This window comes from Streptomyces sp. NPDC016469, from assembly GCF_040632905.1.
In the GTDB taxonomy this organism is placed as follows: Bacteria; Actinomycetota; Actinomycetes; order Streptomycetales; family Streptomycetaceae; genus Streptomyces.
Map to the genome: position 1 here is coordinate 1 of NZ_JBEYCQ010000015.1, position 182,947 is coordinate 182,947.

Here is a 182,947-nt window from a genome sequence, read left to right on the forward strand (position 1 = left end):
GCCCGATCTGCGCCTCGTTCGAGCAGACCGTCGGCTCGACCATCGCCCCGGCATGTGCCGGTCGGGCCCTCCTGACTGTTTTCCTGGGACCGTCAGACGGCCACCGGGCTGCCGAGCATCGCGGAGGCGTGCTGGAGCGGGCTGACGGCCGGGGCGGCTGCGGCGGCCCGGGGAGTGCTGCGGCAGGTGAAGCCGAGCTTGGTCATCGCCCGCAGGACTTCGTCGGCGCTGAAGTCGCGGCGGTCCTGGCGGGTGATGACCTCACCCACCTGCTTGACGGGGTAGGCGCGGCGGCCGATGGTCACGGAGTCGCCGACGACCTCCTCGGGCTTGACGCCCTTCATGGAGTCCAGGACACCGCTCTTGGTGAGCTCGAACGGGAAGCGGGCGATGACACAGCGCACGTTGCCTCACAGGGAGAGGAAGGGGGATGGATCCACGGGGGGAGAGACGGTTCAGAGGGCCGGTACGAGGGCGGAGGGCCGCCGGTACGTGGCCTGCTCGGCCACCGGTGCATGCGGCCCCCGGTCGCCGAGGATGTCGCGCAGCTGGACCCGGTCGGAGTAGCCGGGTCCGTCGCGGACGATGCCGAGCTGGGCCCGGGTGACCAGGCCGGTGGGCAGGCCGTCGTTGTCGCAGACCCTCAGCCGTCCGGTCCTGGCACTGGCCATGACGGACAGGGCCACCTCCACGGTCATGTCGTCGCAGACCTGGGGCCCGGCCGCGTCCATGGCGGCGAGTGCCGCCGGGAGGACGGGGCCGGCGTTCGCCGGGTCGGGCTGGTTCTGGTCCGGTGTCACCACGTGCCTCCTGCGGAGATGGGCCTTCGGATGACGCGCTGCTCAGGCCGCCGCGTTCGTGACGGACTGCCGCCCGCGCCCGCGCCGGGCTGCCGCGCCCGGGTTGCGCCGACCGGCGGAGGACGCGCCGCGCCTGGGCCGCTCGGGCGCCGGCGTCGTGATCGTCACGGGGATGCCGGAGGGGGTCCGGGCGCCGGTGATCCGGCTGAGCGCCGCCTCGCCGGAGCGGACCTGGGTGGTCCGGGGCACGATGCCGGCGGCCGCCATGAGACGGGTCATCTCGCGGCGCTGGTCGGTGGTGACCAGGGTGACGACGCTGCCGGACTCGCCGGCCCGGGCGGTGCGGCCGCCCCGGTGCAGGTAGTCCTTGTGGTCGGCCGGCGGATCGACGTTGACGACCAGGTCCAGGTTGTCGACGTGGATGCCGCGCGCAGCGACGTTCGTCGCCACCAGGACCGTGACGTCCCCGGTCTTGAACTGGGCGAGGGTGCGGGTGCGCTGCGGCTGCGACTTGCCGCCGTGCAGAGCGGCGGCGCGGACCCCGCTGGCGAGGAAGTGCCGGGTGAGGCGGTCCACCGCGTGCTTGGTGTCCAGGAACATGATCACCCGGCCTTCGCGCGCCGCGATCTCCGTCGCCAGCCGGTGCTTGTCGGCGCCGTGCACGTGCAGGACGTGGTGCTCCATGGTGGTGACCGCGCCCTGGGAGGGGTCCACCGAGTGGACGACGGGGTCGGTGAGGTACCGCCGGACCAGAAGGTCCACGTTACGGTCCAGAGTCGCGGAGAAGAGCATCCGCTGGCCCCCGGGGCGGACCTGGTCCAGGAGCGCGGTGACCTGCGGCATGAACCCCATGTCGGTCATCTGGTCGGCCTCGTCCAGGACGGTGATCGCGACCCGGTCCAGTCGGCAGTCACCGCGCTCGATCAGGTCCTTGAGGCGGCCGGGGGTGGCCACGACGACCTCGCTGCCGCTCCGCAGAGCATTCGCCTGCCGGCCGATGGACATCCCGCCGACGACGGTGGCCAGCCGCAGCTTCGCGGCGCGGGCGTACGGGGTGAGGGCGTCGGTGACCTGCTGGGCGAGCTCCCGGGTGGGTACCAGGACCAGGGCCAGCGGCTGACGCGGCTCGGCGCGCTGACCGGCGGTGCGGGCCAGCAGGGCCAGGCCGAATGCGAGCGTCTTGCCGGAGCCGGTACGGCCGCGGCCAAGGACGTCACGGCCCGCCAGGGAGTTCGGCAGCGTGGCCCCCTGGATCGGGAACGGTGTGGTCACGCCCTGCGCGGTGAGCGCGGACAGCAGGCTCCTCGGCAGGTCGAGGCTGCTGAACACCTCGACCGCGGGCAGCGCCGGGGTGACCGTCTCGGGCAGGGCGAACTCTCCCCGCACCGGGGCGGGCCGCCGGCCACCCGAACGGTTCGGGGCGGACGAGCCGGAGCGACGGCTCCGGACCGGGCCGGCGACGGGGTGGGCCCCGCGGCCGTCACCGCGGAGGGCGGTGCGGGAGGACCGGCTGTTCGTGCGTGAGGGGTTCATGGTGAACCTTCCTTGATACGGCACGCATCAAGGAATTCCGCAGCGAAAAAGCGGCGCGGGGAATCACAGGCACGGACCGAGTGATATGCGAACGCGGCCTGCGGAAAACCGTGCCGGCGTAGGCGAAAATGAGGGGTGGTGCGCGAGAGAAAAACTGGGAAAAGCAAGTAGCTGGGGCCCGCACCCCGAGGGATGCGGGCCCCAGCTGCACATGCGCGTCAGCGTCAGGCGGTAACGATGTTCTCCGCCGTCGGGCCCTTCTGGCCCTGCGCGATGTCGAAGGACACCTTCTGGCCCTCCTGCAGCTCGCGGAAGCCCTGGGCGGCGATGTTCGAGAAGTGGGCGAACACGTCAGCGCCGCCACCGTCCTGCTCGATGAAGCCGAAACCCTTTTCCGCGTTGAACCACTTCACGGTGCCAGTAGCCATGTCAATCTCCTTTGGGCAGTACACCGGAATCCGCACTTTACGGACCCCGTGTCGCCGCGATGATGCCCTGCCCGGAAATGACCGGAAATACGAAGCGCCCCTCTACGGCTTGCGGCCGACCTGAGGCGCCTGAAGTTTTTTGGGTACCACAACTGCAACTGACTCCGACAGTAGCACGCCAAGAAGGATTATGTGCGTCCAGTAATTTCCCGTACACGCCGCCACAAAAACCTTCCCGGCGCGGGTCGCTAAATTCTGAGACGGCCGACAGAGATATTCAGTGACCCCGGCAGAGCGTTCTCGAGAACAAGAAGGCGCCTGACCGCAGAGGCGGAACACGCCCGCCCCGGCCTCCCACTGCCGCCGGGGCGGCGAAGGGCATGGCGTGCGGGGCCGACAGGACCGGGTAACGTCTTCGGCGTGTTCTTCCAGGCGCCGGTTCACGGGTGAGAGCGTGACGGGCCCCGCCGACGCCCTGCGTCACTGCCCCCCGTCCCCCTCCGTGCATCCGTAGATCACTTCACCACATCACCGGGAGAACCCGTGACCGACAGCAAGAACATCAACAACCCCGTGGGCCAGGGCGGCGGCCAGCGCAAGAAGCAGTCCCGCGCCGAACGCCAGAACAACGGTCCGCACCGCAACCTCGACCGCCAGGGCGCCGCTGACCGCAAGGCGGAGCTGGTGCGCAAGATGCGCGAGAAGACGCACGCGGCCGAGAGCACGGCGCAGACGGACGACGACGCCCGGAGCTGACGCACCCCGCACCTCGGGGCGCGGTCCTACGACCGGAGCCGAGCCGTTCAGGCGGATTCGAGGACCGGGCGGATCTCGACGGTCTCCGGCGTGGGGAGGCTCCTGGCCAGTTCGACGGCTTCCTCGCGGTCGGCCACCTCGACGATGAACCAGCCACCGAGGGTCTCCTCACCGGAGTGAGCGGGCCCGTCGGTGACTGCCGTCGTCCCGTCGGCCGTCCTGCGCACTGTCGCGGGAAGCACGTGCTCGGTCTCCAGGGCGTCGCCGCCGACGAGTTTCCCGGCCGCTGCCAGGGTGCCGATCCAGCCTTCGTACTCATTGCGGTAGGCGATCCGGTCGGCCTGGATCCGGCGGCGCGACTCGTCCGTCTCGAAGATCACGAGTGCGTACTTCATGGAGGTACCTTTCCGGCCCGCGGGCATGCGGCCAGTGCTGATGCCGGTTGAGGGGAGCGCGGTCGGCCGGCGCCACAGGCACCGGCCGAGGACCGCGCTCCGCACGGGAGCACGGTCCTCGACGCGGGCGGTTACGAGGTCCAGCCGCCGTACGGCACGGTGATGAGCTCCATGGCGTGACCCGCCGGGTCCATGAAGTACACGCCCCGGCCACCGTCGTTGTGATTGACCGTGCCCGGCCGCTTCCGCTGGGGGTCGGCGTAGTGCTCGATGCCGCGCTCCCTGATCTGCGCGTACGCCGCGTCGAACTCCTCCTCGGAGACCAGGAAGGCGTAGTGCTGCGGGGTGATGCTGTCCTCCGGCACGGTGGCGAAGTCCAGCGTGACGCCATTACCCAGACCGACCGCGATGAACGGGCCCCACTCGGCGGTGATCTCAAGGTTGAGCAGGTTCGCGAAGAACTCTGCGGAATCCCGGTTGTTCCGGGCGTGGACGATCGTGTGATTCAACTCGACTGACAAGGAATGCCTCCGAAGGCATGTCCCGACACCTCCATGCCTCACCCAGCCGGTGACCGACACGCGATGTTGCCGTAGACCGTATCGCTGTCTACCCAATGGATCAAGGGAGTTGAGGTGCGCAGCACCTGACGGGCCGTTGGTTCCTGGGCTGCCGGAGGGGGCATGAACTGGGGTTTTGCAGCGGGCGTGTGGATGGGTGCCTGTCTCTGAGAGCCGTATCTGACCGCTGTTGTCTGCTCTGCTGGGCACGGATGGGGCACGAAAGCCGGCAGTGCGACGCGCGCTCCGGGCGGGCGGACTGGTCAGAGGGGGATGATGCGGACTAGCTTGCCGCAGAGCTTGGTCATGTCATCGCTGTCGGACGTCAGCAGGGCGACGGGTTTCGGCTGGCGGAGCGCGACCTCGGCGACCGTGGCGTCAATGGCGTACTTGTGCCCGTGCAGCCCGGCACCTTTGAGCAGCTCCGCTGCCGCTTTCGCCGCCTGCTCGGTGACCGGCTCCACCTTGATGCGGGACAAGGCCCAGTTCAGACGGGGCATGTCGGTACGGGAGTGGGCTACTTCCGCGATGGTGTTCGCCCCGATCACCAGGTCGGCCCCCATGTCGTGGAAGACCTGAAACATCGCGAGGAGCTTGCGGTCCCGCGCGATCCAGGCTGAGAGCCCTTCCGAGTCCAGGACGACGGTTTCGATGCGCTCGCTCACGCGGCGTCCGCGTTCTCGGAGGAGCCGGCGGCGCCGAAGATCTTCGCGTGGGCCTCGGCGAGCTCCTCATCGCTGAAGCCTCCATGCTCTTCCTCGTGGCGGCGGAGGTCGTCGCCCAGAAGCTGGTGGCGGATCTGGCGGGCCACGGCTTCCGCTACATAGCCGGAGACGTTGTCCGTGAGCTTGCGGAGTTCCGCCACCTGGTCGCTGGGAAGCGTGACGGTGATACGAGTCGTCGAGGACATACGTCAAGCATACTGGAGTATGCGTGCAGGCTCGGCGTTGCGGGACCGGTCCTTCTGGTCAAGGCTTCGCGACCGGAGGGTGCGGTTTCCGGCGCTGGGAGTACGAGCCCGCCAACCCCGTGCGAATCGGTCAGAAGGGCGGTTCGAGACAGCTGCGGTCATCACCGTGCGGCCCCCAGTCCCAGGTCCCCTCCAGGAAAGGCTCGGAGGCGGGGGCGTCGTGGCCCCACGCTTCGAGCGCCCTCCGGGCAACACGCCGGTTGAGGTCGTCGCCGCTGGTGTCCAGGATGGCGCGCGCGTGCACGGCGAGGTGATCGCGGTGTTCGGCGAGCGCGGGGTGCTCGGAGAGGATGAGTGCGGCGATAACGGCGGCTTCGCGCACGTCCTCCTGGCTGTCTCGAAGGAAGAGCGAGACCGCCTGGTAGAGCATCGGGCGCAGGTCCCGGAAGGACGCCACGATGGTGCCGGGGGCCAGGAAGCCAGGGGCGTACTGCTCCGTGCGGCCCACAATCTCGTCGGAGGCGTCGTAGGCCGTGGAAGCCAACCAGTTCAACAGCGCCGCGCGAATGGGGACGTTGCGATAGGGCCGGTGGGTCGTAGCTGCCGGGTGGGTGAGGATGCCCGCGACATACAGGGCGGCGGGGGCAGTGGCTTCGTAGATGGTGTTCTGGTGGCCGACCATCTCACGTAGTTCTGACAGGGCGTTGACCTGGCCCCTGGGGTCGGACGTCAGTAGCCGTGCGAGGACCTCGGGGAGGTCCTCACCGTCCCCAAAAGGCGTCTCGAGCGAACCCCAAGCAGTCTCCGACAGGACTACCTGGTACGGCGGCAATTCGGGCTCGCGCGGTGCGCCGCCGTTGGAACAGCTGTGTTTCACAGGCAAAACCTAGACCAGACGTCGGATGCGATTCTCACGGTCCACTGCGGTGCGGACGGACCTCTTGGCTCCCAGGAAGAGGCTGAACTGTGTCGAAGGGGCATCGATCTGAACAATCTCGCGGTCTGTGCCAGGCAGGCCGCGGACCTGACCGCGGTCAGGTGTGCTGAAGGGACCACCACGTCGGAAGCGGCATGCGGTTCGTCGTTCCGCTGGCCGTTCTCGCCTGGAGCGCCAGCGCGAGGCTGCGGCCGGCCTCGGCCAGCTCGTGCGGGCTCGCCGCGAAGAGGCGGATGACCAGGCATCTGACACGGATATGGCACGAGATGCCTGAACCGGTCCAGACAACAAAGAAGCCCCCGGCCGCCGGCCTGGGGCTTTTTCATGGAGCGGGTGACGAGAATCGAACTCGCGCTCTGAGCTTGGGAATCACACGGCCCTCAGGGAACAATGTGCTGCCTGAGCTGCAGAAACATGCTGATTCTTGAACTTTCTGAGAGTCCCATCGGCGCCGGTCCTGACCGCTCTCTACCGCGGCTACTGGCACGTTGTGGCACGACCGGCGCCGATGCGGCAGCAGGGTCCCAGCCCGAGGGCGGTGTAGAAGTCGATCGCGCCCCGCGCTTGCATGGTCGTTCTGCGAGGCGAAGTTCACTCCCATCGGTATTGACAACGCCCCGGGTGCGTCTACCTGCGTGGCTTCTGGGTGCGGCGCGTTTTCGCACTGGTTTCGCTGCATCTGCTTCGTCTCGAGCCATCGGTGTATTTTATGGTTCGAGGTTCTGGTCAACCGGCTGCATGGACGGTTATTGATGGCTAGTAGTTGTAGTTAGGTTGTTGTGTCTTTTCGAGGTGTGACTTCGATGTATTTCCGAGCATTAGCGAGGTTCTTGCGGCTGATCAGCGTGTTGGGGTGGGTGTCGCCGAAGACCTGTTCGCATTGTGCGAGCGTGGTCTCGTACAGAGGGATGGCACGCCCCAGATCACCTCTCGTTAGATAGGCGCCAGCTAGGTTGTTGCGGCTGATCAGCGTGTTGGGGTGGGTGTCGCCGAAGACCTGTTCGCATTGGGCGATGGTGGTCTCGTACAGGGGGATGGCGCGCCCTAGATCACCCTCCGCCGAGTATGCGTCCGCGAGGTTGGTGCGGCTGGAGAGCGTGTTGGGATGGGTATCGCCGAGCGTTTGTTCGCATTGTGTGAGGGCAGTCTCGTAGAGAGGAATAGCCCGGCCCAGGTCCCCCGCCGATTCATATGCGCCAGCGAGGCAAATTCGGCTGATGAGCGTGTCAGGGTGGGTGTCACCGAGCACCTGCTCGCGCTGGGCGAGGGTGGTCTCGTAGAGAGGAATAGCCCGGCCGAGGTCCCCTGCCGATTCATATGCGCCGGCGAGGCAATTTCGGCTGATCAGTGTGTGGGGGTCGGTGTCGCCGAGAGCCTGTTCGCACTGTGCGAGGGTGGTCTCGTACAGGGGGATGGCGCGCCCTAGATCACCCTCCGCCAAGTATGCGTCGGCGAGATTGGTGCGGCTGGAGAGCGTGTGGGGGTGGGTGTCGCCGAGGATCTGCTCACGCTGCGCAAGGGTGGCCTGATGCAGAGGGATGGCTCGTTCCAAGTCCCCCGCGGTTTGGTAAGCGTGGGCGAGGTTGTTGCGGGTGGCCAGCGTGTCGGGGTGGGTGTCGCCGAGGGTCTGCTCGCGCTGAGCGAGGGTGGTCTCGTACAGAGGAATAGCCCGCCCCAGGTCCCCCGCCGTTTGGTATGTGTAGGCGAGGTCGTTGCGGGTGGTCAGCGTGTGGGGGTGGGTGTCGCCGAGGGTCTGCTCGCGCTGGGCGAGGGTGGTCTCGTACAGAGGAATAGCCCGTTCCAGGTCCCCTGCCGATTCATATGCGCCGGCGAGACAATTTCGGCTGATGAGCGTGTGGGGGTGGGTGTCGCCGAGGGTCTGCTCGCGCTGGGCGAGGGTGGTCTCGTACAGAGGAATAGCCCGCCCCAGGTCCCCTGCCGATTCAAAAGCCGCAGCAAGGTTGTTGCGGATGGACAGGGTTTCGGGGTGGGCATAGCCGAGGACCTGCTCACGCTCGGCTAGTACGGCCTCAGAGAGGGAGATAGTGCGGGCGGTGTGGCCTTGCTGGTGAAGTCGGCTCGCAGTGGCGACGTACGCCTCGGTGAGGGGAGTGTTGTGGTGCCCGGGAGGAGTAGTTGCAGCGAGGTTTACCAGGTGAGGCGTAAGGGAGTCCCACTGGTTGTTGGTGGTGTTCTTCTGGCCCGAAGGCGGGGTGAGATGGCGCAAGGCATTTTCTTCGGCGCGACTTCGCCCTTGGAGATGCCGTTCGGAGTAGGTTCCGACGGCATCTTGGGGAGTGCGCAGGACAGTTTGGACCATGCGGTGGATGCTGAGGCTGCTGCCCGTGTCGGTAACCATGCTGTACGCGGCCAAAGTACCGATGGCCTCCGCAATGTCGTCCGGCTCTATACCAGATGGTGTAAGCAGGGTATGCGGGATGTCGTCCGGGGCGAGCCAAGCGGCGATGTGCAGTACCTCCACAGCAAGTGAACTGCTCTCCTCCAGAGCGTGGAAAGTAACGTTCCAGATCTGCGCGATGGTGCGCTCAGCGTTGATTCCATGGGCGGCCTTGGCAAGTTTGGCGCCCAGACGACGACGATAGGAATCGAGACTGACACCGAGGTTCTGTGTTAGATAGGCGCCAGCCTGCCTAATTGCCAGAGGGAAGTGCCCGAGGTCGGCGGACAGAGCCCGAGCGTCCGCCTGCTGCCGCGGTGTAGGAGTATCGGTCTTGAAAATGAGTCGGCACAGCAGGACGGTGGCGTCGTCAGGGCTCAGGTTGCCCAGGATCAGAGTGGGGATACTGTCGGGCCAGCCCGTGGTGCGGCGGCTGGTGGCCAGGTGGTGCCCCTGGTGGAGTGCCCCGGTGTACGGGGCAAGGTTGCCGGGGTCCTCGACGTTGTCGTAGACCAGCAGCCAGCCGGGATTCCAGGCAAGCCACTGCATCGCCCACGCCACCTGTGCAGCGCGTCCTGCCGTAGTCGACCAGTCGGGGACCAGCATGTGCGTGAGGTTGGTGAGGGAGGTCTCGATCTCGTCAGAGGACGCCGCGTTGATCCACCAAATTAGCGTGTAGTCGCCGCGGTAGCGGTGGGCGTAGTACAGGGCAAGAGCGCTCTTGCCGATCCCGCCGAGGCCGTGCACAGCCCCACTCTGAGTAATGGCCCCTTCGCACTGCTTGGTCAGAATACGGCGCAGTCCGGCCAGTTCCTCATCACGTCCCAGGCAGAGTGCAACCGGGGCCAGGTTCGAGGTGCCCGGTGCTGCTGTGACTTTCGCTGGCGCGTACAACGCCTCGGATGGCAGCACGTCCCCGGTATAGGCGATACCGATCCGCTCGGCCGCTACTGACCGGTGTCCTCCGGCCTCGATGGCCTGCCGGGACATGGCGGCGTCCGTGCTCATGGGCGGGGCGGGGTGTGGCCGTCGCCGGTGATCGCGGTACCGATGTGTTGGGCGGCAATCGACCGTTCACCGGACGCGGTGACGGTGAGTGTGCCTGCGGCCAGAACGGGCAACAACGCGGCCAATTCTTCCCGCAGCTCGTGGTCAGCCAGCAACGTGCGCTTGAGTAGCCTTCCCAGCACGGCTGTGGTGAACACGTCGTCCTGTTCGTCGACGGCCTCGTCCACCACACGCTCCAACTCGGCCCGGCCCGTTTCGTCCCCACGCCGCCATACCACCTGGAGGATGCGCTGCCCCAACCCGACTGTGGCGTCGGCGGCTGCGTCCTGCGCCCGGGTTAGCACCGCCGTCCCGTAGGCGCTCACGGCGGCCGTCACAGCAGGACCAGCCTGCTGCACCCACTGCGCGATCTCCGCACTAACCACACCCAACCCCCTTCACGCGCGCACCCGTTACCGGGGCATCTCCGGATGTTCGCGCCAAGGGTAGGCCCTCGCAGTGCGATGTGCCGGGTGTGCAGGGATATCTAGTGGAGGCACGGTCACAGCAGGTCATGCCTGGAGGTTGCCAGCACGCCGTCGGGCGCGGCCCGGTGGAGCAGAGTAGGAAGCCAGCCGCGCCGACGCCGGGCCTTGATGAATTCGGTGAGGTTCTACAGGGCTCGGACCGGGTACCTGGCGCGCTCGGTCAGCGGTGCGTTCGGAGGTGGTCCGGACTGCGGCGGCCTCGCGCCCCCTGTGTGTCCGTCGGTGGGGGATCTCATCGAAGGTGGCCTGGACGCCCGTGGGGTCGATGTAGGGCATAACTAGGAGGGCTGCCGATCTGAAGGCCCTTGAGCTCCTCGTCGGGCATATGAGCGCCTGCCCCCGGCATCCGCCGTTGACCGATGTCTCTCGCCTCACCTGCTACGCGGCCGGTACGTTTTCGGCCCCTGGAAGCTATCGGTCCGCGCGCCCTGGCCTGTCGGTCTGTGAGTCCGAATTTTCACGCAAAGCGATGGGGAGATCTGGTAGGCCAAGCACTTCCACCTCGCTTGCTCGTCCCTCAACTTCTAGGAACAAGTATTCCGTGATGGTCCGACCGCCGCCGCGGGTTAGTCTCTTTCGCTCCTCAACGATGAGGTGCACTTCCTTGCCCAGCTCTAGTGGGACTTCCATTATCTGGCCGGGCTCGAATTTTACCGTAACGGCCGGACTGGCTGTCGGTTTAATGACTGCGGTTCCCGGTAGCTTCATTTCTGTGACGTGTCCAAAAATCCCGCGCCGGATTCGCGTGAAGGCGTCACCGTGAGTTTTGCGAAGTTCTCTAATGTATTGCTTGCCAGATTCTGAAATCTGGGCGCTGGTTACTGATCCATCATCGGCAAGCCAGCGCAACTGCACTGCCAGATCGAACCGGTCGAGGGCGCTGACCAGGCGGGACAGGCTTGACAGCATCGGCGTCCATTCCGTGATGTCTTCCCTGGCCTCTACTGTGCCCATGGCGTCAAATAGTACGGCCATGGCTTGCCCGGCGGATTGACTTAGCTCGTCCTGTTCATCGGAGTCTTGTTCGTCGTCAGATTCGCTGTGCATGACGGGGCGCACGTGCAGGACTGTGCTGCCTGACGAAACACCGATCAGCTCTAGTTCGATGTCCTCATCGGTGGAGGCGGTTACCCCTTCTTGTAGGGGCTTCAGGAGTGTGTTGCCGATCGAGAATTTCAAGCCGCCCTTGCCGGCGGCGCTTCCCGTTAGGCGAATGACGAGCTCTTCGGTGAAATGTGCGTCAGGATTCCATCTGCGGACGGAATCGAGCCAATTTGCTCGTCTCTCCGACTCGAATTCATCCTCGCTTATCTCCAATTCGTCTTCGTTTTCCAGCCAAGAATCCAGGTCGGCGCGATGATCCTGCAGGACGCGCTGGCGCCAGCTTTCGGTCACAGGGTCACCTCCAAGTAGCCCCGCCGTGGAGCAGCGCTCTCTAGAGTAGGCGCATCCTTGTCGCCCGGCGGCCTGCATCGCTGCCACCAGTCATCCCAGGAACCCCTCTGGCGTAGGTACTCAAGTTCTGGATGTTCCAGCTCGTCAAGCTGGAACACCGAGCGGATCGGCCGGTAGCGGACCTCAATGGCGGAGAGTGAGAACAGTCGTTCGGTGTGTTGGCGCTTGAACGCCTGCGTCATCCATCCGGCCCCGCGCTTGCCTTTGATCGCCTGAGCACTGGACTCGTTCACAAAGACGGTGAGGTCGGCATTCGACGGATTTAGACGTGAGCTGACAAAGCTTCCACCGAGCCAAACGCAGTGGAGGAGAGTGTCTCCCTGGAGTAGGGCGGAGTACTGATCTTCGAGCAAGAAGAAGCGCCCTAGATAGCTCTCGAAGCCGTGCCAAATATCACGTCGAGTAGCCGATTTAGCGAAGCGTTGACTGTCAACGAGCAGCGCCCTTGCCTCCTCGGCGCTGACGCGATAGCGGCCGGGGCCGAGGAAGAAGTCCTCCCCGTTCGCCTGCACTGAAAAGTCGAGCACCATGCCCACCCCCTGTCGCCTGCTGGCCTGTCGAAGCTACAGGAAGGCAGTGACAGGCGTCACTGCCTTGTGGCGTGTGTGGTCTGGAGCTGAGCGGAAGGGTTGGGGGAGGAGCCGCTCGGCCAGGTCGATGTTCGCAGCGTAGAGGGCATGCTGAGTATCCCTGCGAAAATTATGGTGATGGCTCGCGGGCGTTCGCTAGCCCGTGACGCGGGCTGCCCGATCGCGGAGTTCCTGAGCCTCCGGGACGCCGTCGTACCGGCGCAGGCGGACGCGCATGTCCTGGAGTGCTGCCTGGACCTTCACCGAGCGGATGCCGTCGGCGCAGTCCAGGAACTCGCTCCAGGTGGCCATGGCTCCGTCGACGTCGCCTTGGCGCAGGCGGACGCCGCCGAGATCGGCGAGGACGATGGCGCGGGTACGGCGGCGGTCGAGGCCGTGGATGTCCAGGGCGAGGTGGAGGTGGTCCTCGGCGGCGTCGAGGTCGCCGAGGCGGGAGAGGATCATGCCGGATTCGTGGGCCCAGCGGCCGGGGGAGTAGTGGGCGGCCCAGGAGTCGCCGATTGCGGCGGGCGGCTTGCCGATGGCGGTCTCGGACAGGGCGAGGTGCCGGGTTGCCATGCGGCGGTCGTCGTCCTGGGCGGCGGCGTTGGCGAGGGTCGCCTCGTAATAGGCGACTGCACGCGGGTTGTCGAGGTGGCGGCCGTACTCCACGCAGGCTTCGCCGAGCTGGATGGCTTCGGCGCGATAGCCGAGGTCTACGCACTGGACGGCGAGACCCCGGAGAGCCGTTGCCGACAGTTCCGGATCGCCGGCCTCGGCGGCCAAGCGGAAGGAATGCGCGTAGTAGCGCTGGGCGAGTCCGCGCAGTTCGGGGGTGTCGCCTTCGTCCTGTGCCATCCAGCCGGCGAGGTGGACGAGCTGGGAGGTCGCGGCGAACAGGTCGCGGCCGGTGGCTTCGGTGAAGTGGCCCTCCAGCCAAAGGGCGACGTCTTGGGTGAGGTAGCGGACGGCCAGGTGGCGGGCGTGCCCGCCACCGAGTTCGGAGGCGGAGTCGCCGAGGGCCTTGACCATGTGGCGTACGGCGGCCACCTCGCCCTGGCCGACGCGGACGGCTCCGGGAAGGGCGGTCTTGGTTCGGCGGGTGATGCTGTCCATGTCGGGCAGGCCGAGTGCGGACAGCGCGTATCCGCTGGAGGCGAGGATGAACTCCCGGCGTTCCACGTCGCTCCTTCCCAGGTGCAGGACTGATGCAACGGTATCTGTGTGGGGTGCCACAGGCGTGGGCTCCGAGAGGTTGATCGCCTCGGGATCCAGTGCCAGCACCTGGGCGATGTAGGGCCACCAGTGGCCGGGGGTTCGTTCGCCTTCTATCCACCGCCGGGCGTGCTGACGCTGCAGGCGGCGCGGGTCACCGCATTCGGCGAGGCCGAGAGCACGAGCCAACTCCGATGGCCCCCAGCCTCGTTCATGGCAAGCCCGCTTGATCAGTTCCGCGACGGCCGGGTTCTTCGGCACCCCGTCACCCTCCCCACCTGGATTACGCGGGATTACGCAGGACTACATCCTGGGCCCTGTCCCGTGAGTGCGGACCGTCGTTCACTGAACATCACCCCGCAGATCTCCGATTGGCTCGAATAGGCCCTGTTCAGGGCCTATTGGTGCCTGCCCGGACACGTTGAGAGGAACCGACGGTGGCGATGCGCAGTGACAACGCACGGACCCGCACGATCTCGCTCTCGCGCCACCCCAGCGCGGCACACGGCTCCGCGGTCCGAGAGGCGGTCCGATGAGCCGTTCCTACGTAGCCGATCCGCTGGAGACCGCCCTGAGCTGGGTGTGGGCCCTCGGCACGGCTGCCGGGCTCGCAATGGTCGGACTTCTGGCCCACACCGAGCACTCCTCCGCGCAGGTGCCGTGGGCGCAGCTGACGCTCAGCTCCGAGGACGTTCCGTTGTCCGACGGCCCCGTATAGACACCCTGGCCCGTCCTTGCCTCTCGCCTCGGTTCGAGGCTCGGGGCCCCATGGAGTCCCTGCCGCAGGGCGCTCACGGCGCCCCCGCAGGCGTACCCGCTCCGCATCATCAGTGAAGGGAAGCCGATGTCCAGTCCGTACAACAGCGACACGTATCCCCTCCCCGTGTCGGTCGCGTTCAGCGGCCCCGACAACACCGGGAAGACCAAACAGATCGGAATCCTCGCCCGGCGCATGGGCCCGGCCGCGACCTCAGCAGGCCCACTCGACCACTACGACCCCCGCTGGACCGCCATCAAGGCCGACGGCATGGCCCGTTGGTGGTTCGAGACCGGCCCGGTCGAGGAGGTCGCCGACGTACTCGCCACCTCTTACCTGGAGCGCTCCCGCCACCCCTTTTCCTCGTCGGTGCGCCTGCTGGACCGGGGCATCCCGATGCTGGAGGCGTCCGTCGCCGCGACGGTCGCTGTACGAGACGACCTGGACGCCGCGCAGGCCGCAGACCGAGCCCGACTCCTGCTTGCGCCGCACGAGACCGACCTGCGAGCCGCCGAGGAGAGCGAGCACGCCCTCGTCCTCCTGCACTGCGACGACCCGGAGGAAGGTACCCGCCGGAGCCTGGCTCACGAGGTGACCGTCACCGACATCTACGCGGCGTACCAACATCACCTCCATGTGCAGATCAACCGCCTCGTCGTCGAGGGACGCTTTCCGATGGCGATCCGCATCGGAGATCGGCCGACCGTCGCCGTCCAGGACGAGGTGCGCCGGCTCCTGGCGCCCCTACACCCGGACGTGCCCGGCAGGGCTCTGGCCGGAGTGCACGTCATCGCACTGGGCGGCATGTCGGAGAGCGGCAAGAGCACGGCCGGCGAGTACCTGCGCACCCAGCACGGCCACGCCCGCCTCAAGATCGGCTACCTCATCGAGGACGCGGCCGAGCGGGCGGGGATCCATGACCCATATCGGTTGGGGTCAGTGGTGCAGGCTGAGTTGCTTGTGGACGCGCTGGACCGCTTTTGCCAGGCCCACCACTTCCTCGACTCCGTCAGCATCGAGTCGCTGCACGACTTCGACTCGACTGCCGAACTCGCGCGGATGCTCGGCCCTCAACTCACCATCGCCTACCTGGACGCATGCGAGGGCACGCGCACCCGGCGGGGCACCGCCGGGGCCCAGGACGTCGTGGACCGTGACCTCATCAAAAGCGCACGAGGCGCGGACAAGATCGTCTCCATCGCGCACGAGGTCATCGGCAACGACGGGCCGCGCCTGGAGCTGGACCGGCGGCTGGACCGCATCGCGCTCAACCGCCGCTGGCCGGAGCACCAACCCTCCACCATGCCGGTCAACGCACTCGGACTCCCCGTGCACCTGGAGTCCTATCTGGCGGAATTCCTTGACCGGACCACCGGCCTGCGCCCGCTGATCGACCTGCTCGCCGTCACCGGAAGCGGAGCCCGGGGCAAGTACCAGCACGGCTGGAGCGACCTCGACGTCCTTGTCGTGGCCGACACCTCCTCCCTCGACGAGATGCGCCAGATCCTCGCGGATCTGGAGACCGAGCTCGGCGGGGTCAAGCTGGGCATGACCGTACTGACCCGCGCCGAGTGCAGGGCCGGCGCCATCACCTCTCGACTGCTTCACGTCCTCGCTCTCATCGGCAGCGGGTCGCTGCTCCCCTTGTGGTCGACCCCTGGCCTGGCTCTGCCCGCTCCGGACGCGGCCACCGACGTGGCTGTAAGCCTGCGCGACGGCATCCAGGCCGCCATCGAGATCCGCCGCCAGTTCCTTAGGGGAAGCCCCGACCTCCGTGCCCTCTACAAGGTGACCGCGCTGCTCGCGAAGATTCAGCTCCGTTTCAGTGGGATCGAGTGCCCCTCCGACAGCGACGCCCTCACCGTCCTCCTCGACGCCACGCGGCAGGACACGAGCCTGGTCACCACCGCCCGCACCGAGCCGCTCGCTGCCGAAGCGCTCGCACTCCTCGTTCTCCGGGCTTGGCTGGACACCCTCCCTGAGGAGCCGCGGTGAGCGCGAACGTCCGACGGCCCATGGCAGCAACGGGTCTCTTCCATAAGCCAGTGGCGACCCGGGAACGGGCCGAAGTCGAGGCGAAGGGATGGGCACAGCTCTCCTCGCGCATCGCGGTTCCGGCCCTTCACGGGCAGATCGCGTTACCGGACAGACAACTCCTCGCCTACGAGGACGTTTTCGCCAACGGCCGTTGCGAGCTGTTGATGGGCGATGTGATCGCCCTCGCCGACCGCGATCCGGCCGTCCAGCCCCGTCTGGCCCGCCTCGTGGACGGGGTCTGTGCCGACCTGCGTGCAGCGGCTGAGGAGACCGGGAGGAGCGTGCCGCTGGCCGAGTGCGTCCCGGACCTCTACCTCGAACGCATTCGTCCCGGTAGCCGACTGGACCGTTGGTATCTGCGCCGAGACCTGTCACTTGCCCTGCCCCACACCGATACGACCCTCAGCCTCCGGGAACTGGCTGGCTTCACCCTCACTGCCAACGGCAGACCGCTGACGTTGAACGTCGCCGACACCATCGACAACGTCCGCCTTGCCCTGGCTCCCGATCGCCGCAGGCTCGCCGTTCTCACGCAGGGCGATCCCACGGAGCCCAACATCGCCGACCCGCTGTGCTGGCTCGACTTCGAGTTAGCCGGGCGCAACACCGCCGCGGGCGAGGCCGCCAACCTGCTCTGGTATCTGATGGCCCTGGGCGGCTGGCTCGTTCCCCGCTACCAGCCCGATGTGTACGCCCGCACCCTCCGCCTTGCCCTGCCGCCCCTGACCCGCCCGCGCATCGAGCACCTGGAACTGCACCGGACCAGTCGGCACATCGATGTCCGATACTCCTGGAACACCAGCCCCGGCCGCGCTGCGGCCGTCACCTGTGCCCTGGACGGCCTTCGCAGGGAGAACGGCAGCGGCCTGGAGGAGATCCGTGCCTTTCTTGCCGTGCGCGTCCTCGGCGTCATCCCGCCCTCCCGGCTCACCGGACACGACCTCCTGCTCGTCCTGATCAAACTCGCCGAGAGCCAGGACCCGCACACGACGCTCGACACCTTCTTCACCACCGCACCGGTCCCTCACCTCCACCCCGGCGAACGGAGCAGCAATGTCCCTGCCCCTGCTTGAGACTCCTCTCCAGACCCGGCCGCTCCAGGGCCGCACCGCCCTCGTCACCGGCGGGGCCTCCGGCATCGGCGCTGAGATCGGACGGGCGCTCGCGGCCGCCGGAGCAACCGTGGCGGTCAACCACCTCGGCCAGGACCCCGACGCCCACGCCCTCCTCGCTGCCTTCGAACGCGCGGGCAGTCCAGGGATCGCGGTGAACGCCGACCTGACCGATCCAGGCAGCGTCCGGACCATGGCCGACCTCGTGCGCGCCGAGATCGGACCCGTCGACATCCTGGTGAACAACGTCGGCTCCTACCCCCGCGTTGCCTGGCAGGACATCGACGAGGCCGCCTGGAACTACTCCCTCGACGTGAACCTCACCGCTCACTACCGCACCTGCCACGTGCTCACCCCCGGCATGATCGAACGCCGCTGGGGCCGGATCGTGAACATCGGCAGTGTTAATGCCCGCGCCGGCCGGACGAACCTCGTCGCGTACAGCACCGCGAAGGCAGGGCTGCTGGGACTGACCCGCTCCCTCGCCCGCGAACTGGGCCCGTACGGGATCTGCGTCAACACCGTCATGCCCGGGGCCATCCAGGTCGAGGCCGAGAAGACCCTCCCCGCCCAGCACCGCGCGCGGCCGGAGGACCAGATCCAGCGCCAGTGTGTCCCGCGCCGTGGCCGGCCCGAGGATGTCGCCGCCCTGGTGACGTTTCTCGTGGGCCCCTCCGCCTCGTTCATCACGGGGCAGTCCGTCCACGTCGACGGCGGCTGGCTGCTGCACTGAGACCACCAACAAGCAAGGAGACAAACCGAGATGATCGAACGAGTCCGCGCTGTCCTGATCACCGCCGACGAAACGATGCTGGTCATCCGCCGCACCAGGCCCGGCATCCCCGAATACTGGGTCCTGCCCGGCGGCGGCGTCGAACCCAGCGACGAATCCCGGGAGGCGGCCCTCCACCGGGAGATCCACGAGGAGATCGCAGGTAAGGCCGACATCATCGGCCTCCTCCACACGATGGAGGCCGACGACGAGCGTCAGCTCTTCTACCTCGCCCGCATCGCGACCTGGTCCTTCGACGACCGCACCGGTCCCGAGTTCAGCGCCGAAGGCCGCGGCGAGTACGCGCTGGAGGAGATCCCGCTGACCCTGGAGGGGCTCGACGGCATCGACCTCAAGCCCGAGGAGATCGCCCACGTCCTACGGGGAGCCATCAATGCGGGAAGTCTCGGAGTCCAGACATCGCTCTGAGCCTTCGAGTACGTCAGCACGCCATCAGGGCCGACTCTGAGTCGAGTTGGCCCTGATGGCGGCCGACACGCTATGGACTTAGTAACGGAGAACGATCCATGCCCACGTCTCGGGCGTGGGGGAGTTGCTGGGCCACTGGGCATGGGTGCTGGTCTGTGCTCCCTGTCCCGGGAGCTGCCTGTTCCCTTAAGGAACAAGGCAGGCGTTCCCTGAGTGAACGCCTGCGCTGTTCCCTCAGGGAACGCGACGTGTGACGGGACTGTCCTCTGCCGGCTGATGACTACGCCCCTCGGGCCCAGACCTCACACAGGCGGCGAGCCGGTTGCGCCCGTCGAGGAGGACGCCGTCCGTATCCAACACGATGTCTTGGTGCAGACCCTCGATCTTGATCGATTCGGCGAGGGTGAGTACCTCGTCGGGGTCGAGCCTCGGGAAGATGCTGGCGATGGGGTAGATCTCCAGATTGGGCTCCTTGAGGTGAGGTTCAGCGCGCGCGGCGCTGCTGGCGGGTGTTGGTCGGGCGGTAGGCGGCCGGCGGAGATGCCGGGGCGTTGCTGGTGGTGCCGGCGGTCAGGTCGGCGAGGCGGTGGAGGCGCCAGGTGAGGACTTCGCTGAGGCTGGTGGCGGTGTCGGTTTGTCGTCGGGCAGTGGCTTCGGTGAGGAGAGCGGTGGGCTTATGGCCGACGGCTTCGGCCCGCGCGAGCGTGGCGGCGAGTGCCGGCCAGCCGGGCTCCGCGAGAATCTGTTCGGCCAGCTCGGGAAGGGCCCGACGCAGTGTGTTTTCGTGTCGGCGACGCCGAGTCTCAGTCAGCCGTTCCCCGCGCTGCCGAAGCGTGGTCAGGGGCTCGGTGGCGGTGGCCCGGTAGGCGGCGCGGAGGTGCGTGACGGTCTGGCGGGCGGCTTCAGCCTGCTGGTGGTGTTGCCGGGCGCGATGCCAGTGCTGGGCGGCGATGACCGCGAGCAGGAGGGCGTCGAGGACGATCGTGAGGAGGGCCCCGTCCTGCGGGGCGGGCTCGCGCAGGACCGCCTTCACCGCGCAGCGGGTGGCCTGGGCCTGCTGGTGCTGGGCGGGGATGCGAGATCGGGCGGCGCGCTCGAAGACGGTGGCGGCTTGGACGAGCTGTGGCCGGAGGCCGACAGGGGCTACCAGAGGGAGTGCGTCGAGGGCCTCGGCTAGGACGGTGATGTGGGCCTGTCCTGCCTCGTCCTCGTCGTGGGCGAGGTGGTCAGGCGTCTGGTCGACGGCGATGGCGAACCGCCGCCAGGGTGAGGTGCCAGTCTGCTCCGTCAGTTTTGTCGCGGTGGCTGTCAGGCGTTCGGCGATCTTGGGATAGGAAAGGTCGGGGGCGAGGGTGGATCCGGAGAACCACACCGGCTCGCCCTGGGCGTTGGTGTCATCGCTGAGGGCGACCTTGTAGCCGCGGACGTCGCCGGAAGGGAAGTACTGAACGTCGACGAGGGCACCGGTCCCCTCGATGATCTGGAAGAGCTCCGCTGCGGTCGTGGCCGCCGAGACTGCCGTGCGGACGATGGTGCGCAGGTGTTCGCGGGAGGTGCGGGCATTGCCCGTGCGGCGGGACTTCTCCTGCTCAGCGCGGGTGGGGCGTTTGGCGGCGGTGCGGTCTCCGCGCGGAACCTGGCGGAGCCCGTATTCCTTCTCGACGGCGATGAGTTCCTTGTCGGCGCGCAGGAAGTCGTTCCAGTTCCGTGCTGGGCGGAGATCGCCTCGGACCTTGGTGGCGACGATGTGGATGTGGTCTTCCGCGTGGCGTACGGCGACCCACCGGCAGGCGTCGGGGTCGCCGTCCGGAGCGATGTCGGTGGCATTGAGCACGCGGCGGGCGACGGTGGCCCACTGCTCGTCCGACAGGGCCCGGTCCTCGGGTGCGGCCCGGACCGAGCAGTGCCACACATGTTCCTTCGGCGCCTTGTCCCTGGCCTGCTTTACGCGTAGGTCGAGGGCAGTGGTGAGTTGGGCGAGGGTGGCCTCCGAGTCACGGCCGGGGTCGGGGGCGAAGCCGTCCCACGAGGCGATGAGGTGAGGGTCGGTGTGCTCGTTGGCACGGCCGGGTCCGTAGAGGTAGTTCAGGACGCCGCGGGTCTTGTGGCCGGGTTTGACGATGTTCGCGATCAATCAGATGGCCCGGTGCTGTGTGGCGGCCACGTCGGCGGCGATGTCGATCGTTGTGGCTGCCTGGCGGGCCAGGACCAGAACCCGCGCGGCCTCCGTCAGCACCGTCTTGTCCCCAGGGTGTGGATCGCCTCCCGCGTTGAGGCGGTGGGCGATCTGGTTGACGTTCGTACCGATCCGCGCGACCTGCGTACGCAGCGCGGCCAGCTCGTCGATCAAGTCGTCCGTCGCAGTGCGCCGGTCGGGCAACGCGTAGTCGCCGTGGAGGTGGGCCATGACCAGGGCCCCGACGAAGTGAGCGCCGGCCAGCCCGAGCCGATGCGCCTCGGCCTTGATCTCGCTCTTCTCCTCCGCGCTGTAGCGGACATCGACTCGCTCGGTGCGCTGGACGTCCTGGCGCGCACGACGGATGGCGACCCGGTGGAGCGCGGCCTCTTCAGTGGCCCGCACCACGCCGTCGTTCGACCTGGGAGCGCCCTCGCTCCCAGGTATCCCCGCCACCCCTGGGGCGGGCACGGCGTTGGACCGGCCTTTGGACGGTCCAACGCCATACCAGGCTCCGCCTGGTGCCTGGGGGCGAGTTATCTGCTGTTGCGGTCTGCTGGGGGGTTCGTGCTGCGCGCCGTGCATGGGTCTCTTTCCAAAGTGGGGATTGGGCGTCGTACGGTGACCGGTCTTCGGCCCTGGACGGTTGCGCTGAGCGGGGCTAGGTCAGGGCCTTCGTGGGTGAGGGGCGACCGGGGCGGATTGCTGCATGGACGACGTCATTGCTCTCGATTTGGCGGCTGCCGAGTTCACCGCGCGTCTCGGACGCCATCGGCATGAAGAGCGATGCCGGTACGAGGGACCTGGGCCACGGTCGTTGCATACGCGGCGGGGACCGACTGAGGCGGCTGCCGGTCCCCGCTGGCTTGGTTCCGCAGCTCGCAGCTCTGAGGCGTGAGCTCGGGGGGGCCGACCGTATGGCGTAGACGGTCCCCACTGACCTGCGGTTTCCCGTCCTCTTCGGGGACCGGTCCCCGAAGTAGGACGGGGACATGAAGGAGCTTGGTGGGGACCGGTCCCCGACTGCCCGTCAGGGGGACCGTCCCCAGGGGACCGAGTTGCGCGGGGACCGGTCCCCGCTGTCCCCGCACTTTGCGGACAGGCCGAACAGGCGAGGGCGCTACACCGTCGGGACCGGTTCAGCGAGGGCCGCCAGCAGAGCTGCCAGGTGCGCCTCCGGCCGGGTCATCCTGGCGCTCGCTGAACCGCCACTGGGGCTGGTAGCCGAGCGCGGCGCTACTGGAGCGGGGCTCCGCTCGCGAGTGATCCACGCTCGCCAGTCGGCACCCCACGCGGCACCCGAGCGCGGAGACCCGCCGGCCCGGAAGGCCCGCCACTTGTCATCCGCCACTCGTACGCCCTCCTCGCCAAGGCGGGTGAGGTGCCCCTCGCTCCGCAGCCAGGATTCGCTGCCCGCGTCGATCTGCCATTGAGAGGCATGGATGGGGGCACTGCTGCTGTACCTACTGGTTCCTATTGGTTCACTTCTGTTCTGGGGGTCGGATTCAGGTCCCCTGAGGTGCCGGAATCCGGCACCCCCCGGGGTCGGATTCTGTACCCCGGGGTCAGAATCCGGCCCGTCCGCATTGCTGCTGGAGGTATCGGATTCCGGTACCTGGAGGGTTGGAATCTGGCCCTCCTGGTGGGTCGGATTTCGAACGTCCTCGGTCATGAAACGGGCGGCTTCGGGGAGGCAGTAATACGTTTCCCCGCGAGGCCCTTTGCGTCCGTCGAGGCGGGTTATCTCGCCGCTGGCGACCAGTTTGTCCAGCGCGTCCCGAACGGCGCTGCGCGACGCGTTCGCGCGGCGCATCAGGGCTGGGACGGAGGCGTAGGCCGTGCAGGTGTGGTCGATGCAGCGATCGGCGATCAAGGTGAGGACCATGCGGGCAGTGCCTTTGCTGAGGCTGTGGTCCCATACCCAGACGCGGGCATCGTGGCTCATGGTTCGGCGCCTCCTCGAAGCAGGGGGTGGTGGCGGTGGCTGCGAATCGCGCGACGGCGGTGCTGCCGTCGGACGGAGCTGGCGCACCGAAGACCGATCCGGACGGCCTTCATTTCAGCGACTGGACCAAGAAGGAAGCCACATCGCCTCGCGCAAGTCCAGGGTTACTTCGCACAAAGCGAGCAGCCGACGGCGAACGCCGGTGGAACGCGGTCCAAAGACGATAGACCCGAATCGGCCGTTCACCAAGAAGTTCGTGCCGGGGGTGCCCGTGACCGATCCGCCTTCGGCTTCAGGTCAGCAAAATGTGAGCCGGATCCCCAACTTCGGTACTCCCGAAATCTGCTGGGAGGCGAGGCAACATAGACGCACATCGCCGGTTAACCAAACCGGCGATGCAGAGGTATCACTACGGGACGCCGAAATAGTCCCAGCGGGAGCATCGCGATAGCTCGACTCGGTCGCGATGCCTGTACGTCTGCCTCCGTAGGCATGCCCCGCTTGGGCGCATCGGTTGTTGACCCGCCGCCTCGTAGAAGGAACACCCTTGCCCCGACCCGCAGTGATCACCACCCCATGGCCCGCCGACACGTGGGAGGAGGCGGTCTCGAATGGCTGACCGCCTTCTCGGCGTGGCCGAGGCAGCCGAACGTCTCGGTGTCGGCGAGCGATTCATCCGCCGGCTCGTATCCGAGCGCCGTATCCGATACGTCAAGGTCGGCAAGCACGTCCGCATCTCCGACACCGCGCTGGACGCTTACGTAGAGGCGAGTACGGTCGAGCCGGTCCGTACTCGCCGCTCCGGGTTCAGGGCTGCGGCCTGATGGCCCGTCCGCGCCAGAAGGCTCCGCGCCGCACGTTCGGCGCGATACGACAACTGCCCTCGGGGCGCTATCAGGCCCGCTACCCCAACACGGCCGATGACATCCTTCGGCCCGCGCCGGAAACCTTCGAGACCAGACGCGATGCAGAGGCGTTCCTCGTCCAGGTCCAAGCGGACCAGATGCGGGGCGACTGGCTCGACCCGACCGCCGGCGAGGTCTTGTTCGCCGACTACACCACGCGCTGGATCGCTGAACGCGGCCTCGCCCCGACCACTGCTGAGTTGTACCGCCGGCTGTTCCGGCTCCACCTGGAGCCGACGTTCGGCGAGATGAACGTCAACATGATCAGCCCCGCTCGGGTCAGAGCCTGGCGGGCGGAGCGGTTGTCCGCAACCGGTGCCACCACGGTGGCCAAGTCGTACCGGCTCCTCAAAGCCGTGATGGAGACCGCCGTCGAGGACGACATGCTGCGCAAGAACCCCTGCCGTATCCGCGGGGCAGGCCGCGAGGACGCCGACGAGCGTCCCGTGGCGACGGTCGAGCAGGTCTTCGCCGCGGCAGAGGCGATCGGTTTGCGCTGGCGCCTCATGGTTCTGCTCGGTGCCTTCGCCTCGATGCGACCCGAGGAACTCGCCGAGCTTCGGCGGCGGGACGTGGACCTCGACGCCGGCACGCTCTGGGTTCGCCGTGCCGCACCGGAGCTCAACACAGGTCACCGCGTGGTCGGTGCTCCCAAGTCCCGCGCGGGCCGACGAGAGATCGTGCTGCCGTCCTTCCTCCACGAGGACGTCCGTCGGCACCTGGAGTGGTTCGCCCAGCCGGGGCCGGACGGGCTCGTTTTCATCGGCGAGAGGGGGGCGGTACTGCGCGGCACCACGTTCGGCCGCAAGTGGCGCAGGGCCCGGGACAAGGTGGGGCTGCCCGAAGGCTTCCGCTTCTACGACCTGCGGCACACGGGCAACACGCTGGCGGCCGACACCGGTGCCAAGCTCAAGGACCTCATGGTCCGAGCCGGCCAGTCATCCGAGCGCGCGCAACTGATCTATCAGCACTCCACCAAGGAGCATCAGCGCAGGCTTGCCGCCAACATCGATCTCGACGTACGCCGCCAGCAGGCGGCTACAGGTTCAGGGAGTGGTGGCGCGACCGTTCACCCGCTGGTGCCGCGTTCTCCGGGACCATCCGCCCCACGCGCTGCGCGGCGTTGATCGCAAAGGAGCAGACAGTCCGCACCCGTGCTCGTGACGCAGGGCACTTGGAATCGATCTCGCGATGCGGGACCCGGTGGTGGAGAGCTCGCCCTCAGGCGTGGCGGATCCACTATCGACGCTGATGAGAAGGGTCGTTATGGCACGCGAATGGCACGAGCCCTAAAAATGGTCTAGACAACAAACAAGGCCCTGGTCTCCGACCAGGGCCTTCATCATGGAGCGGGTGACGAGAATCGAACTCGCGCTCTGAGCTTGGGAAGCTCATGTTCTACCATTAAACTACACCCGCGAAAATGGCGGACGCTGTTTCCAGCGGCGCATCCTCGCATACTGTACCCCATCGCGATCCGCTCGCGGAGACGTCCCGGATCGGCTGTGCGTGTGGCGGGAGTTGGGGGCGTAGCGTGGGTGGTCGGAGTGCCGCGTGGAGGCGGGTTCTGTTCATCCCCTAATGTGGCGGTCTCGTCCACGGCTTGATGGGGAAGGGACTTGATGGACTCCATGGAGCGCACCGTCGTCCGCTGTGCCGAAGGGCACGTTTTCGCTACCACCTCGTTTCCGATGCAGCAGCTCGGGGCAGGGCGGATCGGGCCCGGGCGGCTCATCCGGTGTCCCCGGTGCGCTCGGTTGCGGCATGCCGTGCCCGTGGTGTTCGAGCAGCGGTAGCGGCGGCGGGTGACGGACGACAGGCGCGCGGGCGGCCCGATGAGGGCGGGCTCGCGCGTTCTGCGTATCCTCGGTGGGTGCTTCTCTCAGACAAGGACATCCGCGCCGAGATCGACGCCGGACGCGTACGTATTGATCCATTCGACGCGTCGATGGTGCAGCCGTCGAGCATCGACGTGCGGCTCGACCGCTATTTCCGGGTGTTCGAGAACCACCGCTACCCGCACATCGACCCCGCCGTCGAGCAGGTGGACCTGACCCGCACCGTCGAACCGGAGGGGGACGACGCGTTCATCCTGCACCCCGGGGAGTTCGTGCTGGCGTCGACGTACGAGGTCATCTCGCTGCCCGACGATCTCGCGTCGCGGCTGGAGGGGAAGAGTTCGCTCGGCCGGCTCGGGCTGGTCACGCATTCCACGGCGGGCTTCATCGACCCGGGCTTCTCCGGGCACGTGACCCTGGAGCTGTCGAATCTCGCCACGCTGCCGATAAAGCTCTGGCCCGGTATGAAGATCGGCCAGCTGTGCATGTTCCGGCTGAGTTCTCCGTCCGAGTTCCCTTACGGCTCCGAGCGGTACGGGTCGCGCTATCAGGGGCAGCGCGGTCCCACCGCGTCGCGCTCCTTCATGAATTTCCACCGGACGCAGGTGTGAGGTCCCGATGACTGACGATGTACGGGAGAACCTGACGTACGACGGCTTCGGGCACGCCGTGCGGGAGCTGGCGCAGGCCGTGGCCGACGACGGGTACGAGCCGGACGTGGTGCTGAGCATCGCGCGCGGCGGGGTGTTCGTCGCGGGCGGTCTGGCGTACGCGCTGGACTGCAAGAACATCCACCTGGTGAACGTGGAGTTCTACACCGGCGTGGGCACCACCCTGGAGATGCCGGTCATGCTGGCACCCGTGCCCAACGTCATCGACTTCTCGGACAAGAAGGTCCTGATCGCGGACGACGTCGCCGACACCGGCAAGACGCTGAAGCTGGTGCGCGACTTCTGCATCGACCACGTCGCCGAGGTGCGGTCCGCGGTCATCTACGAGAAGTCGCATTCGCTCGTGAAGTGCGAGTACGTGTGGAAGAAGACCGATCGCTGGATCAACTTCCCGTGGAGTGTGGAGAAGCCCGTCGTACGGCGCGGCGGGCAGGTTCTCGACGCGTGATCGCGTCAGCAGGCGAAAGGGCCCCGGTCATCCCGGGGCCCTTTTCCGTACGCGCGGCGCCGCCGTCAGATCGTGCCCAGCTTCAGGATCGAGACCAGTGCCAGCAGCTGGATCGCCGACGCGCCCAGCGCCTTCGGCCACGGCAGGTCGTGCGACTTGCTCACCATCGAGGTGAGGAGCGCCGCCGCGGCCAGCCAGGTCACCCAGCCGAGGATGACGACCAGCGCGTTCTCGCCGCCCAGGAACATCGCGAAGACCAGGCGTGGGACGTCCGTGATCGACATGATCAGCATGGACAGGCCCACCGTCGGCTGCCACGCGCCGTCACCGCCGAGCTGGCGGGCCAGCGTGTGGGTGACCGCGCCCAGCACCAGGCCGCCGAGCACGAAGCAGACGCCCGTGAGGATCACGTAGGGGACGGCGGTGGAGACCGGGGAGTGGATCGCGTCGTCGCGGGCCTGGTCGAAGCCGAAGAGCGCCAGCAGGCCGTAGAGGAACGTCACGATCAGGGCGGGGCCCCAGACCGCGTAGTCGCGCATCTGCCAGAACGTCGGGCCGGGGCGCGTCACGATGCCGCTGAGCAGCTGCTTCCAGTGCAGGCGCGGGCCCATCGGTGCCGCGGGCGCGTGGCCGGCGCGGTAGGCGTTGCCGTCGCTGTACGGCTCCTCGTCGATGCGGAACGCCTGCGTGTGGCCCGGGTTGTTCGCGTACGGGTCGCCGGGGTTGGGGCCCTGGGGATACGGGTACGGCGTCGGGTCGGTGAAGTACTCCGGCTCGTCGGGGCCCGCGCCGGTGTAGCCGCCGCCCGGGTAGCCGCCGTTCCCCCGGTGTCCGCCGTGGTGACCCGGTGCGGCGTGGTGCGGGGCGCCCTGTCCTCCCGAGGGCGGCCATTGCTGCTGCCCGTACGGCGGCGGTGCCTGATTGCCGTACGGCTGCTGCCGCGGTTGCTGTTGCCCTTGCTGCGGGGTGCGGTTGTCCCGGCCGCGTCCGATCCTGAATCCAGCCACGTCATCGAACGTACCCGGTCCGCCGGTTACGGGGGCCCGGGGCCGGGGAAGTACCGGCCTTTGACGCCCAGCTGTGACATCCCCTAAGGGAACCCCGGGGGGCTTTCCCCACCCTGCCGGAGCGGAAACGCGGAAGCGGCCGGTCCTGCCCCCGAGGCAGGTCCGACCGCTTCACCGCACCGTGACGCCGGTCCGGCTACTTCGCCGGTTCCGGCTCCGGTTCGTCCGCCGGCTCCGGGTCGCCCGCCGGGTCGGCCGGGGTCTTCACGGAGTCGAGCAGCAGCTGCGACACGTCCACCACCTGGACGGACTCCTTCGCCTTGCCGTCGTTCTTCTTGCCGTTGACCGAGTCGGTCAGCATGACCAGGCAGAACGGGCAGGCCGTCGAGACGATGTCCGGGTTGAGCGAGAGGGCCTCGTCCACGCGCTCGTTGTTGATGCGCTTGCCGATCCGCTCCTCCATCCACATCCGGGCACCACCGGCGCCGCAGCAGAAGCCGCGCTCCTTGTGGCGGTGCATCTCCTCGTTCCGGAGGCCCGGCACCTTCGCGATGATCTCGCGCGGGGGCGTGTAGATCTTGTTGTGACGGCCCAGGTAGCAGGGGTCGTGGTACGTGATCAGGCCCTCGACCGGGGTCACCGGGATCAGCTTGCCCTCGTCGACGAGGTGCTGGAGCAGCTGGGTGTGGTGGATGACCTCGTACTCGCCGCCGAGCTGCGGGTACTCGTTCGCGATCGTGTTGAAGCAGTGCGGGCAGGTCGCGACGATCTTCTTCGCGGCCTTGGCCTTCTTGGTCGAGTCGTCCTCGTCGTCCTCGCCGAAGGCCATGTTCAGCATCGCCACGTTCTCCGCGCCGAGCTGCTGGAACAGCGGCTCGTTGCCCAGACGGCGGGCCGAGTCACCGGTGCACTTCTCGTCGCCGCCCATGATCGCGAACTTGACGCCCGCGATGTGCAGCAGCTCCGCGAAGGCCTTGGTGGTCTTCTTGGCGCGGTCCTCCAGGGCGCCGGCGCAGCCGACCCAGTAGAGGTAGTCGACCTCGGTGAGGTCCTCGACGTCCTTGCCGACGATCGGGACCTCGAAGTCGACCTCCTTGGTCCACTCGACGCGCTGCTTCTTGGCCAGCCCCCAGGGGTTGCCCTTCTTCTCCAGGTTCTTGAGCATGGTCCCCGCCTCGGACGGGAACGCGGACTCGATCATCACCTGGTAGCGGCGCATGTCGACGATGTGGTCGACGTGCTCGATGTCGACCGGGCACTGCTCCACGCACGCACCGCAGGTGGTGCAGGACCAGAGGACGTCCGGGTCGATGACGCCGTTCTCCTCGACCGTCCCGATCAGCGGGCGCTCGGCCTCCGCGAGGGCGGCCGCGGGGACGTCCTTCAGCTGCTCCTCGGTCGCCTTCTCCTCGCCCTCCATGTCCTTGCCGCCGCCGGCCAGCAGGTAGGGGGCCTTGGCGTGCGCGTGGTCGCGCAGGGACATGATCAGGAGCTTCGGGGAGAGCGGCTTGCCGGTGTTCCAGGCGGGGCACTGCGACTGGCAGCGGCCGCACTCGGTGCAGGTGGAGAAGTCGAGGATGCCCTTCCAGGAGAACTGCTCGACCTGGGAGACACCGAACACGGCGTCGTCGGCCGGGTCCTCCCAGTCGATCTCCTTGCCGCCCGTGGTCATCGGCTGCAGCGCGCCCAGCGCCACCGCGCCGTCGGCGTTCCGCTTGAACCAGATGTTCGGGAAGGCCAGGAAGCGGTGCCAGGCGACACCCATGTTGGTGTTGAGCCCGACGGTGATCGCCCAGGTCATGGTGACCCCGAGCTTGATCATGGCGGTGAGGTAGACGAGGTTCTGGAGCGTGCCGAGGCTGAGCCCCTTGAACGCCGCGACCAGCGGATACGAGGCGAAGTACGCGGCCTCGTAGCCGTCGACGTGGTGCAGCGCGCCCTCAAGGCCGCGGAGCGTCATGATCGCGAGACCGATGACGAGGATGACGGCTTCGACGAAGTACGCCTGGCCCATCTTCGAACCCGCGAAACGCGACTTGCGGCCGGCCCGGGAGGGCAGGTTCAGCTGGCGGATGGCGATGAGGACGAGGATGCCCACGGTGGTCGCGAGCGCGATGAACTCCGTGTACACCTCGTACGGCAGCCAGCCGCCGAGGACGGGCAGGACCCAGTCGGCCTTGAACAGCTGACCGTACGCCGTGACGATGGTCAGGCCCAGGGTCAGGAAGCCGACGGCGACGAACCAGTGGGCGACGCCGATGACGCCCCACCGGTTCATCCTGGTGTGGCCGACGAACTCCTTGGCCAGCGTGATCGTGCGCTGTTTCACGGAGTCGGTGCGGCTGCCGGCCGGGACCGGCTGTCCGAGCGTGACGAACCGGTAGATCTGCGCGACGGCTCGGGCGATGAGCGCAACGCCGACCACGGTCAGCACCAGCGACACGATGATCGCGGCGAGTTGCATTGGGGGCTCCTCGGGCCTGCGAGGTGGGATCGATCCAGCGTCTACTAGCGAGTACTGCGTCTTCCAGTGACCACCGGGACTACGAGTATCGCTACTACTAAGCAGTAACTTAATCAGTCTGTGCCGACACTACCCACTTATTCCGCTGTCCTGTAGCCGGGCAGGCGGTGATCTGTGTCGCTCAGGCGTGCCTTGCCGGGCCACGGCAGGGTGTGGGCCGCCTCGCGCAGGGGTACGCGTACGGCCTCGGCGAGGACCGCGAGGTCCAGCCGCAGCCCCTGGTGCGCGGCGTAGTGCTGGTCCAGGAGGTCCGCCTCGTCCCACGGCATCCCCGAACGGTGCCGCACCTGGGCCAGGCCGGTCAGCCCGGGCTTCAGTTCCTGGCGCCAGCGCCGTGCGCCCCCGGTGCCGTTCCGTGCGTCGTCCGGGGCGAGCGGTGCCGGGCCGACGAGGGAGAGATCGCCGCGTACCACGTGGTGCAGGCGCGCGACCACGTCCAGCTTCAGCCACCGGGTGTCCAGGGAGCGCAGGACGAAGGGGCGGCCGTGCAGGCCGGTGCGCGTGGAGCACCTCGTCACGCGGCGGCCGCGTACGGCCAGCCCCAGGGCGGCGGCCGCCAGTAAAGGGGAGGCGAGGAGCAGCAGGGCCGAACCCAGGACCAGATCGAGGGTGCGTTTGGCGGTCGGGCGGGGAAGGGGTGCGGGCAGCAGGGCTCGCAGGGAGGCGCGCGCGGCCGCCGGGCGGGAGATGCGAGGCGGGCGCCAGGGGCGCGGCCGGGGTCCTCTTCCCCACTGTCTCTGCGTACGCATCGTTCGCACCTGCCTGCAATCGGCGAATCGAATGCCGCATCGTGTGCTGCTTGCGGCATTTTGTGACAGAACGATCCCATGTGGCCATGATGGGGGAGGGCTGTGCGGCGCGTGAGGCGTCAGGTGTCGCCGATGGCGCGCACTGGGTGCACCTAAGTTGAGTCGGCCCGACTCAGGTCTGTTGACTCCGGGAGGGGAGTCGTGCATCCTTGAGTCAGATCCACTCAAGTAGTCAGTTGGAGGAATCGAAATGGCACGTGCGGTCGGCATCGACCTGGGCACGACTAACTCCGTCGTCAGCGTTCTCGAAGGCGGCGAGCCCACCGTCATCACCAACGCAGAGGGCGCCAGGACCACGCCGTCCGTCGTCGCCTTCGCGAAGAACGGCGAGGTGCTGGTCGGCGAGGTCGCCAAGCGCCAGGCTGTGACCAACGTCGACAGGACCATCCGCTCCGTCAAGCGCCACATGGGCACTGACTGGAAGATCGACCTGGACGGCAAGAGCTTCAACCCGCAGCAGATGAGCGCCTTCATCCTGCAGAAGCTGAAGCGTGACGCGGAGTCCTACCTGGGCGAGAAGGTCACCGACGCGGTGATCACCGTCCCGGCGTACTTCAACGACTCCGAGCGCCAGGCGACCAAGGAGGCCGGCGAGATCGCGGGCCTGAACGTCCTGCGCATCGTCAACGAGCCGACCGCCGCCGCGCTGGCGTACGGGCTCGACAAGGACGACCAGACGATCCTCGTCTTCGACCTCGGTGGCGGCACCTTCGACGTGTCCCTCCTGGAGATCGGCGACGGCGTCGTCGAGGTGAAGGCCACCAACGGTGACAACCACCTCGGTGGTGACGACTGGGACCAGCGCGTCGTCGACTACCTGGTGAAGCAGTTCGCCAACGGGCACGGCGTGGACCTGTCCAAGGACAAGATGGCTCTCCAGCGTCTCCGCGAGGCCGCGGAGAAGGCGAAGATCGAGCTGTCCTCCTCGACGGAGACCACGATCAACCTGCCGTACATCACGGCGTCGGCCGAGGGCCCGCTGCACCTGGACGAGAAGCTCACGCGCTCGCAGTTCCAGCAGCTCACCGCGGACCTCCTGGACCGCTGCAAGACCCCGTTCCACAACGTCATCAAGGACGCGGGCATCCAGCTCTCCGAGATCGACCACGTCGTTCTCGTCGGTGGCTCCACCCGCATGCCGGCCGTCGCCGAGCTCGTCAAGGAGCTGACCGGCGGCCAGGAGGCCAACAAGGGTGTGAACCCGGACGAGGTCGTCGCCATCGGCGCCTCGCTCCAGGCCGGTGTCCTCAAGGGCGAGGTCAAGGACGTCCTGCTCCTCGACGTCACCCCGCTGTCCCTCGGTATCGAGACCAAGGGCGGCATCATGACCAAGCTCATCGAGCGCAACACCACGATCCCGACCAAGCGGTCCGAGATCTTCACGACGGCCGAGGACAACCAGCCGTCCGTGCAGATCCAGGTCTACCAGGGCGAGCGCGAGATCGCGGCGTACAACAAGAAGCTCGGGATGTTCGAGCTGACCGGTCTGCCGCCGGCCCCGCGCGGTGTCCCGCAGATCGAGGTCTCCTTCGACATCGACGCCAACGGCATCATGCACGTGACGGCCAAGGACCTCGGCACCGGCAAGGAGCAGAAGATGACCGTCACCGGCGGCTCCTCGCTGCCGAAGGACGAGGTCAACCGGATGCGTGAGGAGGCCGAGAAGTACGCGGAGGAGGACCACGCCCGCCGCGAGGCCGCCGAGTCGCGCAACCAGGGCGAGCAGCTCGTCTACCAGACGGAGAAGTTCCTCAAGGACAACGAGGACAAGGTCCCGGCCGACGTGAAGACGGAGGTGGAGACCGCGGTCAGCGAGCTGAAGGAGAAGCTCAAGGGCGAGGACTCCGCCGAGATCCGCACGGCCACCGAGAAGGTCGCGGCCGTCTCCCAGAAGCTGGGCCAGGCGATGTACGCCAACGCCCAGGCCGAGGGCGGCCCGCAGGGTGACGCGCAGCCGGGTGCCGAGCAGGCCCAGGGCGACGCCCAGGACGACGTGGTCGACGCCGAGATCGTGGACGACGAGAAGGACTCCAAGGGCGGTGCGGCGTGACCGAGGAGACTCCGGGCTTCGAGGAGAAGCCCGACGTCCCCTCCGGCGCCACCTCTGACGACGCCGAGCCGAAGGCCGCCACCCCCTCCGAGGAGGAGGCGGCGGCCCCGGCCGGGGACGCGAACGAGAACACGGCCCTGACCGCGCAGCTGGATCAGGCACGCAGCGCGCTCAACGAGCGCACCACCGACCTCCAGCGGCTCCAGGCCGAATACCAGAACTACCGCCGCCGCGTGGAGCGGGACCGGGTCACGGTCAAGGAGATCGCCGTCGCGAACCTCCTGTCCGAGCTGCTGCCCGTCCTGGACGACGTCGGCCGGGCCCGGGAGCACGGCGAGCTCGTGGGCGGGTTCAAGTCGGTGGCCGAATCGCTGGAGACGGTCGTCGCGAAGCTGGGCCTCCAGCAGTTCGGCAAGGAGGGCGAGCCCTTCGACCCGACGGTCCACGAGGCCCTGATGCACAGCTACGCGCCGGACGTCACGGAGACGACCTGCGTGGCGATCCTGCAGCCCGGCTACCGGATCGGCGAGCGCACCATCCGCCCCGCGCGGGTCGCGGTCGCCGAACCCCAGCCGGGGGCGGCTCCCGCGGCCGCGAAGGAAGAGAAGGCAGACGACGAGGAGAGCGGTGGCGGCGAGGAGGTCTGACATTCCGTCCGATCACCTGGCAGCACACCGCCCGGCCACCCGGGCCTCCCGTCCGGTCGGTACCAGGGCCTGCGGGCCCGGCACCGCCCGGGCGGGAGGCTCCCGGCCGGTCGTCCGGAAGGAGGGACGTCGATGAGTACGAAGGACTTCGTCGAGAAGGACTACTACAAGGTTCTCGGCGTCCCCAAGGACGCCACCGACGCCGAGATCAAGAAGGCGTACCGGAAGCTCGCCCGCGAGTTCCACCCGGACGCCAACAAGGGCGACGACAAGGCGGAGGAACGCTTCAAGGAGATCTCCGAGGCGAATGACGTCCTCGGTGACACCAAGAGGCGCAAGGAGTACGACGAGGCGCGCGCCCTCTTCGGCAACGGCGGCTTCCGCGCCGGGCCGGGCGGCGCCCAGGGCAACTTCAACTTCGACCTGGGGGACCTCTTCGGAGGCGCCCCGGGCGGGGGCCAGGGCGGCGCCGGCGGTTTCGGCGGCGGTGGCCTCGGCGACGTGTTCGGCGGCCTCTTCAACCGGGGCGGCGGCGCCGGTACGAGGGTGCAGCCGCGGCGCGGCCAGGACATCGAGTCCGAGGTGACGCTGAGCTTCACCGAGGCGGTCGACGGGGCCACGGTCCCGCTCCGGATGTCCAGCCAGGCCCCTTGCAAGGCGTGCTCCGGCACCGGTGACAAGAACGGCACGCCCAGGGTCTGCCCGACCTGTGTCGGCACCGGTCAGGTCTCGCGCGGCAGCGGCGGCGGCTTCTCGCTCACCGACCCGTGCGTGGACTGCAAGGGCCGCGGCCTGATCGCCCAGGACCCCTGCGAGGTCTGCAAGGGCAGCGGCCGGGCCCGCTCCTCGAAGACCATGCAGGTGCGCATCCCGGCGGGCGTCTCCGACGGGCAGCGCATCCGGCTGCGCGGCAAGGGCGCTCCGGGCGAGCGCGGCGGACCGGCCGGCGATCTGTACGTCGTGGTCCACGTCGACGCCCACCCGGTCTTCGGCCGCAAGGGCGACAACCTCACCGTCACGGTGCCGGTCACGTTCACCGAGGCGGCGCTCGGCGGCGAGGTCAAGGTGCCGACGCTCGGCGGCCCGTCCGTGACGCTCAAGCTACCGGCCGGTACGCCGAATGGGCGTACGATGCGGGCCCGCGGCAAGGGAGCGGTCCGCAAGGACGGCACCCGGGGCGACCTCCTGGTCACCGTCGAGGTGACCGTGCCCACCGACCTCGGTACCGAGGCCAGGGACGCACTGGAGGCATACCGCAAGGCGACCGCGGGGCATGACCCGAGGGCGGAGCTGTTCCAGGCGGCGAAGGGAGCTTGAGGTGGACGGCCGACGGCGTAATCCTTACGAACTGACCGACGAGTCCCCGGTGTACGTGATCTCGATCGCGGCCCAGCTCTCGGGCCTGCATCCGCAGACACTGCGCCAGTACGACCGCCTCGGCCTGGTCTCCCCGGACCGCACGGCCGGACGCGGCCGGCGCTACTCGGCCCGCGACATCGAGCTGTTGCGTACGGTGCAGCAGCTGTCGCAGGACGAGGGCATCAACCTCGCCGGCATCAAGCGCATCATCGAGCTGGAGAACCAGGTCGCGGCGCTCCAGCAGCGCGTCGCCGAACTCTCGGCGGCCGTGGACGGAGCCGCGGCCGCCATGCAGCAGCGCGAGGCCCAGGTCCACGCCTCGTACCGGCGCGACCTGGTCCCGTATCAGGACGTGCAGCAGACCAGCGCCCTGGTGGTCTGGCGCCCCAAGCGCCCGAAGGACTGACCCCGCGCCACGCGGCCCGTCACCCCGGTTGTCCCGGCGTGGCGGGCCGGTTCGCGTTGTCCGCCGGTACGGGGGCGGCGGGCCCCTCCACGATGCCGGAGCGGATGAGCAGGGCGCCGAGGTGGGTGCGGCTGGTGGCGTCGAGGGTGTGCATGAGTTTGGCGATGTGGGCGCGGCAGGTGCGGATGCTGATGCCGAGCTTCTCGGCGGCGGCCTGGTCGGTGCAGCCGTCGACGAGGAGGCGGGCGATGCTCTGCTGGACGGCGGTGACGGGGGCGCCGGGCAGGGCGGCGGGGAGGTGCTGGGTGAAGGGCGTGGCTCCGGCCCAGAGGGTTTCGTAGATGGCGGCGAGGGAGCGCACCAGGGCGGGGTGGCGGATCTCCAGGGCGGCGCTGCCGTCGGGGTCGGCGGGGAGGTACGCGACGGTCCGGTCGAAGACGATGAGACGGTCGATGGCCCGTTCCACGGTGCGGACCTCCAGGAGTCCGCTGGGCAGCTGGGCCACGTACTCCCTGAGGCCGGTGCTGTAGCGCGCGGAGTGCTGGTAGATGTGCCGGACGCGGACGCCCCGTGCGACCGTGGGCAGTGTCCCCGACAGCGCGATCTGGAGCTGTTCCGGTGTACGGGTGCTGCCGGGCTGGATGGTCAGGATCTCGTCCCGGGCATCGTGCGCGGAGCCGTTGATGGACGCCTGGATGGCCGACCGTCCGTGGAGCGTGACGAGGAGGACGGGTCCCCGGTTCGCCGAGGTGAGGGGGACGAGGGACTTCGCCAGCAGGTCGATCGCACGTACCTGGTCGAGGACTTGGCGGGCGAGCGGATGCAGCAGGTGCGCCAGGCCGGCGGTGGGCGGTACGGGGCGCAGCCGGAGACTGTCGTGGGGGTCGGGGACGAGCAGGGCGCCGTCGGCGAGGCAGGGTACGTGCGCGGCGGCGGACCGGGCGATGCTGCCCTGGGTGAGCGCCTGTGTGTACAGGCCGATGGCCTCGTCGCACGGTTCGCTTCCGCCGTGGCCGTGTTCGGTGGGCAGGGTCATCGGGTGGGCTCCACGATGCCGGAGCGGATGAGCAGGGCGCCGAGGTGGGTGCGGCTGGTGGCGTCGAGGGTGTGCATGAGTTTGGCGATGTGGGCGCGGCAGGTGCGGATGCTGATGCCGAGCTTCTCGGCGGCGGCCTGGTCGGTGCAGCCGTCGACGAGGAGGCGGGCGATGCTCTGCTGGACGGCGGTGACGGGGGCGCCGGGGGCGGTGGTGGGCAGGGGGTCGCCGAAGGGTGTGGCACGGGCCCAGAGCGTTTCGTAAACGCCGGCCAGGTAGCGCACGAGGGCGGGGTGGCGGATCTCCAGGGCGGCGCTGCCGTCGGGGTCGGCGGGGAGATAGGCGACCGCCCGGTCGAAGACGAGCATGCGGCCCACGCTCTGCTCCATCGTGCGGATCTGGAGGCGGCCGGACGGGATCTCCGCCAGGTACTCCTTGAGCCGAGGGCTGTAGCGCGCCGAGTGCTGGTAGAGATGCCTGAGCCGTCCGCCCGCCGCGAGCACGAACTCCGCGTTCGTCCGGCCCTGGCGCATGTTGTGGGCCAGACGGTTGCCGCCGGGCTGGGCGGTCAGGACCTCCTCCCTGGCCGCCTGCGAGGCGTTGTGGAGCGTGGCGCGTATCCGGGCGGGGCCTTCGATCACGGTGATCGAACGGTTGGGGTCCTCGTCGGCGCCCGCGAGCAGCGGCAGCAGGGAGCGGGTCAGCTCGGTCGTCAGCCGGAGCCGTGCGTCGATCTCCCGGCTGAGGGGGCTGAGCAGTTGCCCCAGGACCGCGGACGGCGGCACGGGGCGCAGCCACGCCTCGTTCCGGGGGTCGGGGATGAGCAGGCCGAGGCCGGTGAGACAGGGGGCGGGCTCCGTGGCACTGCGGGCGATGCGGCCGGCGGCGAGGGCGTCCCCGTAGAGGGCGAGGGCGGCTTCGCAGAGTTCCCGGTCGCTGTGGGGGTGCGTCGCCGGGACGGTCATTCCCCGGCGCCTTCCACGATGCCGGACTGGACGAGCAGGGCGCCGAGGTGGGTCCGGCTGGTGGCGTCGAGGGTGTGCATGAGTTTGGCGATGTGGGCGCGGCAGGTGCGGACGCTGATGGCCAGCTTGCGGGCCACGACCTGGTCGGTGTTGCCCTCGACGAGGAGCCGGGCGATGCTCAGTTGGGTGGCGGTGATCGGGACGTCGTGCGTGGGCGCCTGGAGGGGGGCCGTCAGCGGCTTGGCCTGGGCCCACAGCACCTCGTACACCTGGATCAGGTAGCGCACGAGTGCGGGGTGGCGGATCTCCAGGGCGATGTCGCGCCGCGGACTGGCCGGGATGAAGGCGACGGTGCGGTCGAAGACGAAGAGGCGCTCGACGGTCTGCTCGATAGTGCGTACCTGGATGAAGCCCGGCGGTATGTCGTCCAGGTACGCCTTGATGGCCGGGCTGTACCGGGCCGGGTGCTGGTAGATGTGACGCAGTGTCACGCCCCGGCCGGCCATGGACAGTGCCCGGTCCAGCGCCTTCTTGAGCTGGTCCACGGGGCGGTTGCCACTGGGCTGGAGGGTCAGGACCTCCTCCCGTGCGCCGTCCGTGGCGTTCTGGATGGCTGCCTCGATCAGCGGGAGGCCCTCGAGAACGGTGATGGCGAGGTTGGGGTCGGTGCTGGCGACGGAGGCCAGGGGGGCCAGGGAGTCGGCCAGGGCGGCGGAGAGCCGTATGCGCTGGTGGATCTCCCGGGTGACGGGCTGGAGCAGATGGGCGAGCGCCGCGGACGGAGGGACCGGCCGGATCCAGCCATCGTCCTGGGGATCGGGGTGGACGAGGGCCAACTCGGCGAGGCACGGGACGGGTTCGAGAGCGGAGCGGGGCAGCCGGCCGACTCTGAGCGCTTCGGTGTAGATCCTGACGCCGGCATCGCACAGTTCGAGATCACCGTGCGGCTGATGCGATATGCCCTCGTCCTTGCCCATTCGTGACCCCCCACTTTTGGCAGTGCAGCAAGATGACGGTGGTGCCAGCCTAGTTCCCGGGCCAGTGTGGAGGTGTCGGGGGAGCCGGGAACTCTCCCGGCTGATCAAGGGCGTGGCCACGCTCTCCCCCATTGCGTGGCGTGCCCGACCGGCCCGGGGGGTGGGGATCTTTGGGGCCGGCCGGTCAGGAATCCTGGTCCAGGATTCCTGACCGGGCGATCAGATAGCCGAGTTGGGCGCGGCTGGTGCTGCCGAGCGCGGCAGCGAGCTTGGCGACATGGGCCCGGCAAGTACGGACGTTCATACCGAGCCGACGGGCGATCGAGTCGTCGACGTGTCCCTCGACGAGCAGCTGGGCGATGGAGTGCTGAACCCCGCTGATCCCCAGTCGAGTCGGTTCGTATTTGATCTCCTCCCGCAAGGGAGCCGCCCGCGTCCAGAGCTGCTCGAACACGTTGGCCAGGTACTCGACGAGTCCGGGATGGCGCAGTTCCAGAGCGACTTGACGGTCGTCCTGGGCAGGGATGAAGGCCACCGTCCGGTCGAACACGATCAGGCGCTCGATGAGCTCCTCAAGTGTCCGGATCTCCACGTCGCTGTCCGCCATGCGCTCCGCGTACGCGAGTGTGCTGGGGCTGTGCCGCACGGTGTGCTGATAGAGGGTACGCATCCGGACACCGCGCTGGACGACCGAGAGGCCGCGGTCCAGCGATTTGCTGAGACGGTCCTCGATGCGTCCCCCGCCGGGCTGGACCGTGAGGACTTCCGTGTGGCACTCCGCCGTGGCCTGGTCGAGCGCGGCGTTGATCCGGTTGACGCCCTCCAGCACGGTGATCGCGTGGGTGACGGGAGGGCCCTGGGTGCTGATGTCCATAAATGGCTCGAATGACTCGGTCAGCTGGACCGTATGCCTGCGGCGCTCAAGGATCTCCCGTTCCAGGGGCTGCAGGTGCTGGGCCAGCGCGACCGAAGGCGGGACTGGCCGGAGCCACGCCGGGTCATCCGGGTCGGGGTGAAGCAGAGCGAAATCTACGAGGCAGGGAGCCGGTTCGATGTCCGCCCGCGCTATGCGTCCCACGCGCAACGCGCTGGCGTAAAGGTGCTCCCCGGCCTGGCAAAGTTCGGTGATCCCATGAGGATGTGCCGGTTTCGTGCTTATTGTGGCCATATCTTCACCCCCCAGGTTCATGAACATACAGGAACATGATGCATCTCCTCAGTGGTGCTTGCGTGCCCCCGTGAGACATCGTTTTTGATGCGGGGGAGAGGAATCCACAAGTGAGGACGAAGCCGACTATGTATAAGCGAATGCTTCGCTCGGCGCTTGCCGCGTCGTTCGTTGCGGCCCTGGGCATAGGACTGTTGGGCGGCAGCGGCTTTGAGCAGGTCAGCATCGGCGCCGCCTCTGCCGGGGACATCGGCTGGACCGTCTCGCCCGCCAAGTCGGACATCGGCTGGACCGTCGCGCCCGCCGGTTCGGACATTGCCTCGGCTGCGTCGACCGGTGCGGGCGCCTGACATGACCACTCCCCCGGACGATCGCACCTTCAGGCGCGAGATGGCGACCGCCTACCGGTCAGGGTGGCATTTCATCGATCTCGTCACGGCACTGCCCCACCGTGGTGATTCGTTGATGGTCACCCTGTTCGGTGACCCGGTCGTCGTCGCCCGCGAGGACGACGGTGAGGTCCGTGCCTACCGTTGTCTGCGCAAGCCGCGGGGCGCGCCGCAGCCGGTGCGCTGTGCCATCCGGTACGACATGATCTTTGTGAATCTCGCACAGCGTGACCACCAGCTGTTCGAGCCCGAAACCATTGCCGCCACCCCCCACAGTGCCTGAGCGATCCCCCGTCGTTCCACGTCGCTCAGTCACTTCCCCCACACAACGGCGCCACCGTGACCTGAACACGGTGGCGCCGTTGTGCTTTGTCCGCGGGCGGCACGCTCAGCCGCGGCCCAGCGCCCGGTCCAGGGTGATCTCGATGACGACCCGGTCCGGGTTGGGGGACGGAACCCGGTCGTAGCGCTCCGTGTGGCGGCGTACGGCCTCCGCGACGCGCTCCGGGTCCGTGCTGATCCTGGCCACGCCCTCCAGGGTCGCCCAGCGGCGGCGATGCACCTGGCACGCCGCGACCCGGGCGCCGTCCGGGCCCGCGGCCAGGATGTTGGCCACCTTGCGGCTGTGCTTGTTGGTGATGACCCGGGCGAGACCCGCCTCGGGGTCGTACGTCACACACACCGGGACCACGTGCGGCGTGCCGTCCGGGCGGGGCGTGGTGAGCGTGCACACGTGGTTCTCGCGCCAGAACGCGAGGTACTCGGGGCTCGGCTGGTGTACGTCGACTGCCATGGCCCCAGCGTATGCGGGCCCATGCGCGCTGCGGTGGCGGGTACGAGGGGTGGCCGCTTCACTCGGAGAGGGGACAGGGCCGCGTTTTCGCCTTGAGTGGAATGCGCTCAACTCTTGGCGGGGGCTACCTTGAGTGGAATAGACTCAACTTTGTACACGTTGACCGTGTCAGCAGTGGGAACGGACTCGTCATCGCAAGGAGGAGACAGCGCACGTGGACGCCGAGCTGACCAACAGGAGCAGGGACGCCATCAACGCGGCCACCAGCAGGGCCGTGAAGGAGGGGCACCCCGATCTGACCCCGGGGCATCTGCTGCTGGCGCTGCTCTCGGGCGAGGACAACGAGAATCTGGTCGATCTGCTGGCCGCCGTCGAGGCCGACCAGATCGCCGTACGCGCCGAGACGGAACGGCTCCTGGCCGCGCAGCCCAGCGTGACCGGGTCGACCGTCGCACCGCCCCAGCCCAACCGCGAGCTGCTGGCCGTCGTCGCGGACGCCGCGCAGCGCGCCAAGGAGCTGGGCGACGACTACGTGTCCACCGAGCACCTGCTGATCGGGATCGCCGCGAAGGGCGGCCGTGCCGGTGAGATCCTCGACGGACAGGGGGCCAGTGCGAAGAAGCTGCTGGACGCGTTCGAGAAGAGCAGGGGAGGGCGCCGGGTGACCACTCCCGACCCGGAGGGCCAGTACAAGGCCCTGGAGAAATTCGGCACGGACTTCACCGCCGCCGCGCGCGAGGGCAAGCTCGACCCGGTCATCGGCCGGGACCAGGAGATCCGCCGCGTCGTCCAGGTGCTCTCGCGGCGCACCAAGAACAACCCGGTGCTCATCGGTGAGCCGGGCGTCGGCAAGACCGCCGTGGTCGAAGGGCTCGCCCAGCGCATCGTGAAGGGCGACGTTCCCGAATCCCTCAAGGACAAACGGCTCGTCTCGCTCGACCTGGGCGCCATGGTCGCGGGCGCGAAGTACCGCGGCGAGTTCGAGGAGCGCCTGAAGACCGTCCTCTCCGAGATCAAGGAGAGCGACGGCCAGATCATCACGTTCATCGACGAGCTGCACACCGTCGTGGGCGCGGGCGCCGGCGGCGACTCCGCGATGGACGCGGGCAACATGCTCAAGCCGATGCTGGCCCGCGGCGAGCTGCGGATGGTCGGCGCGACCACGCTGGACGAGTACCGCGAGCGGATCGAGAAGGACCCCGCCCTGGAGCGGCGCTTCCAGCAGGTGCTGGTCGCCGAGCCCTCCGTGGAGGACACCATCGCGATCCTCCGCGGTCTCAAGGGGCGTTACGAGGCCCACCACAAGGTCCAGATCGCGGACGCGTCCCTGGTCGCCGCCGCGACCCTGTCCGACCGCTACATCACCTCCCGCTTCCTCCCCGACAAGGCCATCGACCTCGTGGACGAGGCGGCCTCCCGGCTGCGCATGGAGATCGACTCCTCGCCCGTCGAGATCGACGAGCTCCAGCGCTCCGTCGACCGGCTGCACATGGAGGAGCTGGCCCTCAGGAACGAGACCGACGCCGCCTCCAAGCAGCGCCTGGAGAAGCTGCGCCGCGACCTCGCCGACAAGGAGGAGGAGCTGCGCGGCCTCAACGCCCGCTGGGAGAAGGAGAAGCAGGGCCTCAACCGGGTCGGTGAGCTGAAGGAGCGCCTGGACGACCTGCGCGGCCAGGCCGAACGCGCCCAGCGCGACGGCGACTTCGACACCGCGTCGAAGCTGCTGTACGGGGAGATCCCCGGCCTGGAACGCGAGCTGGCCGAGGCCGACGAGGCCGAGCAGGAGGCCGCCCGCGAGCCCAAGGAGACCCTGGTCAAGGAAGAGGTCGGGCCGGACGACATCGCCGATGTCGTGGGCGCCTGGACCGGCATCCCGGCCGGCCGCCTTCTGGAGGGCGAGACGCAGAAGCTGCTGCGCATGGAGTCGGAGCTGGGCAAGCGCCTGATCGGGCAGACCGAGGCCGTGGAGGCCGTGTCGGACGCGGTGCGCCGCACCCGCGCCGGCATCGCCGACCCCGACCGCCCGACCGGCTCGTTCCTGTTCCTCGGCCCGACCGGTGTCGGCAAGACCGAACTGGCGAAGGCCCTCGCGGACTTCCTCTTCGACGACGAGCGGGCCATGGTCCGCATCGACATGAGCGAGTACAGCGAGAAGCACAGCGTCGCCCGCCTGGTCGGTGCTCCGCCCGGGTACGTCGGTTACGAGGAGGGCGGCCAGCTCACGGAGGCGGTCCGCCGCCGCCCGTACACCGTCGTCCTGCTGGACGAGGTCGAGAAGGCCCACCCCGAGGTCTTCGACATCCTGCTCCAGGTCCTGGACGACGGCCGGCTCACCGACGGACAGGGCCGGACGGTGGACTTCCGGAACACCATCCTGATCCTGACGTCCAACCTCGGCAGCCAGTACCTGACGGATCCCCTGGTCAAACCGGAGGAGAAGAAGCGCCAGGTTCTGGAGGTCGTCCGGGCCTCCTTCAAGCCGGAGTTCCTGAACCGGCTGGACGACCTGGTGGTCTTCTCCGCCCTGTCCGGCGACGAGCTGGCGCACATCGCGGGCCTCCAGATCGACCGGCTCGCCAAGCGCCTGGCCGACCGGCGGCTCACCCTGGAGGTCACCCCGGAGGCCCTGGCCTGGCTGGCCGAGGAGGGCAACGACCCGGCGTACGGCGCCCGGCCGCTGCGCCGCCTCATCCAGACGGCGATCGGCGACCGGCTCGCGAAGGAGATCCTGGCGGGCGAGATCACGGACGGCGACACGGTCCGCGTGGACCGCTTCGAGGACGGCCTGATCGTGGGCGCGGCGAGCTGAGAGAGCAGCCGGCAGGTGTGGTCGGCCGGGAATGTGACACCCGAGAAGTCGGGTGTCACATTCCCGCTCCGTGTGATCCACTTTTCAACATCGGTATTGAGCCAAAGGCCGAGCTCGTCCTGGGTGCGTCAACTCCTTCCGGGCAACGGTCAAAGGCTCCCTCGCATCCCTTCTGGCAAGGGAGTTCGGGGCACGGAGCCACGCCGTGCGGCCTGGCGTGCACGCACGAACAGGACACCGCGCTTCACCTGCGGCAGCCTTCCCACCGCAGGGGTTAGAGGTCGAATCGGGTGGCCGGTAGCGTGCGCGCATGAACGAGCGGATAGGCGATGAGATAAACAACGGGCCCAAGAAGTCCAGATCTGACAATCTCTTTCACCTTGGCGAATTCCGTACCATTTGGTCTGCTTATGCTCAGTCGATCCTGGGCGACCAGCTGGCTCGCGTGGCGTTGTCGTTGCTAGTTTTCGAGCGTACGAAATCACCGGGATGGACCGCGGCGACCTATGCCCTGACCACCCTGCCGGCCCTGCTGTCCGGAGTACTGCTCTCCGGCCTCGCGGACCGGTTTCCCCGGCGCACGGTCATGGTCACCTGCGATCTCACCCGGATGGTGCTGGTCGGGCTGATGGCGTTGCCGGGCATGCCGCTGCCGCTGCTAGCCGGACTGCTGGTGCTGGCACAGCTGGCCGAGGCGCCGTTCAGCGCGGCCCAGGGCGCGATGCTGCCCACCCTGCTCGGCGTCGAGCGCTACGAGCGCGGCCAGCGGATCATGCAGATCACCCATCAGGCCGGCCAGCTGGTCGGATTCGCCGGGGGTGGCCTGCTCGTCGCGTGGCTGGGCAGCAGCCGCTCGCTGGCGGTGAACGCAGCGTCCTTCCTGCTCTCGGCCGCCCTCATCAGATTCGGGGTGAAGGCCCGCCCGGTCGCGAGCGCCGAGGCCCGGACGGCGAAGCTCGGCGCGCAGGTCGGCGCCGCCGCCGCACTGATCTGGTCGGACCGCAGGCTCCGCTCGCTGCTCGTCATGGGCTGGCTCGCCGGCTTCGTCGTCCTGCCGGAGGGGCTGGCCGCCCCATTCGCGGACGAGGCAGGCGGCGGGGCCTACGCGGTGGGGTTGCTGCTGGCCTCGCATCCGGCGGGCATGGTGCTGGGTGCGGCCGTGCTCGTACGGCCGGGGATCGGGGACGAGACCCGGCGTCGGCTGCTGGGCCCGCTGGCCGTCGCCGCGAATCTGCCGCTGGTCGGTTACCTGCTCGATCCCAGTACGGAAGTAGCCATGCTCCTGCTGTTCGTCGCCGGGGTGTGCTCGGCGTATCAGGTCACCGCCGGGGCCACCTTCGTCCTGCTGACCCCGGCCGACCGACGGGGCCAGGCGCTGGGGCTCGCCCGGTCGGGGATGATCGCCATGCAGGGCGTCGGTGTGGCGTCCGGGGGCGCCGTGACCGAGCTGACCGGCTCCCCGGCGACCACCATCGGGGCCGCCGGGCTCCTGGGGGTTGTTTGTGCCGTCCTGACCGCTGCGGCCTGGACCCGGGTGCGGGGCGCCGGGGCAGGGATGATTCCGGAGAAGGCGTAGCCCGGGCGGTCTACGCCGCGACGGCCAAACGCGGTTAGGGTCGTCGGCAGGAAACCACGAGATCCACAGGAGTACCAGCGATGTCTATCGACCCGTCCTCGATTCCTAACTTCGGGGCTCAGCCCGAACCGCAGGCGGCAGGACCGGAGGGCCCCGTCGTCCCTGACCAGGACCTCGTCAAGCAGCTGCTGGACCAGATGGAGCTGAAGTACGTCGTCGACGACGAGGGCGACCTCGCCGCGCCGTGGGAGGAATTCCGCACGTACTTCATGTTCCGCGGCGAGGGCGAGCAGCAGGTCTTCTCGGTCCGTACGTTCTACGACCGCCCGCACGCCACGGACCAGCGCCCGGTCCTCCTCGACGCGATCGACGACTGGAACCGCCGCACCCTGTGGCCCAAGGTCTACACGCACACCCACGAGCCCGAGGAGGGTTCGGAGGAGGACGGTCCCTCGGTCCGCCTGATCGGTGAGGCGCAGATGCTCATCGGCACCGGCGTCTCCCTGGAGCACTTCGTCTCCTCGACGGTCAGCTGGGTGCGCGCCTCCATCGAGTTCGACAAGTGGCTGCTGGAGCGCCTGGGCCTGGCCCCGGCCGAGGAGAAGGCCGAGGACGGCACGGAGCAGTCCGCTCCGGACGCCTGAGCCCTCACACGCATGAGGTCTCCCAGGTAGGCGGTCAGGTCGGGGAACCCCGTGCCGGGCCTCCTCATGCGTCAGAGCCGCTTCAGCCGGGAAACGGCCTCCTGGAGCACGTCCGTACGTTTGCAGAACGTGAAGCGGACGAAGGGTGCGCCCTGGTCGCGGTGGTCGTAGAAGACGGCGTTGGGGACGGCCACCACGCCGCAGCGTTCCGGTAGCGCCCGGCAGAACGCGATGCCGTCGCCGGTGGCGTCGAGCGGGCGGATGTCGGTGGTGACGAAGTACGTGCCGGCCGGCCGGTAGACCGCGAATCCGGCCTCGGCGAGGCCCGCGCACAGCAGGTCCCGCTTGGCGCGCAGGTCCGCGCGCAGCTCCTCGTAGAAGCTGTCGGGCAGCCGCAGCGCCTCGGCGACGGCGTACTGGAGGGGCCCGCCGGAGACGTACGTCAGATACTGCTTCGCCGAGCGCACAGCCGTCACCAGCTCGGCGCTCCCGGTGACCCAGCCGATTTTCCAGCCGGTGTACGAGAACGTCTTTCCGGCGGACGAGATGGTGACCGTGCGGTCGCGCATGCCGGGGAAGCCGGCCAGCGGCAGGTGCTCGCCCTCGAAGACCAGGTGCTCGTAGACCTCGTCGGTGACGACGAGCAGGTCGTGCTCGCAGGCCAGTTCCGCGATCGCGTGCAGTTCCTCGCGGCTGAGGACGGTGCCGGTGGGGTTGTGCGGGGTGTTGATCAGCAGCAGCCGGGTACGCCGGGTGACCGCCGCCCGCAGTTCGTCGAGATCCAGCCGGTAGGTGCCCGCGGAGGTGTCGGGGCGCAGCGTGACGGGAACGCGCGTCGCGCCCGCCATCGCGATGCAGGCGGCGTACGAGTCGTAGTACGGCTCCAGCGCGATGACCTCGTCGCCGGGCTCCAGGAGCGCCAGGAGCGAGGCGGCGATGGCCTCGGTGGCGCCCGCGGTGACCAGTACCTCCGTGTCGGGGTCGTACGCCAGGCCGTAGCGCCGCTGCTGGTGGCCGGTGATCGCGGTGCGCAGCTCGGGAACGCCGGGGCCGGGCGGGTACTGGTTTCCGTGCCCGGCGCGCAGGGCACGCACCGCGGCTTCGCGGATCTCCTCGGGGCCGTCGGTGTCCGGGAACCCCTGGCCGAGGTTGATGGCTCCGGTGCGGACGGCCAGCGCGGACATCTCCGCGAAGATCGTCGTGCCGAACTCGGCGAGGCGGCGGTTGAGCAGCGGTCGTCCGTGTGTCATGGCCGCCATCCTGCGCGCAAGCTCTGGACTTGCTCAAGTCTGCTTTGGCCGTACGGCGGCGGGGGCATCTCCCCTGCACGCCGGAAGGGCGCGGAGCGGGGGGCCTCGCTTCGGGGGACGGAAGGACGTGAGGTCATGGGCGGTGTGCTGGTCGGGGTGATTCTGGTCGTGCTGGTGATCGTCCTCGTCGCGATGCTGGCGGGGGCCGGCGGGCGGGGGCGTACGCCGGCGCGCAGCAGGCGGCGGGGTACGGCGGGCGGCGCGGCCGCCGGGGGCAGCTGGTGGGCCGGGGACAGCGGCGGCGGCTCGTCCTGCGGCAGCGGGGGGCACTCGGGCGGCCACTCCTGCGGCGGGGGGTCCTCGTGCGGCGGGGGGTCCTCGTGCGGCGGAGGTTCCTCCTGCGGCGGCGGAGGCGGATGCGGCGGAGGCAGCTGACACGGGGCAGTTGGTCCGCGAGGGCGTGAGCTCGAACGCGCCCTGAGGCCCGGCGGGACGCGCGGCTCACGCGCCAAGTCCCGCCGGGCTCCTTTTTGTTGAGGTCTCTCACGGGTCTGCGGTGAACAGGTGAACGGGAGGCCCCCCGAGGGGGATGGAAACCCCGGCAAGTTGGGCAAAAACGCTGTGAGTGCGGCGTAGTTCGTGATTCCCTCGTGGGAGAGAACATCCAGCCCTCGGACCCCAGTTGGACCTGATCGGGCGCTTCCCACCTCCCACGCGCACGACGCGGGGGCGTCCCCTGTCCATGTGTCCATGTGTTTGCGGAGCCGACCCATGCTCACGACCCTTCATACGGCCTATTCCGACACCCGTGCCGCCGATCTGGCCTGGGCCCTGGGGCGCGAACCGCTCCCGGCGCTGGCCGTCCTCGACCTCGAACTCGCCGGCGCCACCCTGCAGCTGCGGCTGCTCGGCGCCTCCCACCAGGTGCTCCTCGAGGAGGAGCAGGGCAGCTGTTCCGAGACCGTCGCCTGCATGCCCGGCAGCAGCACCCCGCTGCCGCTGGGCGTCGCCAAGCGGATCGGTGACTGGGAGTACGAGTTCGCGGCCCGCGTCGAGACGCTGAACGCGGGCTCCTTCGCCGGGCGCGCGCAGGAGCTGCTGGCGCTCGTCGCCGACCATCCGCACGGCCTGGCCGGAACGTTTCCGGGCAGCCCGCACGCCTTCACCGCCATGCTCGCGCAGCGGACCGAGGGCCAGGTGCGGTGGCGCACCTGGCACGCGTACCCGCAGGAGGGCCGGCTCGTCGTGACGCGGACCCGGGTGGGCGTGCGGACACCCGCGGTGGCGCTGTAACGCACGCCTGCCACGCCGCAGGTGCGCCACTTACACCCTTGTGGGTGACAAGCGGCGAGCGATCGGTGACGTAGCGTTCGCGGCATGATCGACCAGCAGGTGTCGCTGCGAGGGGGCGCGGCGCGGCTTCCCGTCCGGCCGAGGACCGGTCGGTACCTCGTGCTGGCCGCCGTCTTCGTCTGTGCCGCCTGCGGACTGGTGTACGAGCTGGAACTGGTGGCGCTCGCCTCCTACTTGATCGGTGACTCGGTCACCCAGGCGTCCGTCGTGCTCTCCGTGATGGTGTTCGCGATGGGGATCGGCTCGCTGCTCGCGAAACGTTTACGCGACCGGGCGGCGGTGGGCTTCGGGCTGATCGAGGCGGCACTCGCCCTGGTGGGCGGCTTTTCGGCGCTGGTGCTCTACGCGTCGTTCGCCTGGTTCGGCGAGTCGCGGTACGCGCTGGTCGCGTTCTCGCTGACGATCGGCGTCCTGATCGGCGCGGAGATCCCTCTGCTCATGACGCTGATCCAGCGGGTGGACCGGCAGGACGCGGGCGGGGCCGTCGCCGATCTGTTCGCGGCGGACTACGTGGGCGCGCTCGTCGGCGGTCTCGCCTTCCCGTTCCTGCTGCTGCCGATGCTCGGCCAGCTCTCCGGCGCGCTGCTGACCGGTGCGGTGAACGCGGCGGCGGGCGGGGCGCTGGTGCTGTGGGTGTTCCGGCGGGACGTGACCCCCAGGGCGCGGTGGCTGCTGATCGCCGCCAATGTCACGGTGATCGCCGTGCTGGCCACCGCCGCGCTGCTGGCCGACGACTTCGAGCGGGCGGCGCGGCGCGCGGTGTACGGGGACCAGGTGCGGGTCGCCGTGCAGACCGATGTGCAGGAGGTCGTGCTGACCGGGGCCGGCCGCAGCTCCCTGGACCTCTATCTCGACGGGCGGCTGCGGGTCAGCTCGCGCGACGAGTACCGCTACCACGAGGCGCTGGTGCACCCGGCGATGAACGGGACCCACGCCCGGGTGCTGATCCTGGGCGGCGGGGACGGGCTGGCGGCGCGGGAGGTGCTGCGCTACCCGGACGTGCGCAGCGTGACCCTGGTCGAGCTGGACCCGGCCGTCACCCGACTGGCCCGTACGGACCACGCGCTCTCCGCGCTGAACGCGCACGCGCTGGACGACCCCCGCGTGACGACGGTGACCGATGACGCGTTCACCTGGCTGCGGACTGCCCGCGACCGCTACGACGTGGTGATCTCCGACCTCCCCGCCCCCGGGATCTCCGCCAGTACGAAGCTCTACTCGGCGGAGTTCTACGGCCTGGTCGCCGAGGCCCTCGCGCCGGACGGACGGCTCGCGGTGCACGCGGGACCGCCCGTCGGCCGGCCGCGCACCTACTGGACGGTCGACGCCTCCATGCGGGCCGCCGGGCTGCGTCCGCGCCCCTATCGGATCAGTGGGCGCCGGTCGGGCTTCGCGGCCGGCCCCGACCGGGCCGGGGGCGATGCGGACGGGGACCGCGGCTGGGGGTTCCTGCTGGCCGGGACGGCTGCGACGCCCCCGCTCGGTCTGGCCCCGGACGCGCCCCCACTGCGCTCCCTGAGCGTGCCGGGGCTGCTGGACGCGGGGCGCAGGGCGGAGGCCGGGCGGCTGTCCGGCCTCGCCCCGTCGACGCTGGTGCACCCGCGCTACTGGGAGGGTCGGTGAGGGCGCGGTCCCGGTGGCCGCGGTGACGGGGTGCGGGGGCGGTCGCGGGTGCGGAAGCGCTGACGGGACGGCCGGGGCTGAGTAGGCTCTTTCACCATGGAGCATGAGGTGTTCGTTCCGGTTCCGGTCCCGGCCCTGCGGCGGACGCTGGGCGACCCCGTCCGGGTCGCCCGCTGCGTACCGGGGTTCCAGCAGGACGCCGACGCGTCGGCGGGCCCCCTGGCGGGCCGGCTCAGAATCCGGGCAGGCGGCCACACCATCACGTACCGGGGCGCGCTGCGCCTCACGCCGTTGCCGGGTGACCCCGACGTGGACTCCGTGCACGCCGTCCTGGTGGAGGGCGAGGGCGCGGAGGCCCGGGGCGGTGGCTCGGTGAAGCTGTCGCTGACCCTCCGGCTGACGGAGGGCGACGAGGGCACATCGATCGCCTTCGAGGGCGGGGCGAGCGGCGACGGCCGCCTGCGGGACCTGGAGCCGGCGGCGGCGCTGTCGACGGCCCACCGCCTGCTGGACCGGTTCGCCCAGCAGCTCGTGACGGAGTCACTGGCCGCCCAGGGCGAGGGCGCGGCCGACGAGGCGTGGGGCGGCGGGGCGGGAGGCGCCGGTGGCGCGGCGGCTTCGGGCGAGGGGGCTTCCGGCGGCGGGGCGGGGGCTCCGGAGGAGGGGGCGTCCGGCGGCGGTGCTTCCGCCGGCACGCCGGAGACGCCGGGTGCCGCCGAGGTCGCCGCCGATGAGCTGGCCGTCGGGGAAGCCGTGGAGAAGGCGCTCGAGGAGGCCGCCGAGGCGGCGGACCAGACGGGCCCCGAGCCCTCGGCCGGTTCCCCGCTCAGCGGTTCCGGGCCCCTGAGCGGCGCCGACGAGTCGCTGCCGACGCATGAGGCCGCCCCGGACGAGGCGCCGGGCGTGGAGCAGCCGGGGGAGCGGGGCGCGGAGCCGGACGGGGAGCCCTCGCAGACCGGGGAGCCGTCGCAGGACGGGGAGTCCCTGTTCGACGCGCCCGTCCCGCCGTCGTCGCTCGACCCGGTTGCCGGAATCGAGTTCACCGTGCCGGACGGGCCTCCGGCCGAGGCCGCGCACGCCCGGCGCACCATGATCGGACGCAGCGCGGAGGAGGTCGACCACGCCCCGCCGCGCGGTCGTTACGCCCCCGTGCCCTCTCCGGATTCGGGCGGTGCGGGTGCGACGCTGCGCTGGGTCGCCCCGGCGGCGGCCCTGGCCCTCGCCTCGGCGGTGGTCGTCAGCCGGGCGCTGCGGCGCCGGAGGTAGCGGCGCCAGTAGGGTCGTCCCGTGAGCAGTAGCGAGAAGGACGTCCGGCTCTCCGTCGGCGACACAGAGTTGACCGTGAACCCCGCCAACGGCTGCCGTATCAGCAGCCTGCGGATCGGCGGTACCGAACTACTGCGGCAGGGGGAGCGGTACGGCTGCTTCCCGATGGTGCCGTGGTGCGGGAGGACCGAGAACGGGCAGTTCCGCGACGGCGGTGTCCTCCACCAGCTGCCGCTGACCGCTCCTCCGCACGCCATCCACGGCACCGGCCGCGACACGGCGTGGCACACCGCCCTGGAGAGTGGGACGCAGGCGTCGTTCTACTACGATCTGGCCGACCCCTGGCCGTTCCCGGGCCGGGTGACCCAGACCTTCGAACTGGCCGAGGACTCCCTCACGTTGACCTTCGGCATCGAGACGTACGGGGATTCCTTCCCGGCCCAGGCGGGCTGGCACCCGTGGTTCCGCCGCCGCCTCGACACCGGCGAGGAGGTCCGTGTCGACTTCGACGCCGCCTGGCAGGAGGAGCGCGGCGAGAACCACCTGCCGACCGGCCGCCGGATTCCGCCCCTGCCCGGCCCGTGGGACGACTGCTTCGGGATGCCGGACGGCGTCGACGTCACCCTCACCTGGCCGGAACGGCTGGAGCTGACGGTGAAGAGCCGCTCCGAGTGGGTCGTGATCTACGACGAGCAGGACGAGGCGGTCTGTGTGGAGCCGCAGTCGGGCCCGCCGAACGGGCTGAACACCGACCCTCGCTATGTCACCCCGATCGAGCCGCTGGAGATCGCCACCACCTGGAGCTGGCGCCGGCTCTGAGCGCGGGGTGCCGGCCGGGTGGGCGGCCTCCGGCCTCGGCCGGCTCATGCCTCGGGCGGGCCGCCGCGGAAAGCGCGCGCCTTATCCTCGTAGCCATGACTGACGTACGTGCTGAGCTGCTGCAGCAGATCAAGGACAAGGCCGTGGTTCACGGCAAGGTGACGCTCTCCTCCGGCCTGGAGGCCGACTGGTACATCGATCTGCGCCGCATCACGCTGGACGGCAAGGCCGCCCCGATGGTCGGCCAGGTCATGCTCGACGCGACGGCCGAGCTGGACTACGACTGCGTGGGCGGGCTGACGCTCGGCGCCGACCCGGTCGCCACGTCGATGCTGCACGCCTCCGCGGCCCGCGGCCAGGAGCTGGACGCCTTCGTCGTCCGCAAGGCGCAGAAGGCCCACGGGATGCAGCGCCGGATCGAGGGCGCGGACGTGAAGGGCCGTCGCTGCCTCGTCGTCGAGGACACCTCGACCACCGGCGGCTCGCCGCTGACCGCCGTCGAGGCCGTGCGTGAGGCCGGAGGCGAGGTCGTCGCCGTGGCCGTGATCGTGGAGCGCGGTGCCGCTCCGGCCATCGCCGAGGCGGGCCTCCCGTACGTCCACGTCTACACCGTTCCGGACCTCGATCTGGCGTGACCTGCGGGTTTCTCCGGAGGCGGCCGGTTTCACGTGAAACCGGCCGCCTTTGTCGTATCCCTGCGAACGGGAACCGCCGATCCTGGGGGCACCGCCGGGTGGAGCCGGAACCAGAGTCTGGGAGGATGGGGGCGACGATGACGTCGCCCCCAGGTCAGGGACCCAGCAACGCACACCCGCACATCCCAAGGAGCGGACAGATGCCCATCGCAACCCCCGAGTCATACGCCGAGATGCTCGACCGGGCGAAGGCAGGCAAGTTCGCCTACCCGGCCATCAACGTGACGTCGACCCAGACCCTGCACGCCGCCCTGCGCGGCTTCGCGGAGGCCGAGAGCGACGGCATCGTGCAGATCTCGACCGGCGGCGCGGAGTTCCTGGGCGGCCAGTACAACAAGGACATGGTCACGGGCGCCGTCGCGCTGGCCGAGTTCGCGCACATCGTCGCCGCCAAGTACGACATCACCGTCGCGCTGCACACCGACCACTGCCCCAAGGACAAGCTGGACGGCTATGTCCGCCCGCTGCTCGACGTCTCCGCCGAGCGCGTCGCCAAGGGTCTGAACCCGCTGTTCCAGTCGCACATGTGGGACGGCTCGGCCGAGACGCTGGCCGACAACCTGGCCATCGGCCAGGAGCTGCTGGCCAAGGCCGCCGCCGCCAAGATCATTCTTGAGGTCGAGATCACCCCGACCGGTGGCGAGGAGGACGGCGTCACCCACGAGATCAACGACGAGCTCTACACCACGGTGGACGACGCGCTGCGCACCGCCGAGGCGCTCGGCCTGGGCGAGAAGGGCCGCTACCTGCTGGCCGCCTCGTTCGGCAATGTGCACGGCGTCTACAAGCCGGGCAACGTCGTCCTGCGCCCGGAGCTCCTCAAGGACCTCCAGGAGGGCGTCGGCGCCAAGTACGGCAAGACCTCCCCGTTCGACTTCGTCTTCCACGGCGGCTCCGGCTCCACCGCCGAGGAGATCTCCACCGCGCTGGAGAACGGCGTCGTGAAGATGAACCTCGACACCGACACCCAGTACGCCTTCACCCGCCCGATCGTGGACCACGTGTTCCGCAACTACGACGGTGTGCTGAAGGTCGACGGCGAGGTCGGCAACAAGAAGGTCTACGACCCGCGCAGCTGGGGCAAGTCCGCCGAGGGCGGCATGGCCAAGCGCGTCACGGAGGCGTGCGCCAACCTGCGCTCCACCGGCACCAAGCTGAAGTAATCCGGTACGGATGTGTGGCGTGGGCCCGTCACCCCTCGGGGTGCCGGGCCCACGGCATGTCCGGGCCCGTCACGCACGACCCGAGGGAACAGCTGTGAGTACGTCCTACGACTTCGACACCGTGATCGACCGCCGCGGAACCTGGTGCGTCCAGTGGGACGGGGTCGCGGACCGCTTCGGGGTGGACGGCCTGCTGCCGTTCACCATCTCCGACATGGACTTCGAGACCGCCCCCGAGGTGCTGGCCGCCCTGCGGACCCGGCTCGAACACGGCGTACTCGGCTACACGGACTGGCGGCTGGGCGACTTCCGGTCGGCCATCGCCCACTGGTACGCGACGCGGTACGGCACCGCGATCGACACCGGGAGCCTGGTGTACGGACCGTCCGTCCTCAGCCAGGTCTCGCAGCTGCTCCAGATGTGGACGGCCGAGGGCGACGGCGTGGTCCTGCACACGCCCACGTACGACGGCTTCCGCAAGGCGATCCACGGACTCGGGCGGGAGCTGCGGGGCGTGCCGCTGGGGGACACGGACGCACTGGAGCGGGAGCTCGCGCGGCCGGACAGCAAGGTCCTCGTGGTCTGCTCTCCGCACAACCCGTCCGGGCGGGTGTGGACGGAGGCGGAGCTCGCCGGGATGGCCGAGCTCGCCGCGCGCCACGGGGTGGCCGTGATCAGCGACGAGATCCACGCGGACTTCGTGCACGACGGACGCCCGCACGTGCCGTGGACCCGCGTGGGCGGCGACGCGCGCTGGGCGGTCGTCAGTTCCGCCTCGAAGTCGTTCAACTTTCCCGCGCTGACGGGTTCGTACGGCCTCATCGGGCGGCCGGAGGACCGGACCGAGTACCTGCGCCGGATGGAGACGGCGGAGGGCCTCGCCTCACCGGCGGTGCTCTCGCTGGCCGCGCACATCGCCGCGTACCGGGAGGGCGGACCCTGGCTGGACGCGGTACGCGCGTACGTCGCGGAGAACCTGGCCCTGGTCGCCGAGCGGCTGAACGCCGCCTTCCCCGCCCTGGAGTGGGAGCCGCCGCAGGCCGGGTACCTGGCCTGGATCGATCTGCGGCGCGCGGGCGTCCAGGACGACGAGGCGTTGCAGCGCGTCCTGATCGAGCGGGAGCGCGTCGCGGTGATGCCGGGCAGCACGTACGGGGCCGAGGGCTTCGTGCGGCTGAACGTGGGGTGCGCGCGGAGCAAGGCCGAGGCCGGGCTCGACGCGCTGATCCGGGGAGTCCAGGCGGTACGGGCCGGCGCCTGACCGCTCCCGGTGGCCCTTCGGCCGCGTGCCGACGATGCTGAGGCCATGGAGAAGAGCGAGGCGGACGGGCCCGCGATCCGGGTGGCCTCCCCCGGCGGGCGCTGGATCGTCCTGACGACGGTGCTCGGGTCGGGCATGGCCATGCTCGACTCCACCGTCATCAACGTCGCCCTGCCCCGCATCGGCGATGACCTGGGGACCGACCTGGCCGCGCTCCAGTGGACCGTCAACGCCTACATGCTGACCCTGGCGGGGCTGATCCTGCTCGGCGGAGCGCTCGGCGACCGCTACGGGCGGAGGCGGGTCTTCGTGGTCGGCGTCATCTGGTTCGCCGCCGCCTCGCTGGTCTGCGGCCTCGCGCCGAACGCCCCCGTACTCATCGCCGCCCGCGCCCTCCAAGGGGTCGGCGGCGCGCTGCTGACACCCGGCTCACTGGCCCTGATCCAGGCGAGCTTCCATCCCGACGACCGGGCCCGCGCGGTCGGGCTGTGGTCCGGGTTCGGCGGGGTCGGCGCCGCCGTGGGGCCGTTCCTGGGCGGCTGGCTCGTCGACGGGCCGGGCTGGCGCTGGGTGTTTCTGCTCAATCTGCCGCTCGCCGCCGTCTGCGTGCCCGTCGCGCTGCGCCACGTACCGGAGTCCCGGGACCCGCACGCCCAGGGGCGTTTCGACGTCGCCGGAGCGGCCCTGGGCGCCCTCGCGCTCGCCCTGGTGACGTACGCGCTGATCGATGCCCCGGGGCAGGGCGCCTCGCCGGCCGTGATCGGGTCGGCGGCGGGCGGGGTGCTCCTCGGTGCCGCCTTCGTGCAGCTCGAACGACGGCGGGCACACCCGATGCTGCCGCCGTCGGTGTTCGCGTCCCGGCAGTTCACCGCCGTCAACGTCGTCACCCTGTGCGTGTACGCGGCGCTCGGCGGCTACTTCTTCCTCTCCGCGATCCAGCTCCAGGTCGTCGCCGGGTACTCGGCGCTGGGCGCCGGCACCGCACTGCTGCCGACCACCCTCCTGATGCTGCTGTTCTCGGCCGCCTCGGGCGAGCTGGGCCAGCGCATCGGTCCGCGTGTCCCGCTCACCGTCGGGCCGCTGATCGCCGCCGCCGGCATGCTGCTGATGCTGCGCGTGGGGACGGGCTCGAACTCCGTCACGGGATACCTGACCGACGTACTGCCCGCCGTGGCCGTCCTGGGCGTCGGCCTTGTCACCGTCGTGGCGCCCCTCACCGCGACCGTCCTGGCCTCCGTGGAGACAGGCCGGGCCGGGCTCGCCAGCGGCATCAACAACGCCGCCGCACGCGCCGCCGGCCTCATCGCGGTGGCCGCGTTGCCGCTGCTGGCCGGCATGGGGCCGGAGGCGTACCGGGACGCCGGGGAGTTCGCCGCGACGTTCCGGCGGGCGATGCCGATGTGCGCCGGACTGCTGGTGCTCGGCGCGCTGATCGCCTGGGCGACCGTACGCACGCCCGCCCCGGTGGACGACACCGCGCGGCCCGAGTGCGCGGTGCACTGCGGCGTCACGAGCCCGCCGCTGGAGCCCGCACCGGAGACCGAACCGCCGCACACCACCGGCTGAAGAGCGCGGCGCGTCCCGAAGCCGCACGGACCGGGGCGGGATTCGTGCCCACCGGGTCCTGGGCGGGCCCGGTGCCAGGCACACTGGGAGCATGTCGATCCACGAAAACCTGCTCGGGGGCCCGCCCCCGACCCACCTGCCCGACGACCCGGAGCCGCGCGAGCTGCTCGCCGCGGGCACCGCGCCCGCCGACGTCGCCGCGAAGTACCCGACCTCCTCGCTGGCCTGGGCGCAGCTCGCCGACGAGGCGTTCGAGGGCGGCCGGGTCATCGAGTCGTACGCCTACGCCCGCACCGGATACCACCGCGGCCTCGACGCGCTGCGCCGGGCCGGCTGGAAGGGCCACGGTCCCGTGCCGTTCGAGCACGAGCCGAACCGGGGCTTCCTCCGCGCCCTGCACGCCCTCGCGCGGGCCGCGCAGTCCATCGGCGAGCAGGAGGAGTACGAGCGCTGCTCGACGTTCCTGCGCGACTCCTCGCCGACCGCCGCCGAGACCCTCGGCTAGCCGACGCCGTACCGCAGGCCCCGCAGCTCCGCATCCGCGACTGCGGGGCCTGCGCGTGTCCGGAGGCGGCGTTTAGTATGCGAACAGGGGACCGGGGCTCCACTTCCGCAGGGAAGGGGCGGACCGCTACCCGGAAGCTCGTGTCGAGGAGACAGCGATGTCGACGATTCACCCCGACCCCGAAGCCACCGGTGCGGCGACCCCGCACCTCGACTTCGCGGGCACGACTCCGTACGAGGACTATGTCCAGGCGGATGTCCTGACCCACCTCCAGCACCTCCGCTCGGACGATCCCGGCGAGATGGTCTTCCTGGTCACCACCCAGGTCATGGAGTTGTGGTTCACCGTCATCGTCCATGAGTGGGAGACCGCCGCGCACGCGATGCGCGAGGACCGCCTGGACGTCGCGCAGGACGCGCTGAAGCGGTCACTGCGCGAGCTGGAGGCCCTGAACGCCTCCTGGACACCACTCGCCCAGCTCACACCCGCCCAGTTCAACTCCTACCGGTCCTCGCTCGGCGAGGGTTCCGGTTTCCAGTCGGCGATGTACCGGCGGATGGAGTTCCTGCTCGGCGACAAGTCCGCGTCCATGCTGGTGCCGCACCGGGGCGCGCCCCGCGTCCACGCGGAGCTGGAGAAGGCCCTCGCGGAGCCCGGCCTGTACGACGAGGCCCTCGCCCTGCTCGCCCGGCGCGGGCACGCGATCCCGGAGGCCGTGCTCGGCCGGGACCTGACCCGGAAGTACGAGCCGTCGCCCGAGGTCGAGGCCGTCTGGGCGGAGATCTACGCCAACCCGGACCAGAACGACGAGCTGGTCCGCCTCGGCGAGGTGCTCACCGATGTGGGCGAGCTGGTGTGGCGATGGCGCAACGACCATCTCCTCGCGACCCGGCGGGCCATGGGCTCCAAGACCGGCACCGGCGGCTCGGCCGGCGTGGCCTGGCTGGAGAAGCGCGCCACGAAGAACGTGTTCCCCGAGCTCTGGACGGCCCGCAGCCATGTCTGACCTGCAGGAGCGCGCACAGGCGCTCGACACCGATGACGCTCTCGCGCCGCTGCGCGAGCTGTTCACCCTGGACGACACCGTCTACCTGGACGGCAACTCGCTCGGCGCACTGCCGCGGCACGTGCCCGCCCGGGTGCAGGAGGTCCTCACGCGCGAGTGGGGCGAACTGCGCATCCGCTCCTGGGGCGAGAGCGGCTGGTGGTCGGCGCCGGAACGGATCGGTGACCGCATCGCCCCGATCGTCGGTGCGGCGGCCGGCCAGATCGTCGTCGGCGACTCGACGAGCGTGAACGTCTTCAAGGCCCTCGTCGCCGCGACCCGGCTGGCGCCGGAGGGCCGCGACGAGATCCTGGTCGACGCGCAGACGTTCCCCACCGACGGTTACATCGCCGCTTCGGCGGCCCGGATGACCGGCCACCGGATCGTCCCGGTCGCCCCCGCCGACGTGCCGGACGCGCTGGGTCCGCGGACCGCCGCCGTCCTGCTCAACCACGTCGACTACCGCTCGGGCCGGCTGCACGACCTGCCGGGGCTGACCGCCGCGGTGCGGGCCGCGGGCGCGATCGCCGTCTGGGACCTGTGCCACAGCGCGGGCGCGCTCCCCGTCGGCCTGGACGAGCACGGCGTGGACCTGGCGGTCGGCTGCACGTACAAGTACCTCAACGGCGGCCCCGGTTCGCCCGCCTACCTGTACGTCGCCGAGCGCCACCAGGCGTCCTTCGACTCGCCCCTCCCGGGGTGGACGTCGCATGCCGACCCGTTCGCGATGACGCCCGGCTACGCCCCGGCGGACGGTGCGGTGCGGGGCCGGGTCGGCACGCCCGACATCCTGTCCATGCTGGCCCTGGAAGCGTCCCTCGACGTCTGGGACGGGGTCGGGATCGAGGCGGTCCGGGCCAAGTCCCTGGCCCTGACGGACTTCTTCCTCGAGTGCGTCGAGGCGTACGCCCCCGAGGGCCGGGTCACCTCGGTCACCCCGGCCTCCCACGCGGAACGGGGCAGCCAGGTCGCGCTGCGGTGCGACGACGCCGAGCCCGTGATGGCCGAGCTGATCGCGCGCGGCGTCGTCGGGGACCTGCGCCGGCCCGATGTGCTGCGGTTCGGTTTCACACCGCTGTACGTGGGGTTCGCGGACGCGGAACGCGCGGCGCGGGTGCTCGCGGAGGTTCTGGGCGCTCCGGCGGCGTAGGCTGCCGCATCCGTCCGGTGACCGGCTCGCCCCGGTCACCGGACGGCGTCGTGGCGCGGGTCGGCCGTGACGCCGGTGCCGTGCGCGGGCTTGAGCACGGTGTGGGGGTGCCGATTCCCGGTGGGCGGGGCAGCCCGCCGTACTGGTACCGTCCCCGCAGGTCAGGCCAGTTGGGCCGGACGACAGGGAGGGTGGGAGCAGGATGTCGGATTCCGCCGCACGCGAGCGGGACGCCGCCGAGACCGAATCGGCCTTCTCGCATCCGGCCGTCGCCCCCGACGCGTCCGCCGCCTACGGCAGCCACCCCGACCAGGTCATCGACTTCTACGCCCCGCGCGGGGGCCGCACCGGTGCACCGGTCGTGGTCGTCCTGCACGGCGGTGCGTGGCGGGCTCCGTACGACCGGGCGCACATGTCGCCGTTCGCGGACTTCCTTGCGCGGCACGGGTTCGCCGTGGCCAGCGTGGAGTACCGGCGCGGCAGCGAGCTTCCGCAGCAACGCGGCACCGGACCGGTCGCGGGGCGCTGGCCGGAGACCTTCGACGACGTCGCCGCCGCGATGGACGCGCTGCCGGAGCTGCTGGCGCGGGAGCTGCCCGCGGCGGACGTCCGCCGCATCGTCGTCACCGGGCACTCGGCGGGCGGGCAGCTGGCCCTGTGGGCCGCCGCCCGGCACGTACTGCCGGAGGGGTCGCCGTGGCGGCTCCCGCGGCCGCCCGCACTGCGGGGCGTGGTGGCGCTGGCGCCGATCGCGGACTTCGGCTCGGCGGTCGCGCTCGACGTGTGCTCGGGGGCGATCGGGCAGCTTCTGGGGGCCGCGGAGGACTTCGCCGGGCGGAGCGCGCACGCCGACCCGTCGCGGCTGCTGCCCACGGGCATCGCGACCGTGGTGGTCCAGGGCACGACGGACCTCACGGTCCCGGTGGCCGTCTCCGAGGCGTTCGTGGACGCGGCGGCGAAGGAGGGCGAGACGGTGGGGCTGACCCTGCTGCCGGACGTCGGCCACTTCCCGCTGATCGACCCGGCCGCCGACGCGTGCGCGGTGGTCGCGGAGGAGATCGCCCAGCTCGCCTGGTAGGACGTCGCGGCGGCGCGCGTAGTACTTGCGACGGACGGCCGGGAATCCGCATCACTGCTGACGACCCGGCCCGCCGCCCCGCCTACCGTGGAGGCGTGACCGAGACCAAGACCAGAAGCCCGGAGCTCCTGCTCGCCGCGCGTGCGATGGACGACCTCTGGGAAGACCTCTTCGAGGATGCCTTCGCCTACCGGCCGATGTCACCGATGCGCACGGACGGCCCCCTGACCAGGCGGTTGCCGCGGCGCCTTGCGGCACGGGCCGCGTGGACCCCGCACGCGGCGGTGCTGGGCGTCGCGCTGATCACCTTCATGGCGGGGTTCACCGTGACCGGCAACGCCGGCGTCCTGCTGTCCGGTCTGCTGCCCGCCGTCTGTGTGGCGATGACGCTGATCAGGCCGGTCGGGGCGTTCTGGATGTCGATGGTCCTGATGCCGGTGAGCGTGGTGGTGGGCGGTTACGAACCGTGGGCGCCGAGCGTCTTCGTCTCCCACCTGGTGGTGCTGTTCGTCGTCGCGGCCAGGACCCGGCCGCGCAGCGCCGCCTGGATGTGGACGCTCACGCTGTTGCTGGGCCTCGTCGTGGAGGGCGTCGTCACCGGCGGGGCCGGCGGGCCGAACACCGCGGGCATGGCGGTGGTCTCGGCGTTCGCGCTGCTCGTGGTGAGCCTGGTCCAGGTCCGGCGGGAGGCGCAGCGCGAGGTCACCGTGCAGCGCACCGTCACCGCCGTCGAGCGCGACCGGCGCACGCTGCTGGAGGAGCGCACTACGATCGCCCGCGAACTCCACGACGTGGTCGCCCACCACATGTCCGTCGTCGCCATCCAGGCCGAGGCCGCCCCGTACCGCGTGGAGAACCCGCCGCCGGAGCTGGAGCAGGCGTTCGTCACGATCCGGGAGAACGCCGTGGCCGCGCTCACCGAACTGCGCCGGGTGCTCGGCGTCGTCCGGGCCGACGACTACGAGGCGCCGGACGCGCCGCAGCCCACCCTCGCCGACCTCGACCGGCTGCTCGCCAACGTCGGGGACGCGGGCCTGGTGACCGAGAAGGCGGTGACCGGCGCTGTGCGCGAACTGCCCCAGGGCGTCGAGCTGTCGGCGTACCGGATCATCCAGGAAGCCCTCAGCAACAGCCTGCGGCACGCCCCGGGCGCCACGGCCAGGGTCGAGATCGGCTACGTCCTCGGCGGGCTGGGCCTGCGCGTGGTCAACGGCCCTCCGACCGCTCCGGTGAAACCGTCGCCGGGGGCCGGGCACGGGATCACCGGGATGCGGGAGCGGGTCGCGATGCTGAACGGCGAGATGACCGCCGAGCCCACCGAGGAGGGCGGTTACGAGGTCGCCGCCTTCATCCCGGCCCAGCAGACGGCGCCCGGTGCGCCCGGCGCCTTCAAGGAGCAGGTATGACCACGCAGCCCGCCGCCCCGCCGATCCGGGTCCTGATCGTCGACGACCAGATGATGGTCCGCGAGGGCTTCTCGGTCCTGCTCAACGCCATGCCGGGCATCGAGGTCGTCGGCGAGGCGGTGAACGGCCGCGAGGCCGTCTCCCAGGTTGCCGCGCTCCGCCCCGACGTGGTGCTGATGGACATCCGCATGCCGGAACTCAACGGCATCGAGGCGACCCGCGAGATCGTCGCCGCCGACGAGGACGCGAAGGTCCTGGTCCTCACCACCTTCGACCTCGACGAATACGTCTACCAGGCCCTGCGCGCGGGGGCTTCCGGCTTCCTCCTCAAGGATGCCTCGGCCCGCCAGCTCGCCGATGGCGTACGTGTGGTCGCCTCCGGCGAGGCGCTGCTGGCGCCCACCGTGACCCGGCGCCTGATCACCGAGTTCTCCAGACTCGCGTCCACCCCCCGTTCTCCGGCCCTGGCCCGGGTCGGCGACCTCACCGAGCGCGAGACGGAGGTGCTCGTCCTCATCGCCCAGGGCCTGTCGAACGCGGAGATCGCCGGACACCTGGTCGTCGCCGAGTCGACCATCAAGACCCATGTGAGCCGCATCCTGGTCAAACTCGGCCTCCGCGACCGCACCCAGGCCGCCGTCTTCGCCTACGAGGCCCGCCTGGTCACCCCTTCCTGAGCACCGTGGTCTAGCGTCGGTCCATGGAACAGCCCAGCACCTCCCCCGCCCCGTTCGACCCCTGGTCGGCGGTGTTCGTCGCCGATCCGTACCCCGCCTACGCCGAGCTGCGGGCCACCGGCCGGGCGCACTACTTCGAGGCCACCGACCAATGGCTCGTCCCGCACCACGCCGATGTGTCGGCCCTGCTGCGCGACCGGCGGCTGGGGCGCACCTACCTCCACCGGTTCACGCACGAGGAGTTCGGCCGGACGCCGCCGCCTCCGGAGCACGAGCCGTTCGAGACGCTCAACGGGCAAGGGCTGCTGGACCTCGAACCGCCGGACCACACCCGCATCCGGCGCCTGGTGTCCAAGGCGTTCACCCCGCGCACCGTCGAACAGCTCGTCCCGACCGTCCAGCGGCTGGCCGCCGGACTCGTGGACGACTTCGTCGAGCAGGGCGGGGGCGATCTGCTGGCGGCCGTCGCCGAGCCGCTGCCCGTCGCCGTGATCGCCGAGATGCTCGGCATCCCGGAGTCCGACCGGGCCCCGCTGCGGCCCTGGTCCGCCGCGATCTGCGGGATGTTCGAGCTCAACCCGTCCGAGGACACCGCCCGCGCCGCCGTCCGTGCCTCCCTCGAATTCTCCGCGTATCTGCGCGAGCTGATCGCCGAGCGGCGCGCGCATCCAGGCACCGACCTCGTTTCCGCCCTTGTCGCCGCCCACGACGAGGGGGAGCGGCTGACCGAGCAGGAGATGGTTTCCACCTGCGTCCTCCTCCTGAATGCCGGGCACGAGGCGACCGTCAACACCACGGTCAACGGCTGGTGGACACTGCTGCGCCACCCCGAGCAGTTGGCCGCCCTCCGCGCCGACCACGGGCTTCTGCCCACGGCGCTGGAAGAACTGATGCGGTACGACACCCCCCTCCAGATGTTCGAGCGCTGGGTCCTGGACGACATCGAGATCGACGGCACGGTCATCCCACGGGGCTCCGAGGTGGCACTGCTCTTCGGCTCCGCCAACCGCGACCCCGCCCGCTTCGAGGCCCCGGACACCCTGGACCTCTCCCGGCGGGAGAACCCGCACATCACCTTCGGCGCAGGCATCCACTTCTGCCTGGGCGCCCCGCTCGCCCGGGTCGAACTGGCCGCCTCCTTCGGTGAGCTGCTGCGCAAGGCACCCGGACTGCGACTGGCCGCCGAGCCCGAGTGGAACCCGGGCTACGTCATCAGGGGCCTGAAGGAGCTGCGGGTCGAGATGTGAGGCCGTGGGCGGGCGGCCCCGCCGCGCGCCCGCCCCTCCCGGCCTGCTCGCCCCGCCCGCCGCTCCCTCAGGTCACCAGGTCCCGGCGGCGCAACGCCGCCAGGGCGCCGGCCACCAGCACGGCCGACAGCGCGGTGAGGAGCGCCACCGGCCCCCATTCCATCGCCGCTCCGGGCAGTTTCGGCAGGTGCGTGAACGGCGACACGTCCATCACCGGCTGCGGCAGGTCCAGGGCGGGCCCGATCCAGCCGAGCGCCAGGCAGAGCCCCACCACCCCCCAGCTCGCCGGAGCCGCCTTCGGTATCGCCCCGTGGAGCAGGGCCGTGACCCCGCCGAGCAGCCAGACGGCGGGCAGTTGCACCAGGCAGGCGCCGAGCACGGCCGGAAGCGCGTGACCGTATCCCGCCGCCAGGCCGAGACCACCGACCGCCATGATCAGGGCCGCCCCGCCGAAGGCGATGAGCAGATGGCCCCCCGCCCAGCGGAGCCGGCCGACCCCGCCCGCGAGCACCGGCTCCGCGCGGCCGGCGGTCTCCTCACCGTGCAGCCGGAGCACCGACGCGGCGATGTACAGAGCGGCAACAGTGCCGAGCACGGAGACCATCGAGGCGAGGAACGCGTCGGTGAGGCCGGACTGCCCACCCATCCGCTCGAAGATCTCCCGGGCCTCATCGCTGTCCCCGACCAGGTCCGCCGCCCCGCCGGCCAGTCCACCGAAGACGAAGCCGACCACGGCGAAGGACACCGTCCATCCCAGGAGCGCACCGCGTTGCAGACGTATCGCGAGGCCCCGAGCGGTGGACATCCGGCCTCGCGCCGGCCCCGGGCGCGCCGCCAGGAAGCTCATGCCGACGTCCCGATGCCCGGCCAGCACGTACGCCACGAGGCACTGCGCCGCCACCGCACCGGCGATCAGGAGGAGCACCCACCACCGCTCGTCGGCGTAGGGCCGGACGTTCTCCGCCCAGCCGAGCGGGGAGAGCCAGGTGAGGAGGGAGGAGCCGTCGTCCGTGGCCGAGTCGCCCGCCGCCTTCAGGACGAACGCGGCACCCACCACCGCGGCCGTGGCCCCCTTCGCCAGGCGCCCGCTCTCGGTGAACTGTGCCGCGATCGCCGCGGTGCAGGCGAACAGCACACCGACCCCGGCCACGGCCGACGCGAGTGCCACCGCCCCGGCGCCCCCCGCGCCCGAGCCGGCCATGCCGGCGGTGATCACCAGGGTCAGGCCGGCATTGGCGGTCAGCGCCGCGAGCAGTGCGGCGGTGAGCGGAGCGCGGCGCCCGACCACACCCGAGGAGAGCATCTCCTGACGGCCCGTCTCTTCCTCCTCCCGGGTGTGGCGCACGACGACGACCAGACTCATCACCGCTGCCAGCGCCGCGCCGAAGGCGAGCATGCGCCAGCTGACGAGCCCTCCGACGGAGTCGCCGAACACGGGCCCGTACATCGCCCGCACGGAGCGGTTGCCGTTCATCGACGCGGCGAGCTCGGCTCGCTGGGCCGGCGTTTCGTAGAGCGAGGAGATGGACGTACCGACGGAGGAGAAGGACCCGCCGAGAACGAGCACCCAGACGGGGATGACGATGCGGTCGCGCCGCAGGGCGAGCCTCAGCAGGCTCCAGGTCCCGGTGAACTGCCCGGTGGACGTCCGGCGCCGCACACCCGCCTTCGCTGCGAGGGGGACGGCGGTCATCGCGCCACCACCTCCGACGACTGATCGGCGGCCGTCGCGTAGTGGCGGAGAAAGAGCTCCTCCAGCGTGGGCGGGGTGCATGTCAGAGAGCGGACGCCGGACGCGGAGAGGGACTTGAGGACGCCGTCCAGCTGGTCCGTGTCCACCTGGAGAGAGACCCGCCGCCCTTCGACATCGAGCTCATGGACCCCGGGGAGCCGTGTCAGGCCGTCCGGATCGCGTATCAGCTCGGCGCTGATGTGCGTCCGTGTCAGATGACGCATGTCCGTCAGTGATCCGGTCTCCACCGTCCGGCCCTGGCGGATGATGCTGACCCGGTCGCAGAGCGATTCGACCTCGCTCAGGATGTGGCTGGAGAGCAGCACCGTCCGACCGCGCTCGCGCTCCTCGGCCACGCAGCTCTGGAAGACCTCCTCCATCAGCGGGTCGAGCCCGCTGGTCGGCTCGTCCAGGATCAGCAGGTCGACGTCCGACGCGAAGGCGGCGACCAGGGCCACCTTCTGCCGGTTGCCCTTGGAGTACGTCCGCCCCTTCTTCGTCGGGTCGAGCTCGAAGCGGTCCACGAGGTCCGCGCGCCGGGCCCCGTCGAGGCCGCCGCGCAGCCGTCCGTACAGGTCGATCACCTCGCCGCCGGAGAGGTTGCGCCAGAGCGTGACGTCCCCGGGGACGTATGCCACGCGCCGGTGCAGCTCGACCGCGTCGTGCCAGGGGTCGCGGCCGAGCAGCTGGGCCGCTCCGGAACCGGCTCTGAGCAGCCCCAGCAGGATCCGGATGGTGGTGGACTTCCCCGACCCGTTCGGACCGAGGAAGCCGTGGACCTCACCGGTCTCGACGGCCAGGTCGAGCCCGTCCAGCGCCTGCGTCCGGCCGAACGATTTGCACAGTCCGGCCACGGTGATTGCCTTCGTCATGATTTTGAACGTACGCTACTTTCACAAAATTGTGAAGTTAAGGAACCGTATAAACTCGAAGGAGTGACACGCAGTGGCGCACGAAGGAAGAGGAGCGGGATGAGCGGCGAATCCGCGGAGGAGAGCGCGGCCGAGGGCGCGGTCGGGGGCCCCGGGGACCGGGACGCCGAGGCGGTCGCGCGGTTCGTGGAGCGATTCGCGTCCGAGATGACCGAGGCGGGGATGCAGCGCATGGCCTCGCGCGTCTTCGCGGCCCTGCTCGCGGACGACGACGCCTCGATGACCTCGGCGGAGCTCGCCCTGGCTCTGCAGATCAGCCCCGCCGCCGTATCCGGCGCGATCAACTACCTCTCGCAGGTCAGCATGGTCGGCCGCGAACGCGAACCGGGCTCGCGCCGCGACCGGTACCGCCTGCACAACGAGATCTGGTACACCACCTTCGCCGGCCGCGACCAGGTGCTCACCCGCTGGGAGCGCACCCTCAAGGAAGGCGCGCGCACACTCGGCGAGCACACCCCGGCCGGCGCCCGGATCGCCGAGACGGCGGCGTTCTTCGAGTTCCTGCAGTCGGAGCTGGAGGGGCTGATGGGCCGCTGGGAGGAGCACCGCAAGAACCTCGACCTGCCGGCGGGCAGCACCGGCGCGGGCACCTGAGCACCCGCGCCCGCTACCCCGCCGGGAGCATCAGCCCCCAGGCCCCCGCCCGGACCGTCCACGTCCGGGTCCGCACCGGCCCCGCGACCTGTATGTCCGCCCGGTAGCGGAAGTCCGCCCCCGAGACCGTGACCGCCTTCGCCTCCGTGGTGACCGGGGCGGTGTCCGGCGCGTCGATCGTCACCGCGGCCAAGCCGTCGTCGCCGCAGCCCGACGTCACCGTCACGGAGGCGACCGGGCGGTCGAGGTCGTTCAGCACGACGCCGTCGGCCTCCACGCGCAGCCGGTGCGTCGGTGGCACGGCGGGCGGTTCCGGAGGTGCGGGGCGCACCAGGGTGCGGACCAGCGAGCGGCAGGCGTCCCAGACGGAGGACACGCCCGAGCGGTCGGCACCCGTTCCGGGGGCTCCGTTCAGCGCGGGGATGCGCAGCGCGCCCAGGACCACCCCGTCGCTGTCGTCGACGAGCAGGTCGAGGCGCCGTACCGCCCCGTCCAGCGCTGTGCGCGCGGCCGCCACGGCGCCGTTCGGCACGCCGAGCGAGTGGGCGAGTTCCAGTGCGCCCGACGCGCCGACGGGGACGAGCGACAGTGCGCTCATGGCGGGCTCCCGCTCCCGGTGCATCAGGGACACGGCGCGCCGCAGCGCCCGGTCGTCGCCGATCACCACCGGCCGCCGGCTGCCCCGGCGGGACAGGGCCCTGGCGAATTCCCCGGGGCTGTCCGGGAGGCAGATCTTGGCGTGCGAGCCGGCGCTCAGCACGTCCTTCGCGATGCGGACGGACTCGCCGTCCGTCCGGCGGGCGACCGGATCGATCACCACCAGCAGGTGGGGCGCACCGTTACCGGGGGGCTGGGCAGCCGACACCTCGGTCCTTCCTCGGGTAGCATCTTGGTGCAAGAGCCCCTTGCGCTATTGCGCCAGGGGTTTCGTCTATTCCGGGGCACCCGGTTCGACGGTTCGGACTGTGCCGTACAACGGCGTACGGCATGTACGGCGTTTTCGTACGCCCCCTGACCTTGGACATGCCCCGCCCGGAAGGGGTGTACGCCTGTGCCCGCACTTGTGCTGCTCGGTGCTCAGTGGGGTGACGAGGGCAAGGGAAAGGCCACCGACCTCCTCGGTGGATCCGTGGACTATGTGGTGCGCTACCAGGGCGGCAACAACGCCGGCCACACGGTGGTCGTCGGTGACCAGAAGTACGCACTGCACCTCCTCCCCTCCGGCATCCTGTCACCGGGGTGTACCCCGGTCATCGGTAATGGTGTCGTCGTCGACCCGGCGGTCCTGCTCTCCGAGCTGAGTGGGCTGAACGACCGCGGCGTGGACACGTCGAAGCTGCTGATCAGCGGCAACGCTCATTTGATCACCCCGTACAACGTCACCGTCGACAAGGTGACGGAACGGTTCCTCGGGAAGCGCAAGATCGGCACCACCGGGCGCGGTATCGGCCCGACGTACGCCGACAAGATCAACCGGGTCGGCATCCGTGTCCAGGACCTCTACGACGAGTCGATCCTGGAGCAGAAGGTCGAGGCGGCCCTGGAGCAGAAGAACCAGCTTCTGGCCAAGGTCTTCAACCGGCGCGCCATCGAGGCCGGCAAGGTCGTCGAGGACATGCTCCAGTACGCGGAGCAGCTCAGGCCCTACGTGGCCGACACGACGCTCGTTCTGAACAACGCCATCGACGCGGGCAAGGTCGTCCTGTTCGAGGGCGGCCAGGGCACGCTGCTCGACGTCGACCACGGCACGTACCCGTTCGTGACCTCATCGAACCCGACCGCGGGCGGCGCCTGCACCGGTGCCGGCGTCGGTCCGACCAAGATCAGCCGGGTCATCGGCATCCTCAAGGCGTACACGACCCGTGTCGGCGCCGGCCCGTTCCCGACGGAGCTGCTCGACGAGGACGGCGAGGCGCTGCGGCGGATCGGCGGTGAGCGCGGGGTCACCACCGGCCGTGACCGCCGGTGCGGCTGGTTCGACGCGGTCATCGCGCGGTACGCGACCCGGGTCAACGGCCTCACCGACTTCTTCCTCACCAAGCTGGACGTGCTGACCGGCTGGGAGCAGATCCCGGTGTGTGTCGCGTACGAGATCGACGGCAAGCGCGTCGAGGAGCTCCCGTACAGCCAGACCGACTTCCACCACGCGAAGCCGGTGTACGAGATGCTTCCGGGCTGGTCCGAGGACATCACCAAGGCGAAGACGTTCGCCGACCTGCCGAAGAACGCGCAGGCGTACGTGAAGGCGCTGGAGGAGATGTCCGGCGCCCCGATCTCCGCGATCGGCGTCGGCCCCGGCCGTACCGAGACCATCGAGATCAACTCGTTCCTGTAGTCGTACGGGGGCGCGGGAGGGCCGGGACGGCGGTTGAGTCCCGGCCCTCCCGCATGGGCGCGCCCGGTTCGATCGGCTGGTCTAGACCTTGACAGGTCCAGACCAGCAACGGTTGGGTGCAGGGGTGCCCGCACGGCCCGCCCGCCGGGGTGTGCGGCGCACCATGCCCGTCCTTGTCGAAGGAGTGAGCAGCGCTGAACCGCATCAAGAGCATCCTGACCGTACTGAGCGCGGTCGTCGCCACGGCAGCCTTCCTGCCCGGCGCCGCCACCGCCGCACCGGCCGCATCGGACGCAGCAGGCTCCGCGTCGTGCGCACCCCTGTGGAACTCCTCGACCGCCTACACGGTGGGCGGCACGGTCTCGCACCACGGCCGCAACTGGACGGCGAAGTGGTGGACGCGGAACGAGAACCCGGGCGCCACCACCGTCTGGGCGGACGCGGGCGCCTGTACGGGAGGGGTTTCCGACTTCGTCATCAGCGAGGCGGAGTTCGACGAGATCTTCCCCGAGCGCGACCCCTTCTACACCTACCAGGGCCTGATCGACGCGCTGCACGCGTATCCCCGCTTCGCCAACACCGGGACCGAGGAGACCAGGAGCCGGGAGGCCGCGGCGTTTCTGACGCACGCCGACTTCGAGGCGGTCGGCCTGCGGTACGTGAAGGAGATCAACGAGGCCAACTACTGGATCAAGTGCGACTACAGCCAGCCGTTCGGCTGCCCGGCCGGTCAGTCCGCCTACTACGGGCGCGGCCCGATCATGTTCAGCTGGAACTTCAACTACAAGGCGGCCGGAGACGCTCTCGGCCTCGATCTGCTCAACGATCCCTGGCAGGTGGAGCGCGATCCGTCCGTCGCCTGGCAGACCGCGCTCTGGTACTGGAACACCCAGAACGGTCCCGGAACCGTGACCTCCCATGACGCCATGGTCGGCGGGGCCGGTTTCGGTGAGACCATCCGCTCGCTCAACGGCTCGCTGGAGTGCAACGGCGGAAACCCCGGCTCGGTGCAGGCTCGGGCGGCCAAGTACGAGCACATCACGGCCGTCGTCGGCGTCAACCCGGGTTCACATCTGACCTGCTGACGCCTCTTCGAGCCCCGGGGCCGGTGGGATCCGCGCGTCGCGGGCAGGCCCCGGGGCCCTCGCGGCCGAAGAGATTCCGTTTTCTGGTCTAGACCTTGACAGGTCCAGACCAACCGCGCTTGAGTGGCGACAACCCCCCACAGCGGTGCGCCGCGACGATCGGTGTGCCGCGCCGAAGGAGTGTGCAGATGTTCCGACGCATCATGGGCCTGCTCGCCGCGCTGGGCGCGGTCGTCGCAGGGCTCGTCGTACTCCCCGCCACCACCGCGTCGGCCGCCGGCTGCGCGGCCGCCTGGAACGCCTCGTCCGTCTACACGGGCGGCGGCTCCGCCTCGTACAACGGACACAACTGGACCGCCAAGTGGTGGACGCAGAACGAGAAGCCGGGCAGCTCGGACGTCTGGGCCGACCAGGGCGCCTGCGGAAGCGGAGGCGGCACGGACCCGGGCGGCCCGGGCTCGTCCTCCGGCTTCGTGGTCAGCGAGGCGCAGTTCAACCAGATGTTCCCGGGCCGCAGTTCCTTCTATACGTACAGCGGACTGGTCGCCGCGCTGGACGCCTATCCGGGCTTCGCCAGCACCGGCAGTGACACCGTCAAGAAGCAGGAGGCCGCGGCCTTCCTCGCCAACGTCAGCCACGAGACCGGCGGACTGGTGTACATCGTCGAGCAGAACACCGCCAACTACCCGCACTACTGCGACAGCAGCCAGCCCTACGGCTGCCCGGCCGGCCAGTCCGCCTACTACGGGCGCGGCCCGATCCAGCTCAGCTGGAACTTCAACTACAAGGCCGCGGGCGACGCACTGGGCATCGACCTGCTCCACAACCCGAACCTGGTACAGACCGACGCCGCCGTGGCCTGGAAGACCGGCCTCTGGTACTGGAACACCCAGAACGGCCCCGGCACCATGACCGCCCACAACGCCATGGTGAACGGCGCCGGCTTCGGTGAGACGATCCGCTCGATCAACGGCTCGATCGAGTGCAACGGCGGCAACCCCGCCCAGGTCCAGAGCCGTATCAACAAGTACCAGGCGTTCGTGCAGATCCTCGGCACCACGCCCGGTTCCAACTTGAGCTGCTGACCAGCGCTTCAACCCAGTAACTTCACTCGTGTGGGGGACGCCTCCGGCCTCGCGGACGGAGGCGTCCCCTGCCTCGTTGTCAGTGGCCGCCTCTAACGTCGCAAGCATCGGGACCGCAGGCGGTCGGCGCACGAGGAGAGGTCATCACGATGGAGTTCCGGATCGAACGAGGCGAGCTGGCGGATGCCGTCGCCTGGGCCGCCCGCGTTCTGCCCACCAGGTCGCCCGTGCCCGTCCTGGGCGGTCTGCTGCTGGAGGCGACGGACGACAGACTGAGCATCTCCGGCCTGGACTACGAGGCATCCGCCCGCATCGAGGTCGCGGCGCGGACCGAACGGCCCGGCAAGGTCCTGGTCATGGGCCGCCGACTGCTCGACGTGTGCAAGGTGCTGCCCGAAGGGCCGGTGGAATGCGCGGTCGAGGGCTCACGGTTCACAGTCACGGGCGGCGGCGCCGGATTCGGTCTGTCCGTCCTGCCGCTGGACGACTACCCCGCGCTGCCGCCGCTGCCCGAGATACTCGGTGAGGTGGACGGGCAGGAGTTCGCGGCAGCCGTCGCCGACGTGTCGGTGGCCGCCGGCCGGGACGACACCCTCCCCACACTCACCGGAATCCGCCTGGCGCTCGGCGGCGGGCGGATGACCCTCGCGGCCACCGACCGCTACCGCTTCGCCGTCCGTACGCTCGACTGGCGGCCCACGGGTCACGGCACCACAGCCGACGTCGTCGTATCGGCCCGTCGGCTCAGCGAGATCGCCCGCTCGGTCGGCACCCGCCCCGGTACGGTCCGCCTCGCCCTGGACAGTGGTTCGGCGGGCTTCGAACGGAAGGGCATGCGCACCACGGTCCGGCTGCTCGACGGCCGGCTCCCGCGCCACGACAAGCTGTTCGTACTGAGCGGGCCGGTCAAGGCGGTGACCGAGCGCGAACCGCTGGTCGAGGCGGTGAAGCGGGTCGCGGTCGTGGCGGACGGCGACAGCCCGCTCCAGTTCGCGTTCACCGGGGACTCCGTCCTGCTCCAGGCCGGGTACGAGGACGACGTGGCCTCCCAGCGCCTGCCCGCCGGGCTCCTGGGCGCCGACGAGATCACCGTGGGGTTCAACCCCTCCTATCTGATGGACGCGCTGGCCACGTTCGACAGCCCGGTGGTGCGGTTCCAGCTCATGGGCCAGGGCCAGCGCGCCATGATCACCGGGCACCAGGACCATGAGGAAGCGGTGACAGCGGCGGACGGGGCGGGGGACACGGTCCACCAGCACCTGCTCATGTCGCTCCGGCCGCTGATCCAGTGAATCCGGCGGCGGGCCCGGGCAGGGGGCGGCCGTGCACACGCACCGGTGGTCCGGCCCGGCCCGGTGCGTCAGCCGGACTTCGTGTACGTGAGCTTCTCGCCGCTCGACGAGTTCTCACGGCTCAGACTGCCGTCCGGGAGCAGCGTGAGCGTCGTCGGAGCGCCCGGAGAGCAGGAAGCCGCCGGTTCCCCCTCCGTCACGATGGAGGGACCGATGCTGACGGACTCGCCCTCGGCGGCCTCGGTGGTCAGGGGCGCCTCGAAGACGCAGTGGTAGGTGCCGCCGGTGGCGAGGGGACCCTCGGCGGTCAGGGTGAGGACCGTGTCGCCCACGTCCCCCTGGCGGATGACGAGTTCACGGGTGGAGTGCCCGGTGTCGTTGTCGATGCTGCCCGACCAGGAGCCCAGGTAGCCGTCGGGGATGCCGCCCCCCTCGCCGTTGTCCCCGTCGTCGGGCGAGGGATCCGGGGAGACGTCGGGGGAGGGGGACTCGTCGACGGCCTGCGACGGGGTGGGCCCGGCCGAGTGGGTGGGCTTGGCCGTGGGCGTGCCGCCCTTGTCGTTCATGAGGGCGTAGACGGACCCGCCGGCGCCTACAGCGACCAGTACGGCGACGAGGATCAGCGCGATGGTCGAGCCGCTGCTCCTGCGGGCCGGTTCGGGAGCGGGGGCCGGATGCTGGGTGCCGGTGGGGTACCCGGGGCCGTACGGGGGAGTGGCGCCCTGCCCGGGCTGCTGCGGGTAGCCGTACGGGTAGCCGTGGTCCGGGCTCGGCTGCTGGGGGTAGCCGTATGCCTGGCCTTGGCCGGGCTGCTGTGGATAGCCGTACCCCTGGCCGGGGTTGGGCTGCTGCGGGTGGCCGTAGCCCTGGACCTGTTGCGGCTGGGCTGCCTGGTGCGGGTAGCCGTAGCCGGGAGGCGGGGTGGCCGGGGGCGGTCCGCTCGGCGGCGTGGCGGCGGCACCGGCCGCGCCGGCGGCCGCGGCGGGGAGCGGGTGGACGGGGCCGGACGCGGGCTGCCCGGGGGACGGGAGCGGGACGGTCGGACCGGTGGGGGCGTCGAGGACCTCGGTCGCCGGCTCGACGGGAGGCTCGGTGCCCGCGTCGGAGGGGGTGTCGGACAGGGCGTCGGACGGGCTGCCGCTCACCGCGTCGGCGGGGGCGACCGGCTTGGTGAGGGGGACCGCGCCCTGCGGCTTCCCATCTCCGGGGACAGGGGCGGGACCCGTGGTCCGGGCCGGGTCTGGTGCCCCGTCCGCCGGTGCCCCGTCGGCCGGCACCGCGTCGTTCGATGCGCCACCGGGCACCGCAGCGGCGGGCACCCCGCCACCCGGGACCGCGGCCTCGCCGGGCACCCCGCCACCCGGGACCGCGGCCTCGCCGGGTGCCGCCACGCCGTTCGGCACCACGGCGTCGGGCGGCACCGCGTCCTCGGGGTCCTCCGAGTCGAGCAGTTCCACGGCGTGGCGGCCGAGTTGGGCGAGGAGGGCACCCGGAAGCCAGGGCTCCGCGCTGCTGTCGCCGTCGCCCAGGAGCGCCAGGATGTCGTCCGTGGACGGCCGGGCCTGCGGGTCCTTGTGGAGGCACCCGCGAATCAGGTCGTCGAGGCCGGGCGTGACCCCGGTCAGGTCCGGGTCCTCCTGCGCGATGCGGAACAGCAGGGCGTGCATCTCGTTGGCCGCGGCGCCGAAGGGGAGCCGGCCGGTCAGGGCGTACGTCAGCACCGACCCCAGGCAGAACACGTCGCTGGCCGCGCTCACCCGCTCGCCCCGCACCTGCTCCGGCGACATGAAGCCGGGGGTGCCGACCAGGGCGCCGGTCCGGGTGAGGCCGCCGTCGGTGACCGTGTCCAGGGCCCTCGCTATCCCGAAGTCGATGACGCGCGGGCCGTCGATCGTGAGCAGGATGTTGGAGGGCTTCAGGTCCCGGTGGATCAGGCCGGCCGTGTGGATGGCCTTCAGGGCGTGAGCCAGACCGGAACCGAGAACGCGGACGGACCGCTCCGGCAGGGGACCGTGGGCGCCGGGGGCCGCCGGGCCGGACGCCGTGCCCGGCCTGCCCGAGACGGTGGCCTGGAGGGAAGGGCCCGCCACATACCCGGTGGCGACCCACGGGACATCGGCTTCGGTGTCGGCGTCCAGGACGGGCGCGGTCCACGTGGAGCCCACCCGGCGGGCGGCCCGCACCTCCTGGCGGAACCGGTCACGGAATTCCTGCTGTGCGGCCAGTTCCTCGCGTACCAGCTTGAGCGCGACCGTACGGCCGCGGTCGGACCGGGCCAGATACACCTGGCCCATCCCGCCCGCGCCGAGACGCCCGAGCAGGCGGTAGGCGCCGATGCGCTGTGGATCGGTGGACCCGAGCTTCTCCATGGTGTGCGGCCTCCCCCGTACGACAACACGCCGGACGGGGACGAGAATAGCGGCGTGGATCGCCCGACCGGGCCCCTCCGGGGCTCAGGGCCGGTACGACCCCGGTCTAAGGTGACCCGGAACCGGATGGGGGAGGGGCGCCATGTGCGCGAGCGGAGCCGTCACCCGCAGCACCCTGCGACAGCAGATCGCGGACGCGCTGCGTGACGAGGTGCTCGCCGGGCGTCTGCTGCCGGGGCGGGAGTTCACCGTCAAGCAGATCGCCGAGCAGTACGGGGTGTCCGCGACGCCCGTCCGCGAGGCGCTGTTCGACCTGTCCGCGCAGGGCCTGCTCGAATCCGACCAGCACCGCGGATTCCGGGTGCACCAGTTCACGGTCGCGGACTACCGGGCGATGGTGGAGGCCCGCGCCTTGGTCATGGACGGGGTCATCCGGGACGTCTTCCACGAGCCGGTTCCGGACCGGCGTGCCGACTACCGGGAGGCGCTCGTCTCGGTACGCCGCCGGGCCGAGGAGGCCGCCCGCGCGGCGCGCAGCGGTGACCTGGACATCCTCATCGGCTACGACCTGCGCTTCTGGCGCGAGCTCGGCGGGCTCATCGGCAACGGCTACATCAGCGACTTCCTGCACCGGCTGCGCGTCCAGGCATGGGTGTTCGCCGTGCCGTACCTGCGGGGCGACGCCGATCTGCGGGACTGGCTGTGGAACGGCCACGCCGAGCTGGTCACCGCCATCACGCACCGGGACCGCGAAGCCCTGCGTGCGGCGATAGACGGGTACAACGGCCACGCGCTGAGCTGGGCCGACCGCCTGGCCGCGCTGGGGCCGTCCGCGGCGGAGACCGAGGGGCGCGCCTGAATCCCCCGGGCACCGTCGCGCCCCACCGCGCCCCCGGCCCGGTCGTGAACGACCACTGTGCGCGCGGTGCCGGTCGCATTACGCTGTCCCGACCACCGCACGCCCCCGTTGGAGAGCGAGACTTCGTGGCCTGTGACCTGTGGCTTGTCCCCCTCGTCGATGTGCTGTGCCACAGCCCCGACAACCCCTTCGCCGAAGAGATCGCCCTCTACGACAAGGCCCTGGGCGAGGCCGGACTGCCGCCCGTCCCCGTCTACGCCTACATGCCGGGACTGACCGGAGACGTCGCCCCGGTGGCCGGCTTCGACTACGACGCCCTGCACTTCCTGCGCCGTGCCTATCTCCTCCAGCTCAGCGGTCTCGCCGTCACGCCGGTCGGTGAGCTGGGCGGGGACTACGAGCAGTTGCTGGAGATGTTCGAGGCCACGGCCCGGCAGTCGCACCTGGTGTGGCACTTCGACCACGCGGGGGCGTACGTCCCCCTCGACTTCGCCGCGCCCGTCTCCACCGACGACCTGCTGGCGGCGGGCGGCCCGCTCGGTTCCGCGCACGGGCTGCTGCGGGAGCTGGAGTTCGTCGCCCCGGCCATCGGCATCGACCCGGCGAACCCGCCGGCCGCCCCCCTGCCGCCCGCCGCCCCCACCGAGCTGGAGGAACCGGCGACCTCCGTCCCGTACGACGACAACCCCTTCGCCCGGGAGCGCCACGTCTGGCTCGGCCTGCACGCCGCGGCCACCCGGAGCCTCGCCCAGGGATCGATGATCGTCTTCAGCTGACTCGGTCCTGGGGCCCCGCCCCGGAGCCCCGCACCGGCCGGCGAACGGTCAGCGCGGGGACTCCGGCGGGCGCTGCCGAGGCATGTTCGGCCGGCCCATCGACTGGAGCGGGAAGCGTCCGGGCGCCGCTCCCGGCTCCGGGCGTCCGTTCCCGGAGCCGCCGGAGACCAGGGCCTGCATCCCCAGCGGCGCGGGCCCGGCCCGGAACTCCACCATCCAGTCGGCGGTCTCCGACCGTACGAGCTCCGTGATGTCCTCGGAGAAGCGCCGCAGCACGCCCAGGCACCGCTCGGTCGCCTCGCTCGCCGTGCCCTCGGCCGGGCCGAGCACCTCCCGTACGCATTCCGACGCCCAGTCGAACCGGAGCACCTGAAGCCGGCGCTGCACCGCCTGCGCGGTCGCGAGGTTCCTTATCCAGCCCGAGGTCAGACCGAAGTAGCGGTCGCACGCCATGCACGCGGCGCCGAGGAGCAGCGACAGATAGCCCCAGCCCGCCGCGCCGTGCAGCGCGCCCGTCAGGTCGAGCAGCGGCAGGGCGGCGCCCGCGACCGCTCCGGCGGCGGTGCCCATCCGCAGCGCCCTGGCGCCGCGCCGCTTCCACAGCCGGTCGTTCAGATACCAGTCGGCGGTGCGCAGCGCGTCCGCCTCCAGCCACCGGTAGAGCTCGTCCAGCCGCTGGGACGGTTCTCCCCAGTCGCCCAGCGGGAACGGCTCCCCGGTCAGGTCACGGGCCCGCCCCGCACGGTCCTCGGAGTCCGTACCGGAGGGAGCGGCCGCACCCGCCGGGCCGGACGTGCCGGACTTGCGGGGCGGCACTTCGGGCTGCATCTCCGGCTGACTCACCGGGGTACTCCTCTGCATGCTGCATAGCGACGCGTGCTCTCGACCGCGTACTCGACGACGGGGCGGATCCCTGCTCTGCTCCCGGTCCCTGGACGCGACGGGCAGTCCCCCATGCGTAACCATGCGTGAGGAGGGGTAGGCGCGTGCGTGCCGGGACGCATGCCCTTCCTACCGCCGAATGGTGGGGCGTGGGGTCGAAATCGCGGTATTCCCGGGTGTGCACGGCCTCTGGTCAGGTATAGGAGTCCCGGCACCGCTCCCTCGATCTCACTCGAAAGAGTTGCTCCCCGGCGGGTGGGGCGCGCCGCCCGGCGACAACGTAGGCTCGGCATACCGAAACATTTGTCGTCGAAATGCCTGGAGTGTCCGTGATTCCCGGTGGTGGTCAGCCCAATATGCAGCAGTTGCTGCAGCAGGCCCAGAAGATGCAGCAGGAGCTCGCCCAGGCCCAGGAAGAGCTTGCCAGGACCGAGGTCGACGGTCAGGCGGGCGGCGGCCTGGTCAAGGCGACGGTCAACGGCTCGGGCGAACTGCGCGCCCTGGTGATCGACCCGAAGGCGGTGGACCCGGAGGACACCGAGACTCTCGCGGACCTCGTCGTCGCGGCGGTCCAGGCGGCCAACGAGAACGCCCAGCAGCTCCAGCAGCAGAAGCTGGGTCCGCTCACCGAGGGACTGGGCGGCGGCATGCCCGGCCTGCCGTTCTGACCGGCCGCATACCCAAGACCGTACGTACCCCCTACGGTACGTACCACGACTCAGCCGACTCAGTCAGGAAGGCGTTCCGTTGTACGAAGGCGTGGTTCAGGACCTCATCGACGAACTGGGCAGGCTGCCCGGCGTCGGTCCCAAGAGCGCGCAGCGGATCGCCTTCCACGTGCTGCAGGCGGAGCCCACGGACGTGCGGCGCCTGGCCCACGCCCTCCTGGAGGTCAAGGACAAGGTCCGCTTCTGCGCCGTCTGCGGCAACGTGGCGCAGGAGGAGGAGTGCGGGATCTGTCGTGACCAGCGGCGTGACCGCTCGGTCATCTGTGTGGTCGAGGAGCCCAAGGACGTCGTCGCGATCGAGCGGACCCGTGAGTTCCGGGGGCGCTACCACGTGCTCGGCGGGGCCATCAGCCCCATCGAGGGTGTCGGCCCGGACGACCTGCGCATCCGCGAGCTCCTCGCCCGCCTCGCCGACGGCTCCATCACCGAACTGATCCTGGCGACCGACCCCAACCTGGAGGGCGAGGCCACCGCGACGTATCTGGCGCGGATGGTCAAGCCGATGGGCCTGCGCGTCACCCGGCTCGCCAGCGGCCTGCCGGTGGGCGGCGACCTGGAGTACGCGGACGAGGTCACGCTCGGCCGGGCCTTCGAGGGGAGGCGGCTGCTCGATGTCTGACGGTCGCGTTTCCGCATCTCACGGCGGCTTTACGTTCAGCGCGGTTATCTTCTACTCAACGTCTCCGACCGGTCACACGGGAGGTCTCATCGATGTCTGACGCCACGTTGAACACCGTTACGCAGGACCCCGGCGATTTCGCGGTCCAGATCGCCGACCAGATCAAGACGTTCATCGTCGCGGTCACCGAGGTGTCCAGGGTCGAGGAGCCGGAGGAGGCCGTCCCGGTCCTGCTTCTCCAGGTCTCCCAGCTCCTGCTGGCAGGCGGCCGGCTCGGCGCGTACGAGGACATCGTCCCCGACGAGCGCTACGAGCCCGACCTCGGCGCCGAACCGGACGCGGACGGCCTGCGCGAGCGCTTCGCGGCCCTCCTGGAGCCGATCGACGTCTACTCCGAGGTCTTCGACCCGTACGAGCCCCGCAAGGCCCCGGTCGCGGCCCGTATCTCCGACGACCTGGCCGACCTCGTCACCGACCTGCGCCACGGCCTGGCCCACTATGAGGAGGACCGCACCACCGAGGCCCTGTGGTGGTGGCAGTTCTCCTACTTCTCCAACTGGGGCTCCACCGCTTCCGCCACCCTGCGCGCCCTCCAGTCCCTGATCGCCCACATCCGCCTCAACCAGCCCCTCCAGGAGCTGGACGGCCTGGACATCGACCAGGACGCCGGCGACGACAACCTCGCCGAAGAGGCGGGCCGCGTCATGTTCGAGGAGATCGCGGGCCCACTGGGCCTGCGCCCCGCGAAGTAGGCGGTCCCCGGTCGGCCCCGCGGGGTGTGGGCTGGGCCACAAAGGGGAATGCGTACGTGTCCGGTGGGCAGCAGGGCGGTACGAGCGGTTCGGGGTGGCACGCCGATGATCACGTGGTGAGCGGGACATCTCAGCATGTGGTATCAGCGAGGCGTTTCCGGGCTGCTCGTTAAACTGAGCCGACCGCAGTAATGGACTGAGCGAGGAGCGCACGTGGGCCTTGTCGTGCAGAAGTACGGAGGCTCCTCCGTAGCCGATGCCGAGGGCATCAAGCGCGTCGCCAAGCGAATCGTCGATGCCAAGAAGAACGGCAACCAGGTGGTTGTCGTGGTGTCCGCGATGGGCGACACGACGGACGAGTTGATCGATCTCGCCGAGCAGGTATCCCCGATACCGGCCGGGCGTGAGTTCGACATGCTGCTGACCGCGGGAGAGCGGATCTCCATGGCGCTGCTGGCCATGGCGATCAAGAACCTGGGCCACGAGGCCCAGTCGTTCACCGGCAGCCAGGCGGGCGTCATCACCGACTCGGTCCACAACAAAGCGCGCATCATCGATGTGACGCCGGGCCGTATCCGTACGGCGCTGGACGAGGGGAACATCGCGATCGTCGCGGGTTTCCAGGGTGTGTCCCAGGACAAGAAGGACATCACCACCCTCGGTCGCGGCGGGTCCGACACCACTGCCGTCGCGCTCGCGGCCGCGCTGGACGCCGAGGTCTGCGAGATCTACACCGACGTGGACGGCGTGTTCACCGCCGACCCGCGGGTCGTCAAGAAGGCCCGTAAGATCGACTGGATCTCCTTCGAGGACATGCTGGAGCTGGCCGCGTCCGGCTCCAAGGTGCTGCTGCACCGCTGCGTCGAGTACGCACGCCGATACAACATCCCGATCCATGTCCGCTCGTCCTTCTCCGGACTGCGGGGCACCTGGGTCAGCAACGAGCCGCAAGGGGACCAGAAGGTGGAGCACGCGATCATCTCCGGAGTCGCCCATGACGTCTCCGAGGCCAAGATCACCGTCGTCGGCGTTCCCGACAAGCCGGGCGAGGCCGCCGCGATCTTCCGTACGATCGCGAACGCCGAGGTCAACATCGACATGGTGGTGCAGAACGTCTCCGCCGCGTCGACCGGCCTGACGGACATCTCGTTCACGCTCCCGAAGGCCGAGGGCCGCAAGGCCATCGACGCCCTGGAGCGCAACCGCGGCGTGATCGGCTTCGACTCGCTGCGCTACGACGACCAGATCGCCAAGATCTCCCTGGTCGGCGCCGGCATGAAGACGAACCCCGGGGTCACCGCGGGCTTCTTCGAGGCGCTGTCCGACGCCGGCGTCAACATCGAGCTGATCTCGACGTCCGAGATCCGCATCTCGGTGGTCACCCGTGCCGACGACGTCAACGAGGCCGTGCGCGCCGTGCACACCGCCTTCGGTCTCGACAGCGACTCCGACGAGGCCGTCGTGTACGGGGGCACCGGCCGATGACCGCACGCCGCCCTTCGCTCGCGGTCGTCGGTGCGACCGGGGCGATCGGTGGCGTCATGCTCCAGATCCTCTCGCAGCACGCGGACGTCTGGGGCGAGGTCAGACTCGTCGCCTCACCGCGCTCGGCCGGCCGCAAGCTGGTCGTACGCGGTGAGGAGAGCGAGGTCCTCGAACTCACCGAGGACGTTTTCGAGGGCATCGACGTGGCACTGTTCCTGGTGCCCGCCGAGGTCTCCGCGCGCTGGGCCCCGCTCGCGGCGACCAAGGGCGCCGTCGTCATCGACGACTCCGCCGCCTTCCGGACCGACGACGACGTTCCGCTCGTCGTGCCCGAGATCAACCCGCATGCCGTACGGATGAGGCCGCGCGGCATCGTCGCGAACCCGAACTGCACCACGCTGGCGCTGATCGTCGCCATCGGAGCCCTGCACGCCGAGTTCGGTCTGCAGGAGCTCGTCGTCTCCTCGTACCAGGCCGTCAGCGGCGCCGGCCGCGACGGGGTCGCCGTACTGCGCGAACAGCTGTCGATGGTGGCCGGCACCGAACTCGGTACGAAACCGGGCGACGTGCGCCGCGTGGTGGGCGACACGCACAGCGGCCCGTTCGCCGCTCCGGTCGCGCTCAACGTCGTCCCGTGGGCCGGGACGGACGCCGGCGACGGCTGGTCGTCGGAGGAGCTGGCCATCCGCGAGGAGTGCCGCAAGATCCTCGGTCTGCCGAGCCTGCGCGTGTCGGCGACCTGCGTGTACGTACCCGTCGTCGCCACGCACTCGATGTCCGTGCACGCCCGCTTCGAGAACGAGGTCGCGGTCGACCGGGCCCACGAGATCCTGGCGACCGCTCCCGGGGTGGTGCTGTACGACAACCCGGGCGCCGGCGACTTCCCCACCCCGTCCGACGTGGTCGGCACCGATCCGACCTGGGTCGGCCGGGTCCGGCGCTCGCTGGACGACCCGCAGGCGCTCGAGCTCTTCGTCTGCGGCGACAACCTCCGCAAGGGGGCCGCGCTCAACGTGGCCCAGATCGCCGAATCCGTGGCCGCGGAGTTCCCCCGTTCCTGACCTGCCATGGTCACGAGGTCCGGATCGAACCTGTTTTGTACTTTCTGTGAACGATCTGTGAGCAACTCTCTGGTCTGAACCTCTTGAGCTGGGCAGTCGCCGTGACGGACGATGAGCTTTCGGTTCGTTGCAACCGCGGGTAGGACGCCAGGCGTCTAAGCGGTCACTTCTTGCGCGGCGGGGCGCATGTGCGGGGCATCTGGGGAAGAGCGGGTACGTATGAGGGCATATCGCCGGGCTTCAAACGCGGTGCCGGATGCGTACAACCCTGACGGGGGGAAGCGTGTCCAACTGGCGTGGCAGAGGTTCTCGATATCACAGTGGTGGGCCCCTTGCGCGGCGCTTCGGTGCGACCGCTCCGACGGGCCCGTGCAGCCGGTGGCATGCCGGTGATCGCGCCCATGCCCGCCGCGCGTCAGACAGGGCTGCCGGCGCAGCGCGAGGGTGCTGAAGAGAGCGTGGCAGCCGGAACCACCGTCGACCATCTCACCGAAACCTATCGCGCCCACTACCGTTCGCTGCTCGGCCTCGCGGCCCTGCTGCTGGACGACACGGCGTCCTGCGAGGACGTCGTGCAGGAGGCGTTCATCCGCGTGCATTCCGCGCGCAACCGGGTGCGTGAGCCCGAGAAGACCCTCGCGTACCTGCGGCAGACCGTCGTCAACCTCTCCCGCTCCGCGCTGCGCCGCCGCATCCTCGGGCTGAAGCTGCTCTCGAAACCGATGCCGGACATGGCGAGCGCGGAGGAGGGGGCGTACGACCAGTTGGAGCGGGACGCGCTGATCAAGGCGATGCGCGGTCTGCAGAGGCGCCAGCGCGAGGTGCTGGTCCTGCGCTACTTCGCGGACATGACCGAGGCTCAGGTCGCCGAGACGCTGGGCATATCCCTGGGCTCGGTGAAGGCGTACGGGTCACGTGGTATCGCGGCCCTGCGCGTGGTGATGGAGGCGCAGGTATGAGCCGGCGCGATGACCGCCACGAACACGACCATGAACAGGACCCGCGGCCGGGCGGCCGTAACGGATACCGGCGCGGTGCCTCGCGCGGGCTCCCGCTGGGCCGGACTGGGAACGGAACTGTGAACCACGGGCCGGAGAACGTCCCGCACGCCGACCGCGACGGCGACACCCAGGGCCTCGCGGCCCCGGCCGGACTGTTCGGCGGAGGCGGCTCGTCCGGCGGAGGCGCGCCCCTCGGCGACGACGGTGACGACGGCGCCGAGGACGCGCTGCGCCGCATGATGCACGGTGTCGTGCAGGGCCTGGCGCCGAGCGAGGGCAGCCTCGACCGGCTGCAGCGCGCGGTGCCCGCCCGGCGGGCCCGTCGGCGGCAGGCCCTGGTCGGCGCCGCCGCTGCGGCACTGCTCATCGGCACCGCGATCCCCGCGTTCGTCCACGTCGCCAACTCGGAGGGCTCCAGCACGGCCAGCCCCGCCATCGCCGGCCACGGCGAGCAGGCGCAGGGCGGCAACGGCGAAGACCGCGGCGCGGACTCCGGCAACGGTGGCGGCGGTGAGAGCGGCGGCGGCCACCCGAACGGCGGCCAAGGGCTTCCGCACAGCACCACGACCCCGTCCGACAGCAGTGGCCAGGGCCAGGACGGCGACCCGGCCGGCGCGTCCGCCGACCCCGCCAAGAGCGCGGTGGACACCATGCGCCCGTGCGATCCGGGACAGCTCGGCGTGCAGTCGGCCAGGACCGGCGCGGCGGGTGCCGACGGCACGGTGTACGGGGCCTTCCGCATCGCCAACGTGTCCGGCGAGAACTGCGTGGTCAGCAGCGGCGGCACCGTGGGCTTCGAGGCGATGGGCGCGGCCGACCCGGCCCGGATCGAGGTCGTCCGGCACACCGAGGGCGACCCCGCGTCCGGTCTGCCCGACCCCGCCACCGAGGAGTCCACCGTCCTGCTGAAGCCGGACGCGGTCTACGAGGTGCAGTTCGCCTGGGTCCCGAAGGACACCTGCCCGGCCCCCGCTGGTTCGCCCTCCCCGACGCCGACGGACGGCGCGGCGGGCGCGGGCGGCGGCGGTTCGGCCGGCTCCGTGGCGGCCGGCGGCACCGGCGAGAGCGAGACCGGTACGGAGACGCAGTTCGGCAGCGACGGCGCCACCCCCGCCGAGGGCAGCATCTCCGTGCAGCACACCCCGGAGCCGGGGGCCCCGGTAGCCACGACGAAGATCGACAACGCCTGCGCGGGAACGATTTACCGGACCGGCGTCCTGGAACCCTCGTCGTAGGAGCGGCTACGGCGGGCCCGGTGGTCCGGGCCCGCCCCGCTCACGCCCCTGAGCGGGCCTCCGCCTCGGGGGCCGACGGGGCGGCGGTCTCCGCCTCGGGCACCAGGCCGAGCCGCAGGTCCCGGGCGGCCTCGGCCTCGCGCCGGAGCAGCCGGAACCACATGAAGACCACGAACCCGGCGAAGACGAACCACTCACCCGTGTAGCCGAGGTTCTGGAAAGCCTTGAGGTCGAGGCCGCCGCCCTCCGGCGCGGCGGCCGGTACCGGGCGCAGCGCGGTCGCTTCGGACCGGGCGGCACCGCTCGCCGCGTCGCCCGAGGCGCCCACGGCCTTCTCGGAACCGCCCGCTCCGCTCGCCGGAAGTGTCACCCAGGCGTCGTACACCTCGTACGGCACCAGGTTGACGAGCGACGCCGCGCTGATCATGCCCACTTGGCCGTCCGGCAGCCCGCCCGTCGCGCCGACCCCTGCGGTGCCCGCGTTCTCCGATGCCTGGAGGTCGCCGGTCACCGTGACCCGGCCGGACGGCGCGGGCGGCACCCGGGTCTGTCCTGGCTTCCCGGGCAGCCAGCCGCGTACCACCGGCAGGGCCTTGCCGCTGTCGGTCCGCAGCATGTCCAGGACGTAGAAGCCCTTCCGGTCGTCCAGCTCACGGCCGGGTACCAGGAAGCGGTCCGCGTACCGCCCGGTCGCGACGGCGGGCCGGCCGGAGGTCTCCGTGTCGACGGGCAGCAGTTCGTCGAGCGGTTCGGCGGCCCGGGTGCCCGGGGCGGGCTGCTTCTCGGCGGCCTCGTGCGTGTGCACGCGGTCCTCGAAGCGGCCGAGCTGCCAGGTGCCCATGAACACGCAGAACGGGATGGCCAGCACGACGAAGAGGTTGATCCCCCACCATCGCGGGGTCAGCAGGAACCGGTACACCCCTCCACGGTACGGTCCCGCTCCGGCCGACCGGAGCGGGGGCACCCGGAAAGCGGCCCTTTATCCGTCCCCTACGCGCCGACGGGCGCCTCCCCTACGCGCTGCCGTCCGGCACCTCCCCGCCCTGACCGACAGGGTCACCGGGCCCCGCCGGCGACACTCCGGACAGGTGCCGGCGGGCGAAGTAGAGCTCCAGCCGCACCTGCTTGATCCGCTCCTCCACGACGAGCGAGCCGTGCCCCGCGTCGTACCGGTAGACCTCGTGCACGGCGTCCCGGTCCTTCAGCCGGTCCACGTAGTTCTCCACCTGGCGGATCGGGCAGCGCGGGTCGTTGACCCCGGCGGAGATGTAGACCGGGGCACGCACGGCGTCGACGTACGTCAGGGGGGACGACGCCTCGAACCGCTCGGGCACCTCCTCCGGTGTCCCGCCCAGCAGCGTGCGGTCCATCGCCTTCAGAGCCTCCATCTCGTCGTGATACGCCGTGACGTAGTCCGCGACGGGGACCGCGGCCAGCCCGAGGGCCCAGTCGCCGGGCTGCGTACCGAGGCCGAGCAGTGTGAGATAGCCGCCCCAGGAGCCGCCGGCCAGGACGAGCTTCGCCGGGTCCGCGAGGCCGGACTTCACCGCCCATTCCCGTACCGCCGCGATGTCCTCCAGCTCGATCAGCCCGACCCGGTGCTTGAGCGCGTCCGTCCACGCCCGTCCGTAACCGGTCGAGCCGCGGTAGTTGACCCGGACGACCGCGTAGCCGTGGTCGACCCAGGCCGCGGGGCCGGCCGCGAAGGCGTCGCTGTCGTGCCAGGTGGGGCCGCCGTGGATCTCGAAGACCGTCGGGAACGGCCCCTCGGCGGGGCCTGCCGGCCGCTGGACGAGCGCGTGGATCCGGCCGCCGGGCCCGTCCACCCACACGTCCTCGACGGGCACCGAGGCCGGGGCCTTGGCCCCCGGCGGGTCGAGCACCACCGCGCCGGTCGTGGAGCGGACGACGGGCGGCTCGGCCGCCGACGACCACAGGTATTCGACCGTCCCGTCCGGGCGGGCCGTGGCGCCGGAGACCGTGCCGGTCGGCGTCTCCACCCGGACCAGCTTGCCGTCGGCCGCAGCGGGCTCGTACCGCCAGAGCTCGCTGCGGGCCTCGAAGCCGTGCTCGATGAGCAGCGCGGAGCCGTCCGGATACCACTCGGCGCCCACATCGCCCGGCAGGTCGATGGCCAGGTCCGTCTCCGTGCCCGCCACCGGGTCCCAGATCATCGGCTCCCAGCGTCCGCGCCTCTGGTGTCCGACCAGCAGCCGGGTGTCCCCGGCGACCGGCGCGAAACCGAGGACCGCGAGGCCCAGCTCCTTCGTGCCGCCCTCGGTGTCGTCCAGCTCCGCGACCGTCGTCCCGTCCGGCCGGACCACGCGCAGCGCGGAATGCATCGCGTCCCCGTGCTCGGTGTGCTCCAGGGCGATCAGCGTCCCGTCGTGACTCAGGTCGCCGACCCCGGCCGACTCGCGGTGCCGGTAGATCTCCGCGGGGGCCGCGCCCGGCCGTACCACATGGACCGTCGTACCGTCCTCGTCCGTCGAACGGCCGATCACCGCCGTCCCGTCCCGGCCGATCGCGAGCCCGGCCGGATAAGAGGGCCCGAGACCGGGAGCGGCCGGGACGGACTCGGCGCCCGCCCCGCCGTGGAACGGCCGGCGCATCCACACCCCGAACTCGTCTCCGTCGGTGTCGTCGAACCACCACACGGACTCGCCGTCCGGCGTGAGCACGCCGTCCGTCGTCCCATTCGGCCGGTCGGTCACCTGGCGCTGCTCACCGGTCGCCCGGTCCCACGCGTACAGCTCGTAGGTACCCGTCGCGTTGGAGACGAACAACGCGCGGTCCGGCGCGTCCTCGGCCCAGTCGGGCAGCGACACCCGGGGGGCGCGGAAGCGCTGTTCCCACAGCGGGACGGATGCGGTCGTCGGCGAACCAGTGGCCTCAGTCATGACCCCATTCTGCGCCGGACGCCCGACAATCCGTTCGCTTCGTCCGCAGCCTGTGGATAACCTCGCGCACATGTCCACCGCTCCGACACCGCCCGACTGGCGCGAGGCCAACCGCAGGATGTGGGATGAACGTGTGCCCATCCACGCAGGCAGTGACTTCTACGACCTGGGCTCCTTCCGTGCGGGGAAGGACGCCCTGCGGCCCTTCGAGCTGGCCGAGGTCGGCGATGTGACCGGCCGGTCGCTGCTGCACCTGCAGTGCCACATCGGACTCGACACGCTCTCCTGGGCGCGGCACGGCGCGGCTCAGGTCGTCGGCCTCGACTTCTCCGAACCGGCCGTCGAGACCGCCCGCGCCCTCGCCCAGGACCTGGGACTGGGACCCGACCGCGCGGCTTTCGTCGCCGCCGACGTGTATGACGCGGCCCAGGCCGTACCGGACTCCTCGTACGACATCGTCTACACGGGCGTCGGCGCGCTGAACTGGCTGCCCGACATCGACCGCTGGGCCGAGACGGCCGCGTCGTTGGTGGCGCCCGGTGGCTTCCTCTACCTCGCCGAGTTCCACCCGCTCACGGACTGCCTGGACGACGAGACGGGTTCGCGGATCGTGCACGACTACTTCAGCCGTGAGGCATGGGTGGACGAGACGCCGGGTACGTACGCGGACTTCGATGCCCCGACCGTCCACAACCGCAGCGTCGAGTGGCAGCATCCGGTGGGCAGTGTGGTGTCCGCGCTGGCCGCCGCCGGTCTGCGGATCGAATTCCTCCACGAGCACGACGTCTCGCTCTTCGCGCGTTTCCCTGTCCTGAAATGCGGAGGGGACGACTTCTTCCGCTATCCGCCGGACCGTCCGCGGATCCCGCTGATGTACTCCCTCAAGGCGACCCGCCGGGCGGCCTGACGGAGGAGCGGCGCCCCGGTTCTCCACCGGGGCGCCGCTTCCGTGTCACGCCGCCGAGCGGAACGCCGGCAGATAACCGCCGGACTGTCCCTCGGGCTTGGGGTGGTACGAGTTGTAGACGGGGATCGAGACGCTGTGCAGCCACGGATCTCCGGAGCACAGCTCATGCCCGGTGAACTCGTCGGCGACCCCGGAGAAGGTGAATCCGACGTTCGCCGCCTGCTTGGCGATGACACCGTTCAGTACGTCGGACGCGTTGTTGATGGCCGTACGCGCCTTGTCGGACAGGCCGACGAGACAGCTTCCGCCGATCTTGTAGAAACGGGGGTAGCCCAGCACCACGACATGAGCCTGCGGGGCCTTGGAGTGGATGGAGGCGTAGAGCGAACTCAGCCTTGACGGCAGGGTGTTGTTCATTTTCCCGACGGCCGCGTTCACGGCCGAGATGCAGGCGGACTCGCCGGACAGCACGCAGTCCTGCATGACATCGGCGAAGCCGACGTCATTGCCGCCCGCGGTGACGCTCACCAGCGAGGTGGACGAACTGAGCGCCCCGAGCTGACCACTGGCCACGGTGCTCGTGGTGGCACCCGAACAGGCGACGAAGGCGAACGAGGACGGCGCATTCGCCGCCGCCCAGAGGTAGGGGTACGCCTTGGTGCTGCGCCGGCAGTCACCACTGTCGGACAGATAGCTTCCCGCGCCGACACCGGACGAGTACGAATCGCCCAGGGCGACGTACCCGCCGGCGGCGGCCGAGGAGGATGCCGAAGCCGGCTGGGCGATTCCCAGAGCGGCAGCGGCGGCGAGGAGCAGAGTGGATGCGGACGCCCAGAATCTCCGTACTGACATACCTGTCAGCCCTCCGAAGTGTGGGGGGTGGGTGGGGGGTTGAGTGAGCGGTCCCTGTTGTAGCAGCTCCCGGTACCAGTCGGTAATGGCTCTGCCAGAACCTGCCTGAATTGCCCGAATGATCGGTCGGTAGGCATAGCTCCGCGCGTAGATAAACCCCCAACTTCCCCTGAAACAAAGGTTCTACGGCGATGGATTCGTCTCATCGCAGGGACGCGCCGGAGTGTGCGGCAGGTGGCGGGCGGGGGCTCCGGTGCGGCGTCATCGAATCCGCGCCGTTCACCAGATGGGGGGAAGCGAGATCCGCCCTGTGCGCACCAAGAGGTTTCGCGACTACTCTGAGTGACGCCCGCCGTTGGGGGCTCGGGCGGAGGAAGAGCGTGAAAACTGGCAGCGGCGACTATCGCCACAGCATGGTTCGTTGGCGGGATGGACGGTCGCGGGGCTTCCACGCTGTTTCGGGTGGAGGACTACTGAAGAACAAGGGGTACCGCTCGTCATGGACGCCATCCTTCGCGCCACCGGCCTGGAGTTGTCCTACGGCTCGCAACGTGCCGTCTGCGGAGTGGACTTCACACTGGACGCAGGTGAGGTCTGTGCGATCACGGGCAGCAGCGGATCGGGGAAGTCCTCGCTCCTCCACTGCCTGGCCGGGGTCGTGGCGCCCACTCGCGGTGACGTGTACTTCGGCGGAGTGCGGTTACGGAGCCTCGGCGACGACGAGCTGAGCGCGGTGCGCCGGGAGCGGTTCGGGTTTGTCTTCCAGTACGGTGAACTGCTCCCGGAGTTGACCGTCGAGGAGAACGCCGCCCTTCCGCTGCGGCTGGCCGGACGGCGCAAGGCGGCTGCGCACGAGGTGGCGGGGGAGGTGCTCGGCCGGCTGGGGCTTGCGGAGCTGAGGGAGCGCAGGACTTCGCAGATTTCGGGAGGCCAGAGCCAACGGGTCGCGGTGGCAAGGGCACTGGTCCACCGCCCCGTCGTGGTCTTCGCGGACGAGCCGACAGGCGCCCTCGACAGTGCCAACGCCGATGTGGTGCTGGAGGAGTTCCTGAACCTGGCGCGCTCGCAGGACACCGCCGTGATCATGGTGACGCACGATGCCTCGGTGGCCGCCCGCGCCGACACCCGGTACACGATGGTCGACGGGGCCCTGACCAGGCTGGCCGTGGCGTGAAGGCGCGTCCCGCGATCAGCCTTCTGATCGGGATCAGGCTTTTGCGCGGCGCCGGCCGGGCCGCACTGGTGCGCTTCCTCCTGATGTCCCTGGGCTGCGCGATGGGCGTCGCCTGCCTCGCCGCCGTGCTGACCATCCCCGCGATCCTGTCGGCACACGACAGCCGGGCCGCAGCGCGCGAACCGCAGCCGGTGACCGGGGCCCTGCATGCCCGGTCCGCCGACGACACCGTCTTCCTGGTACGCCAGGACGCCTACGGCTCCCAGCCGTTCACCCGGGTCTTCGTCGGACACCCGGCCGGCGCCCACCTGCCTCGGCCCCCGGGCATCGACTGCCTGCCCGGTGCCGGCGAGGTGCTCGTATCGCCGCGCCTGCGGGAGATCCTGGCCGCCCAGCCCGGCCTCGCCGGACTCCTTCCCGGCCGGGTCGCCGGCACGATCGGCCCGGCGGGGCTCACCGGGCCCGACGAGCTGTACGCGTACATCGGCCGGGCCCCCCGCCATCTGCCCCCTTCCGCGCGGCCGCTGGCCGGGTTCGGCTCGAAGTGGGCTCCGACTCCCGCGGTGGACTCCTCGACCCTCGGCATCCTGCGCTTCGCCCTCGCCTGTCTCGTGCTGCTGCCCCTGGCCGTGTTCCTGTCCGTCTGCGCCAAGCTCTCTGCCGAGGCCCGGGCGCGCAGACTGGCCGCGCTGCGTCTGCTCGGACTCAGCGTGAAGGGCACCCTGCGCGTCAATGCCGTGGAAACGGTGGCCGCCGCCCTCCTCGGCGCGGTGCTCGGCGTCGGCACGTACGCGCTGGCCAACGAGCTCCTCGCGAGCGTCGGCCTGCCGGGGCTCCAGTGGTATCCGCCCGACGGACGGCCCACCACGACCGTCCTGGCCGTGTGCCTGATCGGCTGTCCCGGCCTGGCATGGTTCGTCGGACGCCACCGGGCTCGCCAGGCCGCGTTGCGCCCGCTCCAGGTACGGCGAGGGGCCCGGCCCCGCCCCCCGAAGAAGTACGGGCTGCTGCTCCTTCTCCCAGGGCTGGGCGTCGTCTGCGGCTACTGCGCACTCGGTCTCCTGGGGCACGACCCCTCCGAGGGCCCGGCCAACGCGGTCTTCGTCCCCGTCGGCGTCCTGCTGACGGGAGCCGGCCTCGTGCTGGCACTGGCGCCGGTCACGGCCTGGCTCGCCCGCCGACTCGCCGGCACCACCCAGTCGCTGCCCATGGCCCTCGCCATGCGCCGGAACGAGGTCGAGCCCGGTAGCTCACTGCGCGTCGTCACCGGCCTGGTCCTTCTCGTCTACGCCGCGTCGCTCGCCCAGGGGCTCCTGGTCGAGCTCGCCCACATCAGCCGGCCCACCTCGTCGACCCAGGAGTACTCCCTCCCTCTCAGCGATCTGAGTGAGAACCAGCGGAACCGGATGAGGCAGGTCGAAGGTGTGAAGGGGCAGGCTGTCGCCATGGGTTCCTGGGTTCCGGATGCCGGGTCCTCCGAGCCCCGCATCACCGCCGTGGTCGCCGACTGCGCCCAGCTCACAGCGTTCAGCGCGGTGCCACCCCGAGGCTGCGTGGACGGCAGGATCCAACGCCTCACCGATCCCGAGGTGGCCGAGGACCCGGGCGTCCGGTCCGGCCGCAGCTACCCCTTCCTGCTGAGCGCCGGTGGCGGACGAGCGGACGATACGAAGAAGTTCCGCGTAACACTGCCGCGCGACGCCCTCGTCATCCGGGCGCACCAGCCCTCGGCCTTCGTCGGCGCCGACGTGCTCATCCCGCCCTCCGCGCTCCCCGCCGGGATACAGCCCGCGACGGGCAGCTTCCTCCTGCTGTCGGACTCGGCCCCGGACACCGTACGGGCGGTGCTCGACGGCCTCGGAACTCTCGCACCCACCGCGGAGGTGGAGGCGGTGGGTGTCAATGTGGAGGCTCTTCAGCAGATCACTGTGGTCAAGAGCCTCCTCGCGGCCGGAATGGTCCTCGGCCTCGCCATCGGTGTCGCCGCCTTCGCCGTGTCCGCCGCAGACCGCGCGATGGAGCGCCGAGGCAGGCTTGCCATGCTGAACCTTCTGGGCGCTCGTCCCCTGACCGTCCGCGCGGCCCAGTGCATCCAGGTGCTGCTTCCACTTGCCGTCGGCCTCGTGGGGGCCCTGGTCGCCGGCCGGCTGGCCGAGTCCAGCTACCTGATCACCGGAGGCGGGACCGTCCACTGGGACGGCGAAGGGCTTCCGCTGCTCGTCATCTGCACCGGCGGCATCCTGCTCACAGCGGCCGTGGCCTCCCTGCCGCTCACTCGGCGCCACGTCGAGATCCAGCACATCCGCCGCGACTGACCGAGGCACGCGCGAAGCGGCGCCCTCCCGCCTCCACCAATACGGGCGCGGGCGCGATGACCATCCCCGAAACCACTCAGGGGCCCGACCCGCTAAGCGGATCAGGCCCCTGACCTGGTACTTCACTGTCGGGGTGGCGGGATTTGAACCCACGACCTCTTCGTCCCGAACGAAGCGCGCTGCCAAGCTGCGCTACACCCCGATCGCCGCCGGTCTCCCGGCGACATCGACAACTCTAGCCCACCGGCGCCCGGAGACGAAATCCGGTTTTTGTCGTGATCGGGGGGGCGGCCCGGTTAGGCGTCCCGGGGTGTCAGGGTGAGCAGGGTCGCCTCCGGGGGGCAGGCGATGCGGACCGGGGTGTAGCGGTTCGTACCGCAGCCCGCCGATACGTGGAGGTAGGCGCGGTTGCCGCCGGAGTAGTGGGTGGAGAGGCCCTTCACGCGGTCCGTGTCCAGGTCGCAGTTGGTGACCAGGGCGCCGTAGAAGGGGATGCAGACCTGCCCGCCGTGGGTGTGACCGGCGAGGATCAAGGGGTAACCGTCCGTGGTGAACGCGTCCAGGGAGCGAAGGTAGGGGGCGTGGACCACGCCGATCGAGAGGTCGGCGCCCGTCTCGGGGCCGCCGGCCACCTCGGCGTAGCGGTCCCGCTTGATGTGCGGGTCGTCCAGGCCGGTGAAGGCGAGCTCCAGACCGTCCAGCTTGAGGCGGCCGCGGGTGTTGGACAGGTTGAGCCAGCCCGCCTCGTCGAAGGCGTCGCGCATCGGCTCCCACGGGTTGTGGACGGCGCCGACCGCCGGGGCGTTGCCGTTGAGGCCGTGCTGGCCCGACGCCTTCTCGAAGAGGTAGCGGACCGGGTTGCGCAGCTTGGGGCCGTAGTAGTCGTTGGAGCCGAACACGTACACGCCCGGGAGCTCCATCAGCGGGCCGAGCGCGTCCAGCAGCTCCGGCACGGCCTCGGGGTCGGAGAGGTTGTCGCCGGTGTTCACCACGAAGTCGGGGCGCAGACCGGCCAGGGACTGGAGCCAGGCACGCTTCTTGCGCTGCCCGCTGACCATGTGCACGTCGGAGACCTGGAGGACGCGCAACGGGCGTGCCCCTCGCGGAAGTACCGGGACCGTGACCCTGCGCAGGCGGAACGAGCGGACCTCGAATCCTGCCGCGTAGGCGAGACCGGCGGCGCCGGCCGCGGCGGTGACCGCCGTGATTTTCAGGGGTACTCCGTAGCGTGCGCGCATGCGCCCATCGTCGCAGACGCCGTGCGTCCGCGGGAAAACAGGCGGGCGCCGGGCGCCCCGCACCTGCCACAATCACCTCATGACCACGCTCAAGTCCAAGCTCAAGGAAGACCTCACCACGGCCATGAAGGCGCGTGACGAGCTGACCTCGTCCACGCTCCGGCTGACCCTCACCGCGATCACGAAGGAAGAGGTCGGCGGCAAGACCGCCCGCGAACTCTCCGACGACGAGGTGCAGAAGGTGATCGCCAAGGAGGCCAAGAAGCGCCGTGAGGCCGCCGACGCCTTCGCCAAGGGCGGCCGGACCGAGCAGGCCGAGCGGGAGAAGAAGGAGGGCGCGATCCTCGAGGCGTACCTCCCGCAGCAGCTGAGTGACGAGGAGCTGACCGCGATCGTGGCCTCCGCCGTCGACGAGGCGAAGGCCGCCGGGGCCGAGGGGCCGCGTGCGATGGGCGCCGTCATGAAGATCGTCAACCCGAAGGTCGCGGGGCGCGCCGAGGGCGGCCGGGTGGCCGCCGCGGTGAAGGAGCTCCTCGCGGGCTGAGCGAGGGCGGAGCCGACCGCGTACGTACGAGGGCGGGGCGCCCCGGATGATCCGGAGCGCCCCGCCCTCGACTGCGTAACGGCTGATCAGGGGCCGTTCGTGCCGCCGTTGTTCTGGCCGCGACCGTGGCCGTTGCCGTTTCCGTTGCCCCCGAGGACGTCCGGCGGGATGCTGATGCCGGGGAACGGGTTGTTGTCGTCGCCGGGCTTGTCGTCGCCCGGCTTCTTCTTGTCCCCGTCCGGCTTCTTGCCCTTGTCCTCCTTCTCCTTCGCCCGCGGTACGTCGACCGGGTTGAAGGAAGGGGTCTCGGACGAGCTCAGGGCGCCGGTCATCGCCGTCTTCCAGATCGGACCGGGCAGACAGCCACCGCAGACCTTGTCGTAGTACTGGCCGCCGATGACGATGTTGGTCATCTTGTTCTGGTGGGCGCCGTCGCTGCCGACCCATACCGCCGTGGACAGGTTCGGTGTGTAGCCGACGAACCAGGCGTTCTTGCGCTCGTCGGTGGTGCCGGTCTTGCCCGCGTTGTCACGGTCGCTGAGACCGGCCTGCGTGCCGGTGCCGTCCTCGACGACACCCTTGAGCATCTGGTTGATGGTGTCGGCCGTGTGCTCGCTCATCGCGCGTTTGCACTGCGACTTCGGTACGTCGATCGGCTTGCCGCCCGGCTTGGTGACCGAGAGGAGCGCGACCGGCGTGCAGTACGTGCCGCGGTTGGCGAAGGTCGCGTACACCGAGGCCATGGCGAGCGGGGTCGACTCCTGCCCGCCCAGCGTGGTGTTGGCGACCTCCCACAGCGGCTTGTTGTCGCCGCGTTCGTAGCCGACCTTCTTCGCCATCGCGAGCGTCTCGCAGAGGCCGGTCTTCTGTTCCAGTTTCGCGAAGTAGGTGTTGATCGACTTGCCCAGCGCGCTGGTCATGTCGAACATGCCCTTCTCCGTCTCCGTCTCGTTCTGCACACTCCACGGCTTGTCGTCCGTGGGTGCGCCCGCACAGGTGCGGAAGGAGTCGGCCGGCAGGGAGATCTTGCTCGGAGTGTCGAAGCTCTGTGCCGGGCTGATGCCCTTCTCCAGCGCCGCCGCCGCGGTGATCGGCTTGAACGTCGACCCGACCTGGAAGCCGGCGTAGCTGCCGCCCATGGCGTGGTCGACGGAGAGGTTCAGCATGGTCTGGTGCTTGGCGGGGTCGAGACCGTACGGCCGGGACTGGGCCATCGCCAGGATCCGTCCGGTGCCGGGCTGGACCTGGACCACTGCGTCCGCGACCTTGTCATCCTTGTTGATCCGGGAGACGGCGGCCTCGTTGGACGCGGCCTGCGACCGCGGGTCCAGGGTCGTCTTGATGGTCAGGCCGCCGGTCGCCCAGAGCTTGGCGCGGTCCTTCGCGGTCTTGCCGAAGGCCGGGTCGCTCTTGACGATCTTCGAGACGTAGTCGCAGAAGAATCCGGCGCCGCTGACGGCGGTGATGCAGCCGTTCTGCGGTCGCTTGACCTTCAGCTTGATCGGGGTCTCCTTGGCCTTGTCCGCCTGCGCCTGCGAGACCTTGCCGATGTCCGCCATCCGCTGGAGCACGGTGTTGCGGCGCTTGGTCGCTTCCTCCGTGTCGTTGATGGGGTCGTAGCGGCTGGGCGACTGCACGATCCCGGCCAGCAGCGCCGCCTCCTCCAGCTTCAGGTCCTTCGCCGACTTGGAGAAGTAGCGCTGGGAGGCCGCCTCGACGCCGTATGCCTGCTGCCCGAAGAAGGTGATGTTGAGGTAGTTCTCCAGGATCTTCCGCTTGCCGAGCTCTTCCTCGACCTGGATCGCGTACTTCAGCTCCTGGACCTTGCGGCCCAGCGTCTGCTGGGTGGCCTCGGCGACCTTGGCCGGGTCGTCGCCGGCCTCCTCCACGAAGACGTTCTTCACATACTGCTGGGTGAGGGTGGAGGCGCCCTCCGCCGTACCGCCCGCCTGAACGTTGCGGTTCAGCGCGCGCAGAATGCCCTTGAGGTCGACCGCGCCGTGCTCGTAGAAGCGGGCGTCCTCGATCGCGACGATCGCGTTCTGCATGTACGGGGAGATGCTCGTGAGCGGCACCACCGTGCGGTCACGCGAATAGACGGTGGCGATCAGGCCGCCCTTGCTGTCGAGGATCTTGGTGCGCTGGCTCAGCGGCGGGGTCTTCAGGTTGGCCGGGATCTCGTCGAACCCGTCGACCGTCCCCTTGGCCGCGAGGCCCAGTGCTCCGGCCGCCGGCAGCGCGATGCCCGCCAGGACGACTCCGGAGAGTGCGGCGACACCGAGGAACTTGGCGGCCTGCTGGGTCGTGGTGAGACCCCCGCCCGAGCGCTTCTTTGGCATGGGGGCAGCCTAATCCGTAGATATGAGCGTTCCGTAGGACCGGGGGTCCCTCGGAGCGTTCGCGTACCGGACCGTGACATTCGGATCCGGCGTGGTGGCCGCGCTGCGGCCGCTGGACCTGGTGGCATGGCGACGCGAGGCGGCTACGTTCCCATTCGCCGGACACACGGATATGCCTTGGCCTAAGCTGCTCTCAACTGTCACAGCAGTCCGGTTCCGCATCAACCCCCGTGCACGATCCGGCCACACGCTCGGCGCTCCCGAATTCGCCCCGTGTGTCACCGAACGTCCGATGTGGTTTTGGCGGACTGTCCCGATTTTGGCGGGATAGTCACGCATGTCCTCACCTCACTCCCCTGGGTGATCTGCCGTATACGCATAGTCCGTTCGGGCCATTCAAGATTGGGCCCGAAGGGGGTGTTGTGCTGTCGCCACCTTCCGTAACGTCCTCAACTGGCAGCGGTGAATATGCCGCTGCCGCCGTGGGGGAGCCTCGATTCGGGAGAGGACGGCGCCGGGATGGGCTGGGTAACCGACTGGAGTGCGCAGGCAGCCTGCCGCACTACTGATCCGGATGAACTGTTCGTACAAGGGGCAGCGCAGAACAGGGCCAAGGCGGTGTGCACCGGATGCCCGGTGCGGACCGAGTGCCTGGCCGACGCTTTGGACAACCGCGTCGAGTTCGGCGTGTGGGGCGGGATGACCGAGCGGGAGCGCCGCGCGCTGCTGCGCAGGCGGCCGACGGTGACGTCCTGGCGCCGGCTGCTGGAGACCGCCCGCAGCGAGTACGAGCGCTCCTCGGGCATCCTGCCCGTGGCGATCGGGCTGGAGGACAGCGAGGAACTGCACGAGACGTTCGCCGCCGTCGGCTAGCCGGCCCCTGGCCGTGCGTACGTCGTACGGCTTACGCAGGACGAGGGGTCAGACGGCTCCGGCCGGTGCGGAACCGGTCGCGAGGCGGTTTCCGATGGCTCGCAGGCCCGAGAGGTCATGGACGTCTCCGGGCAGCGCGGCCACGGCGGTCACGGCCACCTCGGGGTGCAGCGCGGTGAAGCGGTCGCGTGTGTCCTGTTCGCGCGCGACCACCTGCATCCGCTCGGCATGCAGACGGAGCAGGCCCGCGGTCAGTTCTTCGGTTGTGACGGCTGTGGTGCTGTCGGGCCGGGGTCCGGGGCCGGTGGTGGGCGGGCGCCCGGCCGCGGGGGAGTCGGCGGGCTCACGAAGTCCAGCCTTCCCTGCCGCCTGATCCACAATGCCGTCGGTTTCAAGATTTTCTGTCTCAAGATTCTCCGCGGCGGCGAGCGCCCGCTCGGCGGAGAGCCGCGCGGCATCGCTGCCGTGGACCCGGTTGAGCACCAGCCCCGCGAGCGGCATGTCCTCCGCGTCCAGACGCTCCACGAAGTACGCCGCCTCGCGCAGGGCGTCCCGCTCCGGCGTCGCGACGACGAGAAACGCCGTACCGGGCGCCTGAAGGAGTTTGTACGTGGCATCCGCCCGGGTACGGAAGCCTCCGAACATGGTGTCCATCGCGGCGACGAACGTCTGTACGTCGCGCAGGAACTGACCGCCCAGCAGCTTGCCCAGCGTCCCGGTCATCATCGACATGCCCACGTTGAGGAACTTCATCCCCGCGCGGCCGCCCATTTTCGCCGGGGCCATCAACAGCTTGATGAACTTCCCGTCCAGGAACGACCCCAAACGCTTCGGGGCGTCCAGGAAGTCCAGCGCGGACCGCGACGGCGGAGTGTCCACGACGATCAGGTCCCACTCGTCCCGCGCCCGGAGCTGCCCCAGCTTCTCCATCGCCATGTACTCCTGCGTGCCCGCGAACCCGGCCGACAGGGACTGGTAGAAGGGGTTCTCCAGAATCGCGCGGGCCCGCTCGCCGTCCGCGTGCGCCTCGACGATCTCGTCGAAGGTCCGCTTCATGTCGAGCATCATGGCGTGCAGCTCGCCGGAGCCCTCGATGCCCTTCACCCGGCGCGGGACGTTGTCCAGCGAGTCGATGCCCATGGACTGGGCGAGTCGGCGGGCCGGGTCGATGGTGAGGACGACGACCTTGCGGCCGCGCTCCGCCGCCCGCACCCCAAGCGCCGCGGCGGTGGTCGTCTTGCCGACGCCACCGGAACCGCAGCAGACGATGATCCGGATGTCCGGATCATCGATCAGGGCGTCGGTGTCCAGAGCCGGTACGGGAGCCGCCGCGGCCTCCTCCGTACGGACGGAAGCCCCCACGCCCGCCCCCGCCTTCGTATCCGCTGTCATGAACCCGCCCCTCGTCCGGATCCCGCTCGGCCCGCGCCCTGCTCGCGGAGTGCGGCCGCCAAGTGGTCCAGCCCGGCCCGGTCCACCCCCTCGCCGATCAGCGGCAGCTCGTACCCCGGCAGGCCGAGCCCGGCCAGCACGGTGCGCTGTTCACGCTCCAGCGCGACCCGCTGGGTGTGCTCGGCGGCCTGCTCGACCAGCGGGCGTACGAGCCCCGCCGCGCCGGTCACGCCCGCCCGCGTCAGCGTCTTGGCGATCTCCTTGCGCCGTCCGCCCACCGTGGCGCGCAGCGCGTCTCCGTCCAGCAGCTGCGGGCGCACCATGTTCACGATGACCCGGCCCACCGGCAGTTCGGCGGCGCGCAGCTCGGCGATGCCGTCCGCGGTCTCCTGGACCGGCATCTCCTCCAGCAGCGTCACCAGGTGCACCGCGGTCTCCGGGGACTTCAGCACCCGCATCACGGCCTGCGCCTGATTGTGTATCGGGCCGATCCGGGCGAGCCCGGCCACCTCGTCGTTCACGTTGAGGAAGCGGGTGATGCGGCCGGTCGGCGGGGCGTCCATGATCACGTAGTCGTAGACGAACCGGTTCTGCCGGTCCTTGCGGCGGACCGCCTCGCACGCCTTGCCCGTCAGCAGGACGTCCCGCACGCCGGGCGCGATGGTGGTGGCGAAGTCGATCGCGCCGAGTTTCTTGAGCGCCCGGCCCGCGCTGCCGAGCTTGTAGAACATCTGGAGATAGTCGAGGAGCGCCAGCTCCGCGTCGATCGCGAGCGCGTAGACCTCTCCGCCGCCCGGAGCGACGGCGATCCTGCGCTCCTCGTAGGGGAGGGAATCCGCCTCGAAGAGCTGGGCGATGCCCTGTCTGCCCTCGACCTCCACGACGAGGGTGCGCCTGCCCTCGGCCGCGAGGGCGAGCGCGAGGGCGGCGGCGACCGTGGTCTTACCGGTACCGCCCTTGCCGCTGACGACCTGGAACCTGCTCACGTATTCGAGCCTAACCAGTCGCACCGCAGCCTACGCACGAGGCTGCGCATGCCCTGGATTGCGCAGGCATTACAGTCGGGCCATGACCAAGTGGGAATACGCGACCGTGCCCCTTCTCGTGCACGCGACCAAGCAGATTCTGGACACCTGGGGCGAGGACGGCTGGGAGCTGGTCCAGGTCGTTCCCGGCCCGAACAACCCCGAGCAGCTCGTGGCGTACCTGAAGCGGGAGAAGCAGTAGTGGCGGGCACCGTCGAGGCCAAGCTGGCCGAGCTCGGACTGCCGCTCCCGGCCGTCGTGCCACCGCTGGCCGCGTACCAGCCGGCCGTGCAGTCCGGGGTGTACGTGTACACGTCCGGTCAGCTGCCCATGGTCGACGGCAAGCTGGCCGTGACCGGCAAGGTCGGCGCCGAGGTCACGCCCGACGAGGCCAAGGAGCTGGCGAAGACCTGTGCGCTGAACGCCCTCGCCGCCGTGAAGTCGGTCGCCGGCGACCTGGACCGGATCGCGCGGGTCGTGAAGGTCGTCGGCTTCGTCGCCTCGGCCACCGACTTCACCGGCCAGCCCGGTGTGATCAACGGTGCGAGCGAACTGCTGGGCGAGGTCCTCGGGGACAAGGGTGTGCACGCCCGCAGCGCCGTGGGTGTCGCCGTGCTGCCGCTGGACGCGCCGGTCGAGGTCGAGATCCAGGTCGAGCTGACCGGAGCCTGATCCGTACCGTCTCCCCCTCTGATCCCGTCCGGCCGTGAGGGCCGGGCGGGATCTTGTGTGTACGCGCCATGTACGGATCCGGGGACCCCTCGAACATCGACGCGGTTCCGGATAGCCTCCGGCCATGTCCAATGGTCAGTGGTACCCCCCGGAATGGCCCGGCCGGATCAGGGCCCTCGCCGCAGGCGAGCTGACGGCCGCCGAGCCCCGGCGGGCCGCCACCGTGATGCTGCTCCGGGACGACGCCACCGGTACCGGGGGCGCGCCCGCCGTCCACATGCTGCGCCGGCGCACCTCGATGGCCTTCGCCGGAGGGGCGTACGCCTATCCGGGTGGCGGTGTCGACCCGCGCGACGACGACCGGCTCGTCCGCTGGGCCGGGCCCGCGCTGGAGACCTGGGCGCGCCGGCTGGGTGTCGGCACGCCGGCCGAGGCGCAGGCGATCGTCTGCGCCGCGGTCCGCGAGACGTACGAGGAGGCCGGGGTCCTGCTGGCCGGTCCGACCCCGGGGACCGTCGTCACCGACACCACGGGCGACGACTGGGAGGCCGACCGCGCGGCGCTGGTCGCGAGGGAGCTGTCGTTCGCCGCGTTCCTGGAGCGGCGTGGGCTGGTGCTGCGCTCGGACCTGCTCGGCGCGTGGGCGCGCTGGATCACGCCGGAGTTCGAGCCACGCCGCTATGACACGTGGTTCTTCGTCGCCGCGCTCCCTGCGGGCCAGCGCACCCGGAACGCCTCGACGGAGGCGGACCGCACGGTGTGGATCACCCCGGGAGACGCGGCCGACGGATACGACCGGGGCGAACTGCTGATGATGCCGCCGACCGTGGCGACGCTGCGGACCCTGCGGCCGTACGCCACCGCCGCGCAGGCGCTGGAAGCGGCGTCGGACCAGGACCTCACTCCCGTACTCGCGCAGGCCCGTCTGGACGGTGACGAGCTGGTGCTGAGCTGGCCGGGCCATGAGGAATTCACCAAGCACGTTTCCACCGTCGGAACGGATGAAACACCCGTAGAGGTGACATCCGGTGAGGAAACGTCCGACGTCACGAAGGCGTCCCGCGCGGAAGGCGGTGCGGCATGAGTGACGCGGCGGCGCTGCCCGGGCAGCCGCGCGGCGGAGTGCTGTCCGGTCCCGCCACGGCCCGCACGGTCAACGTCCTGGCGCCGAACCCCTCGGCCATGACGCTGGACGGGACCAACACGTGGATCGTCGCCGAGCCCGACTCGGACCAGGCGGTCGTCATCGATCCCGGCCCGCTCGACGAGGCCCATCTGCGGGCCGTCATCGACACCGTCGAGCGTGCGGGCCGCCGGATCGCGCTGACGCTCCTCACCCACGGCCATCCCGACCACGCGGAGGGAGCGGCGCGGTTCGCGGAGCTGACCCGGACCAAGGTGCGCGCGCTCGACCCGGAGCTGCGGCTCGGCGACGAGGGCCTCGGCACGGGCGACGTGATCACGACCGGCGGCCTGGAGATGTACGTGGTGCCGACTCCGGGCCACACGGCGGACTCGCTGTCGTTCCACCTGCCGGCCGATCAGGCGGTGCTGACCGGCGACACGATCCTCGGGCGCGGGACGACGCTGGTGGCGCATCCGGACGGACGGCTCGGGGACTACCTCGACTCGCTGCGGCGGCTGCGCTCGCTGACGGTGGACGACGGGGTCCGCACGGTGCTGCCCGGCCACGGACCTGTGCTGGACGACGCGCAGGGGGCGGTCGAGTTCTACCTCGCCCACCGGGCGCACCGGCTGGCCCAGGTGGAAACCGCGGTGGAATCGGGCCACCGGACCTCGTCCGAGGTGGTGGCCCATGTCTACGCGGACGTGGACCGTTCGCTGTGGCCGGCCGCGGAGCTGTCGGTGCGGGCGCAACTGGACTACCTGGCCGAGCACGGGCTGATCTGAGGGCGCATGGGTGAGGGGCCCCGCCGGCACCGGCGGGGCCCCTCACCCATGACGTACGACGACGGGTCAGCGCGACCGCTTGGCCAGCCGCTCCACGTCCAGGAGGATCACCGCGCGGGCCTCGAGCCGGAGCCAGCCGCGGCCGGCGAAGTCGGCGAGGGCCTTGTTGACCGTCTCGCGGGACGCGCCGACCAGCTGGGCCAGCTCCTCCTGCGTCAGGTCGTGCACCACGTGGATGCCTTCCTCGGACTGGACGCCGAAGCGGCGCGACAGGTCCAGGAGGGCGCGGGCGACGCGGCCGGGCACATCCGAGAAGACCAGGTCGGACATCTGGTCGTTGGTCTTGCGCAGGCGCCGGGCGACGGCACGCAGGAGGGCCGTGGCCACCTCGGGGCGTGCGTTGAGCCAGGGCTGCAGGTCGCCGTGGCCGAGGCCGAGGAGCTTGACCTCGGTCAGCGCGGTGGCGGTGGCGGTACGCGGGCCCGGGTCGAAGAGCGAGAGTTCACCGATCAGCTCGCCGGGGCCGAGGACCGCCAGCATGTTCTCGCGGCCGTCGGGGGAGGTGCGGTGGAGCTTCACCTTGCCCTCGGTGACCACGTAGAGGCGGTCACCCGGGTCACCCTCGTGGAACAGCGCGTCACCGCGCGCGAGGGTCACCTCACTCATCGAGGCGCGGAGCTCCGCGGCCTGCTCGTCATCGAGCGCCGCGAAAAGCGGGGCGCGCCGCAGAACGTCGTCCACGAGTTCTCTCCTTGTCGGCCTGTTCAGGGAACCGTGGTCCCCATCATGCCGGACGGTAAAACAGTGCGATCAATCACAAACCAGTTTGACGCACGCGCGTGCCGAGGGGTACGGCAGGGGGCCGATTGGGGGCGGATCACCCGTGACCGGGGCGGATGTCAGTGCCGGGCTCTAGGCTGGCCGAGTGTCCGGATTGCCGGTGAGAGCGCAGGCCAAGGGGGTTGATGGGGTGTCGGAGGGCAGTGATTCCGCTGTGGGCGAACAGGGTGCCGGCAAGGGGAAGAACCTGAAGAAAACGGCGGAAAGCAGCTCCGGGGCGGCGAAGAGCCGGTCCGGCGGGACCGCGGGCCCCGGCTCGGCCAGGCGGGCGAAGCCGGAGGAGGCCGGCACGTCCGGAGCTGCTGCACCGAAGAAGAAGCCCGGGCGGCCGGAATCACATTTGGCCATGGTTCGCCGCGCCCGCCGGATCAACCGCGAGCTCGCCGAGGTCTACCCGTACGCCCATCCGGAGCTGGACTTCCGGAATCCGTTCGAACTGCTCGTTGCCACGGTTCTCTCCGCCCAGACCACCGACCTGAGGGTCAACCAGACCACGCCCGCCCTCTTCGCCGCCTATCCCACCCCCGAGGACATGGCCGCCGCCGTTCCGGAGGAGCTGGAAGAGCTCATCCGGCCGACCGGCTTCTTCCGGGCCAAGGCGAAGTCGCTGCTGGGCCTGTCCGCCGCGCTCCGCGACGACTTCGGCGGCGAGGTGCCGGGGAGGCTCGCGGATCTCGTCAAGCTGCCGGGGGTCGGCCGCAAGACGGCCAACGTCGTCCTCGGCAACGCTTTCGGAGTCCCCGGAATCACTGTCGACACCCACTTCGGCCGTCTGGTGCGGCGATGGAAGTGGACCGAGCAGGAGGACCCGGAGAAGGTCGAGGCGGAGATCGCGGCGATCTTCCCCAAGAGCGAGTGGACCATGCTCTCGCACCGCGTCATCTTCCACGGCCGCCGCGTCTGCCACGCCCGTAAGCCCGCCTGCGGCGCCTGCCCGATCGCCCCGCTGTGCCCGTCGTACGGTGAGGGCGAGACGGACCCGGACAAGGCCCGCAAGCTCCTGAAGTACGAGATGGGCGGCCGGCCGGGCCAGCGGCTGAACCCGCCGCCGGACTATCCGGGAAGCCCGGCACCTCCCCTGGGCGCCGACTGACGCGGACCGCCGCTGCGGAACGAATCGCGGGACGACGGGCGTTGTGAGACGGAGGGGTGCCTATGAAGACGCATGAGACCGGCACGGAGCGCGGTGGGCCGGACGGCCCTGCCGTCATGGTTTCGGAGGAAGGGCTGCCCGACTGGCTCGACCCCGTCGCCCGTGCCGCACGCACGGTGCGGCCGCAGCAGCTCAGCCGGTTCCTGCCGCCGGAGAACGGGGCGGGACGCCAGTCGGCCGTGCTCGTCCTGTTCGGCGAGGGAGCGCGCGGTCCCGAGCTGCTTCTGATGGAGCGCGCCGGAAGTCTGCGCTCCCATCCCGGCCAGCCGTCGTTCCCCGGTGGCTCGCTCGACCCGGAGGACGGCGACCAGGCGACGACCGGGCCGCTGAGGGCCGCCCTGCGGGAGGCCGAGGAGGAGACCGGGCTCGACCCGCGCGGGGTGCAGATCTTCGGCGTGCTTCCCCGTCTCTACATCCCGGTGAGCAGCTTTGTGGTGACGCCGGTCCTCGGCTGGTGGCGGACGCCCAGCCCGGTCGGTGTGGTTGACCCGGGGGAGACGGCGCGGGTCTTCACGGTCCCCGTGGCGGATCTCACGGACCCGGCGAACCGGGCGACGGCCGTCCACCCCAGCGGTCACCGGGGCCCGGCATTCCTGGTCGAATCAGCACTCGTCTGGGGTTTCACGGCCGGCGTGATCGACCGGATTCTGCACTTCGCGGGCTGGGAACGCCCGTGGGACAGAGCCAGGCAGGTGCCGCTCGACTGGCGCGCATGACAGGCTGACTTCCGTGCTCCGCCGGTCCGGGACCGCCCGGACCACGGAGACGTACGGGCCCGGTGACGAATCTGCGAGGCTATAGACGGTGAACGTGCTGGACATCCTGCTGCTGGCCGGAGCCGTGTGGTTCGCGGTCATCGGCTACCGCCAGGGGTTCGTCGTCGGCATTCTGTCGGTGATCGGCTTCCTGGGCGGCGGCCTCGTCGCCGTCTACCTCCTGCCGGTCCTGTGGGACCAGATGACGGACGGTTCGGAGGTCTCCTCCACCGCGGCCGTCGTCGCGGTCGTCATCGTGATCGTGTGCGCGTCGGTCGGCCAGGCGTTCACCACCCATCTGGGAAACAAACTCCGCCGGCACATCACGTGGTCGCCCGCGCGCGCCCTGGACGCGACCGGCGGTGCCCTCGTCAACGTGGTGGCGATGCTGCTCGTCGCCTGGCTGATCGGCTCGGCCCTCGCGGGCACCTCGCTGCCGACGCTGGGCAAGGAGGTCCGCAGCTCCTCGGTCCTGCTGGGTGTCTCCCGGGTGATGCCGCCCCAGGCGTCCACCTGGTTCACCGACTTCTCCTCGGTCCTCGCGCAGAACGGCTTCCCCCAGGTCTTCAGCCCGTTCGCCAACGAACCCATCACCGAGGTCAGCGCCCCCGACCCGGCGCTGGTCGGCAGCCCCGTCGCCGCGCGCGCCAAACAGTCCATCGTGAAGGTCGTGGGTACGGCACCGAGCTGCGGCAAGGTGCTCGAAGGAACCGGCTTCGTGTTCTCCGACCGCCGGGTGATGACCAACGCCCACGTCGTCGGCGGCGTCGACGAGCCGACCGTGCAGATCGGTGGCCAGGGACGTCTGTACGACGCGAAGGTCGTCCTCTACGACTGGCAGCGCGACATCGCCGTACTCGACGTCCCGGACCTCGATGTGAAGCCCCTGCAGTTCACCGGCACCGACAGCGACGCGGAGACGGGCGACAGCGCCATCGTCGCGGGCTTCCCGGAGAACGGCTCGTACGACGTGCGCTCCGCGCGTGTCCGGGCCCGCATCGATGCCAACGGCCCCGACATCTACCACCGGGGCACGGTCCGCCGTGATGTGTACTCGCTCTACACCACGGTCCGCCAGGGCAACTCCGGCGGCCCGCTGCTGACCCCCGAGGGCAAGGTGTACGGAGTCGTGTTCGCGAAGTCGCTCGACGACCCGGACACGGGCTACGCGCTGACGGCGGACGAGATCCGCGACGACATCACGCAGGGCCGTACCGCCGACCAGCAGGTCGACAGCCAGGGATGCGCGCTCTGAAGTTCTCCGGGCGGCCCGTGCGGGTCCGTCGACGCGTCAGTTACGGGGGTGGCGCAGCCGCGCCGAGACCCAGCGGGCCCTGCGGCGGAGGATGCGTGAGATGCCGAGCCGAGGATCATGCATGACGTGCAAAGCGTGCACCCGGCCCTGAAGGCCGTCCCCCTCATGAATGCCCGGTACCGCCGTGGCGGTCGAGCGACGGTTGCGTGCTGCGTCACCGAAGTCGTGCGTCCAGCCCATACCCGGACGTCTGCCCGTGCCTCATGGTCCGTAACCGCCCATCCGTCAGCCAATTGGCTTATGCGCCGGGCACGTGGCTGTTCGTAGGACATGTGTGCCAGAACGGCTAGCGATCCGGCTCGGAATCCTTGAGCCAGTTGATGAGTTCGGCCGAGAACCCCGCCGGATCCTCCTCGTGGGGGAAGTGGCCCAGACCGTCGAAAAGGCGCCAGCGGTAGGGCGCCTCGACGTACTCGCCGGACCCGGCCGAGCTGCGGGTGCGGACCGCCGGATCGAGTGAACCGTGAAGGTGCAGGGTCGGCACCCGAACGGGCCGCTTCATGCGCCGGTTGAACTGGATGCCGTCCGGGCGCGCCAGCGAGCGCACCATCCAGCGGTACGGCTCGATCGAGCAGTGTGCCGTCGACGGAATCGTCATGGCCCGCCGGTAGACGCCCAGCGTCACCTCGTCGGGGAACTCCGTCTTGCCGGGCCCCGCCCAGTCGCTGATGAGCCGCCCCACCAAGGCGCCGTCGTCCGCGACGAGCTGACGCTCCGGCACCCAGGGCCGCTGGAAGCCCCAGATGTACGAGCCGGCCCGGGACTGCCCGAAGTCGGAGAGCATCGAGGAGCGCCACCGCCGTGGGTGGGGCATCGACGAGACGACCAGCCGGCGCACCAGCTTGGGGCGCATCACGGCCGCCGTCCAGGCCAGGTAGCCGCCCATGTCATGGCCGACGAGGGCGGCGTCCGGCTCGCCGAGGGACCTGACCACGCCCGTGATGTCGAGCGCCAGGTTGGCGGGGTCGTAACCGCGGGGGGTGCGGTCGCTACCGCCCACCCCGCGCAGGTCCATCGCCACGGCCCGGAAGCCGGCCTCGGCGAGCGCGGGCAGCTGGTGGCGCCAGGTCCACCAGAACTGCGGGAAGCCGTGCAGGAGGAGGACCAGTGGCCCTTCACCCATTTCGGCGATGTGGAAGCGGGCGCCGTTCGCCGCGACGTCCCGGTGGGTCCAGGGGCCGTCGAGGCGGACGGGGCCGCCGGCCGGGGCGGACGGTGCGGGAGCGCTCATGTGGATGAGCGTGCCACAGCCGACGCCTTGTCCTGGACCGGAGCGCTTTCGATGGCCCGGTCGGAGCGGGTGCTTCCGCCCACCGGGAGGAAGGCGTCGGCTGCGGTCTCGGGGCGCGGGTGCGGCTTGACGCCCTGAAGAACGGCGGCGGTCTGCTTGGCGGAGGCGATGGACTTCTCCGGCGGCTTGACCTTCTTGATCTTCGCGTAGCCGAAGAGCGCGAGCAGAACACCCAGCAGGATGAACGCGCCGCCCACGATCAGGAAAGACCAGGCGAGGCCCAGACCCAGGTTGTGGATGCCGTAAGCGGCCGCGAAGCTCAGCACCGGGATCGCGAACAGGATCAGCACGCCCGTGACGATGAACGCCACACTGCCGATGACGCCGCGCTTGACGTCCTGCCGCACCTCGGCCTTGGCCAGGGCGATTTCGTCGTGCACCAGCGCCGACAGTTCGGCCGTCGCCGACGCGACCAGCTGGCCGAGACTGCGGTCGGCGCTGCCCGCGTAATTGCCGGGGTCGCTCATCCCTGACTCCCTCTCCTGTACAACACGTCCGATGTCAGATCATGCCGGACTGTCCGGCCTGTTGCTCGCTGCCCCCGCCAGTCGGGCAAGGCGGCGGTGCTCGGCCGCCTTCTCCTCGTAGATGGCGGCCATCCTAAGGTGATACGCCGGGTCGTCCTGCTCGTAGACGTCCGGCACTCCGGAACCGTCCTCGTCGAGTTCCTCGGCATCGGACAGTGCCCTGTATCTGCGTACCCGGAGTTTGAGCAGTACACCGGAGAGTACGGCGGCGATGAGGGAGCCGAGCAGAACCGACGCCTTGATCCCGTTGATCATGTCGTCGTCACCGGCGAACGCGAGCTCCCCGATCAGCAGGGACACGGTGAAGCCGATGCCCGCGAGCGTGGCGATCGCGAAGACGTCCGCCCAGGCCAGGTCCTTGTTCAGCTCGGCCCTGGTGATCCGGGTGGTCAGCCACGTACCGCCGAAGACGCCGACCGTCTTGCCGGCGACCAGGCCCAGGACGACCCCGAGGGTCTCCGGCCGGTCGAACACGGAGGCCACCGCACCGCCGGAGAGGGAGACCCCGGCGGAGAAGAGCGCGAAGACCGGCACGGCGAAGCCCGCCGAAAGCGGGTGCACCAGGTGCTCGATGCGCTCACCGGGGGAGTGCTCCTCGCCCTCGCGGCGGGTGCAGCGCAGCATCAGGCCCATGGCGACGCCGGCGATGGTGGCGTGGATGCCGCTGTTGTACATCAACCCCCAGATGACCAGGGCGAGCGGCACGTAGACGTACCAGCCGCGCACGCCGAGGCGGAGCAGCAGATAGAAGAGGCCCAGGCCGAGGAAGGCGCCGCCGAGCGCGAGGAAGTCGATGTCCTCGGTGAAGAAGACGGCGATGACGAGGATCGCGAAGAGGTCGTCCACGACGGCGAGCGTCAGCAGGAAGGCCCGGAGCGCGGCGGGCAGCGAGGCGCCGATGACGGCCAGAACGGCGAGCGCGAAGGCGATGTCCGTGGCGGTGGGGACCGCCCAGCCGTCCTTTGAGCCGTCGCCGAGCACGTTCACCAGGGTGTAGACGACCGCCGGGACCGCCATGCCGCAGAGCGCGGCGGCCACGGGGAGCGCCGCGGCCTTGGGATCGCGCAGTTCTCCCGCAACGAGTTCACGTTTGAGTTCGACCCCCGCGACGAAGAAGAAGATCGCGAGCAGCCCGTCGGCGGCCCAGTGCTCCACGGAGAGGTGCAGACCGAGGGCGTCGGGCCCGAAGTGGAAGTGGCTGACGGCCGAGTAGCTCGAACCCGCGGTATTGGCCCATACCAGCGCGGCCACGGCGGCGACCAGCAGGATGACGCCCCCGACGGTCTCCGTACGCAGGGCGTCGGCGACGTAGTTGCGCTCGGGGAGCGGCAGCCGCCCCAGGAAGGTGCGGCGCGGGCCTGTGGGCGCGGGGGTGGGTGTGGCCACGGGGGGAGACCTCCGGGTCGGTACGGCAGCGATGGCATGGCTGATGCACTTGCCGACCAGACTTCCCGGCACCCCTGTGGAGATTTTCCTATCGTGTTGTCGATCAGCTGCCACTGTACCCGCGGGGCGTGGCGGTAAGGATGCTTGGGAGCGGTGATCTCACCGTAAGCGCCCGAAGGGCACCCGGCGCGTCGCCGGATGCCCTTCGGATCGTGTGCCGGTGTCAGTCCTCGGAGGGAGCCGACGGCAGCTGGCTCTGGATCAGGTCCATGACCGAGGAGTCGGTCAGGGTCGTGACATCGCCCAGGGCCCTGTTCTCCGCCACGTCACGCAGCAGGCGGCGCATGATCTTGCCGGAACGGGTCTTGGGCAGCTCGGCCACCGGCATGATGCGCTTCGGCTTGGCGATCGGGCCGAGGGTCGCCCCGACGTGGTTGCGCAGCTCCGCCACCAGCTCGTCGGAGGCGGTCGCGGTCCCCCGCAGGATGACGAAGGCGACGATGGCCTGGCCGGTCGTCTCGTCGGTGGCACCGACCACGGCGGCCTCGGCGACCGACGGGTGCGAGACGAGCGCCGACTCGACCTCGGTGGTCGAGATGTTGTGCCCGGACACCAGCATGACGTCGTCCACCCGGCCGAGCAGCCAGATGTCGCCGTCCTCGTCCTTCTTGGCGCCGTCGCCTGCGAAGTACTTGCCCTCGAAGCGCGACCAGTAGGTGTCGAGGAACCGCTGGTCGTCGCGCCAGATGGTGCGGAGCATCGACGGCCACGGCTCGGTGAGGACCAGGTAACCGCCCCCGCCGTTCGGGACCTCGTTGGCCTCGTCGTCCACGACGGTCGCGGAGATGCCCGGCAGGGCGCGCTGGGCGCTTCCCGGCTTGGTCTCGGTGACGCCGGGCAGCGGCGAGATCATCATCGTGCCGGTCTCGGTCTGCCACCAGGTGTCCACGATCGGGCACTTGTCGGCACCGATGTGCTTGCGGTACCAGATCCACGCCTCGGGGTTGATCGGCTCACCGACCGAACCGAGGACGCGCAGGGACGACAGGTCGAACTTGGCGGGGATGTCGTCCCCCCACTTCATGAACGTACGGATCGCGGTCGGCGCGGTGTAGAGAATCGTGACCCCGTACTTCTGGACGATCTCCCAGAAGCGCCCCTGGTGCGGGGTGTCGGGCGTGCCCTCGTACATCACCTGCGTGGCGCCGTTGGCCAGCGGTCCGTAGACGATGTAGGAGTGCCCGGTCACCCAGCCGATGTCGGCGGTGCACCAGTAGACGTCGGTCTCCGGCTTGAGGTCGAAGACCGCGTGGTGGGTGTACGCCGCCTGGGTGAGGTAGCCCCCGGAGGTGTGCAGGATGCCCTTGGGCTTTCCGGTGGTGCCCGACGTGTACAGGATGAAGAGCGGCTGCTCCGCCTCGAACGCCTCGGGCGTGTGCTCGGCGGACTGGCGGCCCGTGATCTCGTGCCACCAGACGTCGCGGCCCTCGGTCCACGCGGTGTCCTGGCCCGTACGGCGGACCACCAGGACGTGCTCCACGCTGTCGAAACGGGAGACGGCGTCGTCGACCGCGGGCTTGAGCGCGGAGGGCTTGCCGCGGCGGTACCCGCCGTCGGCGGTGATGACGACCTTCGCGTCCGCGTCCTGGATGCGGGCGGCGATGGCGTCGGCGGAGAAGCCGCCGAAGACGACCGAGTGCGCGGCGCCGATGCGGGCACAGGCCAGCATCGCGACGGCGGCCTCGGGGATCATCGGAAGGTAGACGGCGACCCGGTCACCCTTGCCGACACCGAGCTCGATGAGGGCGTTGGCGGCGCGGGAGACCTCGTCCTTCAGCTCCGCGTAGGTGATGGCGCGGCTGTCGCCGGGCTCGCCCTCGAAGTGGATGGCGACCCGGTCGCCGTTGCCCGCCTCGACGTGACGGTCCACGCAGTTGTACGCGACGTTGAGCTCGCCGTCCGCGAACCACTTCGCGAAGGGCGGGTTGCTCCAGTCGAGGGTCTCGGTCGGCTCGGTGGCCCAGGTCAGGCGGCGGGCCTGCTCGGCCCAGAAGCCCAGACGGTCCGCTTCGGCCTGCTCGTACGCCTCTGCGGTGACGTTGGCGTTGGCGGCCAGCTCGGCAGGCGGAGCGAACTTCCGCTCTTCCCGAAGCAGGTTGGCCAGGCTCTCGTTGCTCACGACTTCTCCCAGTCCCAGGGTGTCCGTTGTGTCCCGGGGCATAGCTCATCAGTCCCGAGGCCGGGTGACAAGTGTCTGCCGGGAATTGGTTTAGACCTGTGTCTCGTGTATAGAGGCATGATCCCGCCTCCACGCCGTGGCGGCACGGTGGAGCACACCGTGCCGTGCGGGCGCTTCCGACACGGAAGGGGGATCACTAGGTCCTACGGATCCGAGGTGCCGGCGGTTCAGGCGCCGGTACGGGCCGGCTCGGCCGGATGCGCCGGCGCGATCGGGTCGAACACCTCGGCCGCGCCGCTCCCCCCGCTCGCGCCCTCGTCCAACAGGTACGACTGGGCCTCGGCGACGTGGAAGTACATCCCGTGGAGCTGAAGGGTGCCGTCGGTGATCCGGCGCGCCACCGATGGGTGGGCCCGCAGATGGTCGAGCTGCTGGACCACATTGGTCAGACAGAGCTGTTCCACCGCGTCGGCGGGCAGCCGCCCGGAGAGCCGGACCGGGTCCTCACCGGCCGAGGTCACCCGTGCCAGGCTGGGGAGCCCGTGTCGGAGCCAGCGCCTCAGCGACGTGTCCGGGGCTTCCGGAGCGGCTCCCAGCAGCGCGTTCATCGCGCCGCAGTCCGAGTGGCCGCAGACGGTGATGGACTCCACGCCGAGCACGTCCACCGCGTACTCGATCGCGGCTCCCACCGAGTGGTCGCCCGCCTCCGCGTCGGGGGGCGGCACCAGGTTGCCGATGTTCCGCACGGTGAACAGGTCGCCCGGGCCGCTGGCCGTGATCATGCTCGTCACCAGGCGGGAGTCCGCGCAGGTGATGAAGAGCTGCGAAGGGCGTTGACCCTCCCTGGCGAGTCGCGCCAGCTCCCCCCGGACCAGGGGCGCCGTATCCCGTTGGAACGAGCTGAGACCTCTGACCAACCGGTGATCGCGGCCTGCGGGCGAGGGACGCCCGGTGGAGGCGCGCTGCTGGGCGGAGGCGGCGTGAGCGCGGCGTTCCGCGCGCGGGGCGGGGGATGCCTGGGAGGAGGGGGCGGTGGGAGTGGCGGACGCGGTGGGCTGGGTCCGCGAGGGGGATGGGGGCTGCTGGAGCGGTGGGGCGGGCTCGGGCGGCGTGGCGGGGGCGGTGCCGGTGTCGCTGCTGGTGTGAGGCGGGGCGCAGGCGGCGGTGGGGCTGCCCCTGCCCGTGGCCGGGCTGATGGTGGTGGTGATCCCGGTGGTGGCTCCTGCTGTGCCGACTGTGCGTGCGGCGTTCGGCGGGTGGGCCGCGTTCGGAGTGGCCGCCGTGTGCTGCGGGGTCTCGGTCGCGATGGCGTCCGCGCTGCTGCCGGCTTCTGCGGGAGGGGCATGCTCGGGTTGGTCGTGGCAGTGGTGGTTGCGCCAGGGGGTCCATGGCCGGCAGCAGGAATGCGCTGCCGCGGCGGGCTCCGCGATCCTGCCTCCCGACCTCCCGGCGAACGCCACTTGGCCGCCGTGGGCCGTATGGGCGTTGCTCCAGTCCTGGATCGTCTCGTAGGCGGCGTGATCCATGAATGAGCCGTCCAGCTCCACGACCACATCGGCGTCATGGGGGAGCCGCCCCAGGACCCGGCTGAGACGGGGGACCGCCAGAAAGGTCAACTGACCCCGTACGACTACGAGATGTTGCCCGTTCTGTTCGGACACCGAGATCCGGGTCCGACCCAGCCGGTGCAGCGCCACGGCCACTGCTACGGCAATGCCGATGACCACGCCCTTGAGTACGCCGACGACCAGCACCCCGGCGATGGTCGCGCCGTACACCAGGAACTCCCGGTGCTTATGGACGTTGCGGATATGTGCCAGGCTCACCATCTTGAGGCCGACCATCATCACCAGCGCCCCCAGAGCGGCCAGCGGGATGCGCTCCAGCAGGCTGACGAGCAGGCCGGATGCGACCAGAATCCATACGCCGTGCAGCACGGTGGACGCGCGGCCGGTCGCCCCGGCCCTCACGTTCGCCGAACTCCGCACGGCTCCTCCGGAGACCGCGAGTCCCCCCAACAGGCCCGATACGGCGTTGGCTACGCCTTGAGCGCGTAGCTCCCGGTCGAGGTCGGAGCGTTTGAGCAAGGGCGGAGCGGGCCGCTCGACGTCGTCCGCGCCGGCGGGTGTCCTGGCCGCGACCGGGCGGTCGCCGTTCTTGCGCGCCTCGTCCGTCTCGCCGCCCGGCACCTCTCCGGGCCTCGCGGGAGAATGTGCCGAGTGCGTGCGGCTCCGGTCGGCGGCCAGCTTGTCCACGGCAACAGCGGCGAGCAGCGACTCCAGGCTGGCCACCAGCATCATCGTGAACACGGCTGTAGCCAGGCCGAGCACCGGTCCGTGCGGCATTTCGGGCAGGGCATGCGAGCGCCAGGAGGGCAGATCGACTCGGGCGATCGACGGTGCCGCCCACGCGGCCACTGCCGTGGCCAGACCCACGGATGCCAGGGCCGCCGGGACGCGGCGCAGGAACCGCCCGGTCCGTCCGGGCAGCAGCGGCCACAGAACGAGGACGGCTACGGTGAGCGCGCCGATCAACGGGGCGGCGGGACTGACACGTGCCAGTTGGTCGGGAAGATGCAGCACATTGGAGATCGCCGAACTCTGCGGTGAACCGCCCAGCACGATGTGCAGTTGAGCGAGCGCGATGGCCACGCCGATACCTGCGAGCGTGCCGTGGACGATGGCGGGGCTGACGGCGAGTGCGCTACGGGCCGCCCGCAGCGAGCCGAGCGCGAGCTGAAGCAGGCCCGCCCCGATCGTGATGGCGCAGGTGGTGCGCCAGCCGTAGACCTGGATCGTCTCGGCGGTGACCACGGTCAGTCCGGCGGACGGGCCGGAGACCTGCAGGGGAGTGCCGCCGAGGAGTCCGGCGACGATGCCGCCGACTGCGGCGGAGATGAGGCCCGCCTCCAGAGGGGCTCCCATGGCGACAGCGAGACCGAGCGACATGGGGATGGCGAGCAGAAAGACAGTGATGGACGCGGACACGTCGGCGCCCGAGATGCGGAACCGTCCGCCGCGCGGCGGCGGGGGCGGGCTGTGTGGTCGCTTGACTCCCGAGGACCGGGAGGGGCGCGAACTGCGGGACGAGTGTTCGTGACGAGTGGGTACGCAGGCAGACATATTTCCCGTCTCCTCCTGGGCAGCGCGGTCGTGGAACTCGATGACGCGGCCGTGGGTCACGGCATGCAGCGGCGGGATATCTCAACTCTCGGTAAACAGACCGTAATGGAGAGTAAAGAGCCGTGTCCAGGATTAAGGGCAAATGGGCCATCCAGCCACCCATTCCGGTGAATAGTCAGCTTTTCATTCGGCCTGTCGTGCTGGTGCTTGGACAGTGCGTGCGACTTTGGCCGCGCCGTGTGGGCACCCGGCGCAAACTACCTGCGAGAAAGAGGTGGGCGGATGATGGCCGCCACGAAGAAGACGAGGGGCGCCACGAAAAGGATCGGTCTGGCGGTCGTGGCTGTCGTGCTGGTCGTGGGGGTGGCCGGGTGCTCGGGGGGCGGCTCCGGAGCGGAGGGCTCCGGACTCGGGGCCGTGAACGGCGCCGCAGGAGAGAAGAAGAAGGGCGCTGAAGCCGTGCCCAAGCGTGTGTTCCGGGCCATCGGCGATGGCTCCACCGCCTTCACGGGTGTTCAGCCCAAGCAGCCGACTGCGGCCCGCCTGACGGCGGGCCAGAAGCCCCCGCAGTTCGTGGTGTTCTCGTGGGACGGAGCGGGCGAGGACAGCCAGCGCCTCTTCTCGCACTTCCGCGAGGTGGGCAAGAAGTACAACGCCGCGATGACGTACTTCCTCAGCGGCGTATATCTGCTGCCGGAGGGGAAGCGGACCCAGTACGACCCGCCCAAGCACAACGCCGGCGCTTCCGACATCGGGTTCAACGACACCAAGGGCATCCACGACACCCTGACCCAGCTCCGTGGGGCCTGGCAGGACGGCAACGAGATCGGCACCCACTTCAACGGACACTTCTGCGGCAAGGACGGAGGCGTCGGCACCTGGTCCGTCGAGGAGTGGAAGAGCGAGATCAGCCAGGCCAAATCATTCGTGAAGGGCTGGAAGACTAACGACCCGGTCCTCAAGGACGAGAAGGCGCTGCCCTTCGACTACGACAAGGAGCTCGTCGGCGGCCGCACCCCCTGCTTGGAGGGGCAGAAGAACATGGTGGCGGCGGCACGCACCATGGGGTTCCGCTACGACTCCAGCGGTGTCAACGATCAGGTGTGGCCGCAGAAGAAGGACGGTGTCTGGGACCTCTCCATGCAACTGGTACCGGTCCCGGGGCGCGACTTCGAGACGCTGTCGATGGATTACAACTTCATGTTCAACCAGTCCGGAACGACGCAGGGCGACCCCGACAAGCACGAGTACTGGGGAAACCAGATGCGTGACGGCCTGCTCCAGGCGTTCGATCGCGCGTACGACGGCAATCGCGCGCCACTGATCATCGGCAACCACTTCGAGTCCTGGAACGGTGGCACGTACATGCGTGCCATCGAGCAGACGATCGCTGCGGTCTGCACCAAGAAGGACGTGCGCTGTGTCTCGTTCCGGCAGTTGGCGGACTGGCTCGATGTCCAGGATCCCGCGACCCTGGCGAAGCTCCGGACGCTGAAGGTCGGCCAGGCGCCCAAGGCCGGCTGGCCCGCGTTCCTCAAGGCGGGCGTGGGCCGGGAGCAGCCGACCACGAAGGCGCCGGCCGCGGCTGCGCGCAACCCGGCCGGTCGTTAGATCCGGTGGTTGAAAGCGCCGGGCGGGAGACGCGCCCGGCGCCGTCCGGTGCGTCCATCGGGGCCGCGGCGGCGCCTTGCCGGCCCGCCCGGGATCTCAGTCGTTCACACGGGCTGGGTGGCTTCGGCACGGATGAAGCGCTCGTCCAGTACGAAGCCGGGGTCGACCTGCGCGGCGAGGTCGGCGCCGGTCTTCTCGTTCCCCCAGCTCTCCGCATTCCGCAGGTGGAAATGCACCATCTGGCGCGTGTAGCGGCCCCAGTCCCGTCGTTCGTACGAGTCCTCCGCCGCGTTCTGCAAGGCTTGCAGGGCCATCCGGTTGTCTGCCTCAAGCAGCTCGAAGCGTGCTGGGCGGCCCTTCTCCATGGCTCGCACCCAGTCGGAATGGCCGACGGTCACCAGCAAGTCGTCGCCCACCTCGGAGCGCAGGAAGTCCAGGTCGTCCTCGCCCTGCACCTTGTTCCCGACGACCTTGAGATCCACGCCGAAGTCCCGCGCGTACTCCTTGTACTGACGGTAGACGGAGACGCCCTTGCGGGTCGGTTCGGCGATGAGGAACGTCATGTCGAAGCGGGTGAACATTCCCGAGGCGAAGGAGTCCGAACCGGCGGTCATGTCGACCACCACATACTCGTCGGGGCCGTCCACGAGGTGGTTGAGGCAGAGTTCGACCGCGCCGACCTTCGAGTGGTAGCACGCCACGCCCAGGTCCGATTCGGTGAACGGGCCGGTGGCCATCAGCCGGATGTCTCCGTCGTCGAGCCGAACCGTACGGGCACAGGCGTCGAAGATCGGATTGTCCTCGCGCACGCGCAGGAGGCGGGAGCCCTCGCCCGGTGGCGTCGTCTTGATCATCGTCTCGGCAGAGGCGATGCGCGGATTGCTGCCGCGCAGGTACTCCTTGATCAGAGGCAGCTGGGCACCCATGGCAGGCAGTGCTGCGGATTCGTCCTCATCGAGGCCGAGCGCGGCTCCGAGGTGTTGGTTGATGTCGGCGTCCACCGCGACGACATGGGCTTCATTGGCTGCGAGGTGGCGGATGAAGAGCGAGGACAGCGTGGTCTTTCCGCTGCCGCCCTTCCCTACGAAAGCGATCTTCATGTTCACCTAGGGTAGTCGATCGATCGCTATGAGTGGTCTGGTTTCGTGAAGAAGGCCACTCCCGGCCGGTAGGCGGCTCGGAGGCGCGTAGCCTCGCTACTTATGAGTACGACTTCCTCGGACCCGCTTGTCGCTCTGGGCGCCCTGCCGGGTGTGACCGACGCGGTGGACTCCGTACGCAAGGCGGTGGACCGCGTCTACGGCCACCGCGTGATGCGTCGCCGCAGCAACGAAGTCACCGCGGAGGCCGCTCTGCGGGGCGCGCGCGGATCGGCCGCTCTTTCCGGTGCCGACTGGAACCTCGAAGAGGTGCGCCGGCGCACCGACTTCAGCGGTGACGACGAGGCGCGTGTCGTGGGAGCCGCGCTTCGGCTGACGGCGGAGGCGGGGCAGCTTCTCTCCATCTGGCGGCAGTCACCGTTGCGAGTGCTGGCTCGACTTCACCTGGTGGCAGCCGGCAGTGCCGCCCCGGAGGACGCGGTCGGGCGGCCCCGGCTCGCGGGTGAATCGGTGGACGAGCCCCTGATCGAAGCCCCGCTGCCGGGTGCGGACGAGGTCGCGGGCCGACTGGACGGCCTCAGCGGGATCATCCTTTCGGGGAGTGAGGCCCCCGCTCTGGTGACCGCCGCCGTCGTCCACGGTGAGTTGCTGGCACTGCGCCCCTTCGGTTCGCACAACGGCCTGGTCGCGCGGACGGCGGAGCGGATCGTGCTGATCGGAAGCGGGCTCGACCCCAAGTCGATCTGCCCGGCCGAAGTCGGGCACGCCGAGCAGGGGCGGGCGGCCTACGCAGCCGCCTTCGACGGCTACCTGTCCGGCACGGCGGAGGGCATGGCGGCCTGGATCAGGCATTGCGGACGCTCGGCGGAACTCGGCGTCAGGGAATCGACGGCGGTGTGCGAGGCGCTGCAGCGAGGCGCCGCGTAACGCGGATCGCCACCGCGCCATCAGCGCTGTCGGCCGCTGACGTACTGGGCCGGGCATGGTTGCGGCGGTACCGGTCCCGGTACCGCCGCTGGCACGTCCGCCCAGTTACCAAGCGTCCTCGAGATGTGCCCATCAGGCCGGAGTCTTTGCCCGCTCCTGGTGTGGCTGGCCCGTAATCGACGGGTCGACGTCGCGTGGGTGCCGGGTTTTCATGCGCGGTCCGTGGGGCCTTTGCTGCGTAATCAGGTCATCCTCGCGGATGTCCTTGGTCTCGCGGGCCGTTGAGTCCTTTGTACTCCAGCGGCCGGTGGAGCGGTAGTGCTGGCCACACTTCTTTACTTTTGGGTTCAATTACGGACGAGTTGGTGCAATCGGCCGGATCAAGCGGAAGCCGTGCCGGCTCGTCGGCGGGCGGCGTACCAGACGGCTCCCGCCGTGAGCGCGGCCGCACTCACGGCTGCTGCGGCCATGAGCGCCGGACGCGGCGGCAGGGAAAACGCCGAGAGGCGCTGCTTGAGGCGGACAGGCCGGTCGAAGGCGAGAATCGGCCACTCCCGGAGCGTTGCCTCCCGCCGCAGCGCGCGGTCCGGGTTGACCGCGTGAGGGTGGCCGACGGATTCCAGCATCGGAACATCGGTCGCCGAGTCGCTGTACGCGTAGCACCGGGCCAGGTCGTATCCCTCGGATTCCGCGAGCGCCTTGATGGCTTCGGCCTTCGTGGGGCCGTACGCGTAGTACTCCACCTCGCCTGTGTAGCAGCCGTCGTCACCGACGACCATGCGGGTGGCGACGACGCGGTCGGCGCCGAGCAGCTCGCCGATCGGTTCGACCACCTCGGCGCCCGAGGTCGAGACGATCACGACGTCGCGGCCGGCGGTGTGGTGCTCCTCGATGAGGGTCGCCGCCTCGTCGTAGATGATCGGGTCGATCAGTTCGTGCAGTGTCTCGGCCACGAGTTCCTTGACCTGCTGTACGTTCCAGCCCTTGCAGAGCGCCGAAAGATATTCGCGCATCCGCTCCATCTGGTCGTGATCCGCACCCCCGGCAAGGAACACGAACTGTGTGTACGCGGTACGCAGCACCGCGCGGCGGTTGATCAGCCCGCCGTGGTAGAAGGACTTGCTGAAGGTCAGTGTCGAGGACTTCGCAATGACCGTCTTGTCCAGGTCGAAGAAGGCGGCTGTACGCGGCAAGAAGCGGTTTTCCACACGGCAGAGCATAGGGGCCCGCCATTCGGCGTAAACCCCGGCGCGTGGGTTTGCCTGAGAAGCGCCTCGGGTACACCATGGAAGTCACGGATCGTTCGCGACCGTGCTACCCCGGTCCGGCTCCTCCCCCCCCGAGTCGGCCGTGGGGACGACCCCCGCTCTCCCCCCCGGCGGGGGTCGTCGCATGTCCGGACGCGGTTTGGCGCGCGAAATCGACCATCTCTCCCCTTTCCGCTCCTTGTCGGGCCATGTCCGCGCCCGACTCGCTTCAGCGTGCACTGTGACGTTGGGTAGCAGAAGTGTCGCACCGGGAAGTCACCGGTATGAGCTACGAAGTTATTCACAACCACTGAGTTGTCCACGGTTTTTGAGCAAGATCCACATCATTTCCGGAAGCGCTGCACCGTGATTCCACCCGTGAACTCCGCGGGTACCGGAATCGCCGTTCTCGGACGGGCTCCGAGAGCGCCGCGAACTGCGGCGAAGGTGAGTGATGGAGGGGGAGAGCGTGGCTGAATCCAGTGCGCAGGACCGAGGGGCGGCTGTCACCACGCGGCGGGGTGGACCGCTGATCGTGACCGAGGACGTGGACCTGCTGGACGACCTGCTGAGGCTGTGTGCCGCCGCCGGTGCGGAACCGGAGGTGCATCACACGCTGCCGGACCATCGAGAGGGGTGGGAGCAGGCCCCCATGGTTCTCGTCGGCGACGACGCGGCCGCACGGTGCCGCGGAGCGGCGCGCAGGCGGGGCGTCATGGTCGTGGGACGGGGCCGGGACGAGCCGGACGTATGGCGTCGAGCCGTCGAAATCGGCGCCGAGTACGTGATCCGGCTGCCTGACTCCGAGACCTGGCTTGTCGACCAGATCGCCAATGCGTCGGAAGGCGTCGGCCGGCCCGCGGTCACGGTCGGGGTGATCGGGGGCCGGGGCGGCGCGGGTGCGTCCACACTGGCCTGCGCCCTAGCGGTGACCGCGGCAAGAGCGGGGCAGCGAACCATGCTCATCGACGGGGACCCGTTGGGCGGAGGCATCGACGTGTTGCTCGGCGGCGAGCGGGCGGAGGGCATGCGATGGCCGGATTTCGCCCATTCCAAAGGGCGGGTCGGTGGGGGCGCACTGCAGGAGTCGCTGCCCGCGCTGCATGGGCTTCGGGTGCTCAGCTGGGGCCGGGACGACTGGGTGGTGATCCCACCACCCGCCATGCGGGCGGTGCTGGCCGCCGCGCGCAGGCTTGGCGGGGTGGTGGTGGTCGACCTGCCGCGCCGGGTGGACGAAGCGGTGGCGGAGGCCCTTGCCCAGCTGGACCTCGGGCTCGTGGTCGTTCCCGGAGAGCTGCGCGCGGTCGCGGCGGCGAAGCGGGTGGCGTCGATGGCCGGGATGGTGCTTGACGATCTGCGGGTGGTGGCGCGGGGCCCGTACGCGCCAGGGCTCGACGCGCAGTGGGTGGCTCGAGCCATGCGTCTGCCGCTGGCCGGCGAAGTCCCACTGGAAAGAGGTCTGCCGGCCGAGCAGGACATCGGCGAGCCGCCCGGCGGCAACGCGCGTGGCCCGCTGGCCAGATTCTGCGCCGCCTTCTGGGGACAGGCGCTTGCGGCGGAGAGCGCCGGCCACCCGGTCGCCGGGGGCACTCCATGACCGAGGCACTGCTCGACGCGGTCAGGCAACGCCTCGCCTCCAGCGGCACTGCTCCGACCCCGGCCGGGGTCGCCGCCGCTCTGCGGGCGCAAGGACGTCTGCTCGGCACGGCCGAAGTGCTCGGCCGTGCGGACGAACTGCGAGGGGAGCTGATCGGGACCGGGGTGCTGGAGCCGCTCCTCACCGACCCGATGTCACGGATGTTCTGGTCTCCGCGCCCGACCGGGTCTGGGTGGACCGGGGCGGTGGACTCGAACTCACCGAGGTGTCCTTCGCAGACGCGGCCGCGGTCCGCAGGCTGGCCCAGCGGCTCGCGGCCGTGGCGGGACGCCGGCTCGACGACGCCAGGCCCTGGGTGGACGCGAGGCTGCCGGACGGCACTCGTATGCATGCCGTGCTGCCCCCGGTATCGGTCGGTTCGACGTGCCTGTCGCTGCGGGTGGTCAGGCCTCGGGCCTTCTCACTGGCGGAGCTGGTCGAGGCCGGGACCGTGCCGCCCGGAGGCGACCGGGTGCTGAGGGCCCTGGTGGAGGCGCGGGTCTCCTACCTGATCAGCGGCGGGACGGGGGCGGGGAAGACGACTCTGCTGTCGAGCCTGTTGGGCGCGGTGGGGGAGCGCGAGCGGATCGTGCTCGCCGAGGACTCGGCAGAGCTGCGACCGGACCACCCGCACGTCGTACGGCTGGAGTCGCGTCCCGCGAATCAGGAGGGTGCGGGACGGGTGACCCTTCGGGACCTGGTGCGACAAGCCCTGCGTATGCGTCCCGACCGGCTGGTGGTCGGTGAGGTACGAGGAAGCGAGGTCACCGAACTCCTGGCCGCACTGAACACGGGTCATGAGGGGGGCTCAGGGACTGTCCACGCCAATGCCGCCGGGCACGTTCCGGCACGTTTGGAAGCGCTGGGAACCGCGGCGGGGCTGGACCGGCTGGCGCTGCACAGCCAACTGGCGGCGGCTCTGTCGGTTGTGGTCCACCTCGTACGGGACCGGGCGGGGCGCAGACGGATCGCGGACATCCATGTGCTGGAGAGGGATGCGGCCGGGCTGGTGGTGACCGTTCCGGCGCTGCGGTGGGGCGCCACGGGCTTTGAGCGGGAGCGGGGCTGGGAGCGGCTGCGTGAACTCGTCGGAGGTGCGCTGTGACCGGGGAGACGGCGCACGTCGGGGTGCCGGACGTGGTGCACGCCGCCACGCTGTGTGCGGCGATGGCCGCGTGGTTGGTGGTGATGGGACGTAACCGGCCGCTGCGCAGGGCGCGAGCGCTGCTGACCGACGGAGGCGAGCGGTCACCGGGCGGGGAGAGGTGGTGGAGGGCCCGCAGCCGGATCGAGGAGCGGCTGAGAGGGCGGTGGGAGTGGCTGTGTCTCCCAGTGGCTTCGGTGCCGGCGGTGCTCGGGCAGTCCGTACTGCCGTTGTTCGCGGGGGCAGCTGCCGTTCCTCTGGCACGGAGATGGTTGCTGCAACGGCGGTCGCGCAAGGAACAGGAGGCCCGGGCGAACGGAGTGGTGGACCTGTGCGGCGCGTTGGTCGGCGAGCTGAGGGCCGGTCGCGAGCCGGGGGAGGCGCTGCTCGTCGCGGTGCGCGGCACGGACGTCATGGGCGAAGCCGGATTCAGGGTGTCGGCCGCCGCGTGTTTCGGGGGCGATGTGCCGCGAGCACTCGTCCAGGCGGCGGGTGAACCGGGGCTGGACGGGCTGGCCGGAGTTGCCGCCTGCTGGCGGGTGGCGGTGGGCAGCGGGGCCGGGCTCGCTGCGGGCCTGGGCCGGCTGGAAAGCGCGCTGCGCGCCGAACGTCGTCAGCGGGACGAGCTGCGAGCGCAGCTCGCGGGGGCGTGGTCGACGGTCGCGGTGCTCGCCCTGCTCCCTGTGCTCGGACTGGGGCTCGGTGCTGCGCTGGGTGCGGACCCGCTGAGGGTGTTGTTGCACAGCACCGCAGGTCTCGCCTGCCTGGTGACCGGTGGCCTGCTGGAGGTGTGTGGTCTCTTCTGGGCTGCCCGGATCGTCCGAGCGGGGGAAGCGGGATGAGCGCATCGGCCGGCGGGGTCGTCCAGGCGGCGGAAGCCGTCGGGGTGGCGCTGTGCCTGTACGCGCGAGTGGTCCTTCCTCTGGCACGGCGACAGACCGGCCGGCGGGTGCGGGGCCGGGGCGAGCACCTGCTGTCGGTGGGGCAGCCGCGCCCCAGGGGCTGGAGGGGACCCCTTCGGGCGGCGTCCGGGCCCCGGGTGGGCCGGACGGTCTCCGTCGGGCCGGTCAAACAGTGGGTGGTGCTGTCGGCGGTCGTGCTGGCCGGATGGTTCCTCGTGGGTGGCCCGGTGGGCTGGGCGGTCGGCCTGGCCTCGGCCTACGGCGCCCGGCGGTGGCAGGGAAAGAGGCTCGGACACGTCTCGCGACTCGCCGCCGAGACAAAGGCCCGCACGGCGGAGGCCGCGCGACAACTGCCCATGGCGGCGGACCTGCTGGCGGCCTGCCTCTCCGCCGGTGCCGGTCCGGTGGAGGCGGCCGAGGCGGTGGGGGAGTCCCTGGGGGGTCCGGTGGGCGATCAGCTCGCCCGGACAGTGGCGGAGATCCGGCTCGGGGGCGACCCGGCTGTCGTCTGGGGGAGGTTCGGAGAGATACCGGGTGCCGCCGCCCTGGCCGGCTGCCTGGACCGGGCCGGTTCGACCGGTGCCCCGGCGGCGGAGCCGGTGGCCCGGATCGCCGAGGCGCTGCGGGCCGAGCGGGCGAGGGCGGCCGTGGCGCGGGCGCAGAGGGCCGCCGTGATGGTCTCCGCGCCTGTGGGGCTCTGCTTCCTCCCCGCGTTCCTGGCGGTGGGGGTGGCGCCCGTGGTCATCGGGCTGGCCGGGGGCCTGCTTCAGCCGGCGTAGCCCCGGAAGGCGAAGACGTGAGACCAGCTCAGTCGTGTGGTACGTAACCGATGTTTCGGGGGTTCGAAGTGATGTTCAAGATCAAGAACTGGACGCGGTCCGTGGTCCGTCTCGTACGGTCCCGGGGAGACAGCGGAATGACGACGTCCGAGTACGCGGTGGGCACGATCGCGGCCTGTGCGTTTGCCGCTGTGCTCTACAAGGTCGTCACCAGCGCGGCGGTGATGTCCCAGTTGCAGTCGCTGCTGAAGGGCGCGCTCGATGCGAAGTTCTGAGGCCGGCGCGAGGGTGGCGGGGGTCGGGCCCGGAGGTCGGCTGAGGCGCGGGGGCCCTGTGCCGGGCGGCAGGTTCGGTGACCGAGGAGCGGTGACGGCGGAAGCCGCCATGGTGATCCCGGTGCTGGCGGTGTTCGCCCTGGCCCTGCTCTGGGCGCTGATGGCTGCGTCGGCCCAGATTCGGTGTGTGGACGCGGCCCGGGCCGGAGCCCGTGCCGCAGCCCGTTCGGAGCCGGTGCCCCAGGTGCGGGAGGCCGCCCTTTCCGCGGCGCCCGGCGGGGCTTCGATCGAGGTGAAGCGGGCCGGGGCGCTGTGGCGGGTGACGGTGACCGCCCCGACGCCGGGGCCCGGGCGCCTCGCCATGACGCTGAGGGCGGAGGCGGCGGCTGCGGCAGAGGATGCGCCGGTGTCTGCCGCGGCTGTGCCGAACCTGGCAGTGGAAGGGGGCGACCGGTGAGGGGGTTGGACCGGCGTCGATGGAGCGGATCCCCGGTCCGGTGGTGGGGGCGGCCTCGGGCGCCGGTGGGGGATCAGGGGCTGGCGACCGTCTGGGCGGCAGTGACGACGGCGACGCTGTGCACCGTGTTCGCGGTGGTTCTGGCGCTCGGACAGGTGGTGGCCGCTCGGCACCGGGCCGGGGGTGCGGCCGATCTGGCGGCGCTGGCGGCGGCGGACCGGGCGCTGGAAGGCGTGGAGCCGGCCTGTGCGTCGGCCGAGGAGGTGGCCAGGGCGCAGGGGGCGGAGGTGGTGCGGTGCGCGGTCCTGGGGGAGGTCGCCGATGTGACGGCCCGGGTGCGGTTCGGGCCGTATACGCCGGAGGTCAGGTCCCGGGCGGGGCCGGCGGAGGGAGTTCCTCCGGCGGGCGTGCCGTCGCTCCGGGCGGGCCGGGAGCAGCCGGGCGCCCCGGACCGGATTCAGCCGAGCGGCCCGAGCCCCCCGGCGTGGCGTCCAGGCCCCTCGCCGTAGCTTCCAGGCTCCTCCAGGTCTCCCGGCGTAGCGCCCCGGCCCTCCGGCGTAGCGCCCCGGCCCTCCGGCGTAGCGCCCCGGCCCTCCGGCGTAGCGCCCCGGCCCTCTGCCGTAGCGCCGAGGCCCTCCGCCCGAGCGCCCGGGCCGTCGTCCTCGGCCGCCCCGTCGGCCGTCTCGCCCGGCTCGGGGCGGAGGAGTTCCGTGAGGAGCCGGACGGCGCCTCGTTTGTGCAAGGGGTCGTTGCCGTTGCCGCACTTGGGGGACTGGATGCAGGACGGGCAGCCCGCGTCGCACTCGCAGGACGCGATGGCCAGGCGCGTGGCCGACAGCCACTCGCGGGCGGTGTGGAAGGCGCGCTCGGCGAATCCGGCGCCGCCCGGGTGGCCGTCGTACACGAAGACCGTCGGCAGCAGGGTGTCGGGGTGCAGCGGGACGGACACCCCGCCGATGTCCCAGCGGTCGCAGGTGGCGAAGAGCGGCAGCATGCCGATCGAGGCGTGCTCGGCGGCGTGGAGCGCGCCGCCGAGGATCTCGGGGTTGATCCGAGCCGCGTCGAGCTGGTCCTCGGTCACCGTCCACCACACGGCCCGGGTGCGCAGGGTGCGGGGCGGCAGGTCCAGCTTGGTCTCGCCGAGCACCTCGCCGGTGATCAGCTTGCGGCGGAGGAAGGAGACGACCTGGTTGGTGACCTCGACGGACCCGTAGCAGAGGCGGCCGTCCCCCCAGGGGATCTCGGTGTCGGTGTCCAGGACGGCGATGGAGGTGGTGTCGCGGGCGGTGGTCGAGTACGGCGGGTCGGCCTGTTCGACCAGGGCCACGGAGTCCTCCAGGTCCAGCTTCCGGACCAGGTAGGAGCGGCCCTGGTGGAGGTGGACGGCGCCCTCGTGGACGGCGCTGTGGGCGGCGGATTCGTCCACGGTGCCCAGCAGCCGGCCGGTGCCCTCCTCGACGATCTGGACGGGGCGGCCGCCCTCGCCCCGGATGTCGGTGAGGTCGGCGGCGCGCTCACGGCGGGTCCAGTGCCAGCCGGACGGCCGTTTGCGGAGCAGCCTCGCGGTCTCCAGCTGCGGGAGGAGCCCGGGCGCGGCCGGACCGAAGAGCTGGAGATCATTCTCGGTGAGCGGCAGCTCCGCGGCCGCGGCGCAGAGGTGGGGGGCGAGGACGTACGGGTTGTCCGGGTCCAGGACGGTCGACTCCACGGGCTGCTCGAACAGGGCCTCGGGGTGGTGGACGAGGAAGGTGTCCAGCGGATCGTCGCGGGCCACCAGGATGGCGAGAGCTCCCTGGCCGGCCCGGCCGGCCCGGCCCGCCTGCTGCCAGAGGGATGCCCGAGTCCCCGGGTAGCCGGATATGACGACGGCGTCCAGCCCGGACACGTCGATGCCCAGTTCCAGGGCGGTGGTGGCGGCGAGGCCCAGGAGGCTGCCGGAGTGGAGGGCGCGTTCGAGGGCGCGGCGTTCCTCGGGCAGGTACCCCCCGCGGTAGGCGGCGACCCGGGACGGCAGGGTGCGGTCGACCTCGGCGAGGCGTTCCTTGGCGATGACGGAGATCAGCTCGGCGCCGCGCCGGGAGCGTACGAAGGCGACCGAGCGCACGCCCTGGAGGGTGAGGTCGGTGAGCAGATCGGCGGTCTCGGCCGTGGCGGTACGGCGTACGGGGGCACCCTTCTCGCCGTGCAGCTCGGTCAGCGGGGGTTCCCACAGGGCGAAGACCAGTTCGCCGCGCGGGGAGGCGTCGTCGGCCACCTCCGTGACGGGGAGGCCGGTGAGGCGGCCGGCCGCGAGGGCCGGCTCGGCGGAGGTGGCGGACGCGAGGAGGAAGACGGGATCGGAGCCGTAGCGGGCGCAGAGGCGGCGGAGCCGGCGCACCACCTGGGCGACGTGGGAGCCGAAGACGCCCCGGTAGGTGTGGCACTCGTCGATGACCACGTAGCGCAGGGAGCGCAGAAAGGAGGACCAGCGGGGATGTGAGGGGAGGATGCCCCGGTGCAGCATGTCGGGGTTGGTGAGGACGTAGTTGGCGTACTGGCGCACCCACTCGCGCTCCTCGACCGGCGTGTCGCCGTCGAAGACGGCGGGCCGGATGCCGTTGCCCAAGGGGGCCGCGAGTGCTTTGACCGATCGTCGCTGGTCGGCCGCCAGGGCCTTGGTGGGGGAGAGGTAGAGAGCGGTGGCGCCGCGACCGTTCGGGGCTTCGGAGCCGTCCAGGAGGGCGCTGAGGACCGGGGCGAGGTAGGCCAGGGACTTGCCGGACGCCGTTCCGGTGGCGATCACGACGGACGTGCCGTCCAGCGCGTGCTCGGCGGCGGCCGCCTGGTGGGCCCAGGGGTGGTCGATGCCGGCCTTCTGGATGGCGGCGATCACTTCCGGACGGATGCGGTCGGGCCAGACTGCATGGGTTCCCGCACGCGGGGGCAAGTGCTCCGTATGAGTGATGCGCGCGGACCGGCCCGCCCCTGCGGCGAGCCGGTCGAGGACCATGTCGGGAGAGGGGCGGGAGCCCCCGCTCCCCGGGGGTCGACTGGGGCGTTGATTCTTGGCCATCGGCACCGAGTGTGTCACTGGCGAGGCGGACAATGGTCCTAAGGCGTCGTGCATGGCTGCCGGTAAGTGATTGAATGCCATCGCGGCTGGCGATCCGTCCCCCGGCTCCGTCGGGGAGACCGAGGGGCGACCGCTCGATAGCAAGGTGCTGGAGGATCCGTGGACCTGTCCTTGTCGACTCGCAATGTGTCCGGCCCTGGTGGCGACCGTACGGTCGTCGAGGTCGGTGGCGAGATTGATGTGTATACCGCGCCCAAGCTGCGCGAGCAGTTGGTCGAGTTGGTGAATGACGGCAGCTACCACTTGGTTGTCGACATGGAAGGCGTCGACTTCCTCGACTCCACCGGCCTCGGCGTGCTCGTGGGCGGCCTGAAGCGGGTGCGGGCCCATGAGGGCTCGCTGCGTCTGGTGTGCAACCAGGAGCGCATTCTCAAGATTTTCCGGATCACCGGTCTGACCAAGGTGTTCCCGATCCACACCACGGTTGACGAGGCCGTCGCGGCCACCGACTGACAACCGGTCCGACGCCGGACCGGTTCGTGCCGGTCCGGTGGCGGGCGGCCCGCGGCGGCTCCCAAGGGAGCCTGCCGGGGGCGGCAGTCTCTGTCCCGCCGTGGCCGGTGGGGCGTGCCCCGGCAGCCGGGATCACCCGGTCGGCGGCCCGTGGGCAATTTATTTGTCAGCCGTCCGACCCGTCCGGGAGAGCCCGCTCCGGTGCCGGAGTCAAGGCCCGCAGTTGGAGCCGGGGCTTCGGGCCGCGCGGCCTGTCCCTGGCATGCACATACGTACGTTCGAGGGGGATCGCATGGCCACCGTTGAACTCCGCTTCAGCGCCCAGCCCGAACACGTCAGGACCGCCCGTCTCGTGGCGGCGGCCGTGGCGCGCAGGGCCGGAGTCGATGAGGCCGTGCTCGACGAGGTCCGCCTCGCGGTGGGCGAGGCGTGCAGCCGTGCCGTCGGTCTGCACCGTAACCACGGCATCACGGCTCCCGTCTTGGTCCGCCTGATCGAGGAGGAGAAGACGTTCGCCATTGAGGTCGGGGACGAGGTGCCGGGCCCCGGCGCCGACGGCTCCGTTCCCGGTGGTGTCTCCGGGCGGCGCGGCGCGACCTCCGGTGGGCTGGACGAGCCCGAACCCGAGGCCGACGACGAGGACGAGATGGGCCTCGCGGTCATCAGCGGTCTCGTTGACGACGTGGAGGTCCGGTCCGGTGCGGACGGCGGAGTGATCCGGATGAGCTGGCCGAAGACGCCGGTCGCCGTCCTTCCCTGAGCGGTGCCGCCCGCACGTTGTGGGCGACGTGTGATCAGTTCCCTTCTTTCTGTGCCGTCCTGACGCCATATCCGGCTGGGGGGCCTGCCGTCAGGGTGAAGAATCGTTCGTGCGTTCCCTTGGGTGAGGGCTGTCCGGGTGAGTTGCGAATCCCTCATTTCCCTTGGTGCAAATGGCTGCAAAAGCCTGCCTAACGGACGCCTGGCACCCGGATGGAGGGCGTTCGGCGTGTAAGTTCCGGGGCCGAGAGCCTTGGAAGGGACCAAACCGGTGAACAAGAAGCTTGCCGCCGCGCTGTCCGGCGGTGCGGTACTCGTACTGGCACTGTCGGGCTGCAGCGATGACAGCGACGACAAGGTGAACGACTGGGCGAAGAAGGTCTGCGACCAGGTTCAGCCCCAGCTGCAGAAGATCGCGAACGCCAACGCGTCCATCCAGCAGCAGACGTCCGACAACAGCAAACCCGCCGACGTCCAGAAGACCGACTCCGCGGCCTTCCACCAGATCTCGCAGGCGTACAAGGCACTGGGTTCGGCCGTCGATTCGGCGGGCCCGCCGCCGGTTGACGACGGCGAGACCACGCAGAAGGAGGCCGTGAAGGAGCTCAACGCCTCCTCCGCCGCCTACGCGAAGCTCCAGGAGAAGGTCGATGACCTGGAGACGAAGGACCAGGGCAAGTTCGCCGACGGCCTCAAGGGCATCGCGGAGGAGCTGAACAAGATCAGCACCAGCGGTGACCAAGCGCTGCAGAAGCTCCAGTCCGGCGAGGTTGGTAGCGCGATGGCCAAGCAGAAGGGCTGTCAGAAGCCGACCGCCTCGGCGTCTCCCTCGACCGGCTCGTCGGACGACTCCGAGCCCTCCGCCAAGCCTTCGACCGAGCCGTCGAACGAAGCGTCTCCCTCCGCGTCCGCCAGTAAGAAGGCGTAACCGGCGGCCGGTGTCGCGGCCGGCGGAGACGCGGACGGAAACCGGGTGAGCGGCCCGGCCACCCCGGGGTGCCCGGCGCGGTGGCCGGGCCGCTGCCGTTGTCAGTGGAAGCCGTCACAATGGAGCACGTGAGTAAGACCAGCCTTTTCGCAGCAGACCTTCCCGCGGCGGACCATGCGCACCGGCTCCGCGAGGCCCTGCTCGCGGCCGCGTTCACGGCCGACGGGCTCCTCGACCGGCTCGGCGCGTCCGCCTATGCCGCGCTGGCGCGCAGCGAGACGGTTCCGGCGTTGCGGGCCACGCGTGGTGACACGCCGCTCGACACTCTGGTGCGCCTCTTCCTCCTCCAGCGGCCCGTGCCCGTCGGGCGGGCGGCGGCCGTGCTCCCGTTGAAGGAGTGCCTGGCGGACGGCTGGCTGGCCGAGACGGCCGGCGAGGTGCGGGCGGCCGTCGATGTGCGGCCGTACGGCGGCCCGGACGGCGAGGACTGGTTCATCGTCTCCGACCTGGGTTGCGCGGTGGGGGGCGCCGGCGGAATCGGTTCGCGCGAGAAGGGCGTCGTCCTGGGCATCGGCGGGGCCTCCACCACCCTGGCCGGGATCACCGTCCGCAAGCCCGTCGGCTCCGCCCTCGACGTCGGTACGGGCTCCGGCATCCAGGCGCTGCACGCCGCGCAGCACGCCACCAGGGTCACGGCGACCGACCTCAATCCGCGTGCCCTCGCGTTCACCCGGCTCACCCTCGCCCTGTCCGGCGCCGCCCCGGCCGACCTGCGCGAGGGCTCGCTGTACGAGCCGGTCGGTTCCGAGACCTTCGACCTGATCGTCTCCAATCCGCCGTTCGTCATCTCGCCAGGTGCCCGGCTCACCTACCGCGACGGCGGAATGGCCGGTGACGACCTGTGCCGGACCCTGGTGCGGCAGACCGGTGACCGGCTCAACGAGGGCGGTTTCGCGCACTTCCTGGCCAACTGGGAGCACGCCGAGGGCGAGGAGTGGCAGGACCGGCTGCGCACCTGGGTCCCGGAGGGGTGCGACGCCTGGATCGTGCAGCGCGAGGTGCAGGACGTCACGCAGTACGCCGAGCTATGGCTCCGCGACAGCGGCGACCACCGCACGGACCCGGCGGAGTACGAGGCGCGGTACGACGCCTGGCTGGACGAGTTCGAGGCGCGGCGGACGAAGGGGGTCGGCTTCGGCTGGATCACGCTGCGGAAGTCCGCCCCGGCCGCCGCCGGGAACCCCTCCATCGTGATCGAGGAGTGGCCGCACGCGGTGGAGCAGCCGCTCGGCCCCGCCGTCGAGGCGCACTTCGCCCGCCAGGACTATCTGCGCGAGCAGGACGACGCCGCGCTCCTCGCCGCCCACTTCACCCTGGCCGCGGAGGTGGTGCAGGAGCAGGTGGGGCTCCCCGGAGCGGAGGACCCGGAGCATGTGGTGCTCCGTCAGCACCGGGGCATGCGTCGCGCCACCAAGGTCGACGCGGTCGGGGCCGGGTTCGCCGGTGTCTGCGACGGCTCCCTGCCCGCCGGACGCATCTTGGACGCCATCGCCCAGCTGATGAACGAGGACCCGGTGCTGCTCCGGGACCGCACCCCGCAGGCCATCCGGCTGCTGGTCGAGGAGGGCTTCCTGGAGCCGCTGCCCCCGGGCGGGCGGTGACCGGATGATCCGGATCGAGCTGGACGAGGCGTCGCTCGGCGCGACCCGTATCGCGATCAGCCCCTTGTGGGACGCCTTCTGCAGCCTCCACCTCGCGATGCCGCACCGCCGCCCCTCCCGCCCGTACGAGGAGTGGGTGGTGCGGGCCCGCGAAGTGCTGCGCGAGGACGACCGGACGCATGCGCTCCGGCTGCTGATCGACGGCCCGCGCCAGTTCCCCGACTTCATGCTCCCGCGACCGGTCGGGGCCACCGCCGTCGAGACGGAGCTCGACGCCGTCCGGACCACTCCGGCCGAGGCCGTACGTGCGGGGATCACCGAGCACTACACGGGGCTGGAGGACCATCCGTACGTACGTCCGTATCTCGCCGACCCCGAAGGGGCGTGCGCGGCGCTCGCCGATGCGTACGCGGCCTACTGGGAGGGCGCGATGGCCGCCCACTGGCCCGTCATGCGCCGCCTGGTCGAGGACGAAGTGCTGATCCGGGCGCGGACCTTCGCCACCGAAGGCATCGACGCGCTCTTCACCGGCCTGGAGAGCCGGGCCACGTGGCAGCCGCCGGTCCTGGAGCTGACGAAGCACATCGACGCGGAGTACCGGGCCGGCGAGCGGCGGCTGCTGCTCGTGCCCCTGGTCTTCGCGGAGGGCTGCCGGCTCTACTCCACCGACGACCCCGAGGTCCTGACGGTGTCCTTCCAGGCGCGCGGCGCGGGTGCCCTGCGCGAGCGGCCGGCGGAGCGCGCCGACAGCGGCGACCGGCTCGGGCTCCTGCTGGGGCGGGGCCGGGCCTCCGTCCTGCGCCAGCTCGGCGGACCGCTCACCACGGCCGGGATAGCCGACCGGCTGGGGCTCGCGCCGAGCACGGTCTCCGAGCATCTGTCGGTCCTCGCCGAGGCCGATGTCGTCACCCGGCACCGGATAGGCCGCAGCGTGTACTACCAGCTCACCGACACCGGCCGCGCCCTCCTCGCGCTGCTCTCCGGGGAGGACGTGCTGCGCGCGGTCTCGTAAGAGGTGGCACGGACGATTCGGGGGGTTCCGAATCGATGGCGGGGCGGCAGCGGCGGACCTAGCGTCCGGGCCATGCTTGCGATCGAGGCGACGAACCTGCGCCGCACCTACACCAGCCGGACCGGCTTCCTGCGTCCGCGCCGCACCGAGACCGAAGCCGTGCGGGGGATCACCTTCGAGGTCGCGCGCGGCGAGCTCTTCGGGCTCCTCGGGCCCAACGGCGCGGGCAAGACCACCACCATCAAAATGCTCAACACCCTGCTGCTGCCCACCTCCGGCACGGCCCGGGTGCTGGGGCACGACGTGGCGTCCGACCCGGTCGCCGTGCGTCGCCGGATCGGTTACGTCTTCGGCGGCGACCGGGGCCTGTACGACCGGCTCTCCGCCCTCGACAACCTGCGCTACTTCGCCGAGTTGTACGGAGTCGAGCCCCGGGACCAGAAGCGGCGGATCGCCGGACTGCTCGACCTGGTCGGCCTCGCCGGGCGGGAGAAGGAGCGCGTCGAGGGGTACTCCCGGGGGATGCGGCAGCGGCTGCACATCGCGCGCGGGCTGCTGCACAGGCCCGATGTGCTGTTCCTGGACGAACCGTCCATCGGCGTGGACCCGGTGGCGGCGCGCGACCTCCGCCGCACCGTGGCCGACCTCCGCGCCGGTGGCACCACGGTGCTCCTGACCACGCATTACATGGCGGAGGCCGACGAGCTGTGCGACCGGATCGCCGTCATCGCGGGCGGCACGATCAGGGCGCTCGGCACACCGGACCGGCTCAAGTCGCGTGTCCAGGAACGCGGCATCCTGGAGATCGAGGCGTACGGGGCGGGCGAGGACCACCTCGAACACATCCGCGCCGTGGCCGGTGTGCACGGCGTGGCGGCCGAGGACCGGGGCAGCCGACAGGCCGTCATCGTGCAGACGGAGCGCGGCGCCGACTTGCACGGCAAGGTCCTCGCGGCGCTGGACGGGGTCCGCGTCGGACGGGTCGTCACCCGGGAACCCACCCTGGAGGACGCCTACATCGCGATCGTGGAGGAGGCGGACGAGCCCTCCCCCGGGGGGCCCGCACCTGGAGGCGCGGGCTCCGGGACGGGCCGCCACCCCGACGGTGAGGTCGCCGCGTGACGCCCGCCCGGGCCCTGCGCCTGACCGCCGTCGGCGTGCGGACACACGTGTCGTACATGAGCCGTTCGCCGCTGGAGATCACCTTCGCCGTCCTCGTGCCCCTGGTCTACGCGACGCTCTCCGTCTACCTCTTCCGCGCCGCCGACGACCCCGACCGGCTGCTGACCGCGGCTGTCGGAGCCGGGCTGATGGGCATCTGGTCCTCGGTCCTCTTCGGGTCCGGCGGGGTCGTGCAGAACCAGCGCTGGCTGGGCACCCTGGAGACGCTCGTCGCCTCACCCACCCCGCTCTCCCTCGTCCTGCTGCCCATCACCCTGGCCACCGCCGTCATCGGCACCTACGCCATGGGCGCGACGGTGCTCTGGGGTGCGGTGCTCTTCGACGTGCCGCTCGACTTCGCGCATCCGGTGCTCTTCCTGGCCGCCGTCCCGGTCTGTGTGCTCTCGCTCGGGATGATGGGGCTGCTGCTCGCCGCCACCTTCGTCCTGCTGCGCAACGCGAACGCGCTGGCCAACCCGCTGGACGCCCCCGTGTGGCTGCTGTCCGGGATGCTCGTGCCCATCACCGTGCTGCCGGACTGGACGCGCCCGGTCTCCTGGGCGCTGCCCACCACCTGGGGCTCCCGCGCGGTGCACGCGGCGACCTCCGGCGGGGCGGGCGCGGGCGAGGTGCTGGTCCCGATGGGCGCCGCCCTCGGACTCGGGGCGCTCTACGCGCTGCTCGCCGTCCTCGTCCTGGGACGCGTCGAACAGCGTGCGCGGGCCGCCGCGACCCTTGCCCTTGCCTGACCCGGCGCGCCACCCGCTGCGGACCCGCCCCCGCCGCATCCTCTTCCACCTCATCCCAGGAGTTGCCCGCATGCCCGCCCGTACACCCCACGCGGATTCCGGTTCCGCCCCTGGCCTGCGCCGCCGGATCGTTTCCGCGGCAAGGCTCGTGGTGATCGGCGGCGCCCTCTCGTACCGGGCGCTGTTCAACTGGACGACACCGCCCATGTTCATCGGCACCCTGCTCGTCGGCCCGCTGCTGCAACTCCTCTTCTTCGTCTTCCTGGGACGGCAGCTGGGCGTCGCCGACGACCGCTTCTACCTGCTCGGCAACGCCGTGATCTCCTCGTCCACAGCCTGTGTGTACGGCGGCACGATGGCCGTCGCCAACGAGCGGCGGTACGGGACGCTCGGCGCGGTCCTGCTCAGCCCTCGCCACCGTGCTCCGCTCTGGTTCGGCCGGGCCCTCCCGTATGTGCTGAACGGTCTCGTCATCAGCGTCTTCACGCTCTCCGCCGCCTGCCTCCTGCTCGGGCTGCGCATTCCGCTTGAGGCTCTTCCGGGGCTCGGCGCGGTCCTGCTCGCCGCCGCTGCCGGATGTTCCGCGTTCGGTCTGGCGCTGGGGGCGCTCGGGCTGCGGTTCCGGGACGTCTTCCTCGTATCGAACGTGGCCGCTTCCGTACTCCTGCTCCTGACCGGTGCGAACGTCCAGCGGGAGACCCTGCCGGCCTGGATGCGGGCCGTCGGGGACGTACTGCCGCTGACTCACGCCGCCGACGCTGCGCGTCAGTTGTCCGCGGGGGCCGGGCTCGACGGCCGGGGGATCGCCGCGGAACTGCTGACGGGCGCCGGGTACGCCCTGCTCGCCGTCGTACTGCTCGCTCTGTTCGAACGGGGGAGCAGGCGGCGCGCGACGCTCGACGTGATGTGAGACGGGTCCTGCTGTTCACGCCGTGTTGGCGTCCGCGACGCTCCGCGGTGGGAGCCTCCCCGCGTATCCGAGATGCGGCAGGGGAAGAGGGAGGCGTACGGAATGGAGAGCGGGCCCGCTGTCCTCGCCGGAACGACGTTCGCACTGTTCGGTGCGGCGCTGCTGCTGTGGACGGGGGCGCGCGTGCTGAACCGCACGCCGGTGGTGTACGGGGTGCGCCCCCTCGTCTCCACCGCACTCGCCACCGTGTTCGGCGTACTTTTCCTCGTCCTCGGGGTGTGGTGCTTCGGTCGCGTGTGAATGCGTCCGTGCGCCTTGCGTACGAGGCCGGTCCCGCCCGGGCGCCGGGCGGTGAGGCCGGGAACACGCCCGGGCCGGGCGCTCCCCGCGCCCCGCGCCGGCAGGGCTGTCCGGACCGTGCCGAAACCCGCAGGCCGTGGCCGTGCGCGCGGCGGACCGAGCGGGCCGGGCGGCAGGAATGGCGGAAGTCGGGTTACCGTTCGAGTGGCCGTTGCGGGCTTTTGCCGTTTGACACGGGGGCGGGTTGTACCGTCACACTCCGCAGCGACAGCACTGTCGGCAGCGCCCTCGCGCTGCCCCGGATGCCCACCGAGCGTCGACCGGAGAGAAGAGCGAAGTTGTCCCCGACCAGCGAGACCGCACAGGGCGGCCGCCGACTCGTCATCGTCGAGTCGCCTGCCAAGGCGAAGACGATCAAGGGCTATCTGGGCCCCGGATACGTCGTCGAGGCGAGCGTCGGGCACATCCGCGACCTCCCGAACGGCGCCGCCGAGGTGCCCGACGAGTACACCGGCGAGGTGCGCCGTCTCGGCGTCGATGTCGAGAACGACTTCGAGCCGATCTATGTCGTCAACGCGGACAAGAAGGCCCAGGTCAGGAAGCTGAAGCAGCTGCTGGCCGAGTCCGACGAACTCTTCCTCGCCACCGATGAGGACCGCGAGGGCGAAGCCATCGCGTGGCACCTCCAGGAGGTCCTGAGGCCCAAGGTCCCGGTCCACCGGATGGTCTTCCACGAGATCACCAAGGACGCGATCCGCGCCGCCGTCGCCAATCCGCGCGAGCTGAACCAGCGCATGGTCGACGCCCAGGAGACCCGCCGTATCCTCGACCGCCTCTACGGCTACGAGGTCTCGCCGGTCCTGTGGAAGAAGGTCATGCCGAAGCTCTCGGCGGGCCGCGTCCAGTCCGTCGCCACCCGGCTCGTCGTCGAGCGGGAGCGCGAGCGCATCGCCTTCCGCTCCGCCGAGTACTGGGACCTGACCGGAACCTTCGCCACCGGGCGGGGCGGCGACGCCTCGGACCCCTCGACCTTCACCGCCCGGCTCAGCGCCGTCGACGGGCGCCGCATCGCCCAGGGCCGTGACTTCGGAGCCGACGGGCAGCTGAAGTCCGCCTCCGGCCAGACGCTGCACCTGGACGAGGCGAACGCCCGGGCCCTGGCCGCCGCGCTCGCGGACTCCGCGTTCGCCGTGCGGTCCGTCGAGTCGAAGCCGTACCGCCGCTCCCCGTACGCGCCCTTCCGTACGACGACCCTCCAGCAGGAGGCGAGCCGGAAGCTGGGCTTCGGGGCGAAGGCCACCATGCAGGTCGCGCAGAAGCTGTACGAGAACGGCTTCATCACCTATATGCGTACCGACTCCACGACCCTCTCGGACACCGCGGTCTCCGCGGCCCGGGCACAGGTCACGCAGCTGTACGGCGCCGACTATCTTCCCGAGAAGCCGCGTACGTATGCCGGCAAGGTCAAGAACGCGCAGGAGGCGCACGAGGCGATCCGCCCCTCCGGCGACCGCTTCCGCACCCCGGCCGAGACCGGCCTCACCGGCGACCAGTTCCGGCTGTACGAGCTGATCTGGAAGCGGACCGTCGCCTCCCAGATGAAGGACGCGACCGGTAACTCGGTCACCGTCAAGATCGGCGGCCGGGCGAGCGACGGTCGGGACGCCGAGTTCTCCGCCTCCGGCAAGACGATCACCTTCCACGGCTTCATGAAGGCGTACGTCGAGGGCGCCGACGACCCGAACGCCGAGCTGGACGACCGCGAGCGGCGGCTGCCGCAGGTCACCGAGGGCGACGCGCTGTCCGCCGACGAGATGACCGTCGACGGCCACGCGACGAAGCCGCCGGCCCGGTACACCGAGGCATCGCTCGTCAAGGAGCTCGAAGAGCGCGAGATCGGCCGCCCGTCCACGTACGCCTCGATCATCGGGACGATCCTCGACCGCGGCTATGTGTTCAAGAAGGGCACGGCCCTGGTGCCGTCGTTCCTCTCGTTCGCCGTGGTCAACCTGCTGGAGAAGCACTTCGGCCGGCTCGTGGACTACGACTTCACGGCCCGCATGGAGGACGACCTCGACCGCATCGCCCGCGGTGAGGCCCAGTCCGTGCCGTGGCTGAAGAGGTTCTACTTCGGGACGCGGGAAGGCGACGACGCGGCCGGTGCGGGTGCGGCCTCCGACGCGGGCAACGGCGACGGCGACCATCTCGGCGGGCTCAAGGAGCTCGTCACCGATCTGGGCGCGATCGACGCGCGGGAGATCTCGTCCTTCCCCGTCGGCAACGACATCAAGCTCCGCGTCGGCCGCTACGGCCCGTACATCGAGCGCGGCGAGAAGGACTCCGAGGGCCACCAGCGCGCGGACGTGCCCGAGGACCTGGCGCCCGACGAGCTGTCCGTCGAGTACGCGGAGGAGCTGCTGGCCAAGCCGAGCGGTGACTTCGAGCTCGGCGCGGACCCGGTCAGCGGGAACCAGATCATCGCCAAGGACGGCCGCTACGGCCCGTACGTCACCGAGGTGCTGCCCGAGGGCACGCCGAAGACCGGCAAGAACGCGGTGAAGCCGCGGACGGCTTCGCTGTTCAAGTCGATGTCGATCGACACGGTGACGCTGGCCGACGCGCTCAAGCTGATGTCGCTGCCGCGGGTGGTCGGCGTGGACGCCGAAGGCGTCGAGATCACCGCGCAGAACGGGCGCTACGGGCCGTACCTGAAGAAGGGCACGGACTCGCGGTCGCTGACGTCGGAAGACCAGATCTTCGACATCACGCTCGACGAGGCGCTCGCGATCTACGCGCAGCCGAAGCAGCGGGGGCGCGCCGCGGCGAAGCCGCCGCTGAAGGAGCTGGGGACGGATCCGGTGAGCGGGGCTCCGGTCGTCGTGAAGGACGGGCGCTTCGGTCCGTACGTCACCGACGGGGAAACGAACGCGACGCTGCGTACCGGGGACAGCGTCGAGGAGATCACGCCGGAGCGGGGGTACGAGCTGCTGGCGGAGAAGCGGGCCAAGGGGCCGGCGAAGAAGACGGCGAAGAAGGCTGCGGCGAAGAAGGCGCCGGCGAAGAAGGCTGCGGCCAAGACGACCACGGCCAAGAAGACCACGGCGAAGAAGGCTGTGGCCAAGAAGGCTGCTGCGGAGGAGTAGGCGCTCCGGGTGGGTGGGGGCGCCTGCGGCGGGCCTGCTCCCCTACCCGCCCCTTCCCGGAACCGGGGCTCTGCCCCGGACCCCGCGCCTCAAACGCCGGCGGGGCTTGGTTTCGCGGCGGGGCGGACCAGGGCTGTGCCCCGGACCCCGCGCCTCAAACGCCGGCGGGGCTTGGTTTCGCGGCGGGGCGGACCAGGGCTGTGCCCCGGGCCTCGCGCCTCAAACGCCGGCGGGGCTTGGTTTCGCGGCGGGGCGGACCAGGGCTGTGCCCCGGGCCCCGCGCTTCAAACGCCGGCGGGGCTGGGTGGTGCGGCGAGGCTGGGTGGGTGTTTGTTCGGGTGGGGGCACGGGGGATGTGGGTGTCCCGTTAGGCTGGGCGGATGACGCGAGCCGAGCAGCCTACGGTCGTGAGCCCCACCTCCGACGCACTTGCCGCAGACTCACGCGAGCGCGCCGTACGAGCCCTGTTGCGTGTTCCTCCGCTGAAGCGGTTGTGGAGCGCACAGCTCGTCGGCAGTACCGGCGATGCACTCGCCCTTCTCGTGCTGGTGCTGCTGTCGCTGCAAGCGGCGGTTCTCGAGGGCTCATTCGGGACCGGATACCGGGGGGCGGCCTTTGCCGTCGCCGCCGTGTTCGGGGCCCGGATTATTTCCACCCTGTTCTTCGGAGCCGTACTTCTCGGGCCGTTGACGTCGCTCACCGCGCCCGGGGGGCCGGTCGACCGGCGGTGGCTGATGATCGGCACCGACGGGCTGCGACTCCTGCTGCTCGTCGTCGCGCCCCTGTGGATCGACTGGACGCCCTCCCACGCGCTCATGATGATCCTCGTCACCGTCTTCGTGGCCGGGGCTGCCGAACGGCTCTGGACCGTCGCCAAGGAGAGCGCGGCGCCCGCGCTGCTGCCCGCCCCGCCGATCGAGGGCGCCGCCGTGCGCCCGCTGCCGGACCACCTCGACGCACTGCGCCGGCTGTCCCTGCGTACGGACTTCGCGGCCGTTCCCCTCGCCGCGGCCGTCCTGCTGGTCGCCACGGTGATCGGCAGCCTGCTGGGCTCCGGCCTGGACTGGTTCTCCTTCCATCAGGCGGCCCTCGGCTCGTACGTCGCGGCCGGGCTGTTCTCCGCCTCCATCTCCATCCTGTACTTCCTGGAACTGCCCGGTACGCAGACGCCCCGTCCGCGCTCGCCCCTGGAGGGGTTGCGCCGGCCGTCCGCGGGGAACGGCCCGGACAAGGGACGCACCGGTTCCATCCCGCTGGTCGTCGCCACCTGCGCGGCGGTCGCCGGTGCCATCGCGGCCGCGGCCGCCGTCGCCGTGCTGCACGCCAGCGACCTCGGCGGCGGGCCCGTCACCCTCGCCCTGCTGGTCCTCGCCCTCACCGGCGGTACGGGTGTGGGCATCCGTACGGCGGGGAAGGTGCTGCCCACCCTGTCGCGGCGGCGGATGCTCTCGTTCGCCACCGCCGTCACGGGCATCGCCCTCCTGGCAATGGGCCTCGTCCCGGACACCGCGACCGTCGTCCTGCTCGCCGTACTCGCCGGCTACGCGGCGGGCGTCGCCGCGAACACCGGTCATGTCCTCGTCGACCAGGAGACCGAGGAGGCCCGCCGGACCAGGATCGCCGAGCACCTCCAGGCCGTCGTCCGGGTCCTCATCGCCCTCGGTGCGGTCGGCGGCCCCCTGGTCGCCGCGGCCATCGGCACCCACCGGCTGACCATCGGCGACTTCGTCTTCGCGCACGGCGGCGCCGCGTTCACCCTGATGCTGGTCGGTGCGCTGCTGCTGCCCGTCGCGGTCATCGTCCTCGCGAAGACGGACGACCGCTCCGGGGTACCGCTCCGGCGCGACCTGCGCGAGGCGCTGCGCGGCGGCGATCCGGCCGTCGCGCCCGCCGCGAACGGCTTCTTCATCGCCCTGGAGGGCGGCGACGGAGCCGGCAAGTCCACGCAGGTCGAGGCGCTCGCCGAGTGGATCCGGGCCAAGGGCCACGAGGTCGTCGTCACCCGTGAGCCGGGTGCCACCCCGGTCGGCAAGCGGCTGCGGTCCATCCTGCTCGACGTGTCGTCGGCCGGGCTCTCCAACCGGGCCGAGGCCCTGCTGTACGCCGCCGACCGCGCCGAGCACGTCGACTCGGTCGTCCGCCCGGCCCTGGAGCGCGGCGCCGTCGTCATCTCCGACCGCTACATCGACTCGTCCGTCGCCTACCAGGGTGCGGGCCGCGATCTGGCGCCCACCGAGATCGCCCGCATCTCGCGCTGGGCGACGAGCGGCCTCGTACCCCACCTGACCGTCCTCCTGGACGTCGCGCCCGAGACCGCGAGGGAACGGTTCACCGAGGCGCCCGACCGGCTGGAGTCCGAGCCGCCCGAGTTCCACGCCCGGGTGCGTTCCGGCTTCCTGACCCTGGCCGCCGCCGACCCGACGCGCTACCTCGTGGTGGACGCCGGGCAGGAACCCGAGGCCATCACCACGGTCGTACGCCACCGCCTCGACCAGGTCCTGCCGCTCTCCGAGGCCGAGATCAAGGCCCGCGAGGAGGCCCGCAGAGCCGCTGAGGAAGAGGCCAGGCGCCGCGCCGAGGAAGAGGCCGCCCGCAAGGCCGAGGAGGAGCGCCTGGAGCGCGAGCGGCAGGAACAGCTCGCCAAGCTCCGCGCCGAGGAGGAGGAGCGCAAGCGCCGCGAGGAGGAGGAAGCGCGCCGGCGCGAGGCCGAGCGCCAGGCAGAGGAAGCCCGGCAGCGCGCCGAGGAGGCCAGGCGCCGCGCCGAGGAGGAGGCCGCCCGCAAGGCCGAGGAGGAGCGGCAGCGTGCCGAGGAGGCCCGCCGCGTCGCGGAGGCCGAGCGCGTGCGCCGCGAGGCCGAGGAAGCGGCGTACGAAGCGGAGCAGGCGCGACTGCGCCGGCAGGCGGAGGAGGAGTCCCGCCTGCGCAAGGAGGCCGAGGCCGCGCGGCTGGAGAAGCAGCGCAAGGCCGAGGAGGCCCTGATCCGGGCCGAGGGCGCCCGCCGCCAGGCCGAGACGGAGGCCCGGGCGAAGGCCGAGGCCGAAGCGGCTGCCGCCGAGGAGCGTGCCCGTGAGCGGGCCGCCCGCGAGGAGGAGGCCCGCGCCCTGGCCGCGCGGCAGGAGGCCCGCGCCCGGGCCGCCCGGGAGGAGGAATCCCGGCTGCGGCAGGACTCCGGGGGTTCGCCGGAAGCCAAGGGTTCCGGCAGCGGCGACGAGGCCGCGGGGCCCGACAACGAGCTGACCGTGCCCACGCCGATCGTCGACCCGAACGAGATCACGCAGCCCGTGCCCGCACCCGTGGATCCGGCGTCCGGCCCCGGCCGGGGCCGCGGCGGGCCCCGGCCGTCCGACCAGGACGAGACGACCGTGATCCCGAAGTTCTCGGACGACTCCGACGAGACGACCGTGCTGCCCGCCGTGCCGGACACCGGGCGCGGTGGCGGCGTACGGGAGCCCGACCCGGCCGACCGCGTGCCGCGCGGCATCTTCCGGGACGAGCGGCCGGCGGAGGGCGACAACGAGCGCACCCGTGAGCTGCCGCAGATCACCGACCCGCACGCCGAGCAGCAGCGATCCCGGCGCCCCCGGCCCGACTGGGCGGAGGAGACCCCGCTCGACGACCTGCCCAGCCTGGCCGACGAACTGCTGGGCGGTTACGAGGACGAGGGCCCGGAGTCGTCGGGCGGCCGGGGACGGCGGCCGCGCCGCTGACCGGTCCGGTGACCGGCTGAAGTACGCCGATGGCCCCGCGCCCTCCACGGGTGCGGGGCCATCGGCGTCCGCGTTGTCGGACCCGTCCCTCACAATGGGAGACCGGATCGACGCGAGCCACACGTCGAGCGAAGCGGAAGGCGGTGCCCCATGTCCGTGTGGGACGACCTGGTCGGCCAGGACCGGGTGCAGGAGCAGCTGGGCGCCGCCGCCCGGGACGCCGACGTGCTGGTCACCGCCGCCGCGGCGGGGGAGCCGGTGCCGCCCGGCTCGAAGATGACGCACGCCTGGCTGTTCACCGGCCCGCCGGGCTCCGGGCGCTCCACCGCCGCCCGGGCCTTCGCCGCCGCGCTCCAGTGCACCAGCCCCGACCGCGCGCTGGGCGGGGCGCCGGGCTGCGGCTTCTGCGACGGCTGCCACACCAGCCTCATCGGTACGCACGCGGACGTCGACGTGATCCGCACCGACCTGCTCTCCATCGGTGTGAAGGAGACCCGTGAGCTGGTGCGCCGTGCCCAGCTCTCGCCTGCGGTCGGGCGCTGGCAGGTCATCGTCATGGAGGACGCCGACCGCCTCACCGAGGGCGCGGGCAACGTCCTGCTGAAGGCGGTCGAGGAGCCCGCCCCGCGCACGGTGTGGCTGCTGTGCGCGCCCTCGCTGGAGGACGTGCTGCCGACGATCCGGTCGCGGTGCCGCCACCTCACCCTGCGTACGCCGCCGGTCGACGCGGTCGCCGACGTCCTGGTCCGCCGGGACGGCATCGACCCGGAGCGGGCCGCCGCCGCGGCCCGCGCCACCCAGGGGCACATCGGCCGGGCGCGCCGCCTCGCCACGGACGAGCGGGCCCGGGCGCGCCGGGCCGCAGTGCTGAAGCTGCCGCTGCGCGTCGAGGACATCGGAGGGTGCCTCAAGGCGGCGCAGGAGCTGATCGACACCGCGACCGAGGACGCGAAGCAGGCGTCCGAGGAGGTGGACGCGAAGGAAACGGAGGACATGAAGGCGGCGCTCGGTGCCGCCGCCGGGGGGCGCATGCCGCGCGGGACGGCCGGGGTGATGAAGGAGCTGGAGGACAGGCAGAAGCGCCGCAAGACCCGCACCCAGCGCGACAGCCTCGATCTGGCGCTCACCGAGCTGACCGGCTTCTACCGCGATGTGCTCGCCCTGCAGTTCGGCTCGCGGATCGCGATAGCCAACGCCGACGCCGAGGACGCCCTGGATCGCGTCGCGCGCTCGTCCACCCCGGAGCGCACGCTGCGCCGGATCGAGGCGGTGTCGGCCTGCCGCCGCGCCCTGGACCGCAATGTGGCGCCGCTGCTGGCGGTGGAGGCGATGACCATGGCGCTGCGCGCGGGCTGAGGCGCTGGGCGCACCACCGGTTGCTGAGTGGGTTCGCCGATTCACCCGAAAGAGCAAGGAACCGGGTGAACGGCGGGGCTGCGGCTACGCTCCGGGCATGGACACCAGGCGCCCGTTCCGCACTCTCGCCCTCACGCTCGGCACTGCCGGCCTGCTCGTCTCGGGGTGCAGCGGCGGAGGATCGTCGTCGGGAGCCACGTCCTCCGCCGGCGCGGCGTCCGCGTCGCCCTCGGCCGTCCCGGCCGGCCTGAAGCCGTACTACGGGCAGCACCTCAGCTGGCGGGACTGCGGTGTCAGCGGCTTCCAGTGCACGACGATGAAGGCGCCGCTGGACTACGCGAAGCCGGACGGCGGCGAGATCAAGCTGGCCGTCTCGCGCAAGAAGGCGACCGGTCCCGGCAAGCGGATCGGTTCCCTCCTGGTGAACCCGGGCGGTCCCGGCGGATCGGCCATCGGCTACCTCCAGGGCTACGCGGGGATCGGCTACCCCGCCCAGGTGCGGGCCCGCTACGACATGGTGGCCATCGACCCGCGGGGGGTGGCGCGCAGCGAGCCCGTCGAGTGCCTGACCGGGCCGCAGATGGACGCGTACACACAGGTGGACCAGACCCCGGACGACGATGCCGAGGTCACGAAGCTGAGTGGCGCCTTCGAGAAGTTCGCCTCGGGCTGTGAGAAGCGCTCGGGCGAGGTCCTGCCGCATGTCTCGACCGTGGAGACGGCACGCGACATGGACATGCTGCGCGCCCTGCTCGGCGACGAGCGCCTGAACTACGTGGGGGCGTCGTACGGGACGTTCCTCGGGGCGACCTACGCCGAGCTGTTCCCCGGCCGCACCGGCCGCCTGGTCCTCGACGGGGCGATGGACCCCTCGCTCACGTCGGTGGAGATGAACCGGGCACAGACGGCGGGTTTCGAGACGGCGTTCCAGTCGTTCGCGAAGGACTGCGTGAAGCAGGCGGACTGCCCGCTCGGGAGCACGTCCGCCTCCGACGCGGCGGACCGCCTGAAGAAGCTCTTCGCCGACCTCGACGAGGACCCGATCCCGACGGGGGAGTCGCGCGAGCTGGGCGAATCGCTCGCCACGACGGGCGTCATCGCCGCCATGTACGACGAGTCGGCCTGGCCCCAGCTGCGCGAGGCGCTGACCGGCGCCGAGTCGGGCGACGGCTCCGGGCTGCTGGCCCTGGCCGACAGCTACTACGAGCGCGAGCCGAGCGGTAAGTACACCAATCTGATGTTCGCCAACGCCGCGGTGAACTGCCTCGACCTCCCACCCGCCTTCAGCGGCCCCGAGGCCGTCGAGAAGGCCCTCCCCTCCTTCGAGAAGGCGTCCCCGGTCTTCGGCAGGGGCTTCGCCTGGGCGGCCCTGAACTGCGCCCACTGGCCCGTCCCCGCCACCGGCACCGCCCACCGCATCGAGGCCGAGGGCGCCGCCCCCATCGTCGTCGTCGGCACCACCCGCGACCCGGCCACCCCGTACGCCTGGGCGGAGTCCCTGGCCGACCAGCTGTCCTCGGGCACCCTCCTCACCTACGAGGGCGACGGCCACACGGCGTACGGACGCGGCAGCGACTGCATCGACACGGCGATCAACACGTACCTCCTGGAGGGCACCCCGCCGGCCGAGGGCAAGAAGTGCACCTGACCTGCACGAACGCCCCCGAAGCGGGGTGGTTCGGAGCACCCACGGAAACTGTGTAGACTTGGCGTCGCTGCTGATCGCATCATGGTGCGAACAGGGCGCGCCGCCTTAGCTCAGTTGGCCAGAGCAACGCACTCGTAATGCGTAGGTCTCGGGTTCGAATCCCGAAGGCGGCTCGGAATTACCCCAGGACTCACTCGCCGTGACCTGGGGTTTTTTCATGTCCGCGCATGCCGGGCCGCACGACGGAGATGCCATGGAAGTGCTTGCGTGAGCGATGCGTGAGCGGAGCGGCTCGGGGGCCTACTTCTTGGGCTTCCTGCGCTTGGCCTTCTTGCCCACCTCGGCCTGGGCTTTCGCCCCATCCTTGGGCTTGCCGCCCTTTGCCTTGCTGGCGTTCTTGGCCGCAGCCTTCTTGGCCTTCTTGTTCGCGGCCTTGCGTGCCGCTTTCTCGGCCTCGGCCTTGCGCTGGAGAGGGACGAGCTTCGCGGTGGCCTCAGCGGCGCTCCTGCCGACGTGAGGCAGGACGCTCTGGTAGATGTCCCGCGTGATCCGGGTGTCGCTGTGCCCGAGCGTGTCCGACACGATGTCGATGTCTATGTCGGCGGCCAGCATGAGGGTTCCAGCGCCGTGGCGCAGGTCGTGCAATCGGATCGGCGGAAGGCCGGAGGCGACGACCACGCGCTCGAAGAGCTCGGTCACCTTGCCGGGGTGGAGCCAGGAGCCGTCTTCCTGCGTGAAGACGTGACCGGTGTCGACCCAGGCCGAGCCCCACTCCTTGTGGTCCGCGTTCTGCCGCTCGCGGTGCCGCTTCAGGACGTCGACGGTGTCGTCGTCGAGCGCGAACACGCGGGAGCCGCTGCCGGCCTTGGGGCCGGACCCCTCCACTTCCCAGCCTTCCTGCACGAGTTGGGAGGGGACGGTGAGGAAGTGGGTGTCGAGGTTCGTTTCCGACCACGACTGCCCGCATGCCTCGCCACGGCGGAGGCCGGGGAAGGCGATGAGATGCCACATCGCGTACAGCCGGTCCTCGGCGACGAAGACGAGGAAGGCACTGGTCTGCTGAGGAGTCCAGACCATCACGGGAGACGGCTTCTCGCCCGTCTGCTCCCACTGGGCGACCCTGTCCGATCGCATCATTCAGGGCCGCGCGGAGCCTGGCCTTGACGTGCAGCCGCGTAGCTGGACTGGCGACGCGTCGGAAAGGCGGCATCTCGTCGATCGCGGCCTTCATCGCCTTGCGGCGGGCGCGGTTCCCGACGCCCAGCAGCCCGCCACAACCCCAGCTCACGCCAGTGGGTCACGCCGACCTCGCCGGTGACCTCTCCGGGGTTTGTGAGAGCAGCGGGGCGTCGAGATAGTCCTGCATTGGCTCCAACAACAGCAGGCGGCACACCGTCGGCCCTTACGGGCCTTACGAGCGATCCGTGGTCATGACGTCAACATCGGGGTGGCGCGACACGCATCTCTTACCCTTCGACGTAGCTATCACGTGGCCTTCATCCCGCCTGACTGAAACCGGCGGTCGCAAAACGTCACGCAGAGCCCCAACCAGGCGCCGAGGCAAGGAAGACAAGATGAGTTTCATCGCGAAGTTCGACAGCGGCACCTGTCCGAGGTGCCGCGCGCCGATCGCGGCTGGCGAGGAGATCGAGACCTACAGCGTGGGCCGGATCAATCGGTATGAGCACGTGCTCTGCCCGAAGACGGCAGATGTGACCTGCAGCATCTGTAGCGGAAGGTGGATCGAGTGTGACTGTCCCTGAGCGCCAAGTGGGCGCCCGCTGCCGCCTTCCGCGAACTCACTGCCGTCCTCGCACGGCGTGCGCCAGAGCGGCTGGTCCGCCGCCTCGGGACCGTCGGACGGGGCCAGGGGGCTTCCGAGCGCTGTGCAGGGGCTTGTGGGCCTCTTCGTAGCGCCCATGGACAGCGCGATACAGACGCTGGCTCTGCCCCCTTAGAGTCAGCCAGAGTTCAGGATCGCATCCAGATACTCCTGCACTGGTTCGTACAGTCCGTACGGCACGTACCTCGGGATCTCGCCGTGGGCGACCCAGGCCAGTTCGGCCAACTCCTCGGCGTCCGAGACATATGCCGTTCCCTCCAGTACCTGGCATGCGGTGTACGACATCAGCCGGCCCGTCTTCGGGTGGACGCGCTCGCCGAGCAGCTTGACCGCCTCGACGGTCAGCCCTGTCTCCTCCTGGGTTTCCCGTACGGCGGCGGCCTCACCTTCCTCGCCGGGCTCGACCTCCCCGGCGGGGAACTGCCAGGAGAGCTGCCCCTCGCTCACCCGGCGGCGGACCATGAGCACACGGCCTTCGTGAACGACGATGGCGGCGGCGATGCCCGGCCGCGCGTCCGTGGTCTGCTGCGTCACGTCTGCTCCTCCAGGGCGGCCAGGATGGGTGGGAAGATCGTATCGACGGAGATGAAGCGGGGCACCGCGTTTCTGGGCACCCACATCACGTCGATGTTCTCCGCGGTGTCGCTGTTGGTGGCTTCGCCCGCCAGGTATTCGCAGAGGAAGTACTCACACAGGACACCGGTGGCCGGGTGCAGTCGGTTCCCGAGATGCTTGCGTACCGCGCAGTGGATCCCTGTCTCGTCCAACGTCTCGCGCACCGTGGTGGTCTCTGCCTTTCCGCCGGGCTTGATGACACCAGCCGGAAACTGCCACGTGATCCCCGCAGCGTCGCTGTCCCGACGGCAGACCAGAAGGACGTCGCTGTCGCGGACGACCACCGCGATGGCCACGCGCAGTGCCTGCGCACCGGGTGGGACTGAGTCCGACGGCGGCTGCTCCTTCGCCAGTAGAAGCGCGAAGCGCTGACGTGCGGCGGGCGGGGCCTGCTCGTGCGCAGTGTCGAGCAGTTGCTGCATCTCCTGGCGAGGCATCACAGACGCGTCGGCATGCCAGGCCGCCACCGTCCTGACGGCAATGCCCAGGTGAGCGGCGAATTGTTCGTTCCCGAGCCGCAGAGCGGACTGCAGCAGGCACGCGTACCGGCCACTCCAGCGCTCGACCACGTCCACAAGGACTGCCCCCTCATCGCTGTCTCAGTGCAGAAGCTTCGTCAGGTCGTACTGCACTCCTACTGCACCGGCACTGCATTGGCTCGCGCTAAGAGCGCCGGAAGAATCGAAGTCATCGGGAGCCGGGGAAGTCGCTGCTCATAGCTCGGCACCTGAGAGAAGTGCAAGACGCGCGAAAGCCGCCGGATGACCGTAGGGAGATTCTAGGTGCGCTCGCTCAGCGGATAACAGATATGGGCAAGTTGGCCAGAACGGGACGCTGGGGACCGGCCCCCTCCACGCGGATGATCGCCATGCTGGCGCCTTGACTGCACGTCTGAACCATCCGGTCAGCGCCGGTAACCTCATCAGACGACGGCTGATAGCACGTCATGTTCGTTATCTGGCAAGGCGAAAGGGAAAGTCAATGGCCGAGGTTCAGGCACACACTGTCGAGCGCACGCTCGTCCTGCTCAAGCCCGATGCGCTGGCGCGTGGCCTGGCAGGAAGGGTCATCTCGCGGTTCGAGGACGCGGCACTGAAGATCGTCGGCACGAAGATGAAGTGGATGGACGAGGAGTTCACCCGCAAGCACTACTTCGACCTGGAGGAGCGGCTGGGGGCCGAGGTCTACAACGTCACCTCGACGTTCATGCAGCAGGGGCCGGTCATCGCCCTGGTGCTGGAAGGCTTCGACGCAATCGCGACGGTCCGCAAGATCGTCGGTAGCACGTACCCGAACCAGGCTCCGGCCGGCACGGTGCGGGGAGATCTGTCCCACTACAGCTCGGGGGCCAGCATCGCCTCCGGCAAGGCGGTCGCGAACCTCGTACACGCTTCCGGAAACGCGGAGGAGGCCAAGCAGGAAGTGGAGCTGTGGTTCGAGAAGGACGAACTGCAGGACTACAAGACGCTGGCCGAGATCTACACCTACTAGCAGCGGGGCACGGCGTCACTGCGGGGATGCCTGGGCGTTGATCACTACTGGGGCACCACCGTTTGAACCGAGAGGGCACCATGACGAACCAGACCCGCCTTGCCTCCACCGACGAGCTGGAGTCGATCTTCCAGCGCGAGCTGGCGACCGACCGCTGGGCGGCCACCGAGACCGCTTACGCCCTGGCCGTACGCCATCGTGACCTGGGTGACTGGCCCGCGTCGCGCGAATGGGTGCAGCAGTGCTTGCGTCTGCTGGAGGATTTCCCCAGCGAGACGGAGGAGCAGGTCGCCACCAGCCGCACCTCGGTAGGAGGAGTCTCGCTGCCGACCTACCTGCACTCGGGAATCGTCGAGGCACGTTTCGGCGACCTCGGCTGAGACCTACCGATTGACCTGGGTGATGCGGCTGGCACCTGCAGCGGCCGCATCACCCAGCTTGACAACCAAACTCATAGCGGCCCCGACCGGACCGCACCGCACGACGAGGTCCGGCTGGCTTCGCCATGTCCGAAACAAGGAGACAGGCCCGTGGCCATCGAGATCGAGATGCGTGCCCGCTTCACCAAGGCGACCCACGACCAGCTCGTCACCCGCTTGAAGACGGACGGCGAGGACCTGGGCACCGACGACAAGCACATCTACTTCTACGTGCTGCCCAACCAACTCCTGAAGGTCACGGACAACACGGCCGCAGGTACCGCCAAGATCACCCTCAAGGGGAGCAAGATCGGGCAGGGAGCGGCCTTCGCGGAAACCGAGTTCGCCATCGCCCCCGCCGACGTTCCCGCCGCGGTGCAGGTATTCAACGCCCTCGGGTTCGACACGTCCATGCACGAGGCGTTCAACTTCCGTCACAACTTCCGCTTCGATGACGTCGAAATCGCGGTCAAGTGGAGTGAGGCGTGGGGCTACCACGCCGAGTTCGAGATCCTGCTGGAGGACGGGGCCTCGGACGCCGCCCGCACCGAGGCCGAGGCCAGGATCACGGACGTCGCTGAGGCGCTCGGCGTGACGCTGATGACGGAGCAGGAGCTGGCCGACTTCACCGCCGCCTTCGAGGCAGCCGAGAAGGAACGCAAGGAGCGCGAACAGCAGGCCGCGCCGATCCGGTAGGGAACATCACCGCGGAGACCACCAAGGGGGTGGGCACGAGTGAGCACGACCCCGCTGACCGCAAGTCTGATCGACCTGGCTGCCCGAGGGCAGCTCCCGCTCCACCAGCACATGGACCACGCCACCGCCGCATGGATCAGCGACCACAGGCCGGACCTCCCGCCGACGCCGGCACCGGTCCTGCGCCCACAGTCGAAGGAACTGCTCGTGCACGGCGGAATGCCGACACGATGGTGGGCAGACCCCCGGCTGTACACGTCGCTCCACGGCGTGCGGCACGCCATGAGGACGGCGGCGCTGGCCGCCGTCCTCGCCGAGGCGAATGGCCTCGACGACGCCGACGCCACCACGGCGATCCTCGCCGCCGCCGTACATGACTGCCAGCGACGCAACGACCAAGAGGACCGCGGGCATGGCGCCCGCGCGGCCGTCTGGCTCGCGGCGAACGCCGACGCCGTCTGGGGATACTTCGGCCTCGCCGTCACACCACGGCGGATCGTGCAGGCGGCCACGGCCGTACGGCTGCACGATCTCCCGTACAAGGAGTTCGCGGCCGACGACAAGGCCGACCACGCCCGCGCCGAGCGCATCACCGACGTGGTCAAGGCCGCCGACGCCCTGGACCGCTACCGCTTGCCCAAGCTCAAGTGGTGGCCCGACTCCCGGTACGTACGGGAACCCGCCTTCGAGCAGCTGCGTGGGCTCGCCTTCGACTTGGTCCTGGTCTCGGAGCGGGCTTACCTCACCGGGGCCAGCAGCCCCGCAGCCGTCCGCTACGCGCTCGCCGAGAAGGGCCTGGTCTGACCATGGACTTCCTCGACGCCTACCACCTGTGGGCCGACGCACATGCCTTCTTCGACTCTGCTCTCATCCCGAGCGTCACCAACCACGCCGCGCCACTCGGCGCCAACACCACGGCGTGGGAGAGACGCCTTGCCGAGGACACCCCGAACGGACACCTGCTGCGGCAGAACGCTCTCTTCGAGGCCCTCAGCGGAAACGGCAAACTGCACCTGCTGCACGTCACCCACGCCCTGGAGGAGATCAGCCGACAGGGCGTCCTCTACCCGTCGGGCGGCTGCCTTGTCGGAAGCATCTACTGCGCGCCGCTCACCGAGACCGAGCAGGGCTTCCGTATGCACAACCTCGGCGCCTACGTTCTGACCAAGGAGGCGCCGACCTTCTTGGCCAAGCTCGGCGTCACCGATCGGGTACCCACCCCACTGATCTTCGAGATTGACACCCCGCCGCAGGCGTATCGCGGGCTCGCCGGCGTGGACTACCTGCGGATGGGCCTCATCCACCTGCAGATCTACAGCCACCTCGAGTACCTGCTGAGCAAGAACGAACGCCACCAGCTGCGCGAGACCATCGTCAGCCGGGTCAAGAACTCGGCCGCGTTCCTCGCCTCCGCTGCCGCGGTCGCCTACCAGGGCACCCAGGTCGATGCCGAGCCGTTCCTCAAGCTGCTCGACGAGACGATCCCGCGCCTGCCGATCCTCGGCTACCTGTACTTCGAAGTGGTCGCCGAGTACCTGATGCTCCACTCGACGTCTCACCACACCCGGCGCTTGGCCGAGCTCGGCGAGCTGAACAACTGGCTGTACAAGGAGATGCTGTTTGCCTCCTTCCCCGCCATGGCCGGCAAGTTCGACCTCGCGAGGTTCCGTCCCCGTCCGAAGCAGCTGGCCGCGCTCATCCACCGAGTCGACCCGACCATCGACACCGGCCACGCGAGCGCGTACCTGGTCGAGCGGATCAGCTACCTCGTCGCCGCCCGCCTCTTCGCGCCCGGCGATGCACCCGAAGCCTGGCACCACAGGCGCTGGGAGTTCGACTCCCTGGCCACCCAGCTCGGACCGCTCCTCGGCCACCTCATCCACCGGGAACTGCGCACCTTCGGCCGCTACCCCGACTTCTACTTCTACTTCGACCAGCACAAGGCGCTGCAAGCCTGGAACTACTGGAACCACATGGACATCGTCGTCCCGTTCAACGGCACGATGCCCAAGGGCGAGATCGGCATCAACCCGGCCTACCCCAACCTCGACTACCGCGTCTGGCGCGCCGAGCAGGACGACACCGGCCACCTCCACCCGGCCGAAGAGCTCGCGCTGACCATTGCCCCGCGACTGGTGGACATCAAGTACACCCTCATGCGCAACAACCAGTGGACCGCCCCCGCGCCCAGCGCCGCCTGACACCGCCGCCACCTGCGGCACACCCCACCCCGAGCAACCTCACACGCAGGAGATCCGTGATGAGTCCCTCCGGCATGCCCTCCATCGACCTCCTCGGCGAGCAGATCGCCTCGGTTCTCGCCGACCCCGCCACCACCCACGGCCTTGCACGCACCCTCCGGGCCGCCGCCAAGGAGATCGAGCTCCACCGCTACTACCACGCCAGCCGACGCGCCTGGCCCAACGGCCGCATCGACGACAAGCCCGCCAAGGTCCAGATCGGCGGCGGAGCCCACCGCATCGACGGCTTCTTCAACATCGACCTCGTTCCGCCGGCCGACCTCCTCTGGGACATCCGCGAGGGCATCCCCCTCGAGAACGACAGCACCGACGAGATCTTCTCCGAGCACTTCCTGGAGCACATCGACTACCCGCGCTCGGCCAAGCACTACGTCCGCGAGGCACACCGCGTCCTCGTGCCGGGCGGCCGGATCATCACCGGCGTTCCCGACGCCGCCTTCGCCCTGAGCCAGCACCCCGGCCCCCTGGACGCCACCGACGAGACGATCGAGCGCTGGTACGCCAAGCGCGACTGCCGCGGCGACATCAACACGCGGCTCGACCTCGTGAACCTCGTCTTCCGCGACCAGGACGACGACCCGATCTACACCCCGCACCTCTGGGCCTACGACCACGAGAAGCTCGTCCAGCTCTTCACCGAGGCCGGCTTCACCACCGTCGAGCCATGGACGTTCGACCCCACCGTGGCCAACCCGAAGCGCCGCTGGGGCAGCGTCTACGTCGTCGCCACGAAGTAAGCCCCCTCAAACAGCCCGCGAGGCCGAGACGCCCCGTCTTCAGCTGCCCGGCCTCGCGGGCCTCCACCCACGCCACAGCGCCGCACCCACCCGGCCACGCCGCCGAGGGAGCCACCCACATGAACCAGGTCCCACCGCCCATCAGCGAGCTGACCCTCGCCGCCACCCCCAACGCCGTCGGCTGGGCCCGTCGCCGCACGGTCGACATCCTCCAGCGCTGGCGCTTCCCCGACGAGGGCATCGAAGTCGCCCGGCTCCTCGTCTCGGAGCTGGCTACTAACGCGATCCAGCACGCACGCCCCGCGAAGACGACGGAAGCGGCCGCTCATTCCGTCGGCATCGGCACGATCGTGCTCATGCTCTGGCCCACCGACGGCGGCATCATCCTGGCGGTCAGTGACCCTGACCCGCGACCGCCGGCACCTCGCGCCAGTGATGCCAGCGCCACAGGGGGCCGCGGACTCGTCCTCATCCAGACCATGGCCAGCCGCTGGGGCTACTCACCCACGCAGCCCCCCGGGAAGACCGTCTGGGCAGAGGTTCCCGCTCGTCCCAGCGACGCCCTGGGTGAACCGGGTTGCGGTGGCCGGTATGGCGCCCCGATGCTCATCGGCCGAGTCCCGACCGCCTTGCGCGAGCTGTAGTCGGGCGATCACGCCGCGGCGAAGGGTCCCCAGTCAGGAGTCGCGTACACCTGTGCCTCTTCGCGCTGAATCCCGAGGGCGCGCTACGGCAAGCGAAGCTGTTCGTCCAGTGGCACGGTCGCTGGAGGAAGCGTGGTGATCAGCAATTCCTCGGCTGACCTCTTTCCGGAACGTCCAGCTGCCGAGTAGCGCGTGGCGACCAATCTCTTGGTAATCCGCCACTGCCGCACGCCGAGAATCTCGCGATCGACTTCTGACGGAGTCATTCTGGATTGCGCGTAAAGCCACTTACTCTGCATAAGCATGGGGTGATTATCGTAGCTTAGCAGCCAGCGGAACTGTGCCCTCGTTCGCAGGTAGCTTGCGAGACTAAGGTGAAGTGGGTCAGCGGACGTCTCGACGCTCGAACCACCGCCGTAACCGCCACGGGGGTCGAACGAAGTTCGGTACAAAAGGGAAGATTTTTCGATATATGGGGGATCTAGATAGGCAACCACGCGAGACGGTAGGAGTTGCGGATAATGCTCGGGAACATCATCCAGGGTCTGCCGCCAGTCCTTGCACCATACGTCTACTAGACGCCCGATATCGTAGAGATGGCCAACATACCTAAGTCGATCGGCGAGTGCATCGGGGTTCCAGCGACATCCAATGGGGTAGTTGCTGGTCTGAGCGCGACCCCCAATAGGTCCAGCCTTGCCGTGCAAGATACCGGAAAAAGTGGTTCGATTAAGGAACAGGCATTGCGTGGCCATGCTGAGGCGGCGATCCTGCGATGTCATCGCCGGACGCGGAGACCATGCGCGCCAGTAATCCCATCGGCTTACGGCCGAGGCGCCACCATCGCGAACATACCTCTTCCATTCCTCGTGCATTCGGTCGATGAGCTGCTCGGTGTCGGCGGCGGCAGCTTGCCAAAATGCCGTAACAAGAGGGTCGGCGTCTGCGAGTAGAATGCGGTCTACGATTCCCTCGCCGATGGATCGCAATGAGGCTGACGCACCGCCAGCGAAGGGCTCGACTAGAAGGTTTACCTCGGGAACCTCCCGAGACTGTTTCGCTGATGTAATCACTCGCGAAATCACTGGAGCTAGTGAGGACTTGGCGCCTGGATAGCGCAAGGGGGACTGATAACGCCCCTGGGAGAGTGCGTGGGAGATGGGCTCCAACTGCTGGGGCAGCGGGCGCGTATGGGTATGGATCGCCTCGTCGGCACCGAAGAAGGTGGCAAACCGGGCAAGGCCGCTTGCGGCGGTAGTAGTCGCCGACGAGGTCACAGAGGTCACCTGCCTATCTTGCCGGACGGGTGAGTGATCCGGAACATGATTGACCTACCGCTTGAAGTACGTGGGTGGTTGGACCGCCTGGAGGTGGGGCTTCAGGCCAGGGATGTTCTGCTGGGCCATCATCGTCAAGACTGAGCGTCCCACGCCGAGAGGTAGCGCCGCGGCCGAGTGTGCCAGAGCGATGGGCACGACGGCATGCCGATACATGCGAGTCCTCAGAGAGTCAAGAACCTCACATATCAGGCGGAGCGTCGGATATGCCTCCCACCCCTCCACTTCGGGGCGGTTGCCGTCGTACGGCGATAGCCCCGATCTAGGGAGAACCGTGATGACTAGAGCGTCGCCGGTTCGAGTGCGGTAGATGAAGCGGCGTCCATAGAATTCGTCCACGCCGTACTCGTTACCTTCGGGACGTCCGGAGATCCTATTGATGTAGGCGTTGGTAAGCCGCATGACGTGACCCGGCGGAATTAGATCCTTGATCAATTCCGCATGTTCAACGAAGGCGCCCGACTTCTCGATTCCGACAATAAGAGGAGGAGTGATCCCCTGATCTGTGCACCAGTCGCTCAAGTTGCCGAGGTGTTCCTCGAACCTTCGCTTGAGCGGGGCGAGCGGGCCGAACAAAGCCAGCGGCCCATCAGTGATGAAGAGGGTGTGACGGAGAACCTCTGGAGCGGTATCGGCGAAGAAATTCAAGTAGCACACCGACATCAGTCGCTCGGCCACGTTCATGACGCGCCCGAGCGGAGTGAAGTTTGAACCCTCTACGTTGTATTCTTCGTGGGTTCGTAGCACATCCGAGAGGTAAAGGTGTGCGTTGCAGGCGGGGCATGAGCCGCCTTGTTTTCCAGCCGAAAGTGCGAGGCTGCTCCCCGCCTTTTGTCCACACCCAGGGCAGACGCGCAGGCCGATCTCGGACGCCGGCTTGCCGCGCGTGCCGTGCAGTGCGAGAAGTCCATCTGCGAGGGTCATCTCGGTGCTGGAGTCGAAACGGGAACTGTGAAGAAAGTCGTTGAGTTCCACGCGCCAGGTGTCCACGCCGCTCATACCCGGGCGAGTCAGTTGAGATCCGGGTAGAGCGACGTCGAAGGCATATTCAGAATGAGATTTGCGAACCTCACGTGGGTCGATGTGCTTTACTCGTGAAAGGCTGCGAAAGGCATCCAGCCGAACCACGGAACCCGCAACCCGGAGATAACCGACCTTTACGGTTGGATGGTCACGGGTGGTGTCCACTTCGGTGTCCGAGCCGTCGACGGTAATGGAGAAATCAACTTCATCAAGCTTACCGACGAGGGGCAAGTCTTCGAGGGCTGAACACAGTTCAGCAATGCCATCCTTGCCGTTGGGGCGAGCGCTGGTGATGGTCCAGCGCTGGAGGGCAGCCTTTACGGCTTCGTTCCTCGCCGTCTCCACGTGGCCAAGCCTGGAAGCCTTCTCGCCATCGTAGGGCACGAGTTACTCGCTTTCGATCGTGACATCGACATGTGCCAAGCCGGCTGCATTGCGGGCAGCGTTCACCATGGCGTGGTCGAACTTGGAGATCTGCACCGGAACGATGTACTTTCCCGAGTAGGTCTTCATGCGAACGAATCCGACGTCTTCTGCTCGAATGATGCTCGGAGCCCATACCTTGAAGTCGTAGTAGTGAGACAGCTCTCGCGTTTCGTGGTCAGAGTTGAGATGGGCGATCAGCCAGTTTGACGTGTTCGAGAGCATTCGCTTGTCAACGGATGTGACTTCCTGCGTAGCGTAAATGAGCCCCATCCGATACTTCGCGGCTTCCTTTGACAGGCGCACCCATGGGTCATCGGCCACCTCTCGCCCGCTGCGCTCAAATAGGTTGTGCGCCTCTTCGACGATGATCTGCATATCCACCGGATCGCGGTCGTCGCGGAATCGCTCTCCCGCCCGGTTCAGCAAATGGGTGACGATACGCTCGGACATGACCTTGGCTACTTGGTCGTTTCCGCTGGAGAGGTCAACAATCGCAAGTCGACCTTCCTGCATGTCGTGCCACAAATGCTCGGCAACATCGCCTGCCGACTGAGGGGCGTGAAATGGGCGAATGGTGCGAATGGCGGACGTTACGCCAGTGTACTTATAGACGCCCCAAATGGCGCTGAAGTGGCAATCCTGGGTGTCATGCCATTTGGGAAATTCGCTTTCCCTTTCGCCCACCCATTCGGCAAGTTGTAGCGCTCCCGAAGGGCTGTTGACGCGATAGGAGCCCGGTCGAACCTGCGAAACAGCCGCAGGGTGCACGGTAATGAAGTCCTGAATAGGGGCTGGGGCGACGACTACGAGATCCTGCGGCAGCCTTGCTGCCTCGAAGCCGCACTTGGACAGGAGCCCGAAGAAGGCGACCATGGCCCACCCCCAGCGGGCGTGCTTGCTGCGATCGTTTTGGTCGGGTTCGGAGAGGACCGCTGACCGGAAGCTCTTGCCGTAATTGGTATTGACCGGAACGGTTGCTTCACTGACGAGACTCCAGGCGGCTTCCAGGACCTCGAGGTCATAGAAGTTGATGCGCAGTGGCTTCTCCCGGTTGTCTGAGGCGTTGGGATCTACCTTGTAGATCCGCACCGTGCTCTCATTGTCTCCGAGAAGGCGAAGGCCCGTGCGGTCTTGCTTATTGACGTTCGCGTACTCACCCTGGGGGTCAAAGATCAATTGACCGATCGAGCGCTCGTGCTCCGAACCGTACCGGTGGACCGCTGTTACTAGTGTCTTGATCGTGTTGGATTTTCCGGTCCTGGTCATACCGAACACAGCAGTCTTTCGACCGACGAAGTCGGAGACATTGATGTGAGCCTCCGCCTTGTCGGTGCCGGCGATCAGAGCCTTGCGTCGTGTAGCGGCAAATCGAACCTTTCCGATTGAAAGGGCATCCTTTTTGTCGGTGGGCTCAGGGTAGGACGCAAGCCATGACAAGACTTGAATCGATGGAAGGAAGACTTGGTAGCGCGCAGAGACGACTACGTTGTCGATGTCTGCCCCGAACTCGATCGCGGCTTCGCGTCCCTCGGTCTCGGTGTAGAAGGTGCCCAAAACTTCGCAGTCGAAGGCTGACTGCTGGAGCTCGTTTCGTGTCAGCACATCGGTGACATCGTCGAATCCGACCCCCGATGCACCTGCGTCGCGAACGACTGCCAGTCGAGTTTGAATGAGTTCTGACTCGTTGGGCAGTGGCGCAGTGCCGCGGACTCGAAGCAGGATGATCTCTTGATCTTCGAGTATGAAACCGGATTCTGTGTTGTCTCCCGCGACGGCAAGAAGGAAGCCGCCCCTCGGAACTCCCCCGGCCTTCTCCTTCTTGAAGTCATCGGTCAGCACCACGGCTGAGTCGTAGTCCAGGCGGTAGATACCGCCGACCGGTACGCAGCCCCTGTTGATCAGCGCAGTCAGTGGCTTCTTGAGTTCGACCGACTGGGACAGCCCCTGAGTGATGCTCAACGCGTCTCGCCCCTCTACCAGCCATGCCGGTGGAGGCGCGGCTGCGGTGTGGATGTGGTCCAGAGTCGTTTTGGACGGTACACGCGACCACTGACAAAAGTAGGCCATACGGCGGATGTTGGCGGCAGGTCAGCAGGACCGGCCGCGAGTGCTTGGCTGTGCCGCGTCGCGCCGTCGACTGGAGGTACTGGATCAGATCCGATGGGTTGCTGCCCGGTGCGGCGGCATCGGGATGCCGCGGTCCGGGTTGTCTGCGGCACGACCGGGAACCTGCGGCTTCGCGGTCGCCGGACGCTCTTCTTGCGTGAGCGCTGCGTGAGCGGACTGGGTGGCACCAGGGCGGACAAGCCGTCTTGCTGATCAAGGCCGCAAGCTTCTGATCAGCGCAAACGGGACTCGGCGGCACCGTCCGGTACCACCCGAGAGGATCTTGCAAGCCCTCGTAATGCGTAGGTCTCGGGTTCGAATCCCGAAGGCGGCGCCGTTGAACCCCGGGTCGGGGGACCGACCTGGGGTTTTTGGTTTCGTGCCGGATGTCCGGCCGTGGTTGCCGGTGCCCGGCTGAGTGCCGCGGTTCCGGGCTGCCGCTGCGGCTCCGGGGGCCGGGAACGTCATGAGGGTCGGCTTCCGGGCGGTCCGGTCGTGAAGATTTCGAGCGCCCGGATTCGCGTGTGGAGCGGCGGATGCGTGGACAGGAGCCAGCCCAGTGGGCCCTGTTGCCTTTCCTCCATGTCGGCGCCCCGGTTCAGGGAGTCGGTGAACACGGTGATCAGCATCGGGCCGTAGCCGATGTCCCCGGCGAACCTGTCGGCGCGCAGCTCGCCGCGTCGGCCGGCCCAGGAGATGAGCAGGGGAATCGCCGGCAGGGCGAACGCCGGCGGGAAGGTGAAGGCGATGGCGACTGCGAAGCCGCCGCTCACCAGGACCAGGATGACCGCGGCCAGGACGGAGAACTGCGCCGCCAGGGCGACGGCGAACACCGTGACGTACGTCGCGATGATCATCGCGATGCGTGCGGGGAGCCCGTAGTAGACGCCGAGGAGCCCGGCCCAGGTGTGGCCGTTGACGTGATGACCCAGCTCGTGGGCGAGGACGGCGGCCAGCCGGTCCGGAGTGAGCCGGTTCAGCGAATTGCGGGTCACGCCGACCATGTGGCCCGCCGCGCCGAAGGCGTTGACCTCGTCGCTGTCCTCGATCCAGAGGTCGTAACGCGTGCCGTCCAGGCCGGCGCGCCGAGTGACCTCGTCCCACAGGGGCTGAAGGCGCGCGAGCTCGGCGGCGGTGGGCGGGCGCACCCGGTAGAAGAGCCTCGCCACCACGCGCTCGGTGGGGCGGTGGAACATCAGGGCGCCGGAAGCGAGCCAGACGAGGATGAACGACGTGCCCAGCCACGTCGGGAAGATCAGGGAGATCACCCAGATGATCAGGAGGCTCGCCAGCAGGTGGGGCAGGTGCAGCAGGAGCGTGGTCGTGCTCGACGAGTCCACCCTGCGACGCGTGGGCGGCGGCGCAGCGGGGTCGTACGCGGACGGGGGCCATGCGCCGGGTATGTGGGGGTGCCCGGGAGGCGGCGGTGACGGAACGGGGCCGGGGCGGTCCGACGGGGGCTGTGGGTGGGCTGCTCCCTGAAAGCCCTGGGAGTACCGGGGCGGCGCGAATCCGCCTGAGGCGCAAGGGGGTTGAGGAAGCGGAGGATGGGCCTGCTGCTCGTGCGGGTGGGGCGGCCGCGCCTGGGAGGCGTGCGCGTCCGGCGCTTCGCCGGGGACCGCGGGCTGATGCGGTTGCCGGGGATCGACGGGGTGGTCCATGGGAACTCCGCCCTGTGGGTGCCGGGAGCTTCAATGGGGCGCGTGGGCAGTCGGTTTGGGGTGAGCCGATACCGGCGGCCCAGGCGGGCGAGCCGGGTCAACCCTATGGTGCCGTCACACGTTCGTTCCATAGGGGGACGGGCCGTGACGGCAGCGGGTGTGCGCGCACGGCGCGGTCCGGCGGAGGGCATGGCCCGGACCGCGCCCTGGACCGGAGTACGCCCCTTGTTCAGCGCGAGAAGCGGTTCAGGGATCGGCGGTAGGTGCCCATGCCGATGAGCAGGGGCTTGGAGGGGGTCCTCCGCGGGGCGCCGGTCGCTGCTCGCTCGGGCTGCGGCGCGGCGTCGCGGGTGCCGGTGAAGACCGTGGCCGGGTGGCCGTTGACCAGGATGTCGTGGGTGGCGGCGACACGGAGCCCGGCGCTCTTGAGGGCTTCCTCGAAGGCCGGGACGCCCCGGCGGGCGCAGAGCAGGACGAAGCGACCCGTTTCCGGGCGCAGGACCCGGGCGAGGGCGAGGCTCGTGAGGTCCGCGAATTCCTCGTAGGGCATGGGCAGTTCCTCGTGCTCGCCCCACGGTGGGTCCGTCACCACGACGTCCACCGAGGCGTCGGCGACGGAAGGGAGGGTCAGGGCGTCCTCGGCGAGCAACCGGACGCGGCCGTCGCTCAGTGCCTCGGGCGGCAGGTTCTCGCGGTGTTCGGCGAGGTCCAGGTCGGAGTAGATGATCTCCCGCGCCGGCATGCCGAGCCGGGCGACGACGAAGGAGCCGCTGCCCGCGAAGGGGTCGAGGAAGATGTCGCCGGGATGCGGGTCGGAGGCCAGGACGAGCATCGAGGAGAGCTCGTGGGAGAGGGCGCCGCGGGCCTTCCTGGGCCGGGACGGCTTGGGAAGCCGGGCGCAGAACATGAGACTGTCCATGTCCAGGCGGCCGATGACCCAGTACTCCTGCCCGAGGCCGCCGGCCTCCAGGCGCAGCCCCGTGCAGGCGGAGATCGTGTGCTCGAGCTCCCGCTTCTGGGCGCCGCCGATGGACGCCAGCTCGCCGTCCACGTGCACCATGACGCGGAATCCCCGAGTGCGTTCCCCGAGAAGAGCGGGGAATTGGGACCTGCGGAGCGAGCCGGTCAGCTGGGCCACATTCGCGTTGATGTCACCGCGGTGGGTCTCACTGATCACCGCGAAGGCGTTTTTGGCGAACGGGATGGATGCCACTCGTTCCATCGGTGAGGTGGAACGGAAAAGCATGGCGCTGTCATCCTGGTATTCCGGCTGGAAGTCCTCGACGAAATGCGTCATCGCCTCGGCGACGATTGCACTGGTTCCGGCCGGGTACTGGATGAAATAGCGCATTCCGGAAGGCTACCGGACGCGCCGGCCGCGTTACGCTCCGAGCCGTCCGGCTCCGGTCTCCGCCCTCAGTTCTCCTCCACCGGCAGGGGCTCTGGCCCCCACGTGCCCTTCACGTCCCTGACGAGCAGGACCGCCGTCGGCCTGCGGTCGTCGCGTTCGCCCTCGGGGCTCGTACCGGCCCACACGAGATGGACGAGGACGGCGTCCGAGCGGTTGTCGTAGCGTTCCGCGACACCGGCGCGGATGCGGCAGTCCCGCCAGCGGTCGGTGGCCGACTCGCCCTTGAAGTAGTCCGGGTACGCCTTGCGGCCCTTGCCGGTGACGTCGGCGAGCAGGACCTTGCCGCCGAGGTCCACGAGGCGCCTCTCCAGCGTGGGCGGGACGTTGGCCTGGCGGGTCAGTTGCAGGGAGCGTTGCAGGGCGTCGTCGCTGACCGTCCCGGCGAGGGCGTCCCCCTCCCGTGACGCGGAGGCGGACGGCGACGCCGAGGGGGCGGCGGTGGTGGGCGCCGGGCTCGGGTCGGCCGGGGGCTCCGGGGTGTCCGCGGTGCGGGAAGGGGCCGGTGAGGCGGCCGGCGGGCGGGCCGTCGGTGCCCGGTCGGCGCTCATGTCCGGCCAGAGCAGGACGACACCGACCACGGAGAGAACCGCGGCCATGGCGAGCATGATGAGGCCCGAGCGCTCCGCGCTGCTCGTCACTTCAGATGTCCAATGCTGTCGAGCGATCCCATGCGGACGTCGGACTCCTTGACGACGTCATTCGTTCGCGGTGCCTCGATCTGTCTGTTGCCCCCCAGATAGATGGAGACATGGAAAATACCCTTTCCGCTCCCTGGGTTGTCCGAGAAGAAGAGCAGGTCACCCGGTTCCGCACCCTTCAGATTCGTCTGGTGGGTGACTCGCACCTTGCCGCTGTCGTGCTGCGCCTGGGCGGTGCCGCCGATCATGATGCCCGCCTTCCCGTAGGCGTACTCGGTCAGGCCCGAGCAGTCGAACCCCTTGATGAACCGGCCGGAATACCCGCCCGGGGAGCAGCAGATGCCGTACGAGGGGCCCAGCGTGTCCCCGCCACCCCAGGAGTAGGGCACTCCCTTCTGCGACCTGGCCGCCGCGATGATCTTCTTGGCGTCGCCGGTCGCGTTGACCGGCTCGGTGATGTCGCCCAGGGCGTCGTACTCGGCCTTGGCGTTCCGTACATCCTTGACGTACTGCTCGGAATGGTTGTAGCGGAAGATGGCGTCGTGCTCGGTCGTCGGGTCGGACATGTCGACGCTGTTCTTGCCGCAGAGGAGCGCCGCCGTGCTCAGGGCGGAGTCGAAGACGTTCTGCGGGTCGGTGTCACCGTCGTCGTCGCCGTCCTGGGCGACGCTCTCCCAGGTCTGCGGGATGAACTGGGTGGGTCCGACCGCCCGGTCGTAGGTGGTGTCGTTGTCGTACTTGCCGCCGTCGGTGTCGAGGATGCGCTGGGTGTTGTGGGTGCCGTCCAGGACCGGCCCGATGACCGGCGGCTCCACGTCGCCGTAGCTCGCCCCGGGCTTCTCGTTGACCTTGCGGCCCATGAACGTGCCGTGGTGCGACTCGATCTTTCCGATGCCGGCGAGCAGGGTCCACTTGAGGTTCTTGCACTTGGGGCGGACCTTCTTGATCTTCTGCTCCGCCGACAGGTACGCCTCACAGGTGGGCTTGGGGATGCCCGCCACCTCGACGCAGCTGGTCTGGGTGGGAACGGGGTCCTGGTGGAGGCTGGCGCCGCCCCCGGGCAGCAGGCCCGTACCGATGAACATGGCGAGGATGAAGAACAGCCAGGGCAGGAGCCCGGCTATCACCAGGCCGATGGCCCACTTCTTGCCACTGCTCATCGGCTCGGACGTGCTGCCCGGGCTCGTCGGTTTCGGTTTGGTGGCTGTGCTCACGCGCCACTACCTCCACCGCCTCCGCTGCGCGGGCGGCGGGCACGGGGGCGGCCGGCGGTGGAGCGGCGGCGGTTCTGGTGCTGGTTCCGCCTTCCGCTCACGGCACGGTTCAACCGCTGGCTGTCGCTGCGCTGCTGGCTCCTCGTCTGCCGCATCTGCCGCGACGCGTCCCGCGAGGCGTTCTGTGCCCGGCTCGGCTCCGCCCTGGGCCTGAGGAGATTGCGCTTCTCGGTCGCCACCGCGTTCTTGAACCTGCTCCTGGTGATCGGGGCGTCCTTGGCGAGGTAGCGGCCGGTACGGGCCGTGGCCAGCGTGGCCCGGCCGACACGGCTCTTGTTCAGGCGCTGCGTCGCGGCCTTGCGGGCGTTGGCCGCACGCTTCTTCGCGGCGTTCTTGAGCCGTGCCTTGAGTGCGGCCTTGGCCGATGTCTGCAGCGCGGCGGACGTACCGCCGGTTCCCACCGCGGCGGCGACCGTGGTGCCCAGCTTGACCGCGCCCTGCACGCGTTCCTTGAGCCCCTTCTTCGGCTTCTTCCGGCCGGCGCCCTTGGCGGCGCCGTCACCGCCCTCGCCCTCGCCCCCGCCCCCTTCGCCGGGCACCTTGCCGCGCCAGAGATCGCGCGTCTTCCCGCCCACCTTGCTGAGGGTGGCACCGTCCTTCTTGAACTGGTCCAGCGCGGACGGAGCACCGTTGGTGGCTCCCTTGAAGGTGCTGGCCTCCCCTCCGGTCTTGGCCGCCATCTTCTGGCCGAAGTTCGCCGAGACGTTCTTCGCCGCCGCGGTGACCTTCTTGCGGAAGACCAGGAAGCCGAGAGCGATGAAGTCGATGGAGAGGAACTTGATCGTCATGACCTGGCCGGTGTCCGCATCCAGCACCGCGATGATCATGACCAGGAAGAAGGCCAGGAACATCACGGACAGGAAAATGGCCAGGATGACGCGTACGACCCCCGATACCCATTTCCACATCATCTGCCGGCCGCCACCCGGCAGGATTCCCGCGACCAGGGCCGGCTGAGCACGGATGACTTCGACGGCCATCCAGATCTGGGACATCAGGAAGGTGCAGGAGACCGCCAGCACCAGCGCGACGACGATGATCGCGGCGAGGGCGATGAACCAGACGCTGAGCAGGTTGTCCAGCGAGGCGGAGATCTTCTGGTCGTCCATGGGGACGTCGCCGCCGCACGCATCCTGCACGGCCGGGTCGGTGCCCTTGACGTTCTTGCTGCCCTTGCCGTCGATGTACGTCTTCCACGACGGGTCGCTCTTGACGACGTCCTTCTTGAACTTCTCGATCGCGGCCTGCTGGGCGTCGTCGACCGCGGTGTAGATCGCCCAGGGGTTACCGGTGGCGGCCAGCAGGTTCTTCGCGAGACCGTCGAGGGAGAAGGTGTTGACGAATACCTTCCCGAGGGTGTCGAGCCACCCGCTCGAGTCCTTCTGCTCCTTCGCGACCAGGCCGGGCAGTACGAAGCGGTTGAAGTTGTACCGGGCGAGAGTGGCCTGGCCGTACGCGTAACTGCATTCCTTGCTGATGCCCTTGCCCGTGTAGAGCACCCAGATGGGCCGCTGGATGAACGCGTCGACCAGACCGTCGGTGATCGGGCGGCTCACGCCCTTCTCACGGCCGTCGTCCCGCCCGGAGCAGGTCGTCGGCTCGATCTTCTTCCCGTCGGCGTCCGGTTTCGCCTGGTCCGTGTCGCCGTCGCACCGCTGGGTGAGGATCACATCGGCGATCTCCAGCGAGAATTCCTTGGTCTTCCCGAGCACGCCGGTGTCGTCACCGTTGCCGATCAGGAAGGTTCCGGGGCTGGCCAGGGTCACGGTGGCGATGGAGGCGACGACGAGGGAGGTGCAGATCTCCATCCAGCCCTTGGAGCGCTGCTTGAAGAGAATGAGGTAGCCGCCCCAGAGCGCGACGATCGTCAGGAAGAGGGTCTTCAGCGCCAGGTTGTCGATGACCTGGTCCTTGACGGTGGCCGCGATGTCGGAGACGGGCGTCAGGAGCGTCTTGGCCAGGCCGAAGTCCAGGGCCCAGTCGACCAGCCAGCAGGCGAAGCCGATCACGGTCCTGATGACACTGAAGCCGACGCCTATCAGGAAGGAGATGATCTTGCTGATGACGTCGAGCATGCCGCCCGAGTCGACATTGAGGCCGTACGAACTGATCGGGACGCCGTTCCTGTCCACGACGTCGAAGATGCCCATGACCTTGCCGGGGTCGGGGGTCTTCGTCGGCGGTGTGCACCGGAGATCGAGTACGGTGCCGGGCTTCACCGACTTGCACTCCTCGGCCCACGCGCCATGCGTGAACATGAGCGTGAGCAGGATCGGCACGCCGATCAGCACCAGCAGGCGCAGCCAGGTGCGCGGCTGCCGCATCACCCCTGTGAGCGCGGTCATATGCGCTGCGCCTCCACCGCTTCCATGGCGTCGGCCGCCTCGATGGCCTCGGCGGGCTCGTCCAGCGTGGCGCGGCCCGGGGTCGTGTGGATGGCCTCGGCCGCGTGCTCGTCCGCCGGGATCAGGACCTTCATGCCGCCGATCCGCTTCTTCAGGTCGTAATAGAGGCACTCACCGGAGCGCAGCAGCCGTTCGTCGTCGGAGACGTTGATCGGCGAAAGGTCCTCCGTGACCAGCTTCAGCAGCTCCGGATCGGTGCCGTCCAGGCCCAGGAACTCAAGCCCACGAGCCGCCAGTTGGCGGTTGCGGTGGCGGAAGAGGAAGCGGTGCGAGACCAGACCGCGGATCTTCTCGCCGTACTCGGAGTTGGCCGGGCCGACGTCGTACGGGTCGTGGGAGCCGGCGAAGGCACCGCAGCCGTGCTTACGGCCGTCGTTGATGATCTCCAGGAGCAGTTCCGTACCCTCGGCGGACGAGGTCAGCCACCAGCACTCGTCCAGGAAGACGCCGACGAATTCCTCCGGGTCGGCGAAGGCGATCTCGCGGCAGAGGGCGGCCACCAGATACATCAGGCGCCAGCCGAACTTCTTCTCGACCTCCAGGCTGGACAGCCGGTGGCCCTCCAGCTCGGTCTTCTTGGGCAGTCCGATGTTGGCGGCGGAGAAGATGATCGTGTCGGCGTCGGTGATCTCCACGATCGGCAGGCTCGGGTCGAAGATCACCCGGCCCAGGTCCTTCTTGGCCAGCGAGCGCAGCTTCCGGGCGAGTTCGCTCGCCGCCGCCCGGACGTTGTGGTCGTCCGGGTCCTGCGGATCGGGCGTCTGCGCGCGCTCCGTCAGGGTCTCCAGGAGCAGCCGCATGCTCGGTTCGGGCGCCTTGTGCGTGGCGTCGATGGCGTCCGCGAGCGTCACGCCCTCGGTGGACATCGAGGCGATGTCCAGCAGCGGGGTCAGGAAGGACTCGGTGTAACGGGCGGCGCGCGGGCCCTTGAAGACGCGCAGCGGGTCCAACGACACCGAGGCGTCCTCGTCGACGGTGATCACCTGGGTCTCGCCCGGGCAGGCGCGGGCGAACCGGGCCCATTCCTGCTGGGGCGTACGGTCGATGGCCAGCGCCCGGCCGCGGCTGCGGGAGCGCCCGACGCGCCGGCCGGTCGTCAGGATCGAGTACATCGCGGTCTTCATGGCGACCGACTTGCCGGAGCCCAGCTCGCCGATGAAGACGGCGGACGCCGAGGCGTTCATGCGCGGGCCCAGGCTGAAGTCCACCAGGACCGGGCGGGCGCCGCCGCCGTTGAGCTGGAGGCCGAAGAGCGAGCCGCCGTCGTCGCCGAGCGCCTGTCCGCAGAACGGCAGGGACATCGCGAAGTCCTTGGCCAGCAGGAACTGGGCGTAGTCGTTCATGACCCGGGGCGCGGGTGCGCCGGGGAGCATGCTGTGGAAGAGGGATGCCTGCTCGCCGATGGGGCGGACCAGCGTGTAGTCGTTGCCGCCGAAGTGGTTGATCAGTGCGGCCGCCTTCTCCTCGGTCTCCTCCGGAGTCTGGCCCCAGACACACGTGACGACGCTGGCCCGGATCTCGACCTCGGTGGAGGACGAGGTGAGCCGTGAGCGGTATTCGTTGAGCGCGGTGCTGGCCTTGTCCAGGCTGGCCGGCACACCCGCCGTCTCCCCGTCGTACTCGCCTCGCTGGTGGGCGAGTTCGCGGGCCTGCCGGCGTGACTTGGGTTCGGCCTTCGAACCCTGCTCGATGTGCAGCCGGACCGCCCAGTCGACCGGGAAGCCGAAGTCGTCCAGGGCGGCCAGGTACTCGCTGCCCGGGAAGGCGAAGGAGTCGGGCATCTCCGCCAGGATGGAGAACGACTGGTAGCTGTCGCCGAACTCGGTGCTCGACTTCACGTAACGGTGCCGGAAGGGGTTGAGCGGTACGCCTCGCCGCTCCTGGACGCCGTCGCTGCGTCCGCCCTCATCGAGGATCACCTCGCTGTACGCGGCCACGGCCCGCCCGCGCCCCCTCACCGAGCGGGGTTCGTCGTACTCGGGAAGGAGCGGCTCGGCGAGTCCCCGGCGCGCGCAGTGGCCGTAGATCCAGAGGATCTCGCCCTCGGTGGCGGGCCGGAGCCGGATGGCGGACGGCCAGGTCGCCGCGAGGTGCCGGGCCTGCTCGGTCCGGCGCTCCTCCTCGGCCCTGCCGACCGGGGTGGTGGGCAGCCCGAGGGTGTTCATGATCTCGTAGTGGGCGGAGGACAGGACCGCGAACGCGCCCTGCTTGAAGTCGGTGTGCTTCATCGGGACGGCCAGGAAGTCGACCCGCCCCGAGAGCTCCATCTCCTCGAGCTCGTCCAGGACCCGCAGGGACAGGTCCACGTACTCGGGGGACGCGTCCAGGTCGATGCCCGCCGTCATGCGGGTGACCACGCTGGCCGCGTCCACCTGGGGGCAGAGGCTGAGCAGCAGGGCCTCGCCCTTGATCGCCTTGAACAGGGACTCCAGGGCGTTGAGCCGTTCGTGCTTGGCCGCCTTGGAGGCGTGGCTGTAGTTGTCGGAATCGACCCGCCACACGGCCCACACCGTCGCGTTGGTGGTCCAGATCAGATGGCCGCTGATGTGGCGCACGGGAAGACGCATGGCAGTTCATCCATCCTTCGGTTCAGTGCTGCCGCTCTGCTTCGTCGAGCAGTTCCTGGAGGCGGGTACGGGGCCGGGCCGGCGCGGTGCCGGACGCGGGCGGTGCCGCCTCGGCAGGGGGCCCTCCGGTACGGCCCGTCGTGGTGACGAGCCGTACCGGGCGGGCCTCGGGGGCGGGGGACGGCGCGGGCTCCTCGGGGAGCCGTACGTTGACGGTCACCCGTCCCGTCACCAGCTTGGTCTTGAAGGTTCGTTGCGGGCGGCCGGCCAGCCGGCCCCCCGGCGGCGATGTGCCGTAGGCCAGCAGCCCCAGCAGGGCCCGCGCGGGGTCACGGCCGTCCATCCGGGCGTACCGCATCAGCCACGCGAGTCCCCACGGGACCGCGACCAGGACCAGGGCGTTCCCGAGTCCGAAGAACGCCCACAGATCACGGAGGCCCAGCAGGAGCACGAAGACCACCACCATGGTGACGATCTGGGTGATCGTGTACGGGCCGCCGGGAATCCGCCCGCCGCCGGGGAGCTTGCCGATGACGAGAGGGTGCTTGCGTGCGCGCGTGTACGAACGCCCGATCAGCGGCTTCCCGTCGGACGGCTGCCCGCCGCTCACAGCAGGTCGGCCCGGCTCACCGTGGAGTCCAGCGGCTCATAGGGCTGGACCACGGAGATCGCGTCCTTCGGGGCGTCGGGAACCTCGCTGTCGACCATGTTGCTGAGCGCGTCCATGCTGCCGACGGCGAAGACCACGACGGCGCCCAGGATGGCCGCGGTCAGGGTGCCCGCCCACGACTTCGTCTTCACGTAGGCGAGGACGGTGCCGACGATCGCCATGGCCATGGCCGCCGAGACGGCGAGGGTCTGGACGTTGGTGATCGTGTCCTGGACCCAGGTGAAGACCTTGCCATTGGCCGCAAGTTGCACCATTTCGGTGTTCGCGTAACTCACTTGTGCTTCCCCTCGTGTGATCAGCTGGGTGGTGCGTCACTCCCCGGCGGTGTCCGCCGAGGCGTCTGAGGACTCGTCCGACGAGGCGTCCGGTGTGGACTCGGTTTCGTCGGCGACCGGTCCGGTCTGGTCCGGGGACAGCGCCGGGGCGGAGTCGAAGGACGCCACCTCCCAGCGCCCGTCCCGGGTGGTCAGGGTGAGTGCGTAGCTGAGCAGGTAGTCCTGGCCGCCGGTCGCCGCGCTCACGGAGACCAGTACGTGCCGCCGTGTGCCGTCCTGCGGGACGGTCTCGTCGTCCGCTTCCTCCGGTGCGTCGTCCTGGAGGCCGGTGACGAGCGTGGACTCGTACGGGGCCGGGGAGATCGCCGTGACCTGGAGGCCGGGGGAGACGTAGCGGTTCAGCTCGCCCTGCCCGGTCAGGTAGGCGGAGATGAAGCGGGTCACGGTGTCGGACACCGCGTCGTTGCGGCTGCTGCTGCTCTCCGATCCGTAGTCGAGCTCCCCGTGCGAAGCGGAGGCCGGGGCGTTCACCTCGGCCGGGAGGGAGGTCGCGGCGTACAGCGGGACCGGGCCGCCGGACGCGGTGGGGGACGCGGAGCCGGTCGGCGCCGGCGAGGCCGCGGCGGGGGCCGAACCCGGGGCCGAGCCCGAGGGGCCCGCCGGTGCCGGAGTCCTGGCGGGCTTGGACGGCTCCACCGTGCCGCCGGCCTCCGGCGTGCCCGAGACCTGGACGCCCACCCGGTAGTAGTGCATGCCCCGGTCGGTCATCTTGCCGGCCTTGTTCTTCGCCGAGACCCGGGCCGCGACTGTCACGGACCAGTAGCCCTTCTCCACCTGCTGGGCCGCCACGGTGACGACCCGGGAGGCGGAACGCGAGCCGGGCTCGTTCGCGAACGTCACGGGCTCCGAGTAGTACGGCAGCAGGTCGTCCTCCGTGCCCTCGCCCGCGGCCAGGTAGGCCGCGACGTAGAGCTCGGCGAAGCCCGAGGGGCCGGTGGCCGACGGGGCGGACCCGGTCCGGCTCTGCGTTTCCGCCGCCGTCGTCGCCCGTGACGAGCTCGCGACGGCGATCGCGAAGAACGCCAGCAGCGGCCCCGCCAGGACCAGGATCCACACCACGACGGTGACCATCTTGGTGAGGCCCGCCAGCTTGACGGTCGTCTGCTGCCAGCCGGTGGAGGCCTCGTCCAGCTCGTCGGTCTCGTCCTCGTCGGCCGCGTCGGGCACGGCCTGCGGTGCCGGGGCGTAGCGCGAGGTGCGCGTGGCCTTCGGCTGCGGGGGCGGTGTCTGCTCCGTCTTCTTCTGCTTCTTCGTGAGCCTGAGGCCGCGCTTCATCGCATGTCTCCCTGAGCGGTCCGCAGCACCGGGTGCCGGGGGCCGACGACGTCGTGTCCGTCCTCGTCCGAGGACGCGGTGGTGCTGGTGGTCACGGGGGTCCTCCGGGGCCTCTCGGTGGGTGGTGCGCCGGGCGGGACAAGGGGCGCGTACGGGGGAGGTGACTCCGGCCGTGTGGGTGTGACGCCAACTGCGAGCCATCCTGGGTGACTTGTGTCACCGGTTCGTCACTTCGCTGTCGCGAACCTGTCAGAGGTCGCGAGCGTGTCCGGGGCGGCGGATCCGTCGGAGGCCGCGAGCCTGCCGGAGGCGGCGACCGCGAGCCGGCGGACGGCCCTGCTGCGCCGCTGGCGCTGGCGGGCACCGTCCCGCGCGGAGAGGCGCGGGGAGACCGGATGACCGGCCGGCCGGTCCCGGTAGTAGCCCGTGATGAGGCGGGCGTCCTCCACCTCCAGGGCGCCCGACTCCAGTGCCCAGACGAGGAGTTCGACCAGTTCGGCGCGGGCGTCCCAGCCGGCCGCGCGCCCCGGTTCGTCGTCGGCGAGCAGCCGGTAGTCGGCGGCCCTCGCGAGGAGCAGGGTCAGTTCGGCCTGGGACGCGGGGCCGGGGCCGGCGGCGGAGATCCCGGCCGCGCTGTCCGGGTCCAGGGGCACGGCGGACGTGTCGTGCCCGATCAGGCGGCGCGTCAGGCGCAGGGTCTCCAGGGAGAGGTTGGCCGCGATGCGCCGGGGGCGGCGGTGGACGGGGTAGGTCCGGACGACCTCGTAGAGAGCGCCGACCGTGAGGGAGACCGTCTCCTCCCAGTCGTACTGCGGACGCAGCTGGCTGCGGGCGATGCGTATCGCCTTCGGGAGCATCGTCTGTACCACGGTGCGGGCGGCGAGTTGGGCGCCGGGGCCACCGGTGACGGCCGCCTTGAGCAGCGGCAGCAGGATGCGGTCCTGGGCGCCGGAGGTCCGGCAGGAGCGCAGGGTGTCGAGTACGGACTGCGGGCCGGTGAGTGCCGGGTCGCCGTACCAGCGGCGCAGATGCAGCCGGAACGTCTCGTCCTGGCCGAGGTCCGCCCACTCGGTGTTGAGGCGGCCCACAAGCCCTTCGCTTCTGGTGCGTGGTGGTGCGTCGGTGCGCATTGGATCTTCTCCCCCTGGACGTGCTGTGGAACACGGCTGATGGTGCGCCTCACCCCTTGACCTCGCGGCGGGACCGTCCGGACAAGGGTGGTCGGCGGGTCCGCGGCCGCGCGGACAAGGTCTTGTCCGGCCAACTCGATGACCCCGCCGCGTCATTGACAGGCAAGTGATCGGTGTGGCGGGTGAGGCGATCAGATTCTGCTCATACGCAGGTCAGCAACCGGCCCTTCTGTCACCGCAGTCGGACACAGTTGTGACAGAACGGCGCCCGTTCGGCCTGGGGTCGTCGTGCAGAATGACGGCACATCACTTTCCGGACGCAGAAGACGATGCGCACCACGGCGCATGACCAGGGGGGTCCGATGGCACGCGGGAAGAAGGCCGGCCTGATGGCCTGTTCGGGGATGGCGGCCTGCCTCCTCGTACTGGCCACGGGCTGTGGCGCGAAGGACGACGAAAAGCCCGCCGAGCCCACGGCGAGCGCCACCAAGGACGACGGCACGACGAAGAAGCGCGCGGCCGCCGAGCGGGACGCGCTGGCGGCGTACCGAGGGATGTGGGAGGCGCAGACCAAGGCGTACTCCACGGGCAGCATGAAGGACGTGAAGCTGAGTGAGTACACGACCGGCGACGCCGGCGCGATGATCATCGAGGGGTTCACCTACTACCAGAAGACGGGCATCGCCTTCACCGGCCCGCCGGTCATCTCGCCGAAGGTCACGGCCGTCGATGTGGACTCCTCGGTGCACACCGCCACGATCAGCGACTGCGTCGACATGACGGGCATCGTGGTGCGCCGTGCGACGGGCAAACCGATTGCGGGTGCGAAGGAGGACAACCGTCGTCCCTGGACCGCGAAGGCCACCACGGCCAAGGACGGCAAGGGTGGCTGGCGGATCGTCGACTACACGATCGACAAGGACCGGACATGCTGACCCCCAGGCGGTACGCGCGCGGCGTGCTCACCGGCCTGGCTGCCGGCGCCCTGGCCCTGGCCGGAACGCAGTCCGCCGCGGCCGACGGCGGAGTGAAGTGCCCGCCCGGAGCGCAGGTCTGCGACATCACCGCCGAGGACCCGGGCGAGCCCGGGGACGACGGCGGCTCCGGAGGGGGCACGGGCGGCGGTTCCGGGGGCGGCCGCAAGTGCCACCGGGAGAACGGCCAGGAGATCCCCTGCTACGTGCCGGGGCTCGGCTTCTGGAACGAATCCTGCTACTGGATCCTGCTCGACCCGCAGCCGCCGGCCGACGACTACATGATGTGGGGCAACCACAAGCCCGACGAGGGCGACATCTACCACCCCACGAACTGCCCCGACTTCCCGTACAAGGGCGCCGGGACCTTCGTACCCCGTGACACGTTCTTCCCCAACGGTGAGATCGGCAAGGACGCCGGGCCCACCCCGGCCGAGGTGGCCGAGCGCGCCGTCGCCCAGATGACCCTGAAGGGCGCCGACATCGGCATCGCGCCGGAGCCGGGCCGCACGGGGCTGGTCGGGCTGCCGGTCTGGATGTGGAACAAGCAGCACCCGAACACCACCGGGCCGCAGGCCAGGACCGTCACCGCCGGGTCCGTCACGGTCACCGCCACCGCCAGGGTGTCGAAGGTCGTGTGGAACATGGGCGACGGCTCATCCGTCACCTGCACGAAGCCCGGCGAGCCCTACCGGGCGTCGTACGGGAAGCGGGAGTCGCCCGACTGCGGGCACGTCTACCGCCACACCTCGCGCGGCGAGGCCGGAAACAAGTTCAAGGTCACCGCCACGTCCACGTGGACCATCCACTGGGAGGGCGGCGGTGAGAGCGGCGACCTGACCGAGACCCGGCGGTCCGCCACCACCGTGGCCATCGGCGAACTCCAGGTCGTCGGCTGACGACCGGGACGCACCACCGCCCGATGACGAGCGCGCGCAGCGAAAGCACTGCTGGAGGCACCCATTGAGCAGGACCAAGACCGCCGCCCCGCCCTACCAGGGCGGCGCGCCCGGCACCCCCGGACCCACCCCCGTGGCACCGCCGCGGGCACTGAAGCAGCGACGGCGCCGCCCGGCCCTCATCGCACTGTCCCTCGCGCTGACCGCGGTCGGCGGGCTCTCCGGCGCCCTGCTGTTCACGGCGACCGGCGAGCGCACCGACGTGCTCGCCGTCAGCCACGAGGTGGCGGCCGGCGAGGTCATCGAGGACGGCGACCTCACCGAGGTCTCCATCTCCCTCGACCCCGCCCTCAAGCCCGTGAAGGCGGCGGACCGGGGCAGCGTCGTCGGCAAGCGGGCCGCGGTCGCGCTCACCCCGGGCGCCCTGCTCGCCCGCGACCAGTACACCGGCACCAGCCTGCTCAAGCAGGGCGACACCCTCGTCGGCGTCGCCACCAAGCCCTCCCAGCGTCCCACCTCCGGGCTGTTCCCCGGGCGCAAGGTGCTCATCGTCAGCACCCCGGGCGAGAACGACGAGATGGCCGACGCCCCGCCGCAGACCATCGCGGCCACCGTCGTCGCGGTCGGCGACCCCGCCGACGCCACCGGGGTCGCCACCATCGACGTGGCCGTCCCGGCGACCGACGGACCGGCCCTCGCGGCGCGGGCCGCCACCGGCCGGGTGGCGATCGTCGTGAAGAGCGGGAGCGGTTCCTGATGTCCGTGATCGCGCTGGCCGGCGGGACCGGGGCCCCGGGGGTGACCAGCACGGCGCTCGCCCTGCTGCTCGCCTGGCCCCTGGATCCCGGGCGCCGGCTGATCCTCGCCGAGTGCGACCCCGACGGCGGCGCCGTGCTGGCGGGCGCCCTCCAGGGCCGCATGGACGCCCGCTACGGGCTGCGCAACCTCGCCGTGGCCCAGCGGAAGGACGAACTGGTCGAGGCGTTCTGGCGGCAGCTGGTCGACATCTCCGAGGACAACAGCAGCAGCCGGCTCCTGCTGCCCGGGATCACCGACCCCGCGCAGGCCGCCGGGCTCGACCCCGCCTGGGGGGGCCTCGCCGAACTGTTCGCCCGGATCGAGGACCACCAGCACGACGTCCTGGTCGACCTCGGCCGGCGCGGCGCGTTCGGGGCCTCGGCAGTGCTCGCCAAGCGGGCGGACGTCGTCGTGATGGTCGTCCGCAACACCCTGCGCGGGGTACAGAGCGCCCAGGTCCGCGTCGAGGCGCTGCGCAAGTCGCTGGCCGGGCCCGGCGGCACGGGCGCCGACGCGCTCGCCGTCCTGCTGGTCGAGGGCGGGCCCTACAAGTCGGGCGAGGTCGAGAAGGCGCTCGGGGTGCCGGTGCTCGCCACCGTTCCCTGGCGGCCCAAGCAGGCCGAGGTGCTGTCCGACGGGGTGGACGGCGGCAGCCGCTTCGACCGCTCCGACCTGATGCGCGCCGCCCGCGCGGCCACCGGGCCGCTGCGCGAGCGGGTGGCCCTGCGCCGCGACCGCCTCGCACCCCGCGCCCCGGGACCGTACAACCAGCAAGGACCGTACGGGGAAGGGGACATGGCCCATGCGCGCTAACCCCCTGCACCCCGACCCCGTGATGCACCCCAGCCCGGCCGCCGAGCACACCGTCATGCTCAAGCGCGGCGAATTCGGCCCGCCCCGGACCGACCCCCGCGACGGGCAGCGGTCCACCGCCGGGGTCTCCTCGATCCGGGCGATCGGTGAGACGCGCCTCCCGCAGGCCACCGTGGACTACCGGGTCGCCGGCGAGATCAAGAAGCGGGTCGCGGACCGGCTCGCCCAGGAGATCAAGGCGTCGGCCCGGATGAGCCCGGAGTCCCAGGCCCAGCGCGGCCGGGCGCTGATCAACGAGGCCGTCGCCGTCTGGTCCGACGCCATCGCCGTCGAGCGCGGGGCCAGTACCACCCAGGCCGAGGACGCCGCCCTCGCCTCCGCCGTGTACGACATGCTCTTCCGGGCCGGCCGGCTCCAGCCCTACCTGGACGACGAGCGCGTCGAGAACATCCTCATCAACGGCTACGACGAGGTCTGGCTCGACTACGGGGACAGCGGGCGGGTCCGGGTCGCGCCCGTCGCCGACTCCGACGAGGAACTCCAGGAGATGCTGCGGGATCTGGCGCGCCGTACCGGCCAGAGCGAGCGGACCCTGTCCACCGCCGACCCGTTCCTCGCGCTGCGCCTCGCCGACGGCTCCCGGCTCCAGGCCGTCACCGGGGTCACCCCGAAGACCTTCGTCACCATCCGCAGGCACCGCGTCAAGGACGTGGACCTCGCGGGCATGATCCGGCTCGGCGCCATCGACGAGACCCTGGCCGCCTTCCTCGCCGCCGCCGTGCGCGCCGAGAAGAACATCATGATCACGGGCGAGCAGGCGGTGGGGAAGACCTCGCTGCTGCGCGCCCTGCTCAAGGAGATCGACCCGGACGAGCGCTTCGCCACCATCGAGACCGAGTTCGAACTCTTCGCGCACACCAACGGCTTCCACCGCCAGGTCGTGCCGATGGAGTCCCGCGAGTCCAACGGCGAACGCGGCGCCGACGGCCGGGGCGCCGGCGAGATCACCCTGCTCGACCTCATCCACCGCGCGCTGCGCATGTCGCTGTCCCGCGTCGTCGTCGGCGAGGTCCGCGGCCAGGAGATCGTCGCCATGATGCAGGCGATGACCAACGGCAAGGGCGGCAACCTCTGCACGATCCACGCCCGCCGCCCCGAGATCGTCTTCGACCGCATCGCCGAGCTGTATCTGCTGGCCCAGGACAACATGACCGAGCAACTGGCCTACCGTCAGGCGGCCAACGGGCTCGACTTCATCGTGTTCGTCTCGATGCGCGACGAGACCCGCATCGAGGGCAAGCGCCACCGGTTCGTCTCGCACGTCCTGGAGGTCACCGGCATGGGCGAGAACGGCCGCCCCGCCACCAACCGGATCTTCGCGCCCCGCCCCGGCGAGCCGCGGGCCGTCCCGCACATGCACCCCTCCTGCCTGGAGGACCTGGTCCGGGTCGGCTTCCCCGTACACCTGCTGGACAATCCGCGCGGCTCCTGGCCGCGCCCGCTGGATCTCCAGGTGATGGCCGGATGAACCTGATGCTGATGTGGGTGCTCGCGGGACTCGCCGTCGCCGGCGGCCTGGTGGGCCTGGTCGCGGGCCTGGCCGGTACGACGGCCCCCCGCCCGGTCCGCCGCTCGCGCAAGGGGCTCGGCGGCAGCGTGGAGCACGACGCGGCCATGCGGCGCCGGACCCGCTGGGTGGCGGGCGGCGTCATCGCCCTGGCCGTCTGGGTGATCACCGGCGTCTTCACCGGCGGGCTGCTCGTCGGCGCCGCCGTGGTCGGGGTGCCCTGGCTGCTCTCGCCCACCAGGAACGCCACCGTGCGCATCGACAAGCTGGAGGCGCTCGGCGAGTGGACCCAGCGGCTGTCCGACGTGCTGCGGCTCGGCATGGGCCTGGAACAGGCGATGATCGCCAGCCGGCGCGGCGCGCCCGCCGAGCTGGAGCACGAGATCGCCGACCTCGCCGACCGCCTCCAGGTCGGCTGGCGGCCCGCCGACGCGCTGGAGTCCTTCGCCGACGCGCTGGACGACGTCACCGCCGACAAGGTCCTCGCCGCGCTGATGCTCTGCGCGTCGGACCGGGGTCCCGGCCTCGCGCAGGCGCTGGAGGACCTGTCCGAAGCGGTGCGCGAAGAGGTCGGCAAACGCCGCCAGATCGAGGCCGACCGGGCCAAGCCGCGCACCACCGTGCGGTGGATGACCATCATCACGCTCTGCGTGGTCGGGGCCGGATTCCTCGTCCCCAGTTACACCGCGCCCTACGGCACCCTGCTCGGACAGCTGGTCCTCGGCCTGCTGACGGCGGCGTTCGCCGGGGTGCTGATCTGGATGCGCTCACTGGCCGACCACCGCCCGGTGGCCCGGTTCCTGATCGCCGATCCGCGCAGCCGGGTCAAGCTGCCGGAACCGCCCGAACCGCTCCAGGAGGCCCAGTCGTGATACCCCCGGCCGCGATCTTCGCGGGCCTCGCCGTGGGCGGCGGCCTCGCCCTGCTCATACGTGAACTGGTCGGCCCGCAACCCGACTTGGCGTCCAGCCTGCGCCGCCTGAACGCCACCGCGCCGGAACCGGCGGAGGAGACGGGGCCGGTCAGCCGCGACGACGAGTGGGGCGCCTGGCTGCTCGAACACCTCCAGGGGCTGCCCGGGGTCACCATCCCGCACAAGGACCTGGCGCTGGTCGGGCAGACTCCCGAGCGGTTCCTGCTGCTCAAGGCGGCACTGGCGGGCGGAGGCCTGCTGATCCCGCCGTTCGTCGTCGGAGCCTGGACGCTGATGGGCCTCGGCGTGCCGTTCTACCTGCCGGTCGTGGTGGGTCTGGTGCTCGGCGCGCTGCTCTGGTTCATCCCCGATCTGTCCGTACGGGACCAGGCGGCGCGGGCGCGCGAGGAGTTCTCGCACGCGATCGCCGCCTACCTCGACCTCGTCGCGCTCAAGCGGGCCGCCGACTCCGGGCCGACCGAGGCCCTGGAGCGGGCCGCCGCCGTGGGCAGGGGCTGGGCCTTCACCCGGCTCCAGGAGGCGATGATGCGGGCCCGCGTGGACAAGGTCCCGCCGTGGGAGGCGCTGGTCCGGCTGACCCAGGAGCTGGACCTGCCGGTCCTGGAGGACGTCGCCGAGATCATGCGGATGTCGGCGCACGACGGCGCGGCCGTCTACACGACGCTGCGGGCCCGGTCCAAGTCCCTGCGGACCGAACTGCTCGCCAAGCAGGCCGCCGAGGCGAACGAGAACAGCGAGAAGATGACCGCCCCCGGGGCGCTCCTCGCCGTGCTCGTGATGCTGATGGTCGCCTTCCCCGCGGTGATCAACATCATGGCCACGTAACAGCGGTAACAACCGGCTACGGGCCGAACCGACGTCACGGCCAACGGCGTCTCCTCACAGGGGAGTCGACGCACACGAGACGCACACGAAGAGAAGGAACGAGGAGGCTCGCAGCATGAACGCGATCAACAAGCTCACGAACCGGGCCGCTGTATCCCTGACCATGGTCCTGGCGGTGCTGGCCGACCGCGTCGAGCAGGGCGCGAAGGACCCCGACCGCGGCGACGTCAGCATCACCACGGTGATCATCTGGGTCGCCGCCGTGACGGGCGCGCTGCTCATCGCCGGCACCATCGCGACGGTCATCGCCAGGTACAACGGCAAGCTGGCGGGCATCTGATGAAGCCCGCGGTCGTCGCGCGCCGCCCGCTGGACGACCGCGGCGACACCTCGGTCCAGATGGCGATCGTCTTCCCTTTCATCATCCTGCTGACGATCGCGGTGGTGCAGGTGTCGCTCTGGTACTACGCGCGCAACGTGGCCCTGACCGCCGCCCGCGAGGGCGTGGCGGCCGCCCGGGTCTACGAGTCCGGCCCGGGCGCCGGCGCGGAGCGCGCGCGGGCCGTGCTCGGCCGGATCGCGGGCAACACGCTGCTCGGCCCGTCCGTCTCCACGGGCGGCAGTACGGCGGAGCGCATCCGCGTCCAGGTCACGGGCCGCGCCCCTTCGCTGCTGCCCGGGGTGCCGGGGCTGACGATCACACAGAGCGCGTCCGGACCCGTGGAGCGCTGGACGACCGGGGGATGAAGTGAACTGGGACGACCGGGGGAGCGAGGCGATCCAGGCCGCGATCGTCACGCCGTTGATGATCATTTTCCTCTGCCTGGCCCTCGCGGGCGGCCGGGTGGTGACCGCCGGGAACAAGGTGGACGCCGCCGCCGAGGACGCGGCCCGCGAGGCGTCCATCTCGCGCACCGCCGGGGCCGCGCGCAGCAATGCCCTCGCCGCCGCGCAGGAGACGCTGGCGGACCAGGGCCTCACCTGCTCCGGCACGCGCGTCAGCGTGGACGCCTCGGGGCTCAACGCCCCCCTGGGCACCGTCGGAACGGTCCGCGTCACGGTCGCGTGCACCGTTCCGCTGTCCGACCTGATGCTGCCGGGCGCCCCCGGCAGCCACACCCTCACGTCGACGTTCACCTCGGCGGTCGACGCGTACCGGGAGCGCGACTGATGCGTACGTACGACGACCGGGGCGGCATCGCCGTCTACAGCGCCATCATCACCGTGGCGCTCCTCGCCGTCATCGGGATCACCGTGGACGGCGGCGGCAAGCTGCGCGCCACGGAGCGGGCCGACGCCATCGCGATGGAGGCCGCCCGGGCCGGCGGTCAGGCCATCGACCCCGCCCAGGCCATCCCGGGCAAGGCCGTCGTCGCCCAGCCCGCCGCCGCGCAGGCCGCCGCAGCCGCGTACCTCTCGGCGGCCGGGGCGCACGGCAGCGCGACGGTGTCGGCCGACGGGAGGCGGGTGACGGTCACCGTGACCGACACGTACGAGACGCGCTTCCTCACGGTCGTCGGTATTTCCTCCATGTCCGTCCACGGGGAGGGGCACGCCACGCTCATCCACGGTGTCGTCGCCCCCGAAGGGTCGTGATCGCGGTGCGTACGGTTGGCAATCTGATACGGGCCCTGCTGAGCCTCGCCGTCCTGGCGGCGCTGCTCGTCGGGCTGCCGGTGCTGCTCTGGTGGGCGACCGGCGTCGTCCTCGACAACGGGATCGAGGACCTGACCCACCTGTTCTCCCGGCAGGACACCGGGGGCGCCTTCCTGCTCCTGCTCGCCGCCGCCGGCTGGGTCGGCTGGGCGGGCTTCGCCTTCTCCGTCCTCCTGGAGATCCCCGCCCGGCTGCGCGGCGGTACGGCCCGCCGGCTGAGCGGCCTCGGGGCGAGCCAGCGGGCCGCCGCGACGCTGATCGGCGGCATCCTGGTGCTCCTGCCGACGGCCGGCTCGGCCCTCGCCGCGCCCGCCGCCGCGCCGGTCTCCGTCACCCAGTCGTACGCCCACACCGGCACCACGGACACCGCGCACGCCTCGGACGCCCGCACCACGCGGCAGACCGCCTCGGCCGACTCGTACACCGTGCGGGACGTGCGGCCCGCCGAGAGCCTGTGGAGCATCGCGGAGGACCGGCTGGGCGACGGCAACCGCTGGCAGGAGATCGCCGCGCTCAACGAGGGCCGGGTGATGACGGACGGCACGGTCTTCCACGCCCAGGGCTTCCTCCAGCCCGGCTGGAAGCTGCGGATGCCGGCCGGCACGGGGGCCGCCCCCGAGGCGGCGCACTCCGGGACCTCCGGCGAGACGGCGACCGTCCGCCCCGGCGACTCGCTGGGCGCCATCGCGGACCGCGAACTCGGCGACCCCGCGCGCTACGGGGAGATCTTCGACCTCAACCGGGGTACGGAGCTGCCGGGCGGCGGCACGTTCACGAACCCGGACCTGATCATTCCGGGCCAGCAGCTGAAGCTGCCGGCGTCGGGCCCGCAGGAGACGGACCCGGCGGAGCCCCGGCCGGCGGAGCCCCGGCCGGCGGAGCCCCGGCCGGCGGAGCCGGCGAAGCCGAAGCCTGCGGAGACCGGGAAGCCGGACCCGGCGGAGACGGCCCGCCCGGCACCGGCCAAGCCGGCGGAGAGCGCCAAGCCTGCGCCTGCCGAGTCGGCGAAGCCGAAGCCTGCCGAGCCCGCGCCGGCCAAGCCCGCCGAGTCGGCGAAGCCGAAGCCGGCCGAGCCCGCGCCGGCCAAGCCCGCCGAGTCGGCGAAGCCGAAGCCGGCCGAGCCCGCGCCGGCCAAGCCCGCCGAGTCGGCGAAGCCGAAGCCCG

The 182,947-nt window shown here is 70.2% G+C and carries 163 protein-coding genes, 3 tRNA genes and 2 pseudogenes; 103 read left to right on the forward strand and 65 right to left on the reverse strand.

The window, feature by feature from the left end; translation table 11 throughout:
• Positions 1-92 precede the first annotated feature (92 nt).
• From ABZ565_RS18500 to ABZ565_RS18515, 4 genes are all read right to left on the reverse strand, one after another.
• A complete protein-coding gene (locus tag ABZ565_RS18500) occupies positions 93-404 on the reverse strand; it encodes an SCO5918 family protein (protein ID WP_361027523.1) in 312 nt (103 codons plus the stop codon).
• 51 nt (positions 405-455) lie between these two features.
• Complete coding sequence (locus ABZ565_RS18505) at positions 456-731, reverse strand: CBS domain-containing protein (protein WP_361028014.1); 276 nt, start codon at positions 729-731, stop codon at positions 456-458.
• A gap of 111 nt (positions 732-842) precedes the next feature.
• Positions 843-2,333, reverse strand: coding sequence for a DEAD/DEAH box helicase (locus tag ABZ565_RS18510; RefSeq protein ID WP_361027526.1), 1,491 nt, complete (start codon positions 2,331-2,333; stop codon positions 843-845).
• A 224-nt stretch (positions 2,334-2,557) separates the two neighbouring features.
• Positions 2,558-2,761, reverse strand: a complete 204-nt coding sequence (locus tag ABZ565_RS18515; protein WP_030036716.1) for a cold-shock protein — start codon at positions 2,759-2,761, stop codon at positions 2,558-2,560.
• 543 nt (positions 2,762-3,304) lie between these two features.
• Here ABZ565_RS18515 and ABZ565_RS18520 point away from each other — a divergent pair.
• Entirely contained in the window at positions 3,305-3,517 is a 213-nt protein-coding gene (locus ABZ565_RS18520) for a DUF6243 family protein (RefSeq protein ID WP_361027529.1), read from the forward strand.
• 47 nt (positions 3,518-3,564) lie between these two features.
• Here ABZ565_RS18520 and ABZ565_RS18525 read toward each other — a convergent pair whose 3' ends face one another.
• The 10 genes from ABZ565_RS18525 to ABZ565_RS18570 all read right to left on the reverse strand — a co-directional run bounded on the left by ABZ565_RS18525 (position 3,565) and on the right by ABZ565_RS18570 (position 13,458).
• Positions 3,565-3,912 (reverse strand): YciI family protein, encoded by a 348-nt coding sequence (locus tag ABZ565_RS18525; protein WP_361027532.1) that lies wholly within the window; start codon positions 3,910-3,912, stop codon positions 3,565-3,567.
• 131 nt (positions 3,913-4,043) lie between these two features.
• Positions 4,044-4,433: a VOC family protein gene (locus ABZ565_RS18530; protein ID WP_361027535.1), complete on the reverse strand. Its 390-nt coding sequence runs from the start codon at positions 4,431-4,433 to the stop codon at positions 4,044-4,046.
• A 302-nt stretch (positions 4,434-4,735) separates the two neighbouring features.
• Positions 4,736-5,137 (reverse strand): PIN domain-containing protein, encoded by a 402-nt coding sequence (locus ABZ565_RS18535; protein WP_361027538.1) that lies wholly within the window; start codon positions 5,135-5,137, stop codon positions 4,736-4,738.
• Positions 5,134-5,382 carry a type II toxin-antitoxin system CcdA family antitoxin gene (locus ABZ565_RS18540; RefSeq protein ID WP_361027541.1) on the reverse strand — a complete coding sequence of 83 codons (249 nt, stop codon included), beginning with the start codon at positions 5,380-5,382 and terminating at the stop codon, positions 5,134-5,136. Before ABZ565_RS18540 ends, ABZ565_RS18535 begins: the two co-directional genes overlap by 4 nt.
• Before the next feature lie 130 nt (positions 5,383-5,512).
• Entirely contained in the window at positions 5,513-6,259 is a 747-nt protein-coding gene (locus tag ABZ565_RS18545) for a hypothetical protein (protein WP_361027544.1), read from the reverse strand.
• A gap of 829 nt (positions 6,260-7,088) precedes the next feature.
• Complete coding sequence (locus tag ABZ565_RS18550; protein ID WP_361027546.1) at positions 7,089-9,707, reverse strand: tetratricopeptide repeat protein; 2,619 nt, start codon at positions 9,705-9,707, stop codon at positions 7,089-7,091.
• Positions 9,708-9,721: 14 nt separating this feature from the next.
• Positions 9,722-10,150 carry a hypothetical protein gene (locus ABZ565_RS18555; RefSeq protein ID WP_361027549.1) on the reverse strand — a complete coding sequence of 143 codons (429 nt, stop codon included), beginning with the start codon at positions 10,148-10,150 and terminating at the stop codon, positions 9,722-9,724.
• 513 nt (positions 10,151-10,663) lie between these two features.
• Positions 10,664-11,647, reverse strand: a complete 984-nt coding sequence (locus ABZ565_RS18560) for a hypothetical protein (protein WP_361027552.1) — start codon at positions 11,645-11,647, stop codon at positions 10,664-10,666.
• Positions 11,644-12,237 (reverse strand): hypothetical protein, encoded by a 594-nt coding sequence (locus ABZ565_RS18565; RefSeq protein ID WP_361027555.1) that lies wholly within the window; start codon positions 12,235-12,237, stop codon positions 11,644-11,646. Before ABZ565_RS18565 ends, ABZ565_RS18560 begins: the two co-directional genes overlap by 4 nt.
• A gap of 195 nt (positions 12,238-12,432) precedes the next feature.
• Positions 12,433-13,458: a tetratricopeptide repeat protein gene (locus tag ABZ565_RS18570; protein WP_361027558.1), complete on the reverse strand. Its 1,026-nt coding sequence runs from the start codon at positions 13,456-13,458 to the stop codon at positions 12,433-12,435.
• 565 nt (positions 13,459-14,023) lie between these two features.
• On the opposite strand from ABZ565_RS18570, the gene ABZ565_RS18575 reads away from it, so the two are divergent.
• The 5 genes from ABZ565_RS18575 to ABZ565_RS18595 all read left to right on the forward strand — a co-directional run bounded on the left by ABZ565_RS18575 (position 14,024) and on the right by ABZ565_RS18595 (position 18,598).
• Positions 14,024-14,209 carry a hypothetical protein gene (locus ABZ565_RS18575; protein ID WP_361027561.1) on the forward strand — a complete coding sequence of 62 codons (186 nt, stop codon included), beginning with the start codon at positions 14,024-14,026 and terminating at the stop codon, positions 14,207-14,209.
• Between the two features lie 126 nt (positions 14,210-14,335).
• A complete protein-coding gene (locus ABZ565_RS18580; protein WP_361027564.1) occupies positions 14,336-16,243 on the forward strand; it encodes a nucleotidyltransferase domain-containing protein in 1,908 nt (635 codons plus the stop codon).
• A gap of 50 nt (positions 16,244-16,293) precedes the next feature.
• Positions 16,294-17,358 (forward strand): hypothetical protein, encoded by a 1,065-nt coding sequence (locus ABZ565_RS18585; RefSeq protein WP_361027567.1) that lies wholly within the window; start codon positions 16,294-16,296, stop codon positions 17,356-17,358.
• Positions 17,339-18,130, forward strand: coding sequence for an SDR family NAD(P)-dependent oxidoreductase (locus ABZ565_RS18590; protein WP_361027570.1), 792 nt, complete (start codon positions 17,339-17,341; stop codon positions 18,128-18,130). Before ABZ565_RS18585 ends, ABZ565_RS18590 begins: the two co-directional genes overlap by 20 nt.
• Positions 18,131-18,160: 30 nt before the next feature.
• Complete coding sequence (locus tag ABZ565_RS18595; protein WP_361027573.1) at positions 18,161-18,598, forward strand: NUDIX domain-containing protein; 438 nt, start codon at positions 18,161-18,163, stop codon at positions 18,596-18,598.
• A gap of 484 nt (positions 18,599-19,082) precedes the next feature.
• Here ABZ565_RS18595 and ABZ565_RS18600 read toward each other — a convergent pair whose 3' ends face one another.
• Both ABZ565_RS18600 and mobC read right to left on the reverse strand, forming a co-directional pair.
• Positions 19,083-20,732, reverse strand: coding sequence for a mobilization protein (locus ABZ565_RS18600; RefSeq protein ID WP_361027576.1), 1,650 nt, complete (start codon positions 20,730-20,732; stop codon positions 19,083-19,085).
• Positions 20,733-21,182: a plasmid mobilization relaxosome protein MobC gene (mobC, locus tag ABZ565_RS18605; RefSeq protein ID WP_361027579.1), complete on the reverse strand. Its 450-nt coding sequence runs from the start codon at positions 21,180-21,182 to the stop codon at positions 20,733-20,735. It lies immediately after the preceding gene.
• Between the two features lie 2,148 nt (positions 21,183-23,330).
• On the opposite strand from mobC, the gene ABZ565_RS18610 reads away from it, so the two are divergent.
• Together ABZ565_RS18610 and ABZ565_RS18615 are read left to right on the forward strand one after the other, a co-directional pair.
• Complete coding sequence (locus ABZ565_RS18610) at positions 23,331-23,543, forward strand: excisionase family DNA-binding protein (protein WP_361027582.1); 213 nt, start codon at positions 23,331-23,333, stop codon at positions 23,541-23,543.
• Positions 23,543-24,751 carry a tyrosine-type recombinase/integrase gene (locus ABZ565_RS18615; protein ID WP_361027585.1) on the forward strand — a complete coding sequence of 403 codons (1,209 nt, stop codon included), beginning with the start codon at positions 23,543-23,545 and terminating at the stop codon, positions 24,749-24,751. The genes ABZ565_RS18610 and ABZ565_RS18615 overlap by 1 nt, the downstream gene beginning before the upstream one ends.
• A gap of 218 nt (positions 24,752-24,969) precedes the next feature.
• Here ABZ565_RS18615 and ABZ565_RS18620 read toward each other — a convergent pair.
• Positions 24,970-25,043: transfer RNA gene (locus tag ABZ565_RS18620), tRNA-Gly, on the reverse strand.
• A gap of 454 nt (positions 25,044-25,497) precedes the next feature.
• Between ABZ565_RS18620 and dcd the strand changes: the two genes are divergently transcribed.
• Both dcd and ABZ565_RS18630 read left to right on the forward strand, forming a co-directional pair.
• A complete protein-coding gene (dcd, locus tag ABZ565_RS18625; protein ID WP_018102070.1) occupies positions 25,498-26,073 on the forward strand; it encodes a dCTP deaminase in 576 nt (191 codons plus the stop codon).
• Between the two features lie 7 nt (positions 26,074-26,080).
• Positions 26,081-26,581: a phosphoribosyltransferase gene (locus ABZ565_RS18630; protein WP_361027588.1), complete on the forward strand. Its 501-nt coding sequence runs from the start codon at positions 26,081-26,083 to the stop codon at positions 26,579-26,581.
• 65 nt (positions 26,582-26,646) lie between these two features.
• Here the strand turns inward: ABZ565_RS18630 and ABZ565_RS18635 are convergent, their stop codons facing one another.
• From ABZ565_RS18635 to ABZ565_RS18645, 3 genes are all read right to left on the reverse strand, one after another.
• Positions 26,647-27,588, reverse strand: coding sequence for a Yip1 family protein (locus ABZ565_RS18635; RefSeq protein ID WP_361027591.1), 942 nt, complete (start codon positions 27,586-27,588; stop codon positions 26,647-26,649).
• A gap of 196 nt (positions 27,589-27,784) precedes the next feature.
• On the reverse strand, positions 27,785-30,052 hold the full coding sequence (locus ABZ565_RS18640) for a (Fe-S)-binding protein (RefSeq protein WP_361027594.1): 2,268 nt from the start codon (positions 30,050-30,052) through the stop codon (positions 27,785-27,787).
• A 137-nt stretch (positions 30,053-30,189) separates the two neighbouring features.
• A complete protein-coding gene (locus ABZ565_RS18645) occupies positions 30,190-30,861 on the reverse strand; it encodes a sugar transferase (protein ID WP_361027597.1) in 672 nt (223 codons plus the stop codon).
• Between the two features lie 250 nt (positions 30,862-31,111).
• On the opposite strand from ABZ565_RS18645, the gene dnaK reads away from it, so the two are divergent.
• The 4 genes from dnaK (at position 31,112) to ABZ565_RS18665 (ending at position 35,383) form a co-directional block, all read left to right on the forward strand.
• Complete coding sequence (gene dnaK / locus ABZ565_RS18650; protein WP_361027600.1) at positions 31,112-32,971, forward strand: molecular chaperone DnaK; 1,860 nt, start codon at positions 31,112-31,114, stop codon at positions 32,969-32,971.
• A complete protein-coding gene (grpE, locus tag ABZ565_RS18655; protein ID WP_361027603.1) occupies positions 32,968-33,618 on the forward strand; it encodes a nucleotide exchange factor GrpE in 651 nt (216 codons plus the stop codon). Before dnaK ends, grpE begins: the two co-directional genes overlap by 4 nt.
• 132 nt (positions 33,619-33,750) lie before the next feature.
• Positions 33,751-34,935, forward strand: a complete 1,185-nt coding sequence (dnaJ, locus tag ABZ565_RS18660) for a molecular chaperone DnaJ (RefSeq protein ID WP_361027606.1) — start codon at positions 33,751-33,753, stop codon at positions 34,933-34,935.
• A 1-nt stretch (position 34,936) separates the two neighbouring features.
• Entirely contained in the window at positions 34,937-35,383 is a 447-nt protein-coding gene (locus ABZ565_RS18665) for a helix-turn-helix domain-containing protein (protein WP_018522258.1), read from the forward strand.
• 19 nt (positions 35,384-35,402) lie between these two features.
• Here ABZ565_RS18665 and ABZ565_RS18670 read toward each other — a convergent pair whose 3' ends face one another.
• The 4 genes from ABZ565_RS18670 to ABZ565_RS18685 form a co-directional block, all read right to left on the reverse strand.
• Entirely contained in the window at positions 35,403-36,419 is a 1,017-nt protein-coding gene (locus tag ABZ565_RS18670; RefSeq protein WP_361027609.1) for a LuxR C-terminal-related transcriptional regulator, read from the reverse strand.
• Positions 36,416-37,384, reverse strand: a complete 969-nt coding sequence (locus ABZ565_RS18675) for a LuxR C-terminal-related transcriptional regulator (RefSeq protein ID WP_361027612.1) — start codon at positions 37,382-37,384, stop codon at positions 36,416-36,418. The genes ABZ565_RS18670 and ABZ565_RS18675 overlap by 4 nt, the downstream gene beginning before the upstream one ends.
• Positions 37,381-38,361: a LuxR C-terminal-related transcriptional regulator gene (locus tag ABZ565_RS18680; protein WP_361027615.1), complete on the reverse strand. Its 981-nt coding sequence runs from the start codon at positions 38,359-38,361 to the stop codon at positions 37,381-37,383. Before ABZ565_RS18680 ends, ABZ565_RS18675 begins: the two co-directional genes overlap by 4 nt.
• 184 nt (positions 38,362-38,545) lie before the next feature.
• Positions 38,546-39,529, reverse strand: a complete 984-nt coding sequence (locus tag ABZ565_RS18685) for a helix-turn-helix transcriptional regulator (RefSeq protein ID WP_361028017.1) — start codon at positions 39,527-39,529, stop codon at positions 38,546-38,548.
• A 140-nt stretch (positions 39,530-39,669) separates the two neighbouring features.
• Between ABZ565_RS18685 and ABZ565_RS18690 the strand changes: the two genes are divergently transcribed.
• Positions 39,670-39,879 carry a hypothetical protein gene (locus ABZ565_RS18690; RefSeq protein WP_361027618.1) on the forward strand — a complete coding sequence of 70 codons (210 nt, stop codon included), beginning with the start codon at positions 39,670-39,672 and terminating at the stop codon, positions 39,877-39,879.
• Between the two features lies 1 nt (position 39,880).
• Positions 39,881-40,201, forward strand: a complete 321-nt coding sequence (locus ABZ565_RS18695) for a hypothetical protein (protein WP_018102083.1) — start codon at positions 39,881-39,883, stop codon at positions 40,199-40,201.
• A gap of 105 nt (positions 40,202-40,306) precedes the next feature.
• On the opposite strand, the gene ABZ565_RS18700 is transcribed toward ABZ565_RS18695, so the two are convergent.
• Positions 40,307-40,711, reverse strand: a complete 405-nt coding sequence (locus ABZ565_RS18700) for a TIGR03618 family F420-dependent PPOX class oxidoreductase (protein WP_361027622.1) — start codon at positions 40,709-40,711, stop codon at positions 40,307-40,309.
• Between the two features lie 214 nt (positions 40,712-40,925).
• Here ABZ565_RS18700 and clpB point away from each other — a divergent pair, with 214 nt between their 5' ends.
• The 3 genes from clpB to ABZ565_RS18715 all read left to right on the forward strand — a co-directional run bounded on the left by clpB (position 40,926) and on the right by ABZ565_RS18715 (position 45,740).
• The gene (gene clpB / locus ABZ565_RS18705) at positions 40,926-43,520 is read left to right on the forward strand and encodes an ATP-dependent chaperone ClpB (protein WP_361027625.1); all 2,595 of its coding nucleotides are present in this window, start codon (positions 40,926-40,928) and stop codon (positions 43,518-43,520) included.
• Positions 43,521-43,830: 310 nt separating this feature from the next.
• Positions 43,831-45,096, forward strand: a complete 1,266-nt coding sequence (locus ABZ565_RS18710) for an MFS transporter (protein WP_361027627.1) — start codon at positions 43,831-43,833, stop codon at positions 45,094-45,096.
• Positions 45,097-45,176: 80 nt separating this feature from the next.
• Positions 45,177-45,740, forward strand: coding sequence for a YbjN domain-containing protein (locus ABZ565_RS18715; RefSeq protein ID WP_361027630.1), 564 nt, complete (start codon positions 45,177-45,179; stop codon positions 45,738-45,740).
• A 71-nt stretch (positions 45,741-45,811) separates the two neighbouring features.
• Here the strand turns inward: ABZ565_RS18715 and ABZ565_RS18720 are convergent, their stop codons facing one another.
• Positions 45,812-46,990 carry a pyridoxal phosphate-dependent aminotransferase gene (locus ABZ565_RS18720; protein WP_361027633.1) on the reverse strand — a complete coding sequence of 393 codons (1,179 nt, stop codon included), beginning with the start codon at positions 46,988-46,990 and terminating at the stop codon, positions 45,812-45,814.
• Positions 46,991-47,125: 135 nt separating this feature from the next.
• Here ABZ565_RS18720 and ABZ565_RS18725 point away from each other — a divergent pair, with 135 nt between their 5' ends.
• The 16 genes from ABZ565_RS18725 to ABZ565_RS18800 all read left to right on the forward strand — a co-directional run bounded on the left by ABZ565_RS18725 (position 47,126) and on the right by ABZ565_RS18800 (position 63,844).
• Positions 47,126-47,425, forward strand: coding sequence for a hypothetical protein (locus ABZ565_RS18725; RefSeq protein ID WP_361027636.1), 300 nt, complete (start codon positions 47,126-47,128; stop codon positions 47,423-47,425).
• A 336-nt stretch (positions 47,426-47,761) separates the two neighbouring features.
• The gene (locus tag ABZ565_RS18730; RefSeq protein WP_361027638.1) at positions 47,762-48,283 is read left to right on the forward strand and encodes a DUF2617 family protein; all 522 of its coding nucleotides are present in this window, start codon (positions 47,762-47,764) and stop codon (positions 48,281-48,283) included.
• An 84-nt stretch (positions 48,284-48,367) separates the two neighbouring features.
• Positions 48,368-49,966, forward strand: a complete 1,599-nt coding sequence (locus tag ABZ565_RS18735; RefSeq protein WP_361027640.1) for a polyamine aminopropyltransferase — start codon at positions 48,368-48,370, stop codon at positions 49,964-49,966.
• A gap of 108 nt (positions 49,967-50,074) precedes the next feature.
• A complete protein-coding gene (locus tag ABZ565_RS18740) occupies positions 50,075-51,232 on the forward strand; it encodes an SRPBCC domain-containing protein (protein ID WP_361028020.1) in 1,158 nt (385 codons plus the stop codon).
• 21 nt (positions 51,233-51,253) lie between these two features.
• The gene (locus tag ABZ565_RS18745; protein WP_361027643.1) at positions 51,254-52,051 is read left to right on the forward strand and encodes an aldose 1-epimerase; all 798 of its coding nucleotides are present in this window, start codon (positions 51,254-51,256) and stop codon (positions 52,049-52,051) included.
• Positions 52,052-52,146: 95 nt separating this feature from the next.
• Positions 52,147-52,686 (forward strand): orotate phosphoribosyltransferase, encoded by a 540-nt coding sequence (pyrE, locus tag ABZ565_RS18750; protein WP_018102092.1) that lies wholly within the window; start codon positions 52,147-52,149, stop codon positions 52,684-52,686.
• Positions 52,687-52,886: 200 nt separating this feature from the next.
• On the forward strand, positions 52,887-53,909 hold the full coding sequence (fbaA, locus tag ABZ565_RS18755; protein WP_361027646.1) for a class II fructose-bisphosphate aldolase: 1,023 nt from the start codon (positions 52,887-52,889) through the stop codon (positions 53,907-53,909).
• 94 nt (positions 53,910-54,003) lie between these two features.
• A complete protein-coding gene (locus tag ABZ565_RS18760; protein WP_361027649.1) occupies positions 54,004-55,170 on the forward strand; it encodes a MalY/PatB family protein in 1,167 nt (388 codons plus the stop codon).
• Positions 55,171-55,215: 45 nt separating this feature from the next.
• Positions 55,216-56,736, forward strand: a complete 1,521-nt coding sequence (locus tag ABZ565_RS18765; RefSeq protein ID WP_361027652.1) for an MFS transporter — start codon at positions 55,216-55,218, stop codon at positions 56,734-56,736.
• Positions 56,737-56,827: 91 nt separating this feature from the next.
• Complete coding sequence (locus tag ABZ565_RS18770) at positions 56,828-57,241, forward strand: DUF3151 domain-containing protein (protein WP_361027655.1); 414 nt, start codon at positions 56,828-56,830, stop codon at positions 57,239-57,241.
• Between the two features lie 157 nt (positions 57,242-57,398).
• Positions 57,399-58,247 (forward strand): tryptophan 2,3-dioxygenase family protein, encoded by an 849-nt coding sequence (locus ABZ565_RS18775; RefSeq protein WP_361027658.1) that lies wholly within the window; start codon positions 57,399-57,401, stop codon positions 58,245-58,247.
• Entirely contained in the window at positions 58,240-59,436 is a 1,197-nt protein-coding gene (gene kynU, locus ABZ565_RS18780) for a kynureninase (RefSeq protein WP_361027661.1), read from the forward strand. The genes ABZ565_RS18775 and kynU overlap by 8 nt, the downstream gene beginning before the upstream one ends.
• A gap of 202 nt (positions 59,437-59,638) precedes the next feature.
• Positions 59,639-60,514, forward strand: a complete 876-nt coding sequence (locus tag ABZ565_RS18785; protein ID WP_361027664.1) for an alpha/beta hydrolase — start codon at positions 59,639-59,641, stop codon at positions 60,512-60,514.
• A 95-nt stretch (positions 60,515-60,609) separates the two neighbouring features.
• Positions 60,610-61,920 carry a histidine kinase gene (locus tag ABZ565_RS18790; RefSeq protein WP_361027667.1) on the forward strand — a complete coding sequence of 437 codons (1,311 nt, stop codon included), beginning with the start codon at positions 60,610-60,612 and terminating at the stop codon, positions 61,918-61,920.
• Positions 61,917-62,597, forward strand: a complete 681-nt coding sequence (locus ABZ565_RS18795) for a response regulator transcription factor (protein WP_361027670.1) — start codon at positions 61,917-61,919, stop codon at positions 62,595-62,597. The genes ABZ565_RS18790 and ABZ565_RS18795 overlap by 4 nt, the downstream gene beginning before the upstream one ends.
• A 23-nt stretch (positions 62,598-62,620) precedes the next feature.
• The gene (locus ABZ565_RS18800; RefSeq protein WP_361027673.1) at positions 62,621-63,844 is read left to right on the forward strand and encodes a cytochrome P450; all 1,224 of its coding nucleotides are present in this window, start codon (positions 62,621-62,623) and stop codon (positions 63,842-63,844) included.
• A gap of 67 nt (positions 63,845-63,911) precedes the next feature.
• Here ABZ565_RS18800 and ABZ565_RS18805 read toward each other — a convergent pair whose 3' ends face one another.
• Together ABZ565_RS18805 and ABZ565_RS18810 are read right to left on the reverse strand one after the other, a co-directional pair.
• On the reverse strand, positions 63,912-65,537 hold the full coding sequence (locus ABZ565_RS18805; RefSeq protein ID WP_361027676.1) for an ABC transporter permease: 1,626 nt from the start codon (positions 65,535-65,537) through the stop codon (positions 63,912-63,914).
• Positions 65,534-66,448, reverse strand: a complete 915-nt coding sequence (locus ABZ565_RS18810; RefSeq protein WP_361027679.1) for an ABC transporter ATP-binding protein — start codon at positions 66,446-66,448, stop codon at positions 65,534-65,536. The genes ABZ565_RS18805 and ABZ565_RS18810 overlap by 4 nt, the downstream gene beginning before the upstream one ends.
• A gap of 99 nt (positions 66,449-66,547) precedes the next feature.
• On the opposite strand from ABZ565_RS18810, the gene ABZ565_RS18815 reads away from it, so the two are divergent.
• Positions 66,548-67,102: a MarR family transcriptional regulator gene (locus ABZ565_RS18815; protein WP_361027682.1), complete on the forward strand. Its 555-nt coding sequence runs from the start codon at positions 66,548-66,550 to the stop codon at positions 67,100-67,102.
• Positions 67,103-67,115: 13 nt separating this feature from the next.
• On the opposite strand, the gene ABZ565_RS18820 is transcribed toward ABZ565_RS18815, so the two are convergent.
• Complete coding sequence (locus tag ABZ565_RS18820; protein ID WP_361027685.1) at positions 67,116-67,967, reverse strand: diacylglycerol kinase; 852 nt, start codon at positions 67,965-67,967, stop codon at positions 67,116-67,118.
• Positions 67,968-68,153: 186 nt separating this feature from the next.
• Between ABZ565_RS18820 and ABZ565_RS18825 the strand changes: the two genes are divergently transcribed.
• The 4 genes from ABZ565_RS18825 (at position 68,154) to dnaN (ending at position 72,899) form a co-directional block, all read left to right on the forward strand.
• On the forward strand, positions 68,154-69,437 hold the full coding sequence (locus tag ABZ565_RS18825; protein WP_361027688.1) for an adenylosuccinate synthase: 1,284 nt from the start codon (positions 68,154-68,156) through the stop codon (positions 69,435-69,437).
• A gap of 215 nt (positions 69,438-69,652) precedes the next feature.
• The gene (locus ABZ565_RS18830; RefSeq protein ID WP_361028023.1) at positions 69,653-70,522 is read left to right on the forward strand and encodes a glycoside hydrolase family 19 protein; all 870 of its coding nucleotides are present in this window, start codon (positions 69,653-69,655) and stop codon (positions 70,520-70,522) included.
• Between the two features lie 188 nt (positions 70,523-70,710).
• Entirely contained in the window at positions 70,711-71,607 is an 897-nt protein-coding gene (locus tag ABZ565_RS18835; RefSeq protein WP_361027691.1) for a glycoside hydrolase family 19 protein, read from the forward strand.
• Positions 71,608-71,756: 149 nt separating this feature from the next.
• Positions 71,757-72,899: a DNA polymerase III subunit beta gene (dnaN, locus tag ABZ565_RS18840; protein WP_361027694.1), complete on the forward strand. Its 1,143-nt coding sequence runs from the start codon at positions 71,757-71,759 to the stop codon at positions 72,897-72,899.
• Between the two features lie 68 nt (positions 72,900-72,967).
• On the opposite strand, the gene ABZ565_RS18845 is transcribed toward dnaN, so the two are convergent.
• Positions 72,968-75,268 carry a protein kinase gene (locus ABZ565_RS18845; RefSeq protein ID WP_361027697.1) on the reverse strand — a complete coding sequence of 767 codons (2,301 nt, stop codon included), beginning with the start codon at positions 75,266-75,268 and terminating at the stop codon, positions 72,968-72,970.
• A gap of 142 nt (positions 75,269-75,410) precedes the next feature.
• On the opposite strand from ABZ565_RS18845, the gene ABZ565_RS18850 reads away from it, so the two are divergent.
• Both ABZ565_RS18850 and ABZ565_RS18855 read left to right on the forward strand, forming a co-directional pair.
• Positions 75,411-76,127, forward strand: coding sequence for a GntR family transcriptional regulator (locus ABZ565_RS18850; protein WP_361027700.1), 717 nt, complete (start codon positions 75,411-75,413; stop codon positions 76,125-76,127).
• Positions 76,128-76,252: 125 nt separating this feature from the next.
• Positions 76,253-76,903 (forward strand): hypothetical protein, encoded by a 651-nt coding sequence (locus ABZ565_RS18855; RefSeq protein WP_361027703.1) that lies wholly within the window; start codon positions 76,253-76,255, stop codon positions 76,901-76,903.
• A gap of 48 nt (positions 76,904-76,951) precedes the next feature.
• On the opposite strand, the gene ABZ565_RS18860 is transcribed toward ABZ565_RS18855, so the two are convergent.
• Positions 76,952-77,746, reverse strand: coding sequence for an SLATT domain-containing protein (locus tag ABZ565_RS18860; RefSeq protein ID WP_361027706.1), 795 nt, complete (start codon positions 77,744-77,746; stop codon positions 76,952-76,954).
• Positions 77,747-78,114: 368 nt separating this feature from the next.
• Between ABZ565_RS18860 and ABZ565_RS18865 the strand changes: the two genes are divergently transcribed.
• From ABZ565_RS18865 to ABZ565_RS18895, 7 genes are all read left to right on the forward strand, one after another.
• Positions 78,115-78,453, forward strand: coding sequence for a YbaB/EbfC family nucleoid-associated protein (locus ABZ565_RS18865; RefSeq protein WP_361028026.1), 339 nt, complete (start codon positions 78,115-78,117; stop codon positions 78,451-78,453).
• 79 nt (positions 78,454-78,532) lie between these two features.
• Entirely contained in the window at positions 78,533-79,132 is a 600-nt protein-coding gene (gene recR, locus ABZ565_RS18870) for a recombination mediator RecR (RefSeq protein ID WP_018102117.1), read from the forward strand.
• 92 nt (positions 79,133-79,224) lie between these two features.
• Positions 79,225-79,884 (forward strand): DUF5063 domain-containing protein, encoded by a 660-nt coding sequence (locus ABZ565_RS18875; RefSeq protein WP_361027709.1) that lies wholly within the window; start codon positions 79,225-79,227, stop codon positions 79,882-79,884.
• 213 nt (positions 79,885-80,097) lie between these two features.
• Positions 80,098-81,369 carry an aspartate kinase gene (locus ABZ565_RS18880; RefSeq protein ID WP_018102119.1) on the forward strand — a complete coding sequence of 424 codons (1,272 nt, stop codon included), beginning with the start codon at positions 80,098-80,100 and terminating at the stop codon, positions 81,367-81,369.
• Entirely contained in the window at positions 81,366-82,430 is a 1,065-nt protein-coding gene (locus ABZ565_RS18885) for an aspartate-semialdehyde dehydrogenase (RefSeq protein ID WP_361027712.1), read from the forward strand. The genes ABZ565_RS18880 and ABZ565_RS18885 overlap by 4 nt, the downstream gene beginning before the upstream one ends.
• Before the next feature lie 383 nt (positions 82,431-82,813).
• The gene (locus ABZ565_RS18890; protein ID WP_018102121.1) at positions 82,814-83,389 is read left to right on the forward strand and encodes a SigE family RNA polymerase sigma factor; all 576 of its coding nucleotides are present in this window, start codon (positions 82,814-82,816) and stop codon (positions 83,387-83,389) included.
• A 119-nt stretch (positions 83,390-83,508) separates the two neighbouring features.
• Complete coding sequence (locus tag ABZ565_RS18895; RefSeq protein ID WP_361027717.1) at positions 83,509-84,666, forward strand: hypothetical protein; 1,158 nt, start codon at positions 83,509-83,511, stop codon at positions 84,664-84,666.
• A gap of 40 nt (positions 84,667-84,706) precedes the next feature.
• On the opposite strand, the gene ABZ565_RS18900 is transcribed toward ABZ565_RS18895, so the two are convergent.
• Both ABZ565_RS18900 and ABZ565_RS18905 read right to left on the reverse strand, forming a co-directional pair.
• Positions 84,707-85,585 carry an SURF1 family protein gene (locus ABZ565_RS18900; protein WP_361027720.1) on the reverse strand — a complete coding sequence of 293 codons (879 nt, stop codon included), beginning with the start codon at positions 85,583-85,585 and terminating at the stop codon, positions 84,707-84,709.
• A 94-nt stretch (positions 85,586-85,679) separates the two neighbouring features.
• Positions 85,680-87,566: a prolyl oligopeptidase family serine peptidase gene (locus ABZ565_RS18905; protein WP_361027723.1), complete on the reverse strand. Its 1,887-nt coding sequence runs from the start codon at positions 87,564-87,566 to the stop codon at positions 85,680-85,682.
• 70 nt (positions 87,567-87,636) lie between these two features.
• Between ABZ565_RS18905 and ABZ565_RS18910 the strand changes: the two genes are divergently transcribed.
• Entirely contained in the window at positions 87,637-88,473 is an 837-nt protein-coding gene (locus tag ABZ565_RS18910) for a methyltransferase domain-containing protein (RefSeq protein ID WP_361027726.1), read from the forward strand.
• Positions 88,474-88,518: 45 nt separating this feature from the next.
• On the opposite strand, the gene ABZ565_RS18915 is transcribed toward ABZ565_RS18910, so the two are convergent.
• Positions 88,519-89,325 carry an SGNH/GDSL hydrolase family protein gene (locus ABZ565_RS18915; protein WP_361027729.1) on the reverse strand — a complete coding sequence of 269 codons (807 nt, stop codon included), beginning with the start codon at positions 89,323-89,325 and terminating at the stop codon, positions 88,519-88,521.
• A gap of 499 nt (positions 89,326-89,824) precedes the next feature.
• On the opposite strand from ABZ565_RS18915, the gene ABZ565_RS18920 reads away from it, so the two are divergent.
• Positions 89,825-90,499: an ABC transporter ATP-binding protein gene (locus ABZ565_RS18920; protein WP_361027732.1), complete on the forward strand. Its 675-nt coding sequence runs from the start codon at positions 89,825-89,827 to the stop codon at positions 90,497-90,499.
• Complete coding sequence (locus tag ABZ565_RS18925) at positions 90,496-92,814, forward strand: FtsX-like permease family protein (RefSeq protein WP_361027735.1); 2,319 nt, start codon at positions 90,496-90,498, stop codon at positions 92,812-92,814. The genes ABZ565_RS18920 and ABZ565_RS18925 overlap by 4 nt, the downstream gene beginning before the upstream one ends.
• A gap of 128 nt (positions 92,815-92,942) precedes the next feature.
• On the opposite strand, the gene ABZ565_RS18930 is transcribed toward ABZ565_RS18925, so the two are convergent.
• Positions 92,943-93,016, reverse strand: a tRNA-Pro gene (locus ABZ565_RS18930).
• A gap of 94 nt (positions 93,017-93,110) precedes the next feature.
• Complete coding sequence (locus tag ABZ565_RS18935; RefSeq protein ID WP_361027738.1) at positions 93,111-94,052, reverse strand: metallophosphoesterase; 942 nt, start codon at positions 94,050-94,052, stop codon at positions 93,111-93,113.
• A gap of 79 nt (positions 94,053-94,131) precedes the next feature.
• On the opposite strand from ABZ565_RS18935, the gene ABZ565_RS18940 reads away from it, so the two are divergent.
• On the forward strand, positions 94,132-94,596 hold the full coding sequence (locus tag ABZ565_RS18940) for a GatB/YqeY domain-containing protein (RefSeq protein ID WP_361027741.1): 465 nt from the start codon (positions 94,132-94,134) through the stop codon (positions 94,594-94,596).
• A gap of 86 nt (positions 94,597-94,682) precedes the next feature.
• Here the strand turns inward: ABZ565_RS18940 and ABZ565_RS18945 are convergent, their stop codons facing one another.
• Positions 94,683-96,935: a transglycosylase domain-containing protein gene (locus ABZ565_RS18945; RefSeq protein ID WP_361027744.1), complete on the reverse strand. Its 2,253-nt coding sequence runs from the start codon at positions 96,933-96,935 to the stop codon at positions 94,683-94,685.
• A 519-nt stretch (positions 96,936-97,454) separates the two neighbouring features.
• Between ABZ565_RS18945 and ABZ565_RS18950 the strand changes: the two genes are divergently transcribed.
• Positions 97,455-97,808, forward strand: a complete 354-nt coding sequence (locus tag ABZ565_RS18950) for a WhiB family transcriptional regulator (protein WP_203601634.1) — start codon at positions 97,455-97,457, stop codon at positions 97,806-97,808.
• A 48-nt stretch (positions 97,809-97,856) separates the two neighbouring features.
• On the opposite strand, the gene ABZ565_RS18955 is transcribed toward ABZ565_RS18950, so the two are convergent.
• Together ABZ565_RS18955 and ABZ565_RS18960 are read right to left on the reverse strand one after the other, a co-directional pair.
• Entirely contained in the window at positions 97,857-99,200 is a 1,344-nt protein-coding gene (locus ABZ565_RS18955) for an ArsA family ATPase (protein ID WP_361027749.1), read from the reverse strand.
• Positions 99,197-100,186 carry an ArsA-related P-loop ATPase gene (locus tag ABZ565_RS18960; protein WP_361027752.1) on the reverse strand — a complete coding sequence of 330 codons (990 nt, stop codon included), beginning with the start codon at positions 100,184-100,186 and terminating at the stop codon, positions 99,197-99,199. The genes ABZ565_RS18955 and ABZ565_RS18960 overlap by 4 nt, the downstream gene beginning before the upstream one ends.
• Before the next feature lie 82 nt (positions 100,187-100,268).
• On the opposite strand from ABZ565_RS18960, the gene ABZ565_RS18965 reads away from it, so the two are divergent.
• The 4 genes from ABZ565_RS18965 to ABZ565_RS18980 all read left to right on the forward strand — a co-directional run bounded on the left by ABZ565_RS18965 (position 100,269) and on the right by ABZ565_RS18980 (position 102,808).
• Positions 100,269-100,427 (forward strand): DUF4177 domain-containing protein, encoded by a 159-nt coding sequence (locus ABZ565_RS18965; RefSeq protein WP_003991873.1) that lies wholly within the window; start codon positions 100,269-100,271, stop codon positions 100,425-100,427.
• Positions 100,427-100,897 (forward strand): RidA family protein, encoded by a 471-nt coding sequence (locus ABZ565_RS18970; protein ID WP_361027755.1) that lies wholly within the window; start codon positions 100,427-100,429, stop codon positions 100,895-100,897. Before ABZ565_RS18965 ends, ABZ565_RS18970 begins: the two co-directional genes overlap by 1 nt.
• Positions 100,898-101,021: 124 nt before the next feature.
• Positions 101,022-101,981 (forward strand): NUDIX hydrolase, encoded by a 960-nt coding sequence (locus tag ABZ565_RS18975; protein WP_361027758.1) that lies wholly within the window; start codon positions 101,022-101,024, stop codon positions 101,979-101,981.
• Positions 101,978-102,808 (forward strand): MBL fold metallo-hydrolase, encoded by an 831-nt coding sequence (locus tag ABZ565_RS18980; RefSeq protein ID WP_361027761.1) that lies wholly within the window; start codon positions 101,978-101,980, stop codon positions 102,806-102,808. Before ABZ565_RS18975 ends, ABZ565_RS18980 begins: the two co-directional genes overlap by 4 nt.
• A gap of 66 nt (positions 102,809-102,874) precedes the next feature.
• On the opposite strand, the gene ABZ565_RS18985 is transcribed toward ABZ565_RS18980, so the two are convergent.
• Entirely contained in the window at positions 102,875-103,549 is a 675-nt protein-coding gene (locus ABZ565_RS18985) for a Crp/Fnr family transcriptional regulator (protein ID WP_014046869.1), read from the reverse strand.
• A gap of 253 nt (positions 103,550-103,802) precedes the next feature.
• Between ABZ565_RS18985 and nth the strand changes: the two genes are divergently transcribed.
• The 3 genes from nth to ABZ565_RS19000 all read left to right on the forward strand — a co-directional run bounded on the left by nth (position 103,803) and on the right by ABZ565_RS19000 (position 106,811).
• Complete coding sequence (gene nth / locus ABZ565_RS18990; RefSeq protein WP_361027764.1) at positions 103,803-104,741, forward strand: endonuclease III; 939 nt, start codon at positions 103,803-103,805, stop codon at positions 104,739-104,741.
• Positions 104,742-104,803: 62 nt separating this feature from the next.
• On the forward strand, positions 104,804-105,517 hold the full coding sequence (locus tag ABZ565_RS18995; RefSeq protein WP_361027767.1) for a CoA pyrophosphatase: 714 nt from the start codon (positions 104,804-104,806) through the stop codon (positions 105,515-105,517).
• Between the two features lie 88 nt (positions 105,518-105,605).
• Entirely contained in the window at positions 105,606-106,811 is a 1,206-nt protein-coding gene (locus ABZ565_RS19000; protein WP_361027770.1) for a MarP family serine protease, read from the forward strand.
• 36 nt (positions 106,812-106,847) lie between these two features.
• On the opposite strand, the gene ABZ565_RS19005 is transcribed toward ABZ565_RS19000, so the two are convergent.
• The 6 genes from ABZ565_RS19005 to ABZ565_RS19030 all read right to left on the reverse strand — a co-directional run bounded on the left by ABZ565_RS19005 (position 106,848) and on the right by ABZ565_RS19030 (position 115,241).
• Positions 106,848-107,051 (reverse strand): hypothetical protein, encoded by a 204-nt coding sequence (locus ABZ565_RS19005; RefSeq protein ID WP_073966437.1) that lies wholly within the window; start codon positions 107,049-107,051, stop codon positions 106,848-106,850.
• Between the two features lie 106 nt (positions 107,052-107,157).
• Positions 107,158-108,102 carry an alpha/beta hydrolase gene (locus tag ABZ565_RS19010; RefSeq protein WP_361027775.1) on the reverse strand — a complete coding sequence of 315 codons (945 nt, stop codon included), beginning with the start codon at positions 108,100-108,102 and terminating at the stop codon, positions 107,158-107,160.
• Positions 108,099-108,629, reverse strand: a complete 531-nt coding sequence (locus tag ABZ565_RS19015) for a phage holin family protein (protein ID WP_361027778.1) — start codon at positions 108,627-108,629, stop codon at positions 108,099-108,101. Before ABZ565_RS19015 ends, ABZ565_RS19010 begins: the two co-directional genes overlap by 4 nt.
• A 39-nt stretch (positions 108,630-108,668) precedes the next feature.
• A complete protein-coding gene (gene nhaA / locus ABZ565_RS19020) occupies positions 108,669-110,075 on the reverse strand; it encodes a Na+/H+ antiporter NhaA (RefSeq protein ID WP_361027781.1) in 1,407 nt (468 codons plus the stop codon).
• Between the two features lie 223 nt (positions 110,076-110,298).
• Entirely contained in the window at positions 110,299-112,296 is a 1,998-nt protein-coding gene (gene acs, locus ABZ565_RS19025; protein WP_361027784.1) for an acetate--CoA ligase, read from the reverse strand.
• A 185-nt stretch (positions 112,297-112,481) separates the two neighbouring features.
• Entirely contained in the window at positions 112,482-115,241 is a 2,760-nt protein-coding gene (locus ABZ565_RS19030) for a SulP family inorganic anion transporter (RefSeq protein WP_361027787.1), read from the reverse strand.
• 417 nt (positions 115,242-115,658) lie between these two features.
• Here ABZ565_RS19030 and ABZ565_RS19035 point away from each other — a divergent pair, with 417 nt between their 5' ends.
• A complete protein-coding gene (locus tag ABZ565_RS19035) occupies positions 115,659-116,987 on the forward strand; it encodes a hypothetical protein (protein WP_361027790.1) in 1,329 nt (442 codons plus the stop codon).
• A gap of 104 nt (positions 116,988-117,091) precedes the next feature.
• Here ABZ565_RS19035 and ABZ565_RS19040 read toward each other — a convergent pair whose 3' ends face one another.
• The gene (locus ABZ565_RS19040; RefSeq protein ID WP_361027793.1) at positions 117,092-118,087 is read right to left on the reverse strand and encodes an ATP-binding protein; all 996 of its coding nucleotides are present in this window, start codon (positions 118,085-118,087) and stop codon (positions 117,092-117,094) included.
• A 102-nt stretch (positions 118,088-118,189) separates the two neighbouring features.
• Here ABZ565_RS19040 and ABZ565_RS19045 point away from each other — a divergent pair, with 102 nt between their 5' ends.
• Entirely contained in the window at positions 118,190-119,014 is an 825-nt protein-coding gene (locus ABZ565_RS19045; protein ID WP_361027796.1) for an oxidoreductase, read from the forward strand.
• A 380-nt stretch (positions 119,015-119,394) separates the two neighbouring features.
• Here ABZ565_RS19045 and ABZ565_RS19050 read toward each other — a convergent pair whose 3' ends face one another.
• On the reverse strand, positions 119,395-120,234 hold the full coding sequence (locus ABZ565_RS19050) for an HAD-IB family hydrolase (RefSeq protein ID WP_361027799.1): 840 nt from the start codon (positions 120,232-120,234) through the stop codon (positions 119,395-119,397).
• Between the two features lie 562 nt (positions 120,235-120,796).
• Here ABZ565_RS19050 and ssd point away from each other — a divergent pair.
• The 7 genes and pseudogenes from ssd to ABZ565_RS19085 all read left to right on the forward strand — a co-directional run bounded on the left by ssd (position 120,797) and on the right by ABZ565_RS19085 (position 125,963).
• Complete coding sequence (gene ssd, locus ABZ565_RS19055) at positions 120,797-121,858, forward strand: septum site-determining protein Ssd (protein ID WP_361027802.1); 1,062 nt, start codon at positions 120,797-120,799, stop codon at positions 121,856-121,858.
• Positions 121,855-123,002: pseudogene (locus tag ABZ565_RS19060) on the forward strand (TadA family conjugal transfer-associated ATPase). The gene ssd and the pseudogene ABZ565_RS19060 overlap by 4 nt, the downstream one beginning before the upstream one ends.
• Positions 122,999-123,883 carry a type II secretion system F family protein gene (locus ABZ565_RS19065; protein ID WP_361027805.1) on the forward strand — a complete coding sequence of 295 codons (885 nt, stop codon included), beginning with the start codon at positions 122,999-123,001 and terminating at the stop codon, positions 123,881-123,883. Before ABZ565_RS19060 ends, ABZ565_RS19065 begins: the two are co-directional and overlap by 4 nt.
• Complete coding sequence (locus ABZ565_RS19070; protein WP_361027808.1) at positions 123,880-124,722, forward strand: type II secretion system F family protein; 843 nt, start codon at positions 123,880-123,882, stop codon at positions 124,720-124,722. The genes ABZ565_RS19065 and ABZ565_RS19070 overlap by 4 nt, the downstream gene beginning before the upstream one ends.
• Before the next feature lie 71 nt (positions 124,723-124,793).
• Entirely contained in the window at positions 124,794-124,997 is a 204-nt protein-coding gene (locus tag ABZ565_RS19075) for a DUF4244 domain-containing protein (protein ID WP_361027811.1), read from the forward strand.
• Between the two features lie 91 nt (positions 124,998-125,088).
• Positions 125,089-125,454 (forward strand): TadE family type IV pilus minor pilin, encoded by a 366-nt coding sequence (locus ABZ565_RS19080; RefSeq protein WP_361027814.1) that lies wholly within the window; start codon positions 125,089-125,091, stop codon positions 125,452-125,454.
• Positions 125,455-125,519: 65 nt separating this feature from the next.
• On the forward strand, positions 125,520-125,963 hold the full coding sequence (locus ABZ565_RS19085) for an Rv3654c family TadE-like protein (RefSeq protein WP_361027817.1): 444 nt from the start codon (positions 125,520-125,522) through the stop codon (positions 125,961-125,963).
• Here the strand turns inward: ABZ565_RS19085 and ABZ565_RS19090 are convergent.
• Positions 125,912-128,587, reverse strand: coding sequence for a DEAD/DEAH box helicase (locus ABZ565_RS19090; RefSeq protein ID WP_361027820.1), 2,676 nt, complete (start codon positions 128,585-128,587; stop codon positions 125,912-125,914). The genes ABZ565_RS19085 and ABZ565_RS19090 overlap by 52 nt on opposite strands.
• A 78-nt stretch (positions 128,588-128,665) precedes the next feature.
• Here ABZ565_RS19090 and ABZ565_RS19095 point away from each other — a divergent pair, with 78 nt between their 5' ends.
• The 14 genes from ABZ565_RS19095 to ABZ565_RS19160 all read left to right on the forward strand — a co-directional run bounded on the left by ABZ565_RS19095 (position 128,666) and on the right by ABZ565_RS19160 (position 146,526).
• Positions 128,666-129,019, forward strand: a complete 354-nt coding sequence (locus ABZ565_RS19095; RefSeq protein ID WP_003967428.1) for an STAS domain-containing protein — start codon at positions 128,666-128,668, stop codon at positions 129,017-129,019.
• 292 nt (positions 129,020-129,311) lie between these two features.
• Entirely contained in the window at positions 129,312-129,779 is a 468-nt protein-coding gene (locus ABZ565_RS19100; protein ID WP_361027823.1) for an ATP-binding protein, read from the forward strand.
• A 270-nt stretch (positions 129,780-130,049) separates the two neighbouring features.
• Entirely contained in the window at positions 130,050-130,706 is a 657-nt protein-coding gene (locus ABZ565_RS19105; protein WP_361027826.1) for a small secreted protein, read from the forward strand.
• Between the two features lie 119 nt (positions 130,707-130,825).
• Positions 130,826-132,367: a class I SAM-dependent methyltransferase gene (locus tag ABZ565_RS19110; RefSeq protein ID WP_361027829.1), complete on the forward strand. Its 1,542-nt coding sequence runs from the start codon at positions 130,826-130,828 to the stop codon at positions 132,365-132,367.
• Positions 132,368-132,371: 4 nt separating this feature from the next.
• Positions 132,372-133,379: a helix-turn-helix domain-containing protein gene (locus ABZ565_RS19115; protein ID WP_361027832.1), complete on the forward strand. Its 1,008-nt coding sequence runs from the start codon at positions 132,372-132,374 to the stop codon at positions 133,377-133,379.
• A 72-nt stretch (positions 133,380-133,451) separates the two neighbouring features.
• Positions 133,452-134,501 (forward strand): ABC transporter ATP-binding protein, encoded by a 1,050-nt coding sequence (locus ABZ565_RS19120; RefSeq protein WP_361027835.1) that lies wholly within the window; start codon positions 133,452-133,454, stop codon positions 134,499-134,501.
• The gene (locus ABZ565_RS19125; protein ID WP_361027838.1) at positions 134,498-135,289 is read left to right on the forward strand and encodes an ABC transporter permease; all 792 of its coding nucleotides are present in this window, start codon (positions 134,498-134,500) and stop codon (positions 135,287-135,289) included. The genes ABZ565_RS19120 and ABZ565_RS19125 overlap by 4 nt, the downstream gene beginning before the upstream one ends.
• Positions 135,290-135,359: 70 nt before the next feature.
• A complete protein-coding gene (locus tag ABZ565_RS19130) occupies positions 135,360-136,199 on the forward strand; it encodes an ABC transporter permease (RefSeq protein WP_361027841.1) in 840 nt (279 codons plus the stop codon).
• A gap of 102 nt (positions 136,200-136,301) precedes the next feature.
• The gene (locus ABZ565_RS19135; RefSeq protein ID WP_361027844.1) at positions 136,302-136,499 is read left to right on the forward strand and encodes a hypothetical protein; all 198 of its coding nucleotides are present in this window, start codon (positions 136,302-136,304) and stop codon (positions 136,497-136,499) included.
• A 338-nt stretch (positions 136,500-136,837) separates the two neighbouring features.
• On the forward strand, positions 136,838-139,642 hold the full coding sequence (topA, locus tag ABZ565_RS19140) for a type I DNA topoisomerase (protein ID WP_361027847.1): 2,805 nt from the start codon (positions 136,838-136,840) through the stop codon (positions 139,640-139,642).
• Between the two features lie 380 nt (positions 139,643-140,022).
• Positions 140,023-143,349, forward strand: a complete 3,327-nt coding sequence (gene tmk, locus ABZ565_RS19145; protein ID WP_361027850.1) for a dTMP kinase — start codon at positions 140,023-140,025, stop codon at positions 143,347-143,349.
• A gap of 150 nt (positions 143,350-143,499) precedes the next feature.
• A complete protein-coding gene (locus ABZ565_RS19150) occupies positions 143,500-144,705 on the forward strand; it encodes a DNA polymerase III subunit delta' (RefSeq protein WP_361027853.1) in 1,206 nt (401 codons plus the stop codon).
• 97 nt (positions 144,706-144,802) lie between these two features.
• Entirely contained in the window at positions 144,803-146,353 is a 1,551-nt protein-coding gene (locus ABZ565_RS19155) for an alpha/beta hydrolase (protein ID WP_361027856.1), read from the forward strand.
• Positions 146,354-146,452: 99 nt separating this feature from the next.
• Positions 146,453-146,526 (forward strand) — tRNA-Thr (locus ABZ565_RS19160).
• Positions 146,527-146,653: 127 nt separating this feature from the next.
• On the opposite strand, the pseudogene ABZ565_RS19165 reads toward ABZ565_RS19160, so the two are convergent.
• From ABZ565_RS19165 to ABZ565_RS19175, 3 genes and pseudogenes are all read right to left on the reverse strand, one after another.
• Positions 146,654-147,614: pseudogene (locus ABZ565_RS19165) on the reverse strand (site-specific integrase); the annotation flags it as partial.
• A gap of 699 nt (positions 147,615-148,313) precedes the next feature.
• Positions 148,314-148,730, reverse strand: coding sequence for an NUDIX hydrolase (locus ABZ565_RS19170; RefSeq protein ID WP_361027859.1), 417 nt, complete (start codon positions 148,728-148,730; stop codon positions 148,314-148,316).
• Positions 148,727-149,386, reverse strand: coding sequence for an NUDIX hydrolase (locus ABZ565_RS19175; RefSeq protein ID WP_361027862.1), 660 nt, complete (start codon positions 149,384-149,386; stop codon positions 148,727-148,729). The genes ABZ565_RS19170 and ABZ565_RS19175 overlap by 4 nt, the downstream gene beginning before the upstream one ends.
• Before the next feature lie 406 nt (positions 149,387-149,792).
• On the opposite strand from ABZ565_RS19175, the gene ABZ565_RS19180 reads away from it, so the two are divergent.
• The 7 genes from ABZ565_RS19180 to ABZ565_RS19210 all read left to right on the forward strand — a co-directional run bounded on the left by ABZ565_RS19180 (position 149,793) and on the right by ABZ565_RS19210 (position 155,059).
• Positions 149,793-150,302, forward strand: a complete 510-nt coding sequence (locus ABZ565_RS19180; protein ID WP_073963933.1) for a nucleoside-diphosphate kinase — start codon at positions 149,793-149,795, stop codon at positions 150,300-150,302.
• Positions 150,303-150,382: 80 nt separating this feature from the next.
• Positions 150,383-150,682: a hypothetical protein gene (locus ABZ565_RS19185; protein WP_361027866.1), complete on the forward strand. Its 300-nt coding sequence runs from the start codon at positions 150,383-150,385 to the stop codon at positions 150,680-150,682.
• 150 nt (positions 150,683-150,832) lie between these two features.
• Positions 150,833-151,417 (forward strand): CYTH domain-containing protein, encoded by a 585-nt coding sequence (locus ABZ565_RS19190; RefSeq protein ID WP_361027869.1) that lies wholly within the window; start codon positions 150,833-150,835, stop codon positions 151,415-151,417.
• Positions 151,418-151,456: 39 nt separating this feature from the next.
• Positions 151,457-152,221, forward strand: coding sequence for a hypothetical protein (locus tag ABZ565_RS19195; RefSeq protein WP_361027872.1), 765 nt, complete (start codon positions 151,457-151,459; stop codon positions 152,219-152,221).
• A 2-nt stretch (positions 152,222-152,223) separates the two neighbouring features.
• The gene (locus tag ABZ565_RS19200) at positions 152,224-153,618 is read left to right on the forward strand and encodes a hypothetical protein (protein WP_361027875.1); all 1,395 of its coding nucleotides are present in this window, start codon (positions 152,224-152,226) and stop codon (positions 153,616-153,618) included.
• 59 nt (positions 153,619-153,677) lie between these two features.
• Positions 153,678-154,415, forward strand: a complete 738-nt coding sequence (locus ABZ565_RS19205) for a methyltransferase domain-containing protein (protein ID WP_361027878.1) — start codon at positions 153,678-153,680, stop codon at positions 154,413-154,415.
• A 119-nt stretch (positions 154,416-154,534) separates the two neighbouring features.
• Positions 154,535-155,059: an ATP-binding protein gene (locus tag ABZ565_RS19210; protein WP_361027881.1), complete on the forward strand. Its 525-nt coding sequence runs from the start codon at positions 154,535-154,537 to the stop codon at positions 155,057-155,059.
• Positions 155,060-155,142: 83 nt separating this feature from the next.
• Here ABZ565_RS19210 and ABZ565_RS19215 read toward each other — a convergent pair whose 3' ends face one another.
• From ABZ565_RS19215 to ABZ565_RS19275, 13 genes are all read right to left on the reverse strand, one after another.
• Positions 155,143-156,345 carry a DNA adenine methylase gene (locus ABZ565_RS19215; RefSeq protein WP_361027884.1) on the reverse strand — a complete coding sequence of 401 codons (1,203 nt, stop codon included), beginning with the start codon at positions 156,343-156,345 and terminating at the stop codon, positions 155,143-155,145.
• Between the two features lie 45 nt (positions 156,346-156,390).
• Positions 156,391-157,764: a hypothetical protein gene (locus ABZ565_RS19220; RefSeq protein ID WP_361027887.1), complete on the reverse strand. Its 1,374-nt coding sequence runs from the start codon at positions 157,762-157,764 to the stop codon at positions 156,391-156,393.
• Between the two features lie 42 nt (positions 157,765-157,806).
• Positions 157,807-159,804 carry a DUF87 domain-containing protein gene (locus ABZ565_RS19225; RefSeq protein ID WP_361027890.1) on the reverse strand — a complete coding sequence of 666 codons (1,998 nt, stop codon included), beginning with the start codon at positions 159,802-159,804 and terminating at the stop codon, positions 157,807-157,809.
• 611 nt (positions 159,805-160,415) lie between these two features.
• Positions 160,416-161,291 (reverse strand): M48 family metalloprotease, encoded by an 876-nt coding sequence (locus ABZ565_RS19230; RefSeq protein ID WP_361027892.1) that lies wholly within the window; start codon positions 161,289-161,291, stop codon positions 160,416-160,418.
• Positions 161,292-161,841: 550 nt separating this feature from the next.
• A complete protein-coding gene (locus tag ABZ565_RS19235; RefSeq protein ID WP_361027895.1) occupies positions 161,842-162,963 on the reverse strand; it encodes a hypothetical protein in 1,122 nt (373 codons plus the stop codon).
• A 65-nt stretch (positions 162,964-163,028) separates the two neighbouring features.
• A complete protein-coding gene (locus ABZ565_RS19240; RefSeq protein ID WP_361027898.1) occupies positions 163,029-163,661 on the reverse strand; it encodes a hypothetical protein in 633 nt (210 codons plus the stop codon).
• Complete coding sequence (locus ABZ565_RS19245) at positions 163,658-164,875, reverse strand: C40 family peptidase (protein ID WP_361027901.1); 1,218 nt, start codon at positions 164,873-164,875, stop codon at positions 163,658-163,660. Before ABZ565_RS19245 ends, ABZ565_RS19240 begins: the two co-directional genes overlap by 4 nt.
• Positions 164,872-167,280 carry a hypothetical protein gene (locus tag ABZ565_RS19250; RefSeq protein ID WP_361027904.1) on the reverse strand — a complete coding sequence of 803 codons (2,409 nt, stop codon included), beginning with the start codon at positions 167,278-167,280 and terminating at the stop codon, positions 164,872-164,874. The genes ABZ565_RS19245 and ABZ565_RS19250 overlap by 4 nt, the downstream gene beginning before the upstream one ends.
• A complete protein-coding gene (locus ABZ565_RS19255) occupies positions 167,277-169,907 on the reverse strand; it encodes an ATP-binding protein (protein WP_361027907.1) in 2,631 nt (876 codons plus the stop codon). The genes ABZ565_RS19250 and ABZ565_RS19255 overlap by 4 nt, the downstream gene beginning before the upstream one ends.
• Positions 169,908-169,929: 22 nt before the next feature.
• Positions 169,930-170,517, reverse strand: coding sequence for a TcpE family conjugal transfer membrane protein (locus tag ABZ565_RS19260; protein WP_361027910.1), 588 nt, complete (start codon positions 170,515-170,517; stop codon positions 169,930-169,932).
• Complete coding sequence (locus tag ABZ565_RS19265) at positions 170,514-170,852, reverse strand: hypothetical protein (RefSeq protein WP_361027913.1); 339 nt, start codon at positions 170,850-170,852, stop codon at positions 170,514-170,516. Before ABZ565_RS19265 ends, ABZ565_RS19260 begins: the two co-directional genes overlap by 4 nt.
• A 36-nt stretch (positions 170,853-170,888) precedes the next feature.
• The gene (locus tag ABZ565_RS19270) at positions 170,889-172,187 is read right to left on the reverse strand and encodes a conjugal transfer protein (RefSeq protein WP_361027916.1); all 1,299 of its coding nucleotides are present in this window, start codon (positions 172,185-172,187) and stop codon (positions 170,889-170,891) included.
• A 227-nt stretch (positions 172,188-172,414) separates the two neighbouring features.
• Positions 172,415-173,317, reverse strand: a complete 903-nt coding sequence (locus ABZ565_RS19275) for a hypothetical protein (protein WP_361027919.1) — start codon at positions 173,315-173,317, stop codon at positions 172,415-172,417.
• Positions 173,318-173,679: 362 nt separating this feature from the next.
• Here ABZ565_RS19275 and ABZ565_RS19280 point away from each other — a divergent pair, with 362 nt between their 5' ends.
• From ABZ565_RS19280 to ABZ565_RS19335, 12 genes are all read left to right on the forward strand, one after another.
• Positions 173,680-174,252: a hypothetical protein gene (locus ABZ565_RS19280; protein WP_361027921.1), complete on the forward strand. Its 573-nt coding sequence runs from the start codon at positions 173,680-173,682 to the stop codon at positions 174,250-174,252.
• Positions 174,246-175,190 carry a hypothetical protein gene (locus tag ABZ565_RS19285; RefSeq protein WP_361027924.1) on the forward strand — a complete coding sequence of 315 codons (945 nt, stop codon included), beginning with the start codon at positions 174,246-174,248 and terminating at the stop codon, positions 175,188-175,190. The genes ABZ565_RS19280 and ABZ565_RS19285 overlap by 7 nt, the downstream gene beginning before the upstream one ends.
• Before the next feature lie 64 nt (positions 175,191-175,254).
• Positions 175,255-175,947: an SAF domain-containing protein gene (locus ABZ565_RS19290; protein WP_361027927.1), complete on the forward strand. Its 693-nt coding sequence runs from the start codon at positions 175,255-175,257 to the stop codon at positions 175,945-175,947.
• On the forward strand, positions 175,947-176,801 hold the full coding sequence (locus tag ABZ565_RS19295; RefSeq protein WP_361027930.1) for a hypothetical protein: 855 nt from the start codon (positions 175,947-175,949) through the stop codon (positions 176,799-176,801). The genes ABZ565_RS19290 and ABZ565_RS19295 overlap by 1 nt, the downstream gene beginning before the upstream one ends.
• Positions 176,791-178,329 carry a CpaF/VirB11 family protein gene (locus ABZ565_RS19300; RefSeq protein ID WP_361027933.1) on the forward strand — a complete coding sequence of 513 codons (1,539 nt, stop codon included), beginning with the start codon at positions 176,791-176,793 and terminating at the stop codon, positions 178,327-178,329. The genes ABZ565_RS19295 and ABZ565_RS19300 overlap by 11 nt, the downstream gene beginning before the upstream one ends.
• Positions 178,326-179,240 carry a type II secretion system F family protein gene (locus ABZ565_RS19305; protein WP_361027936.1) on the forward strand — a complete coding sequence of 305 codons (915 nt, stop codon included), beginning with the start codon at positions 178,326-178,328 and terminating at the stop codon, positions 179,238-179,240. Before ABZ565_RS19300 ends, ABZ565_RS19305 begins: the two co-directional genes overlap by 4 nt.
• The gene (locus tag ABZ565_RS19310; protein WP_361027939.1) at positions 179,237-180,127 is read left to right on the forward strand and encodes a hypothetical protein; all 891 of its coding nucleotides are present in this window, start codon (positions 179,237-179,239) and stop codon (positions 180,125-180,127) included. Before ABZ565_RS19305 ends, ABZ565_RS19310 begins: the two co-directional genes overlap by 4 nt.
• Positions 180,128-180,242: 115 nt before the next feature.
• Positions 180,243-180,467 (forward strand): hypothetical protein, encoded by a 225-nt coding sequence (locus ABZ565_RS19315; protein WP_018102192.1) that lies wholly within the window; start codon positions 180,243-180,245, stop codon positions 180,465-180,467.
• Positions 180,467-180,874 (forward strand): TadE family protein, encoded by a 408-nt coding sequence (locus ABZ565_RS19320; protein WP_079192924.1) that lies wholly within the window; start codon positions 180,467-180,469, stop codon positions 180,872-180,874. The genes ABZ565_RS19315 and ABZ565_RS19320 overlap by 1 nt, the downstream gene beginning before the upstream one ends.
• Before the next feature lies 1 nt (position 180,875).
• Positions 180,876-181,298, forward strand: a complete 423-nt coding sequence (locus ABZ565_RS19325) for a TadE/TadG family type IV pilus assembly protein (protein ID WP_073966377.1) — start codon at positions 180,876-180,878, stop codon at positions 181,296-181,298.
• Positions 181,298-181,723, forward strand: a complete 426-nt coding sequence (locus ABZ565_RS19330) for a hypothetical protein (RefSeq protein ID WP_361027943.1) — start codon at positions 181,298-181,300, stop codon at positions 181,721-181,723. The genes ABZ565_RS19325 and ABZ565_RS19330 overlap by 1 nt, the downstream gene beginning before the upstream one ends.
• A 5-nt stretch (positions 181,724-181,728) precedes the next feature.
• Positions 181,729-182,947 (forward strand): LysM peptidoglycan-binding domain-containing protein (locus ABZ565_RS19335; RefSeq protein WP_361027946.1); only part of this gene is annotated, 1,219 nt, incomplete at its 3' end.

Bases quoted from the DNA above. Each gene is read 5' to 3' on its own strand.
- ABZ565_RS19280 (WP_361027921.1), top strand. From the start codon at position 173,680: ATGGCACGCGGGAAGAAGGCCGGCCTGATGGCCTGTTCGGGGATGGCG.
- ABZ565_RS19330 (WP_361027943.1), top strand. From the start codon at position 181,298: ATGCGTACGTACGACGACCGGGGCGGCATCGCCGTCTACAGCGCCATC.
- ABZ565_RS19120 (WP_361027835.1), top strand. From the start codon at position 133,452: ATGCTTGCGATCGAGGCGACGAACCTGCGCCGCACCTACACCAGCCGG.
- ABZ565_RS19205 (WP_361027878.1), top strand. From the start codon at position 153,678: ATGAGTCCCTCCGGCATGCCCTCCATCGACCTCCTCGGCGAGCAGATC.
- dnaJ (WP_361027606.1), top strand. From the start codon at position 33,751: ATGAGTACGAAGGACTTCGTCGAGAAGGACTACTACAAGGTTCTCGGC.
- ABZ565_RS18710 (WP_361027627.1), top strand. From the start codon at position 43,831: ATGAACGAGCGGATAGGCGATGAGATAAACAACGGGCCCAAGAAGTCC.
- ABZ565_RS19250 (WP_361027904.1), bottom strand. From the start codon at position 167,280: ATGACCGCGCTCACAGGGGTGATGCGGCAGCCGCGCACCTGGCTGCGC.
- ABZ565_RS18765 (WP_361027652.1), top strand. From the start codon at position 55,216: ATGGAGAAGAGCGAGGCGGACGGGCCCGCGATCCGGGTGGCCTCCCCC.
- ABZ565_RS18965 (WP_003991873.1), top strand. From the start codon at position 100,269: ATGACCAAGTGGGAATACGCGACCGTGCCCCTTCTCGTGCACGCGACC.
- ABZ565_RS19015 (WP_361027778.1), bottom strand. From the start codon at position 108,629: ATGAGCGACCCCGGCAATTACGCGGGCAGCGCCGACCGCAGTCTCGGC.
- ABZ565_RS18550 (WP_361027546.1), bottom strand. From the start codon at position 9,707: ATGTCCCGGCAGGCCATCGAGGCCGGAGGACACCGGTCAGTAGCGGCC.
- ABZ565_RS19050 (WP_361027799.1), bottom strand. From the start codon at position 120,234: ATGCTCTGCCGTGTGGAAAACCGCTTCTTGCCGCGTACAGCCGCCTTC.
- ABZ565_RS18770 (WP_361027655.1), top strand. From the start codon at position 56,828: ATGTCGATCCACGAAAACCTGCTCGGGGGCCCGCCCCCGACCCACCTG.
- ABZ565_RS18690 (WP_361027618.1), top strand. From the start codon at position 39,670: ATGCTTCGCTCGGCGCTTGCCGCGTCGTTCGTTGCGGCCCTGGGCATA.
- kynU (WP_361027661.1), top strand. From the start codon at position 58,240: ATGTCTGACCTGCAGGAGCGCGCACAGGCGCTCGACACCGATGACGCT.
- ABZ565_RS18590 (WP_361027570.1), top strand. From the start codon at position 17,339: ATGTCCCTGCCCCTGCTTGAGACTCCTCTCCAGACCCGGCCGCTCCAG.
- ABZ565_RS19295 (WP_361027930.1), top strand. From the start codon at position 175,947: ATGTCCGTGATCGCGCTGGCCGGCGGGACCGGGGCCCCGGGGGTGACC.
- ABZ565_RS19090 (WP_361027820.1), bottom strand. From the start codon at position 128,587: ATGGCATTCAATCACTTACCGGCAGCCATGCACGACGCCTTAGGACCA.
- ABZ565_RS19010 (WP_361027775.1), bottom strand. From the start codon at position 108,102: ATGAGCGCTCCCGCACCGTCCGCCCCGGCCGGCGGCCCCGTCCGCCTC.
- ABZ565_RS19150 (WP_361027853.1), top strand. From the start codon at position 143,500: ATGTCCGTGTGGGACGACCTGGTCGGCCAGGACCGGGTGCAGGAGCAG.
- ABZ565_RS18595 (WP_361027573.1), top strand. From the start codon at position 18,161: ATGATCGAACGAGTCCGCGCTGTCCTGATCACCGCCGACGAAACGATG.
- dnaK (WP_361027600.1), top strand. From the start codon at position 31,112: ATGGCACGTGCGGTCGGCATCGACCTGGGCACGACTAACTCCGTCGTC.
- ABZ565_RS18525 (WP_361027532.1), bottom strand. From the start codon at position 3,912: ATGAAGTACGCACTCGTGATCTTCGAGACGGACGAGTCGCGCCGCCGG.
- ABZ565_RS19130 (WP_361027841.1), top strand. From the start codon at position 135,360: ATGCCCGCCCGTACACCCCACGCGGATTCCGGTTCCGCCCCTGGCCTG.
- ABZ565_RS18975 (WP_361027758.1), top strand. From the start codon at position 101,022: ATGTCCAATGGTCAGTGGTACCCCCCGGAATGGCCCGGCCGGATCAGG.
- ABZ565_RS18835 (WP_361027691.1), top strand. From the start codon at position 70,711: ATGTTCCGACGCATCATGGGCCTGCTCGCCGCGCTGGGCGCGGTCGTC.
- ABZ565_RS18715 (WP_361027630.1), top strand. From the start codon at position 45,177: ATGTCTATCGACCCGTCCTCGATTCCTAACTTCGGGGCTCAGCCCGAA.
- ABZ565_RS18640 (WP_361027594.1), bottom strand. From the start codon at position 30,052: ATGCAACTCGCCGCGATCATCGTGTCGCTGGTGCTGACCGTGGTCGGC.
- ABZ565_RS19035 (WP_361027790.1), top strand. From the start codon at position 115,659: ATGATGGCCGCCACGAAGAAGACGAGGGGCGCCACGAAAAGGATCGGT.
- ABZ565_RS18565 (WP_361027555.1), bottom strand. From the start codon at position 12,237: ATGGTGCTCGACTTTTCAGTGCAGGCGAACGGGGAGGACTTCTTCCTC.
- ABZ565_RS18510 (WP_361027526.1), bottom strand. From the start codon at position 2,333: ATGAACCCCTCACGCACGAACAGCCGGTCCTCCCGCACCGCCCTCCGC.
- ABZ565_RS18785 (WP_361027664.1), top strand. From the start codon at position 59,639: ATGTCGGATTCCGCCGCACGCGAGCGGGACGCCGCCGAGACCGAATCG.
- ABZ565_RS19115 (WP_361027832.1), top strand. From the start codon at position 132,372: ATGATCCGGATCGAGCTGGACGAGGCGTCGCTCGGCGCGACCCGTATC.
- ABZ565_RS18890 (WP_018102121.1), top strand. From the start codon at position 82,814: ATGCCGGTGATCGCGCCCATGCCCGCCGCGCGTCAGACAGGGCTGCCG.
- ABZ565_RS18735 (WP_361027640.1), top strand. From the start codon at position 48,368: ATGATCGACCAGCAGGTGTCGCTGCGAGGGGGCGCGGCGCGGCTTCCC.
- ABZ565_RS18505 (WP_361028014.1), bottom strand. From the start codon at position 731: ATGGACGCGGCCGGGCCCCAGGTCTGCGACGACATGACCGTGGAGGTG.
- ABZ565_RS18920 (WP_361027732.1), top strand. From the start codon at position 89,825: ATGGACGCCATCCTTCGCGCCACCGGCCTGGAGTTGTCCTACGGCTCG.
- fbaA (WP_361027646.1), top strand. From the start codon at position 52,887: ATGCCCATCGCAACCCCCGAGTCATACGCCGAGATGCTCGACCGGGCG.
- ABZ565_RS18875 (WP_361027709.1), top strand. From the start codon at position 79,225: ATGTCTGACGCCACGTTGAACACCGTTACGCAGGACCCCGGCGATTTC.
- ABZ565_RS18720 (WP_361027633.1), bottom strand. From the start codon at position 46,990: ATGACACACGGACGACCGCTGCTCAACCGCCGCCTCGCCGAGTTCGGC.
- acs (WP_361027784.1), bottom strand. From the start codon at position 112,296: ATGCCCCGGGACACAACGGACACCCTGGGACTGGGAGAAGTCGTGAGC.
- ABZ565_RS19045 (WP_361027796.1), top strand. From the start codon at position 118,190: ATGAGTACGACTTCCTCGGACCCGCTTGTCGCTCTGGGCGCCCTGCCG.
- ABZ565_RS18675 (WP_361027612.1), bottom strand. From the start codon at position 37,384: ATGACCGTCCCGGCGACGCACCCCCACAGCGACCGGGAACTCTGCGAA.
- ABZ565_RS18955 (WP_361027749.1), bottom strand. From the start codon at position 99,200: ATGACAGCGGATACGAAGGCGGGGGCGGGCGTGGGGGCTTCCGTCCGT.
- pyrE (WP_018102092.1), top strand. From the start codon at position 52,147: ATGACTGACGTACGTGCTGAGCTGCTGCAGCAGATCAAGGACAAGGCC.
- ABZ565_RS19180 (WP_073963933.1), top strand. From the start codon at position 149,793: ATGGCCGAGGTTCAGGCACACACTGTCGAGCGCACGCTCGTCCTGCTC.
- ABZ565_RS18945 (WP_361027744.1), bottom strand. From the start codon at position 96,935: ATGCCAAAGAAGCGCTCGGGCGGGGGTCTCACCACGACCCAGCAGGCC.
- ABZ565_RS19235 (WP_361027895.1), bottom strand. From the start codon at position 162,963: ATGCGCTATTTCATCCAGTACCCGGCCGGAACCAGTGCAATCGTCGCC.
- ABZ565_RS18540 (WP_361027541.1), bottom strand. From the start codon at position 5,382: ATGTCCTCGACGACTCGTATCACCGTCACGCTTCCCAGCGACCAGGTG.
- ABZ565_RS18905 (WP_361027723.1), bottom strand. From the start codon at position 87,566: ATGACTGAGGCCACTGGTTCGCCGACGACCGCATCCGTCCCGCTGTGG.
- ABZ565_RS18610 (WP_361027582.1), top strand. From the start codon at position 23,331: ATGGCTGACCGCCTTCTCGGCGTGGCCGAGGCAGCCGAACGTCTCGGT.
- ABZ565_RS19100 (WP_361027823.1), top strand. From the start codon at position 129,312: ATGGCCACCGTTGAACTCCGCTTCAGCGCCCAGCCCGAACACGTCAGG.
- ABZ565_RS18980 (WP_361027761.1), top strand. From the start codon at position 101,978: ATGAGTGACGCGGCGGCGCTGCCCGGGCAGCCGCGCGGCGGAGTGCTG.
- ABZ565_RS18670 (WP_361027609.1), bottom strand. From the start codon at position 36,419: ATGACCCTGCCCACCGAACACGGCCACGGCGGAAGCGAACCGTGCGAC.
- ABZ565_RS18805 (WP_361027676.1), bottom strand. From the start codon at position 65,537: ATGACCGCCGTCCCCCTCGCAGCGAAGGCGGGTGTGCGGCGCCGGACG.
- ABZ565_RS19270 (WP_361027916.1), bottom strand. From the start codon at position 172,187: ATGAAGCGCGGCCTCAGGCTCACGAAGAAGCAGAAGAAGACGGAGCAG.
- ABZ565_RS18995 (WP_361027767.1), top strand. From the start codon at position 104,804: ATGAAGACGCATGAGACCGGCACGGAGCGCGGTGGGCCGGACGGCCCT.
- ABZ565_RS19155 (WP_361027856.1), top strand. From the start codon at position 144,803: ATGGACACCAGGCGCCCGTTCCGCACTCTCGCCCTCACGCTCGGCACT.
- ABZ565_RS18915 (WP_361027729.1), bottom strand. From the start codon at position 89,325: ATGTCAGTACGGAGATTCTGGGCGTCCGCATCCACTCTGCTCCTCGCC.
- ABZ565_RS18775 (WP_361027658.1), top strand. From the start codon at position 57,399: ATGTCGACGATTCACCCCGACCCCGAAGCCACCGGTGCGGCGACCCCG.
- ABZ565_RS18935 (WP_361027738.1), bottom strand. From the start codon at position 94,052: ATGCGCGCACGCTACGGAGTACCCCTGAAAATCACGGCGGTCACCGCC.
- ABZ565_RS18700 (WP_361027622.1), bottom strand. From the start codon at position 40,711: ATGGCAGTCGACGTACACCAGCCGAGCCCCGAGTACCTCGCGTTCTGG.
- ABZ565_RS18810 (WP_361027679.1), bottom strand. From the start codon at position 66,448: ATGACGAAGGCAATCACCGTGGCCGGACTGTGCAAATCGTTCGGCCGG.
- dnaN (WP_361027694.1), top strand. From the start codon at position 71,757: ATGGAGTTCCGGATCGAACGAGGCGAGCTGGCGGATGCCGTCGCCTGG.
- ABZ565_RS19320 (WP_079192924.1), top strand. From the start codon at position 180,467: ATGAAGCCCGCGGTCGTCGCGCGCCGCCCGCTGGACGACCGCGGCGAC.
- ABZ565_RS19070 (WP_361027808.1), top strand. From the start codon at position 123,880: ATGAGCGCATCGGCCGGCGGGGTCGTCCAGGCGGCGGAAGCCGTCGGG.
- ABZ565_RS18940 (WP_361027741.1), top strand. From the start codon at position 94,132: ATGACCACGCTCAAGTCCAAGCTCAAGGAAGACCTCACCACGGCCATG.
- ABZ565_RS19075 (WP_361027811.1), top strand. From the start codon at position 124,794: ATGTTCAAGATCAAGAACTGGACGCGGTCCGTGGTCCGTCTCGTACGG.
- ABZ565_RS18515 (WP_030036716.1), bottom strand. From the start codon at position 2,761: ATGGCTACTGGCACCGTGAAGTGGTTCAACGCGGAAAAGGGTTTCGGC.
- ABZ565_RS18695 (WP_018102083.1), top strand. From the start codon at position 39,881: ATGACCACTCCCCCGGACGATCGCACCTTCAGGCGCGAGATGGCGACC.
- ABZ565_RS18795 (WP_361027670.1), top strand. From the start codon at position 61,917: ATGACCACGCAGCCCGCCGCCCCGCCGATCCGGGTCCTGATCGTCGAC.
- ABZ565_RS19315 (WP_018102192.1), top strand. From the start codon at position 180,243: ATGAACGCGATCAACAAGCTCACGAACCGGGCCGCTGTATCCCTGACC.
- ABZ565_RS19210 (WP_361027881.1), top strand. From the start codon at position 154,535: ATGAACCAGGTCCCACCGCCCATCAGCGAGCTGACCCTCGCCGCCACC.
- ABZ565_RS19135 (WP_361027844.1), top strand. From the start codon at position 136,302: ATGGAGAGCGGGCCCGCTGTCCTCGCCGGAACGACGTTCGCACTGTTC.
- ABZ565_RS19110 (WP_361027829.1), top strand. From the start codon at position 130,826: ATGGAGCACGTGAGTAAGACCAGCCTTTTCGCAGCAGACCTTCCCGCG.
- ABZ565_RS18685 (WP_361028017.1), bottom strand. From the start codon at position 39,529: ATGGCCACAATAAGCACGAAACCGGCACATCCTCATGGGATCACCGAA.
- ABZ565_RS18645 (WP_361027597.1), bottom strand. From the start codon at position 30,861: ATGCGTACGCAGAGACAGTGGGGAAGAGGACCCCGGCCGCGCCCCTGG.
- ABZ565_RS18815 (WP_361027682.1), top strand. From the start codon at position 66,548: ATGAGCGGCGAATCCGCGGAGGAGAGCGCGGCCGAGGGCGCGGTCGGG.
- ABZ565_RS18630 (WP_361027588.1), top strand. From the start codon at position 26,081: ATGACTGACGATGTACGGGAGAACCTGACGTACGACGGCTTCGGGCAC.
- ABZ565_RS19285 (WP_361027924.1), top strand. From the start codon at position 174,246: ATGCTGACCCCCAGGCGGTACGCGCGCGGCGTGCTCACCGGCCTGGCT.
- ABZ565_RS18950 (WP_203601634.1), top strand. From the start codon at position 97,455: ATGGGCTGGGTAACCGACTGGAGTGCGCAGGCAGCCTGCCGCACTACT.
- ABZ565_RS19005 (WP_073966437.1), bottom strand. From the start codon at position 107,051: ATGGGCTGGACGCACGACTTCGGTGACGCAGCACGCAACCGTCGCTCG.
- ABZ565_RS18845 (WP_361027697.1), bottom strand. From the start codon at position 75,268: ATGGAGAAGCTCGGGTCCACCGATCCACAGCGCATCGGCGCCTACCGC.
- ABZ565_RS18680 (WP_361027615.1), bottom strand. From the start codon at position 38,361: ATGGGCAAGGACGAGGGCATATCGCATCAGCCGCACGGTGATCTCGAA.
- ABZ565_RS19185 (WP_361027866.1), top strand. From the start codon at position 150,383: ATGACGAACCAGACCCGCCTTGCCTCCACCGACGAGCTGGAGTCGATC.
- ABZ565_RS18725 (WP_361027636.1), top strand. From the start codon at position 47,126: ATGGGCGGTGTGCTGGTCGGGGTGATTCTGGTCGTGCTGGTGATCGTC.
- ABZ565_RS18575 (WP_361027561.1), top strand. From the start codon at position 14,024: ATGAGCCGTTCCTACGTAGCCGATCCGCTGGAGACCGCCCTGAGCTGG.
- ABZ565_RS19300 (WP_361027933.1), top strand. From the start codon at position 176,791: ATGCGCGCTAACCCCCTGCACCCCGACCCCGTGATGCACCCCAGCCCG.
- tmk (WP_361027850.1), top strand. From the start codon at position 140,023: ATGACGCGAGCCGAGCAGCCTACGGTCGTGAGCCCCACCTCCGACGCA.
- ABZ565_RS18800 (WP_361027673.1), top strand. From the start codon at position 62,621: ATGGAACAGCCCAGCACCTCCCCCGCCCCGTTCGACCCCTGGTCGGCG.
- ABZ565_RS19255 (WP_361027907.1), bottom strand. From the start codon at position 169,907: ATGCGTCTTCCCGTGCGCCACATCAGCGGCCATCTGATCTGGACCACC.
- ABZ565_RS18910 (WP_361027726.1), top strand. From the start codon at position 87,637: ATGTCCACCGCTCCGACACCGCCCGACTGGCGCGAGGCCAACCGCAGG.
- ABZ565_RS18580 (WP_361027564.1), top strand. From the start codon at position 14,336: ATGTCCAGTCCGTACAACAGCGACACGTATCCCCTCCCCGTGTCGGTC.
- ABZ565_RS19275 (WP_361027919.1), bottom strand. From the start codon at position 173,317: ATGCGCACCGACGCACCACCACGCACCAGAAGCGAAGGGCTTGTGGGC.
- ABZ565_RS18730 (WP_361027638.1), top strand. From the start codon at position 47,762: ATGCTCACGACCCTTCATACGGCCTATTCCGACACCCGTGCCGCCGAT.
- ABZ565_RS18850 (WP_361027700.1), top strand. From the start codon at position 75,411: ATGTGCGCGAGCGGAGCCGTCACCCGCAGCACCCTGCGACAGCAGATC.
- ABZ565_RS19200 (WP_361027875.1), top strand. From the start codon at position 152,224: ATGGACTTCCTCGACGCCTACCACCTGTGGGCCGACGCACATGCCTTC.
- ABZ565_RS18615 (WP_361027585.1), top strand. From the start codon at position 23,543: ATGGCCCGTCCGCGCCAGAAGGCTCCGCGCCGCACGTTCGGCGCGATA.
- ABZ565_RS19040 (WP_361027793.1), bottom strand. From the start codon at position 118,087: ATGAAGATCGCTTTCGTAGGGAAGGGCGGCAGCGGAAAGACCACGCTG.
- ABZ565_RS19305 (WP_361027936.1), top strand. From the start codon at position 178,326: ATGAACCTGATGCTGATGTGGGTGCTCGCGGGACTCGCCGTCGCCGGC.
- ABZ565_RS18885 (WP_361027712.1), top strand. From the start codon at position 81,366: ATGACCGCACGCCGCCCTTCGCTCGCGGTCGTCGGTGCGACCGGGGCG.